The organism is Flavobacterium sp. M31R6, assembly GCF_013284035.1.
GTDB lineage: Bacteria > Bacteroidota > Bacteroidia > Flavobacteriales > Flavobacteriaceae > Flavobacterium.
In genome coordinates, this window is record NZ_CP054141.1 from 1,960,830 (window position 1) to 2,191,515 (window position 230,686).

General features: G+C 34.1%; 226 protein-coding genes, 1 tRNA gene and 1 pseudogene (2 of these 228 only partly in view). 88 read left to right on the forward strand and 140 right to left on the reverse strand.

From position 1 onward, the window contains the following. A protein-coding gene (locus HQN62_RS08025; protein ID WP_173503960.1) for a YihY/virulence factor BrkB family protein crosses the window boundary here: on the reverse strand, nucleotides 1-800 show its 5' portion. The gene continues 118 nt to the left of window position 1, outside the view; the window shows 800 of its 918 coding nt (coding positions 1-800); the start codon lies at nucleotides 798-800; the stop codon falls past the left edge of the window. 198 nt (nucleotides 801-998) lie between these two features. After that, a complete protein-coding gene (ychF, locus tag HQN62_RS08030; protein WP_111409214.1) occupies nucleotides 999-2,093 on the reverse strand; it encodes a redox-regulated ATPase YchF in 1,095 nt (364 codons plus the stop codon). A 537-nt stretch (nucleotides 2,094-2,630) separates the two neighbouring features. Here ychF and HQN62_RS08035 point away from each other — a divergent pair. Both HQN62_RS08035 and HQN62_RS08040 read left to right on the forward strand, forming a co-directional pair. After that, nucleotides 2,631-5,348, forward strand: a complete 2,718-nt coding sequence (locus HQN62_RS08035; RefSeq protein ID WP_173503961.1) for a TonB-dependent receptor — start codon at nucleotides 2,631-2,633, stop codon at nucleotides 5,346-5,348. Nucleotides 5,349-5,441: 93 nt separating this feature from the next. After that, the gene (locus tag HQN62_RS08040; protein ID WP_173503962.1) at nucleotides 5,442-6,188 is read left to right on the forward strand and encodes a class I SAM-dependent DNA methyltransferase; all 747 of its coding nucleotides are present in this window, start codon (nucleotides 5,442-5,444) and stop codon (nucleotides 6,186-6,188) included. Here the strand turns inward: HQN62_RS08040 and HQN62_RS08045 are convergent. Both HQN62_RS08045 and HQN62_RS08050 read right to left on the reverse strand, forming a co-directional pair. After that, nucleotides 6,172-7,335, reverse strand: a complete 1,164-nt coding sequence (locus HQN62_RS08045) for a hypothetical protein (RefSeq protein ID WP_173503963.1) — start codon at nucleotides 7,333-7,335, stop codon at nucleotides 6,172-6,174. The genes HQN62_RS08040 and HQN62_RS08045 overlap by 17 nt on opposite strands. Nucleotides 7,336-7,490: 155 nt before the next feature. After that, on the reverse strand, nucleotides 7,491-7,841 hold the full coding sequence (locus tag HQN62_RS08050; RefSeq protein ID WP_173503964.1) for a 4Fe-4S dicluster domain-containing protein: 351 nt from the start codon (nucleotides 7,839-7,841) through the stop codon (nucleotides 7,491-7,493). A gap of 146 nt (nucleotides 7,842-7,987) precedes the next feature. On the opposite strand from HQN62_RS08050, the gene HQN62_RS08055 reads away from it, so the two are divergent. The 10 genes from HQN62_RS08055 (at nucleotide 7,988) to HQN62_RS08100 (ending at nucleotide 21,490) form a co-directional block, all read left to right on the forward strand. Then, nucleotides 7,988-9,046 (forward strand): acyl-CoA reductase, encoded by a 1,059-nt coding sequence (locus HQN62_RS08055; RefSeq protein ID WP_173503965.1) that lies wholly within the window; start codon nucleotides 7,988-7,990, stop codon nucleotides 9,044-9,046. Between the two features lie 200 nt (nucleotides 9,047-9,246). Further along, nucleotides 9,247-10,317 carry a 3-phosphoserine/phosphohydroxythreonine transaminase gene (gene serC, locus HQN62_RS08060; RefSeq protein ID WP_173503966.1) on the forward strand — a complete coding sequence of 357 codons (1,071 nt, stop codon included), beginning with the start codon at nucleotides 9,247-9,249 and terminating at the stop codon, nucleotides 10,315-10,317. 115 nt (nucleotides 10,318-10,432) lie between these two features. Beyond that, on the forward strand, nucleotides 10,433-11,398 hold the full coding sequence (locus HQN62_RS08065; protein WP_173503967.1) for a D-2-hydroxyacid dehydrogenase: 966 nt from the start codon (nucleotides 10,433-10,435) through the stop codon (nucleotides 11,396-11,398). Nucleotides 11,399-11,503: 105 nt separating this feature from the next. Further along, entirely contained in the window at nucleotides 11,504-12,061 is a 558-nt protein-coding gene (locus tag HQN62_RS08070; RefSeq protein ID WP_116795663.1) for a DUF937 domain-containing protein, read from the forward strand. A 268-nt stretch (nucleotides 12,062-12,329) separates the two neighbouring features. Then, nucleotides 12,330-12,761, forward strand: coding sequence for a DUF6146 family protein (locus tag HQN62_RS08075; protein ID WP_116795662.1), 432 nt, complete (start codon nucleotides 12,330-12,332; stop codon nucleotides 12,759-12,761). A 375-nt stretch (nucleotides 12,762-13,136) separates the two neighbouring features. Next, nucleotides 13,137-15,230 (forward strand): ATP-binding protein, encoded by a 2,094-nt coding sequence (locus tag HQN62_RS08080; RefSeq protein WP_116795661.1) that lies wholly within the window; start codon nucleotides 13,137-13,139, stop codon nucleotides 15,228-15,230. 107 nt (nucleotides 15,231-15,337) lie between these two features. Next, nucleotides 15,338-15,640 (forward strand): DUF6787 family protein, encoded by a 303-nt coding sequence (locus tag HQN62_RS08085; protein ID WP_116795660.1) that lies wholly within the window; start codon nucleotides 15,338-15,340, stop codon nucleotides 15,638-15,640. A 176-nt stretch (nucleotides 15,641-15,816) separates the two neighbouring features. Next, nucleotides 15,817-17,682 carry a DNA topoisomerase IV subunit B gene (locus HQN62_RS08090; RefSeq protein WP_116795659.1) on the forward strand — a complete coding sequence of 622 codons (1,866 nt, stop codon included), beginning with the start codon at nucleotides 15,817-15,819 and terminating at the stop codon, nucleotides 17,680-17,682. A gap of 13 nt (nucleotides 17,683-17,695) precedes the next feature. After that, nucleotides 17,696-18,766 (forward strand): PDDEXK nuclease domain-containing protein, encoded by a 1,071-nt coding sequence (locus HQN62_RS08095; protein ID WP_116795658.1) that lies wholly within the window; start codon nucleotides 17,696-17,698, stop codon nucleotides 18,764-18,766. Beyond that, entirely contained in the window at nucleotides 18,767-21,490 is a 2,724-nt protein-coding gene (locus HQN62_RS08100; RefSeq protein WP_173503968.1) for a DNA gyrase/topoisomerase IV subunit A, read from the forward strand. It begins immediately after the preceding gene. Nucleotides 21,491-21,518: 28 nt separating this feature from the next. Here HQN62_RS08100 and HQN62_RS08105 read toward each other — a convergent pair whose 3' ends face one another. The 12 genes from HQN62_RS08105 to HQN62_RS08160 form a co-directional block, all read right to left on the reverse strand. Further along, nucleotides 21,519-22,187, reverse strand: coding sequence for a 3'-5' exonuclease (locus HQN62_RS08105; RefSeq protein WP_173503969.1), 669 nt, complete (start codon nucleotides 22,185-22,187; stop codon nucleotides 21,519-21,521). After that, nucleotides 22,187-24,106: a DUF294 nucleotidyltransferase-like domain-containing protein gene (locus HQN62_RS08110; RefSeq protein WP_116795655.1), complete on the reverse strand. Its 1,920-nt coding sequence runs from the start codon at nucleotides 24,104-24,106 to the stop codon at nucleotides 22,187-22,189. Before HQN62_RS08110 ends, HQN62_RS08105 begins: the two co-directional genes overlap by 1 nt. Before the next feature lie 42 nt (nucleotides 24,107-24,148). Beyond that, nucleotides 24,149-24,379 carry a nitrate/nitrite transporter NrtS gene (gene nrtS, locus HQN62_RS08115; protein ID WP_173503970.1) on the reverse strand — a complete coding sequence of 77 codons (231 nt, stop codon included), beginning with the start codon at nucleotides 24,377-24,379 and terminating at the stop codon, nucleotides 24,149-24,151. A 1-nt stretch (nucleotide 24,380) separates the two neighbouring features. Then, complete coding sequence (locus HQN62_RS08120; RefSeq protein ID WP_173503971.1) at nucleotides 24,381-25,151, reverse strand: TerC family protein; 771 nt, start codon at nucleotides 25,149-25,151, stop codon at nucleotides 24,381-24,383. Nucleotides 25,152-25,204: 53 nt separating this feature from the next. Further along, the gene (locus HQN62_RS08125) at nucleotides 25,205-25,579 is read right to left on the reverse strand and encodes a DNA topoisomerase IV (RefSeq protein ID WP_173503972.1); all 375 of its coding nucleotides are present in this window, start codon (nucleotides 25,577-25,579) and stop codon (nucleotides 25,205-25,207) included. 185 nt (nucleotides 25,580-25,764) lie between these two features. Next, nucleotides 25,765-26,340 carry a DUF1572 family protein gene (locus tag HQN62_RS08130; RefSeq protein ID WP_173503973.1) on the reverse strand — a complete coding sequence of 192 codons (576 nt, stop codon included), beginning with the start codon at nucleotides 26,338-26,340 and terminating at the stop codon, nucleotides 25,765-25,767. A 2-nt stretch (nucleotides 26,341-26,342) separates the two neighbouring features. Next, nucleotides 26,343-26,915 (reverse strand): pentapeptide repeat-containing protein, encoded by a 573-nt coding sequence (locus HQN62_RS08135; protein WP_173503974.1) that lies wholly within the window; start codon nucleotides 26,913-26,915, stop codon nucleotides 26,343-26,345. Beyond that, entirely contained in the window at nucleotides 26,915-27,133 is a 219-nt protein-coding gene (locus tag HQN62_RS08140; RefSeq protein ID WP_173503975.1) for a DUF6095 family protein, read from the reverse strand. The genes HQN62_RS08135 and HQN62_RS08140 overlap by 1 nt, the downstream gene beginning before the upstream one ends. A 64-nt stretch (nucleotides 27,134-27,197) precedes the next feature. Beyond that, nucleotides 27,198-28,013, reverse strand: a complete 816-nt coding sequence (gene murQ, locus HQN62_RS08145) for an N-acetylmuramic acid 6-phosphate etherase (protein WP_173503976.1) — start codon at nucleotides 28,011-28,013, stop codon at nucleotides 27,198-27,200. Between the two features lie 218 nt (nucleotides 28,014-28,231). Then, nucleotides 28,232-28,573: a hypothetical protein gene (locus HQN62_RS08150; protein ID WP_254454501.1), complete on the reverse strand. Its 342-nt coding sequence runs from the start codon at nucleotides 28,571-28,573 to the stop codon at nucleotides 28,232-28,234. A gap of 422 nt (nucleotides 28,574-28,995) precedes the next feature. Beyond that, complete coding sequence (locus HQN62_RS08155; protein WP_173503977.1) at nucleotides 28,996-29,664, reverse strand: ZIP family metal transporter; 669 nt, start codon at nucleotides 29,662-29,664, stop codon at nucleotides 28,996-28,998. Between the two features lie 129 nt (nucleotides 29,665-29,793). Further along, complete coding sequence (locus tag HQN62_RS08160) at nucleotides 29,794-30,558, reverse strand: class I SAM-dependent methyltransferase (protein ID WP_173503978.1); 765 nt, start codon at nucleotides 30,556-30,558, stop codon at nucleotides 29,794-29,796. 94 nt (nucleotides 30,559-30,652) lie between these two features. On the opposite strand from HQN62_RS08160, the gene HQN62_RS08165 reads away from it, so the two are divergent. After that, the gene (locus tag HQN62_RS08165; protein ID WP_116795644.1) at nucleotides 30,653-31,828 is read left to right on the forward strand and encodes a THUMP domain-containing class I SAM-dependent RNA methyltransferase; all 1,176 of its coding nucleotides are present in this window, start codon (nucleotides 30,653-30,655) and stop codon (nucleotides 31,826-31,828) included. Between the two features lie 135 nt (nucleotides 31,829-31,963). Here the strand turns inward: HQN62_RS08165 and HQN62_RS08170 are convergent, their stop codons facing one another. Further along, nucleotides 31,964-33,436 (reverse strand): esterase/lipase family protein, encoded by a 1,473-nt coding sequence (locus HQN62_RS08170; RefSeq protein ID WP_116795643.1) that lies wholly within the window; start codon nucleotides 33,434-33,436, stop codon nucleotides 31,964-31,966. 344 nt (nucleotides 33,437-33,780) lie between these two features. Next, on the reverse strand, nucleotides 33,781-34,683 hold the full coding sequence (locus tag HQN62_RS08175) for a hypothetical protein (protein ID WP_173503979.1): 903 nt from the start codon (nucleotides 34,681-34,683) through the stop codon (nucleotides 33,781-33,783). 322 nt (nucleotides 34,684-35,005) lie between these two features. Between HQN62_RS08175 and HQN62_RS08180 the strand changes: the two genes are divergently transcribed. Further along, nucleotides 35,006-35,242, forward strand: a complete 237-nt coding sequence (locus tag HQN62_RS08180; protein ID WP_111409186.1) for a hypothetical protein — start codon at nucleotides 35,006-35,008, stop codon at nucleotides 35,240-35,242. 83 nt (nucleotides 35,243-35,325) lie between these two features. Here HQN62_RS08180 and HQN62_RS08185 read toward each other — a convergent pair whose 3' ends face one another. The 7 genes from HQN62_RS08185 to HQN62_RS08215 form a co-directional block, all read right to left on the reverse strand. Next, the gene (locus HQN62_RS08185; protein ID WP_173503980.1) at nucleotides 35,326-36,159 is read right to left on the reverse strand and encodes a DUF6048 family protein; all 834 of its coding nucleotides are present in this window, start codon (nucleotides 36,157-36,159) and stop codon (nucleotides 35,326-35,328) included. Continuing rightward, nucleotides 36,131-36,646 (reverse strand): DUF6452 family protein, encoded by a 516-nt coding sequence (locus tag HQN62_RS08190; RefSeq protein WP_254454502.1) that lies wholly within the window; start codon nucleotides 36,644-36,646, stop codon nucleotides 36,131-36,133. The genes HQN62_RS08185 and HQN62_RS08190 overlap by 29 nt, the downstream gene beginning before the upstream one ends. A 62-nt stretch (nucleotides 36,647-36,708) precedes the next feature. Next, nucleotides 36,709-38,121 (reverse strand): 23S rRNA (uracil(1939)-C(5))-methyltransferase RlmD, encoded by a 1,413-nt coding sequence (gene rlmD / locus HQN62_RS08195; protein WP_173503982.1) that lies wholly within the window; start codon nucleotides 38,119-38,121, stop codon nucleotides 36,709-36,711. Between the two features lie 89 nt (nucleotides 38,122-38,210). Further along, nucleotides 38,211-38,675, reverse strand: coding sequence for a hypothetical protein (locus HQN62_RS08200; protein ID WP_173503983.1), 465 nt, complete (start codon nucleotides 38,673-38,675; stop codon nucleotides 38,211-38,213). Between the two features lie 308 nt (nucleotides 38,676-38,983). Next, on the reverse strand, nucleotides 38,984-39,397 hold the full coding sequence (locus HQN62_RS08205) for a hypothetical protein (protein ID WP_116795637.1): 414 nt from the start codon (nucleotides 39,395-39,397) through the stop codon (nucleotides 38,984-38,986). 160 nt (nucleotides 39,398-39,557) lie between these two features. Further along, entirely contained in the window at nucleotides 39,558-39,962 is a 405-nt protein-coding gene (locus HQN62_RS08210) for a hypothetical protein (RefSeq protein ID WP_173503984.1), read from the reverse strand. A 97-nt stretch (nucleotides 39,963-40,059) separates the two neighbouring features. Beyond that, entirely contained in the window at nucleotides 40,060-41,115 is a 1,056-nt protein-coding gene (locus tag HQN62_RS08215) for an AI-2E family transporter (RefSeq protein ID WP_116795635.1), read from the reverse strand. A 210-nt stretch (nucleotides 41,116-41,325) separates the two neighbouring features. Here HQN62_RS08215 and HQN62_RS08220 point away from each other — a divergent pair, with 210 nt between their 5' ends. Then, entirely contained in the window at nucleotides 41,326-41,736 is a 411-nt protein-coding gene (locus HQN62_RS08220; protein WP_116795634.1) for an OsmC family peroxiredoxin, read from the forward strand. A gap of 85 nt (nucleotides 41,737-41,821) precedes the next feature. On the opposite strand, the gene HQN62_RS08225 is transcribed toward HQN62_RS08220, so the two are convergent. From HQN62_RS08225 to HQN62_RS08255, 7 genes are all read right to left on the reverse strand, one after another. Then, a complete protein-coding gene (locus HQN62_RS08225; protein WP_173503985.1) occupies nucleotides 41,822-42,253 on the reverse strand; it encodes a hypothetical protein in 432 nt (143 codons plus the stop codon). 38 nt (nucleotides 42,254-42,291) lie between these two features. Then, a complete protein-coding gene (locus HQN62_RS08230) occupies nucleotides 42,292-42,765 on the reverse strand; it encodes a hypothetical protein (protein WP_254454503.1) in 474 nt (157 codons plus the stop codon). A gap of 97 nt (nucleotides 42,766-42,862) precedes the next feature. Beyond that, nucleotides 42,863-43,849 (reverse strand): aldo/keto reductase, encoded by a 987-nt coding sequence (locus HQN62_RS08235; RefSeq protein ID WP_173503987.1) that lies wholly within the window; start codon nucleotides 43,847-43,849, stop codon nucleotides 42,863-42,865. Nucleotides 43,850-43,992: 143 nt separating this feature from the next. Next, nucleotides 43,993-44,880, reverse strand: a complete 888-nt coding sequence (cysM, locus tag HQN62_RS08240; RefSeq protein ID WP_173503988.1) for a cysteine synthase CysM — start codon at nucleotides 44,878-44,880, stop codon at nucleotides 43,993-43,995. A 1-nt stretch (nucleotide 44,881) separates the two neighbouring features. Continuing rightward, on the reverse strand, nucleotides 44,882-45,673 hold the full coding sequence (epsC, locus tag HQN62_RS08245; RefSeq protein WP_173503989.1) for a serine O-acetyltransferase EpsC: 792 nt from the start codon (nucleotides 45,671-45,673) through the stop codon (nucleotides 44,882-44,884). A 160-nt stretch (nucleotides 45,674-45,833) separates the two neighbouring features. Then, nucleotides 45,834-46,466, reverse strand: a complete 633-nt coding sequence (locus HQN62_RS08250) for an SGNH/GDSL hydrolase family protein (protein ID WP_217362511.1) — start codon at nucleotides 46,464-46,466, stop codon at nucleotides 45,834-45,836. 57 nt (nucleotides 46,467-46,523) lie between these two features. Next, a complete protein-coding gene (locus HQN62_RS08255; protein ID WP_173503990.1) occupies nucleotides 46,524-46,982 on the reverse strand; it encodes a hypothetical protein in 459 nt (152 codons plus the stop codon). Between the two features lie 170 nt (nucleotides 46,983-47,152). On the opposite strand from HQN62_RS08255, the gene HQN62_RS08260 reads away from it, so the two are divergent. Then, nucleotides 47,153-48,421 (forward strand): NRAMP family divalent metal transporter, encoded by a 1,269-nt coding sequence (locus HQN62_RS08260; protein WP_173503991.1) that lies wholly within the window; start codon nucleotides 47,153-47,155, stop codon nucleotides 48,419-48,421. Nucleotides 48,422-48,529: 108 nt separating this feature from the next. On the opposite strand, the gene HQN62_RS08265 is transcribed toward HQN62_RS08260, so the two are convergent. Further along, on the reverse strand, nucleotides 48,530-49,690 hold the full coding sequence (locus HQN62_RS08265) for a histidine decarboxylase (protein WP_173503992.1): 1,161 nt from the start codon (nucleotides 49,688-49,690) through the stop codon (nucleotides 48,530-48,532). A 153-nt stretch (nucleotides 49,691-49,843) separates the two neighbouring features. Between HQN62_RS08265 and HQN62_RS08270 the strand changes: the two genes are divergently transcribed. Beyond that, nucleotides 49,844-50,296, forward strand: a complete 453-nt coding sequence (locus HQN62_RS08270; protein ID WP_173503993.1) for an Lrp/AsnC family transcriptional regulator — start codon at nucleotides 49,844-49,846, stop codon at nucleotides 50,294-50,296. Between the two features lie 284 nt (nucleotides 50,297-50,580). Here the strand turns inward: HQN62_RS08270 and HQN62_RS08275 are convergent, their stop codons facing one another. From HQN62_RS08275 to truA, 6 genes are all read right to left on the reverse strand, one after another. Further along, nucleotides 50,581-50,967 (reverse strand): cupin domain-containing protein, encoded by a 387-nt coding sequence (locus HQN62_RS08275; protein ID WP_173503994.1) that lies wholly within the window; start codon nucleotides 50,965-50,967, stop codon nucleotides 50,581-50,583. A gap of 622 nt (nucleotides 50,968-51,589) precedes the next feature. Beyond that, on the reverse strand, nucleotides 51,590-52,504 hold the full coding sequence (gene cysK / locus HQN62_RS08280; RefSeq protein WP_173503995.1) for a cysteine synthase A: 915 nt from the start codon (nucleotides 52,502-52,504) through the stop codon (nucleotides 51,590-51,592). Between the two features lie 155 nt (nucleotides 52,505-52,659). Continuing rightward, nucleotides 52,660-54,048 carry a dihydrolipoyl dehydrogenase gene (gene lpdA, locus HQN62_RS08285; protein ID WP_173503996.1) on the reverse strand — a complete coding sequence of 463 codons (1,389 nt, stop codon included), beginning with the start codon at nucleotides 54,046-54,048 and terminating at the stop codon, nucleotides 52,660-52,662. 352 nt (nucleotides 54,049-54,400) lie between these two features. Beyond that, on the reverse strand, nucleotides 54,401-54,985 hold the full coding sequence (locus HQN62_RS08290) for an NUMOD4 domain-containing protein (protein ID WP_173503997.1): 585 nt from the start codon (nucleotides 54,983-54,985) through the stop codon (nucleotides 54,401-54,403). Nucleotides 54,986-55,119: 134 nt separating this feature from the next. Further along, entirely contained in the window at nucleotides 55,120-56,874 is a 1,755-nt protein-coding gene (locus HQN62_RS08295) for an ABC transporter ATP-binding protein (RefSeq protein WP_173503998.1), read from the reverse strand. An 89-nt stretch (nucleotides 56,875-56,963) separates the two neighbouring features. Next, the gene (gene truA / locus HQN62_RS08300; RefSeq protein WP_173503999.1) at nucleotides 56,964-57,704 is read right to left on the reverse strand and encodes a tRNA pseudouridine(38-40) synthase TruA; all 741 of its coding nucleotides are present in this window, start codon (nucleotides 57,702-57,704) and stop codon (nucleotides 56,964-56,966) included. 289 nt (nucleotides 57,705-57,993) lie between these two features. Between truA and HQN62_RS08305 the strand changes: the two genes are divergently transcribed. Beyond that, on the forward strand, nucleotides 57,994-58,491 hold the full coding sequence (locus HQN62_RS08305) for a metallophosphoesterase family protein (RefSeq protein ID WP_173504000.1): 498 nt from the start codon (nucleotides 57,994-57,996) through the stop codon (nucleotides 58,489-58,491). A gap of 5 nt (nucleotides 58,492-58,496) precedes the next feature. Here HQN62_RS08305 and HQN62_RS08310 read toward each other — a convergent pair whose 3' ends face one another. From HQN62_RS08310 to HQN62_RS08320, 3 genes are all read right to left on the reverse strand, one after another. Then, nucleotides 58,497-60,191 (reverse strand): tetratricopeptide repeat-containing sensor histidine kinase, encoded by a 1,695-nt coding sequence (locus HQN62_RS08310; protein WP_173504001.1) that lies wholly within the window; start codon nucleotides 60,189-60,191, stop codon nucleotides 58,497-58,499. A gap of 47 nt (nucleotides 60,192-60,238) precedes the next feature. Further along, the gene (locus HQN62_RS08315) at nucleotides 60,239-60,901 is read right to left on the reverse strand and encodes a response regulator transcription factor (protein WP_116795616.1); all 663 of its coding nucleotides are present in this window, start codon (nucleotides 60,899-60,901) and stop codon (nucleotides 60,239-60,241) included. 157 nt (nucleotides 60,902-61,058) lie between these two features. Next, nucleotides 61,059-61,472 (reverse strand): DUF4293 domain-containing protein, encoded by a 414-nt coding sequence (locus HQN62_RS08320; protein ID WP_116795615.1) that lies wholly within the window; start codon nucleotides 61,470-61,472, stop codon nucleotides 61,059-61,061. A 181-nt stretch (nucleotides 61,473-61,653) separates the two neighbouring features. Between HQN62_RS08320 and rho the strand changes: the two genes are divergently transcribed. Further along, complete coding sequence (gene rho / locus HQN62_RS08325) at nucleotides 61,654-63,525, forward strand: transcription termination factor Rho (RefSeq protein ID WP_173504002.1); 1,872 nt, start codon at nucleotides 61,654-61,656, stop codon at nucleotides 63,523-63,525. 153 nt (nucleotides 63,526-63,678) lie between these two features. Here rho and HQN62_RS08330 read toward each other — a convergent pair whose 3' ends face one another. The 3 genes from HQN62_RS08330 to HQN62_RS08340 form a co-directional block, all read right to left on the reverse strand. Then, the gene (locus HQN62_RS08330; protein ID WP_173504003.1) at nucleotides 63,679-64,893 is read right to left on the reverse strand and encodes an RsmB/NOP family class I SAM-dependent RNA methyltransferase; all 1,215 of its coding nucleotides are present in this window, start codon (nucleotides 64,891-64,893) and stop codon (nucleotides 63,679-63,681) included. 108 nt (nucleotides 64,894-65,001) lie between these two features. Beyond that, nucleotides 65,002-66,972 (reverse strand): KUP/HAK/KT family potassium transporter, encoded by a 1,971-nt coding sequence (locus tag HQN62_RS08335; protein WP_116795612.1) that lies wholly within the window; start codon nucleotides 66,970-66,972, stop codon nucleotides 65,002-65,004. A 126-nt stretch (nucleotides 66,973-67,098) separates the two neighbouring features. Further along, complete coding sequence (locus tag HQN62_RS08340; protein WP_116795611.1) at nucleotides 67,099-68,406, reverse strand: hypothetical protein; 1,308 nt, start codon at nucleotides 68,404-68,406, stop codon at nucleotides 67,099-67,101. Nucleotides 68,407-68,520: 114 nt separating this feature from the next. Here HQN62_RS08340 and HQN62_RS08345 point away from each other — a divergent pair, with 114 nt between their 5' ends. Then, complete coding sequence (locus HQN62_RS08345) at nucleotides 68,521-69,579, forward strand: WD40/YVTN/BNR-like repeat-containing protein (protein WP_173504004.1); 1,059 nt, start codon at nucleotides 68,521-68,523, stop codon at nucleotides 69,577-69,579. 59 nt (nucleotides 69,580-69,638) lie between these two features. On the opposite strand, the gene HQN62_RS08350 is transcribed toward HQN62_RS08345, so the two are convergent. The 4 genes from HQN62_RS08350 to HQN62_RS08365 all read right to left on the reverse strand — a co-directional run bounded on the left by HQN62_RS08350 (nucleotide 69,639) and on the right by HQN62_RS08365 (nucleotide 72,320). After that, a complete protein-coding gene (locus HQN62_RS08350) occupies nucleotides 69,639-70,124 on the reverse strand; it encodes a sensor of ECF-type sigma factor (protein WP_254454504.1) in 486 nt (161 codons plus the stop codon). Nucleotides 70,125-70,142: 18 nt separating this feature from the next. After that, nucleotides 70,143-70,571: a hypothetical protein gene (locus HQN62_RS08355; protein WP_173504005.1), complete on the reverse strand. Its 429-nt coding sequence runs from the start codon at nucleotides 70,569-70,571 to the stop codon at nucleotides 70,143-70,145. A gap of 26 nt (nucleotides 70,572-70,597) precedes the next feature. Then, nucleotides 70,598-71,149: an RNA polymerase sigma factor gene (locus HQN62_RS08360; RefSeq protein ID WP_116795608.1), complete on the reverse strand. Its 552-nt coding sequence runs from the start codon at nucleotides 71,147-71,149 to the stop codon at nucleotides 70,598-70,600. Between the two features lie 64 nt (nucleotides 71,150-71,213). Further along, the gene (locus HQN62_RS08365) at nucleotides 71,214-72,320 is read right to left on the reverse strand and encodes an SRPBCC family protein (protein WP_116795607.1); all 1,107 of its coding nucleotides are present in this window, start codon (nucleotides 72,318-72,320) and stop codon (nucleotides 71,214-71,216) included. A 287-nt stretch (nucleotides 72,321-72,607) separates the two neighbouring features. Between HQN62_RS08365 and HQN62_RS08370 the strand changes: the two genes are divergently transcribed. Beyond that, complete coding sequence (locus HQN62_RS08370; protein WP_173504006.1) at nucleotides 72,608-74,644, forward strand: dipeptidyl-peptidase 3 family protein; 2,037 nt, start codon at nucleotides 72,608-72,610, stop codon at nucleotides 74,642-74,644. A 128-nt stretch (nucleotides 74,645-74,772) separates the two neighbouring features. Here the strand turns inward: HQN62_RS08370 and HQN62_RS18915 are convergent, their stop codons facing one another. Further along, complete coding sequence (locus HQN62_RS18915) at nucleotides 74,773-74,961, reverse strand: hypothetical protein (RefSeq protein ID WP_116795605.1); 189 nt, start codon at nucleotides 74,959-74,961, stop codon at nucleotides 74,773-74,775. A gap of 81 nt (nucleotides 74,962-75,042) precedes the next feature. On the opposite strand from HQN62_RS18915, the gene HQN62_RS08375 reads away from it, so the two are divergent. After that, the gene (locus tag HQN62_RS08375; RefSeq protein ID WP_116795604.1) at nucleotides 75,043-75,423 is read left to right on the forward strand and encodes a pyrophosphohydrolase domain-containing protein; all 381 of its coding nucleotides are present in this window, start codon (nucleotides 75,043-75,045) and stop codon (nucleotides 75,421-75,423) included. A gap of 98 nt (nucleotides 75,424-75,521) precedes the next feature. Here the strand turns inward: HQN62_RS08375 and HQN62_RS08380 are convergent, their stop codons facing one another. Further along, nucleotides 75,522-76,589, reverse strand: a complete 1,068-nt coding sequence (locus HQN62_RS08380; RefSeq protein WP_173504007.1) for a branched-chain amino acid aminotransferase — start codon at nucleotides 76,587-76,589, stop codon at nucleotides 75,522-75,524. 308 nt (nucleotides 76,590-76,897) lie between these two features. Between HQN62_RS08380 and mnmC2 the strand changes: the two genes are divergently transcribed. The 3 genes from mnmC2 to HQN62_RS08395 all read left to right on the forward strand — a co-directional run bounded on the left by mnmC2 (nucleotide 76,898) and on the right by HQN62_RS08395 (nucleotide 78,314). After that, nucleotides 76,898-77,557 carry a tRNA (5-methylaminomethyl-2-thiouridine)(34)-methyltransferase MnmC2 gene (gene mnmC2, locus HQN62_RS08385; protein ID WP_116795602.1) on the forward strand — a complete coding sequence of 220 codons (660 nt, stop codon included), beginning with the start codon at nucleotides 76,898-76,900 and terminating at the stop codon, nucleotides 77,555-77,557. Nucleotides 77,558-77,709: 152 nt separating this feature from the next. Beyond that, entirely contained in the window at nucleotides 77,710-77,907 is a 198-nt protein-coding gene (locus HQN62_RS08390; protein ID WP_111409149.1) for a hypothetical protein, read from the forward strand. Between the two features lie 215 nt (nucleotides 77,908-78,122). Further along, entirely contained in the window at nucleotides 78,123-78,314 is a 192-nt protein-coding gene (locus HQN62_RS08395; protein ID WP_116795601.1) for a hypothetical protein, read from the forward strand. Nucleotides 78,315-78,362: 48 nt separating this feature from the next. Here the strand turns inward: HQN62_RS08395 and HQN62_RS08400 are convergent, their stop codons facing one another. Beyond that, entirely contained in the window at nucleotides 78,363-79,304 is a 942-nt protein-coding gene (locus tag HQN62_RS08400) for a hydrogen peroxide-inducible genes activator (RefSeq protein ID WP_173504008.1), read from the reverse strand. A gap of 186 nt (nucleotides 79,305-79,490) precedes the next feature. Here HQN62_RS08400 and HQN62_RS08405 point away from each other — a divergent pair, with 186 nt between their 5' ends. The 4 genes from HQN62_RS08405 (at nucleotide 79,491) to can (ending at nucleotide 83,124) form a co-directional block, all read left to right on the forward strand. After that, nucleotides 79,491-79,970 (forward strand): Dps family protein, encoded by a 480-nt coding sequence (locus tag HQN62_RS08405; protein WP_173504009.1) that lies wholly within the window; start codon nucleotides 79,491-79,493, stop codon nucleotides 79,968-79,970. A 127-nt stretch (nucleotides 79,971-80,097) separates the two neighbouring features. Beyond that, on the forward strand, nucleotides 80,098-80,394 hold the full coding sequence (locus tag HQN62_RS08410; RefSeq protein WP_116795598.1) for a hypothetical protein: 297 nt from the start codon (nucleotides 80,098-80,100) through the stop codon (nucleotides 80,392-80,394). 343 nt (nucleotides 80,395-80,737) lie between these two features. Next, nucleotides 80,738-82,393: a SulP family inorganic anion transporter gene (locus tag HQN62_RS08415; RefSeq protein WP_173504010.1), complete on the forward strand. Its 1,656-nt coding sequence runs from the start codon at nucleotides 80,738-80,740 to the stop codon at nucleotides 82,391-82,393. An 89-nt stretch (nucleotides 82,394-82,482) separates the two neighbouring features. Next, nucleotides 82,483-83,124 (forward strand): carbonate dehydratase, encoded by a 642-nt coding sequence (gene can / locus HQN62_RS08420; RefSeq protein WP_116795596.1) that lies wholly within the window; start codon nucleotides 82,483-82,485, stop codon nucleotides 83,122-83,124. Between the two features lie 69 nt (nucleotides 83,125-83,193). On the opposite strand, the gene HQN62_RS08425 is transcribed toward can, so the two are convergent. The 4 genes from HQN62_RS08425 to HQN62_RS08440 all read right to left on the reverse strand — a co-directional run bounded on the left by HQN62_RS08425 (nucleotide 83,194) and on the right by HQN62_RS08440 (nucleotide 86,322). Further along, nucleotides 83,194-84,396, reverse strand: coding sequence for an LETM1-related biofilm-associated protein (locus HQN62_RS08425; RefSeq protein WP_173504011.1), 1,203 nt, complete (start codon nucleotides 84,394-84,396; stop codon nucleotides 83,194-83,196). A 221-nt stretch (nucleotides 84,397-84,617) separates the two neighbouring features. Beyond that, nucleotides 84,618-85,187 carry a YdeI/OmpD-associated family protein gene (locus tag HQN62_RS08430; protein ID WP_116798342.1) on the reverse strand — a complete coding sequence of 190 codons (570 nt, stop codon included), beginning with the start codon at nucleotides 85,185-85,187 and terminating at the stop codon, nucleotides 84,618-84,620. 8 nt (nucleotides 85,188-85,195) lie between these two features. Beyond that, nucleotides 85,196-85,723, reverse strand: a complete 528-nt coding sequence (locus HQN62_RS08435; RefSeq protein ID WP_116795594.1) for a superoxide dismutase family protein — start codon at nucleotides 85,721-85,723, stop codon at nucleotides 85,196-85,198. Nucleotides 85,724-85,797: 74 nt separating this feature from the next. Then, complete coding sequence (locus HQN62_RS08440) at nucleotides 85,798-86,322, reverse strand: hypothetical protein (protein ID WP_173504012.1); 525 nt, start codon at nucleotides 86,320-86,322, stop codon at nucleotides 85,798-85,800. Between the two features lie 200 nt (nucleotides 86,323-86,522). Between HQN62_RS08440 and HQN62_RS08445 the strand changes: the two genes are divergently transcribed. From HQN62_RS08445 to HQN62_RS08500, 12 genes are all read left to right on the forward strand, one after another. Further along, nucleotides 86,523-86,876, forward strand: a complete 354-nt coding sequence (locus HQN62_RS08445) for an META domain-containing protein (RefSeq protein ID WP_254454505.1) — start codon at nucleotides 86,523-86,525, stop codon at nucleotides 86,874-86,876. Nucleotides 86,877-86,917: 41 nt separating this feature from the next. After that, nucleotides 86,918-87,427 carry a DUF4251 domain-containing protein gene (locus HQN62_RS08450; RefSeq protein WP_116795592.1) on the forward strand — a complete coding sequence of 170 codons (510 nt, stop codon included), beginning with the start codon at nucleotides 86,918-86,920 and terminating at the stop codon, nucleotides 87,425-87,427. 204 nt (nucleotides 87,428-87,631) lie between these two features. Continuing rightward, nucleotides 87,632-88,876, forward strand: a complete 1,245-nt coding sequence (locus HQN62_RS08455) for a BamA/TamA family outer membrane protein (protein WP_116795591.1) — start codon at nucleotides 87,632-87,634, stop codon at nucleotides 88,874-88,876. Nucleotides 88,877-88,992: 116 nt separating this feature from the next. Continuing rightward, on the forward strand, nucleotides 88,993-89,475 hold the full coding sequence (locus HQN62_RS08460; RefSeq protein WP_116795590.1) for a hypothetical protein: 483 nt from the start codon (nucleotides 88,993-88,995) through the stop codon (nucleotides 89,473-89,475). A gap of 236 nt (nucleotides 89,476-89,711) precedes the next feature. After that, nucleotides 89,712-90,470, forward strand: coding sequence for a hypothetical protein (locus HQN62_RS08465; protein ID WP_173504014.1), 759 nt, complete (start codon nucleotides 89,712-89,714; stop codon nucleotides 90,468-90,470). 140 nt (nucleotides 90,471-90,610) lie between these two features. Then, complete coding sequence (locus HQN62_RS08470) at nucleotides 90,611-91,546, forward strand: transporter (RefSeq protein WP_217362512.1); 936 nt, start codon at nucleotides 90,611-90,613, stop codon at nucleotides 91,544-91,546. A 237-nt stretch (nucleotides 91,547-91,783) separates the two neighbouring features. Next, nucleotides 91,784-93,121, forward strand: a complete 1,338-nt coding sequence (locus HQN62_RS08475) for a TolC family protein (protein WP_116795588.1) — start codon at nucleotides 91,784-91,786, stop codon at nucleotides 93,119-93,121. A 9-nt stretch (nucleotides 93,122-93,130) separates the two neighbouring features. Beyond that, entirely contained in the window at nucleotides 93,131-94,195 is a 1,065-nt protein-coding gene (locus tag HQN62_RS08480; protein WP_173504015.1) for an HlyD family secretion protein, read from the forward strand. 5 nt (nucleotides 94,196-94,200) lie between these two features. Then, a complete protein-coding gene (locus tag HQN62_RS08485; protein ID WP_173504016.1) occupies nucleotides 94,201-95,769 on the forward strand; it encodes an efflux MFS transporter permease in 1,569 nt (522 codons plus the stop codon). Nucleotides 95,770-95,835: 66 nt separating this feature from the next. After that, a complete protein-coding gene (locus tag HQN62_RS08490; RefSeq protein ID WP_173504017.1) occupies nucleotides 95,836-96,540 on the forward strand; it encodes a potassium channel family protein in 705 nt (234 codons plus the stop codon). Nucleotides 96,541-96,580: 40 nt separating this feature from the next. After that, entirely contained in the window at nucleotides 96,581-97,654 is a 1,074-nt protein-coding gene (locus HQN62_RS08495; protein ID WP_173504018.1) for an AI-2E family transporter, read from the forward strand. A gap of 406 nt (nucleotides 97,655-98,060) precedes the next feature. After that, nucleotides 98,061-98,687 (forward strand): CatB-related O-acetyltransferase, encoded by a 627-nt coding sequence (locus HQN62_RS08500; protein ID WP_173504019.1) that lies wholly within the window; start codon nucleotides 98,061-98,063, stop codon nucleotides 98,685-98,687. A gap of 117 nt (nucleotides 98,688-98,804) precedes the next feature. Here HQN62_RS08500 and HQN62_RS08505 read toward each other — a convergent pair whose 3' ends face one another. From HQN62_RS08505 to HQN62_RS08550, 10 genes are all read right to left on the reverse strand, one after another. Then, the gene (locus HQN62_RS08505) at nucleotides 98,805-100,595 is read right to left on the reverse strand and encodes an acyl-CoA dehydrogenase family protein (protein WP_173504020.1); all 1,791 of its coding nucleotides are present in this window, start codon (nucleotides 100,593-100,595) and stop codon (nucleotides 98,805-98,807) included. 168 nt (nucleotides 100,596-100,763) lie between these two features. Beyond that, complete coding sequence (locus tag HQN62_RS08510; protein WP_173504021.1) at nucleotides 100,764-101,945, reverse strand: acetyl-CoA C-acyltransferase; 1,182 nt, start codon at nucleotides 101,943-101,945, stop codon at nucleotides 100,764-100,766. 98 nt (nucleotides 101,946-102,043) lie between these two features. Next, the gene (locus HQN62_RS08515; RefSeq protein WP_173505540.1) at nucleotides 102,044-104,434 is read right to left on the reverse strand and encodes a 3-hydroxyacyl-CoA dehydrogenase/enoyl-CoA hydratase family protein; all 2,391 of its coding nucleotides are present in this window, start codon (nucleotides 104,432-104,434) and stop codon (nucleotides 102,044-102,046) included. Then, the gene (locus tag HQN62_RS08520) at nucleotides 104,418-104,885 is read right to left on the reverse strand and encodes a MarR family winged helix-turn-helix transcriptional regulator (protein WP_116795580.1); all 468 of its coding nucleotides are present in this window, start codon (nucleotides 104,883-104,885) and stop codon (nucleotides 104,418-104,420) included. The genes HQN62_RS08515 and HQN62_RS08520 overlap by 17 nt, the downstream gene beginning before the upstream one ends. A 215-nt stretch (nucleotides 104,886-105,100) precedes the next feature. Then, nucleotides 105,101-106,150: a proline iminopeptidase-family hydrolase gene (locus HQN62_RS08525; RefSeq protein WP_173504022.1), complete on the reverse strand. Its 1,050-nt coding sequence runs from the start codon at nucleotides 106,148-106,150 to the stop codon at nucleotides 105,101-105,103. A gap of 254 nt (nucleotides 106,151-106,404) precedes the next feature. Continuing rightward, nucleotides 106,405-108,186 carry an AMP-dependent synthetase/ligase gene (locus HQN62_RS08530; RefSeq protein ID WP_173504023.1) on the reverse strand — a complete coding sequence of 594 codons (1,782 nt, stop codon included), beginning with the start codon at nucleotides 108,184-108,186 and terminating at the stop codon, nucleotides 106,405-106,407. A gap of 238 nt (nucleotides 108,187-108,424) precedes the next feature. After that, nucleotides 108,425-108,868, reverse strand: a complete 444-nt coding sequence (locus HQN62_RS08535) for a hypothetical protein (protein ID WP_173504024.1) — start codon at nucleotides 108,866-108,868, stop codon at nucleotides 108,425-108,427. Between the two features lie 110 nt (nucleotides 108,869-108,978). Continuing rightward, nucleotides 108,979-109,860 (reverse strand): hypothetical protein, encoded by an 882-nt coding sequence (locus HQN62_RS08540; RefSeq protein WP_173504025.1) that lies wholly within the window; start codon nucleotides 109,858-109,860, stop codon nucleotides 108,979-108,981. A 115-nt stretch (nucleotides 109,861-109,975) separates the two neighbouring features. Beyond that, on the reverse strand, nucleotides 109,976-113,635 hold the full coding sequence (gene purL, locus HQN62_RS08545) for a phosphoribosylformylglycinamidine synthase (protein ID WP_173504026.1): 3,660 nt from the start codon (nucleotides 113,633-113,635) through the stop codon (nucleotides 109,976-109,978). A gap of 497 nt (nucleotides 113,636-114,132) precedes the next feature. Further along, the gene (locus HQN62_RS08550) at nucleotides 114,133-115,650 is read right to left on the reverse strand and encodes a hypothetical protein (protein ID WP_173504027.1); all 1,518 of its coding nucleotides are present in this window, start codon (nucleotides 115,648-115,650) and stop codon (nucleotides 114,133-114,135) included. A 144-nt stretch (nucleotides 115,651-115,794) separates the two neighbouring features. Here HQN62_RS08550 and HQN62_RS08555 point away from each other — a divergent pair, with 144 nt between their 5' ends. From HQN62_RS08555 to HQN62_RS08575, 5 genes are all read left to right on the forward strand, one after another. Beyond that, nucleotides 115,795-116,223, forward strand: coding sequence for a PaaI family thioesterase (locus tag HQN62_RS08555; RefSeq protein ID WP_173504028.1), 429 nt, complete (start codon nucleotides 115,795-115,797; stop codon nucleotides 116,221-116,223). A 2-nt stretch (nucleotides 116,224-116,225) separates the two neighbouring features. Further along, complete coding sequence (locus HQN62_RS08560) at nucleotides 116,226-117,308, forward strand: isochorismate synthase (RefSeq protein ID WP_173504029.1); 1,083 nt, start codon at nucleotides 116,226-116,228, stop codon at nucleotides 117,306-117,308. A 79-nt stretch (nucleotides 117,309-117,387) separates the two neighbouring features. Next, nucleotides 117,388-118,104, forward strand: a complete 717-nt coding sequence (gene bshB1, locus HQN62_RS08565; protein WP_116795571.1) for a bacillithiol biosynthesis deacetylase BshB1 — start codon at nucleotides 117,388-117,390, stop codon at nucleotides 118,102-118,104. Between the two features lie 77 nt (nucleotides 118,105-118,181). Continuing rightward, nucleotides 118,182-118,255 (forward strand) — tRNA-His (locus HQN62_RS08570). 139 nt (nucleotides 118,256-118,394) lie between these two features. After that, a complete protein-coding gene (locus tag HQN62_RS08575) occupies nucleotides 118,395-118,724 on the forward strand; it encodes a YegP family protein (protein WP_116795570.1) in 330 nt (109 codons plus the stop codon). A 72-nt stretch (nucleotides 118,725-118,796) separates the two neighbouring features. Here HQN62_RS08575 and HQN62_RS08580 read toward each other — a convergent pair whose 3' ends face one another. From HQN62_RS08580 to HQN62_RS08610, 7 genes are all read right to left on the reverse strand, one after another. Next, nucleotides 118,797-119,906, reverse strand: a complete 1,110-nt coding sequence (locus tag HQN62_RS08580; protein ID WP_173504030.1) for a PAS domain-containing sensor histidine kinase — start codon at nucleotides 119,904-119,906, stop codon at nucleotides 118,797-118,799. A gap of 256 nt (nucleotides 119,907-120,162) precedes the next feature. Then, a complete protein-coding gene (locus tag HQN62_RS08585) occupies nucleotides 120,163-121,179 on the reverse strand; it encodes a M28 family peptidase (RefSeq protein ID WP_173504031.1) in 1,017 nt (338 codons plus the stop codon). 24 nt (nucleotides 121,180-121,203) lie between these two features. Further along, nucleotides 121,204-121,977 carry a dienelactone hydrolase family protein gene (locus HQN62_RS08590; RefSeq protein ID WP_116795567.1) on the reverse strand — a complete coding sequence of 258 codons (774 nt, stop codon included), beginning with the start codon at nucleotides 121,975-121,977 and terminating at the stop codon, nucleotides 121,204-121,206. Between the two features lie 106 nt (nucleotides 121,978-122,083). Beyond that, complete coding sequence (locus tag HQN62_RS08595; protein WP_217362513.1) at nucleotides 122,084-124,282, reverse strand: penicillin acylase family protein; 2,199 nt, start codon at nucleotides 124,280-124,282, stop codon at nucleotides 122,084-122,086. Nucleotide 124,283: 1 nt separating this feature from the next. Then, entirely contained in the window at nucleotides 124,284-125,150 is an 867-nt protein-coding gene (locus tag HQN62_RS08600) for a cyanophycinase (protein ID WP_116795565.1), read from the reverse strand. Nucleotides 125,151-125,177: 27 nt separating this feature from the next. Further along, a complete protein-coding gene (locus HQN62_RS08605; protein WP_173504032.1) occupies nucleotides 125,178-126,263 on the reverse strand; it encodes a cyanophycinase in 1,086 nt (361 codons plus the stop codon). Nucleotides 126,264-126,276: 13 nt separating this feature from the next. Then, entirely contained in the window at nucleotides 126,277-126,729 is a 453-nt protein-coding gene (locus tag HQN62_RS08610) for an Lrp/AsnC family transcriptional regulator (protein WP_116795563.1), read from the reverse strand. Between the two features lie 237 nt (nucleotides 126,730-126,966). On the opposite strand from HQN62_RS08610, the gene rocD reads away from it, so the two are divergent. The 5 genes from rocD to HQN62_RS08635 all read left to right on the forward strand — a co-directional run bounded on the left by rocD (nucleotide 126,967) and on the right by HQN62_RS08635 (nucleotide 132,068). Then, the gene (rocD, locus tag HQN62_RS08615; protein ID WP_173504033.1) at nucleotides 126,967-128,217 is read left to right on the forward strand and encodes an ornithine--oxo-acid transaminase; all 1,251 of its coding nucleotides are present in this window, start codon (nucleotides 126,967-126,969) and stop codon (nucleotides 128,215-128,217) included. A gap of 102 nt (nucleotides 128,218-128,319) precedes the next feature. Further along, entirely contained in the window at nucleotides 128,320-129,282 is a 963-nt protein-coding gene (locus HQN62_RS08620) for an arginase (protein ID WP_173504034.1), read from the forward strand. A gap of 187 nt (nucleotides 129,283-129,469) precedes the next feature. Continuing rightward, the gene (gene cobA / locus HQN62_RS08625; RefSeq protein ID WP_173504035.1) at nucleotides 129,470-130,282 is read left to right on the forward strand and encodes a uroporphyrinogen-III C-methyltransferase; all 813 of its coding nucleotides are present in this window, start codon (nucleotides 129,470-129,472) and stop codon (nucleotides 130,280-130,282) included. Next, entirely contained in the window at nucleotides 130,279-130,515 is a 237-nt protein-coding gene (locus HQN62_RS08630) for a MoaD/ThiS family protein (RefSeq protein ID WP_173504036.1), read from the forward strand. The genes cobA and HQN62_RS08630 overlap by 4 nt, the downstream gene beginning before the upstream one ends. Nucleotides 130,516-130,763: 248 nt before the next feature. Next, nucleotides 130,764-132,068, forward strand: coding sequence for a M20/M25/M40 family metallo-hydrolase (locus tag HQN62_RS08635; RefSeq protein ID WP_173504037.1), 1,305 nt, complete (start codon nucleotides 130,764-130,766; stop codon nucleotides 132,066-132,068). 245 nt (nucleotides 132,069-132,313) lie between these two features. Here HQN62_RS08635 and HQN62_RS08640 read toward each other — a convergent pair whose 3' ends face one another. From HQN62_RS08640 to HQN62_RS08700, 13 genes are all read right to left on the reverse strand, one after another. After that, the gene (locus HQN62_RS08640) at nucleotides 132,314-133,249 is read right to left on the reverse strand and encodes a polysaccharide deacetylase family protein (protein ID WP_217362515.1); all 936 of its coding nucleotides are present in this window, start codon (nucleotides 133,247-133,249) and stop codon (nucleotides 132,314-132,316) included. A gap of 5 nt (nucleotides 133,250-133,254) precedes the next feature. Further along, nucleotides 133,255-134,298, reverse strand: a complete 1,044-nt coding sequence (locus HQN62_RS08645) for an MBL fold metallo-hydrolase (protein WP_173504038.1) — start codon at nucleotides 134,296-134,298, stop codon at nucleotides 133,255-133,257. A gap of 35 nt (nucleotides 134,299-134,333) precedes the next feature. Beyond that, complete coding sequence (locus tag HQN62_RS08650; RefSeq protein WP_173504039.1) at nucleotides 134,334-135,086, reverse strand: SDR family NAD(P)-dependent oxidoreductase; 753 nt, start codon at nucleotides 135,084-135,086, stop codon at nucleotides 134,334-134,336. A gap of 269 nt (nucleotides 135,087-135,355) precedes the next feature. Next, nucleotides 135,356-135,769 carry a type II toxin-antitoxin system VapC family toxin gene (locus HQN62_RS08655; protein WP_173504040.1) on the reverse strand — a complete coding sequence of 138 codons (414 nt, stop codon included), beginning with the start codon at nucleotides 135,767-135,769 and terminating at the stop codon, nucleotides 135,356-135,358. Then, on the reverse strand, nucleotides 135,766-136,014 hold the full coding sequence (locus tag HQN62_RS08660) for a DUF6364 family protein (protein ID WP_116795554.1): 249 nt from the start codon (nucleotides 136,012-136,014) through the stop codon (nucleotides 135,766-135,768). The genes HQN62_RS08655 and HQN62_RS08660 overlap by 4 nt, the downstream gene beginning before the upstream one ends. A gap of 235 nt (nucleotides 136,015-136,249) precedes the next feature. Further along, nucleotides 136,250-136,714 (reverse strand): hypothetical protein, encoded by a 465-nt coding sequence (locus tag HQN62_RS08665; RefSeq protein WP_173504041.1) that lies wholly within the window; start codon nucleotides 136,712-136,714, stop codon nucleotides 136,250-136,252. 216 nt (nucleotides 136,715-136,930) lie between these two features. Continuing rightward, on the reverse strand, nucleotides 136,931-137,509 hold the full coding sequence (locus HQN62_RS08670; RefSeq protein WP_173504042.1) for a hypothetical protein: 579 nt from the start codon (nucleotides 137,507-137,509) through the stop codon (nucleotides 136,931-136,933). 211 nt (nucleotides 137,510-137,720) lie between these two features. Then, nucleotides 137,721-138,458 (reverse strand): hypothetical protein, encoded by a 738-nt coding sequence (locus HQN62_RS08675; protein ID WP_173504043.1) that lies wholly within the window; start codon nucleotides 138,456-138,458, stop codon nucleotides 137,721-137,723. A 404-nt stretch (nucleotides 138,459-138,862) separates the two neighbouring features. Continuing rightward, nucleotides 138,863-139,162: a helix-turn-helix domain-containing protein gene (locus HQN62_RS08680; protein WP_173504044.1), complete on the reverse strand. Its 300-nt coding sequence runs from the start codon at nucleotides 139,160-139,162 to the stop codon at nucleotides 138,863-138,865. Next, complete coding sequence (locus HQN62_RS08685) at nucleotides 139,152-139,499, reverse strand: type II toxin-antitoxin system RelE/ParE family toxin (RefSeq protein WP_173504045.1); 348 nt, start codon at nucleotides 139,497-139,499, stop codon at nucleotides 139,152-139,154. Before HQN62_RS08685 ends, HQN62_RS08680 begins: the two co-directional genes overlap by 11 nt. Nucleotides 139,500-140,248: 749 nt before the next feature. Beyond that, nucleotides 140,249-140,560, reverse strand: coding sequence for a helix-turn-helix domain-containing protein (locus HQN62_RS08690; protein ID WP_173504046.1), 312 nt, complete (start codon nucleotides 140,558-140,560; stop codon nucleotides 140,249-140,251). Between the two features lie 4 nt (nucleotides 140,561-140,564). Next, nucleotides 140,565-140,903, reverse strand: coding sequence for a type II toxin-antitoxin system RelE/ParE family toxin (locus tag HQN62_RS08695; RefSeq protein WP_173504047.1), 339 nt, complete (start codon nucleotides 140,901-140,903; stop codon nucleotides 140,565-140,567). Between the two features lie 238 nt (nucleotides 140,904-141,141). Beyond that, nucleotides 141,142-142,557, reverse strand: a complete 1,416-nt coding sequence (locus HQN62_RS08700; RefSeq protein WP_371811651.1) for a Sau3AI family type II restriction endonuclease — start codon at nucleotides 142,555-142,557, stop codon at nucleotides 141,142-141,144. A gap of 46 nt (nucleotides 142,558-142,603) precedes the next feature. Here HQN62_RS08700 and HQN62_RS08705 point away from each other — a divergent pair, with 46 nt between their 5' ends. Then, entirely contained in the window at nucleotides 142,604-142,891 is a 288-nt protein-coding gene (locus tag HQN62_RS08705) for a helix-turn-helix domain-containing protein (protein ID WP_254454506.1), read from the forward strand. After that, entirely contained in the window at nucleotides 142,891-143,361 is a 471-nt protein-coding gene (locus HQN62_RS08710; RefSeq protein WP_173504048.1) for a hypothetical protein, read from the forward strand. The genes HQN62_RS08705 and HQN62_RS08710 overlap by 1 nt, the downstream gene beginning before the upstream one ends. On the opposite strand, the gene HQN62_RS08715 is transcribed toward HQN62_RS08710, so the two are convergent. The 12 genes from HQN62_RS08715 to HQN62_RS08770 all read right to left on the reverse strand — a co-directional run bounded on the left by HQN62_RS08715 (nucleotide 143,351) and on the right by HQN62_RS08770 (nucleotide 152,602). Beyond that, nucleotides 143,351-143,587: a hypothetical protein gene (locus HQN62_RS08715; RefSeq protein WP_173504049.1), complete on the reverse strand. Its 237-nt coding sequence runs from the start codon at nucleotides 143,585-143,587 to the stop codon at nucleotides 143,351-143,353. The genes HQN62_RS08710 and HQN62_RS08715 overlap by 11 nt on opposite strands. 54 nt (nucleotides 143,588-143,641) lie before the next feature. Then, a complete protein-coding gene (locus HQN62_RS08720; protein ID WP_254454507.1) occupies nucleotides 143,642-144,880 on the reverse strand; it encodes a DNA cytosine methyltransferase in 1,239 nt (412 codons plus the stop codon). Then, nucleotides 144,870-145,178, reverse strand: coding sequence for a helix-turn-helix domain-containing protein (locus tag HQN62_RS08725; protein WP_034098013.1), 309 nt, complete (start codon nucleotides 145,176-145,178; stop codon nucleotides 144,870-144,872). The genes HQN62_RS08720 and HQN62_RS08725 overlap by 11 nt, the downstream gene beginning before the upstream one ends. Before the next feature lie 320 nt (nucleotides 145,179-145,498). Further along, on the reverse strand, nucleotides 145,499-145,876 hold the full coding sequence (locus tag HQN62_RS08730; RefSeq protein WP_173504050.1) for a hypothetical protein: 378 nt from the start codon (nucleotides 145,874-145,876) through the stop codon (nucleotides 145,499-145,501). Nucleotides 145,877-146,163: 287 nt separating this feature from the next. Beyond that, complete coding sequence (locus tag HQN62_RS08735) at nucleotides 146,164-146,991, reverse strand: S1 family peptidase (protein WP_173504051.1); 828 nt, start codon at nucleotides 146,989-146,991, stop codon at nucleotides 146,164-146,166. A 191-nt stretch (nucleotides 146,992-147,182) separates the two neighbouring features. Beyond that, nucleotides 147,183-147,887, reverse strand: coding sequence for a DUF7003 family protein (locus HQN62_RS08740; protein ID WP_173504052.1), 705 nt, complete (start codon nucleotides 147,885-147,887; stop codon nucleotides 147,183-147,185). 182 nt (nucleotides 147,888-148,069) lie between these two features. Further along, the gene (locus HQN62_RS08745) at nucleotides 148,070-148,537 is read right to left on the reverse strand and encodes a hypothetical protein (protein WP_173504053.1); all 468 of its coding nucleotides are present in this window, start codon (nucleotides 148,535-148,537) and stop codon (nucleotides 148,070-148,072) included. A gap of 582 nt (nucleotides 148,538-149,119) precedes the next feature. Beyond that, the gene (locus HQN62_RS08750; RefSeq protein WP_173504054.1) at nucleotides 149,120-149,698 is read right to left on the reverse strand and encodes a hypothetical protein; all 579 of its coding nucleotides are present in this window, start codon (nucleotides 149,696-149,698) and stop codon (nucleotides 149,120-149,122) included. Between the two features lie 195 nt (nucleotides 149,699-149,893). Next, a complete protein-coding gene (locus HQN62_RS08755) occupies nucleotides 149,894-150,847 on the reverse strand; it encodes a Fic family protein (protein ID WP_173504055.1) in 954 nt (317 codons plus the stop codon). 202 nt (nucleotides 150,848-151,049) lie between these two features. After that, a complete protein-coding gene (locus HQN62_RS08760) occupies nucleotides 151,050-151,772 on the reverse strand; it encodes an HNH endonuclease (RefSeq protein WP_173504056.1) in 723 nt (240 codons plus the stop codon). A 193-nt stretch (nucleotides 151,773-151,965) separates the two neighbouring features. Further along, nucleotides 151,966-152,244, reverse strand: a complete 279-nt coding sequence (locus HQN62_RS08765) for a hypothetical protein (protein ID WP_173504057.1) — start codon at nucleotides 152,242-152,244, stop codon at nucleotides 151,966-151,968. 7 nt (nucleotides 152,245-152,251) lie between these two features. Then, nucleotides 152,252-152,602: a hypothetical protein gene (locus HQN62_RS08770; protein ID WP_173504058.1), complete on the reverse strand. Its 351-nt coding sequence runs from the start codon at nucleotides 152,600-152,602 to the stop codon at nucleotides 152,252-152,254. Between the two features lie 240 nt (nucleotides 152,603-152,842). On the opposite strand from HQN62_RS08770, the gene dcm reads away from it, so the two are divergent. Then, a complete protein-coding gene (gene dcm / locus HQN62_RS08775) occupies nucleotides 152,843-154,081 on the forward strand; it encodes a DNA (cytosine-5-)-methyltransferase (protein ID WP_173504059.1) in 1,239 nt (412 codons plus the stop codon). Here the strand turns inward: dcm and HQN62_RS08780 are convergent. Beyond that, the gene (locus HQN62_RS08780) at nucleotides 154,057-154,821 is read right to left on the reverse strand and encodes an Eco47II family restriction endonuclease (protein ID WP_173504060.1); all 765 of its coding nucleotides are present in this window, start codon (nucleotides 154,819-154,821) and stop codon (nucleotides 154,057-154,059) included. The genes dcm and HQN62_RS08780 overlap by 25 nt on opposite strands. Before the next feature lie 205 nt (nucleotides 154,822-155,026). Between HQN62_RS08780 and HQN62_RS08785 the strand changes: the two genes are divergently transcribed. Beyond that, nucleotides 155,027-155,374 carry a hypothetical protein gene (locus HQN62_RS08785; protein ID WP_173504061.1) on the forward strand — a complete coding sequence of 116 codons (348 nt, stop codon included), beginning with the start codon at nucleotides 155,027-155,029 and terminating at the stop codon, nucleotides 155,372-155,374. 171 nt (nucleotides 155,375-155,545) lie between these two features. On the opposite strand, the gene HQN62_RS08790 is transcribed toward HQN62_RS08785, so the two are convergent. From HQN62_RS08790 to HQN62_RS08860, 15 genes are all read right to left on the reverse strand, one after another. Beyond that, nucleotides 155,546-155,803, reverse strand: coding sequence for a Txe/YoeB family addiction module toxin (locus HQN62_RS08790; RefSeq protein WP_173504062.1), 258 nt, complete (start codon nucleotides 155,801-155,803; stop codon nucleotides 155,546-155,548). Nucleotide 155,804: 1 nt separating this feature from the next. Beyond that, on the reverse strand, nucleotides 155,805-156,059 hold the full coding sequence (locus HQN62_RS08795) for a type II toxin-antitoxin system Phd/YefM family antitoxin (protein WP_011964534.1): 255 nt from the start codon (nucleotides 156,057-156,059) through the stop codon (nucleotides 155,805-155,807). A gap of 709 nt (nucleotides 156,060-156,768) precedes the next feature. Further along, nucleotides 156,769-157,683 carry a hypothetical protein gene (locus HQN62_RS08800; protein WP_173504063.1) on the reverse strand — a complete coding sequence of 305 codons (915 nt, stop codon included), beginning with the start codon at nucleotides 157,681-157,683 and terminating at the stop codon, nucleotides 156,769-156,771. A 755-nt stretch (nucleotides 157,684-158,438) separates the two neighbouring features. After that, on the reverse strand, nucleotides 158,439-159,191 hold the full coding sequence (locus HQN62_RS08805; protein WP_173504064.1) for a hypothetical protein: 753 nt from the start codon (nucleotides 159,189-159,191) through the stop codon (nucleotides 158,439-158,441). Nucleotides 159,192-159,359: 168 nt separating this feature from the next. Continuing rightward, nucleotides 159,360-161,108, reverse strand: coding sequence for an ATP-binding protein (locus HQN62_RS08810; protein WP_173504065.1), 1,749 nt, complete (start codon nucleotides 161,106-161,108; stop codon nucleotides 159,360-159,362). Nucleotides 161,109-161,983: 875 nt separating this feature from the next. Further along, on the reverse strand, nucleotides 161,984-162,349 hold the full coding sequence (locus HQN62_RS08815) for a hypothetical protein (protein WP_173504066.1): 366 nt from the start codon (nucleotides 162,347-162,349) through the stop codon (nucleotides 161,984-161,986). Nucleotides 162,350-162,539: 190 nt separating this feature from the next. After that, complete coding sequence (locus HQN62_RS08820; RefSeq protein WP_173504067.1) at nucleotides 162,540-163,109, reverse strand: hypothetical protein; 570 nt, start codon at nucleotides 163,107-163,109, stop codon at nucleotides 162,540-162,542. Between the two features lie 662 nt (nucleotides 163,110-163,771). Further along, the gene (locus tag HQN62_RS08825) at nucleotides 163,772-164,083 is read right to left on the reverse strand and encodes a helix-turn-helix domain-containing protein (RefSeq protein WP_173504046.1); all 312 of its coding nucleotides are present in this window, start codon (nucleotides 164,081-164,083) and stop codon (nucleotides 163,772-163,774) included. 4 nt (nucleotides 164,084-164,087) lie between these two features. Continuing rightward, nucleotides 164,088-164,426 carry a type II toxin-antitoxin system RelE/ParE family toxin gene (locus HQN62_RS08830; protein ID WP_078226419.1) on the reverse strand — a complete coding sequence of 113 codons (339 nt, stop codon included), beginning with the start codon at nucleotides 164,424-164,426 and terminating at the stop codon, nucleotides 164,088-164,090. A 215-nt stretch (nucleotides 164,427-164,641) separates the two neighbouring features. After that, a complete protein-coding gene (locus HQN62_RS08835) occupies nucleotides 164,642-165,442 on the reverse strand; it encodes a hypothetical protein (RefSeq protein ID WP_173504068.1) in 801 nt (266 codons plus the stop codon). After that, the gene (locus HQN62_RS08840) at nucleotides 165,369-165,878 is read right to left on the reverse strand and encodes a hypothetical protein (RefSeq protein ID WP_059015356.1); all 510 of its coding nucleotides are present in this window, start codon (nucleotides 165,876-165,878) and stop codon (nucleotides 165,369-165,371) included. Before HQN62_RS08840 ends, HQN62_RS08835 begins: the two co-directional genes overlap by 74 nt. A 172-nt stretch (nucleotides 165,879-166,050) precedes the next feature. Then, nucleotides 166,051-166,860, reverse strand: a complete 810-nt coding sequence (locus tag HQN62_RS08845; protein WP_291138562.1) for a helix-turn-helix domain-containing protein — start codon at nucleotides 166,858-166,860, stop codon at nucleotides 166,051-166,053. Next, on the reverse strand, nucleotides 166,861-167,352 hold the full coding sequence (locus HQN62_RS08850) for a hypothetical protein (protein WP_173504070.1): 492 nt from the start codon (nucleotides 167,350-167,352) through the stop codon (nucleotides 166,861-166,863). An 84-nt stretch (nucleotides 167,353-167,436) separates the two neighbouring features. Then, nucleotides 167,437-168,183 (reverse strand): SDR family NAD(P)-dependent oxidoreductase, encoded by a 747-nt coding sequence (locus HQN62_RS08855; protein WP_173504071.1) that lies wholly within the window; start codon nucleotides 168,181-168,183, stop codon nucleotides 167,437-167,439. Between the two features lie 262 nt (nucleotides 168,184-168,445). Beyond that, nucleotides 168,446-169,003 (reverse strand): LURP-one-related family protein, encoded by a 558-nt coding sequence (locus HQN62_RS08860; protein WP_173504072.1) that lies wholly within the window; start codon nucleotides 169,001-169,003, stop codon nucleotides 168,446-168,448. 659 nt (nucleotides 169,004-169,662) lie between these two features. Here HQN62_RS08860 and HQN62_RS19105 point away from each other — a divergent pair. Further along, nucleotides 169,663-169,728, forward strand: a pseudogene (locus HQN62_RS19105) (NUMOD4 domain-containing protein); the annotation flags it as partial. Between the two features lie 18 nt (nucleotides 169,729-169,746). After that, nucleotides 169,747-170,127 carry a helix-turn-helix domain-containing protein gene (locus HQN62_RS08865; RefSeq protein WP_254454508.1) on the forward strand — a complete coding sequence of 127 codons (381 nt, stop codon included), beginning with the start codon at nucleotides 169,747-169,749 and terminating at the stop codon, nucleotides 170,125-170,127. Nucleotides 170,128-170,287: 160 nt separating this feature from the next. On the opposite strand, the gene HQN62_RS08870 is transcribed toward HQN62_RS08865, so the two are convergent. From HQN62_RS08870 to HQN62_RS08950, 17 genes are all read right to left on the reverse strand, one after another. Next, nucleotides 170,288-171,949: a hypothetical protein gene (locus HQN62_RS08870; protein WP_173504074.1), complete on the reverse strand. Its 1,662-nt coding sequence runs from the start codon at nucleotides 171,947-171,949 to the stop codon at nucleotides 170,288-170,290. Between the two features lie 41 nt (nucleotides 171,950-171,990). Next, the gene (locus tag HQN62_RS08875; protein WP_173504075.1) at nucleotides 171,991-172,935 is read right to left on the reverse strand and encodes a SphA family protein; all 945 of its coding nucleotides are present in this window, start codon (nucleotides 172,933-172,935) and stop codon (nucleotides 171,991-171,993) included. Nucleotides 172,936-172,942: 7 nt separating this feature from the next. Continuing rightward, entirely contained in the window at nucleotides 172,943-173,740 is a 798-nt protein-coding gene (locus tag HQN62_RS08880; RefSeq protein WP_173504076.1) for a hypothetical protein, read from the reverse strand. Further along, the gene (locus HQN62_RS08885) at nucleotides 173,730-174,173 is read right to left on the reverse strand and encodes a phosphate-starvation-inducible PsiE family protein (RefSeq protein ID WP_173504077.1); all 444 of its coding nucleotides are present in this window, start codon (nucleotides 174,171-174,173) and stop codon (nucleotides 173,730-173,732) included. The genes HQN62_RS08880 and HQN62_RS08885 overlap by 11 nt, the downstream gene beginning before the upstream one ends. A gap of 194 nt (nucleotides 174,174-174,367) precedes the next feature. After that, complete coding sequence (locus HQN62_RS08890; RefSeq protein ID WP_038503344.1) at nucleotides 174,368-175,603, reverse strand: TCR/Tet family MFS transporter; 1,236 nt, start codon at nucleotides 175,601-175,603, stop codon at nucleotides 174,368-174,370. A 584-nt stretch (nucleotides 175,604-176,187) separates the two neighbouring features. Beyond that, the gene (locus tag HQN62_RS08895) at nucleotides 176,188-176,778 is read right to left on the reverse strand and encodes an EcsC family protein (RefSeq protein WP_217362517.1); all 591 of its coding nucleotides are present in this window, start codon (nucleotides 176,776-176,778) and stop codon (nucleotides 176,188-176,190) included. 200 nt (nucleotides 176,779-176,978) lie between these two features. Further along, the gene (xerA, locus tag HQN62_RS08900; RefSeq protein ID WP_173504079.1) at nucleotides 176,979-178,022 is read right to left on the reverse strand and encodes a site-specific tyrosine recombinase/integron integrase; all 1,044 of its coding nucleotides are present in this window, start codon (nucleotides 178,020-178,022) and stop codon (nucleotides 176,979-176,981) included. A 568-nt stretch (nucleotides 178,023-178,590) separates the two neighbouring features. Then, nucleotides 178,591-180,018 carry a rubredoxin gene (locus HQN62_RS08905; protein ID WP_173504080.1) on the reverse strand — a complete coding sequence of 476 codons (1,428 nt, stop codon included), beginning with the start codon at nucleotides 180,016-180,018 and terminating at the stop codon, nucleotides 178,591-178,593. 98 nt (nucleotides 180,019-180,116) lie between these two features. Next, nucleotides 180,117-183,632, reverse strand: a complete 3,516-nt coding sequence (locus HQN62_RS08910) for a nitrate reductase (protein ID WP_173504081.1) — start codon at nucleotides 183,630-183,632, stop codon at nucleotides 180,117-180,119. Nucleotides 183,633-184,349: 717 nt separating this feature from the next. Beyond that, nucleotides 184,350-185,738, reverse strand: coding sequence for a CmpA/NrtA family ABC transporter substrate-binding protein (locus tag HQN62_RS08915; protein ID WP_173504082.1), 1,389 nt, complete (start codon nucleotides 185,736-185,738; stop codon nucleotides 184,350-184,352). A 460-nt stretch (nucleotides 185,739-186,198) separates the two neighbouring features. Next, nucleotides 186,199-187,677 carry an MFS transporter gene (locus tag HQN62_RS08920; RefSeq protein WP_173504083.1) on the reverse strand — a complete coding sequence of 493 codons (1,479 nt, stop codon included), beginning with the start codon at nucleotides 187,675-187,677 and terminating at the stop codon, nucleotides 186,199-186,201. 255 nt (nucleotides 187,678-187,932) lie between these two features. Further along, nucleotides 187,933-188,592, reverse strand: coding sequence for a response regulator (locus HQN62_RS08925; RefSeq protein ID WP_173504084.1), 660 nt, complete (start codon nucleotides 188,590-188,592; stop codon nucleotides 187,933-187,935). Nucleotides 188,593-188,916: 324 nt separating this feature from the next. Next, complete coding sequence (locus HQN62_RS08930; protein ID WP_254454509.1) at nucleotides 188,917-190,668, reverse strand: sensor histidine kinase; 1,752 nt, start codon at nucleotides 190,666-190,668, stop codon at nucleotides 188,917-188,919. Nucleotides 190,669-190,845: 177 nt separating this feature from the next. Beyond that, nucleotides 190,846-191,433, reverse strand: a complete 588-nt coding sequence (locus tag HQN62_RS08935) for a DUF4202 domain-containing protein (RefSeq protein ID WP_173504086.1) — start codon at nucleotides 191,431-191,433, stop codon at nucleotides 190,846-190,848. Nucleotides 191,434-191,464: 31 nt separating this feature from the next. Continuing rightward, nucleotides 191,465-191,842, reverse strand: coding sequence for a nitrite reductase small subunit NirD (gene nirD, locus HQN62_RS08940; protein ID WP_116795519.1), 378 nt, complete (start codon nucleotides 191,840-191,842; stop codon nucleotides 191,465-191,467). A gap of 173 nt (nucleotides 191,843-192,015) precedes the next feature. Further along, a complete protein-coding gene (nirB, locus tag HQN62_RS08945) occupies nucleotides 192,016-194,523 on the reverse strand; it encodes a nitrite reductase large subunit NirB (protein ID WP_173504087.1) in 2,508 nt (835 codons plus the stop codon). Between the two features lie 398 nt (nucleotides 194,524-194,921). Beyond that, nucleotides 194,922-195,818, reverse strand: a complete 897-nt coding sequence (locus HQN62_RS08950; RefSeq protein WP_173504088.1) for a helix-turn-helix domain-containing protein — start codon at nucleotides 195,816-195,818, stop codon at nucleotides 194,922-194,924. Nucleotides 195,819-195,992: 174 nt separating this feature from the next. On the opposite strand from HQN62_RS08950, the gene HQN62_RS08955 reads away from it, so the two are divergent. Genes HQN62_RS08955 through HQN62_RS08990 form a run of 8 tightly spaced genes read left to right on the forward strand, consistent with a single transcriptional unit; the run spans nucleotide 195,993 to nucleotide 203,578 of the window. Beyond that, nucleotides 195,993-196,844: an aldo/keto reductase gene (locus HQN62_RS08955; protein ID WP_173504089.1), complete on the forward strand. Its 852-nt coding sequence runs from the start codon at nucleotides 195,993-195,995 to the stop codon at nucleotides 196,842-196,844. Between the two features lie 34 nt (nucleotides 196,845-196,878). Then, entirely contained in the window at nucleotides 196,879-198,030 is a 1,152-nt protein-coding gene (locus HQN62_RS08960) for an aldo/keto reductase (protein WP_173504090.1), read from the forward strand. 39 nt (nucleotides 198,031-198,069) lie between these two features. After that, nucleotides 198,070-198,540 carry a nuclear transport factor 2 family protein gene (locus tag HQN62_RS08965; protein ID WP_173504091.1) on the forward strand — a complete coding sequence of 157 codons (471 nt, stop codon included), beginning with the start codon at nucleotides 198,070-198,072 and terminating at the stop codon, nucleotides 198,538-198,540. A 23-nt stretch (nucleotides 198,541-198,563) separates the two neighbouring features. Then, the gene (locus tag HQN62_RS08970) at nucleotides 198,564-200,177 is read left to right on the forward strand and encodes a carboxylesterase/lipase family protein (protein WP_173504092.1); all 1,614 of its coding nucleotides are present in this window, start codon (nucleotides 198,564-198,566) and stop codon (nucleotides 200,175-200,177) included. A gap of 26 nt (nucleotides 200,178-200,203) precedes the next feature. Then, on the forward strand, nucleotides 200,204-201,289 hold the full coding sequence (locus HQN62_RS08975; protein WP_173504093.1) for an alpha/beta hydrolase: 1,086 nt from the start codon (nucleotides 200,204-200,206) through the stop codon (nucleotides 201,287-201,289). 10 nt (nucleotides 201,290-201,299) lie between these two features. After that, on the forward strand, nucleotides 201,300-202,034 hold the full coding sequence (locus tag HQN62_RS08980; RefSeq protein WP_173504094.1) for a carboxymuconolactone decarboxylase family protein: 735 nt from the start codon (nucleotides 201,300-201,302) through the stop codon (nucleotides 202,032-202,034). 25 nt (nucleotides 202,035-202,059) lie between these two features. Beyond that, entirely contained in the window at nucleotides 202,060-203,118 is a 1,059-nt protein-coding gene (locus tag HQN62_RS08985; protein ID WP_173504095.1) for an alpha/beta hydrolase, read from the forward strand. Nucleotides 203,119-203,122: 4 nt separating this feature from the next. After that, complete coding sequence (locus HQN62_RS08990) at nucleotides 203,123-203,578, forward strand: cupin domain-containing protein (RefSeq protein WP_173504096.1); 456 nt, start codon at nucleotides 203,123-203,125, stop codon at nucleotides 203,576-203,578. Nucleotides 203,579-203,850: 272 nt separating this feature from the next. Here HQN62_RS08990 and HQN62_RS08995 read toward each other — a convergent pair whose 3' ends face one another. Further along, the gene (locus HQN62_RS08995) at nucleotides 203,851-204,216 is read right to left on the reverse strand and encodes a VOC family protein (RefSeq protein WP_173504097.1); all 366 of its coding nucleotides are present in this window, start codon (nucleotides 204,214-204,216) and stop codon (nucleotides 203,851-203,853) included. 93 nt (nucleotides 204,217-204,309) lie between these two features. Next, complete coding sequence (locus HQN62_RS09000) at nucleotides 204,310-204,678, reverse strand: iron chaperone (protein ID WP_116795516.1); 369 nt, start codon at nucleotides 204,676-204,678, stop codon at nucleotides 204,310-204,312. A 237-nt stretch (nucleotides 204,679-204,915) separates the two neighbouring features. Between HQN62_RS09000 and katG the strand changes: the two genes are divergently transcribed. Next, nucleotides 204,916-207,156 carry a catalase/peroxidase HPI gene (gene katG / locus HQN62_RS09005; RefSeq protein ID WP_173504098.1) on the forward strand — a complete coding sequence of 747 codons (2,241 nt, stop codon included), beginning with the start codon at nucleotides 204,916-204,918 and terminating at the stop codon, nucleotides 207,154-207,156. A 70-nt stretch (nucleotides 207,157-207,226) separates the two neighbouring features. Here the strand turns inward: katG and HQN62_RS09010 are convergent, their stop codons facing one another. The 3 genes from HQN62_RS09010 to HQN62_RS09020 all read right to left on the reverse strand — a co-directional run bounded on the left by HQN62_RS09010 (nucleotide 207,227) and on the right by HQN62_RS09020 (nucleotide 208,801). Beyond that, on the reverse strand, nucleotides 207,227-207,616 hold the full coding sequence (locus HQN62_RS09010) for a DUF1398 domain-containing protein (protein ID WP_116795514.1): 390 nt from the start codon (nucleotides 207,614-207,616) through the stop codon (nucleotides 207,227-207,229). Nucleotides 207,617-207,637: 21 nt separating this feature from the next. After that, nucleotides 207,638-208,072, reverse strand: coding sequence for an acyl-CoA thioesterase (locus tag HQN62_RS09015; RefSeq protein ID WP_173504099.1), 435 nt, complete (start codon nucleotides 208,070-208,072; stop codon nucleotides 207,638-207,640). Nucleotides 208,073-208,378: 306 nt separating this feature from the next. Next, on the reverse strand, nucleotides 208,379-208,801 hold the full coding sequence (locus HQN62_RS09020) for a VOC family protein (RefSeq protein ID WP_173504100.1): 423 nt from the start codon (nucleotides 208,799-208,801) through the stop codon (nucleotides 208,379-208,381). A gap of 190 nt (nucleotides 208,802-208,991) precedes the next feature. Between HQN62_RS09020 and HQN62_RS09025 the strand changes: the two genes are divergently transcribed. Further along, nucleotides 208,992-209,543 (forward strand): DUF4494 domain-containing protein, encoded by a 552-nt coding sequence (locus tag HQN62_RS09025; protein WP_116795511.1) that lies wholly within the window; start codon nucleotides 208,992-208,994, stop codon nucleotides 209,541-209,543. A 124-nt stretch (nucleotides 209,544-209,667) separates the two neighbouring features. Here HQN62_RS09025 and HQN62_RS09030 read toward each other — a convergent pair whose 3' ends face one another. Further along, nucleotides 209,668-209,964, reverse strand: coding sequence for a hypothetical protein (locus HQN62_RS09030; RefSeq protein ID WP_173504101.1), 297 nt, complete (start codon nucleotides 209,962-209,964; stop codon nucleotides 209,668-209,670). Between the two features lie 272 nt (nucleotides 209,965-210,236). Between HQN62_RS09030 and HQN62_RS09035 the strand changes: the two genes are divergently transcribed. Next, nucleotides 210,237-210,467 (forward strand): HTH-like domain-containing protein, encoded by a 231-nt coding sequence (locus HQN62_RS09035; protein ID WP_207786917.1) that lies wholly within the window; start codon nucleotides 210,237-210,239, stop codon nucleotides 210,465-210,467. Between the two features lie 114 nt (nucleotides 210,468-210,581). Here HQN62_RS09035 and HQN62_RS09040 read toward each other — a convergent pair whose 3' ends face one another. The 3 genes from HQN62_RS09040 to HQN62_RS09050 all read right to left on the reverse strand — a co-directional run bounded on the left by HQN62_RS09040 (nucleotide 210,582) and on the right by HQN62_RS09050 (nucleotide 213,545). After that, nucleotides 210,582-211,001 (reverse strand): hypothetical protein, encoded by a 420-nt coding sequence (locus HQN62_RS09040; RefSeq protein ID WP_173504102.1) that lies wholly within the window; start codon nucleotides 210,999-211,001, stop codon nucleotides 210,582-210,584. Nucleotides 211,002-211,125: 124 nt separating this feature from the next. Beyond that, nucleotides 211,126-212,376, reverse strand: coding sequence for an NAD(P)/FAD-dependent oxidoreductase (locus tag HQN62_RS09045; protein WP_116795508.1), 1,251 nt, complete (start codon nucleotides 212,374-212,376; stop codon nucleotides 211,126-211,128). A gap of 101 nt (nucleotides 212,377-212,477) precedes the next feature. Beyond that, complete coding sequence (locus HQN62_RS09050; RefSeq protein ID WP_173504103.1) at nucleotides 212,478-213,545, reverse strand: methyltransferase; 1,068 nt, start codon at nucleotides 213,543-213,545, stop codon at nucleotides 212,478-212,480. A gap of 203 nt (nucleotides 213,546-213,748) precedes the next feature. Here HQN62_RS09050 and flxA point away from each other — a divergent pair, with 203 nt between their 5' ends. The 20 genes from flxA to HQN62_RS09150 form a co-directional block, all read left to right on the forward strand. Continuing rightward, nucleotides 213,749-215,269 carry a flexirubin biosynthesis tyrosine ammonia-lyase FlxA gene (gene flxA / locus HQN62_RS09055; protein ID WP_173504104.1) on the forward strand — a complete coding sequence of 507 codons (1,521 nt, stop codon included), beginning with the start codon at nucleotides 213,749-213,751 and terminating at the stop codon, nucleotides 215,267-215,269. Nucleotides 215,270-215,340: 71 nt separating this feature from the next. Then, nucleotides 215,341-216,072, forward strand: coding sequence for a flexirubin biosynthesis SDR family reductase FlxB (gene flxB, locus HQN62_RS09060; RefSeq protein WP_173504105.1), 732 nt, complete (start codon nucleotides 215,341-215,343; stop codon nucleotides 216,070-216,072). Nucleotides 216,073-216,088: 16 nt separating this feature from the next. Further along, on the forward strand, nucleotides 216,089-217,324 hold the full coding sequence (locus tag HQN62_RS09065) for a beta-ketoacyl-[acyl-carrier-protein] synthase family protein (protein WP_173504106.1): 1,236 nt from the start codon (nucleotides 216,089-216,091) through the stop codon (nucleotides 217,322-217,324). Then, nucleotides 217,317-217,568 carry an acyl carrier protein gene (locus HQN62_RS09070; RefSeq protein ID WP_173504107.1) on the forward strand — a complete coding sequence of 84 codons (252 nt, stop codon included), beginning with the start codon at nucleotides 217,317-217,319 and terminating at the stop codon, nucleotides 217,566-217,568. The genes HQN62_RS09065 and HQN62_RS09070 overlap by 8 nt, the downstream gene beginning before the upstream one ends. A 54-nt stretch (nucleotides 217,569-217,622) precedes the next feature. After that, complete coding sequence (locus tag HQN62_RS09075; RefSeq protein WP_173504108.1) at nucleotides 217,623-218,504, forward strand: lysophospholipid acyltransferase family protein; 882 nt, start codon at nucleotides 217,623-217,625, stop codon at nucleotides 218,502-218,504. 194 nt (nucleotides 218,505-218,698) lie between these two features. Continuing rightward, nucleotides 218,699-219,604 (forward strand): NADPH-dependent FMN reductase family protein, encoded by a 906-nt coding sequence (locus HQN62_RS09080; RefSeq protein ID WP_173504109.1) that lies wholly within the window; start codon nucleotides 218,699-218,701, stop codon nucleotides 219,602-219,604. Between the two features lie 6 nt (nucleotides 219,605-219,610). Then, on the forward strand, nucleotides 219,611-220,744 hold the full coding sequence (darB, locus tag HQN62_RS09085) for a dialkylresorcinol biosynthesis protein DarB (RefSeq protein ID WP_173504110.1): 1,134 nt from the start codon (nucleotides 219,611-219,613) through the stop codon (nucleotides 220,742-220,744). Then, on the forward strand, nucleotides 220,744-221,184 hold the full coding sequence (locus HQN62_RS09090; RefSeq protein ID WP_116795500.1) for a hotdog family protein: 441 nt from the start codon (nucleotides 220,744-220,746) through the stop codon (nucleotides 221,182-221,184). The genes darB and HQN62_RS09090 overlap by 1 nt, the downstream gene beginning before the upstream one ends. Nucleotides 221,185-221,195: 11 nt before the next feature. Continuing rightward, nucleotides 221,196-221,666 (forward strand): hotdog family protein, encoded by a 471-nt coding sequence (locus HQN62_RS09095; protein WP_254454510.1) that lies wholly within the window; start codon nucleotides 221,196-221,198, stop codon nucleotides 221,664-221,666. A 7-nt stretch (nucleotides 221,667-221,673) separates the two neighbouring features. Continuing rightward, nucleotides 221,674-222,078 (forward strand): flexirubin biosynthesis protein DarG, encoded by a 405-nt coding sequence (gene DarG / locus HQN62_RS09100; protein WP_116795498.1) that lies wholly within the window; start codon nucleotides 221,674-221,676, stop codon nucleotides 222,076-222,078. Continuing rightward, on the forward strand, nucleotides 222,078-223,076 hold the full coding sequence (gene darH, locus HQN62_RS09105; RefSeq protein WP_173504111.1) for a BtrH-related acyltransferase DarH: 999 nt from the start codon (nucleotides 222,078-222,080) through the stop codon (nucleotides 223,074-223,076). The genes DarG and darH overlap by 1 nt, the downstream gene beginning before the upstream one ends. A gap of 14 nt (nucleotides 223,077-223,090) precedes the next feature. Next, nucleotides 223,091-223,843, forward strand: a complete 753-nt coding sequence (locus HQN62_RS09110; protein WP_116795496.1) for an ABC transporter ATP-binding protein — start codon at nucleotides 223,091-223,093, stop codon at nucleotides 223,841-223,843. Next, a complete protein-coding gene (locus HQN62_RS09115) occupies nucleotides 223,833-225,116 on the forward strand; it encodes an ABC transporter permease (RefSeq protein WP_173504112.1) in 1,284 nt (427 codons plus the stop codon). The genes HQN62_RS09110 and HQN62_RS09115 overlap by 11 nt, the downstream gene beginning before the upstream one ends. Beyond that, complete coding sequence (locus tag HQN62_RS09120) at nucleotides 225,091-225,543, forward strand: acyl-CoA thioesterase (RefSeq protein WP_173504113.1); 453 nt, start codon at nucleotides 225,091-225,093, stop codon at nucleotides 225,541-225,543. The genes HQN62_RS09115 and HQN62_RS09120 overlap by 26 nt, the downstream gene beginning before the upstream one ends. Next, nucleotides 225,540-226,670 carry a beta-ketoacyl-[acyl-carrier-protein] synthase family protein gene (locus HQN62_RS09125; RefSeq protein WP_173504114.1) on the forward strand — a complete coding sequence of 377 codons (1,131 nt, stop codon included), beginning with the start codon at nucleotides 225,540-225,542 and terminating at the stop codon, nucleotides 226,668-226,670. The genes HQN62_RS09120 and HQN62_RS09125 overlap by 4 nt, the downstream gene beginning before the upstream one ends. After that, nucleotides 226,670-227,287: a 3-oxoacyl-ACP synthase gene (locus HQN62_RS09130; protein ID WP_173504115.1), complete on the forward strand. Its 618-nt coding sequence runs from the start codon at nucleotides 226,670-226,672 to the stop codon at nucleotides 227,285-227,287. Before HQN62_RS09125 ends, HQN62_RS09130 begins: the two co-directional genes overlap by 1 nt. Before the next feature lie 2 nt (nucleotides 227,288-227,289). Continuing rightward, nucleotides 227,290-227,547, forward strand: coding sequence for a phosphopantetheine-binding protein (locus HQN62_RS09135; protein ID WP_116795493.1), 258 nt, complete (start codon nucleotides 227,290-227,292; stop codon nucleotides 227,545-227,547). 125 nt (nucleotides 227,548-227,672) lie between these two features. Next, a complete protein-coding gene (locus tag HQN62_RS09140; RefSeq protein ID WP_173504116.1) occupies nucleotides 227,673-228,875 on the forward strand; it encodes a beta-ketoacyl-[acyl-carrier-protein] synthase family protein in 1,203 nt (400 codons plus the stop codon). Nucleotides 228,876-228,884: 9 nt separating this feature from the next. Beyond that, nucleotides 228,885-229,949, forward strand: coding sequence for a beta-ketoacyl synthase chain length factor (locus HQN62_RS09145; RefSeq protein ID WP_173504117.1), 1,065 nt, complete (start codon nucleotides 228,885-228,887; stop codon nucleotides 229,947-229,949). Next, on the forward strand, nucleotides 229,946-230,686 hold the 5' portion of the coding sequence (locus tag HQN62_RS09150; RefSeq protein ID WP_254454511.1) for a polysaccharide deacetylase family protein. Its footprint extends 33 nt past the window's final position; 741 of the gene's 774 nt are visible here — the first part of the coding sequence; the start codon lies at nucleotides 229,946-229,948; its stop codon lies beyond the right edge, outside the window. The genes HQN62_RS09145 and HQN62_RS09150 overlap by 4 nt, the downstream gene beginning before the upstream one ends.

Here is a 230,686-nt window from a genome sequence, read left to right on the forward strand (position 1 = left end):
ATTATAGACGAATAATAAACCCATATCAAAATAATTATTACTGAGCTTGCAGCTCCATAGATAGAAGCAATCGTAGAATTTCCCAAATAAAAACCAATAGCAAATTTCCCAATCATAAATAATACAGCCGTGCAAGAAGCACCGAGACAAGCATCTCTCCACTTTATAATTCCGTCTGGCAATGTCCTAAAGATAATTGCAAAAAGCAAAGTGATTATACTAAAGACAATTACTGAATTAACAACATAAAATAAGTAAATCGTACTTTCGGGAAAATATAGTTTCAACCTTGTATTCACTATGTCCAATATGGTATTTACGGATAAACTAACGATCATCAAAAATCCTAATGATACAATCATCGAAAAAGACATTATCCGGTTTTGAATGAACTTTTTGAACCCTTTATTGGGCTTAGCACGCAAACCCCAAATATAATTAATAGAGCTTTGAATCTCCGCAAAGACTCCCGAAGCTCCAATCAATAACATTCCTATTCCAAATATAGTTACAAAAACATTACTTCCAGAAAGCTCAACGTTCTTTATAGCACCTTGAATCTGAATCGCTGCTTCGTTACCAACCAAAGTATTAATTTGTCCATAAAGCTGGCCAGTTACTGCTTCATCTCCAAAGAAAAAACCACAAATTGTAATTATTATAATTAATAAGGGCGGAAGAGCAAAAATGGTATAATAGGCCAAAGCAGCACTAAGTTTTATCGCGTTATCATCTATAAATTCCAAAGTTGCATTTTTGAGTAAAAACCAAGACTTAGATAATAGGTCTTTAAATAGCATAATCTGTTTATTAAAATTGCAACTAAATTAGACCATTCCCTCCTTAAAGTTTTATATGATTCGCTTTAGTTTTTACATAATAATAGACATTTCTTTAGTAACAAATTACATATTCTAAATTGGTCATAAAAAAAACCTGCAAAATGACTCTTGCAGGTTTCTATTTATTTTCTTTATTCCTTACTCTTTTCTTAAAGACTATACGTTGAATCTGAAGTGCATTACGTCTCCATCTTTTACTATATATTCTTTTCCTTCCACTTTAAATTTTCCGGCTTCTTTACATTTCGCTTCTGATCCGTATTGAACGAAATCTTCATAGGCAATCACTTCGGCACGGATGAATCCTTTTTCAAAATCGGTGTGGATAACTCCTGCGGCTTGCGGCGCTGTAGCTCCAATGTTAATAGTCCAAGCACGAACTTCTTTGACACCTGCAGTGAAATACGTTTGTTGCTTTAATAATTTGTAAGCTGCGCGAATCAAAACCGATGCTCCTGGCTCACTCAATCCCATATCTTCCAAGAAAACTTGGCGTTCTTCGTAGCTTTCTAATTCGGTGATATCTGCTTCGGCTCCTACAGAAAGCACAATTACTTCAGCATCTTCATCTTTTACCAATTCGCGAACTTGATCTACATATTTGTTTCCCGAAACCGCTGAATTCTCATCCACATTACAAACGTATAACACTGGTTTTGCAGTAATCAATTGAAAACTTTCCATTAATACTTCCTCGTCGTTACTTTGTGGAGTTACTGTTCTTGCCGATTTTGCCTGCAAAAGTGTTTCTCTGATTCTGTCCAAAAGTGCTTTTTCAGTTTGTGCTTCTTTATTTCCGGTTTTAGCAGCACGATTGACCTTCTCTAAACGTTTTTCAACAGTCTCTAGGTCTTTTAATTGCAACTCAATGTCAATAGTTTCTTTGTCACGGATAGGATTTACATTCCCGTCAACGTGAACAATATTATCATTGTCAAAACAACGCAAAACGTGAATAATAGCATTACATTCTCTAATGTTTCCTAAAAATTGATTTCCTAAACCTTCTCCTTTACTGGCTCCTTTTACCAATCCAGCAATATCCACGATATCTACTGTTGCCATTTGAACACGCTCCGGTTTTACCAGTAATTCTAATTTTTCGATTCTTGGGTCTGGTACATTCACTACTCCAATATTAGGCTCGATTGTACAAAATGGAAAGTTGGCACTTTGCGCTTTTGCATTCGATAAACAATTGAATAATGTTGATTTTCCAACATTTGGTAACCCTACAATTCCTGCTTTCATATTATGTTTGTTTACAAATAACAGTTGTCTACTACTTGTCTTTAGTAATTCCTTTTTTAAAGTTTGCAAATATAAGGTATAAAGACATTACTCCACAAATATTCGACCTTCCTTTTCATTCTTTAGCTTATATAAAGCCTTGAAGTACTCAAATTTTTATCTAGTCTTAACTGAAAGAATCAATTTGACACCACTAAATATTTTTATGTATGATAAACTGGATTTTCCTTTTGTTTCACACATTACTTTGATTTTTCAAATCATTATTGATGCTTGGAATGCCAAGTTAAAATAAATATTGTTTAATTATATAAAAAACACTCTCTTAAATAATAATATCAAAAAAAGGAAAAATATAAAATAAACTCCTAAAATCATCAATTACTTTTTTTCTAATAGTTATCAGTTGTTGGAATTACCGTATTGATAATTATTTTCTAATTTTTAGATAAAATATAACATTTTGTATTTTTTATGTTAATATTTTGTTATATTAGCCTTAGTAATTAACCAATAACCAACCAAACTTAATTGATTATGAGAAAAATCGCGCTATTATTCTTTTTGTTAAATGTCACGTTTATGATGGCTCAAAGAGAAGTTTCAGGAATCGTAAAAGACAAAACGGGCACTCCGCTTCCAGGAGTTAATGTTCAGGAAAAAGGGACGAAAAATGGAATATCAACTGATATGAATGGTAGTTACAAACTAAATGTTAATGAAGGAGCTACATTAGTTTTTAGCTATATAGGATTTACAACAGTTACAAAACCAGCTACAACAGCCATTATCAATGTTGATTTAGAGGAAGAAAGTGGAGGACAAAAACTAGAGGAAGTTGTAGTTACAGGGACTCGTACTGCTCCCCGAAGTAATACTACAAGCGCATTGCCAATTGATGTATTGTCCTCGAAAGATTTGACTGCTACGGGACAAGCGACTTTTGATAAAGCATTGCAATACAGAATTCCGTCATTTAATACTGTAAACACACCTGTAAATGATGCTACTTCATTACTGGATCCGTATGAAATAAGAAATATGGGACCTAGTAGAACATTAATCTTAATCAATGGGAAACGTAAAAATTTAAGTTCATTATTATATGTTCAAACCTCACCAGGACGAGGAGAAACAGGAGCTGATATATCAGCAATTCCAACAGATGCTATCGAAAGAGTTGAGATTTTAAGAGATGGTGCTTCTGCTCAATATGGGTCTGATGCGATTGCAGGTGTAATGAACATTATCCTAAAAAAGAATCATTCTGATGGCTCACTTACTATTAGATCGGGTATTACAGGAGAGGGAGATGGTGAAATGTTAGGAGTTACTTTGAACAATGGAACTACTGTTGGAGGTAATGGTTTTCTAAATTATACTATAGATTTTTCAAAAGTAAATCAAGCTAATAGACCAGGAACTGTTGATGCAGAAGGTGATGCAGGTGATTTTGGTGCTCCTTTAGCAGAAGTGCAGTCATTCCTTGCAAGACGTCCAGATGCGGGTAATATTAATGGATCTCCTGAAACTGCTGCAGCAAAATTCTTAATTAATGGTGGAAATGATTTAAATGATATCACCCAAGTATATTATAATGCTGCTTATGTTTATAAAAAAGTAAATTCATTTGCTAACTATAGAACTCCATATTGGAGAACATTAGATCCAGCGAATCCGTACTTAAATGATTTCTTTGGAAATGGAGATGATGCAAATCCTTCATACGATGGTTATGTGCCAACATTTGAAGGTGACTTAAATGACTATAATGCTACATTAGGTTTTAAAACAACTAAAAATGGTTGGAATACTGATATGAGTATAACTACTGGCGGAAATAGTCAAACTTACTCTGTGAATAATTCTGTAAACAGATCAAATATAAAACAATCAAGTATTGATCCTGATACAGGGCTGCCAGCTGTTGATCCAATCACAGGACAGGTTATTTATACTAATAAATACCAAGAAAATTCCCCAATCTCTTTTAAGCCAGGGGGAACTTCTTTTAACCATATCGTAGGTAATATAGATATTTCAAAAACGCTTTCAGATCATATTAGTATTGGTTTTGGATCGGAGTTCAGAACTGAAACTTTTGGAGTTCAAGCAGGTGATGAAGCTTCATGGGAAGGAATAGGTGCTGATTCATTTGCAGGTAACCGTCCTGAAAATTCTGGAAAATGGAACCGCTACAACTTTGGAGCTTATGGAGATTTAGCATGGGATGTGACCAAAGATTTTTTAATTAATGGTACCGTTCGTTACGAAGATTATAGCGATTTTGGAGATGCAACTGTTTGGAAATTAAGTTCAAGATATAAATTCCTTGATGATAAAGTTACTTTAAGAGGTTCTGTATCTACTGGATTCAGAGCACCAACTTTACACCAGATTTATACTCAAAAATCACAATATTCTTTTGTTCCTGGCCAAGGAATCCAAGTAAGTGGTATTATCAATAATATTTCTCCACAAGCGCGTCAATTGAATATTCCTCAATTGGATGCTGAAAAATCAACAAATATTACTGTTGGTATTGGATCAAAACCATTTAAAAACTTCAATTTTACTCTTGATTATTACAATATCAAAGTGGAGGACAGAATCGTATTAGGGGATAAGCAAAACACTCAATTTGGATCAGTTGCTTGGTTTTCTAACTCTTTCGACACTAGAACTTCAGGATTGGATGTTGTTATGAACTATAATAATATTGGAATAGGATCTGGAAAATTAGGATTTAATTTATCGGGTAATATTACTTTCCAAAATGAAAGAATCTCACCAGTAAGAGCTGGGGACAGCTTTAGCCAAACACTGGAATCATTAATGTTTACTTCAAGACCAGAAACCAAATGGATCTTGGGAGCCAATTATGAAATTGGTAAATTTGGGTTCTCTCTTAATAACACTTACTTTGGTAAAACAACTTTCAACCAAGATGGTTTAAATGCTGATCTGAAAACAGAGTTTATTCCTAAAATCGTTACTGATTTAGGAATTACTTTCTCTGCAACTGAAAAGTTAACTTTAGCTTTTAATGTAAATAATATTTTCAATGTATTACCTGAATGGAAATTTGTAGCTGAAAATGCTGCAGGAAGCGCTATTTTAGCAGATCCAGCGCAAGTAAAAACACAATATAACCTAATTACTTTCAATGGTCGTTACTCTCAAGTTACTTATGATGGATCTCATTTCAGTCAATTAGGGACAATGCTGAATTTATCATTAAACTATAAATTCTAATTTTGATCCACAATTTACAAAAGAGCTATCTTCGGGTAGCTCTTTTTTTATTTCGTTGAATTCCTTAAATTTATACAAAACAATACTACTATCATGGCAAATAATTTATATACTGGTAAAATGGCTGCTATTTTTGATGCCATGTACCAAACCTTTATCGATTATGACGAAGAATATGAGTTTTATAATACCTTAATCCAAGAAAAAAAATGCGATTCTGTACTTGAAATTGGAAGCGGTACAGGAAATTTAGCCAAACGATTTGAGGGAAATAATCAGAATTATTTAGGCCTTGATTATAGCCAAAGTATGATTGATATTGCGCAGGAAAGAAATAAAAACAGCACTTTTATACATGGGGATATGCGTAATTTTGTGCTTGAAAATCCAGTGGATGCCATTATCATAACCGGACGATCCACAAGTTACTTGACCAACAATGAAGATGTAATAGATACTTTTGAGTCGGTCTATAAAAATTTGAATCCAAATGGTATTTTTATTTTTGATTTTATCGATGCCAATCGTTTCATTCCTTTTATAAAAGAAAACCAAACTATACTCCATGAAGCTACTTACGAAGGAATAAAATACATACGGGAGAGTCATTGGGAAACCACTCCAATGGAAAACTTCATGTTGGATTGGAGTGCACAATATTACAAGATTGTCGATAATGAAAAAGAAATTCTGTTGGATGATTTCTCTACCGTTAGGGTTTTTACATTAAACGAAATGCAACTATTCTTGTATCTCAATAATTTCGAAATCATCAAAGCAATTGACCGAAAAACATATGCTTATGATACTTACGTGATTATGGCTAAAAAGATTTTATAATTTTATTAATTATCTCCAATTCTTTGGCAGTAGGAGTTAACCCAGAAACATTCCAGTAATCTGTTAATATAGAATTCTTTATGTTGAAAAGAGTTTTGTCTTTAAAAACATCACTTTCTTTATAAGTGTAATTTTGAATATTAAAATTTGTTGTTATTAAGTTGTTGAGCACTTCTATGTTTTTGGTTTCATTACCAGTATTGATCTCGTAATTAATCTCTTCTTTTGAACTAATTAAATAATAATTTTCTCCATCAACTCTATAATTGGTTTTAAATACAGACCTAATTATATTTTTGGATCCTTTTGAAGAGTCCTCTTTAAGTCCTGCTAATGTAATAGGAGATACTTCAGTATTTATCTCAATTATTAATTTTCTATTAACGTCATAAACAATTTTAAAATCATCTAATAATTCAGTTGTACCTTCCAGTGGACTTGCCGTTATTTCGTTATACTCTTGATTTAAAGGATATACCTTTACAGTAAAGTTATATTTTTTTCTTATTTTTTCATCCAATAATGGTCTTAAAACCGTAAAAACATAATACTTTTCCATCGATACATTTAAATTGTATCCTAAGAGATCCGTACTGATTTCATCATCGACTAAGCCAAAAGAGCGATTTTGTTCCACCAATAAAACCGATTTTACTTTTTTCTGGTCTTTATATAATTGAAAATTTATGAGACCGTCATTGAAATAAGCATAATTACCGTTTAATTTAAAAAATTCTCTTGAATAAGCTTTCAATCTAGCGGGTACGTTCAGTCTTTTAATTGAATTATTGACTAATTCTTTGATTATTTCTTGAGGGTGCTGTTTTGTTACGACTATGTCATCAAGTGTATTTAGTTTACTATTTAAATAGATAACATTTTCAGGTAGATTTAAAGAAGCCCATTTTATGATTAGTGGTAAATAGGACGAGTGTGTTACTTTTATATTTGAACCTCCTTTTAATTCAAAAATGACTTTTCCTTCACTGTTTGACATTAAAACTTGTTTTGTTTTTAAAACAACAACGATAGCACCTTCTATTGGAAGATTAGAATCTTTTTCCATTAGTATTAATGTTCTTTCATTGGTTTGTGAAAAAACAGAAAAACATAAAAAGAATTGAAGTAAAACAAGACATTTTTTCATATTTTTTAAATGCAAATAAAAAATTAGTAAAAAAATATTCTGTTTAAAAATAGGAAAAAAATCAATTAAATATCATTTTTTTTAAAGAGAAAACGATATTGTATAAAAAAACCTGTGTAAAGACACAGGTTCTATGAAATTTCAAAAGATAAGCTTTATTCGTTGTGTAAGAAAGCTTGTCTGTTTAATAAAGTTTCTTCAGATTCAACATGATTGTCATCGGGTATACAACAGTCTACTGGACATACGGCGGCACATTGTGGCTCGTCGTGAAATCCTTTACATTCTGTACATTTTCCCGGAACAATATAATATATTTCATCAGAGATTGGCGTTTGTGCCTCATCTGAATCTACTTCGGTTCCATCTGGCAAAATCACTTTACCTTTCAGTTTTGTCCCATCTTTATATCTCCAATCATCTGCTCCCTCATATATCGCTGTATTTGGGCATTCTGGTTCACAAGCCCCACAATTTATGCATTCATCGGTTATTATAATTGCCATTTTATGTTTAGTTTTAAGGTTGAAAGTTCAAAAGTTTTATGTTCCGTAACACGAAATACGAATACTGAACACAACTTTTGCCTAAAGCTTATAAAAAGCTTATTTTTGTGCAAAATTACAATCAAAACTTTTCATAAACAAACATTATGACATTAGATACAAAAAAAAGCGCATTTGTTAAATTAGGTAAATTCCTAGGACAATTTAAAGAAGGCAATTGCACGAAAGACGAAACTGTATTTGGTAATGATTTATTTTTTGAAAAATTCATCGATTTAATTCAACTTTCCCAATCGCATAACGGCTGGTATACCCCAGAGCAAGTATATTTTTCTTTGCAATCTTGGGCAGAAGCATTAACCGAAGCTAATTTGGATAAATGGCTTTCTAACTACGACTTGAGTAAGGTAGAGCCCAAAAAAGTAGCTTTGGTTTTGGCAGGTAATATTCCCTTGGTTGGATTTCATGATTTCTTATCGGTTTTGATTACTGGGCATGATGTTTTGGTAAAGACTTCTTCGAATGACCAACATCTTTTGCCATTCTTGGCTAATTATCTTATCGCTTCTGAATCTGGATTTAAAAACAAAATCACGTTTGTAGAAGGGAAATTAGAAGGTTTTGATGCCGTTATTGCTACAGGCAGTAATAATACGGCCCGTTATTTTGAATATTATTTCAAAGACAAACCTTCCATCATAAGAAAAAACAGAAACTCAGTTGCAGTTTTAAATGGCAAAGAAACCAAAGAGGAATTAACGGCTCTTGGCGAAGATATTTTTAGATATTTTGGTTTAGGATGTCGAAATGTTTCCAAACTTTTTGTTCCAAAAGGTTATTCCTTTGATTCTTTTTTTGAAGCCATTTTTGAATATCAAGATGTGATTCATTACGAGAAATATGCAAATAATTATGACTACAACAAAGCGGTTTTCCTGATGAGTAATTTCAAATTACTGGATAATGGATTCTTGACTATAAAAGAAGATTCAAGTTACGGTTCGCCAATTACAAGCGTCTTTTATGAGTACTATGAAAATCTGGATGATTTGCAAAAACGTTTGGAGGAAGAAAGTGATCAAATTCAGTGTATTGTGAGTAAAGATATTGTAAAAAACAGCATTGAATTTGGAACCACGCAAAAACCAGATTTATGGGATTATGCAGACAACGTCGATACGATATCGTTTTTGTCAATAATATAAATCTATGTTTTTGTATTATTGCGAATAATTTAACTGTTTTTCAGCCCATATTCCCGAAATTTGCATTCTAGAAATTTAGACACAAAATACAGCTCGAAATGCTCATGATTGCCAATCACAGAGAGGTTTTAATATTGATTATTTCTTTACATTAATTAATTGGAACAAATAATAAACAAACAGTAACGACAAACTATACCATGAAAAAACACAACTACAGCGCAGGACCTTGTATTTTACCACAAGAAGTTTTTGAAAAATCAGCACAGGCAATATTGAATTTTAATGATTCTGGTTTGTCACTTTTGGAAATTTCGCATCGTAGTAAGGATTTTGTTGCCGTAATGGAAGAAGCAAGAGCTTTAGTTTTGGAGCTTTTGGATTTAAAAGGGAAAGGATATCAGGCTATATTCCTTGGAGGAGGAGCAAGTCTGGAATTCCTTATGGTTCCTTATAATTTAATGAAAGAAAGTGGAAAAGCGGCTTATTTGGATACAGGGACTTGGGCTTCGGCTGCTATAAAAGAAGCTAATTTTTTTGGAGAAACGATCGTTGTGGCATCTTCAAAAGAACAAAATTACAATCATATCCCAAAGGGATACACTATACCTGCCGATGCAGATTATTTTCACTGCACGAGCAACAACACTATTTTTGGGACACAAATGAAAGAGTTTCCATCAACAAATTTGCCTATTGTTTGTGATATGAGTTCTGATATTTTTTCAAGAAAATTGGATTTTTCTAAATTCGATATCATTTACGCAGGTGCACAAAAAAATATGGGACCAGCAGGAACTACTTTGGTTGTTATCAAAGAAGAAGTTCTTGGAAAAACAGGACGTGCAATACCGAGTATGCTTGATTATGCCAAACATATCAAAGCAGACAGTATGTACAATACGCCACCAGTTTTTCCAGTCTATGCATCTTTGTTGACTTTACAATGGTTGAAAAAGCTAGGAGGAATTGAGGCTATCGAAAAAATAAATGATGCCAAAGCAGATTTACTTTATGCTGAGATAGACAGAAATCCATTGTTTAGAGGAACGGCAGCTGTTGAAGATCGTTCTAATATGAACGCGACTTTTTTATTGAACGATGAATCACATGCTGCTAAATTTGATGAGATGTGGAAAGCAGCCGGAATTTCTGGATTGCCAGGACACCGTTCAGTTGGAGGTTACAGAGCATCAATGTACAATGCACTTCCTTTGGAAAGTGTACAGGTTCTTGTTGATGTGATGAAAGCTTTAGAAAGCAAAGTTTAATCGATTAATCGTTATTTGTTTAATCGGAATAATCAATGTAACGAATCGATTTTAAAGTAATAATTTATGTTAACCATCATCTAGACGATTAAACGGTTGACCAAATAAACTCAAAATGAAAATATTAGCAAACGACGGAATTTCAAAAAGCGGTATTGTCGCTTTAGAAAAGGCTGGATTTGAAGTTATCACTACAAAAGTAGCTCAGGAACAAGTGGCTAATTTTGTGAACAAAAATAATATAAGTGTCATATTGGTTCGTAGTGCCACAAAGGTTCGCAAGGATATAATTGACGCTTGTCCGGGTCTTAAAATTATTGGGCGTGGTGGTGTAGGAATGGATAATATTGACGTTGAGTATGCCAAAAGCAAGGGGATTCATGTCATAAATACCCCAGCTTCGTCATCAGAGTCCGTTGCTGAATTGGTTTTTGCCCATTTGTTTACCGGTGTACGATTTTTACATGACTCGAATAGAAATATGCCTTTGGAAGGAGATACCAATTTTGATGGGCTGAAAAAAGCTTATGCAAATGGTCTTGAGTTAAGAGGAAAAACACTTGGAATTATAGGAATGGGACGTATCGGTCAAGCTACCGCAAAAATGGCTATCGGACTTGGAATGAAAGTGATTTATAGTGATACACATATTCCAAAAAAAGATATAAAAGTACCTTTTTTTGATGGGCAGTCTATTTCTATATCACTGGTTTCACAAACTCAGGAATCTTTATTTCAGGAATCTGATTTCATTTCATTGCATGTACCTGCCCAGGATACACATGTTATTGGTGAAAAAGAATTAGAAATGATGAAAGACGGTGTTGGAATTGTAAACTGTGCAAGAGGTGGTGCTATTGATGAGGTGGCACTTGTAAAAGCATTGGATAGTGGTAAAGTGTTATTCGCGGGATTGGATGTTTATGAGAGTGAACCAAGTCCCGAAATTACTATTTTAATGAATCCGAAAATTTCTTTAACTCCTCATATTGGTGCTGCAACTGAAGAAGCCCAAGACAGAATTGGTACTGAACTTGCACATCAAATTATTAGTTTGTTAAGTAAATCATTAGTTAGCTAAAACAATCGTTTGATATTGAATTGTATAGTGGTAATTTGTTAACTTCAATTAATAAATTACCGCTTTTTTTGATTAAATTTGATATCTAATTTTAATCAAAAACCTATGTTTGAGCAATTAACACAATTAGTGCAACAATTTGGACAGGAAGCAGTTGTGAATAACAATGCGATTCCAAATGAACATAATGAAGCGGTAATGAGTGAAGCAGGAAATTCCATATTTTCTAGTTTGCAAAAAATGGCTTCCGAAGGAGGAATCGAGAAACTTGCTGGACTACTCCAAGGGAATAATGCTCAAGATCCTTCGAACCCAGCTGTTCAACAAATTACGCAACAACTTACAGGAAGTTTGGGAGAGAAATTTGGTTTAAATAGCAATGATGCTGCTGGAGTGGCCAGTAGTATGATTCCTCAAATACTAGGAGGATTAGTTAATAAAGCCAATGACCCGAATGACAGTTTTCAAATAACGGATTTAATTGGGGCTATTTCTGGAGGTGGCGCTCAAACATCTGGAATAATGGATGCCATTTCAAAATATGGAACTCAATTTGGTTTGGACCAAAATGCCGATGGAAAACTGGATATGAATGATGCTATTGCAGTGACCAAAAGTAGTGGTGGTATTGGTGGCTTTTTAGGAAAACTTTTTGGGAAATAAATGAAATCTTGATTAATATTAAAAAAGACATTTACAAAGTCGTAAATGTCTTTTTTTGTATCAGAATATTTCGATTCAAAAAGTAAAAAATGGTGTTGATTTTTTTTGAAAAAGATATACTTTAAAGTTTGTTTTAATTGTAAAGAACAGTAAATCAGTGTAAAAATCCTTAACTTTGTGTAGCTCTACAGTTCATATTTCATTACAAATTAATTATAACTTATTCTTAGAATTGTTCTTTTTATGACATCCGCAAACAGCTATTATTATGAAAAATTTAATTTACATATTGATTGTTCTTTTGACAATTATAGGATGTAGTGCTTCTAAATCTAATGTTGCAAGTACAGAAAAAACAAAAACTGCAGGTAATGACACTATAAAAATTGAAAATAAGGAACTCGAATACGAAGTGATTATCATTGAACCAGGTTTTGATTTTTGGTTAGAATCAACGGCCTATCCAAGAGGATATTATTCACAATCCTATTTAGAAAACAAAAATAATTATTATGTAATGGAATGGAATAACCGTGTCCACCAACCACAAATCTATTCTCCTAATTTATATGAAATGACTATCGATTACAATCCAACTATTAATTATGGTTATGAAGTAAACTATCTTATCTACAATTATATGATTTATTTCCAAAACAAATACAATCAACGATTGTATGGGCGAGTACCAGCAAGATAGGAAATACAATCTGCTAAAAAGTATTTGCAATTAAAATTAATTTAAATCTTTAAAAGAGACATTTGCAAGTTTGTAAATGTCTCTTTTGTGTAAATTACTTATTAACAAGTATTTATTTTTGGTATATTTATACTTGATTTTTCTTCTGTTAAATTCAGAAAAAAATATTTGACATCAGATGTCTTTAAATACCATCCCAAATCCTATTAAAACTTCTTTTTAAAATTTTTAGAGCAACATAATAATCTTATGTATTGCTTCTTAAATTGCGGCATGATAATTGATTAAAGAGATTGAAAAATGCTTTTTTATTTATTTAAAGCTATTTGTCCAGATGTTTTTTTTTTGAAAAAAAAACATATATTCTTTCTTCCTATGAAAAAAATAGAAGTTAAAAAAACGAAACCAAAAATAATCTTGCTTGTTGTAGGCATGAATGTTTTTTCAATACTATTGGTTTTAACCATACTATTGTATATAACTAATATCAAGAAAAGTATTTTAGATAATTACAATAACCAATTTCAAGATGAAATTACTAGAATTACGCAACTTGGTTTCAACCAAATTGTTGCTTCAATGGAGAGAAATGATTTGGTGGATTATCTTAAAACTAAAGATTCGAGTTTGTATAACGAAATGTATGCTGATCCAAGTTTCTTTAAATCTGATTATATAGGGGTTTATGGTTTGGACAATAAAATTATTAATCATACTAATTCAACTAAAATAAAAGAAGTTGATTTTGTTCCAAAAGAAGCTTTACTAGCTTTGAATAAATTAGGTAAATCCCGCTTTTATTTAAAAACATCCGATGGGATAATTCAAGTATTTGGCATTACCATTGCAAAATCAAATGGAACTATAAATCAGAAACCTGTAGGTTATTTTATAGTAGCCAGAAAAATTGATTCGTCTTTTAAACAAAGTGTAGAAAAAATAACCAATTCAACGATAACAGTATTCAATAATCAAAAAAGCAAAGTCACAAAGAATTACATTCTTCAATATAAAGTGGATTTGAAAGATTACAAAAATCAATTTGTTGCACGTGTTTATTTCGAAAGACCTTTTGAAAAATTTATTGCTACCATTTTAAAAAGTCTTTATTTTATTTTATTTGTTTCTTTATTATTGTTATTGTTTAGCTTTATTTATACCGAAAAATGGATTTCTGTCCCTTTAAACGCTATCACCAAAGCATTAGAAACTGGGAATAAGGAATCCATCGAAATTTTAAAAAACACGGAAGGGGATTTTAAAAACATCGGAACTCTTTTTGAAGAAAATGCCAAGCAAAAAAGTAAATTGGTAAAAGCAAAATTAAAAGCCGAAGAAAGTGATAAACTAAAATCTTCCTTTTTGTCCAATTTGTCACATGAGATAAGAACTCCCATGAATGCCATAGTCGGTTTTACGGAATTACTGATGAATACCGATTTAGAAGAGGAAGAGAAACAGGAATATTTATCGGTTATTGACAAAAGCGGAAAAAATTTGATTGCTATTATTGATGATCTTATTGAAATGTCAAAAATAGAATCCGATCAAACAAAGCCTAATTATGCCGCTGTCAATATGGAATCTTGCATCAAAGATTTGTATGACAGTATTAAAATCACAAATAAAAGAGCTAAAAAAATTGATTTCAAACTAATTGAAAGCAAAAAACCGGCACCATTTCCAGTAAAAACGGATGAGGTTAAACTGAAACAAATTATTACAAATTTGGTTACTAATGCGTTAAAGTTTACAGAGCAGGGTTCTGTTGAATTAGGTTATGAGATTGACGAACCAAATAATAAAATTGTATTCAAGATAAAAGACACTGGTTTTGGGATTGATGAAAATAATCAACAATACATCTTTGATCGCTTTAGAAGAGTGGGAGGAGACCATACAGTTAAAATTGGCGGACTTGGTTTGGGACTTGCGATTTCAAAAGCCTATGCCGAAATGCTGGGAGGAACCATTACATTAGAATCGAAACTGGGAAAAGGTTCCGAATTTTATTTTACCATTCCTTTGGAATATGTGAAATCACAAAGAATATCGGTTCAGCCTGTTAATGAACTTACTATTTTTAAAGGTGAAGAGAAAGGAACTATATTAATTGCAGAGGATGATAATATTAATTTCTTGCTGTTTCAGAAAATAATGAAAGGAAAAAATTTCAGGATAATTCGTGCCGAAAATGGCCAAGAAGCCGTTGATATTTGCTTTAATAACCCAAACATAGATTTGGTGTTAATGGATATCAAAATGCCTATTATGGATGGATTCGAAGCTCTTGAAAAAATTATGCCAATAAGACCCAATCTTCCCATAATTGCACAAACCGCATTTGCATCCAATGAAGATAAGGATCGAATTTTTAGGGCTGGATTTACGGATTACATAACAAAACCCATTAACAGAGAACGATTGTTTGAAACAATAGAAGTAATTCTAAAAAAGAAAGTTTCTTAACAATTGATCGTGATATTTAATAGTTAAAATATAGAAACAAAAAAGGAAATAAGAATAAATTCAACAATTAAAACCTGTTATATTTGCAAAAAAGGAATTAACTAAAAATGAAAGGATTGAAACAACGTTGGGGACTTACATCCAATTGGCAATTAGCCGTCATATTTGTTGTTTTCGCCATTACAGGATCAGCTTCAGCTTATTTATCCAAACCCTTTTGTGTGTGGTTGGGAATCGGGAAGGAAGAATTAGGCCACTGGTACACCCCGATTCGTCTACTACTAATTTTTCCTATTTATCAAGTTTTATTGGTAGCAATAGGTTTTCTTTTTGGTCAATTTAAATTCTTTTGGGCTTTTGAAAAAAAAATGCTCAAGGGCATGGGTTTTGGGTTTATGTTTAAAGAGTAGATTTTTTTATAATAATCTGAATCTAAAATTTAAAACCATCTGTCAATATCATTCTTGATAACTTTGCGTTATTCCTCTTTTTAATTTTATCGAATTACACTACATTAGCAGACTCGAGGTTTTTGCGAAAAGTAAAAGACCGAACAGAATACAGTTAAATTCGATAAAATTCCAAAATGTCAGATCAAAATCAATATACCGAAGATAATATCCGTTCTCTCGATTGGAAAGAACATATCCGTATGCGTCCCGGGATGTACATTGGGAAACTAGGTGACGGGTCTTCACCAGATGATGGTATTTATATTTTATTAAAAGAGGTTCTCGACAACTGTATCGATGAATTTGTAATGGGTGCTGGTAAAACCATTGAAGTAACCATTAAAGATAAAACGGTTAGCGTTCGTGATTATGGCCGTGGAATTCCATTGGGGAAGGTAATTGATGTTGTTTCCAAAATGAATACCGGAGGTAAATACGATTCCTTGGCCTTCAAAAAATCCGTTGGTTTGAATGGAGTCGGGACAAAAGCCGTAAATGCATTGTCCAATTATTTTCGCGTGGAGTCTGTTCGTGAGGACAAACAAAAAGCTGCCGAGTTTTCAGGCGGTAATTTGGTTCTTGAAGAAGATGTTGTTGAAACTACCAAGAGAAAAGGTACTAAAGTAACTTTTACACCTGATGAAACCATCTTCAAAAATTATAAATTCAGATTTGAGTATGTAATCAAAATGCTTAAAAACTATTGTTATTTGAACAATGGGCTGACGATAATTTTTAATGGAGAAAAATATTATTCTGAAAATGGATTAAAAGATTTATTAGAAGAAACCATTCACGCTGATGATTTAGAGTATCCTATCATTCATCTCAAAGGGGATGATATTGAGATGGCTCTGACGCATAGTAAAACCCAATATAGTGAAGAATATCACTCTTTTGTAAATGGACAAAACACGACACAGGGAGGAACGCATCTCGCAGCTTATCGTGAAGCAATTGTAAAAACAATTCGAGAATTTTATAATAAAAGTTTTGAAGCTTCGGATGTACGTAAATCGGTGGTGAGTGCCATTAGCATCAAAGTGATGGAACCTGTTTTTGAGTCACAGACCAAAACCAAATTAGGTTCTACAGATATAGGTTCCGAACCGGGAATGCCTTCCGTTCGTACGTTCGTAAATGATTTTGTGAAAACAAAACTGGATAATTATTTACATAAGAATCCAGCAACTGCAGATGCCTTATTGCGAAAAATTCTTCAGGCCGAACGCGAGCGTAAAGAATTATCAGGAATTCGAAAATTAGCCACAGATCGAGCCAAAAAGGCTAATCTTCACAATAAAAAATTAAGGGATTGTCGGGCCCACCTTCCAGATACAAAAAACCCTAAGAGCTTAGAAAGTACTTTGTTTATTACCGAGGGAGATTCGGCTTCCGGGTCGATTACCAAATCTCGTGATGTGAATACTCAGGCGGTGTTTAGTTTGCGTGGTAAGCCTTTGAATTCGTACGGAATGAGTAAAAAGATTGTGTATGAAAACGAAGAATTCAATTTATTGCAGGCCGCTTTGGATATCGAAGATGGATTGGAAAAATTGCGTTACAACAACATTGTGATTGCAACCGATGCCGATGTCGATGGAATGCACATTCGCTTACTTTTGATTACTTTCTTTCTGCAGTTTTTCCCGGAATTAATAAAAGAGGGGCATTTGTATATTTTGCAAACACCACTTTTTAGAGTTCGAAACAAAAAAGAAACCATTTATTGCTATTCGGAAGAAGAACGGAAAGACGCTATAGAAAAATTAAAACCAAAACCGGAAATCACTCGATTTAAGGGATTGGGAGAGATTTCACCAGATGAGTTCAAGAATTTCATTGGAGAAACCATTCGTTTGGATCCGATTATGATGGATAAAAATACTTCTATCGAACAATTATTGTCGTTTTATATGGGTAAAAACACTCCTGATAGACAGGATTTTATCATCAAGAATCTGAAGGTTGAGATCGATGTTTTGGAAGAAGTGAAATAAAATAGATTTGCTAGTGTCAGACAATCTTCAAAATAAAGCTTTATTCTTTCAAGTAACCGAACTATTGCAAAATGCTCGGCAACAGGTTTTGCGTACTGTAAATTCAACAATGGTTTGCGCCTATTTTGAAATAGGAAGAATGATTGTAGAAGAAGAGCAAAACGGAAAAGACAGAGCCGAATATGGAAAGCAACTATTAAAAGGACTTTCTGAACAATTGACTAATGAGTTTGGGAAAGGGTTTTCATTGAGGAATTTGGAGCAATTCAGAAAATTTTATTTATCTTATTCAAAATCCGAGACAGTGTTGGGGATTTTCAGTATTCAAAAAACGCAGACACTGTCTGCGGAATTGAATTCAATAAATTCTCAAGTACTACTTTCATTTTTCAAGCTGACATGGTCTCATTACACTTTTTTAATTCGAATTGACGACGAGAAAGAGAGACGTTTTTACGAAATAGAATCTGAAAAATACAATTGGAGTGTTCGAGAATTAAAACGGCAATATGATTCGGCACTTTATACACGATTGGCTTTAAGCCGAGATAAAGAAGGGATTTTGAAACTTTCTGAAAAGGGTCAGATTATAGAGAAACCAAAAGATCTTATCAAAGATCCATATATTTTGGAATTTCTAGGATTGCCAGAATTACATCAGTATTCTGAATCGGAGCTGGAAGAAGAGATTATCAACAAACTTGAGCATTTTTTATTGGAATTGGGTCAAGGTTTTACTTTTGTAGCCAGACAAAACAGAATTACTTTTGATGATAAACATTTCCGAATCGATTTGGTTTTTTATAATCGAGTTTTAAAATGTTTTGTTTTAATTGATTTAAAAATAGGCGAATTAAAACACCAAGATTTGGGACAAATGCAAATGTATGTCAATTATTATGACAGAGAAATGCGTTTGGAAGATGAAAATAAAACGATAGGAATTGTGCTTTGCCAAAACAAAAGTGATTTGGTTGTAGAATACACTTTACCTGAAAATAACGAGCAAATATTTGCCAGTAAATACAAAACAATTCTGCCAAGCAGAGAAGATTTAATACAATTAATTTCGGAATCAAAATAAATGAAAGACGAAGAAGACGATAACATAATTCCAGATAGCGAAGAAAATAATTCGGAAAATCATTCTATTGATGACAATCAAGATGATAATGATTCGGATGATATTATTGAAGTAGAAGCCAAACATTTTGAGGGGCAGCATTTTTACGAAAACACAGAGGATGAAAATGATACCATCACCAAAGTTACAGGAATGTACAAAGATTGGTTTTTGGATTATGCTTCCTATGTAATTTTAGAGCGTGCCGTTCCAGCGATTGAGGATGGTTTCAAACCGGTACAACGAAGAATCATGCACTCTTTGAAAGAGTTGGATGATGGTCGTTACAATAAAGTTGCCAATGTCGTAGGTCACACGATGCAATATCACCCGCATGGTGATCAGAGTATTGGTGATGCGATGGTGCAAATTGGGCAGAAAGAATTATTGATTGATTGCCAAGGAAACTGGGGGAATATTCTAACTGGTGATGGAGCTGCGGCTTCTCGTTATATTGAAGCGCGTTTATCAAAATTCGCTTTGGAAGTTTTGTATTCTCCAAAAATTACCGATTGGGGCGTTTCCTATGATGGACGTCGCGCCGAACCAAATAACTTACCGGTAAAATTCCCATTGTTATTGGCTTCTGGAGCAGAGGGAATTGCTGTAGGTCTTTCGACCAAAGTATTGCCCCATAACTTCAATGAGCTGATAGATGCTTCGATTAAAATTTTAAAAGGAAAACCATTTACGTTATATCCCGATTTCTTGACGCAAGGTATCGCCGATGTGTCCAATTATAATGACGGAATGCGTGGTGGACGTGTTCGGGTTCGTGCCAAAATTGGTCAACTCGACAAAAACACCTTGGTAATTACCCAAATTCCATTTTCGACCAATACGACTACTTTGATTGACAGTATTTTGAAAGCCAATGATAAAGGTAAAATCAAAATCAAGAAAATTGAGGATAATACAGCGGCTGAGGTAGAGATTTTAATTCATCTTTTTCCTGGAGTTTCTCCAGATAAAACAATCGACGCTTTGTTTGCATTTACTGCTTGCGAAACTTCGGTAGCGCCATTGGGCTGTGTGATTGAGGACAACAAACCGTTGTTTATTGGGGTTTCGGATATGTTGAAAATTTCGACCAATCGAACCGTTGATCTCTTGAGAAGAGAGTTGGAAATTCAATTGAGCGAGCTCGAAGAGCAATGGCATTTCTTGTCTTTGGAACGTATTTTTATCGAAAATAAAATTTACCGTGATATTGAGGATAAAACAACTCGCGAAGATGTTATACAAGCGGTTGATGATGGTTTAAAACCTTTTATTCAACATCTGAAACGTGCGGTTACTGAAGAAGATATTTTGAGATTATTGGATATCCGAATCATGCGTATCTCAAAATTCGACAGCAACAAAGCGCAAGATAAAATTGAGGCTCTTGAAGGAAATATAGAGCAGGTAAAATACGATTTGGAACACATCATCGATTTTGCGATTGCTTATTTTACAAGATTAAAAGAGAAATACGGAAAAGGCAGAGAGCGCCAAACCGAATTGCGTATTTTTGATGATATTGAAGCGACAAAAGTGGTTTTAAGAAATACTAAATTGTACGTAAATAGAGAGGAAGGTTTCGTTGGAACCAGTTTGAAAAAAGACGAATATGTAACTGATTGTTCGGATATTGATGATGTAATTGTGTTTTTGCGAAATGGGAAAATGATGATAACCAAAGTCGATGCCAAAACATTCGTTGGTAAAGATATCATCCACGTTGCTATTTTTGACAAAAGTGACAAACGTACCATTTACAATATGATTTACCGTGACGGAAAATCAGGACCATCGTATATCAAACGATTCAATGTTTCGGGAGTTACCCGTGATAAACCGTATGATTTGACCAATGAAACTGCTGGTTCGCAAACTTTGTATTTCTCTTGTAATCCGAATGGAGAAGCTGAGGTGATTACAATTTTATTGCGTCAGGTAGGAAGTATCAAGAAACTGAAATTCGATATCGACTTTGCTTCTTTGGCAATCAAAGGGCGTGCTTCCAAAGGGAATTTGGTAACCAAATATCCTATCAAAAAAATTGAATTGAAGGAGAAAGGAATTTCAACTCTATTGCCAAGGAAAATTTGGTTTGATGATACCGTTCAGCGATTAAACGTTGATGCCAGAGGAGAACTGTTAGGCGAATTTAGACCAAGTGACAAAATTCTAGTTATTTCACAGGCAGGAAAAATTAAAGTTATTACTCCTGAACTGAGTACTCATTTTGATGAAGATATGATTGTCCTGGAAAAATGGGTTCCCAAAAAACCAATTTCGGCAATTTATTATGATGGTGAAAAAGAGCGTTATTACATCAAACGTTTCTTGGTGGAAACCGAAAATAAAGAGGAATCTTTCATCACGGAGCATGCCAATTCTAGATTGGAAATCGTAGCAACAGATTATCGTCCTGTAGCCGAATTAGTTTTCACGAAGGTAAAAGGAGTTCAAAAAGAGAATATGACTGTGGATATCGAGTCTTTTATTGCCGTAAAAGGATTTAAAGCACTCGGTAATCAATTGACAACAGATAAATTAAAACAAGTAAACTTATTGGAGCCTTTACCGTATGAAGCTCCAGAAGAAATTATTCCGGAGGAAATTGAAGTTCAAGGAGAAATTAATTCCGATGAAACTGATGTTCAATTGGATGATGACGGACAGGTTGTCTTGTTCTAGAAAAAAAAAGCTCCTTTTGGAGCTTTTTTTATTTAAACAAATCTTTTAAAGTGAATTCTGTTTTTCCTTTTAGATCCTTTAATTTTTTTACGATTTTTAAAAAAGCAATTGCAGTGATATAAGCATCACCCATAGCGGTGTGGCGGTCTTTTTTGGAGATGTCAAATTTATCGGCAAGATCATCTAAGGCATAGTTTTCTTTGCGTTCCAGTAAATTAGACATAATGAGTGTTTTTTTATAAAGATACGCAGTGTCCAATGTTTTATTCGTTAATTGTGGAAGACCATTTCGTTCCAATGCCATATTGATCATTGTAATATCAAAGATTGTATGGTGTGCAATGATAATGTCATCTCCCAAAAAATCCAAAAACTTTTGCAACGCTTCTAATTCGGAAGGTTTGTCCATAACCCAATCTTTTAAAATTCCATGAATTTGTGCACTGCTTTTATCGTAATGATCTTGGTGGATGTAAATTTCAAAACTATCTGGAATTGCAATTACATTGTTCTGTAGGACAACAGCACCTATGCAAAGTATTCGGTCATTATCATAATCAAAGCCTGTAGTTTCGGTATCTAAAACTACAAAACGAGTACTTTCAACGGTATTTGAAAGTGTTTCGTCAATCGATTTTTCGGGAATCTTCAAAAAATCAAATATGCTTGCTTTGCTTCTTTTTAAAAAGTCCCTCATTACAATATATTTGATGGATTAAAGCGTATGGAAATAACTTCTTGTATCTCTTTAATAGTTTTAAAAGTACTTTTAAGCTTTATTTTTTCAAGTTTTGTAAGATCTCCGAGGGCAATATATTGACCAGAATCATTATGCAAAAGACCTTGTTTGGTTCTGAATTTTAAAAGAGCTCTATAGGAATAAGAGCAGGCCAAGTACAATTCTCTATTCTGAGGTTCCAATTCTGCTAATTTCTCAAAACGTTCGGGAGTATTGCTAATTGATTTTACGGCATGTGAGAGTATCAAAACTCTTGCTGCATCACTCAAAGGCATCAAAGCTCTTCTTTTTATATCAAAAGAATCTTTGTTTGCTCCGTCTTGTTCCAATAAAAATTCTCTAAAAAATCCTGTTGGAGAAGGGCTTTGCAAAGCGCCACTAACTAAGTGAAGGTAAAATACAGGGTTAGCCTTTATATCCTCTAAAATATAATCGGATAAGTTGTTTACGATTTCGCTGTCGCCATACGAGAGGCTGTAGTCAAAAAATATAAACGACAATAATACTTCGTCTTTTCCGGTATTTGTGATCCAATGGTGAACCAGTTTTTTCCATTCGCCCAGACTTAAACACCACTTTGGATTGGAGGCCATCATCTCGGCAGGGCAATAATCATATCCAATTTCAAATAATCCTTTGTTGACATGAGTTGCTAATTCTAGGAAATATTTTTTAGTTTTCTCTTTTAATTCTTCTGGTACATCTTCATAGACTAGGGCATTGTCCTGATCGGTCTGCAATAATTGCTCACTTCGTCCTTGGCTTCCCATTGCCAGCCATGCAAATTTTACAGGAGGTGGAGTACTCATTTTTTTTAATGAAATGGCTATAACTTGTTGAATGCAAACATCATTTAATTCGGTAATGATTTTTGATGTCAGTGTTATTGGGATGTTCTGATCCAAATAGCCTTGTAATAAATGCATGATATTGGCGCGTATCGGTTTGATATCTTTGTATTTTTTTGCTCTTTTTACGGCTTTTATTAAAACTGCAGGATTGTTTCCCAAAGAAACCATAACATCGTGCTTCGAAAGGATTCCAACCGCTTTTGTGTTTGGTGTACCATCTTTTGTAAGGCATATATGGCTGATATTGCTTTTCATCATCGCCATTTGTGCCTGGGTTGCTGTCAGTTTTTTGGGATAGGTAACAACAGGGCTTGTCATGATTAAGGAAGCCGATGTAGTGATAGGATATTCTCCAGTTACAATTTTGTTCCTTAAATCCTTGTCGGTGATAATACCAATAGGCAGTTTATCTTCTACCACAAGTACAGCTCCAACATTTTTTTTAGTCATAATTTCGGCTATGGCTTTTGCTGTGGTTATAGCGGAACAAGTAACTATTTTTTTGGAATATTTTACGGGTTGAATATCAAGTAGTTTAGTTTCTGTTTCCAATAGATCTCCCGCCAAAGTTTCGCCATACAACTTTCCTCTATGGCTTTTAGAGTAAGGATTGTTGGTATTAGAGGCAAAACTTTGTATTAAGAAATTACCAACAGCTTCATTTTCTAGTGCGTATGGTCTAAAAATTGAGATGGGAATAGCATAAAGGATAGTTTCCTCATAAGCTCTGGCTTCCATTTTGTAATTCTCATTGGCTATAAGAGGTCTCAGCCCAAAAATATCTCCTTCGTCACACATATCTAAAATATCATTTTTTAGACCTTTTCTAAGTGCGACAGCTCCTTTGTGAACCACATAAAATGAGCTATGCGTTTCTTCATTTTCTGCAAAAATTACACTATCTTTTTCTTTGTATATAATGGATATTTGCTCCGAAAGTATTTCAATGTCTTTTTGATTTAAAAAAGTAAAAGGAGGGAAGTTTTTTAGGAAATCGGCAACTCTATGTGAAATGGTATTTTTCATTGGTATTGTTTGAAACTAAAATTATATATAAAAAAAAAACAGCTACTTTGAGGTAACTGTGTTTTTAATGGTTGTTTTTTCGAATGATTTCGATGCTAATGTGGAAGAATATAAGGAAACACAAAACGGAGTAATGTAAGTCAATACTATTCTTAAAGTATTTCTAAATGTAAAATCACCTTCCCAGATTACGTCGTAACTGTTAATAGTGTTCAAAATAGTCCCCACTACAACAGCAATAATCAAAGCGTTTTTTATGTTTTTAGAAAGCATATTATTTCTTTTTGGTCATTCTCATATTTAGTATTTCTACAAATAAAGAGAACGAAATGGCAAAGTATAAATACCCTTTTGGTACTGGAGTCACATGACTGCCAAATATAAGAGCATTGGCCAAGTGTGCACTTTCGGTCAACAGCATGAATCCTATCAAAATCAAAAAGGACAATCCTAAAATTTGTATCGATGGATGTTTGTTTACAAAATTTCCAACAGGAACTGCAAACTGCATCATAATCAAAACAGATATCACTACAGCCGTAATCATAATAATCAAAGCACCTTCAACACCGTTTGTCATTCCCACAGCGGTTAAAATACTGTCAAATGAGAAAACCAAGTCGATCATTATAATTTGAAGAATAACACTCTGAAAAGATTTTGCTGCAGCTCGTCCCAATTCTTTTTCTTTATGACCTTTTTCATCAACTTTCTCACGAATTTCATTTGTACTTTTATAAATCAAGAACAATCCTCCCAACAATAAAATGATACTTTGTCCTGTAACCCCAGCATGTAGCCAACTCCAATCAATCGTAAACCAAGGCTTTTTCATTTTGGTTAAAAAATTAATTCCAAATAAAAGAGCTATTCGCATGAACATGGCTAGAAACATTCCTATTTTGGTTGCTTTTTTGCGGTCTTCCGGAGCTAATTTTCCAGTTGCAATAGAGATGAAAATGATGTTGTCTATACCTAATACAATTTCAAGAAAAGTTAGTGTTAATAAGGCAATCCAAGCATCTGGGTTTAAAAATACTTCCATTTTTTATTATGGGTTTAAATTATGGGTTTTTTGCAATCTGCAATCTGAATTCTCTAATTTGAAATCTTAATAACCGTTCCTCTTTGTTTAGAATCGACACCAACCATTCCAAATTCAAAGGTATAGGAATTTTTTGTAGTTGTCAAAATTTTCATGTCAATCGCTTTCTCTTCGGCCTTGTTTTTCGGGTGTTTTTTCTGCAAAACATATTCGCAATCATTCACCCAGCGAATTGTGGAAGTATCCGTTTTTCCCTCAAAAGTCTCAATTTCAATGCTGTCATTACGCTCAAAAACCGTAGTTTTTTTAACGCCGTCAATCTCGTATTCAAATTTAAATTTCCCGGTTTTAAAGTCGGCACAGTTACGTTCAACATTGTAGCAGGATAGTAGCAGCAGTAAAGGAGAGAGTAGTATTATTTTTTTCATTTCTTCGTATTTATCTTTTTTATTTGGGCCTAATCCAGCTATCCGTTACAACTCCTCGGTCTATTCCCTTTTTTTCCAATGCCCTAAAAGGAGCTTCCTCTGGTCGCTCTTTTGGGGCAAGAAAAAATAAGATATAGCCCTGCGGGGTTTTCACTTCCATCTGGGGCAATAAATAGGTATATTTATTATTTTAAACGTCTGAATTCTTCTTCCGTAAAATTTTTAATTGTTTTCTCTTGTGCAAATTTATCTGCGTTATAACTATTCGATTTATTTTTTGGAATCGATAAACTATCCCATTCGCTATTTTTAAGTTGTTTGGCATAAAAGACAATTTGTCCAACATGATATGGATAATGTGCCAGTTGTCTGTTGATGGCTTCAATGACTGTATGGCCCTCGTTCCTGATATAAATAATCTCCGAAAGTTGTTCTGGCTTCAAACTGTCCAATGCTCCTAAAAAACAATCCCAACCTTTATTCCAAAGAGTCAATACTTGATCCTTTGTGTGCAAATCATTTTCAAATTCACCGTCTCTATTTCTAGTTTCTTTTTCACCATCGGTGGTCAGGAAATCCGTCCAACGCGAAAGCATATTCCCCGAAAGGTGTTTTACAATCACGGCAATACTGTTGGTGTCTTCGTTTACAGTAACAAAAAGCTGCTCCGGTTCTAATTGATCTATCGCTTTTTCTCCCAATATTTTATAGTAGAGAAATTGCTTTTTTACGCTTTCAAGATAGGAGATGGTTGCATTCATAATTACTCAATTTTTATATCGTATTTATCCAAAAGCCCCGCGATTCCCTGACTGGAAAATTTTGCTTTTTTCATCGGGTTGAATTCGGGGTCAATTTTATAGTTATAGGCTGTGGTAAAATCGGCACCGGCCAAAACAGTGTCGTTAAAAATAGCATTGTCCAAATTACAGTTTCCAAAAACCGATTGGGTCAAATTCGTTCCAATAAAAGTTACTTCTTTCATCGAACACGAATTGAATTTGGTTTTGGGCATTTTTTTATTTGCAAAAGAACTATAGTCCAAAATGCAATCTTGAAATTGCACATTGAATAAAAAATCCTGACACGATTGAAATTGAATCCCCATTAGTTTGCAGTTCTTGAAGTTAACACTCTTCAGGCTAGAACCTCCCAATTGGGTCATCGATAAATTGCATTCTATGAATTCACAATCCATAAAACTATTGTTCGAAAAATCGCTATTTGAGAAATCGCAGTTCTTAAAAACGCAATCCTCAAATTCACGATTGTTAATCTTCTTACCAATATAGGTTACTTTTTCAAATGTTTTTTGAATGTGTATCAGGTCTTCCATTAGTCGTTAAATATGCCTTTCATTATTATTTTTAAACCTACAAACATCAAGTACATTGATGTGAGACAGGCAATGATTCCAATAGCCAAAACCAAATAATGCCAATTGGTATGTTGGTTCATAAATGCATTATAAATAACGGTTGGGCCAATGAACATGAGCGGTAAAGCACCAGTCAAATATTTTATCCCTTTTGCCAATAATTCTTTGTTAGCCATTTTTGCTGGTTTAATCTGTTATATGTTTAATCGTAATTTGTGCAACCTATTATCTGAAATCTGCTTATTGAGCATTATAATAATCAACTGCTTTTCTAACGCTTCCGTGAGTTTTTAGCAATTCAGAGCCTTCTTCGTAAGTTACAGGAATTTCTCCCATAATCATTTTTACACCACGATCTACAAGTTTGACATTGCTCAATTGCATATCAACCATTTTGTTTCCTTTTACTTTTCCAAGCTGGATCATTGTAGCGGTCGTAATCATATTTAGAACCAATTTTTGGGCAGTACCTGCTTTCATTCTGGAACTTCCCGTTACAAACTCGGGGCCCACAATGACTTCGATTGGGAATTTTGCCTTGTGGGAAAGAGGACTTCCAGCATTGCAAGAAATACTTCCAGTACTTATATTTTTAGCATTACAGGCCTGTAAACCTCCAATAACATAAGGAGTTGTTCCAGAGGCAGCAATACCAACAACCACATCATTTGCGTTTACGTTAAAAGCTTGTAAGTCAATCCAAGCTTGAGTAGCGTTGTCTTCGGCATTTTCAACGGCTTTGCGGATGGCAGTATCTCCACCTGCAATAATTCCAACAACCAAATCAAAAGGGACTCCAAAAGTTGGAGGACATTCTGAGGCATCCAAGATTCCCAAACGTCCGGAAGTTCCGGCTCCAATATAGAATAATCGGCCACCCAATTTCATTTTGGCAACAATTTCGGTTACCAATGTCTCTATTTGCGGCAAGGCTTTTTCTACAGCAAGAGGTACAGTTTTGTCTTCGTTATTGATGTTGGTAAGTAATTCTTGAACCGACATTTTCTCTAAATGTTCATATTTTGAAGATTGTTCGGTGGTCTTAGTGAAGTTCATTGTTTTGCTTTAAAATTGACAACTTTTATACTTGGTAAAGTTAGGGAATTTTAAAACTTACTATTCTCTGAAAAATGAAAAATAGTAATAAAAATGTTTATTTTGCTTAAGATAACATTTTAGTAAACCAGTAATACTTTATCTGGAATGTTGTATTTTGGTTGGTAATAATTGAAAAAAAATGGTTCAACTTTAATTAAAAAGTTAAACCCTTATTTTTAAACGCTTTTTAGAAAAGTGTCTTCTTCTCCTTCTTTTGTTTCTTCCTCCTCATTTGATTCAATAAGGGTATTATGTAAGCGTTCTGCCATTTTTTCGATACTATCCGTAATTGAATCGCATACCAATTCCATTCTACGGTGTTTTTCTTCTTTGACGGCCCTTAAAACATTTTCAACAAAAACTTTGTCATATTTCTCTGCAACAGAATCACGTGTGTTGGTCATTCGTATCACAGATTCATTACTGAATATGGTAACTCTAAAATGTTGCTCTTCGTTACTTAAGTAATATTTACCACCTAATTCATCACAATTGATGTCGGTTGAGCTAATTTTCAATAACTCCGTTATTATACCAAAAATATGATTTTCAATTTTGGTATATGCTTTAGGTTTTTTTCTAAAAAAATTAAACATGCAAACAAATGTATATTAAGGTCTTTAGACAATTTTCTCTCATCGCTTTTTCTGTGAATTTAGTAATAATTTGGTATCAATCTCATAAAGACAGAAACTTCTCAAGAATATATTTTTTGACAAATTAATGGTAATATTTTTAATAATGCAAATTATTTGAATTATATGCAAGTTAGTTTAGGTGATTGACGCTAAATACTTGATTATTTATAAAATATCTCCATCAGAATTAGATTGGATTAAATCAAAATTTAACCAATAAAAGGATTAATTTAAATGATTCTTATAAATAAAGAGAATTGGAAAACAATTAAAAATGGTTTTTTTTCGAAGATTGTATTCGTCTATATTAAATACGCCAGCAGAATACCAATTACAATCATTGATACTTTGGCGATATTGAATTTGTGTCCTTCGCTACTTTCAAAAATGATAGTCGATGAAATATGAAATAAGATTCCAATGACTACTGCTGTAATTTCGGAATAATATTCGTTCAATTGTGGTATAAAGTCAGAAACAATGGTACCCAGAGGTGTCATGATTGCAAAAGTGACCATAAATAGAAAGATGGCCTTTCTATTTAGACTGGAACTGACGAAAAAAGAGGTTAAAATAATTGCAATAGGCAAATGGTGAATTGCTATTCCAATTGCTAAATCATTATGGTGACTTACAGGAAATCCTTCTAAAAAGGCATGAATACAGAGACTGACGAATAGTAACCAAGGTATTTGATACATTTTGGCATGACCATGTACGTGACCATGCTCAGCTCCTTTAGAGAAAAATTCCAATACGATTTGGAACAAAATACCCAACATTATAAAAAGTCCAATGTTATGGTTTCCACTTTCATACACTTCAGGAAGTAGGTGCATTACGGTAAGCGAAAGCAAGAACGAACCACTAAAAGCTAATAATAGTTTTAGGTTGGTTTTGCTTTTCGGTTTTAGAAATAAAGCTATGAAATAACCAATAAGTACTGATAGTAGGGGTAATAGGTAATTCATGTTTTTTGTTTAACCGTTTATTCGTTTAATTATTTATTATTGTTTAACCGCTTTAATATAAGGATATACAATCTGAATTAAAAAGTTTAGCACCGTAGTATTTAACGATTCGGCGATAAACAAAATTAACTATTTAAAAATCATAATTAATCTTTCGCTTTCAGTTTTGTGGAATTTTTTTAGCTTATAATCCCCAAAAATATCCAATAAAAAGATACCGGCTTCTTCCATCATCTCTTCAAAATCTTTTAATGTAAGAGCTTTTACTTTTTCAGTAAAATGATACTTGTGACCTTGGTCTTCAAAATCAATTTCTTTGAAAATATGCCCATCTTTCAGGTAGCGTTTGATTTGGAAATCAATTCCATCAACATGTTTTACTTCTTCTGGAACCAAATTATTAAGCACATTGGTAACATTCATAAAATCAATCACTGCAAAACCATATTCAGATAAGCTTTCTTTTATAGCTTTTAGAGTAGTAAGGTTGTCCTCATCGTTTTCGAAATAACCAAAACTGGTGAACAGATTGAAAATAGCATCAAATTTATCTTCAAATACTTCCCGCATATCATGAACTTGAAAATGCAAGGTTTCATTACTGTTTTTTTGAGCTTCCAATATACTGTTTTCAGATAAATCGGCACCAATAACATTGAACCCTAATTGGTTTAAATAAATGGCATGACGGCCTTTACCGCAAGCTAAGTCAAGCACTTTGGCTTTCTCGGGAAGATTCAGGTAATGAGTCAGATTGTCCATAAACAATTGGGCTTCTCTGTAGTTTCTTTCTTTGTAAAGTATATGATAATATGGACTGTCGAACCAAGAGGCAAACCAATTTTCAGGATTGGAATTGGTAATTTGTGTTTTGTTATTTGTAGAATCGGACATTTATTCTTTTTCAATTAATTTAAGTCCCGCAAATTTAGTGTATTTTTGCCGAATATTAATGATAACAATTCCCCCATTTGGGGGTTAGGGGGCTATGGAGAATTTTAAGATGATTGCCAAAACCTTTTTTGGTTTTGAGGAAATATTAGCAAAAGAGCTAACAATGTTGGGCGCACAGGATGTGGAGCAAGGAGTGAGAATGGTGAGCTTTAAGGGCGATAAAGGTTTTATGTACAAAGCGAATTTGTCTTTGCGTACGGCTTTGAAGATTTTGAAACCAATTTATTTTTTTAAAGCGAGAGACGAGCAATCGTTATATAAAGGAATAAGAGGGACGAATTGGTCTAAATACATCAACGCTAATCAGACTTTTGTGATTGACGCAACGGTACATTCGGAGTATTTTAATCACTCTGAGTTTGTATCTCAAAAATGTAAAGATGCGATTGTAGACCAGTTTCGTGAAAGAACGGGACAGCGTCCGAGTATTGATAAAGCTTTTCCTGATTTAAGGATAAATATACATATTGATAAAGATCAGGTTTCGGTAGCTTTGGATACTTCCGGAAATTCATTGCACCAACGTGGGTACAGAACGGCTACCAACATTGCCCCTATAAACGAGGTTTTGGCAGCGGGTATTTTGTTGCTTTCGGGTTGGGACGGACAAACTGATTTCTTGGATCCGATGTGCGGTTCTGGAACATTTTTGGCAGAAGCAGCGATGATTGCTTGTAATATTCCCGCGAATATCAACCGTAAGGAATTTGCTTTTGAAAAATGGAATGATTGGGATAATGATTTGTTTGACAGCATTCAAGAAAGTTTGTTAAAACGCGTACGTGAGTTTCATTATACTATAAAAGGATATGATAAAGCACCATCTGCGGTTCAAAAAGCCAAAGACAATGTGAAGAATGCCAATCTAGATGAATATATAAAGATAGAGGAAAAGAATTTCTTTGATACTGAGAAAACGTCTGAAGGGAAATTACATATCGTCTTCAATCCGCCTTATGATGAACGTTTGGATATTCATATGGAAGAATTTTATAAAAATATTGGTGATACTTTGAAAAAGAATTATCCAGGAACAAATGCTTGGTTCATTACAGCAAACCTGGAAGCTTTGAAATATGTAGGATTAAAACCTTCTCGTAAAATCAAACTTTTTAATGCGAGTCTTGAAGCACGTTTGGTGAAATATGAAATGTATGAAGGAAGTAAGAGAACGAAGTTTCAGACTGTTCCTGACGGTGGCGCTGAATAATTAGTTCTAAATATCTAAAAATTTAATCCCGATAATTACTATTTAAATCTAGTAATTATCGGGATTTTTGATTTCGTATTTGTTTTGTTTACTGATTGAAATGATTTTTTGACATTATTTGTTATAAAAAGGGAGCTACTCTATTATTCCTTTTTCTTCCCATTTAGTTTTACTAAAATCGAAATCTTTGGGGAATTGAGTGATGTTATTTATTTGAAAAACACCTTTGCTAACAACTCTTTGAAGAACAATATCTATTAGGGTCGTACTGTTGGGTTGAATTGTTTTTTGTAATAAGTCTTCGTTGGCTTTAATTTCACAGGTTACAAATCGAACGAACCCTTCTTGTGGTCGAGGAATAATTTTTAAACCAATTTGGGTAATTCCCTCTGTCTTTTGTCTAAATTCATTTTTGGGCGCACCAACAATCAAGTCGTAGTTAAAATAATAAGTAATTATTTCCTTGTTTATTGAATTTTGTTGGCGATCGGCCACAAATCCAGGTGGGAAATCGTTGGGATTATTGTTTTGGCCCGCAGTAAGCAGTAGGTCAAAATCTGTAATGGGGTAACCCTCAGAATCGGTAATTCTAAAAATTACTTGCGAAAATCGATCATGAATAAAATGAGTATGGAAAAATAAAAATTCAGGTGCTGTTTCTATTAATTCATTTTTTTGAACGGTATTAGTTTCTAATTTAAATTGCTCTTTTAACTCATTGTATTTTTCAATAGAGTCAACGTTTATACATTTAAAAATAGAAGTTATGATTTCTTTACTTTTTGGATCCCTAGACTTACGTACACTATTCATAATTCCTTTTTCTGATCCAGAATGTGATTTTCCGGTTATAATTCTTAAAGGCACCTCGGGAGATTCCTTATATTCAATGATATCAAGTGTTGAGGAGATTTTGACTTCATTATTTTTGTTTTTTATTGCGTTTTGTTTTAACTGTATGTATCTCGAATTCAAATTTGCTGCCGCAGTTCTTACAACTCCGTCAGAGCCTAGTTCGCCTGTATAGGAGTTTAAGTGGTCATACAGTTTTCTGTCAATAGTTTGTCCGGTCAATACAAAGGGGAAAATACCCTGTTCTCCAATTTGATGTCCATCAGATAGAATCCACTTTTTATTTAATTCCCAAGAAGATTTACTGCCTAATTCAAGCCAGTTCAAAACTCTCTGACCAGGTTCGACTCCATCAAAGAATGATTTAATTCGGCTCAGTTTTGCTTTACCAAGTTGGGCTAGTGCTGATCCAAAATTGGCAGGAGCAAGCATAATTAAATGACTTATTTTAGTTGGACTATTATCATAAAAATAACTCCACCAATGACGCACTACTGGTCCACCTGTAGAATGAGTTATGCATACAAAACTTTGAATTCCTCTAAGTTGTTCCTTAATTGCTGAATCGAGTCCCTTGGCAATATCATCCAGGCCAACCTCGTCGTGAAAGCTAATGTATCGACTTAAAAAAATATGTTGTATGTCAATTTCTACACCGTTAGCAGCTGCTTCCAGTTGTAACCTTTCAGGCAATTCACCATAAGTGTTTAGATTTGTGACACTCCAGCCATGTATAAATACTAAAGTTTTTTTCATTTTTTTTAGTTAAAAGATTTCTTTTTAGGATATATCCCAAATGTTTTATTTTGTTTAAATTAAGAGAAGTTAAAGGTCATCTAGAACTGTGGTTTTCAGATTAAAATTGAATTCGTTTTTTTGTTGAAGATGGTACCTTATAATGCTTGGTTTATGTATATTAATAAATTGACACTATTGGAAAAATTAGAAGACAGTTGGTTATAATACATTTAAATTTTGTCAAAATCTCTTTCATCCATAATAGAGTTAATTTGCATTTTTTATTTGACTTCCGTAAGATTATAGTTGTTTTTTTGCTTAATATATAAGGCCCTTCTGGGCTTACGAAGTTTTATCCATTGTTAAATTGTTACAAATTCTCCGCTATTAGCATCATATTTCATTGAGAACTTGCCTATATCTGTTAGTTTTTTTATTGTATTTCGTACTGTATTTATTCTGGTTTGATAATTAGTGTTGCCTATTGTACATAAGTTAGAAAAGGCTTTGTCGTAGTTTCCATTGGTGTTAATTGCCAGTGCAATACGGTCACTCGTGGCTCTTCCTTGGTGTCGAATATCACAAATCATTTGGCAGACATTTGCAGGAACATTGTTTAACCCATATCGTTTATTATAGGACTTCATATTTTCTTTATACAGATCAATTGCTGTTTCAACTTGAGTTTTTCGATGATTGGGATCATTTGTGGCCCAGTGAACAAATCGTGCAGCACAAATTAATTCTTGATTTTCTATATCATTTAGTGTTGGATTGAGATAATCCATCAGTGCTTGTGAACTCGAATCATTTTCTAAAGGAGAAAGTACCCCACTGGAAGATTTATAAAAAATCCTGTTATTGGATAAAACTAATTTTGGGAAATAATCGGTTGCATTAGGTAATTGCAATAGCTTTCTGAAAAATTTTATAAAATCTCCATTTGGGACATGTGCGGCATACTGCATAAAGCTAAAAGTAAATTGCGCTCTATCATATGTATTCAAACATTTGAATGAACCTGAACTTTCTGCCATGGCAGTTGGATAGATAAAATAGGCCCAAAAACCATATTCTGCACTATAATCTTCAGGTTTATAGGCCAGTCCTGCAGTAACTGAAGTATTGAATAGTCCAACATTCCCTTCATATCTGGTTTTATTCCCAATATTGAATTTTGTTTCAGTTGAATTAATGCTTTGTGCATTGAAAGCTGTTCTTCCACTTGATGTTACTGCGCTAGTAATAGAAAAATCAATCGCCATAGTATTATTTTTTTAAAATTATGATGAATTTTTTTTTAACTAATTTTAATCTACTGATGATTAAAATGGAATGCAATTATAAATCTGGGGAAAATTATTTGTATGTAATTGTAAGTTAGTTGCTTATGATTTTTATTTTAATAAAATATAAAATTAGTGCAAAAAAACAATAGGAAAAAGACTTAAGTCAATTATTGTTAAAGTTTTATTTATTGAACGGTTTTTTCGAGATAAAACTAAAGCTCAAAATAAATAGTGGTTATTACTTAGAATTATCTAGATTTTCATCTAATTTTGAAAAAATATATTTAAATACAATAAAATGACAAAATTACAAGTAAGAGCATTTCTATACAATCTAGGTTGCTTTGCCATATTGTTTATATCATTTCGTTATTTGGTAGAACAGTATACCAATCTTTCTGGATTTTGGATTCCAATGACGGCTTTTATCGCAGGAACGCTTTTGTCCCCAAAATTTCAAGCTGCCAAAACCAAAGACGGTGAAAAACTATTCATGTCTTGGTTATTTGTAAAAGGAATTAAAGAAATCGGATAATCGACTTAGACTAAAAAATAAAAGGAGTAAAACTGAATCGATAAACTCAGTTTTACTCCTTTTTTTTTAAATTAAATTTTGACTTATTTCTTCTTTGGTGCTGTTTTTACAGGTATAACTTTCTTTTTGTAAATTGGGATAAAATAGGAAACGGTATAGTTAAAACCTGCTCCAAAATTACCATCATAAGTTCTGTTGAATCCTGGGATATAAAGGTTCTCAAAGTTACCAGGCTCAGAATTTGTTACCAATACTTTCAATTGTAAACTAAAGCCAACATAAATATTGTTGAAGACTTTTACGTTTACTCCAGCAGCGACTTCAGCCCAACTAGCTGTTAATCCATCGTATTTTTTTCCGGAATCTATCAATCCCGATTGTCCAAAATAAGGATGTGGATTATAGATAAGATAGTTATTTAATTGTTCGTTAAATGTACTAAAACCATAACGTACACCTAGCGTAATAAGGTTTTCCATATCCAGCCAATTGGTGTATGCATTATAATCAAAACCTACTTTAAGATAAGAGCCTTTGGTTGTGGTGCTCAATAATGGATCTTCGACTGTGACTTCTTCACTACCAATTTCTCCGTACAAATAGTATTTTTTGGTCAATCGATAATCTGCGGTAAATCCAATTCCATTGTAATTAGAATCATAAATAGACCGTGCAATTTTGTTTATATCAGCACCAACAATCAAACCATAGCGATCTGTTTTGGGTTTTATGGTGTCTGTTGCTGCAGCTTCGAGTTTTTTTTCTGGATTCTTTTTTGTTGGTGTAACATTTTTAGTTTCCGTTATTTTTACATCTTGCTCCGTACTTGTTGTGGTAGTCGTTTTTTCTTGTGCCTGTACAAATAACAGTGACAACAAAAAGCAAATACTAAAAGAATATTTTAATAATTGTTTCATTTTCGGATGTTATTTTATTTTTTGCGACTATTACATAGTGAATCCACATTTCGTCGGCAGGTGTTGTATCTGATAGTACGAAAGGGTTTACTGAATCCAGATCATAAATGGTCTTAAAACCGCAAGCTCTAGATACATATTTACTTTCTCGGGTATATTTAAATTCTAGGTTGTCTGTATTCACCAAGAGAGGATTTTTATTGCCGGAATTTAGAATAAATTTATACTTTACAATATCGGCATCTGTATTCAATGGGAGCAGTATACTGTCCGCACTTGTTAAATACTTAGCTTCATCAATTCCAGACGGATTAAAAACCACTCCTTCGGTTTTTCCTTCACCGATAACTTTTAAGTTCGTCACGTTTTTTCTAACTGAAGGATTCGAAATATCGAAAAATTGGATAAGCATTCTTGGGGTGGTGGGTGTACTTGGATCACAAATATCATCTGGTTCGCAACTGGAAGAGGCGAAACCAAGAATCATTAAAAATGCAATTATTTTTTTCATATTTATTTTCTTCCCCTTTAGGGGTTAAGGGGTGAGGCTTATCGTTTTTCCAAAAGTACAACATTTTCAACATGATGCGTTTGCGGGAACATATCCACTGGTCGCACTCGTGTTACTTTGTATTTTTCGTCCATTAAAGCCAAATCTCTAGCTTGTGTAGCCGAGTTGCAACTTACATAAACAACTTTTTCAGGAGCAATTTTCATAATTTGTTCAATTACGTCTTTGTGCATACCATCTCTTGGTGGGTCAGTAATAATTACGTCAGGATGTCCGTGCTGTGCTATGAAAGCATCATTGAAAACAACTTTCATATCTCCCACAAAGAACTCACAATTAGTGATTTCATTGCGTACAGCATTGGCTTTTGCATCTTTAATGGCGTCTGGAACACTTTCTACTCCAATAACTTTTTTAGCTTTTTTGGATACGAATTGCGCAATAGTTCCAGTTCCAGTATATAAATCATAAACAATTTCATTACCGGTAAGACCAGCAAAATCACGAGTTATTTTGTATAATTCGTATGCCTGATCCGAGTTGGTTTGGTAAAAAGATTTAGCATTAATACTAAATTTTAATCCTTCCATTTCTTCAAGGATATAATCTCTTCCTTTATATAATTTTATGTCGGTATCATATAAAGTGTCGTTTGCTTTATTGTTAACGACATATTGTAAAGAAGTGATTTGAGGGAATTTCTCGTAAAGATGATCAAGGATTAATTCTCTGTTGGCTTTGTCATTTTCAAAAAACTGAATCAAAACCATGATTTCTCCAGTTGAAGCCGTTCTCAGCATCAAAGTTCTTAGTAAACCTTCATGGGCTCTTGGATTAAAGAAAGTTAAACCATGCTCATTGGCAAAGGCGCGAACTTCATTACGAATTGCATTCGAAGGATCTTCCTGTAAATGACATTTGTTGATGTCCAAGATTTTGTCCCACATTTTTGGAATATGGAAACCAAGGGCATTTCGGTTTCCCAAATCTTCTTCGCTTCCTATTTCATCTTCGGTCAACCAACGGCTGTTCGAAAACGAAAATTCCATTTTATTTCTATAAAAAAACTGTTTTTCAGAACCCAAAATTGGCTCAAATTCAGGAAGTTCAATTTTGCCAATGCGTTGCAAATGATTTTTTACCTCATTTTGTTTAAAGATCAACTGTTGACTGTATTTCATATTTTGCCATTTGCATCCGCCACAAACACCAAAATGTTCGCAAATTGGATCCACACGATGTTCCGATAGTTCATGAAAATGAACCGCTTTCCCTTCATAGTAAGCCTTGCGCTTCTTGAAAGTTTGCACATCAACAACATCCCCGGGAACAACATTTGGGATAAAAACTACTTTTCCATCGGGAGCTTTTGCCACCGAAACGCCTTTTGCACCAGCATCAAGGACTTTTATTTGATGAAAGACAACTTTGTCTGTATTTTTCTTAGCCATAGCGCAAAAATAAGGCTTTGGATTTATTTTTGGATTTTAATTCTGATTTTTTTTAATAAATGGTATAATTATCCAATGCCCGCAACCATTTACTCAAATTCATCCTTCCAGTCTTTGGTCGAAATTGCCGAAGCTTTATTTTCCGAGTTCATCGTTACCCTCATTTCCTTATTTGCTTTAGCATATTCAAAAAGAGCCTTAAATCGAAACACATTTGTATTGTCGGTTTTGTTTGGAACCATTTCCACGAATTCAAGATCTTTGAAAAGACCATATTTTAGGCTGTATTTCACGCAAATTTTTTTGATGTTCTCGGGTGTGGATTTGGCAATAACCTTATCTGTGGCTTCACTTTGTGTAAAAGGCTTGAATTTAATGTCATTACAGGTCATCAAAACTCTTTTCCCTAACTCGTAAGCTTTGTTTTTTTGCGCTTCATCGGCAGTGTTCATTTCTGTCGGTTCAACACTTTTTCCTATTTGTTTCCCATTTACGGTTTTAGTTTTACATCCTATCAACAAGAAAACACAGCCTATTATAATTACGTTCTTCATACTATTATAAGTTTCTATAAGAACGTAAGTTAGCGAATTAAAGTATAGTTTTCTCTTTATTAGAGCCTAATCCCGCTTTTCGCTTTAAATTCTCGTCTTAGAAGTAATATCACTAAGCCTGGAAATGAGCTTCCGTTGGTCGCTCTTTCTGGGCAAGTGTTATAATACTTCCAGAACGTTCTGGTATTACAGTTGGTTTGGGACTAAATTAAGCCCATTATTTGGATTTGCAAGATCATCCCAAATACAAAACCAACTTTCCATTAAGCAAATTACCCAAATCTGCTGTAGTTGTTGCTGGTAGTTTTTTATTTGGTTTGTATTATTTTTACTCCATCATAATAGTCGCCATTTTGCATACTTATTACTAGAATTCTTTCAGAATTAGTATTGTTTTGGTTTAATGTAATAATAATTTTTTTTCCGTCTTCTTTGCGTTCAACTTGGAAATCAGAATTTGTAATGACAAAATTTTTAGAAAGTTTGTCAACATTTATCAAATCAATATTATTATTGTTAAAAGAAATGCCACTTAACCACCAAGATGTAGATTCGGTTGTAATAGTAATAGAATTCTTATTGGGATTTAGAGTTGCTGTCTTTTGAGATAATTTAATATTGTCATCCCATTTTCCTATAGGATCCTCATTTTCACTAGTGCTGCAAGAAATCATAAAAATTCCAATCAAAGTAAGAAATCCATAAATGATAATTTTTTTCATAATATTTTGTTTTTTATTGTTTTTAAGGAATTCGGCTTTAAAATTTCCTAAAAATCAAGTATTTACGCTGTAATCGGAGGCAGGGGATGTATGGAGAGATTTGGGATTTAAAAATATTAAGAGGCTTAATATCGAGAATTAATTAGTTTCTAGCTAATCCTTAATTATCCAAATCAGAGTATACCAATGTTGGTTTTCCATTAACGCAATCTACTCCAGTTGGAGGCAGTATTATTTCACACGTAGACATGATTCCCCATTTTTTATTAAAGGTTGCTTGTGCATTGGTATAGTTTTCTACTTTTTTTAGAAACTCAGGAACATTAATTTTTAAGGAATACGGAATATATCCTGTTGAACCTCCACATGCTTTTGAACCAATAGCCGCAAAAGACCATTCTGCTGGGTTAGTACATGGAGTGGTATTAGCCATGGAGGCGGAAATGATTTCATCATACATTTTCGTTATATTCTGATTTTCTGTTTCTTTTGTGGAAGAATCATCATTATTGCAACTGAATAATAATATACTAAACGCGATAAATAAAAACTTTATATTTTTCATAATTGTTTGTTTGATAAATAGATGGCTATTTAAATGAAAGGTTGCGTCAATTTTGAAAATAATAATTTAAATATTGCCATTGAAATTGCTATTGAAATTATTTTCCATCACTCAATAACAGTGATAGAGATTTAAGACTTTCTGTTCGGTCTGCTATTAGTTTTAAAATGCTAATAAATGGAATGAATAAAATCATCCCCGCAGTTCCCCATAGAATGCCTCCTGCAATGACCATGATCAGAATTACGAGTGTATTAATTTTCAAGCGGCTCCCTACAGCATATGGAAATATAATATAAGCTTCCAGTACTTGCACCAGCGAAAAGACTAAGATAACTCCAATAGGGTACCAAATGGAATTAAAAGTGATCCAAGCTACTGTAATTGGTAACAGCGACGAAACCATAATGCCTACATAAGGTATAAAGGTAAGTACAGAAGCGGTAAACCCAAAAAGGAATGGATAGGGAATGCCGATAATAAGAAGTCCAATGCTATTCAAAAGCCCGACTATTACATAAACTACGAGCATCCCTTTTATAAATTTGTAGTATTCATGAATAGTTTCAAAGATAATTTCGCGAATCATTTCTTTTTTGTCCAGAGGAAAAATATGGTATAATGCCTCAACTAACAATTGACGATAAAATAATATCAGTGCCGAAAAAATGGGAACTATTAAAAGATAAAATAGTGATTCCGAGAAAGAATAGACAGCGTTTTTAAGGAAAGTGAATATTTGTGAACCTGAATTGTTTAGCGTGTTTTTTATGTAGATCATTTGTTTTTCTTCGTTTACTCCAAATTGATTGGTTAAAAACACACTCAGTTGGTTAATGGTCTCTTCTAATTTTGTTTCCAAAGTTTGCCATTCATTTGAAAATTCTAAAATTTGTGAGAAAAGGAGAAATAGTATGATAGTAAATAAAAGCGCTACTGCAATTAAGGAAAGTCCAATCGCTACATTAAAGTTTACTCCTTTTTGTTCCATCCATTTGCAAACAGGATAAAGTATAAAACTGATAAGTAAAGCAAAGCTCAACGGAATGAATAAAGATTTTCCAAAATACAAAATTACCAATGTAATGAACAGATACTGAAAAACTTCCAAAGCATTAGTTTTTTTAGAAAAATCGGGTGGAATGGGTATCATATTAGACTGAATTTGACTGTTGCTGTTTCTTCTTCTATTAAATTTTATTGATTATAAAGTATGTAAATAACTGATTTACAAGTTACAAAATATTTTAGAGACAGAATTATTTGTTGCTATTCATTATTAAATTTTCGTTAAAAAAGATGTTTTGAAAAATGTATTTTTCATTTAAAACCTAAATTTGAGTAAACTAAAAAGACTATTATCATGAAAAGAAATGCAACCGCAGTTTGGAATGGCTCCCTGATGGAAGGCGCCGGTAAATTAACGACACAAAGTACAACTTTAGAAAACACCCAATATTCATTTAAATCTCGATTTGCCGAAGGCGTAGGCACTAATCCGGAAGAACTGGTTGCGGCGGCACATGCAGGTTGCTTTACGATGCAACTAACGGCTTTTATTGGCGAAACCACTGCAGTAATTGATAGTATAGAAACAAAATGCGCTATTAATTTAGTCGACGGAACTATTATCGGTTCACACTTAATCGTGAATGCTAAAATAAGTGGTATTTCAAACGAAACGTTTCAAGAATTAGTTACTAAAGCGGAAAAGAATTGCCCGATTTCAAAACTATTCAATACCGAAATTACTTCAGCAGCGACTTTGGTTTAGTCATTTAACAAAATATCAAAAGGTTCGGTTTACTGTTTAACCGAACCTTTTGTTGTTTTATATAATTCCTTGATTTTAAAAAGTCTTACCCTTTCTTTTTAATCCATTCGTAATTGACGATGGATAAAAAGTAGAAAAAACTATCTGCTGTTATTTTTCCTAAAATAATTCCGATGAAATAATTGCTTGTTAATATTGGCATCCAATACATACAAAACGGGCGGATAAAAAAGAAATCCAAAGCAGCAGGATAACCAAATTCGAGAAATAAATTCCGAATTAAGTACATGATTCCCTTTAGAGTTGTTTTTTCATTGTGAAGTTTATGTGTTTTGTATGACCTATAAATCATAACTCCATAAAAAGCAAAATATTCGGCAAACGTAATCAAATACGCTGTTGTCAATCCGCTAAAAATCCTGCTGAATTGTGATGCAATCAAAGCGGCGCTAGTGGCTGCCAATTCGGAGTATTTATAACGATCAAACCATTCTTTAAAATTTGCTTTATTGAACATTTTGTGTTTTTTTGAAAATTAGAATTAAGCTACTAGCTTTAAACCTTTCTTGTAAAAAGTTTGTTTTTGGCTAATGCCAATAAAGTAATGATAAGAATGATAAAGTAAATGGTGGTGAATACACTCTTTACAACAGTAAAGAAACTTGTGGTTTGAACTTGTAATGTGCTAATATTGGGATAATCTTTCAGCATATTTATAATTCCAATGTTTTCTCCATAATCGAATAAACCAGATAATAGAGGGAGTAAACACAAATAGAATAATGAACTTTCAAGTTTTCCTAATTTGTTTAAAAAATAAGCGAGTATCAAACAGGAACTAATTCCAAAAAGGAAAGGATAAATCAAATCTAATGGGAGCTGATGGTACAAGTACGAATCTCTACCAGTAGTTCCCAAAGTGTTAAAAAGTGTGCTGACATATTGAACATCATAACCGGTTGGCATCATATCCAAGATTTTCATGTCTCCAGAAAATTTCATTATCTCAGGAATCGTTATTATAAGCATAATACCATACACGGTATTACAAAGTATAAATAACAATAATACAGTTTTACCTTTTATATTTCTTTTGATGTATTCTCTCACGGTTCCGTCTGATAAATTACCAAAGCTGGTGCACTTGCGGTTTTATATATTGCTCGTAAATGGCGTTCATAGCTGTGATTTTTTCGGGAGTCAGTTTTGGTAAATCATAGAGAGACAGATTGGACAAAACATGGCTTTGTTTTGATGCTCCCGGAATAATACAGCTAATTTCGTTAAAATTAAGAATCCATTGCAGGGCAATAGGAGCTAAGTTAGTAGCTTCTGGAAAGAGTGCTTTTAAGGCTTCAACGGCTTTTAATCCCAACTCATAATTAATTCCGGAGAACGTTTCTCCTTTGTCGAAAGCCGCTCCTTCACGATTGAAATTTCTATGGTCCTGTTCACCAAAAGTGGTTTTGGAATCAAATAATCCAGTCAATAAACCACTGGCCAGTGGCACTCTTGCAATAATTCCGATGTCCTTTTTTTGTGCTTCTTTGAAAAACAATTCAGAAGGACGTTGACGAAAAAGATTAAATATAATCTGAACTGTCGTTACATTAGAGTATTCAATAGCTTTTAAGGCTTCTTCGACTTTTTCTACACTGACGCCCAAATTTAAAATCTTCCCTTGTTCTTTTAAGCGGTCGAACATTTCAAAAATTTCCGGACGGTAAAATACTTGGTTTGGTGGGCAGTGTAACTGAATAAGATCTAGTGTTTCCAATCCCATTCTTTTCAAACTGTCTTCAACGTATTTTTGCAATACTTTGGGTTTATAGCCTTCATTTATATGCGGATTGATGTGTCTGCCACATTTTGTCGCTATATAAATGCGTTCTGAACGGGAACGAACCACTCTTCCCACGGCTGTTTCGCTCAATCCATTTTCGTAAACATCGGCAGTGTCAATAAAATTCACACCCTTATCAATGGCGGTATTGATTAATTCGTCTGCGGTTTTATCATTAAAGGGAGAACCCCATTTTCCGCCTACTTGCCAAGTGCCAAGTGCTATTTCTGAAATATTGAAATTGGTTTTTCCTAGTTTACGATAGTTCATTTTTTTATTTTTAAGTTTCTAAGAAGCTAAGTTTCTGAGATTTTTTCTAATTTTTTTAGGATGTTTATTTCTAAATTATTGAGATTTAAAAGTTTTAAAGAAAAACTTAGATGCTTAGTGTCTCAGGAACTTAGAAACTTTTCTTAGTCAAATAAATCAGAAGATAAATAACGGTCTCCACGGTCGCAGACGATGGCGACAACCACACCCGATTCGAGTTGATTGGCAATTTTTACGGCTACAGCCACCGATCCACCGCTACTCATACCAGCAAAAACTCCTTCTTCCTTGGCAAGTCTTTTGGTCATTTCACGCGCTTCTTCTTCACTGACATCAACCGTAACATCAACTTTTGAGGCATCAAAAATCTTAGGTAAGTATTCTTTTGGCCATTTTCTAATACCCGGAATTTGTGAACCTTCGCTAGGCTGTGCTCCAATAATTTGAATATTTGGGTTTTTCTCTTTCAAGTAAGTTGAGGTTCCAATAATCGTTCCTGTAGTCCCCATTGCCGAGACAAAATGGGTAACGGTTCCGTCTGTATCATTCCATATTTCGGGTCCCGTAGTTTTATAATGGGCCTTCCAGTTGTCATTATTGGCAAACTGATTTAGCATTACATAGCCGCCTTCGGCTACTTTTTTATCCGCGTAATCCCTAGAGCCAATTATCCCTAAACTTGCTGGTGTCTGAATAACCGTTGCGCCATAAGCCTGCATCGTTTGTGTACGCTCGATGGTGGAATCTTCGGGTAGTACCAATTCAATATCTATGTTGAATAATTGGGCTATCATGGCCAAGGCAATTCCGGTGTTTCCACTGGTTGCTTCAATTAATTTGTCTCCTTTTTTGATATCTCCTCTTTCAATAGCTGATGCAATCATATTGTAGGCCGCGCGGTCTTTTACACTTCCTCCAGGATTGTCACCTTCAAGTTTCAATAAAAGTTTTACGTTTTTGTTTGCAACTAATCGGGTTGTTTCCACCAGTGGCGTATTCCCGATTAATTCTACTAATTTATAGGTTTTCATTTTATTTTTTCTCTTTTACTTTAACTTCGGTTGTGGTGGTGTTTAATACGATTGAATCAGCAGGGATTGATTTTGTTACCCATGAATTTCCACCTACAATACTATTTTTTCCAATAATTGTCGTTCCTCCCAAAATGGTTGCATTGGCATATAGGCAAACGTTTTTCTCAACGGTAGGATGTCTTTTTGAATTTTTCATGTCTTTACTCACGCTCAACGCTCCCAAAGTCACCCCTTGATATATTTTTACATTTTTTTCAATAACGGTGGTTTCGCCAATTACGATTCCAGTGGCATGGTCAATAAAGAAAGGAGATGCGATTGTAGCTCCTGCATGAATATCGGTTCCCGTAATTCGGTGTGCATATTCGCTCATTAATCTTGAAAAAAGCATCAAATCCAACAAATACAGTTCATGACTTAATCTGTAAATGGCAATGGCATAAAATCCAGGATAGGCAAGGTAAATCTCTTCAATACTATTGGATGCCGGGTCATTTTCTAGAATATAAGATGCGTCTTTGTTCAGGTTTTCTAGTACGGAGGGCAATTTGTGCAAAAAATTCCCCCAGGCACTTTCGCACGAGTCTTGTGCTTTTTTGCAGGCCAAAGAAGCTATTTCTTTAAATTGTTTTTCTAGTTCGTCGATACTTTCATCGAGTGGCGCATTAGAATCAAATAAAGTGTAAAACAGTTTTTCGGTAAAGGCTTCCGTTTTGGTCTTTATGCTGTAATTTATAGAAAAATGACTTTTTGAAGCGCTAATATTTTGAACAATCAGATCTTTGGTCATGATTATGAAATTGAATGTTATTTTTGAAAGGATAAAAGTAAGGCGTTTTTCAGAAAAAATAACAATGATTAACTAAAGAATTAGGTTAATAACCATTGAGACAATTGGGTTTGAAAGGATATAACAGAATCGCTATTTTTTTGAAATTATATCACATTAATTACAAATAACTAATGATTGTTTCAATGATTGATTCCATCACGAGGTATCCTTCTTTATTAGGGTGAACTCCATCTTCTGAATAAATGGATTTTAGACCTTTTCGCTCATCCACCATGGCCGAATAATAATCTACATACGGGATATTATTTGTTTCGGCATATTTCAGAATCATTTCATTCAATGCTTCTATTTTATTGGCTGGTTCCATTCCTCGTTTCCAAGGAAAATCATTAGCGGGGAGGATGGAACATAAAATGACTTTGATGTTATTTACTTTGGACAATTCGCACATGGATATGAGGTTTCCTAGAATTGTTTCTAGTGTTGTTGGGCCAGTATTTCCTGCAATATCATTGCCTCCAGCCAGAATAATAACAATTTTGGGTTTCAGTTCAATAACATCCGGTCTAAAACGCAAGAGCATTTGCGAAGTGGTTTGGCCATTAATACCACGATTGATGTATGATTTGCCAACAAAAAAATCTTGATGAATAGTTTTCCAGCCTTCGGTTATGGAATCTCCAAAAAATACAATTCTTTTTTCTCCAGACAATGGAGCTAAAATCTGTTCATTCTCGGTTTTGTATTTGTTTAAATACCCCCAGTCGAGGATTTTTTCTTTTCTTTCCATAAATAGTGGGTTGCAATTGAAATGACCTTATGATTTGTTCTAAAATTATTATAATGATTAGTTTCTTATGCGTTTGTATTTTTCGGTTATTATTCGGTCAACTCCCAGTTTCTCTACTTTCTCTACTCCTTGTTGGATTAGGGTATCATTTTTTATGGAAACTTTAAATTCAAATTTGTTATTCTCCCATGCTCTGTTGGAGAAATATTCCAGATATTCAGTGTAGGTATCATTTACCAAAGTATATCTACCGGCACCAGCAGAAAATTTTGGATTGGGTTCTTTACCCATAGTCAAATCGTGAACGAAAAATGCAAAATGATCTGGATTGATAATTTTGATCATTTTTACTTTTGGATCAAAAGTAGAAAAAGTGGAATCTTTTTGAGTTGATGTTGCCGAAATGAGTTCCCAAGTTCCAATAATTGGCAAATCATTATGTTTGGTTTTATTTTGGCTAATACCGTTGGAGTAACTGATTATCGCAATAAATAGTAGAGATAGTTTGATTTTCATTTTTAGGTTTTAATGATTGAAAATTATTAAACTAAAGTACAATTTATTTTGCATTTGGATTTATTTAGAATTGAAACAATGGTTTAAAACATGTAAATTAGCAAGAAATAGTTGAAAATAAAGTTGTCAAAATGGATTAGTGCTTTTTTAAATAATTATAAAATTCTTGAATGAACAATAAAAATGTATTGAGAAAAAGAATCGCTCACTATTGGAGATTAATAGGGCCTGGACTTGTTACAGGCGCCAGTGACGATGATCCTTCTGGAATTGCAACTTACTCACAAGCGGGTGCTGCCTATGGACTTACAACTTTATGGACATCCATTGTTGCCTTCCCTTTGATGGCGGCAATACAACAAATGTGTGCGAGAATTGGTTTGGTAACCAGTCAGGGGTTAACCGGGACTTTGAAAAAAAATTACCCAAGGCCTATTTTGTATTTAATGCTTTTGTTTAGTTTTCCCGCTATAGTTATGAATATAGGCGCTGATATAGCAGGTATGGGAGCTGTAGGTAATTTACTTTTTCCTTCTATTGATGCCTCTTTTTTTAGTGTTTTTTTTACTATTTTACTTTTAGGGCTTATTATCTATTTGCCATATCAAAAAATAGCTTCAGTGCTTAAATATTTATGTATTGTAATGTTGGTTTATTTTATAGTTCCCTTTTTGTATAAACAGGATTTTGGGACTATTATAAAAGCCACATTTGTTCCAACAATTCAGTGGAATAGAGATTTTATTGCAATCCTTGTTGGTATTTTGGGAACAACAATTTCACCCTATCTTTTTTTCTGGCAAGCTTCAGTTGAGGTTGAGGAAATGAAGCATAAGAAAAAACATTTAATGGTTAACAAAAGAATCATTCATGAAATGAGGCAGGATGTCGATTTTGGAATGACTTTCTCAGGATTGGTGATGTATTTTATTATTCTTACAACAGGAACGGTTTTGTTTAAGGGAGGTGTTCATCAAATTGATACGGTGGAACAAGCAGCGCAAGCTTTGAGACCTTTGGCGGGAAATATGGCTTATTTGCTTTTTGCAATAGGAGTTATAGGAACTGGACTAATTGCTATTCCGGTATTGAGTGGTTCACTGTCTTATATTTTTAGCGAAACTTTTGGATGGGAGGAAGGATTGGATAAAAAATTCCATGAAGCAAAAGGATTTTACGTCATTATCGCAATGTCATTATTGCTTGGTTTGTCTCTGAATTATATTGGAATTTCACCTGTCAAAGCGCTGATCTATACCGCAATATTGTATGGATTGACAGCTCCTGTTTTGATTGCCATCATTTTGCATGTTTCCAATAACAAAAAAATTATGGGTGAATTTGTAAATGGATGGTTAACCAATGTTTTAGGATTTATAGCTTTGATTATAATGTCTTTGGCAGCGGTATTGTTACTTTATTTTCAATTTGAAAGTTGAAACAATACTTAAAATCCAACCACAAATTCACTCGAGGCTGGATTTTTCAGAATTAATAATCAATGTATAAAGACAAATTTCTCAAACTTTTGCAAACGAAATGTAAATCTAGAAATTGAATTCTGCGATTTCTTCGGGGTTTTCAATGCAATTTTCTACGTCATTGATGAATAGGTCAATTTGTTCTTTGGTTACATTGGGCATGCAAATAATATGGGAGATGTCGCCCTCAGTGGCCAATTGCCATTTTGATTTAACTTCTTCGGCTGTTTTTGGGAAAACTACTGTTATGGAATTTGGATTTCTCCAAGCAGCGATTCCTATGTTTTTTAATCTCTGTTCACAGTATTCGGCTACTTCGAGGCTGTGTAAATAACGATTTTTTAGACCTTCCACTCCGAGTTTTTTTATGGCATACCATAAAAACAACGGACAATGACCGTTTCTAGACCCTGTAATAGTAGTGTCTAAAGAACCAATATAGGATATTCCTTTGGAGATTCGATCTCTGTTGGAACGCTTTGTGATAATAACTCCAGTTGGAATAGGGGAACCTATAAATTTATGTCCACTGATTGAAATACTGTCAGCACCATCTTTAAAATCAAAAGGGAATCTAGGTTCCATAAAAGCTCCATAACTTCCCGATAAGGCCGCGTCACAATGGATGTAACTGTCTTGTATAGCTAATCCTTTTAGAATATCCCTGATTTTTGAAACGTCGTCTTTGGCTTCTTTCATAGTTGTGCCAAAAGTGGTAAGCACAATTGCTGGCTTATGACGATTCATTTTTAGGGTATTTTCAAAATCGACATAATCAATTTCGCCATTTTCCTGTGAGCGAATAACGATGCTCGGAATATTGAGTAAGTGGATGTTTTTGCGCACACTGTAATGGGTCGATTCTGAGTAATAGACCATCGCTTTTGGGTATAATTCACGGGCAAGATACAATCCATATAAATTGCTTTCGGAACCGCCATTGGTTACATAACCCCAATAATCTTTTGGATTGGCGCGGAATAATTTGGCGAAAAAGCCAACCACTTCTCTTTCGAGTTCGTGGGTTTGTACTTTGTAGGTGCAGTCCTCAAAAGGGTCACCCAAATTATTGATGGGATATTTGAAAAAATGATTGATTTCTGAATAATCAAAATCTTTGGATACAGGATAGCCCAAGAAATTATCTCTGGCATTTTCTATGTATTGTTCTAACTCAAATAAGCGTTGATTGTCTTGTTCGGATAATGATTCTGAAATAGGTAGCATACTATTTAATTTTACTGTAAATGTACTTTTAAAGATTTAATATGCTGCATATGTGATAGTATTCGAAATATAATTCTAATTTTGAGTAATAATTCAGTTTTTAAGTATTGTATTTAATGTTGACTTTTTCTAAAACCATATAATTATTCTGAGATGGATTCGATAGACAAAAAAATATTGATGCTTTTGCAGCAGGATGCGAAACAAAACACAAAAGAAATCGCCGAAAAAGTAGGGTTGTCTGTTTCTCCCACTTTTGAGAGAATAAAAAAATTAGAGCAAAAAAAATACATCAAAAATTATGTGGCTTTGCTCGATGCAGCTAAAATAGGGAAATCAATCAGTGTGTATTGTCAAGTGACTTTGGCGGTGCATTCCCGGGAATTGATTGATGATTTTAAACAGCATATTCTTGTATTGCCTGAAGTTACCGGCTGTTTCCACGTATCTGGAAATTATGATTTTTTATTGAAAGTGGCTGTCAATGATATGAATGAATATCAAAAGTTTGTCATCGATAAATTGTCGGTTATCAAAGGGATTTCGAATGTGCAGAGTTCTTTTGTAATGGAAGAAATTAAAAATGACTTTGCTTATAATTTATGAAATTGAATATTTTATGGTTACGTCTGATGCTTTTGTGTGAAGGATAGGAACGGCATCTCCCGATTTAGAAAAACAAGGCTTTTTTGCCGTAGTTTTTGTTAATCGGGAATACAGTGGATAGCCTGACCTTGTTGCTTAACAAAATTATTTTATTGGCAGATAATGTTTTGCAACAAGGGCACACCATTAAAAAAAATCTGACTCTTGAAAAGGAATCAGATTTTTGGGATATTTAAATTGCTGCTCAAGAGGCAAGATGAATTGTTTTGTTTAAAAAATTGCTGTCACATTTTTTTTGCAGGCTTTATTTCCGTCACTATTAATTTTAAAGTGGTGGTTCCAATATTTTTTGCCATATGCGTTACGGCTGGGAGATACATTGCAGTTCCCATTTTGACATCTATAGTCGTCGCTGGTTTGCCTTTGTCGGTGATCTGAATTTTGCCACTAGTCAAGGCATAGACTGAATGGTTGGGGTGACTGTGCCAAGCGGTTGATACACCCGGAGCGAATACAACTTCCAAAACTCTGACTTTGTCATTTTCAAGCAGCACTTTTTTATACACATTTGGCGCTACTTTTATTGGGTCTTGCGCATACAAACTGGTGCTTTGAATTAGGAATAGTCCGAAAAAGAGGGTATTCATTAAAAATATTTTAATTGTTTTCATCTCATTTAAATTTAAGTCAAACTTTTTTGAATTTAATTGACCTACTCATTTATGTTTTTTGAGTAGTCGGATGGTATTTATTTTGAATATTTTGTTAGTCGAATTGACAAGGACAGTCTAGTTAGGTTAGGGTGTGTTCCAGCAGTTCGTGTTTGTCACCAGCCTTTTAAATAGTTTGTTCTATTTAAAAAAGCTTTTTTGCCGAGCAATTCATTTGATTGTTTTTTGAGAAGCAATTTCCTTTTTTTTTGAGGCCTACTAAATTACAAAAAATATAGAGTTGGATTTTAGAAACAGTCTTGTTTTTTGGGGTAATATTTATTTAATTATCTGTTATTAAGACTTTTATGATTTAACCGTGATTTCGCAGTAGAAAAAATGCCACTAAGATGCGCAATCCCGATAACTATCGGGACGCAAAGATCCGCAAAGGAAAACGAATTCTTTAAATGGAGCTTAAAAATCTTAGCGAAACTTTGCGAATTCTTCGCGTGCCTCTGCGTAATAAAGTCTAATGCTGAATCTGGGTTTAATGATGTTTTTTATGGATTTGGAATGATAAAGTCAAAAAAAAAACCGACCTGCTTTTGCAAATCGGTTAGATATTTAGAAGTTTGTTTTTTTATTCAAATAGTCCTTCGATACTTAAATAACGTTCCCCGGTGTCGTAGCAAAAGGTTAGTACTTTGGATCCTGATGGTATTTCTTTTAGTTTTTTAGCCACGGCAGCCAAAGAAGCACCAGAAGAAATCCCCAGAAGAATACCTTCTTCTTTGGCTGCCCTTTGGGCATATTCAAAAGCTTCGTCTTTACTTACCTGAATTGATCCATCCAGAATATCAGTATGCAAATTGGTTGGTATAAATCCGGCTCCAATTCCTTGAATAGGGTGGGGTGAATGCGTTCCCCCACTTATAACTGGAGATAATTCTGGTTCTACAGCGAAAACTTTTAGGTTTGGAAAATGCTGTTTTAGTACTTCGGCACAGCCTGTGATGTGTCCGCCTGTTCCAACTCCTGTGATCAGATAATCCAGTCCATTAGGAAAAGCTTTTATGATTTCCTGTGCAGTCGTAGTTTTATGGACTTCAATATTTGCCGGGTTGTCAAACTGAAGAGGTATCCATGAATTTGGAATTCCATTTGCTATTTCTTCAGCTTTCGCAAGAGCACCTTTCATACCAAATTCTCGGGGAGTAAGCACAAATTCGGCTCCGTAAATGCTCATTAATCGGCGTCTTTCTACAGACATCGAGTCGGGCATTACCAAGATTAGTTTATATCCTTTTACTGCGGCTACCATAGCCAGGCCAATACCAGTGTTTCCAGATGTGGCTTCGATTATGGTACTTCCTTTTTGCAGTAATCCTTTTTGCTCTGCATCTTCTATCATAGATAAAGCAATTCTGTCTTTGATGCTGGCACCTGGATTTGTTTTTTCAAGTTTCACCCAAACATTTGTATCTGGGCCAAATAATTTATTGATTTTTACGTGTGGCGTATTACCAATGGTTTCTAGTATGTTATTGTATATCATAGTCTTTTCATATTTGATAGTAAATATACTTAACCTATAGAGATTAGCAAAATAGAATCAAGATTATTGTTTGTTGAAAATCTGATTTTTTGATTAAAACAAAAACCCGATTTGAAATATTCAAATCGGGTTTTAAATTTATAAAAAATGTTTTATTACAAGTGGATTACTTCTCCGTATGCATCAGCAACAGCCTCCATAACCGCTTCACTCATTGTTGGGTGAGGGTGAATAGATTTTAGGATTTCATGTCCTGTAGTTTCTAGTTTACGTGCTACAACTGCTTCAGCAATCATATCGGTAACTCCAGCTCCAATCATGTGACATCCTAACCATTCGCCGTATTTAGCGTCAAAAATTACTTTTACAAAACCGTCTGGAGTTCCAGCAGCTTTAGCTTTTCCTGAAGCAGAGAATGGGAATTTACCAATTTTTAATTCGTATCCTTTTTCTTTAGCTTGCTTTTCAGTTAATCCTACAGAAGCAATTTCTGGAGTTGCATATGTACAGCCAGGAACGTTTCCATAATCGATAGGATCAACGTGCATTCCTGCAATTTTCTCCACACAGTTAATTCCTTCGGCAGAAGCTACGTGAGCCAATGCTTGTCCTGGAGTTACGTCTCCAATAGCGTAATATCCTGGGATATTAGTTTGGTTGTAAGCGTTTACCAAGATTTTATCTCTGTCAACAGCGATTCCAACTTCTTCCAATCCAATGTTTTCGATGTTAGTTTTGATTCCAACAGCTGACAATAAAATGTCCGCTTCAAGAACTTCTTCCCCTTTTGCAGTTTTTACAAATGCTTTTACTCCTGCACCAGTAGTGTCAATGCGCTCAACTGAAGAGTTGGTCATAATTTTGATTCCGGCTTTTTTCAAAGAACGCTCAAATTGTTTTGAGATATCTTCATCTTCTACAGGAACTACATTTGGCATAAATTCTACGATGGTTACATCAGTTCCCATTGAGTTGTAAAAATGTGCAAATTCCACTCCAATTGCTCCAGAACCTACAACAATCATAGATTTTGGCTGTGTTGGCAATGTCATTGCTTGACGGTATCCAATTACTTTTACTCCATCTTGAGGTAGGTTTGGTAATTCACGTGAACGAGCTCCAGTAGCGATGATAATGTGGTCTGCACTGTATTCAGTAACTTTTCCGTCTTTATCGGTAACGTCTAGTTTTTTTCCAGGTTTTAGCTTTCCAAAACCATCAATTACATCAATTTTATTTTTTTTCATCAAGAATTGAACTCCTTTGCTCATTCCTTCAGCAACACTACGACTGCGTTGAACCACAGCAGGGAAGTCTTTGTCAAATTCTTTTACAGTTAGTCCGTAATCTGAAGCGTGTTTTAAATAATCAAAAACTTGAGCCGATTTTAGTAATGCTTTAGTTGGAATACATCCCCAGTTTAAACATATACCACCTAGGTTTTCTTTTTCAACAACCGCTACTTTAAATCCTAATTGAGAGGCTCTAATTGCTGTAACATATCCTCCAGGTCCACTTCCTAAAACTATAATATCGTATTTCATTTCAAAGTTTTTTTATTTGTTTTTTAATGGTGAAATGAATTTGTGAAAACTCATTTCTTTTAATGGTATCGTAATAAATTGAGATTGCGAATTTAAGGATTTATTTGATTATGGGAAAATTTAGCAAGAACAAAGTTTTACTCTATTTTGTGATAGATCTGACTTTGATTTTTAATTTTAGAAGCTGTAGTAGAATTCGTTTTCAGGAAGTGTGAAATATGCTATTGGTTACAAATCAAATTAATTGGATACTTGGAAAATTATGCGTAACGCGAAGTAATTTTTTATAGAAAAAAATCTATAGGTTCCTCGGGGCGATAATAGGGATTGTTAATTGTTTAAAAACTAATAATTAAATCTTTAAATGTCCCCAATTTTCACCAGATGCAATACGTCTGATTTGCATTTCGCTTACACCAAATTGTTTGGCAATCATTTTTAAGCGTGTTTTTTTTTCAGGACGGGATAAAATCTTTTTGATTAACATGACTTTGGTAGTCGTTAATTTTCTTCCGTCAGCTTTTAAGTTGTGTTCGATTAGATATTTTCTGGCCTGAATTATTTTTGGATTCTTATTCCTGTGTTCAATCATTTCAGCTCTGGTAGCCCAGCGTAAATTATTGACATCATCGTTATTTCGACTATAATCTAAGTGTAATACATACGTTTGTTCCTCAGACTGTTTCGGAATAAAATATTGCGCTACTAGTTTATATAGAAATAAACATTTGCTAATACTTTTACCGTTTTTTTTGATTCGGAATGAAAAAGTTGGATAACCATCACTTAAAGATCCTTTTAAAAGACGACAATCTTCTATGTTTTCTGAAAAACTAATTAATCGGCCTTTGTTTGAAATGGCATATCGAAGTTTCAAAGGGTAATCAACTTCTATTTCTTTAAATTGTTCGTTTGGATAAATTCTAATTTGTGGCATTTGAATTTGAATTTAGATATTCAAAGATATTTAAATAAATGCATTTAATATGTTAAATGAGGGTTTGTCAGGTGTTTTTTTAGGATTTTGATAACGTAATTACAAGTATTGTGATAATTTTCTTTAATTTAAAACTAATTTGTAACTGAAAACTGCGAATCATACAAGTTTTTATAATATCCTTTTTCTTGGTTTATTAACTCTTGGTGAGTGCCTTGTTCAACAATTAAACCTTTGTCCATAACCACAATTTTATCGGCATTGACAATGGTTGCCAATCGATGTGCAATTACAATCGATGTTCTTCCCTTGGTAATAGTTTCGGTAGCGCGTTGAATTAATTCTTCTGAATAGGTATCAATAGAAGAAGTCGCTTCGTCCAAAATAAGAATACTCGGATTACTTACATAAGCACGTAAAAAAGCAATAAGTTGTCTTTGACCAGAGGACAGCATTACACCACGTTCTTTTACATCAAAATCATAATTGTCTGGCAAGCTCATAATGAAATCATGAACACCAATTTTTTTTGCTGCTGCCAAAACCTGATCACGAGTAATTTCAGGATTGTTTAATGTAATATTATTGTAAATGGTATCGGCAAAAAGAAATACATCTTGCAAAACTACTGCAATCTGCTTGCGCAAAGAGCCCAAACTATAGTTCTCAATATTATGACCATCTATAAAAATGGAACCGCTATTGATTTCGTAGAAACGATTCAGTAAGTTGATAATTGTCGATTTTCCCGCTCCAGTAGAACCCACAATAGCAATAGTCTGACTTGCTTTTACTTCAAGATTGATTCCTTTTATCACTTCTTCGTTTGGAATATAACCAAATCGCACTTCTTCAAAACGAATGTCTCCGTCAAATAAAGGTGCTTCGATGGTTCCAGTATCCTGTATTTGGTCTTGTGTGTCCAATATGTCAAAAACACGGTTGGCAGCAATCATTCCTAATTGCATCTCGTTGAACTTATCCGCAATTTGACGCAACGGGTTAAACAACATTCCGATGAACATTGTATACGAAAATAAATCCCCAAAAGTAGTCGAAGTATCTCCTTCTAAAATATGAAATCCGCCGTATAAAACGATAAAACCAAGTGTTAATGACGAAATAATATCGGCAATTGGAAAGAAAATCGAGTTGTATAAAATGGTTTTTATCCAGGCTCTATTGTGTTTGTCGTTGATTACCCTGAATTTTTCGGCTTCAATGTCTTCGCGGTGAAAAAGCTGAACAATTTTCATCCCAGTAACTCTTTCTTGGACAAAAGAGTTCATGTTGGCGATTTGGGTACGCACTTCCTCAAAGGCAACTTGCATCTTTTTTTGGAAAATACGGGTAATAAAAACCAAGATTGGCATCGCGACAATCACAATCCACGTCAGTTTCCAGTTCATGTAAAACATAAAAATAAGAACCACGAGCATTTTCATCAAGTCACTTATAATCATAAATAATCCTTGGCTGAAAATACGGGCAATCGCTTCAATATCCGATACAGAACGAGTTACGAGTTGACCTACTGGGACCAAATCAAAATATTTCATTCTAAAACTCAAAATGTGTTTGAACAGTTTTACCCTAATATCCTTCACAATATCCTGTCCAAGCCAGTTGGCCCAATACACAAAGAAAAATTGGGAGAAAACTTCCAGTAAAAGAATAATTCCCATCAAAGTAATATACATCAATAAACCATTTTGGTCTTTAGGTTGTATATAACTATCAACTGTTTGTTTTAGTAAATAGGGGCGAAGTGCAGCAAAAACAGATAGTGAAATGGCAAAAATAATCACACCATTAAAACGCCATTGATAGGGTTTTGTATATTTTAATATTCTCTTGAATAATCGGGTATCAAATGCTTTTGCTTTCATTTTATTTTTTTGGAGCTAATCCTGCTATTCGTTGCAATCTTTTCTATTTTTAAAGGAAAAATAGAAAAGGATTTCCACTACTATCAGGGCTATTTCGTAATATAATCGTATTCAATTTTGGTTAAATATAACCCATGTGCCGGAACCGAAAATCCAGCTTTGTCTCTGTTTTTACTTTCAATAATAGTTTCAAAATCATCCAAAGTGATTTTGTGAAGTCCAATATTAATCAAAGTTCCCACAATCGAACGAACCATATTTCTTAAAAACCGATTGGCCGAAATGGTAAAAATTAATTTTCCATCCTCTTGTTTCCAATAGGCTTCAAATATACTACAATCAAAGGTGTTTACGTCGGTGTTCACCTTTGAAAAAGATTGGAAATCAGTATGATTTAACAATGATTTTGCAGCTTCGTTCATTAAGTCCAAATCCAGTTTTTGGTGGAAGTGCCAGCTTTGTTCTTGAAGAAAAGCATCTTTAAAAGTATTTATATGGTATTCGTAAGTTCTTTTTGTGGCGTCAAAACGAGTGTGAGCTTCATCAGCAACGGGAAAAACGTCATATATAACAATGTCTTTTGGCAAAAAAGAATTGAGTTTGTGTATTATATTCGGAATATCGAATGGGGTTTCCAAATCAAAATGGGCATACATTTCTTTGGCGTGAACTCCAGTATCTGTTCTTCCGGCTCCCATAAGATTAATCTCTGTATTGAGAATAATCGAAAAAGCCTTGTTCATTGTTTCCTGTACAGAGGCAGCATTGGGTTGGTATTGCCAACCGTGATAGTGAGTTCCGTTGTAAGCTAGTTTTATAAAATACCTCAAGGTGCAGATTTTAGATTGCAGTCCCGATAGCTATCGGGATAGATTGCAGATTTTAGATTTTAGATTTTGAAGTCCGACAACCTATAACTGAGAACTGCTATTTTTTTTTGTTGCAAATTTACAAAGAATGTATCTTGTTTGGTTGTTTTTTATTTAAAACTAGAATGTCTATTTTTGCTTAAATCTCATAGCCCTGATAGAAGTGGAAATCCCACGCTTTTGGGCGTGGATTGAAACGGATAGCAGACACGAGCATAGCGAATTGACGAAGTAAATAGTTCCCAGAAATATGAAAAAAATTCTCCTTCTTTCGGATACTCACAGTCACATTGATGATACGATTTTAAAATATGTCGCACAAGCTGATGAGGTTTGGCATGCAGGTGATATTGGGGATTTGGTCGTTACGGACACCATAAAGAAGTTGAAGCCTTTACGTTGTGTTTATGGCAATATTGATGATGCCCAAGCACGTTTGGAATTTCCTTTACACAACCGTTTTTTTTGTGAAGGAGTAGATGTTTGGATTACACATATTGGCGGTTATCCAGGAAAATACAATCCGACTTTAAAAGCTGAAATAGCGTCAAATCCGCCAAAGTTGTTTATTTGCGGACATTCACATATTCTAAAAGTGATTTTTGACAAAAAAAATAATCTGCTACACATGAATCCGGGTGCTGCCGGTAAAAGTGGTTTTCATCAGGTGAGGACAATGCTTCGTTTTATAATAGATGGAGAGGCAATTAAAGATTTGGAGATTATCGAAATAGATAAAAAAGCATAGTGTTCTTAATATACTATTGGAATTTTTAAGCTAACCACTGTGCCTTTGTTTAATGTGGAATTAATAATAAATTCTCCTTTCATATTGTTTATTCTTGCTCGAATTTGGTTGATTCCAAAACCTTCGGTGACTTCAAGTTTACTGTCCATAAAACCATTTCCATTGTCGGACACTACTACAAAAAGTTTATTTTCCATTTCTTTGATCGTAACATCTGCGGTAGTTGCTCCACTGTGTTTTATGATATTGTTCAGTAATTCAGCAATTATAAAATAGAGTTTCATTTCAAAATCTTCGTTGTATCTTTTTTTAATTGAGATGCTTGAATTAAAATTAATCTTAATTCTTGAATTGGATGTTTTTTCACATAAATCTTCCAGTGCATATAATAATCCAAATCGAACCAATAGAGTAGGCATCAGTTCATGGGAAAGGTTTCGGATTTGATTGTGCGCCTCTTCGAGGATTTCTTTTGTTTTGTTTATTTCTTCGGGTTGGGCTTTATTGATTGAAGTAAAAACATTAAGATGTAAACCAGCCGAGGAAAGAAGGGAGCTGATGTTGTCGTGCAGAAAAGAGGCAATTTTTTTTCGTTCCAATTCTTGTCCGTCAATAGAAGCATTGATGATATTTTCCTGTATTTTACTTCGGATATCTTTGAGTCTGTTTTTTTGTTTCAAACGAATGTTTTGAACGAAAAAATAGAAGAAAATAATCACACACAATAAAAGAAAAAGTACGATAATGGCAATTTTTTTATTTTTGGATTGTTCTTGAATGAGTTTGTTCTGCTTTATTTTATAAGTTGTTTCAATCTTGTCGATCTCTCTCTTATAATGGTCAATTTCGAGATTAACACCTATGACATTGGCTTTGGTTAGTTTTTCTTCTATGTTTAGCTCATTGGTAATTTTGTAATACAACATGAGATTCTCATAGGCTTTTTTTGGCTGATTGATTTTATTTAAAAATTTTGAATATTCTAAATAGGAGTAGGACAGGTCGGATTTCTCATTTCCAATAGTGCCAAGTTTAATGGCTTTTTCGAAATAAAAAGTGGCTTTTTCAATGTTGTTGATAAAACTATAGTACATACCGTTCAACATATTCAAAGCTACAATAGTAGAGTCATTTCCATCAATAGATTGGTATTTATTGATATATCGCAAATAAGTGAGTCCTTCAGCAAACTTTTCAATGTCAAAATAAGCCCAAGTAATATTTAGTTTTGTGAGGAATATTTGTTTTCTGTCAAGAACTGTCTGACTAAGCTGTAGCGATTTTTTGTAATAAAAAATTCCTTTGTCATATTGTTTTTTGTCAAAACAATAGATGTTGCCTAAGTTATTGTAGAACTGATTTTTTAGAGTGTTGTCGTTTGTTTTGTTGACATAGTAAAGCCCAATGTTGTAATAGTATAGCGCTTTTAAGGGTTCTGTTAGTTCATCAAAATTGGAAGCTATGATTAAGTAACAATTAGCAATTAATGAGTTATCTTTGTTTTTAATGGCTTGCTCTAATGCTACCCTTGATTTTAATAATGAGTTTTCGTAATCGCCATTAATTCTGTTTGTCCTAGCATCTTTTATGAGTTTAGTAGTTTCTTTTTGTGATAGAGTTTTGTTTTGGGCGAGTGAGGTTTGACTAAAATAGATTAGAAATAAAAAAATGATTACTATTCGAAACCTAATTTGATGCATACCATTTATTGTAGAAGCGATAAATAAATTTTCGAAATTTTCCGAACTTAAGATATAATTAAATGATTATTCATGGCATACTTAACAATGCCAATTGTGTTCTTTGCTTTTAATTTTTTCATAATGTTTTTTCGATGCGTTTCAACTGTATTAATACTGATGAAAAGCTGCTCGCTTATTTCTTTACCACTATATTCCAGAGCAATCAAAATGATGATTTCTATTTCACGTTCGGTCAGTAATGGATTTATATTGGGTTTGTAAGTGTTTAGTTTTGGATTGTTTTTGGTGGCATTTGAGAATATTTTTTCTCGAATGGACTCGCAAAAATATTCTTCACCATCTGCAACAGCTTGAACTGCCTCAATAATATTGTCTCCGGCACATTGTTTGGTCAAATAGCCACTTACTCCCAAGTCCATGATTTCTTTGATTAATTTTAAATCATCATAACTGGAAAGGATTATTACTTTGCAAGGAAAACCTTTTTGAGCAAATTCTTTAACGACTTCAATTCCGTCTTTTTCGGGCATACTAATGTCTAAAACAAGAACATCAGCTTTATTCTTGGTTACGTCATCGTAAATAGTTGTTCCGTTGAGCGATGACCCAACAACTTCGAAATGTGGTATTGTTTGTAGTAAAGTTTGTATACCGTGTAAAATTATCTGGTGATCATCGGCAAGATGAATTCGTATATTCTTTGTCATATTATCTATTACAGTACTCAAATTTATAAAAAAAAAGATTCCTAATCTGTACTATTTTTTTATTTATCAAATAAAAAAAAATTATCCTTTTAATAAAAAAACCCGAACTGTTACATTCGGGATTTCTTCGCACATTAATAAATTAAATTTTATAGGTTTATCTCAATCTGTCCACAGATTTTACAAGATCTTCATCCTTCTTGATGGCTTTGTTAGCTAAAACTAAGAAAACAATGGCCAAGATAGGTAGAAACATCCCAATACCTTTCTCAGAAACAACGGGTGTTTCTCCAGATAAATTTAGTGAATGATAAACAAACAATCCTAATAAAATCAAATTTAATACTATAGTCAATCTGTTGGCAACAAATTGAGTTTGTCTTTTTTTAAATGATATTATGCTGTAAATGGTTATTGCAGTACTTAAGCCAAACAATATTACATAAAATTGGTTTTGCATAAAAAAATATTCTTTACCATCGCTTAAAGTCCATAGCGGAAAAATAAATGGTAAGACACCTACCACCAAAAAGGTAAGGATTAAATATACGGTTTGAATTCTTTGTATCATGTCTTAGTATTGTTGTACAAAAATATATTTTCTTTTTAATAAATACTATTGTATGATAAATTTTATTTGTATTATTGCATAACATTACCGTAAGCACTTCATACTGCGGTTCATTAAAATAAGATACTACCTAAAAAATCTTTTGCATTATTTCCAAATTAATTAAACAAATAGAACATTCATGTTTGATATTTCTGTATTAAAAGAAATGAAGCTTGCTGAGCTTCAAGAAATAGCTAAAACGGCTAAAACCATAAAATTCAACGGTGTAAAAAAAGATACTTTAATTAGTCTTATTTTAGATCATCAAGCTGCTACTGTCGTTAAACCCACGGTAGAGAAAGCGACAGAAGAAGAGAAGCCAAAGCGAGCTAGAATAGCACCTGTAAAAAAAGTGGCGATTCAAAAAAGCGAAGCTCCAGTTTTGTTGGAAACTAAAGTAGAAGAGGAGGTAATCCAAGAAATAGTGGCTGTTCCTGAAAAAAAAGAGAAGGTTATTTCTTCCAATAGTGATATTTCTAAAGAAGAAGGAGTTGCTTCAAAAAAGGAAGTTAAAGTTGTTAAGTTTAGCAAATCTGCTTATGAAAAAAAGATGGCTTTGCTAAGAGAAAAAGAGGCTTTGAAAGAAGTTGCAGTTTCCGAAGAAACTCCATCAGATTCGGATTCAGATGTAATTGTAGAGAAAACAGAAAGTTCTGTTCCTGAAAAAAAAATAAATCCACTCGAGCGTAAGCGAACTGACGAAGTAAATCAATTAAATAAAAAAGGACAAAACCCAAATATTAAGGTTAATCCAAATCCTATTGGAAATCCCAACCAAAATGGAAATTCCAACCAAAACACAAACTCAAACCAAAACACAAACTCAAACCAAAATCCCAATCAGAACCCAAATTTTAAAAACAAAAAAAGCAATTTCAAAGATGCTGATTTTGAATTTGACGGGATTATAGAAAGCGAAGGTGTTCTTGAAATGATGCCTGATGGTTACGGTTTTTTACGTTCCTCTGATTATAATTATTTAGCTTCACCAGATGATATTTATTTATCGACTTCTCAGGTGCGTTTGTTTGGTTTAAAAACCGGAGACACCGTAAAAGGTGTGGTGCGTCCACCAAAAGAAGGAGAGAAATTTTTCCCGTTAGTACGAGTTTTAAAAATTAATGGGCATGACCCGCAAGTAGTTCGTGATAGAGTTTCTTTCGAACATTTAACTCCAGTTTTTCCTTCTGATAAATTTAAATTAGCCGAAAAACAAAGTACAATTTCAACACGAATTATTGATTTGTTTTCTCCAATAGGAAAAGGACAGCGTGGTATGATTGTGGCACAGCCAAAAACGGGTAAAACGATGTTATTAAAGGATATTGCGAATGCAATTGCAGCGAATCATCCCGAAGTATATTTGATTGTTTTATTGATAGATGAACGTCCAGAGGAGGTTACAGATATGCAACGAAGTGTACGTGGGGAAGTAATTGCATCTACATTCGATAGAGAACCACAAGAACACGTTAAGATTGCTAATATAGTTTTGGAAAAAGCCAAAAGGTTAGTAGAGTGTGGCCATGATGTAGTTATTTTATTAGATTCTATAACTCGTTTGGCAAGAGCTTATAATACAGTGCAACCAGCTTCGGGAAAGGTTTTAAGTGGAGGTGTTGATGCAAATGCTTTACAAAAACCAAAACGTTTCTTTGGTGCTGCCCGTAATGTTGAAAATGGTGGTTCTTTGAGTATTATTGCAACTGCTTTGACAGAAACTGGTTCCAAAATGGACGAAGTTATCTTTGAGGAATTCAAAGGGACTGGTAACATGGAATTGCAATTGGATAGAAAAATTGCCAACAAACGTATCTTCCCTGCTATTGATTTAACATCATCCAGTACAAGACGTGATGATTTATTGTTAGATCAAAAAACATTGCAAAGAATGTGGATTATGCGTAAATATTTATCAGATATGAACCCTGTTGAAGCGATGGATTTTATCAATGATCGTTTTAAGAAAACCAAAAATAACGATGAGTTTTTAATCTCTATGAATGATTAAAGAAATAGCAATAACAATAACAATTTCAAAATTCAATTTTTTTGATTTGATTTAATGACATAAAAAAAACTCCAATTTTCAATATGTAAATTGGAGTTTTTTTGTGTCTTGCAATTGCAATTGATTTTTGCAATTGTTATTGAAATTTAAATTTTACTCTTTTCTTTCCATTAAAGCCATATAAAAACCATCAAAACCAGATTCTGAGGCCAATATTTTTTGTTCTTTTATGAAATTGAATTGTTTACCAATATCAGTTGTCAAGAAACGGGCAATTTGTTCTTGATTTTCAGAAGGCAAAATGGAACAGGTTGCGTAAACTAATTTACCGCCTGGTTTTACGATTTTTGAATAGCTTTCCAATACTTCCGACTGTACTTTTCTAATGTTATCGATGAATTCGGGTTGTAATTTCCATTTTGCATCTGGATTTCTTTTAAGTACACCTAATCCACTGCAAGGGGCGTCAATCAAGACCCTATCGGCTCTTTCATGAAGTTTTTTGATAACTTTGGTAGAATCAATGATACGGTATTCGATGTTGAAAGCACCGTCTCTTTTGGCTCTAAGCTTTAATTGTTTTAATTTGCTTTCGTACAAATCCATTGCAATCAATTGCCCTTTGTTTTCCATCAAAGAAGCGATATGCAGTGTTTTTCCTCCTGCACCTGCACAAGTATCTACTACTCGCATTCCTGGTTTTACATCCAGAAAATGTGCTACTAATTGTGAATTGGCATCTTGAACTTCAAAGAATCCTTGCTTGAAGGCATCCGTCAAGAAAACATTTGCTCTTTCTTTTAGAACTAATGCATCTGGTTGGTCTTTTAGAAATTCTGTTTCGATGTTTAAATCCATCAAAATAGCTCTTAGGTTTTCTTTGGTAGTTTTAAGTGTGTTTACTCTTAAAATAACTTTGGCAGGTTGGTTTTGTGCAGCTATTTCTGTAGCCCAAACTTTTTCGCCTAATTCTTTTACACCTAATTCATCCATCCAATCCGGAATAGATTCCTTTAGGGCTCTTATTTTTGATAGTTCGTCAAAACGACCTTTTATTTTTCTTTCTGGAGTTCCTTCCAATTGTCTCCAATCTGGAATTGGATATCCTCTTAAAACTGCCCATACTGAGAACATTCTCCAAAGATTGTCTCTGTCATAAGGTTCTTTTACTTCGGCAATTTCTGCATATAATCTTTTCCAACGTACGACTTCGTAGATGGTTTCTGCTACAAATTTTCTATCGGAACTTCCCCAACGTTTGTCTTTTTTTAGGGATCTTGCTACTACTTTGTCGGCGTATTCTCCTTCGTTGAAAATAGCGTTAAGTGCATCAATAGTAGTATAAACTAAATTTCTGTGTAATCTCATTTTAAATAATTGAAGTGCAAAGGTACTATTTATTGGTTAAAACTAAGTTTTATATTTTAATCAAAAAAAAAACACTGTTATTGAAACAGTGTTTTTGAATGAATGTTTTTAGTTTTTGACAAAAACTCTTGTTAGTCCGATGTTTTCTGGTGGGTGAAGAACCATTGGGAATTTTTCAATTTTCACTGAACTACTGTCGAGTCCAAAGGCACTTTCTTCGGATAAACTTAGTTTTTTAATGAAGAAATAAGAATTCATAATTAGTTTTTCATGCCATAATAAATCACTGTCATTGGAGAGGAATTTCTCAGATAAAACGAATTTGAAATCTCCAATAATATTGTTTTTATTCAGTGATTCATATCTACTGGTAACATCCACCTCACCATTTTTTACCATGTCTTTGATAACTTCTCTAAACATTAGGTTTATTTTGGTAGGCTCTCTAAATCCTAGATTGAAATCTACTCGGTATAAATCGTCTTTAAGAATTTCTCTTACTTTATATTCAGTTTTATAAGGCTCAGATAAAATATTTACGTGAACAAACCAGTAAATGTCAGCTCTTTTTGGTCTTTTTTGCAAGATAGAAAACATTACTTTTTCTTCTATTTCATCACTACGGTTAGCATTGGTCATATAAACCAAATGGGTTGCGTATTTTGGAATAGATAAATCGGCACTTAATTCACTAAGTACTTTTTTGTAATCGTCAATTTTTACAACTTTAGTGTAACTTTTGTTAATTTGTTTGGCTCTGTACCAAATTGTCATTACACCGATAAGTACTAGAGCAATGAAAAGTGTCACATAACCACCTTCTGCAAATTTTGTAATATTTGCGGCAAGAAAGCTCAATTCAATACACATATAAATGGTAATTAAAGGAACGAAAAAGTACCATTTTACACGTTTCATTATCAAATAGAAATTCAACAATATGGTTGTCATTATCATACATAGAATAATGGCTAGACCGTAAGCATGTTCCATATTACTGGATTCTTCAAAATGCAATACAATACCAATACAACCAATAAGTAATAACCAGTTTATAGAAGGAATGTATAATTGACCTTTGAGCTCTGTTGGATATTTGATTTTAACTTTTGGCCAAAAACTTAATCGCATTGCCTCATTGATTAATGTAAAAGAACCAGAAATAAGGGCTTGAGACGCAATTACAGTGGCTACAGTCGCAATTACAATCCCAAATGGTTTAAACCATAACGGCATTATCAAGTAAAATGGATTGGCAAAATCACCTCCAAGTGCTTGTAATGTAGTTCCTTCGTGATGAATTAAATACGCTGCCTGTCCAAAGTAGTTTAAAACTAAAGCTAATTTTACAAAAATCCAGCTTATTCTAATATTCTTTCTTCCACAATGTCCCATGTCTGAGTATAGAGCCTCAGCTCCAGTGGTACACAGGAATACAAATCCTAATACGAAAAAACCTTCTGGATGAATACTTAATAAATGATAAGCGTAATAAGGATTAATAGCTTTAAAAACCTCTGGATGTAAAGAAATTTGGTTTATGCCCAGAACGGCCAACATACCAAACCATATCAACATCATAGGGGCAAAAAACTTTCCAACTAATTTAGTTCCAAATTGCTGAATAGTAAATAACATTACTAAAATACCAATTACTATAGGAACCGTATTAATTTGAGGGAAATAACTTCTCATTCCTTCAACAGCAGACGATACTGAGATGGGAGGGGTGATGATTCCGTCCGCCAGCAAGGCGCTTCCGCCAATAATTGCAGGGACAATCAACCATTTGATTTTTGTTTTTTTAACCAAGGCATATAAGGCAAAAATCCCACCTTCTCCATGATTATCGGCACTTAATGTAATAAGGACATATTTGATTGTAGTTTGCAGTGTAAGTGTCCAAAACACACAGGATACACCTCCTAAAACAACATCGGCATTTATTATGTATTCGCCAAGTATGGCTTTCATTACGTATAATGGAGAAGTTCCAATGTCTCCATAAATTATTCCTAAAGAAATTAATAACCCACCCAGAGTTAATTTACTATGGAGGTCTTTGTGCGTTGCGCTCATGTATTATTTTTATAAAAACTCGACAAATTTACTGTTTTTAACATAATAAAAGGACTTATTTTTTAAAATAATAAAAGAGGCTTAATATGTTACTATTAAGCCTCTTTTTCGCTTTTTTAAATTTATTTAGATTCTTCTGTTATTGCCTCTCGCTGCATAATCGTTACCTCTTTGAGATTCAGTTCTTTGGGTGTTATTTTCTCTTGGTGAACTAGTTCTGTTTTGAGAATTATCCCTTTGAGATTCAGTTCTTTGAGTGTTATTTTCTCTTGGAGAACTGGTTCTGTTTTGAGAATAATCCCTTTGAGGTTCTGCTCTTTGAGTGTTGTTTTCTCTTGGAGAACTGGTTCTGTTTTGAGAATAATCCCTTTGAGGTTCTGATCTTTGAGTGTTGTTTTCTCTAGGAGTAATGGTTCTGTTTTGAGAATAATCCCTTTGAGGTTCCGCTCTTTGAGTGTTGTTTTCTCTAGGGAAACTAGCTCTGTTCTCTGCGTATTCTCTTTGTGGTTCTGTTCTTTGAGTACTGACTCTGTTTTGTGTATAATCTCTTTGGGACTCTACTCTTGCAGTGTTAGTTCTGTTCTGTGCGTATTCTCTTTGAGTATTACCGTTGTAATTAATATTGTTTCTGGAATACCCTGGATTGTTTCTGGTGTTAGCTACTTCATTTTTTAATCCATTATTAGTGCTGTATCTTCTTTTGTCTAACTCATATCGGTTTGAAACCATATTGTTTCTTCGGGAAAATGCATATTGTGGATATTGTCTTTCATAACTATTACAGCTGTAATTGTTGTAAATTGCTGGTGCTCTGTTACATCTTCTGTAACTTACATAATTATAAGTGTTGTAATAGTTTACACAACCATACACATTTTGTCTGTATCTATATATCGGATAGGGATTCCATGCATAATAATATGTTGGATAATAGTTCCAAGTCCAAGTTGAATAGTAAGGTCTGTAATAGCTGGCCCAAAATGATGCGTAAATTTGTGGTGTGTAGCAATATTCAGGTTCGTAAATGTAATTTTGCCCATAAATATATGCGTTTCCAACTATTTGAATCGAAATTTTATTACTTCTATCTTTTTCGATTTCAATAGTAGCAACGTCTTGGTACAAATCACGACCAATAACTGACTGAATAATTACTACGTGCGTTCTGTTCTCAACAGATTCGATTACTCTTAAATAATCAACGCGATTGTCGTTGTTCAAATCTAAATTTGAGATTTGAAGTTTTGGGTCGTTTAATCTTCTTTCAAAATCGTTTAAGTTTTCAGATTCCCCAAAGATAGAAGACACCGCAGTCAAATCTAAATTATCACTAATTTCGGAATTAGTTGCGCTTATAGTGGTTCTGTTTTGTGCATTCATTTGAAAAGCAAAAAAGGCGGCGATAATGGCGGCAAATTGTAATTTAGTTTTCATGGCTTAATAGGTTAATTGTTTGTGTTAGATTATATACAACAATTGTGCCAGAAATTAGTTTTATCTTTAATATGTCTGGGATAAAATTATATATTTGAAAAAAATAAAGAAGATATGTTAAGAATAATTACTGTAACTGTGCTGTTTTTTAGTTGTTTGTGTTTTATGGAAGCTCAGAATATAAATAAAGGAGAGCAAACTAATTTTAATTCAATTCAAATCGATACACTTTTTCAAGATAAAATTAGTATCAGAGCAATTGTATTTGATCGCGATAAGATTTGGTATGCGGGAGACAAAAATCGATTTGGTTGTTATGATTTAAAATCCAATAAAAAAAATGAAAACACCATCGTAGAAGATACTTTGAAAATAGAATTTAGAAGCATTGCTAAAACTTCTAGCTATATATATGTACTAAGTGTAGCGAATCCCGGATTGTTGTATCAAATTACCAAAGATGGAAAAAAGACCAAATTGGTCTATCAGGAGAAAAATAAAAAGGTTTTTTACGATAGTATGCAGTTTTGGAATGATAAAGAAGGAATTGCAATTGGAGATCCTATAACAGATTGTCTTTCTATAATAAGGACGCATGATGGAGGAAATACCTGGAATAAATTACCAGATAATAAGCTTCCAAAAGTTTTTGAAGGCGAAGCTCATTTTGCGGCAAGCAATACCAATATAATTATAAAAGGAAATGATACGTGGATTGTTTCCGGGGGAAAGAAAGCAAGAGTTTTTTATTCACCAGATAAAGGAAATTCTTGGAGTGTTTACGAAACTCCTATAATTCAAGGAAAACAAATGACTGGGATTTTTACAGCTGATTTTTATGATTCTAAGAATGGATTTATATCGGGTGGTAATTACGAGTTGTTAAATCAAAATTCTGAGAATAAAGCAATAACTGATGATGGTGGGAAAACTTGGAAACTTATAGCTAATAATGAAGCTTTTGGATATGCCTCCTGTGTTCAATTTGTTCCTAACAGCAAAGGGAAAGGAATTGTTTCAGTTGGAGCTTCGGGATTGTATTATTCCTCAAATGGTGGTGTAAATTGGGTGCAGTTTAGTAAAGATCCAAGCTTATATACTATTCGATTTATCGATGAGAGTACAGCAATTGCAGCTGGTCGTAATAAAATGATTCGAATTCGTTTTAAATAGAAAATTCCCGTTTTATAATGAATTTTATAAAACGGGAATTGTTTTGAATTAATAGAAAACTATTTTTTTAAGCCTTTGTCTTTATATTGTTGCAGTAGTTTTCTGTTGAAATCTTCTTCCGCTTTTTTGAGCTTTATTATTTTTACCGAAGGGAGAATTTCTTTTAAGCTAATTGTGAGTTTTTTTCTTAGATTGAACAAGTCTTCTTCGCTGTCTTCAATTTGATTTAAAAGCGTAGCAGCATCTTTTTCGGATAATTTGTCAAGTTCATCATCTTGCATTCTTTTGAAATAGCCTTTCATTTTTTGATGTCTCAATTCAAATTGCTTGTCATCAAAGGTGTTGTAAATAGGCCAGAATTTTTCGGCTTCACTTGAAGTAAGATTTAATTCGCTAGTCAAAAAAGCCACTTTCATTGTTTTGATTTGCTCTCTTTTTTCTTTAAATCTTTCGCCTTGGGCGTAAAAATTAAAGGATAAGAATAAAAATAGTATGGGATACAGTTTTTTAAAGTCCATGGTTTTTATTTTTTTAAATACATTCATTTTTGCAGAATTTTGAGTTTAATTTTCAATTACTAGATTTTCGATATTGGGATTGGTAACTAAAACATCTTCAAGTGTTTCGGATTCTAATTCTTTTGTGTTTGAAATTATAGTACTGTTTGCAGGTTCAATTTCACTAATTAATTCGTCTTGATTCAGGTTGGTTTCTTCGGCTAAATAATTTTCTAAAGTAACCGTATCTACTTCTTTGTTTTTTGTATTTGTTTGATACGCTATAGGAATCATTAAAGCAAGTACAAAAACTGCGGCAATAGCCATAAGAACGGTTTTTCTTTTTCTGAAAATAGACACCACTTTGGTTTCCTTTGCAACTGGCTCTTCTGATAATTTTTGAAGCAAGTTTGCCGAAAAATTTTCAAAATAGTTGTCTGGAGTTTTAAATCCTGAATCTATTTTTGTTCCGTTTTCTAATTTAAATGTTTTCATAATTGTGTATTTGACTACGTCCTGACTTAAAGGTTTAATTGGAGAATTACAAAAGCTTCTATTTTTTTTACAGCATGATGATAAGATGCCTTTAATGCGCCTACCGATGTTCCTAGTATTTCCGAAATTTCTTCGTATTTTAAATCTTCAAAATATTTCATTTTAAAAACTAATTGTTGCTTTTCTGGTAATACCGCAATTGCTTTTTGTAATTTGATTTGAATTTCGTCCCCTTCAAAATAAACGTCTGCTTTCAAATTATCAATCGCCTTGTTTTGTAATTCAACCGATGAAATACCACTTTTTCTTGCTTTTTGATTTAAAAAAGTCAATGCTTCATTGGTCGCAATGCGATACATCCAAGAAAATAGTTTGCTTTCACCCTTAAAGTTTTTCAAATTTTGAAATACTTTTATGAAGGTGTTTTGTAAAACATCATCCGTATCATCATGACTCAAAACGATGTTCCGAATATGATTGTACAGCGGTTTTTGATATCCATGCAGGAGTTCTTGAAACGCTTGATTTTGCGTTTGTGGGTTCAATAGACGAACAATGAATTCCTTTTCTTCCTGCAATTTGTCCTGTTTTAAACTTAGATGCGAACGAATGAAAAAGGTTTAATCCGAATAGGAAAATAAATTAAAATTCGGATTGCACTTCATTTTTAATAGTAGTTGGAACTACTCTAGTACTGTCTTTCACAACTTTTCTATACGGTGGTGGTATAACTTTAGGTTTTATCGGGAAATACATATCCGTTAGCCATTTTGAAGGACTTAGACTTTCATTTTTGCCAATCGTAAATATTTCCAAATGCGAAAAAGTAGATCCTATAAGGATATGTTTGTTAGTGGTGTATTCAATTGTTTTTTCTAAGGCTTTGTTTTTGTATGTGTAATTACCAGTTAAACTAGTTTTTAATGCTTCAAAAGCAACCAGTTTTCCAGCTAAGATTTCGCTTCCTTCACTGGTGAAAATCTGTTCTTTTATCGGAATGCAAAAGGAGACTTTGGTTAAATTATTAATTGTATCGTATGTGTGATAGATAATAAAAGGTTTTCCGTTCAAGGGTAAATTATTTTGTTTGCAAAATGTAAGAATCTTTGGGAATACAACATTCGCATTTCGTGTAATGTCGGATATTTTGCTTGTGAAGGATTCTCTTAAATAAAAAGTCTCCAGTTTTTTTACTATCCCATTTATTTTTACACTAAAAGTAGTGTTTTCAAAATCAAGCGTTTTATCAAGATTTGCTAAACATTTATCATAAACTTTGGATAGTTTATTTTGAGTACCCCCGCCAAAAAAAGAATTTACTTTCAGCATAAAATCCATTTTGCCAACGGATTTCCATGTTACCTTAGTTCCTCCTACAGTGTCTTTAAAACTCCAAAAGACATCAGAGGAAGTGCCATTATATTCCATTTTTTGAACAATACTGTCATTTCCTTTTGTGTATAAAGTTTGAATATTACCAATATCATTAACACCTTCCCAAGTTAGAGTGCTTCCTTGGCCTGCAGTTGTAGGGGAATAGGATAATTTCATATCCTTATCTAATGCAATCCATGAACTGAATTTTTGCCAGTTTTTATAATCATTTACATAGCCAAAAACGGTTGCTTTTGGAGAATTAATTACTTTACTGCTCTTTACTGTAAAATTTCCTTTTTGTGTTGCAATATATATGGTAAGTGCCACAAGGCTTAATAGAAATAAAAGAAAAAGGTATTTGATAATTCTCATGATGGGGATTGATTGTTTTCTGTTGTAAAGTTAGAAATTTAATTAATTATACTATAATAACAAGAGATAAAATGTTAAAGTGTTTTGGGCCACTTGTATTTTCTTATGTTAGGACAAAGACTAAAATGGAACGAATTTTTAGGATGTAAATTGTACTGGTAAATTCTATGTTTTGAGTTGATAATTATGTAAATAAGGAATTATTCAAGGCTTTGTTTTTATTATTTATTTAAAGAATCAGTATATTTGTTATGTATTTATTTGTTTAACATCTAAAAGAAATATAAATGAAATTAGTTAAAATAGCAGGCCTTTTCATGGTTTTTGCGATTTCGATTGTAAGTAATGCACAAGGCGATAAAAATGCAACAGCAAAATCTACTCAAAAAGAATCTTCCGATTTCTTCGTAGAACAGTTTTCGGACATAAAAGTTTTACGTTATCAAATTCCAGGATGGGAAAACCTTACTCTGAAAGAGCAGGAATTGGTTTATTATCTAACACAGGCCGGAAATTCTGGTCGTGATATAATGTGGGATCAGCATTATAAATACAATTTGACGATCCGAAAAGCATTAGAGAATATTTATCAAAATTATAAAGGTGATAAAAATGGAACCGATTGGAAAAATTTTGAAATTTATTTGAAAAGAGTTTGGTTTTCAAACGGTATTCACCATCATTATTCAACTGAAAAAATCAAACCAGATTTTTCAATAGCCTATTTCAATACTTTGTTGAAAGCTACCAAAACAACTTTGTCACCTAAAATAGTTGCTATTTTATTTAATGATGTTGATTCGAAAAGAGTAAATCTTGATACTTCAAAAGGACTATTGGAAGGATCAGCAATCAATTTCTATGAAAAAGGTATCACTCAAAAAGAAGTAGAAGCTTTTTATGCTGCGAAAAAAAGTCCAGATCCAAAGAAACCGTATTCTTTTGGTTTGAATTCTAAATTGGTTCGAAATGCGAACGGTCAATTAGAAGAGAAAGTTTGGAAAAGTGGCGGTATGTATGGACCAGCGATCGATAAAATTATTTATTGGTTGGGGAAAGCACAAAAAGTTGCCGAAAATAAAAAGCAAGGCGATGCAATTGGACTTTTAATAAAATATTATAAAACAGGAGATCTTAAAACCTGGGATGATTATAATATTGCTTGGTTGCAGGCGACAGAAGGGAATATCGATTATATCAACAGTTTTATAGAAGTTTATAATGATCCATTGGGATATAGAGGTTCTTATGAAGGAATTGTTCAAATTAAGGATTTTGATATGTCCAAAAAAATGGAAGTAGTATCGAAAAACGCTCAATGGTTTGAAGATAATTCTCCATTGGCACCAGAACACAAAAAGAAAAATGTAGTTGGTGTTTCTTATAAAACAGTTGTAGTTGCTGGAGAGTCAGGAGATTCATCGCCAAGTACCCCAATTGGGGTGAATTTGCCAAATGCAGATTGGATTCGTGCAGATTATGGTTCTAAATCGGTTTCACTTGGAAATATTATTGATGCTTACTCCAAAGCAGCAGGAAAGGGAAAACTGCAAGAATTTGCAAATGATGAAGAGGAAATAAGATTGGCTGAAAAATATGCTGAATTGGGAAGTAAATTGCATACTTCTTTACATGAAGTAGTAGGACATGCATCGGGTCAAATCAATCCTGGTGTTGGAACTCCAAAAGAAACTTTGAAAAATTATTCTTCAACATTAGAGGAGGGAAGAGCTGATTTAGTTGGATTGTACTATTTATATAGTCCTAAAATTCAAGAAATTGGTTTGGTAGATAATTGGAAAGAATTAGGAATGGAGTGTTATGACAGTTATATCAGAAACGGTTTGATGACCCAATTAGTTCGTTTAGAATTGGGTGCAAATATAGAGGAAGCTCACATGAGAAACCGTCAATGGGTAAGTGCTTGGGTTTTTGAAAAAGGTAAAAAGGACAATGTTATCGAAATGATTACTCGTAACGGAAAAACCTATTTTAACATTACCGATTACGATAAATTACATGATTTATTTGGTCAATTATTGAAAGAAGTACAGCGAATTAAATCTGAAGGCGATTATGAAGCAGGGAAAGCGTTAGTAGAAAATTATGGTGTAAAAGTTGATCAAAAATTGCATGCTGAAGTATTGGAACGTAATAAACAATTTCCAGACGCTCCTTATAGTGGTTTTGTAAATCCAGTTTTGGTTCCTAAGTTGAATGCGAAAGGAGAGATAATATCGATAGCGATAGAACAACCAAAAACATTTGCGGAGCAAATGTTGAACTATTCTAAAATTTATGGTTTCTTGCCATTAGAAAATTAAAAAGTATAATGCTACAATACGAAAAACGCCCACAGTGATGTGGGCGTTTTTTAATTTAGCGAAAGCACTAAATTTCAGTTTGAGATCTTTGAATCTAATCGTCTTAGAAACTTAGCATCTTTTTGAAATTAATGCTTAAAATAAATTTTGATAACAAATAAGAGTCCTATAAATACTAAGAAGCCAATTAAGATTTTATAATTTCCTTTGTAAAAAACTTTGTGTAAGTTGGCATCTTTTCGGTAAGCAAATACCATTGCTATGACAAAAGCGATAAAAAAACAGAGTGCAAATAGTAGTTGACCTTGGCTGAACATGTTTGAATAATTTTTGGCAAATTTAGCTAATAGTTTAGAAATAGTTGTTAATTTTCCATTTCAAATAAATAATAATAAAGGATGGAAAAACAAATCAACGCTGTTAAGGAATTTCATACAGCATTTAGGATAGGTCACAGTGAAACGCCTATTGCTAGTTTAGGTGAAGCCAAAAATATACTTCGTTACAATTTGATGAAAGAAGAGAATGAAGAGTATCTTGAAGCAGTTCAGAATAATGACTTAGTAGAAATTGCCGATGCATTGGGGGATATGATGTACATTCTTTGTGGTACTATTATAGAACATGGGCTACAACACAAAATTGAAGCCGTTTTTGACGAAATTCAACGCTCAAATATGAGTAAATTAGGAGAAGACGGAAATCCTATTTATCGTGAAGACGGGAAAGTAATGAAAGGGCCTAATTATTTCAAACCTGATTTTTCTAAGCTTATTTAAGGACTATACATATTTTAAAAAAACAAAAAGCAATTTTCAATTTGAAAATCGCTTTTTTTATAACTTCAATCTGCAATCTTGATTCTGCAGTCTAAAATTTATACCTTAACTGTCCAACCAAACGTATCTTCAGTTAGTTTGTTTTGAAGGTTTGTTAGTTTTTCTTTCAATAAAGAAGCAAATGAATTTTCAATTTTTGGTAATTCATAATAAACGTCTTTGTAAGAGTAACCAGCAATCGGGTTAACAACTGCAGCAGTACCAGCACCGAAAATCTCTTTTAAAGTTCCATTTTTTGAAGCTTCCACAAGTTCAGAAACTAATACAGGACGAACCTCTACCGATATTCCTTCTTTTTTGGCCATGTCGATAAGACTTTTTCTGGTAATACCATCTAAAATACGTTCGCTTACTGGAGCAGTCAATAAAGTGTCGTTTATTCTAAAAAACACGTTCATTGTGCCCGCTTCTTCAAGTTTGGTGTGCGTAGCGTCATCAGTCCAGATTACTTGTTGGAATCCTTGTTTGTTAGCCAAAGTAGTTGGGTAGAATTGCGCAGCATAGTTACCGGCAGCTTTGGCAGCACCAATACCTCCATTGGCAGCTCTACTATAATGTTCTGCAATTAATACTTTTACTTCACCAGAATAATAAGCTTTTGCTGGTGACAATAAAATCATGAATTTATAATCTTCAGATGGATTGGCAACTACGCCAGTTCCTGTAGCAATCATAAAAGGTCTAATGTACATCGTACTTCCATTTCCTTTTTTTACCCAAGCTTGATCTAATTTTAATAATTGTTTCAACCCTTCCATAAAAACAAATTCAGGAACTTCTGGCATAGCCATTCTTACGGCTGATGTATTGAAACGTTTGTAGTTTTCATCAGGTCTAAAAAGCCATACATCATTATTATCATCTTTGTAAGCTTTCATACCTTCAAAAATGGCTTGTCCATAATGAAATACTTTCGCAGATGGATCAAGTAAGAAAGGTGCATACGGTTTAATAACTGGTTGTTGCCATTCTCCATTGATGTAATCACACTCAAATAAATGATCTGTGAATACTGCTCCAAAGCTTAAATTATCAAAATCAACTTCATTTATTTTTGAAGTAGCTGCTTTTATTATTTCTATTTTGTTGGCTTGAGTGGTACTCATAATTGTTGCTTAATATGTTTAAAAAAAAAGTTATTTAGTTAATAAAATGGCTGTAGTAAAAAAGTTTTCTATTACCATTGATATTGATTGCAAAATTAAATAAAAATCGGATAAATACTTGTCAAAATATCATTAATTATGGTGTTTAACTGTGATTTATTTATTGTATAATTTTATTTGAAAATTGAAGTAAAATTATGTGGATTATATAAAAAATATGGTTTTTAGATAGCGATAAGAAATTCTTTTATTTAATTTTGAGCACATTATAGTGTTCGGAAATACTATATCACCTCAAAAAATACATTTTGGAAAGAGAAATTATACGTACTCAGGATGGTTCTACAACAATTCATATCAAAGAATGGAATGAATGTTATCATTCTAAACATGGTGCAATACAGGAAGCTAAGCATGTTTTTATAAAAAATGGATTGGCATTGTTTCCAAATCAAAGTATCTCCATTCTTGAAATTGGTTTTGGTACAGGCTTAAATACTTTTATAACCTTTTTGGAAGCTCAGGGTCTTGGTCAAACAATTAATTATGTTGGGGTAGAAGCCTATCCGATTTCTGAACATGAAATTCAATCCATGAATTATTTGGAGGAATTGGATGCTTTGGATTCAAAAGCTGTTTTTGATAAAATACATTCAACAAATTGGGAAGAAAAAAATGATTTGTCAGAAAATTTTTCTTTGACCAAAAGGGAACAATTTTTTCAGGATATTGACGATATAGAAAAATTTGATTTGATTTATTTTGATGCTTTTGGTTATCGTGTTCAACCGGAATTATGGAGTACCTCAATATTTGAAAAAATGTACAAAGCCCTCAAACCAGATTCAGTGTTAGTTACTTATGCGGCTAGGGGTGTTGTGAAGAGGAGTATGATTGAAGTAGGATTCACAGTTGAAAAATTAGCAGGACCTCCAGGAAAAAGAGAAATGTTTAGAGCAAGAAAGTAAGTTTTTCTTTTGCCTTTGATATATAAAGTTATTTTACGAAAACGTTATAATTTTTGAATTTCTATGTTAAAAAAAATAATTGTATATGAAAAAAATGTACATTTACATCACGTTAAAATCAAGATCTAACCCCAAAAAAATCTTAATTTATTATGTCTAAAGTAATGTTTGATTATACAAAATCTGTGCTAGAAAGAGTGAGTTTTGACCCTGTCCTTTTTTGTAAAGAATTAGAAAAAGCAATAAGAACACTTTTACCTTTCGAACTGGATCAATTAAGAGAGTGGTTGTTTAGCTTCACAATTGAAAAGCCAGAATTGAAACAGTGTTTAATAATTGTAAACCCATAAATAAAAGGAACCAAGAAATTGGTTCCTTTTATATTTTTACAAGTTTTGCAACTGGGCCTAAAATTGCACATTGTAGTTATTTAGCTTCGTATTACATATATAACGTGTAATTTGTCGATGGTATTTGTTTTTGATGGATTATTTTTTTTGTAAGATTAAAATATTTCAATACTTTTGTACCTGTTTACTAACGAAATATTTAAACCTTTTTTGTTATGTCTAGAATGATTTATGATTATACAAAAATGGTACTCGAGAGAGTAAGTTTTGATCCTGAGCTTTTTGAAAAAGAGTTGAAAAAAGCGTTAAGGAGTTTATTGCCTTATGAGATTGAACATTTAAGAAATTGGTTGTTGTTCTTTACGGATGAAAAGCCAGAATTGAAAAGATGCTTAATTCACATATAAGGTAATTAAGAATATAAAAGGAACCAAATTGGTTCCTTTTTTTATGAATTATTTTTTCGGAAGCGGACTAACGATTTGGACGTTTTGAAAGACAATTGCGCCTTTAACAACTCCTGCAATTGTGCTTCTTAAAGCGTCGATGATTTGAATCTTCAATTCACTTTTTGGATATATTAAGCTCACTTCACGAGCTGGTTTAGGTTCCTTGAAATGTCTGAGTTTTAATTTGTCCGATTCTTTTAGATCTAAGGTGTGTAAATAGGGAAGTAAAGTAGTTCCCAATCCTTCATCTGCCAGTTTTATTAATGTCTCAAAGCTTCCGCTTTCAATTTGAAAAGATTTTAACCCCGACTCATTTCTATTTTTGCATAAATTCAAAATTCCATCCCTAAAACAATGCCCGTCTTGAAGCAACAAGATGTCATTGATGTTAAGGTCGTCTACTTCAATTTCCTCTTTTTGAAAAATGGTGTTATTTTCTGGAATGTAAGCAACAAAAGGTTCAAAGTAGAGTACAATTTCTTTAATTTTTTCGTCTTCTAGTGGTGTTGCGGCAATTGCAGCATCGAGATTACCGTTTTTTAATTTTGTAATTATTTCGTCGGTATTCAATTCCTCAATGATCAATTTTACTTTTGGGTATTTCTTGATGAAATTGTTTAGAAACATTGGAAGTAAAGTGGGCATGATTGTCGGGATAATTCCGAGCCTAAACTCACCACCAATAAATCCTTTTTGTTGTTCCACTATATCTTGTATGCGATCGGCTTCGTTAACGATGTTTTTCGCTTGGTTAACAATTTTTTGGCCAATATCAGTTAGTTGAATCGGTTTTTTGGTACGGTCAAAGATTTGTATACTCAGTTCGTCTTCAATTTTTTGAATTTGCATACTCAACGTGGGTTGAGTCACAAAACATTTTTCGGCAGCCAAAGTGAAATTTTTGTGTTCGGCTACAGCCAAAACATATTTGAGTTGTGTGATTGTCATTAGATAGTATATTTTTATGCAAATATAAAAACAATCAATTTAATTTATAGTTATTTTTTAAGTTTAATAGATAATTTTGATAAAAAATAAAAAGGATGTAGAGTATTGCTGTAGCTTTAAGGTTACATCGTAATAAATAAATAGTTCCAAATACAAGTAGGAACATTAATAAATAAAACAGAAAGCATGAAACTAAATACAATTGGATTACCAGTAGAAGAGTCAGAGGTTATAATAGTTGAATTGAATGTACTTTTGTCGAATTATCAAATCTATTATCAAAGTTTACGTGGTTTACATTGGAATATTAGAGGAAGACGATTCTTTGATTTACATCTAAAATTTGAAGAGTTGTACAATGATTCCCAGCTAAAAATTGATTTAATTGCTGAAAGGGTTTTAACATTGGGCGGAAGACCATTGCATACTTTTGAAGATTACATTAAATTCAATCAATTACCGGTTGGAAAGAATATTTCGAATGACGTAGCTGGTATTGAATTAATAGTGAATTCACTCTCTCAATTGTTAAAAATAGAAAGAGATATTCTAATGAAAGCCTCAGAAATAAATGATGAAGGAACGAATTCTATGATGAGTGATTTTATTGTAGAGCAAGAAAAAACCATTTGGATGATGAACGCCTGGTTGGAAGAAAGTTTATAAACCAAAAAGATTTTATGGAGAGCCTAAGTAATATATTGTATTTCTTAGGCTTTTTTTCGTGTTAAAAATAAATTAATTTTAAAGAACTCATTTTTTAATTCAATTTCTATCCTCTACTTTTGCCGACATGAAAGTTTTTGCAAGTATCGTATTATTGTTTTTTGTTTTATTTCTGGCAGGGCCTACAATTGTGGCTTGCTTGGAAAAAGACAAAGATGGTACGAGCCTATGTGAAGATTGCAATACTCGTTCTTCGTCTATTGAAGAAATCAAACATGATATAAAATATTATACGTTCAATCCTTTTTTAGAAATGTCATTTTTGGATGTTGAAAAAGGCTCTCGTCTAATAATTTTTGAAAATTTATCAAAGCATGATTTAATTAGTGCTTCCATATTTATTCCTCCTCCAAATCTGGTTTAGTTTTTTTGCCAAATTTCATTATCGATTGATAGTTTTAGTAGTTAATAGAGCAAATTCTTAATTTGTTCATTAATTGTTGGTATAATTATCGAATTACTTTAATTTTAATTTAAAATACTGAAAATAAGAATGTTACTTAACTGCTTTCTTGTTTATTGGATAAATCTGTTTTTTTGTTTCCAAACTAATTAATTGAATATTTTACAAAAATTAATGTTGCTTTAATGATAATGGTATTCTTTTTTTCGGATATATCAGTGTTTGAACATTGATTATCTTCCTGCCACTGCAATATTGTATTGCAGTAAAAAATGAATTTAAACTTTTATAATTAATTTATATTATGTCAAAAAAAACTAATCTCTTTACTCATTTTAAATCTGATTTTGCTTCTGGTTTGGTTGTCTTTTTAGTGGCGCTGCCACTTTGTTTGGGAATCGCAATGGCTTCAGGAGCGCCTTTGTTCTCAGGAATTATTTCTGGAATTATTGGAGGGATTGTAGTCGGTTATCTGAGTCAGTCACAAATAAGTGTTTCTGGACCTGCTGCGGGACTAACCGCAATTGTATTAACGGCAATCACCGATTTGGGAGCTTTTGATATCTTTTTAACAGCTGTTTTTATTGCAGGATTAATTCAATTGGCATTGGGTTTCCTAAAAGCAGGAAGTATTTCCAATTACTTTCCAACCAATGTGATTGAAGGAATGTTAGCCGGTATCGGTGTTATTATTATAATGAAACAATTACCTCATGCTTTTGGATACGACGCCGATTTTGAGGGTGATGAATCTTTCTTGCAGGTAAGTGACAATAATACTTTTTCAGCTCTGTTTGATGTAATTAATCATCTGCAATTAGGAGCAATATTGATTACCTTAATTTCAATAACGATTTTAATTATGTGGGATAAGGTTCCTGCTTTGAAGAAATTAAAGTTGGTTCCAGGTGCATTGGTTGCCGTAGTCATTGGAGTTTTATTGAATGAGTTTTTTATTGCTTCAGGAAGTTCTTTGGCTATAGGAAAAGACCATTTAGTTTCGTTACCAATTCCAACTAGCGTTGAGGAATTTAAAGCAATTATTGTGACGCCTAATTTTGCAGGAATAATGAATCCAAAAGTTTGGGTTGTAGGTTTGACTATCGCGATTGTGGCTTCTATTGAAACCTTATTGTGTATTGAAGCTGCTGATAGAATGGATGTTCACAAACGTTTTACAAATACCAATGTTGAATTAAGAGCGCAAGGAATAGGAAACATAGTGAGTTCGCTTTTGGGTGGATTGCCTATGACATCTGTCGTGGTTCGTTCTTCTGCAAACAATGCAGCAGGTGCCAAATCAAAATTATCAGCAATAATTCATGGAGTTTTATTATTGGTGTCTGTACTTACAATTCCTTTTCTTCTGAATAAGATTCCTTTGGCAACATTGGCTGCGGTATTGATTTTAGTTGGTTACAAATTAGCAAAACCAGCAACATTCAAGCATTTTTGGCACTATGGTAAATATCAGTTTTTACCTTTTATAGCTACTTTTTTAGGTGTTGTATTTACAGATTTATTGAAAGGAGTGGCTTTAGGAATTGCAATTAGCATTGTGTTTATTTTAAGAGGAAATCTTAAAAGAGCCTATAGTTTTAGAAAAGAGGAGTATCTCGATGGCGACGTTATTAACATTGACTTGGCTCAAGAAGTTTCTTTTTTGAATAAAGCGGCTATCAAATTAACATTGGCAAATATCCCTGAAAACAGTAAAGTTGTTATCAATGCCCATGATACTGTTTATATAGCTCACGATATTTTGGATTTAATCCATGAATTTAAATCAACAAGAGCTGTCGATGAAAACATAAAGGTGAAGCTAAAAGGATTCAAAAAAGAATATGCCTTAGAGAATAGCGCAGAAACTCAAAACCATGTAAGCATAGAGCACCATTACGATTTTGTAAAAAGAGAAATCGTAGAAAAGAAGGTTGTAAAAGAAGAGTTTCCAGAATAATTTGTGATTTTAAAAGTATTAAGACTTTTATACTTTTCTTTGTATTATATTTAATTTGAAAAAAAACAGACTAATAAAAAAAAACTAAAATGAGTGATTTCTATAAAAAAATACTAGACAATAATAAAAAATGGGTAGAAGATCAATTAGAATTGGACCCAGAATATTTTAAAGATTTGGCTTTGGGGCAAACACCACCATTATTATGGATTGGATGTTCGGATAGTCGTGTTCCTGCAAATGAAATTATAGGTGCCAAACCAGGAGAGGTGTTTGTTCATAGAAACATTGCCAACATGGTTATTCATTCGGATATGAATATGTTGAGTGTACTTGATTATGCCGTAAATGTGTTGAAAGTAAAACACGTTATTGTTTGTGGTCATTATGGTTGCGGTGGAGTAAAAGCGGCAATGGGTAACGACTCAATAGGTATCATTGATAACTGGATTCGTCACATAAAAGATGTATATCGTTTACATGATAGATATTTAAATTCTATAGTAAACGAGGACGAACGTTTTAATGCTTTTGTAGAAATCAATGTAAAAGAACAGGTATTTGACTTGGCTAAAACATCCATTATACAATCCGCTTGGAAGAATGGCACAGAAGTAACTATTCACGGATGGGTTTACGGTCTAAATTCAGGTTTTGTTACTGATTTGGGAGTTAATTTTAGTTCAGATAAGGATTTGGATGAAGTGTATCAGTTGAATTTCAAAGAATAATAATGTGTTCTATTATAAGTAGCTATGGTAAAAAAAAGAGGCTGTCTATTTAGACAGCCTCTTTTATGTTTAATCTTCATTATCCAAATTTTCATTGAATGAAGAAGGTAATAGTGTTGGGATAAATTTAATCAAAATGGGAAGCAATAAACTGCCCCCGGGAAGTAAGAATATGGTCAGTGATGGCACAGTTTTGCAAATATCCAATAATTGTTTTTTTACCTTTTTCTTTTCTTTTTCGTCCAAATCTCTATGTGTAGAATGTGCCAAAAGCAGCATCAACTCTTTACTTTCTAGTATCTCTTTTATTAATCTCGATTTATTGCGTGAAATCAAAGTAATAACACTTTTCGTGGTTTGATCGTAAAAATGTTTTACCGGATTTGAATAATTAAAATAGGGGATATCTTTTTTGTGCTTGGCAATGAATCCATCGGTGCTGAGAATACTTTTTGAAACAAAATCATCTTCAATTTGTAAGGTTTCAGCTAGTGTATGCAAAAAGTAGGCTTCGTTATTTTCAATGACTCCATCACTCCATAATGCCATTCCTGCAATATCAATCAGATATTTTTTTTCCAATTCGGCATTGAAATAGTCCAACTCTAAATTCTCTAATGTTATATTTCCTTTCTTGGAAAACTTACTGTATCGAATCGAGGCTTCAAATAATTTGATTAATAAATCATCATATTGAGATTTATTGGTTTTAATTTTTAATGCCAGAGTTACAATATTGACAACCGTTTCTTCAATTTTCTTAAGATATTTTTCAGGAATTTCACCATGAATTAAGTATTGACGAAATGCCAAAACATCAATGAATAGCAGTGCATTGGTAACTAAATGCGAAAAGTTTTTATTGATTATATTTTCGTTTGTCTGTACGCGTTGGTCAATTATGTTTTCCAACGTTAGGGCGGTATTGTTTTTGGGTAGTATTTTTTTAAATAAACTAAAGCCTTCCGGATGCATTTGTTTATAAAAAGCATTGGCTTGTTCAATAAATTCAGAAGAATCTTTTTCTTTATTCGTTAATGAATAAATACCATATAATGCATTTAGTAAGGCTATTTTAGAAATTTCTTCTTTGAACCAACCTTTGGTTTTTATTTCAAAAGGCGTATCAAATGAAATGATGTGACCGTAGATGAAACCAGTATTTCTTAATTTTTGATAAAAACTATCTTCCGTTTCAGATACATTGTGTTCTGATAACTTTAGTTTTGTAAAGAATTTATCTATCCAACCAGATGCTGAAGGGTTAATCATTGCTTAATTTTGATTTTGCAAAGCTATGTTTTTTTATGAATCAATGGGGACTTATTAGATTTATAAAATTAGCTCATGGTGAATTTTTGTGAAATTTTCACTTTTCACTTTTGGAAAATTAAGATTCAGTAATTCAAAGTATTCGTATACCTATATTATGGTCTAATCGTGTATAAATATTTTTTTTGGATTTACAGAAAAAAATGGGATGACTAATAAAATCAGTCTCTCGATTTTTTGTTTTGTTGGCAAAGGTCAATTATAGAGGCAATTCTACTGTTTCTGGTTTCGGCTCTTTTGGCATGATTGAGCCAGTACAGATAACTTTTTCTATAGGAAGGGCTAAAGTTTTTATAGTTCTCAAAAGCCATCTGATTTTGTTCGAATGCTTCCGCTAAATCCTTCGGAATTATCAAATCTTCAACAGCGTCTAATGAAGTCCAAGAACCGTTTTGTTTGGCAATCTCGATTTTGGCCAAGCCACTTTCGTGCATCAGATTATCGGCAATGAGTTTTTCGATATAGGTTTTGTTGAGTTTACTCCAAACGCTTTTATTTTTTCTGGGAGAAAAGATTTGCTTTCGGCTGTGTTCATCTACATTTCTCACGGTGGAATCAATCCAACCATAACAAATGGCTACTTGAACTGCTTCCTCCCAACGCATACTTTCAAAAGGACTATTTACTTTATAGAAAATTAAATACACACCAGTTGACAAATGATGATTGTTATGCAACCATTCTCGCCAATCTGATGCGTTTTTGAAATAAAGATGTTCCTTTTCTTTCAAGAGATTTTTTATTTTATTATTGCTGAACAAGCTACTCTTGCACCCGCATTTCCTGTTGGTTGGGTTACAAAATCATCGGCACCTTGATGAACAATAAGACCTTTACCAATAACGTCTTTTGTAGCATCGCCACAACCAATACACCATTCATCTGTTGTCAAAGTGATAGTTCCGTTTCCTTTTTCATCAGCGGTAAAATTACCGATATCACCTTTATGATATTCTCCTTCTCCCCATTTTCCATGTTTTTTGAAGGTAGGATTCCAGTGCCCTCCTGCAGAACTTCCGTCAGCTGCAGAACAATCTGATTTTTCATGAATATGAATGGCATGGATTCCAGGTTGCAATCCAGCAATTTTTGCAACAAAAGTTACTTTACCATTTTTCTCTGTAAAAGTGGCTGTCCCTGTTACTTTACTATTACTTTTTGGTTCAAAAGTAAGGTTTAGGGTTTTGGCATCACTAGATTTGCTATTGGTTTTACAGCCAATGATTACAGCAATAATTAGGGCAGCGGAAAAGATTATTTTTTTCATGATTTTAAAAAATTATAATTGGATTATAAAATTACGTATAAAAAAGCGTATTAAAATTAATTGTTTCTTAAAATCTATTTTGACTTTTCTCCGACAAAATGGTTGGTTGGTGATTTAAATAATATATTGAACGAGGTTAGGCTGCCATAAATACGGGTAATATATTGCTGTAATTCTATCTTTTCTATTTCTTCAATTTTGCTGCTGTTTATCTTTTGTTCCATAACGCGCAAGCGATCACGTACCATTATGATTTTATGGAAAAAAGTGTCAATTGGAATTTCTTTGGGAGCCAATCCTATCTGACCCGGTTCCAAAATCATTTTTCCCCCTTTCCATTTGTCTCCAATAGGTACAATTTCGGAAACATCCGACCATTTTTTCAAAAGGTCCCGTAAACTCTGTTCCACTTCCGAAAAGCTTACAGTATCCACTTCGTCAACAGTAGCTTCGATGACTTTGAATTCGTCGTTCAAAGGGATAGTTTCTAAGCCATTTTCTATAAACGTTACCCAATACTCTTTTGAAGAAACATTAGTTATTACTCCTTTTCCATATTCTGGGTGTTCAATTCGCGAACCTATTCCTAGTAGTGTCATGGTGTTTTTTCTTTTTCACGAAAATAATCATACCTTTTTTAAAAAGCAAATTTGAATTGGAAACCTCTTTTTCTTATTAATTTTTCTTATTTTTACGCAATATGATTTTTAAATTATTGACCATGAGGAAAGTAGCGCTATTGATAGTATTTGTTTGCTTGTGTTGTGTTTCATGCACTACATCAAAACCAACTGCAAAAATGACATCACTTGAAGGAACTTGGGAATTGAAATACATAACAGGACCTAAAATTGCTTTTGACGGTTTGTTCCCCAACAAAAAACCAACAATTGCATTTGATTTGAAAGGTAATAAAATTACAGGAAACAATAGTTGTAATCAGTATTTTGGAGCTTTGCTTATGGATGGTGCCAAAATTAATTTTAAAGATGCCAAAATTGGTATGACAATGATGGCCTGTGAAGGTAATGGGGATTCAGTATATATGGATACCCTGAATAAAATAGAATCGTACACGATTACTGATGATGGGAAAACCTTGAATTTTTTGTTAGGTAATATTGTAATGATGCGATTTACCCATCAAGAATAAATTTTTTGTAATCATTTGTTTATCATAAAAATTAAGAACTCATGAAAACTGTGGTATTATCTTTTTTCCTTTCTTTTTCAATGCTAATAGGTTTTGCACAAGAAAAAACGAAACAGCAAATAAAAGAGGAAAAAAAATTGGCAAAACAAAAAGAAGTGGAAGCTCTTATAGATTCCAAAGAATATGAATTTACGGGTGTAATGGCCTATCCGCATGGTGGTAGAAGCATTGATTTGACTACAAACCCAAATTTTTTGAGATTCAAAAAGGATTCGATTCATAGTGAAATGCCTTATTTTGGGAGAGCATATAGTGGTGTGGCTTATGGAGGTGGTAACGGTGGTTTATATTTTAAAGGTCCTATAAAAGATTATTCGGTAACAAAAGGCAAGAAGAATTATATAATAAAAGCCGAAGTTAGGGATAATTCAGATAATTATTCGGTTACTTTAACTGTCTATTTTGAAGGTGGAGCTTCTTTAACTATTGGGTCAAATAATCGTGATTCAATTAATTATAGAGGAAGTATCGAAAAAATAAAAGTGAAATAATTCGTTTGGATTTACTGTTGCTTAATTGTGATTTTGGATTTAATGTAATTGCATTATTATACTTATGTTTTTTGTTTCCAATAAAACTAATTAGTAGGATTAGTTGAAACCCACATTTAAAAAAAATCTTCCGATAAGATGAAAAAGTGGGTTCCGGACAACCAAAGTTGAAATATTTTTTCGGAAAAAAAGTAAATATCTGTTATGATAAAATTCTTAATTCCTTTTTTTATTGTTTTATTTGGAAATCAAAGTTTAGTTAATGCTCAAACTAATCCGGATATTGACAATTCTTGCCCACCCAAAACGGTTTTTGAATTGTTTAAAAAGAAAGACTCAATTCTGATTGTAAAACCTATTAAGAATAGTTTTTTGCTGGTTATTCCTATAATCGGGATACAGCCGGCAACAGGGTTTAGTTACGGGGCGACGGGACAATATACTTTCAAAGGTAAAGGAATTTCAGACAAATATTCTTCTGCCAATCTTGGGGTGACTTTTACTACCCAAAAACAGTTATTGGTTAATGTCAAAAATAATATTCTATTAAAAAGCAATAGTATTTATCTTAGGGGCGATTATCGACTGTACATTTTTACACAACCCAACTATGGTCTGGGAACTAATATTATTCCAACAAACAGAGAAGATCCTGATTTTGATATAGAATCGATCAAAGAGCCGATGGATTATAACTATTTTAAGTTTCATCAAACCGCTTCATGGGAAATAAAAAAGGATTTTTATATAGGTGGAGGAATTGAAATTGATTGGTATTCGTCAATAATTGATAAGAACCTTGATGTTGCAAACGGAAAATTCACTAACCATTATAATTATAGTGTTCTTAATGGATTTAATGAAAATGAATATTTTGTAAATGGGCTAAGTTTTAATTTTATCTACGATTCCAGGGATAACCAAATTAATACGCGAAAAGGCTGGTTTGCTAATGTCGATTACAGGCTTAATGGACATTTGTTTAATGACCAAAAGGCAAGTAATGTACTCTATACTGAGTTTAGGTACTTTATTCCAATGGATCCCAAAAGAGAACAATTTGTACTAGGTTTTTGGGCTTATGGACAGTTTGTAACCAAGGGAGTTGTTCCCTATTTAAATTTGCCCGCCATAGGTTGGGATCAACGAAGTCGGAGCGGGGAGGGTTATACACAAGGCCTTTTTCGTGGAAATAATTTAGCTTATTTTCAGGTCGAATTAAGGTTTCCCATAACCTGCAATCAGCTTCTTAGTGGGACTGTATTTACAAATTTTACATCTGCAAGTAATAAGTATGACCACATTGGACTTTTTGAATATGTTCAGCCTGCTTATGGGGTTGGTTTAAGACTTCTGATAGATAAAGCTACTCGTACCAATCTTGTTTTTGATTATGCGGTTGGAAATCATTCTAAAGGTTTTTATTTAAATGCAGGAGAAACGTTTTGAATTATTTGTTGTTGATAAATAGTGGTTTATGATGAATTTGTTTTTTAGATTTTGTAATATTTTAATGAGAAATTCTTATATTTGAGAGAAATTAACTAAATTTAAAACACATACACATGAAAAAATTATTTTTATTATTTGCAGTAGCGTTTTCAGCTACAACATTTGCCCAATCAACTTTGAAAGATGATATTGATGTTGTACAATCTGTTTATGGTAAGTCCAAATCAGAATTGGTAAGACAATATATGGCATTGTCTGGAACTCAAGCTACAGATTTTGCAAAAATCTATGATGCTTATGAACTAGAAAGAAAAAAACTAGGAGAAGAAAAAGTCTACTTAATTAATCAATATGCTACAGATTATGCAGCTTTAACAGATGACAAAGCCGATGCAATAGCTAAAGGTGTTTTGAAAAATAATATTGCATATGATAAGTTATATAGTTCTTATTATGAGAAAGCCAAAAAAGCTATAGGAGCAATAAATGCCACAAAATTTATTCAACTCGAAATTTATTTGCAAACCGAGATTAGAAGTAGTCTGCAAAATGCAATACCTTTTGTAGGTGAATTGGAAATGACAAAAGTGAAATAAGGATTTGTTTGCTCAAAAAAAAGAGGCTGTCTAAAAAGTATAGACAGCCTCTTTTTTTTGTAACTTTAAGTACATTTTTAGGGACTAGTGATGAAAAAAGCAATAGTATCTCAGATTGTGACTAATTATAAGTTCTTTTGTCATAAAAAGTGTTAATTTTTGTTTCTTTATTTTAGAAAAAAACGTTAAATTTGTTAATGTACTTTCCTAGTTTTATGTAATTTAAAAAATAAATCATGAAAAATTTAACTACTCCATTTAGAATTGTATTCATTTTTGCATTTGCGTTATTTATATCTTCAAATGATGTTTTCTCCCAATCTGATTTTAGAGATTTTAAGAATTCAGTTAAGTTTAACGTCTCGAATACGTTACTTTATGATAATTCCTATCAGTTTTCGTATGAGCGGATTATTAAAGAAAATCAAAGTTTGAATGTTTTTGTGGGATATCAGGAGTTTCCATTAATAACAATTGATCTTGATGGGGTTGATTTTGATAAAAAGAACAATAGAACTGGTTTTTCAGTTGGTGCAGATTACAGATTTTATTTGGGAAGTATCAATAAATACAAAGCGCCCAGAGGGGTGTATTTGGCTCCATTTGTTAGCTTTTTTCAATTTTCAACGGATAGAGATTTAATTTATACCAATCCAGATACTGGAGTTGTTAGTAATTCTAATATTTCTACAAAGTTAAATTTGACCAATGTAGGAGGTGAATTAGGGTATCAGTTCGTATTGTGGGATAGATTTGTTATCGACTGTGTTTTATTTGGACCTTCTTTGACTCGATATAAATATAATGCAAAACTAGATAGCAGTATTCCAGGGCTTGATGAGAATGAGGTTTATCAAAAGATAATCCAAGCGATAAAAGATAAATTCCCTGGAGTTGAAGGAATCACAGGAGATGAAGGGATTGAGAAAAAAGGGGTGCAATCTGTAACCGCTGTTGGGTTTAGATATAATATCAGTATTGGTTATCGATTTTAAATATACATGAAAGGATTACTTGTAACCTCAAAATTTTTTTGAGGTTTTTTTAGTTTCAATTTTTAGAAAGGTATATTGATTTTTTTGAATGGCATCTAAAATAGTTTCAAATGCAATTTTAGAAAGATTTTTAATTTCTTATGAAAATTCAGGATATGGTTGTGCAAAGCTTAATTTGTGTTAGAAAGACTAAATTTTTATTAATTGCCCTTTTCTTTATTTACAATTGTTGTGTGGCACAGGATCTTGAGCCAAGAGTTTATGCAAATTTGCCTAAAGGTGGTAATATTATAGTGGGTACTTATGGGTTCATGAAAGGAGACGTGGTCTCAGAACCAACTTTGCCTATCGCGGATTTTGTCATTTCAAGCAATAATTTTGGAGTTGGGTATATGCATACGTTTGGTTTGGCTAATAAATTAGCTAGAATTCAAGTCGCTGTTCCGTACGTGACTATGGATGGTAAAGCTACAGTAAGTGGAGAAAAAGTCACGGGAAATCGAACAGGTTTTGGAGATATGCGTATACGATTTGGAATCAATTTATTAGGTTCTCCCGCATTGGAAAGAAAAGAGTTTGCCAAATACCAACAAAAAACAATATTTGGGACAAGTTTAGTTGTCTCAGTTCCTACAGGTGTTTATTATGCCGATAAAAGAATTAATATAGGTTCCAACCGTTGGGGATTCAAGCCGGAGGTGGGTATTTCCAAACGATTTGAACATGTTTACGCCGAATTCTACTCTGGGGTTTGGTTTTATACCCAAAATAATGAATTTCTTAGTGATAAAGATTTGGAGCAAAAACCAGTGCTTTCTTTACAGGGTCATGCCAGTTATTTTTTCAAAAACCACATGTGGGTTGGGATTAATCTTAACTGGTTTAGCGGCGGAAAAACGGTTATTGATGACTTGCCTGCTGGAAGTGTAATCAATAGTTCAAGAATCGGCGCAACATGGTCTGTACCATTATCAAGAAGTCAATCTGTTAAATTGCAATTTAATACAGGAACGTTTAAGAGTATTGGACTAAATTATGATTCCATTAGCCTTGGTTATCAATATGTTTTTTTCTAACATTTGGAGAACTTCTGGTGGCTACATTACTTCTTGAAAGGATTTGATTATGAATTTACTTTGTAAAGGTGTTATTTTAGACGCTGGTTATTATTAGTGTAATTACTGTTATAAAATTGTTAAAATGTTTATATTTGTTTAAGGATATTATTGATTTCGAGTGAGAAATAAAGTTTTGTTTAAGATTAGTGTAGCATTTTTTTACAAGTTGTAATTTTTTAAATTGAAAATTAGCTAATGGATTACCTTTTTTTAAAAAGTCTTAAAAGTGAATTTGTTATTCTGATAATAGCATGTTTTTTTTCTGAAATTGGATTTTCCCAAAATGATGAAAGTGTCAGAATCATAAGATTGGATGAAGCCATAGAATTGGGTATTCGCAATAATAATCAGCTTAAAATAGCCAATTCCGACGTTACTATTGCCAATGAAAATTTGAACCAGTCCCAAATAGCCAAAGCACCGGTTCTTGGCTTAAATATGGGATATAATTATATTGGAAATCCTAAAGTCTTTGAGGGTTTTTATGAAAAAAACACGACAGTCGATTATTTTAATCACCAAGGATCAGCTAATGTTTTTGCATCCATGCCTTTATATTATGGAGGGGCAATCAACAATCAAATAGACAAACAACAACTAATGGTCAGTATGCAGGAATCGGTTGCCAAGATGACCGAAACTGAAATTAAACAAGCAATAACAACCCAATTCTTCACTCTCGAAAAGTTATATAAGGAAATTGAAATTACTAAACAAAACATTGTCAATACGGATATACGAATCAGGCAATTGGAATCCAGAGTTTCCAATGGACAAAATCTTAAAAGTGATTTGTTAAGAACCGAATTGCAAAAGTCGAATTTTGAGGTGGCGGTTTTTCGCAGTTCCAATTCAATCGAGTTAATCAGCAATTATTTGGATATATTGACAGGGCTTCCTACCAATACCAGACTAAAACCGGTATTGGATGGTATTTTAATTCCTGCGAAAGAGGTCAGTTTGCAGGAAAGTTTGTCTGAAGCCTATGAAAATCGTTATGAAATCAAAAGATCACAAATCAATGTTAAAATAGCCGAGTCATCCTTGGATATAACCAAGAGCGGTTTTAAACCTTATATCAATGCCAACTTGCTTTTCAATACACAATATCCCGCGCAATGGCCTAATTATTCAGATAATATTCTCAATTATTGGGCGGCGGGAGTGTCTCTCAGTTGGGAAATTTCCAGTTTTTATAATATAAAACACCGTGCCAATGCGGATAAGCTGCAAATAGATAAAAGCAATATTGCACTTGCGGCTACCAAAGATCAAATCAATCAAGATGTAAAGGCAGCCTATATTCGATTTACGGAAAGTGCGAGAAACATAACAACTTTTAAGAAAGATGTTGATTTGGCACTGAGCAATTACAAAATCGTAAAAAGCCGTTATGACAATGATTTTGCCGTAATCAGCGATATCGTTGATGCCGAATTGCAGTTGAACGAAGCTAAAATTTCACTAAATAATGCCAATATAGATGCAATTATTCAATATTATTCCCTGCAGTATGCAATGGGTAAACTTTAATTTTTTTTTATGAGCGAAGATAAAACCATCAACGAAGCTGTCGTAAAAAGCGAAAAAAAGAGAAATACAATATTGACTATTCTTTCTTTTATTTTCATTATAGGAGGAGGCATTTGGATATTAAGCTTGATTTTCGATTTTCATCGGTATGAGACAACCAATAATGCCCAAGTTGAATCCTATATTAACAGTGTTACGGCCAGGGCAACGGGGCATGTTGCTTCAATCCATTTTGACGCCAATCAATTTGTTCATAAAGGCGATACTTTGGTTGTTCTGGACGATGAAGAATACAGGATAAAAGTAAAACAGGCCGAAGCTGATTTGGCTGTTGCCGAAGGGAATCTCCATTCATTGGAACAATCCATAGTTACGGCCACTGCAAATCAGGCTGCATCCAAAGATAATCTTGAGGGTGATAAAGCGAGTCTTGACAAGGCCGAAAAGGATTATCAACGTTTTAAAAATATGATTGCCGATTCAGCAGTTACCAGAAATCAATACGATCAAGTAGTTTCAAAACTACAATCGACTAAAGCGTATCTCGATGCTGGCCAAAAACAGTTACTGGCGAGCGTATCAACCACTAAACAAAGTTATACCAATCTTGAAGCGGCCAAAGCCACTGTAGCCCGCAAAAAAGCCGATTTGGAAAACGCTTTGTTACAGTTGTCTTACACGCGAATTATTGCCATGGCTGACGGTTATGTAGGTGAGAGAACCATATCGATAGGTGAGTTGATTAATGCCAATCAGGTTGTGGCAACACTAGTTTTGAACCAAAAGGTTTGGGTCACTGCCAATTTTAAGGAAACCCAAATTGGAAAAATTAAACCAGGGCAAGAAGTGACCATTACTGTTGATGCGCTTGACGACAAAGAATTTAAAGGAAAAGTGGTGGGTTTTTCGCCGGCTACTGGAGCTAAATTCTCAATGGTGGAACCGGACAATTCGACTGGGAATTTTGTGAAAATCACGCAACGTATTCCTGTAAAAATTGATTTTGAAGCTTCCGCAAAAGAATTGGAATCCGTAAAACCAGGGATGAGTGTGACTGTGGAAATAAAAAAGTAAAAAGAATGGGTTCAATAAAAAAAGGAAGTGTGTTTACCCTTGTAGGACTTTATCTCCTTACGATTCCTTTTTTTAATGCATTGAATGTGACCTCTTATGACAATTCGCAGATATTGGGTCATTTTGGTGCTTCTACCACGGTTTTTACCTATTCGACCTATATTCCTTTTTTTGTGATGTTGGGTTTTTTGCCCTTGGGAATGAAAATAGGAAAGCAGATTCCGATGCGAACGATGATTTTATCCGTTAGTTTTTCGTCCATAATCTGCAACACGGCTTCGTTGTATGCAACCACAATTGAATGGTTTACCGTTTGGCGGGCTTTGTTGGCAATTTTGTCTATCATAGGAATTTTTGCAACCATAATTCCTATAATTTTAAAATACAATCCAACTTTTAACATGCCCATTTTGTATGGTATCGTTCAGTTTATTCTTCACGGCAGTAAGCAGTTGTACCAATATTTTGGAACAGAAATGACAAGTATTCATAACTGGACTTTTGGGATTTACTTTTTGAATATCAATTTTTTGGTGGCAATACTTTTGGCTTGGATTTTTTATAGAAAAGATGTGGCGCCCATGAAAGGAGTTTTTCAATTTGATTGGAGAGGCTGGCTCATCATGCTCTTGTTTCTTATAATTATTCTTTTTCTTTGTGCCGAAGGGCAAACTCGCAATTGGCTAACCGATCCAAAAGTAGCTATGGCAACTGCTTTTTTACTCGTTATCGTAGGTGTTTATCTCCTCCATGTTCGATTTACCGACAATCCTATAATCAATACCGATGTGTATAAGTACCGAAACGTAGTTCTGGGGTCTTTGCTCTTTTTTTATACTGGGATGATGAATGGTACAGGAAGTATTGTGACTGGATTTATGACCAATATTTTAGGTTTTGACAGTATTTATGTGGCAAGAACACATTTAGCCATTTTGATAGGGCTTTTTATAGCCATCCCACTATCGACTTACCTTTTGTTCAAGCGAATTTATTTGGCAACAATTTGGGTTACGGGTTTTGCCTGTTATGGAATGTATCACACTCTTCTTTATTTTAGATTTTATCCCGAAATTGATGCAGCCGATTTTTTTGGACCTTTTATATTCAAAGGATTGGCCATTGGCTTTTTGTACCCAGCAGCATCACTTTATATTTCTGAAAATGTGCCTAAAACTTTGGGGGATTCCAGAATGATGAGCGGTGTGATTTCACGTGCTGTTTTTGCCTCATTATTGGGCGGGGCTATTTTGGGAACTTTTATTTCCAATATGAACGTACAACATAAAACAGGTCTTAGCCAACAATTAACGGAATTAAACCCAATGGCCAAAGCACAATTAAATAAGAATAAAAAATACTATATGCTTCAAGGATTATCGGCATGGGAAGCACAAAAAAAAGCCGAAAAAAGTCTTTCAAACCAAACGTCACAGCCAGCGATGTTGTTGGCTTACAAAGATATTTATCTGGTAATGGCAGTACTGTGTTTCTTCCCAATTCTAATTCTTCTGTTATTTCGATTAGGACGACGGCCAATCGGAAGGGTTGATGTGGAGCCGATACCTTTTTAAGTCAAAAGTCAAAGGTCAAAAGTGAAGATGTAATTCATAACTTATAAATCATAATTTTAAAATAGGATGACAAAAAATAAAAAATATCGTTTCTTAAATCATTTTTGGGATAAGGAAAGTGGACTCAGCGGAATGTTGGTCTTACTTTTTATTATGCATTTTTTCCTGATTCCAATATTTGGAAGCTATTCTTCCTTCATGGTTATTATCAACGTGTTTTGGATGCTGTTTCTTATAGCTGGGATTATTTCTTTATCCAAATCCAAAAAACAAACGATCTTGTACACAATTATTCCATTCCTTTTTATTCTATTCGGCTGGATTTCGGTTTTCCAACCGAGTTCATTTGTTTTATTGGCCGATATTGTTTTTACCATTGCTACTTTTCTGCTGTTGATTTTTTTGGTTTTGAAAAAAGTTTTTGAGCCGGGGCCAATAACCGAATATCGAGTGATAGGTTCCATAGTGGTGTATATGATTTTAGCCAATTTTTGGTCTGTAATTTATTTGTTTATATACGAACACATTCCCGGTGCTTTCCAAATCACGTTACCGCCTTTTGAAAGCAACACTTTGCAGGCAAATTTCTTGTATTTCAGTTATATAACAATCACAACAACAGGTTTTGGTGAGATTGTGCCTTTGCATCCCTTTGCTAGGGCAATGGTGCAAATCGAAGCTATTATAGGGGTTTTGTATCCCGTGATCCTTATTGGCCGTCTGGTTTCGGATGCCAATGAAAACAATGCCAAAAAGAAACAAAAGCAATAGACATATTCACAATTTTTAACTAATCTTTAAATCAATTCTTATGGAAAATTCAAACCCATACAAAAGCAAACAGATTTTTGAAGTCATCTTACAGCTAGGACTAGTTTTCCTAATTTTGGGATTTTGTATCAAACTTTTATTGCCTTTTATGATGCCAATTCTTTGGGCAATCATATTGGCTATTGTATTCTACCCTGCTTTCAATTTTTTGCAAAAAAAATTAAAGGGTCGCAAAAGCCTTGCTTCATTTATAATTACAGCAGCCTTATTGATAATCATTATTGCACCAACTGTATTGTTTGTAAATTCGGTTACAGCAAGTATAACTGAATTAAAAACAGGGGTAGAGAATGGTACTTTGAAAGTGGCAACACCAGGTCAAAACATCAAAGACTGGCCTCTAGTAGGAGACAAAGCCTATGATTTTCTTTATTCATTATCCACAGATCTAAAAGCTGGAGTACTCGAGTACAAAGAACAAATTGTAGAATTATCTAAAAAATTGCTGGGCAGCGTACTCAGTTCTACAGTTGCTTTATTACAGGTAATTCTTTCCGTAATTATTGCAGGAGTATTGATGGTTTCAACTAGTGCTCAAAATTTAGCAACCAATTTCATCAAGAGAATTTCGGGTGATTCAGGTGACGAATTTTTAGATATTTCAGTGTCAACAGTATATCAGGTGGTGAAAGGAATATTGGGTGTAGCCATTATCCAAACCCTGATCCAAGCCGTGGGACTCTTTGGTGCTGGTATTCCTTTTGCGGGGGTGTTAACAGTTATTTGTTTGATGCTTTCCATTATCCAAGTCGGTCCCATCATTATCAACCTTGGGGTAATTGCCTATCTATTTTCATTGGATAATACCACCGCAGCAGCTTTATGGTCAGTGTTTTTTGTCCTAAGCGGACTATCAGATAACGTCCTAAAACCATTGCTATTAGGAAAAGGGGCGCTAGTGCCTATGTTGGTTATTTTTCTTGGTGTAATCGGCGGATTCATGATGTCTGGATTCGTAGGTTTATTTGTGGGGCCAATCATATTTTCTATAGGCTATAAATTATTTGCCGCCTGGATGGATAACAAACCCGAAAGTGCTTCAGCTGAAATCTAAAGTATAAGTATAATTTACTTCATCAGTGCGCAAAAAGCTCATGTGGACATGTTGCCATAAAGCCACGGGGGGCAACTCATCTATAGCGGTGAGTTGGCCCCCGTGGCTTTATGCTGTCGGTCTGTCCGCGCTACTTCGGTAGCTAGCTTCAAATGAAATTGACTGAACCCTTATGAAATAAATATACAGTGAAGTAATCCCTCACGCGGTTCTAATAACCTAAGGAGAAGCGAAAAAGTTTGTTTTTTAAAAGTCATTTTTACTGAAGTTATCACTAAGATGTTTTATGGCTTTTAATAAGTATTTAATACATTTGGAAATAATTAAAATAATTGTTTTTGAAAGTTTTGATAAGGTTAGAGCATGTAATGGACAATAATTTAAATTCAATAAACTAAATTTAAAAATGACAGCCCCAAATAAGAATACAAAATTCCCACTTCAAAATTATGACCGCCTTTGTTTTCTAAAAAACGTTATCAAAAATCCTAATATCATTGTTGGTGATTACACTTATTATGATGATTTTGAAAACGTGGAAAACTTTGAGAAAAATGTAAAGTACCATTTTGACTTTGTTGGAGACAAATTGATTATCGGTAAATTTTGTATGATAGCCTCCGATGTGAAATTCATTATGAATGGAGCCAATCATTTGACAAACGCTATAACTACGTATCCGTTTGCAATTTTTGGAAATGGTTGGGAAAATGCTATGGAAGGAAAACAATATCCACAAAAAGGTGACATTCATATTGGTAATGATGTTTGGATAGGTTATAATGCAACCATTATGGCAGGTGTAACCATCGGCGACGGTGCTATTATTGCCACAAATGCAACGGTAATCAAAGACGTAGAACCTTATATAATTGTCGGAGGAAATCCAGCAGCTGAAATCAAAAAACGATTCTCAAATGATGTTATCGAAAGGCTTTTAAAATTAAAATGGTGGGATTGGAGCATTGAAAAAATCACAAGAAATATTCGAAACCTTACGGATATAGATATTGATAAATTAGAGCGTGATTAGTAATAATTTCAGTTAGGATTATTTAATAAACCAAATCATCATCACATAAAAAAGCCGCTTTGTCATTCAGGGACAATAGCGGCTTTTTACAAATAAAAACTAAAAAAGATTATTTAATTAGAAGCAGTATGCGTTTTCTGCAACTAATTTAGTTGTGATTGTTTCTCTTAAACCAACCACATTTGGCATATTCGTATATTTAGTGTAACGACGTAATCCCATTAACATCATACGTTGCTCATCTCCTTCGGCAAAAGAAATAATGCTTTCTTTTCCTTTTTGAGTGATGATATCAACTGCTTGGTACAAGTATAATTGTGCCATTGCGATTTGTTCTTTGATTTTGTCAGCACCGTTTGTTTTGGCTAATTTTTCGGTTCTTAAGATCGTACTTTCAGCCATATAGATTTCGATTAAGATATCTGAGGCAGCCATCAATAATTGTTGGTGAGCGTCTAAGTCTGGACCGTATTTTTGAACCGCTCCACCTGCAACCATAAGGAATGCTTTTTTCAATTTACCGATCATTTCTTTTTCTTCAGCAAACAATTCAGAATAATCTGGAGTTTCAAAAGATGGAATTCCCATTAATTCTTCTTGTACTTTAGAAGCAGGTCCTAGCAAATCAACGTGGCCTTTCATTGCTTTTTTGATTAACATACCAACAGAAAGCATTCTGTTGATTTCGTTTGTTCCCTCGTAGATACGAGCAATACGAGCATCTCTCCAAGCACTTTCCATAGGAGTGTCTTCTGAGAACCCCATTCCTCCAAAGATTTGAATTCCTTCATCAGCACAATTTTGAACGTCTTCAGAAACTGCAACTTTCAAGATAGAACACTCGATAGCATATTCTTCAACACCTTTCAATTCTGATTCTTGGTGAGATGCACCAGCAGCTTCACGTTCTGTAATACGATCTTCAATATCTTTTGCTGCACGGTAAGAAGCACTTTCTCCAGCGTAGCAAGAAGTTGCCATCTCGGCCAATTTAGAACGGATAGCTCCAAACTGAGAAATTGCAGTGTTAAATTGGATTCTTTCATTAGAATAGTTAACCGCTCCTGTGATTACTCTACGTTGAGCGTCCAAACAAGCAGCTGCCAATTTGATACGTCCTACATTCAAGGCGTTCATTGCGATTTTGAAACCATTTCCTCTTTCAGACAACATATTTTCAACAGGAACTTTAGTTTCATTGAAGAAAACCTGACGAGTAGAAGAAGCACGAATACCTAATTTATGCTCTTCTTCATTCATCGAGATTCCATTGTCTGGAGTGTTTTCTACAATAAATCCAGTGATGTTTTTGTCGTCACCAATTCTTGCGAATACGATAAAAACAGAACAGAATCCTGCATTCGAAATCCACATTTTTTGTCCAGTGATTGAATATGTTTTTCCGTCTTCTGATAATACAGCTTTAGTTTTTCCAGAATTAGCATCAGATCCAGCACCTGGCTCAGTCAAGCAATACGCTCCAAACCATTCTCCAGAAGCTAATTTTGGTACGTATTTTTGTTTTTGTTCTTCTGTTCCGTAAAGAGTGATTGGCATTGTTCCAATTCCGGTGTGAGCTCCAAAAGCAGTCGAGAATGAACCCGTTGCCCCCGAAATATAGTCACATACCAAAACGGTATTTACAAATCCCATTCCCATTCCGCCATAAGCTTCCGGTACAGCTACGCTCAAGAAACCAAGATCTCCTGCTTTTTTCATACACTCTTGTGTATAAGCGTAATCTTTTTTCTCAAAACGATCTTTATGTGCCCACAATTCTTTATCAACGAACTCTTTTACAGAGTCACGCATCATTAATTGCTCTTCATTGAAATCTTCTGGTGTGAAAATATCTTCACATTTTGTTTCTTTTACGATGAATTGACCACCTCTTGTTTTGTCGCTCATATCAGCCCCCTAACCCCCGAAGGGGGAATTCCTACTAGGGGTAAGTAGGGTTTTAAATTCTTTAACCTAAATAAAGTTAAAGATGTGATTATACTTTTTTTAAAGAACTTGTAAATTTATTTTTTGTTGGTAATTTTAGTGATTTCCCCTTCGGGGGTTAGGGGGCTTTTACATCAACTCATAAATCCCCGCAGAACCTTGTCCAGTTCCCACACACATAGAAACAATTCCGTATTTGCTTCCTCTGCGTTTCATCTCGTCAAACAATTGAACAGATAATTTGGCTCCAGTACAACCTAAAGGATGACCTAAAGCAATCGCTCCACCATTCACATTGATAATATCTGGATTCAAGTTCAATTCGCGAGTAACTGCCAATGCTTGTGAAGCAAAAGCTTCGTTCAATTCAATTAAATCGATATCATTAAGAGTCAATCCTGCTTGTTTCAAGGCTTTTGGAATTGCTTTTACAGGACCAATTCCCATAATTCTTGGCTCAACACCTGCAGAGGCGAAGTTTACCAAACGTGCAATTGGTTCAAGGTTTAATTCTTTTACCATTTCTTCACTCATAACGAGTACAAAGGCAGCACCATCACTCATTTGTGAAGAGTTACCGGCTGTTACACTTCCATCAGCAGCAAAAACAGCTCTAAGACCTGCCAATGCTTCCAAAGAAGTTCCAGCTCTAGGGCCTTCGTCTTTGTTTACAACGTATGATTTAGTTTCTTTTTTACCCTTTTCATTGATAAAAGTTTGCTCTACTGTAATAGGCACAATTTGTTTGTCAAATTTACCTTCTGCTTGCGCTTTCAATGCTTTGTTGTGTGATTGAAAAGCAAATTCATCTTGGTCTGCACGAGAGATGTTGAATTGTTTCGCCACCGCTTCCGATGTCAATCCCATTCCCCAGTAATAGTCCTCGTGTCCCGCTTTTGCGACAGCATAATCCGGAGTAGGTTTATAACCTCCCATTGGAATAAAACTCATGCTTTCGGCTCCACCGGCAATGATACAATGTGCCATACCTGATTGGATTTTGGCAGTTGCCATTCCGATTGTTTCCAATCCTGAAGCGCAATATCTGTTTACAGTTACACCCGGAACATCATCTACTTTTAATCCCATCAAAGAGATTAAACGACCTACGTTCAAACCTTGTTCTGCTTCCGGCATGGCGTTTCCTACCATAACGTCGTCAATACGTGTTTTGTCAAAATCAGGCAACTCATTCATCATGTATTGAATGGTTTCTGCAGCCAACTCATCAGGTCTTTTAAATCTAAAAACTCCTTTTGGGGCTTTACCTACCGCAGTACGATAAGCTTTTACTATATATGCTGTTTTCATTTTTTTTTCTTTTTAAGATGGTAGACGGATAGATAATAGATGATAGACTTTTCGCATTACGGACTCTGTCTATCATCTATCCGTCTTTTATCTATTATCTAATTTCTTAGTGGTTTTCCCTTGGTTAACATGAACTGAATTCTTTCTAGCGTTTTTCTCTCAGTACAAAGTGATAAAAATGCTTCGCGTTCAATGTCTAATAAATACTGTTCAGACACCAATGTAGCTTCAGATAAATCACCACCAGCCATTACATAAGCCAGTTTGTTTGCAATTTTAAGATCGTGCTCTGAGATGTATTTACCGGCAACCATTTGGTTAGTTCCTACCAAGAACATTCCCAATGCTTGTTTACCCAAAACTTTTACATCAGTTCTGCGGATAGGTTGTGTATAACCTGCTTCTGCCATTAACAACGCATGTTTTTTGGCTTCTGCAATTTGACGGTCTTTGTTTACCACCACAATATCTTTACCGTGTTGTAAAAGTCCTGTGTCAAAAGCTTCGTAAGCCGAAGTTGATACTTTTGCCATAGCGATGGTCATAAAATATTCTTGTAAAACATTTAATTCCACATCGTTTTTACGGAATAAATCGGATGCACGTAAGGCCAATTCTTTCGAACCTCCACCGCCAGGAATTACCCCAACACCAAATTCAACTAATCCCATATAGGTTTCTGCAGCAGCAACCACTTTGTCAGCATGTAAACTCATTTCGCAACCACCACCAAAAGTCATTCCGTGAGGAGCAACTACGACAGGAATTCCAGAATAACGCACACGCATCATCGTGTCTTGGAACATTTTGATGGCCATATTCAACTCATCATATTCTTGCTCCACAGCCATCATAAATATCATTCCTATATTGGCACCAACAGAGAAATTTGCTGCTTGGTTTCCAATAACTAAACCTTGGTATTCTTTTTCGGATAAATCTATCGCTTTATTGATCGCAGCTAAAACATCGCCACCAATGGTATTCATTTTTGATTGGAATTCTAAATTCAAGATTCCGTCTCCCAAATCTTGGATGATAGCACCACTATTGCTCCAAACTTTTTTGCTTTCGCGAATGTTGTTTAGGATGATAAATGCATCTTGTCCTGGAACTTTAGTTTGTGATTTCGTTGGAATATTGTAGAAATAAGTAGCTCCTTCTTTTACAGTATAAAAACTAGTGCTTCCAGAAGCAAGCATTTCGGTAACCCAAGCAGCAGGTTCAAGACCTTCGGCTTTCATGATTTCGATTCCATTTTGAACACCAATGGCGTCCCAAATTTCGAATGGACCATTTTCCCATCCAAAACCAGCTTTCATGGCATCATCTATTTTGTATAACTCATCAGAGATTTCAGGAATACGGTTGGAAACGTAAGCAAACATTCCAGAGAAACTTTTTCTGTAGAATTCACCCGCTTTGTCTTTTCCTTTAACCAAAACTTTAAATCTGTTGATTGGTTTGTCGATTGTTTTTGTTAATTCCAAAGTAGCAAAAGAAGCTCTTTTGGCAGGACGGTATTCAAGAGTATCCAAGTCCAAAGAAAGAATGTCTTTGTCTACTTTTTTGTAGAAACCTTGGCCTGTTTTACTTCCGTACCATTTGTTTTCCATCATTTTGTTGACAAATTCAGGAAGTTTGAACAATTCGTGTTGTTCGTCTGTTGGGCAGTTTTCATAGATTCCGTTGGCAACATGCACCAAAGTATCCAATCCAACAACATCCACAGTTCTAAAAGTAGCCGATTTTGGACGACCAATAACCGGGCCAGTCAATTTATCTACCTCTTCAATAGTCAATCCCAATTCTTTTACCAAATGGAACAAACTTTGGATTCCGTAAATACCAATACGGTTTCCGATAAATGCTGGAGTATCTTTGGCAACAACTGAAGTTTTACCCAAGAATTTCTCTCCGTATATGGTTAAGAAATCCAAAACCTCAGAAGAAGTTTGTGGACCAGGAATAATTTCGAATAATTTTAAGTAACGCGCTGGGTTAAAAAAGTGAGTTCCGCAGAAATGTTTTTGAAAATCTTCGCTACGTCCTTCGCTCATGAAATGAATTGGAATACCAGAAGTGTTGGATGTAACCAAAGTTCCAGGTTTTCTGAATTTTTCAATTTGCTCAAAAACCAATTTCTTGATATCCAAACGCTCCACAACCACTTCGATGATCCAATCTACATTGGCAATCTTGGCCATATCGTCCGTAGTGTTTCCAGTCGTGATTCGGCTTGCGAATTTTTGGCTGTAAATAGGAGAGGGCTTCGATTTTAATGAGTTGGCCAAATGCTCGTTTACCACACGGTTGCGAACAATTTTACTTTCAAGCGTAAGCCCTTTTTTGGTTTCGGCATCAGTCAATTCTCTTGGCACAATGTCCAAAAGTAAGACTTCGACTCCAATGTTGGCAAAATGACAAGCAATTCCCGAACCCATAATTCCGGATCCAATTACTGCTACTTTTTTAATGGTGCGTTTCATCATTACTGTTTTCTTGTTGATTAAATATGTTTTTATTCTGAATTAGTTCGTTGATAATTTCTGCAACTTCTATGAAGTTATTTATCTTTTCTTCCGAGATGTGTTTTCTCACGGATTCATTAAATTTCAAAACAGTATTCTTAGAAAGCTCTCTTTTTTCTTTTCCAAAATCGGTTAGGTAAATCAAAACTCCTCTGCCGTCTTCTGGATTTTTCTTTCTAATTATTAGCCCTTTTTCCTCCATTGATTTTAAGGTTCTGGTCAAGCTTGTAGCCTCCATTCCCATTCTTGGCCCTAATGCTGTTGAAGGTGTTCCTTCTTCTCTGTCAATGCTTAATAATGCAAATCCAGTTGCCATCGTAGCATCATATTTATGAGCTTCTTCGTTATACATTCTGGATACGGCTTGCCAAGTTGCTCTTAAGATATAATCTATTGTTTTGTTTTTCATATTCTACTATATCGATTTCAAATGTAATAAAAAAAATACTATGCATGCATAATAAAATTTGTTTTTTTTTAATTTTTTATAAATATAAATAAAAAACTCCTTTAAAATAAGGAGTTTGGGAAATATTATGCATGCGCAGTATTTTCTTGTTTTAACAAAAATGATTGTTTTTTGAGTTAGAAAATTTATTTGTAATTCATTTAAAAAAAAATGAATTATCCCTTCTTAAAATCCCCACTATCCACATCCCTCAAAAATTGAATCACCCCTTTAAAATAATTTTTTTGATCATCGTATTGCGAAAGGTGGCTACCGTTCGGGCAAAACAAAAATCGTCCGTTTTGCACTTCGTGTGACATCCATTCCATGTGTTTGGGATCCATCGTGTCGTGTTTGGCCCCAATCACCAGAGTTGGAACGGTAATCGTTTTAAGTCGGGCAGTGACATCCCAATCTTTTAAAGTGGCATCTCCTGTAATTCCAAATTCACTCGGACCTTGCATATAGACATACACATTCGGGTTCATGTGCTTGAAAGCTCTGTTTATGGATTCCGGCCATTGGTCAACAGGCATTCTCAGAATGTGTTCGGTATAATAATATTTAAAAAGCAGTTCGGTGTATTTTGGATTGGTGTAATCCTTGTTTTTTTCAAATGTTTTTATTTGCTCAAAAACAGCTTTCGGGAGTTTTGGCCCAAGAACTTCTTCAGCATATTTGTTGTAAGCAGGTGCGCTGGCCATCATGTTGGAAATAATCAGCCCTTTTAGATTCTTTTGGTATTTCAAAGCATATTCCATGGCTAGGATTCCTCCCCAGGATTGCCCTAAAACATAAAAATTTGTATTATCACAACCGAGTGCTTTTCGAACCTGTTCCACTTCTTCCACAAATCGTTCATTTGTCCACAGACTATTGTCGTTCGGCTGATCGCTGTAATAGGAACCCAATTGGTCATAGTAGATGTATTCAATGCTTTCATTCGGGAAATAGCCGTCAAATGACTCATACAGTTCATGGGTGAGGCCTGGACCTCCGTGAAGTAATAATACTTTGATAGTTGGATTGTTTCCCACGGTTTTTGTCCAAACTTTGAAAGTTCCTTTTGGAGTGGTGATAGGAATCATTTTGATACCGCCCGTAAATTGGTCATCCCTTTTGGAGAAGTCCAGATAATTGGCTTTTACGCTGTCTTCGGTTTTTTCTTTACAGCCCACAATAAAAAGTAGGCTGATGAAAAGCATGGTGTAGATTTTGATTTTCATGCGTTGATATTTTTTGTTTTTAATAGATTATGGCAGTTATCACGTAATGTTTTTTTCTCGGAAAGACGCAAAGGCGCAAAGTTTATAAACCTTCTCTTTGCGTCTTAGCGCCTTTGTGAGAGTTTGATTCAAATACATTCATTGCATGAAACCGTAACTGTTATTTTTAATTAATTGTGAAGATAAGAAGTTTTTAAATACAAAAAGTCCCGATAGTAACTATCAGGACTTTGAGGTTTTTTAAATATAAAAGTCTACAGCGGATGACCGTATATTTTTTCATATTGTTTTTTGTAAATTTCCAATATGATTTTTCTTTTTAATTTTAGAGTAGGAGTAAGGTGTCCGCCGTCAATTGACCAAACATCTGGCGTTAATTCGAAACGTTTTACTTGTTCCCAATTTCCGAATTTTGGATTGATATGGTCAATTTCTTCCTGAATACGTGCAATTACTTTTGGATTGGAAATTATTTCTTGGTTTGTTTTCCCAACTTCAATACCGTGTAGTTTTTCCCATTCTTTGATGAACTCAAAGCTAGGTTGAATGAACGCAGCAGGCATTTTTTCTCCATCGCCGATAACCATAATCTGCTCGATAAAACGAGATTGTTTCATGGTGTTTTCGATAATTTGAGGTGCAATGTATTTTCCTCCAGAAGTTTTAAACATTTCTTTCTTGCGGTCTGTAATGGTCAAAAATCCGTTTTGATCAACATTACCAATATCTCCCGTATGGAAATATCCGTCGATGATAGCTTCTGCTGTTTTTATAGGATCTTTGTAATAACCTATCATAACATTTGGACCTTTGCAAAGAATTTCACCGTCTTCGGCAATTTTTACTTCAACGTTGTCAATGGCTTTTCCAACAGTCCCAACTTTGAAACCTCTGTTTCTCATGTCATTTACAGTAATTACAGGAGAAGTTTCGGTCAATCCATAACCTTCCATAACTGGAATTTCGGCAGCGGCAAATACGCGTGATAATCTTTTCTGTAAAGCGGCACTTCCGGAAACCATTAAATCTAAGTTACCTCCCAAACCTTCTTTCCATTTGCTGAAAATTAGTTTGCGGGCAATTTTTAATTGGAATTCATACCAAAAACCATTGGCTCCATAAGGCTCGTAACGCAGTCCTAAATCGATAGCCCAAAAGAAAAGCATTTTTTTAATTCCTTTCAATTCGGTTCCTTTTGCAAGAATACTATCGTATACTTTTTCCAAAAGTCTAGGTACGGCAGTAATTACAGTTGGTCTTACTTCTTTTAGATTACTGCTGATCTTGTCTATGGATTCTCCGAAATATACTGAAACACCATAATATTGATATAGATACAAAATCATTCTTTCGAAAATATGGCAGATAGGAAGGAAACTCAATGCCACACTTTTTCCTGCTTCAAATGGAATTCTGGAAGCACTGTTAAGCACATTTGAAACAATATTTCTGTGTGACAGCATAACTCCTTTTGGTCGTCCTGTTGTCCCAGATGTATAAATGATAGTCGCTAAATCGTCTGGTTTTACATTGTTTTTTCTATCTTCAACAACATCCTGATTACTTTTGTCTTCACCTAAATTTAATAACTCAGTCCAGTTTCTGCATCCCCCAATTTCATTGAATGAAAAAACCTCTTTTAGGGAAGGTACATTCGCCTTTATATTATTTACTTTATTGTATACTTCAATATCCGAAACAAATACATACATGGCTTCAGAATGATTTAGAATATATTCATAATCTTCTTGAGCAATAGTTGGATAAATCGGTACGTTTTGGGCGCCGGTTTGTAAAATACCAATGTCCATGATATGCCATTCCGTTCTATTGTTGCTTGAAATGATAGCTATTTTGGCGTCTTTTTGTATGCCCATCCTTAGCAATGCCCTAGAAATTGCATTGGCTTTATCAAGATATTCTTGGGTTGAGGTTTTTACCCAAACATCACCTTGCTTGGTAACCAAAGCATCTAATTTGTTGTAATTTTCAAGCTGATAGTAAGGGAAATCAAAAAGACGGGTAATCGTTCTCATTGTATGATTGTTAAATTTTTTCGCAAATTAAATAAAAATTAATAATAATTTTTATTTTCTAATGATTAATTACGATTAATATAATTACATTATTGGTAATCAACGAAATCGATTTCTTAAAATTGTTTAAATTAGATGAATTGAGTTTAGAAAAACGCTTTTTTAATTGGTTTTGGAGTAAAATAATTTGCGAAACAGGAGATATACAAGTATTTACGGTTTTTGATACAGAATATTGTTATTCGATATATTCTTTTACTCTCTCTCCAGAAATGAACATCTTCATTTTGTCATGATGAATTGAAAATTGTTGTAAAATCCATTCGTTTTCATCCTCTGATTTTGATTTGGTCGTATCACTTTTTTTATACCAAAAAGAGTAAGAAGCACTATTGAATCCTTCTTTAAAAATAGGAACTCCAGATTCCGAACATTCGATTCCCCAAAGGATATTTTCTTTTACAAGATTTTCATTTTGCATAATTCCTGTGCCGTCAGCATTGAGGATTGTTATAGGCTCAACTTGATTTACAAAAGTATAAAGACCGGTAACAGGATAGCCAATGACTGTAGCGATATAGTGGTCTTTGTCCTTGTTTCTGATTTTGGCAACTTTAATTTGGGCATAGGAATGTGTTGCACTTAATACAAGTGCAGCAAGCAGCAAAGTAATTTTTTTCATGGGTGTAGGTTGATTTTAAAAAAGTCTAAAAAGCAAGGGGCGTTGCTTTTTAGGTAAGGTTAAATGTTTATTCTTTTGGCTAAGATACAAACGGAATTTTAGATAAAAAACTACAAGTAGGTATAATTATATAAAATTAAAAATCCTTCAAGAAACTCCTTGGTACCTTTATTGTTATAAAGATAGGTCACCATTTTTTTCTCGATTACGTTTCCTTTTTCGTCAAGTTTGTAGGTCAAAATGATTTCTTTGTTTGGGTATTTTGTATTGTTATCAGAATTAATTGTTGCAATCTTGATTAGCCTATTATTATGGTCGTATTTATAAATATTTTTATGGGATAAAATGCCTGATTTAATAGTATGCACTTCTTTTACCAGTGCATTAGAATCGTAGATGTATTTTGTGGATAAATCTGTAGGTTGGTAATCAATCTGGAAGATTTGGTTATCATCATTGAAATGATAAAAGTACTCATTTCTGGTAGTTGCCTTTTTTGGCGAACTTTTGATAACTTCTTCTCCTTTGTACAAAATGTTTTTCTTTTGTACATATTTGTAATCAGCCATAGAAAAATCTGGAGTTTGAGTTTCATTGTCCAAATTGGTTTCGGTTGTATCTTTATTTTTGCCAACATTGACAGTCTCAATATCTATATGCGAAATATAACCTTTGTTGGTGTAGCTGAAAAAGTGCTTTTTTGAGAGCACATACTTATAATTTTGCTCAAATTCTTTGGTTGAACCTTCGGGGTAAAATTTATAAAAATTATTGATCAATTCAGAATCACCTGTTACGTTCCCTTTTGAGTTTATCGAAAATTGCTGCTCATGCATTTGTGTTACATTCCCTTTTAATCCTAAAGTTTTTGCATTAGATCCATACAATTCTAACATAGGATTAATTTTTAAAGATTCATCTGAAATTTGTGCAAATACTGGAGTTATTAAAAGTAGTAGACCTATAATAAAAAGGTTTTTGATGGTATTCATTGGTGGTTTTTTAGGTTAATTCAGATTTTAGGGCAAAAATCTTCATGAAAAACCCGTCTCTGAAAAAAGTTAGAGACGGGCTTTATTTGGAAATAAAATTTTAATTATTAAAATCTTACTTGTTTGTATTGTCGATCCATTTTTTTGCATTCACAAAGGCTTCGTGCCAAGGAGTAACCTCGTCATTTCTGTCTTTTGGATAATGTGCCCAGTTCCATTGGAAAGTAGAACGCTCAATGTGCGGCATCATTACCAAGTGACGGCCTGTTGTGTCACACATCATTGCAGTGTTGAAATCAGATCCATTTGGATTCGCAGGATATCCTTCGTAACCATATTTCCCAACGATATTGTATTGGTCTTCTGCGTATGGCAAATTGAATTTTCCTTCACCATGTGAAATCCAAACTCCAAGAGTGCTTCCTGCTAAAGTCGATAACATCACCGATTTGTTTTCCTGAATAGTTACCGAAGTAAAAATACTTTCGTGTTTGTGGCTGTCGTTATGAAGCATTTTTCCGTGAACTTCATGCTCTGGATTCACCAGTTCTAATTCCATAAACAATTGACAACCGTTACAGATTCCAACAGATAAAGTGTCTTCTCTTTTGAAGAAGTTTTTCAATGCTGTATTTGCTTTTTCGTTGTATTTGAATGCTCCGGCCCAACCTTTGGCAGAACCCAAAACATCTGAATTAGAGAATCCTCCAACAGCTCCGATGAATTGAATGTCTTCCAGGTTTTCACGTCCCGAAATCAAATCGGTCATGTGAACGTCTTTTACGTCAAAACCTGCCAAATACATTGCATTCGCCATTTCACGCTCAGAGTTACTTCCTTTTTCACGGATGATTGCTGCTTTCGGTCTTGGTTTTGAACCGTCAATAACAGGTTTTTTTCCTGTAAAATGAGTTGGGAAAGTATAGTTTAATACTTGGTTTTTATAATTGTCGAAACGAGCTTGTGCTGTTCCGTTTTTAGATTGTTTTTGGTCTAACAAGAAAGAGGTTTTGAACCAAATGTCTCTGTATTTCGCAATATCCAATTTACAAGGGCCAAAGTCTAAAGTAGCTTCGGTTGTTGCGCTTCCTAATTTGAAGAAAGAAACATTGTTGGCATTCAATTTAGCTTCAACTACTTCGTCTGAATTGGCTTGGAAAACTACTGCTATGTTTTCTGCAAAAAGATATTTGATAATGTCTTTTTCTTCGAAAACTGAGAAATCAATTTTGGCTCCCAAATCCACATCAGCAAAACACATTTCCAATAAAGTAGTAATCAAACCACCGCTTCCGATATCGTGTCCAGCCAAGATTTGATTGTCTAAAATCAATTCCTGTAATGTATTAAATGCATTTTTGAAAAACGCAGCGTCTTTAAGTGTTGGTGCTTCGTTTCCGATTGCATTCAGTGTTTGTGCCAAAGAAGAACCTCCTAGTTTGAAGTCGTCTTGGGACAAATTAATATAATAAATAGAACCACCGTCTTTTTGTAAAACAGGCTCCACTACTTTTCTAATATCTGTACAGTTTCCACCAGCCGAAATAATTACCGTTCCCGGTGCGATTACTTCGTCGTTTGGATATTTTTGTTTCATCGAAAGTGAATCTTTTCCAGTTGGAATGTTGATTCCTAATTCGATTGCAAAATCTGAACAGGCTTCAACGGCGGCGTACAAACGAGCATCTTCACCTTCGTTTTTACAAGCCCACATCCAGTTTGCAGACAATGAAATTCCTTTCAACCCGTCTTTAATGGGAGCCCAAACGATGTTTGATAACGATTCGGCAATTGCAGTTCTTGTTCCCGCAACAGGGTCAATCAAAGAGGCGATAGGAGAGTGTCCGATTGAGGTCGCAACTCCTTCTTTTCCTTGATAATCCAAAGCCATAACACCACAATTGTTCAATGGCAATTGCAATGGTCCTGCGCATTGTTGTTTGGCTACTTTTCCGCCAACACAACGATCGACTTTGTTTGTCAGCCAGTCTTTACAGGCAACAGCTTCCAATTGCAGTACTTGCTCCAAGTATGTTGCTATATTTTTTACGTTATATTCTAAACCGCCATAGTTGTAATCGATGGTTTTGTCTGTCATTATCGTTTTTGGAGAACTTCCGAAGAAATCTTCCAAAGCATAATCCATCGGTTTTAAACCAGTGGTTTTTGATTCGAAAGTAAAACGATGATCGGCAGTTACATCACCCACTTGGTACATTGGAGAGCGTTCTCTGTCAGCAATTCGTTGTAAAATGTCGATATCTTTTTTACCAATAACCAATCCCATTCTTTCTTGGGATTCGTTACCGATAATTTCTTTTGCAGAAAGTGTCGGGTCTCCAACAGGCAATTTGTCCAAATCAATTAATCCTCCTGTTTCTTCTACCAATTCAGAAAGACAGTTTAAGTGTCCGCCCGCACCGTGATCGTGAATAGAAACGATTGGGTTATTGTCACTTTCTACCAAACCACGAATGGCGTTGGCAGCACGTTTTTGCATTTCTGGGTTGGAACGTTGTATGGCATTTAATTCAATTCCTGAGCCAAAAGCACCTGTATCTGCTGATGAAACGGCAGCACCACCCATTCCAATTCTATAATTTTCACCACCAAGGATAACGATTTTGTCTCCTTCTTTTGGTTTATGTTTAATGGCTTGATCTAATTTTCCGTAACCAATTCCACCTGCTTGCATGATTACTTTATCGTAACCAATTTTGCGATTGTTTTCTTCGTGTTCGAAAGTTAAAACTGAACCAGTAATAAGTGGCTGTCCAAATTTATTTCCAAAATCTGAAGCTCCGTTTGAAGCTTTGATCAAGATGTCCATTGGAGTTTGGTACAACCATTTTCTTTCGGCAACGGCGTCTTCCCAAGGTCTGTTTGCTGATAAACGAGAGTAAGAAGTCATGTAAACAGCCGTTCCTGCCATTGGCAACGAACCTTGTCCTCCAGCCAAACGATCACGAATTTCTCCTCCTGATCCTGTTGCAGCTCCGTTGAAAGGCTCTACAGTTGTTGGGAAATTGTGAGTTTCTGCTTTTAAAGAGATAACCGAATCAAATTCTTTTATTTCGTAAAAATCAGGTTTGTCGGCAGTTTTTGGAGCAAATTGCTGTACTCTTGGTCCTTTTACAAAAGCAACGTTGTCTTTGTAAGCCGAAACAATATCGTTAGGATTTTCCTGAGATGTTTTTTTGATTAATTTAAAAAGAGAAGTTTCTTTTTCCACACCGTCAATAACAAAAGTTCCATTGAAAATTTTGTGACGACAGTGCTCTGAATTGGCTTGAGAGAAAGCGAAAATCTCTGAATCCGTTAATTTTCTACCTAATTTAGTTGACAAATTATCCAAATATTCTACTTCTTCCTGACTCAAAGACAAGCCTTCTGTTTTGTTATAAGCAGCAATATCATCAATATTCAAAATAGCTTCAGGCTGAATGTGAATCGTGAAAATATCTTGATTCAACTCGGTGTATTTTTGGGAAAGCATTGGATCAAAATCATTGAAATCGGCCGTTGCTTTCTGGAATTCTTCAATACGAATGATTCCTGAAATTCCCATATTTTGGGTGATTTCTACCGCATTGGTACTCCAAGGGGTAATCATTGTGGCACGTGGTCCAATAAAAAAATCCGACAAAACGGATTTTTCTATTTTATTTGCATCTGCAAAAAGCCAGTTAAGTTTTGAAATGTCTTGAGCCGAAATTTCGTTTTGCGTTTGTACTGCAAAAACAGTTTTGCTTTGGTTTTCAAAGAAATGGATCATTGTTGTGTAGTTTGTTGTATTTAACGGTGCAAATTTAGGTTAAATATATAGTAAGAGCAAATGTGAAAAGCAAAGTCTTTGAAAAATTAGATTTATAAAGAAATAGACACGAATTTCACAAATTAGCACGAATTTTGAGTAGAATTTTTCAAAATAGAGCTCTCGCAAAGATGCTAAGCCGCAAAGAAAACGGTTTTAATTTTGCGTCTTTGGGCCTTCGCGAGAAAGAACAATGCCAGGCCTTTCTGTTTTGAAAAACAATAAACCTAGATTCCGCGTTAGAAAAAATGCCGCGAAGTTGCGCAAAGGACTAGCAAAGATGCGCAAAGGAAAATGAAATTCTTTGAATAGAGCTTAAAAAACTTTGCGAACCTTTGTGCCTCTGCGTAATAAATTCTAATGCTGAATCTGGGGGTAAATGAACTCAGGATGAGAAGTTTGTGTGTTTTTTTTAGACAAAGAAATTTGTGTTAATCTGTGCAATCTGTGTTGTAATCTTACTTGCTTTTCGGAAACGGTTTACTTTGATAAGCCCCCAAATCTGGTGGAAGTGTTCTGGTAATTCCTAGTATGTCAAGTGGTATTAAATAAGTTGAATTTCCTTTTGCGAAAGCGGAAGAAGTATCGTCGATATTGAAATTGTTGATATTTGGGTTAAAGAATTTTGGATCTTTGTTTAGAATAATAGCGTTGTAATGCACGGGATCGGTGTCAAATTGATAATCTGGATCTTTGGTGTTGTTTGATTTGATTAAACAATTATTGAATTGGTATACGAAAGCAGCCCCCGATTTTTTGTCCAAAAGCATTTCGTTCGAATACGAACCGTAAATGATACAATTGTTGAATGTTGCTCCAGTAAGGTCCCTGGTTTCTGGAGTGGCACCATCTATATAATTGCTAATATAAACTGCCGCTTGTTCAGGACTAGACCAGTCGTTGTTGAAAGTTGAGTGCGTGAACTTGTAATTTCCACCATAAGTACAGGCTAAGCTGGCTTGTCCTGTGTAATTAATAACAATATTTTCTCCTTCGATTAAAGCATTTTTGGCTTGAATTCCATAATGGGTGCAATTATAAATCTGTGTGTTTTTTATAGGCATGGTTGTTCCGTCATTGCCTTCGATAAATAGTCCAACAGTAGCATTTTTGAGTGTTAGATTTTGAATTGTGTTATTGGTGCTTCCGTTTTGCAACCAAATAGTGCCCCATTGTCCCGGAATATAACCAAAATCCGGTTGCTGGCGATCACCGCCGAAAATCACTTCATTTTCTAGTTTATCAGTTGTGGATGTACTTCCGTTAATGTGCATTGAAGCATTTTTGGGTACGATTAGACCCGAATCAGAATGGAAATAAACTCTTGCTCCTGCTTCAAAAGTTACGGTTTCAGCTTCGGGAACGGCGGCATATCCGTAAATTACATAGGCTTTTTTGTTGGTGAAAATAAGTTCGTTACCGTGAATTGGATCATTTTTGTCCAAATAGAAACCACTTATTTTTTCATTTCCAATTGGGAGTGTTTCTGTGGTCCCGTCTGCATTACGTTTTGGGTATAATAGAATGGCGTCTTGCACCAAAGTTACTAATTCCACTTTCTGAAGATTTGCGCCACTGTCAAATTCAATTTGGTCGGTATATAGAAATTCGGTTGGGGTAGTGTTGTCACTTTCTACGGTTGTTTCTATAAAGATATACAAGCTGTCTTTGGCTAATAGTGTAACATTTTCGAACATCTTTCCTTGATTACCCTGAGCACCATCAACGGACATTCTGTATCTTGAGTTTGCTCCATTGGCAAATTTAATGATCGGTATATTGATGTCATTTTTGGAATGGTTATACACTTTTAGGGCGTATGTACTCGAACTCAAATTGGTGAAAACCGTATCCAAATAAACCGTGTCTTTTGAAAAAGTTAAATCACCAGTACTGGCCACGGTTTCAAAATCACTACGACAAGAGCAAAATGAAAGTATAATTCCAGTTAAAAACAGTAAGGTGATTCGACGCATTTCGTTGTATTTTTTGTAAAAATAACAATAAATTAGATTTTTGGGTTTGTTCGAGGGATTAGATTTTTAGTTTCTTTAGCATTTCATTTATTTCTTTTTTGAATTATCAATTTAGCGTATTTTTACAATCTTTAAAATCAAGATATGCTAATAGATAAAGATAAAATGCTCGAATATTGTAATCAGTTTTCCAAAAACACTTTGATGGAAACGCTAAATATTGAGTTTATAGATGCTGGCGAAGGATTTCTTGTTGCCAAAATGCCTGTGAATCCATCAGTGCATCAGCCAATGGGTTTATTGCATGGAGGTGCTTCGGTGGCTTTGGCAGAAAGCGTTGGGAGTGCCGCTTCGCATTTTTTTATTAATGATAAAAACCAAGAAGTACGTGGTATCGAAATTTCAGCGAATCATTTAAAAAGTATTCGTGAAGGCTTTGTTTTTGGTACTGCCCGTATTATCCATAAAGGAAGAAGCTTGCATCTCTGGGAAATTAAAATTACGGATGAAGCTGGGAATTTAGTTTCGCTTTGCAAATTGACGAATATGGTTTTGACGAAAGAGAAACAATAATTATGAATGATTTTTTTGAAAAAGTGAAACAGCAACTACAGCAAAACTTGCCTTTTGTTTTGTATTGCAAGCCCAATTCGGATGCTATAATTGGAATGTTTCAGCAAAATGATAATTTGTATGATGTAGTTGATTTTACTGAAAAAGGTTTTGTTTTTTCTTCTTTCGACGGACATAAAAATTATATTATTCCAAAAGAGTATTCTGAAATCAAGCATTTTGCATTTGATAAAAAAGAAGTTTCTGAAAATAAAAAAGAATTTGTTTCTCCTGATGAAATTATCAAGACAAATTTTGAAAGATTAGTTGCTAAAGGAATTGAGGCGATACAAGAAAATCAATTTCAAAAAGTAGTTTTGTCTCGAAAGGAAACTATTGATTTACTTGATTTTGATTTAGTTACAACTTTCGAAAACTTAGTTCAATTATATCCGGCTACTTTTGTGTATTGTTTTTTTCATCCAAAAATTGGAATTTGGATGGGTGCAACACCCGAGCAATTGTTAAAAGTGGAAGAAGATATTTTTAAAACAATGGCTTTAGCTGGAACACAAAAAAATACTGGTTATGAGGAAGTTGTGTGGGCGAATAAGGAAAAACAGGAGCAGCAATTCGTTACCGATTATATTGTCTCGGAGTTGAATAAAGTCTCAAATTCAATTTTGGTTTCGGAACCTTATAGTGTAAAAGCGGGAAGTATTTGGCATATAAAAACAGATATCTCGGGTCAATTGAATTCGGTACAGAATTTGAACGAAGTTATTGGTTTATTGCATCCGACTCCTGCAGTTTGTGGTTTGCCAAAACTGGAATCCAAACAGTTTATTTTGGACAATGAAAATTACGACAGGACTTTTTACACCGGTTATTTGGGAGAATTGAACAGCAGCTCCACATCGGATAAAACTAGTTCTGATTTGTTTGTCAATTTGCGTTGTATGGAAATTGAAATGGGTTTTGATCTCAAAACGGCAAAAGCCAATTTATTCATGGGTTGCGGAATTACAAAAGACAGCATCCCCGAAAGAGAGTGGGAGGAAAGCGTAAATAAGTCAATGACGATGAAGAGGGTTTTTGATTTTTGATTTTAGAATGAAGATCAACGATTTAAGATTTTTAATTGCTATTGAAATTACCATTGAAAATAATTAAAATAAAACATAGATGAAATTAGATATACTGGCTTTTGGAGCACATCCCGATGATGTAGAATTGGGATGTTCCGGAACAATTTTAAAAGAGGTTTCTTTGGGTAAAAAGGTAGGGGTTATTGATTTAACCCGTGGTGAACTAGGTACGCGAGGTTCAGCTGAAATTCGCGATCAGGAAGCAAATGCCGCTGCGAAGATATTAGGGGTTTCCGTTCGTGAGAATTTGAATATGAGGGATGGTTTTTTTGTCAATGACGAAAAGCATCAATTGGAAATCATAAAAATGATTCGGAAGTATCAACCTGAGATTGTATTATGCAATGCGATTGACGATAGACATATTGATCACGGAAAAGGAAGTAAATTAGTTTCGGATGCTTGTTTTTTATCTGGTTTGATGAAAATTGAAACGGTTCTTGATGGTGAAATCCAAAAACCTTGGAGACCCAAAGTGGTTTACCATTATATACAATGGAAAAACATAGAACCAGATTTTGTAGTGGATATTACTGGGTTTACTGATAAGAAAATCGAATCTATTTTGGCGTACCGTTCGCAATTTTATGATCCTAATTCTAATGAACCTGAGTCGCCAATATCGAGTAAAAACTTCTTGGAAAGCCTGAATTACCGTTCTAGGGATTTAGGAAGGCTAACTGGCGTTGAACATGCCGAAGGTTTTACTGTTGAAAGGTATTTGGCAGTCAATAGTTTAGGAGATTTGAAGTAAATTTGCTGAATTTTTTTTAATTTTTTGTTTGTAGAAGTAAACATTTGTTCTATATTTGCAACCGCTAAGCACAAATGGTGGTTGTAGCTCAGCTGGTTAGAGCATCGGTTTGTGGTGCCGAGGGTCGCCGGTTCGAACCCGGTCATCCACCCAAAAGGCAAAAGCCTCGAAGTAATTCGGGGCTTTTTTTGTGGAGTTAAGTTTCGTGTAATAATAAATATTAATTTCTTGAATTAAAATAAATTAGATTTTATTAAATTGCTTATAATTAACCAATTCAATAAAAATTTATGGGAACATTTTTAGTTAGCAAAAGAAAGAATGATGAATTTCAGTTTGTTTTAAAAGCAGGAAATGGACAAGTTATTCTTGCAAGTGAAGGATATGCATCCAAAGCAGCTTGCGAAAACGGAATCGAGTCTGTGAGAAAGAATTCTCAAGTGGATGAAAGATTTGATAAGTTGGAAGCCAAAAATGGAAAGCTTTATTTCAATCTTAAAGCGAGTAACGGTCAAATTATAGGTAGCAGTGAAATGTATGAATCGGCTGCAGCACGTGACAACGGAATTGACTCCGTAAAGAAAAATGCACCCGATGCTGATGTAAAAGAAGATTTGTAATCAATTATAATGATTCCACAAAAAAGCTTCGAAGAAATTCGAAGCTTTTTTGTGGAATAAATTTTCGTGTTATTATTTTGTTTGGGGTGAATCTTTTTTAAACGATATAGTAAATTTTGCTCCCTCATTAACTTTACTCTCCACTTCAATTTTACCACCCAAACTGGTAATGTGGTTGTTTATTAAATACAGACCGATTCCTTTGCTGTCAATATGGTTGTGGAATTTTTGGTGCAAGCCAAAAACTTTGTCTTTTACAAGTTCCATATCGAAACCAAGACCGTTATCAGAAAAAATCAATTGATCGATTCCATTTGTCCTTTTTGAATGTATAGAAATACTAGGTGAACTGCCAGGTTTGGCATATTTTATGGAGTTGGTTATTAAATTCAGGAATATGCTTTCTAAATATGATTTATTGAAATTTACTTTTTCAAGTTCTGTAAAATCAACATTAATCGTGACTTTTGAATTTTGAATCAAAGAACTTATGGTTTGTATTACTGTGTTTAGCGATTCACTCAAGTCTAATTCTTCAACTTGGGTAATTACATTATCTTCATGAATTAAAATATCTACGTAATCATTTAAAGCCTGTTTTAAGCTTTCGCTGGTTGACTTCAAAAGTTCAATAAATTGCAGAGTTTCGGAATCTTCAATTTTTGAAACATCTAAAAGACTAAAAATAGAAAGCAGATTGTTTACAGGTGATCTTAAATCATGGGAACTGGTATAGCTTAATTTTTTGAGGTCTTTATTGATTTTTGTAATTTTTGAGAGAAGTAAATTTCGTTCCTCTTCTAGTTTTTTGTTGTGCGTGATATTTTTGGCAACTGCATAAACTAATTTTTCATCAGTTATTGGCATGGATGTCCACGAGAGCCATACAATGTTCCCGCTTTTTGTTACATATCGATTTTCGAAATTCAACAACGGTTTATTGTTAAGTAGTTCTTTACGGACTTTTGAGGTGTAATCTTGATCTTCGGTATAAACAAACTCGTTTATGGGTTTTGAAAATAGTTCTTCTTTAGTGTAGCCTAATAATTCAGTAACCGCGGGGTTTATTTTTTTGAAAAAACCATCAAATCCTGCTATGCATAATAAATCAGCTGATAGTTCGAAGAAATGTTCGAATATATGGTTGTTTGAATCCAAAATTGAATTTGTTTTTTTTGCCATTATCTATTACTACAAATGTTAGTGTTTTTGTTTTTTGGACTCAAAAACGGGAAGATTTTCAACGAAGTTTCGCAGTTATTATTAGTTTTTTAGCTGCGAATGTATTCGCGGTGGGCTAAATTACATAACGTACGATAGAACTCCAAATTAATTGGATTTGTTTTGGCTAAGTGTAATCTGGGAAAAAAGTAGTTTATAAGGAAAAAGGAGCTTCAAATTTCTTCGAAGCTCCTTTTTTTTGGGTAGATCTATTTATTTATTGAATAGCTTTGTCAACTACAATTCTTTCAGATCTGTTTGCCAAATCCCAAGCAATTACAAAAGCCAGTTGTGCTCTTTTTGCTAAAGCATCATATTCAATTTTGTTAGGCTCATCTGATTTTTGGTGATAATCGGCATGAACTCCGTTGAAAAGAAATACGGCTGGAATTCCGTTTTTAGCAAAGTTATAGTGGTCTGAGCGCTCATAGAAATGATTTGGATCTTTTGGGTCGTTGAATTTGAAATCCAAGTCTAAATGTGTGTATTTGTCGTTTTGTGCAACTGTTATGTTGTGCAAATCGCTTGATAATCTATCGGCACCAATTACATATACATAATTGTTGGTATTTGCATGTTCTATGTCGCGACGGCCTATCATGTCAATATTGATATCGGCTATAGTATTAGCTATAGGAAACAATGGATTTTCGGAGTAGAAACGTGATCCGTGCAAACCGTGTTCTTCACCAGTTACGTGAAGAAACAGTATGGAACGTTTAGGGCCGTGTCCTTCCTTTTTTGCTTTTTGAAAAGCTTCGGCAATTTGAAGAACGGCAACTGTACCGGAACCATCATCATCGGCACCATTGTATACTTCTCCGTTTTTTACACCAACGTGGTCATAATGCGCTGAAATTACCAAAACCTCGTCTGGTTTTTCAGAACCTTCAATGTAAGCCCAGATGTTCTCTGAATCTGGCAAGTTTTCATTGCGTTTGGCATTCAAGTATGCAGCCGGTACTGGCTGGTAATAGTTCGTAGCTCCTTTTGGATAGGATATTTTGCTTTTTTTGTATTGGCTGATAAGATAATTTCCGGCTTTTTTTTGTCCTTTGGATCCTGTATCGCGACCTTCCATTTCATCAGAAGCGACAATATAAAGTCTGGTTTTTAGCTTATCGGCTGTTATGGTGTTCATGAACTTGGTCGGGTCATCGTTGTTGACCGCTTTTTTTTGAGCAAAACTGGAAATAGTTGTGATAAACAACAAGAGGGCTAAGACTTTTTTCATTTAGAGATTGGGATAATTAAGTTATTATTTTTTTAATACTTCGTTTATGAATAGTTTGAAATGCTCGAAAGAACGTTTAGCTGCTTTTTCATTATAGGCAGCACCTTTTGAATTGTCATTTCCAGATTCTGGATTGGTAAAGGAATGGACAGCATTGGCATAATAAATCATTTGCCAATCGGCTTTTGAATCTTTCATTTCTTTTTGGAAAGCTAAGATTTCTTCGGTTGATTCATAAGGGTCGTCGGCTCCATGACATACCAAAACTTTTGCGGTAATAGGCTCTGTGGATCTTAAATCATCCTTGCCTAAACCTCCATGAAAAGAGACGACTCCTTTTACATTCAGATGACCACGGGCTGCTTCAAGTGCTCCAGTTCCTCCAAAACAATATCCAATAACGACAATGTTTTCTGGATTTGCTCCAGCTGCAATTAATTGTTGTAAAGCTAAAGAAATGCGTTTTTGATAAGCTTCAAAGTTTTTTTTGTAGAAACCTGCATTATTTCCGGCTTCATTATTGTCTTTTGGGTAATTCCCTTCGCCGTAAATATCGGCTATAAAGGCATAATACCCCATTTTCGAAAGTTTGTCGGCGGTGTCTTTGGAGAGTTTGTCAATTCCCTTCCATGCCGGCAAGATTAAGATACCCGGTTTTTGGGTACTGCTCTTTATAGGTGCAATCTTAAAACCATTCAGAATTTGGCTACCATCTTTGTATTGTACTGGTTTTAATTGTGCAAAAGATTGACCACCAAACAATACCATTCCTAAAATTATAAATTTTAAATTTTTCATGGCTTTATTTTTTTACAAATATCTGAATAATAATGTTATAAAAAAACCTTGAAAGTTACTTCTTTCAAGGTTTTGTTTGGATTATAAAAGTGAAGTGTTTTATGAATTATTCTCCAGGATGGTAGGTGCGTTCGGCATTTTTTTCAATGTCTTCCCTGTAAAATAAAACATCCTTGAACAGGCCTTTTTGATACATTACGGCTTGATCCATAAAGTGTTTTGATTTTAGATCACCGCTATTTCCTCCTGCCAAAAGTGATTTGGCTTTTATTTTTGGGCCAAATTCAACGGCGCAAACAAAACTATTTCCATTATAACCGTATCGCTTTTTGGTTCCGTTTTGATAGCTACTTTTATATGCTGGTAAACTTCCCCAAAGTGCTGGTCCATTTCCTATTGGTAAACTTTCGAGCGTGTCATTAAAAGCTAAATCAATGTCTCCGGAAGAACGCTGAAATCTGTTAAGGTCTCCCCAAGGGATTTGCCAAGTTCCAAATTTTGTTTTTAATTCACTTACCACAGTTTGTAACTGCGGAATAAGTTGATCGGCGGTTGCGGTTTTTGCAAATTCAATAGTGTTTTCTACTTGATCCATTTCGCCTTCGTCTATATACACTTTTTGTATAATTGGGTTTAGTTTGTATCCCCATTCATTGGCCAATGTTGTGGCTACAGAACTTTCGTTGGCATAATAGTCCCATTTTTTTAATAGCGTAATTGGTTCTATTAACTCTTTGTACATTGGATTTTCGGGTTGTATGTTTTTTTCAAAACTAGAAACCAAGGCCGGAATTAATACTTCAAAAATAGAAAGTTTTGTATCGTAGCCATCGGCAATTACTTTGTCTAATGTATAACTGTTTCCTTTACTTAAAAGACGAACAGCATTTATTGCTCTAAAATTCTCTCCGTCGGGAGCCATGTATGGCAAATAATCGGCTTCTTTTGGACTGTTGATTCCGGCAACACTGTAGGGAGTTGAATTGCAGTTTTGTAACCATCCGTTATTAGGATTGAAAAGATGTACGGTTTCGGAAGGATCGTGCAAACCTTTCCATTGTGTTGCCGAAGTAGATCCGTCAACAACTTTACCCCAGTCTAGGTCTTTATTTCGAATAGGAATAAAATTACCGTGCCAGTAGGCAATATTTCCTTTATTGTCTGCATATACGGTATTATTTGAAGTGTTGGCTTTCAATTCCATTGCTTTTTTATAGTCATCAAAGTTTTTGGATTTTGTTCGCAACCAACTTTGCTCCAAACTTTTCATCGAACGGTTGTTGGATTTTAGACTAATCCATTTTCCGTCTCTTTTTGCCATTATTGGGCCGTTATTGGTAAAATAAGTGGTAAAAGTTTTAGGAACTAATTTGCCTTTTTCTAAATAACTGATGGTAATTTTCTTTTCTATAACCGGATATAATTTTGAATCATATTCGTAAAACAGTTTATTGTTTTTGGTTACGATTTTTTCAGCGTACATATCGGCAACATCGACATTCGAAGAGGTGTGCATCCAGCCGCAATTTTCATTAAAACCTTGGTAGATAAAAAATTGCCCCCAAGTTACCGCTCCATAGGCATTCAACCCTTCTTCACTGTTAATTTGTATTTCGGGTCTAAAGTAAAAGGTTGTGTGCGGATTGATGTATAAAATAGCATTTCCACTTGCTGTTTTTGAGGGAGCGATTGCAAAACCATTCGAACCCGTTTGCATATCCTTTACTTTTTCGACATAAGTCAATTTATCAGCACCTCCATAAAAAGATTTTAGTTCAGCATTGGATAAGTCGGCTGTACTAATTGCTCCAATGCTTCCGTCCGTCCAAAGTAAAGGATACCAAGGTTCGAAATGATTGAGCATCAAAGGTTTTACTTCAGGATGTTTGTGCAAATAGTAGTTTATACCATCAGCGTAACTATTCAATATTTTTTTTAGCCAAGGAGCTGCATTCTTGTAGTCGGTTTTAGCTTCATCGACATCAATTAATAATCTAGTTTCTAAGTCATTATATAAAACGGAATGGCCTTTTACTTCCGCAAGGCGGCCAAGTTTGTCTATGTAATTCATTTCTACTCTCTTGAAATCATCTTCACATTGTGCATAAAGCATGCCAAAAACAGCATCAGCATCAGTTTTTCCGTAGATGTGTGCAATCCCCCAATTGTCTCGAATGATAGTAACCTGTTGGGCAATTTTGTTCAATCTGTTTATTTCTTTGGAGTCCAATTTTTGGGCATAACCAATTAAAGAAAAGCAAAAAAACAGCATTCCGGCTCTGACAATATTTTTGTAATTAAGCATATTATTTGATTTTGAATTTTTGACCTTCGTAGTAAATACCCATTTCTAATTTTTTGATTCCTATGGCATTGTTTCTAGGCGCCTTTGTGATTTCGTTTGGATTTTGAACGACAATGACTTCGCTTTCTCCAGCAATTTCAATTTCTTTATTGCGTACAATTATTGCGGTACTTTCGTCTATACCTATGCCGATGTGAGTAGGGAATTCAACCAATCCGGAAAGGAGTCGGTTGTAACGACTTCTTTTGAGAAAATGCTGATCTATAATTACATTTTTGATCAAGCCTAAACCTTCGGCAGTTTCTAGATTGTCATATCGTATATTATTAAAGGTTTCTGTGTATTTTGTTTCCAGTTTTTGGTTTCCGGTAATCATATGTTCACACATGACCGCTGCTCCTGCACTCGTTCCTGCAATGGTGCTTCCGTTTTGATAAGCTTTATGTATGGCATTGAAAACAGGAGTTTTGCTTACTATTCCCATAAATCGGGTTTGATCGCCACCACTTATAAAAATAAGTTTAGCTTTTTGTAATGAATCAACTAAAACAGGATTTGTTGCCGTCTGTTTGTTGAAATTTAACATTACAATACGATTAGGTGTTAATTTCTGAACTTGTTCTTTGAAATAAATATAAGCACTATCAGGCTCTTCACTTGACATCGGTAAGACAACAATATAATCTTTTTTCTGTAAACCGGAAATTGATAAAAGCTGAGTCATTAGTTTGTCTGAGCGGTTTCCTCCACCAATAATAAAAAGTTTTCCTTTTGGAGTTTGTGCTTGATTGAAGTTGCAAAGCAAAAATATTAGGAATAATGGGAATAATTTTAAAATAGTTCTGCTGGTTATTTGATTGGTGTTCATAGTTTTTTGTTTTAGAAGGATTTATAGTTATTCAATAGTAAGTACTCCATTTGTACAATACATATTTTTATAAGTTCCACCTGAAACAGTTGACCAATTAGTAAGATCAAAACTGCCATTGCCTGAAGTATTATTTCCTGAAATGGTATATACTTGAACGGCTTTTTTGTTTATAACCCAATTTAAAGGAGTTGCAGAGGAGCAGTTTTCAGGAGCGCCTTCTTTTGCATTTAAAAAGTAAGCGGTTCCGTTTCCAAATACGATTGCTTTACCATTTTCATCTATGCAAACAGCTGTTTCTTCTTCAACGCCAATTCCTTTTGGAGTTGTAATTGAAAAATCTTTTAGTAAACGAGCCAGAAAAGTAAAGTGTCTGCCTTTTCGGTCTGGATTGTTGTAATGTGTATCGGTAATGGTGTTTTTCAAATACGGATTGTTTACAAAATCCCTTTGTATTGTCATGTTTGCGTTATATGGATTTGCAAGTGCTTCAGCAGAGGTTACAGAACCCTTTTCTGCGGTATATACAGCATCGCCCATAATGGCACAACCGGCGCTCGTTCCACCAATGGGAATTTTTTTTGTCGTTATCAAATAATTCAATGCGTCTTCTACTAAAGTGTTTTTCCAATAACTGATGTAATTGAATTGGTCACCACCAGCTATAAAAACCATTTCGGCTTGTTTAATTCTTTCTGCAACTTTTGGGTTGTTGGCTAATTCTGCACTATTTATTAATAAGGTTTCAACCGAGTTGACTTGACTTTTACCATCTGCTTTTACCAAGTCATATAGATATTGATTATATCCAGTGCTACCTGTTGCTCTTAATACTATGACATCGCCTCCTTTACTTTTGTTGATCATCCATTTCATAGCGGCATCAACATCAGTTGATCCACCCATTAAAACCGTTCCAAAACTTGATGATACATTTACATTACTGGTGTCTCCTACTATACCTATAGATGATGGTAATTTGAATGTAGGTTTTGGAGTAGGAATTGATTCGCTTTGATTACTGTCACAGGAAAGCAGCAAGAAGGCTAAACTTAAACAAGATGAAATAAATGCAATTTTTTTTGTGGTTTTAATGAATGGATTTGAAGACATTTTTTATAGTGGTTTATAAAGTTACGTTTCGCTTAAAAGCACAACCTAGCTCGATGATAGAATCGGTTTTGGCAATGCCTGGTATATTGTCTATTTTTTCATAAAGTAATTTTCTCATATGCTCATGATCTTTGGCTATCAATTTAATGTATAGTGTAAAAGATCCGGTAATGAAATAACATTCGGTTACTTCGGGTATGTTTTTTAAAGCTTCAATGACTTTATTAGAGTCTTGGTCTTTGTTTAAAGTAATTCCTGTAAAAGAACCCCAATCATAACCAATTTTTTTTTCGTTCAATACTGGTTTTATACCTGTAATGATTTCTTGTTCTATTAATCTATTGATGCGTTGATGCACCATTGTATTCGATATTTTAAGATTGTTTGCAATTGCCGAAAAGGCCATTCTACCATCTTTCTCTAACTCTTTAATAATGCTGATGTCAAATTCATCTAATATGTCCATTTCTAGTTTTTTAAGTTAAAATCACTTTTTTTTTCAATTATAAAAGTAATTATTTTTTAAGTATATGCTATACCAAACTATAAAATGAATTCTAACATTAGTAAAATGACTTTATATTTAAAAAATAAAACTATTTTTAATCTAAAAAATCAATATTTAAGTCAAAATTAATATTTTATTTGGTAAATAAAAAATTTTTGCTACTTTTGTGTAGAGTTTTTAATAAAAAAAAGAATTATGATACATGCAACACAAGAACTTTCTTCAAAATCGGAAGTTTTAATTGAAAAAGAAAATAAATATGGTGCTCATAATTACCATCCACTACCGGTTGTTTTGGAGAGAGGTGAAGGTGTTTATGTGTGGGATGTTGATGGGAAAAAATATTTTGATTTCTTATCTGCTTATTCAGCGGTGAACCAAGGACACTGTCATCCAAAAATTGTTGGGGCAATGATCGAACAAGCGCAGCGATTGACTTTGACTTCACGTGCATTTCATAATGACCAATTAGGGGTTTATGAGGAATATGTAACCAATTATTTTGGGTTTGATAAAGTGTTGCCTATGAATACCGGTGCTGAAGCTGTAGAAACGGCTTTGAAATTATGTAGAAAATGGGCTTATGAAGTAAAAGGAATTGCTGAAAATCAAGCGCAAATTATTGTATGCGAAAATAATTTCCACGGAAGAACAACAACTATTATTTCTTTTTCAAATGATGAAGGAGCAAGAAAAAGCTTTGGTCCTTTCACGGAAGGATTTATAAAAATACCATACGATGACACTGAAGCTTTGGAGAATGTTTTGAAATCTTCTAAGAATATTGCAGGTTTTTTGGTAGAACCAATTCAGGGGGAAGCTGGAGTTTATGTTCCTAGCGAAGGTTATTTGGCGAAAGCCAAGGCACTTTGCGAAGCACATAATGTATTGTTTATAGCTGATGAAGTTCAAACCGGTATTGCCAGAACAGGTAAATTATTGGCAGTTCACCATGAAAATGTACAACCTGATATCTTGATTTTGGGGAAAGCCATTTCGGGAGGAGTTTATCCAGTATCTGCAGTTTTGGCCAATAATGGAATCATGAATGTTATCAAACCAGGTCAACACGGTTCTACTTTTGGGGGAAACCCAATTGCAGCTGCTGTTGCAATTGCAGCTCTTGAGGTAGTGCGTGAAGAAAATTTATCTGAAAATGCAGAAAAATTAGGAATCCTTTTGAGAAAAGGTCTTAATGAAATTGCTGAACGTAATCCATTAATCGCTTTGGTTAGAGGGAAAGGTTTGTTGAATGCCATTGTAATCAATAGTGGAGAAGATTCAGATTTGGCTTGGGATATCTGTCTTCGTTTTAGAGATTACGGATTATTGGCTAAACCTACTCATGGAAATAAAATTCGTTTCGCACCACCATTGGTTATTACGGAAGCTCAAATTCAAGAATGTCTTGTCATTATTGAAAAGGCTTTAAATGATTTTAGATAAGTTACTAAAGAAAGCTACTAAGTTGCTAAGCTTCTGAGATTCTAAGTTTTTTTCTTAGATTCTCAGAAACTTAGATTCTCAGAAACTAAAATAAATTTTTTGATGCAAAAAGTAATAAAGATTATCAAAAACCGATCGGATATTGGGGCAGGAACCCGTGGATCTGATATGGGGATTGATGCAATAGAGATTGCGGCGATAAACAAAAACAGTGATTATTTTAATGAATATGAATTTGAAGATGTAAAAACGCATAACGAATCCATCTATGATAAATACCGTAGTTCTGTTGCCAAAAGGATTGAACATGTTGTTGAACAATGCACTAGGGTTAATAAAACAGTAAAAAAGAGCTTGACCAATAATTGTTTCCCTATAGTTTTATCTGGAGATCATTCTTCGGCTTTGGGAACCATTAGTGGTATAAAAGCTGCTTATCCAGAGCAAACAGTTGGTGTTATATGGATTGATGCACATGCCGATTTGCATTCGCCATACACAACACCATCTGGGAATATTCATGGAATGCCATTGGCTGCCGTGCTTGGTGACGATAATTTAGACTGTCAAGTCAATGACGTAGCCAAAGATACCCAAGAACATTGGGACGAAATGAAAAATATTGGTATTGATGGTCCAAAAGTATTGGCTGAAAATTTAATTTATTTTGGTGTTCGCGATACTGAGGAAGCAGAAGATAAGCAAATCGAAAAACTGCATATTCGAAACTATAAAGTAGATGAGGTTCGTTATAGAGGATTAGAGATCTGTGTTGGTGAAGCTTTGGCTAAATTGGCTCACTGCGACGTATTGTATATTTCATTTGATGTAGATTCGATGGATTGTGATTTGATTTCGTTTGGGACAGGAACTCCTGTTTCAAGAGGATTTGATCAATATGAGATTATTGACATTATCAACAAAATTATTGAATCTAAGAAAGTAGTTTGTATTGAAGTAGTTGAGGTAAATCCGCTTTTGGATACTAAAGGTAACAAAATGGCCGAAACCGCTTTTCAGGTTTTGGAAGCGATAACAGCTACTCTTGTTTTGCCTATTGAATAATTAGTTTAAGAGTAAGAATTTGCCCAAAATCTCAAGTTTTGGGCTTTTTTTTGTCTAATAGTTAAAAGTGGTTCTTTTTTAGAAAATAATAAGCAAATTTATTTTTGTCAATATTTTAAATACTTATATTTGTATAAGTATTAATACTTAGTTATTTCGAAAATAGTACCATTTATACCTTGAGATCATGATACAAATAAATAAGCCAAAGTTAACAATAGTAGGAGCTGGACCAGGTGATGTTGAATTGATTACCCTTAAAGCGATAAAAGCATTAGAAGAAGCTGATGTTGTTTTGTATGATGCCTTGGTCAATGAAGAGTTATTGCAGTATGCCAAACATGCTGAAATTATATTCGTGGGAAAACGTTTTGGTTGTCATGCGTACAGCCAAGATCAAATTAACGATCTGATTGTGTCAATGGCCAAAAAGTATGGTCATGTGGTTCGCTTAAAAGGGGGAGACCCTTTTGTTTTTGGAAGAGGAAGCGAAGAAATAGATTTTGCTTTGCAATTTGGTATTGAAACTGCCATTGTTCCTGGAATATCATCTGCATTGGGTGTACCGGCTTCCAACGGAATTAGTTTGACACAAAGAAAGGTAGCTGAAAGTTTTTGGGTAATTACCGGAACAACTTCTGATCATAAATTGTCTAAAGATGTTGCCTTGGCTTCACAATCTTCTGCTACTGTTGTTATATTGATGGGAATGAATAAACTGAATGAAATTGTTGCTTTGTACCAAAACAATAGAACAGACGATTTGCCAGTTGCGATTATTCAAAACGGAACCCAAAAATCTCAAAAGAAAGTTATAGGGACAATCAGTACTATTGAAGGCTTAGTTAAAAAGAACGAAATTGCTTCACCGGCGATTATTGTAATAGGAGAAGTGGTTAAAAATGCTTCGGCGTTGACTTCGTATGTGAAAGCAGAAATGCTTTCGGATGCATTTTTGGAAGAAGAATTTATTTTACAAAATTTAAATGTTTTCGAATGATTGTAATAAAGTATTTTGGTGCTTTGGTAGAACGTACCAGATGCCGTGGTGAAAAAATAGATTTTTCGGATTTGCCGTTAAGTAAATTATTAATCGAATTGGAAATGAAATACCAACTTGGACAATTTCCTTTTAGTGTGGCAGTAAATCAAAAAATAATAGATAAAGTCAACAATCAAATTCTGAAAAATAATGATATTGTGGCTTTATTGCCTCCTTTTGTTGGAACATAATTGTTTTTTATAAATGATGGCAAAAAGGTAGGGTGCTAACCCTTAGCCCCGATAGAAGTGAAAATCCTCTCTCGTTTTTAGAACGAGAGAGATTGAAACGAATAGCGGGAACAATGCCTCCAAAAATGCCAAATCTTTCTGCTTCAAAATCAGAATTGAATTCAGGTGAAAACACCTAAATCATTACTCTTTTTTACAAATAAAAAACTACTTTTGGTTTTACTAACCTGTATTTGTAAAAATAAAATATGAGAAAAATTATTGTAAGCGGATTTGTTTTGAGTCTGTGTATTAGTGCGCATGGACAATCGATTGATAAAATTATTACTTCCAGCGAAGTGACGCGAATTGAGAAAGTACTTGCTGCGGATGATATGCAGGGGAGAAGAACTTTTACTCCCGGTATTGATAAAGCATCGGCTTTTATTGAATCTGAATTTAAAAAAGCAGGATTGCAAACCTTTATGGGAGCAGCCAATTTTAGACAAGAGTTTGCTATGACGGAGTCTAAAGCAATTGCATCCAAAATAATCATTGATGGAAAAGAAATCGATAATTCAAAGGCCGTTACATTTTCATACCAACCCCAAGTTTCTTTAACGGAGAAAAGCGATATAACCGTTGTGAGAATTAACAAAGGAGATAATCTAGGTCAAAAATTTAATGAGTATTACAACGGAACCAAAAGTTATTTGGTACTGGTTGATGCTTCTTTTGACAAGGTGTTGCCAAATATTCAGCATATTGATAGAATTAAGGCTAATCCAGAAAATAATACGGTTTTGTTCGTTTTTGGAGTTCCAGAGGCGACTACTTTTTCAATCGAACTAAGCAATACTATCTCCAAAAAAATGCTGAATAATGTGGTTGGAGTATTGCCGGGGAAAAGCAAACCAGATGAATATGTTATCTTTTCGGGGCATTATGATCACCTTGGTATAGGTTCCCCAGAAGAAGGAGCTCCTCATACAGTAACCGATTCTATTTATAACGGTGCGAATGATGATGCTGCAGGAAGTACCGCAGTTATTATGCTTGCCAATTATTTCAAAAAACAGAATAACAACGAACGAACCATCATTTTTACAACATTTGTAGCTGAAGAATTGGGAGGTTTTGGATCTAAATATTTCTCGAAACAACTTAATGCCGATAAGGTGATTGCTATGTTTAATTTAGAGATGATTGGAACTGAGTCTAAATGGGGAAAGAATTCTGCTTATATTACTGGGTTTGAAAAATCGAATATGGGAGAAATTTTGCAAAAGAATTTGGCAGGTACAGCTTTTAAATTTTATCCAGATCCGTATCCGCAGGAGCAATTGTTTTATCGCTCAGACAATGCAACTTTGGCCAAATTGGGAGTTCCTGCACATACCATTTCGACTTCAAAAATGGATAGCGAGCCGAATTATCACACTGCCGATGATGAAATTGAAACATTGGACATCGCTAATATGACCGAAATAATTAAGGCTATTGCCCTAAGTTCATCATCAATTATTAGTGGAAAAGATACTCCAACAAGAGTTGACAGTTCTCAGTTGAAATAATTATATATCAGTTATAAAATTAGAAAAGCCCCGAATTTATTAGATTCGGGGCTTTACCTTTTAACCGAAATTCCTAAATAGGAATTAATTTCACGAAGATACTCAAAGGAGACACAAAGATTCGCAAAGGAAAAAGGATCCTTGAGATTAAGCATAAATAACTTTGCGAAACTTTGTGAATTCTTCGCGTTTCTCTGCGAAATAATATCTAATGCTTATTCTGTGTTTAAAATATAATCTTTATATTATTCGTTTGATAAAACGATTGTCTTTCCTGGTAAAACGGAATAGGTTTTTCCATCTTTCTTAAAAAAGACTGACAATGAACTTGGATTCATTACAATGCTTTTGTTTACAGAAATTTTCAAATTGTTGAAAGCATTGATGTAATCGACAATGTCAATTTGTTTTGCGTAATAAATGCTTGGATTGTTGGAAATCATTTTGAAGAATTTCTCAGTTTCGTTCCATTTATTTTCATCATTTCCAATTTCATAACTGTGTCCCCAAACATCCATTAATGCTAAATTTTTGGATTGAAGAAATTCATTTATGGTTTGATAAAAATGTTCCAATTCTCTTTTGTCATTTTCAGGATTATTGGGTTCCGTGTATGCTTTTCCAAATTGGTGCATAGTCGGTCGCCATTGAAGGAAATCTTCTGGGATATTAAAATCATAAGAGTCGTAAACCGTTCTTGCATATTCAATTCCCAATCCTTTGATTGTCTCAATTAAAAAGTTATTATAGTTCCCAAAGGGATATGCCATTCCTCTAACGGGATAATTGACTAATCGTTCTAATTCTTTTCTGTCCTCGGCAATTTCATAAACGATATCAATTTTGGATAAGGCAGTTAAATTTGGATGATTAGCCGAATGAACCGAAACTTCGTGACCAGTAAAAAGCTCTTTTATCTCAGCTTTGTTGAGGTAATTAGTAAGTCCCAGTTTATTTGAATTGAGATGAAATGTCCCTATTAATCCATATTTGTTCATTAGTTTGACCAATCTTCTGTCTTCAGAGCGTCCATCATCGTAGCTCAAAATTAGTGCTTTGGATTTTCCTTCCGGAAAAAGCATTTCTATTGGAATACCGATTTTGGTAATTTCAGGATTGACTTGAGCGTGTGCTGAGTTAAAGAAGACAATTAGAATAATGGATAATAAGGATATTTTCATTTGTATTACTTATTTAGATTTACCCACCAAGTAGGCCTTTGAGAATGGTTAGTATCGAATAATTCGCCTATTTTGGGTAAACAATAGTTGCGGTTTTTGCTAGTTGCTTCTTGAGTAAAACGTTCTACCGGTTCTGTCCAAGTGTGTTGAGCCAAGGCAAAACCTGCCCAATGCACCGGCATCATATTTTTTACATTAGCGTCTATTGAGGCTTGTATACTTTCCTCAGGATACATATGAATTCGGTGCCAATTTTCATTGTATTGGCCACATTCCATAAAAGCAAAATCAAATGGACCTAAGCGTGTGCCTATTTCTTTGAAATGTTCACCATAACCGCTATCACCGCTGAACCAAATGTTTTCATTAGCAGTTTTTAATGCCCAGCCACCCCAAAGTGATTTGGCTCTGTCGGCTAATCCTCTGCCCGAAAAATGTCGGGTAGGAGTGAAGGTGATTTGGATTCCTCCGAATGGATTTTCGTCCCACCAATCGAATTCGGTGATTGTATCTTCGTGAATTCCCCAAGAAACCAAATGTCTTTTGACTCCCAATGCTACATAAAATTGTTTGGTTTTGCTTTTGAGCTTTTGAATACTGTCATAATCCAAATGATCATAATGGTCGTGGGAGAGTAATACTAAATCTATTTTTGGAAATTCATCTATGAGGTCTAATGTATTTTGACTAAATCTTTGAACTGCAAAAGGGGCAATAGGTGCAGCATTTGACCCCAACATAGGGTCGATTAGAATTGTTTTATTGTCCAATCGCATCAGTATTGCCGAATGACCGTACCAAATGCTTTGCATAGATTGATGAGGTTGAATAAAAAGTTCTTTATCGAATGGAATAATAGATAAGGGTTTCTGAGGTTCTCTAGCTTCTTTTTTACAAAATTGTTTGTATAACAACTTTGGTAAGGTCTGAATGCTGATATTCATTTTGGTTACTTCTAAATTCTCGAAGATTTTTCCATTCCAATACTTTGATTTTGAATATTTTTCAATGTCCGATTTTTTCGCTTTTGCACCAAATTGCTTTCTCATTTTATCTAAATTGACTCATTATTATTCGATCGATTTTATTTTTTATAAATCATTGTAGGTGCAGATTGGGCTTTAGAGTATATTGTTACATCGGCAATGGTTACTCTATCTGGAGCGTTGACGGCATAAGAAATAAAATCGGCTATATCTTCCGCTAATAATGGGTCGTAGCCTTCATAAACTTTTTGTGCTTTTTCTTTATCTCCTTTAAATCGAACTTCCGAAAATTCTGTCGCAACTGCGCCCGGCGCGATATTGGTTATTTTGATTCCGTGTTCGGTTAAGTCAAGCCTCATCCCTTCGCTTATAGCTTCCACTGCTTTTTTTGAAGCACAATAAACGGCACCGTTTGCATAGGTTTGTTTTCCAGCAATCGAACTTAAATTTATGATATGCCCTTTTTTTCTTTCCAACATTTGCGGAATTATGGCTCTTGAAACATATAATAATCCTTTCACGTTTCCGTCTATCATCGCATCCCAATCGTCAATCTCCCCATTCTGAATTGAGGAAAGTCCGTGGGCATTACCAGCACTATTTACCAGTACGTCAATATTTTTCCATTCGGCAGGCAAGGAATTAATTTGAAGTTCTACTTCTTTTCTGTCGCGAACATCAAATATCAAGCTGTGAATTTTCACATTCGTGGATAGTACATTTTTTAATTCTTTCAGTTTCTCTGAACGTCGTCCGCACACTATTAAGCTATATCCATCTTGGGCTAATTTAATCGCAGTGGCTTTTCCTATTCCTGAAGTTGCACCTGTTATTAAAGCAATTTTCGTCATTTTTTCTGTTTTATATTTTCTGTAAAAAGTGTGGACTTCTAGTAAAGCCCTTTTTTACATTTTGTTTTTGAATCCTAGTTCTTTAAAAGAACATCAAATATACGATTCCTTCATGTTTCAGCTATACACCCTAGCGTTCTGGCACTACAGCGGTTTTGGGACTCAATTAAGCCCTATTTTCGGATTTGCCAAATCTTCCAAATACAAGACCATTTTAAAATTAAGCCAAATCCCCAAATTGCTTGTAGCGTGTGTTGGCAGTAGTCGCTTTATATAATGCTACTTAAATACTCCTCGGCTGTCATAATTGGAATTGTAGAGTGCTTAAAGTCTTTTCCGTTTCTGGTTATAATCATTGAGGAGTTAGATTGTAAAGCAGAAAAATATTGAACAGCATCTTCAAAATCTTTAAAACTCGAATTCAGCGCTTTATCTATTGTTTCTTCATTGATCTCACAAACTTCACAGATTATTTTAAACTTTCGAAGTTTATTCAAAACAGATTCAGATGTTTCATATTTATTTAAAACGTAATCTATTGTCGTGAATGAAAGAGGTGAGACAATTAGAGTAAGCTTTTTTTGATCAGCCAAAGTAGCAACTTTAGCAATAGAATCAAAAAAAGGAACTCTTTCCCCCAACAAATCTAATATAACGTTAGTGTCTAAAAAAATTCTGCTCATTTGTATTTTTGTTCTAAATAATCAGCACGATCTTTTTTATAATCATAATCAGCTGGAATTTTAATTCCTGAAGAAAGACTTTTTACAAACGGCGAAATTTGTATGTCATTATTTGTTTTATCTGAAGTCAAAGAATTAAGGTAGTTTTCTATAATTCGAGATAAGCTTAATTTTTTTTCAGAAGCATAATGTTTAGCTTTTTCAATTATCTCTTGGTCAAGCTTCAATGTGAGTTTAGTATCCATAGCGTAAAATATTTATACGTACAAATATATGAATTTAGGACGGAATAAATATAGGTTTACGTTTTTTTTTTGCGATTACTGCCAACGTTCCCTTGCTACAAGAGGTTTGGGGTTAAATTAAGCCTTATTTTCGGATTTGCCAAATCATCCCAAATACAAAACCAATCTTTCCATTAAGCCAGATGCCCAAATTGCTTGTAGCGTGTGTTGGCGGTAGTACATTCTATTGACATAATTACTTTTCAAAAATTGGTTCAAATTTAGATTTTAAATTCTGGAATATTATATTCAAAGTAACAAGACCGAGTATAGTCATCATTAAATCAAGCCAGTCAAATGTTCCTAAACCCTTAATAAGTTCTAATAATTCATATGCCAAAAGTAGTCCAAAGGTATAGAGACTATAAATCAATAGTTTACGTTTTGACTCAATATAATTAAGGCTCTTATTTCTCAGACAAAATATAGGTAAAGCAAATGCGCACCCAAAACTAGGTATTATACCAAACCAAAATAATACAGTAGAATTTCCCTTAAAAAAAGGCCTTAATTCCATAGGTAAAACATATAAAGTCCACCCAAAAATGAATAATAAAATTAGAGGTAGACTTTTTTTATTCCTAATGCCTAATGCAGAAATTACAAGAATTAAAAAAAGGATTAAAACTATTTTACCAGTAAATTGTCCAAATTGATACATTTATAATTTTATTTGTAAATTTTTTATACGTTTCAAAAGTTTGTATTACCGCCAACGCCTTGGCACTACAGCGGGTTTGGGACTAAATTAAGACCATTCTTCGGATTTGCCACTCGAGCGATAGCGAACAGGCGAAGCAAATCATCCCAAATACAAAACAACTTTCCATTAAGCCAATTGCCCAAATCCGTTGTAGTAGCTGTTGTGTGTAGCCTATTATATTCCAAATATTTCATCATTAACAGATAAAATTTTATTTATATCTGGTCTTTTAGAAGAATAAAGAATTTCAATCGTATCTCCCTCTTTTAAAGATTTATTTTTAATTATATCAGAATGATTGATGTTTGATTTATCCAAAAATTTATAACCTCTTATTTCTCCCATATTTGTTTTTGAATACATTTCATAAGTGACAATTCCTTTCGTTTTAATACCATTTTGATTTAATTCATTTTCTTTATATTTTAATGGTAAATAGTAACAGGCAAACAAACCAATTACTACAGTTAAGAGTGAAAAGTTCGTAGTTAATTGGAAAGCTTTTGTCCCTCTTACACCAGACAATTCTATTTGTTCCTTTCTTAAAAATTGTGGCGGAATTTCGGTATTTCTTTTATCAGGAAACATTTGGCTAAAAATATAATAAAAAGAAAAAATTGAGCTTCCATAAGCAAAACTTACAAGAAAGAAATATGCCATTGGTCCCATTTTCAAATTTGGAAAATAAGCCATAAAAGCCGTAATAAATAAAATTGCAATGGGTGGTAAAAGTGCTCTTTGGTATGGTTTCATTTTTAGTGGTTTTTTGGTAGGTTACACACAACGTCTTGGCACTACAGTGGGTTTGGGACTAAATTAAGCCCTATTTTCGGATTTGCCAAATCATCCCAAATACAAAAAGAACTTTACATTAAGCCAATTGCCCAAATCCGTTGTAGTAGCTGTTGGCATAGTTTATTTATACATGAGTTGTTTCAACCAATTTTAAGCAAATTATAAGTTTTTATCGAAGTTTTAGGTGCATATTTTCAAAATCCATTTTTACAAATATGTTACCAGTACTTGTTTCTATAATCCCATCCCTTGCATAATATTCAAAAACAATTTCTTTATTAATAAACCTCTTAATCTTCATTTCATCGTTATATTGACAGATGTTTTTTATAATTATTTTATTTTTTTCTTTGTCATATAGCCAAATTCCAGTTTCATATGCCATCAAATTTTCATTCAAAGAATCATAATTTGATTTATAATTTAAATATTCATCTAAATATATTTTTTTATCTCCTAATTCTGTTCTATAAACCCCAGAATAATGCTCAATCCATGTTTTCCTTTCTACATCATCAATTTGTCCATACATTAGACAATTATTATTTCTTTCTATATCAGAATAAATCTTAATCGTTTTTTTATTTTTTATTTGTTTAATAATCTCGTTAAGGTTAAAATATTGGCTTTCACAATATTTGTTTTCCTCCACGTCATCTGTATAAAACAACCTACTTATTTCTTTTTTATTAATTATTTTTATAGGTATTTCAAAAGTGTAGTTATAGTGTTTATCTATTATTATGAATTTTTTTTTGTCGAATTTCCTACTTTTTGTAGAATAATAAATTTTTTGATTTTTTTCATAATATGTTGAGTCAGCTTTTCCACTAATTATTAGGGATTGAGCATTGACAAACATGTTTTGTGAAACCGCAAGAATTATGATAATTAGAGTTCTCTTCATTTATGAATTCAAATTAATATTTTTATTGATACTTTTTAAATTAAAATTTTGCATACCTTTTTTCTTCCTTATTATTTTCTTGATTTTTAGCACTTTTCCACCGTTAGCTTTCGATTTCAAGACGGTAATTTAATATTAATTCTAACTAAAGTCTTTTAATGTTATGAAAATCAATCATTTGTATTTTTAATATTTGCCTAAATTTTCACTTTCTTCAGTTAGCTGAAGGAGTCAATTTGGGCGCGAATATGAGGGTAATTACTGGTAACGTTCTCGCGCTACAAGCAGTTTGGGATTAAGGAAGCGTAATCTTTCGGATTTGCCAAATCTTCCAAAGACAAACCAATTTTTCCATTAAGCCAAATCCCCAAATTGCTTGTAGCGTGTGTTATGGGCTGTGGCTTTTAAAGTTTTATTGAGAGTTCCAAATGTCCACCCAATCCAAGTTCAACAATTTTTTGCAATGTTGATAAACGCACTTCTTTTACGTTGTTTTCAATTCTTGAAATATAAGACTTAGTAGTACCGCATTTAATTGCGAGTTGCTCTTGTGTCATTCCTTTTTCAAGTCGCGCTTCGTGTATTAAAACACCAAGTTTAAACTGTTCATATCCAGCATCTAATTGGTCACGTTCCGCTGTTCCTACTTTGCCATAGTGTTTGTCCTTAAACTCTGATAGCGTTTTTATGTTGTTATTTTTCATTTTTATATTCCTCCATTATTTTAAGTGCTTTTTCGATTTCTTTTTTCGGCGTCTTTTGCGTTTTCTTTTGAAAACCATTTGCTAAAACCACAATTTTTCCTTTGTCAAAAAAGCAAAATATTCTAAAAATATCGCTCGATTGTTGAATTCTAATTTCGTAAAGTCCGTCCGTGCTTTCAATATGTTTAAGATATGTTTCGGGTACTTTGTCAACTTCTTCTATCAAGTCAAAAGTCCAAATTATTTTGGCTCTTACTTTTTCCCTTTGCTTCACAAAGAATTCTTCAAAGTAATCTTTGTAAAATGTTATTGTTCTAGTTTTTCTTTTTTCTTCCACGCCTTAAAATTACAAATGTTGCACAAAAGTACAACATTTATTTTGCTTTTTTATCTTTTTTGTTAAAGGTTGTTTTTTAGTGCGGTGCGGTAAACTCTCCTGTAACGTTCCCGCGCTACAAGCAGTTTGGGATTAAATCAGCGTTATCTTTCGGATTTGCCAAATCTTCCAAATACAAACAAATCTTTCCATTAATCCAAATGCCCCAAATTGCTTGTAGCGTGTGTTATGGGGCGATTGTTTTGTCGAAATTACAATTAAACCGCAAAATTTTCACGTTTCAGTTGGCGAAATCCAATTTTTAAGTTTAGGTTTTCGGTTTGCAATTTTCGGCGTATTATTTTCAATTATTCACTTTTTAATTTATGCGCAAAACTTTTCAAGTTTCTGTTTTTCACGTTAGAGTAGGAGAGTTCAAATTTTTACGTTTCTATTTTCCAAGTTTCTGCTTACAGATTCCGACTTTCAAGCTTTTGCTTTTCAAATTCTAATTTTCCGACTTCGGTTGGCGATTCCAACTTTCACGCTTCCGCTTTGTAAATTTCCTGCGAGTTACAAACTTCATTTCCAAATCGGAATTACCTGCGTAATTTCGGCACAATTGCCCCATAACGTTCTGGCACTACAGCGGGTTTGGGACTAAATTAAGCCCTATTTTCGGATTTGCCAAATCATCCAAATACAAAACCATCTTTCCATTATGCCCAATGCCCAAATCCGTTGTAGTGGCTGTTAGGCGATCGGCAATTTTAGTGGATTGCTACATTCTGATTTAGTAATTCTACATTAAAATTAATTTTGGCATTTAAGGCTTTAAAAACTTTAATAATTGTGTCAAATCTTGCGTCAGTTAAGCTATTCTCAATTTTTGAAATTTGAGCTTTTTTTACTCCAACTAATTCTCCTAATTGTTCTTGTGTCAAATTTCGTTCTTTGCGAATTTGTTTAATTGTTTGGCCAATCAAGTCAATTTTCAATTCGTTTTCAAAATTTTCTCTATTTGTTGTTCCTTTTTCTCCAACGAATTTATCTGTTACTTCATCTAAACTATATGTTTTCATAATCTTATTTCTTTTCGTTAAAATATTTTACTCTTAATGATTCTGCTCTCTCAATTTCTACTTTCGGTGTTTTATCCGTTTTCTTTATAATTCCGTGAGTAGAAATCACAACTGTATCTTTTTTGTCTGATTTGTCCCAAAAAGCAAAAAGTCTTAAATATTGCTTCTTGTATAAAGTTCTAAATTCCCAAATCTCACCATCGAGTTTTTTGAATAATTCATTATCGTTTACGCTTCTCGATTTCCAAATATTATAAAGTATTTTTTCTCTAGATTTTGGGTCTAGATTTTCCAAAAACTCTAAAACTGGTTCAAGAAATTCAACTTTAAATTTATAATCCATTTTTCACTAATCTTAATTTTCTGTAAAGATATAAGTTTCCTTTTTAAGAAACAAATGTTATTGATTTCTTTCGGTTGCTCGTTGCTGTCGCCTAACGTTCCCGCGCTACAAGAAGTTTGGGATTAAGGAAGCCAAATCTTCGGATAAACACAAATTTATCTGATACAAGACCAACTTTAAATTAAGCCAAATGCCCAAATTGCTTGTAGCGTGTGTTGGCAGTAGTACCTATCGGTTTCTATTTCAGATAAATTTCATTTTTTACATAAGTATTGTTCAGCCAAAAACAATGCTTTGTGTATTCATTTTGCTTTGTTAATTTGTCTTTTTTCGGCAGTTCAAAAGTGTCGGAAGAATCTTTTGCGTGAGGACGAACGTGAGAAATGGAACTAAATTTCTTGCTGGGAAAATTCGTGAAACGAATTTCCTTGCCTTTTTTATTAGTTTTTATTTCTTTTACGATTTCGCCTTTTGCAACAATTTGTTTTGTTTTTGTCCAAACTTTTTCAACTTCAATTAAGTCCAAATATGGCATATTCCAAAATTTCACTTTTCGTAAAATTAGTTTTTCGTTCTCGAATTGAAAGAAAACAAATAGAAACTTATGTTCTAAAACATCCTTGAAATCAGAATCTTCCCAATCTTCATTTACAATTTCTTCGTATTTGAAATTTGGAAATGAAATATCTTCTTTTGGTAAATCATTTTCTTTTAAACGAACTGTTTTTACAATAATTTCCGCTTTTTCAAATTCTTCGATTTCTTTGTCAAGTTCAATTCCGAGAATCGCTTTTGTCAAACTTGCGTAAAAATTTTTTGCTTTTGTATTGATTTTAATTTTCAGAATTTTTATAATTTCTTCTTCAGTTTTTCCATAAAACGGTTTAAATTTAGAAATTACAATTTCTTCAATAGTTTGTTTTTTAGCAACTTGAACGTTTGGAATTAACTTTCCATAAATTTCTTTGCTTTCATTTGCAATCGAGGCAATTATATGATTTACATAACCTTGCTTAAAAGAATAGGCTCTTTGTTTTGCTGGTATTTCTGAAAAAGGTTGTTTTCTAACCGACAAAGCATTTGCACCTTTGGTGCAAGCTCCAAGATAAAAAGTGTCGCCTTCTGAAAGTTCGTGTGCTTTTCCTTCGGCTATTTTCTTTGTGATTAATTCCCAATCTTTCTTGATAATTTCTAAATCTGTGGATGGAAAACTCCATTCATCAACCAATTTTATCAAATAGTCCAAAATATCAAAACCCGCTTGGTGTAAATAGAATATCAAAAGAATGCTTGCATTCTTTTTGACAAAATCACTATTTTCAAAATTCTGATTAACAACATTAACGTAGTTAATGATGTTTAAAACTAATCGCTCTTTTGAGCGAAATTCGTCATTTTTTAGTTGTTTTAATGGCGAAGATTTTAGTTCCATTCCAATTTGAGCAAAATCTGCTTCTGACACAGAATTGGGTTCGTAACCAAAATAAAATTTCTCTAAAACTTGTCCGAAATTCCCTTTTCCTGAATACGAATGTTCTAAAATTTTTGGGCGTTCCCCAAGGGGCGGGCTTTTCGTTCCAATCTTTTTTGGCAGAAAAAGCCAAAAAAGGATTTCCTCTGCAATCCCTAACGCAATATCGATTAACCGAGAAATTTATCTTTTTAATGATACATATTGTCTGTTGATCAAAGCATACAATATGTATAGTTTTGCTTTTATGATAAATGAATTTCTTTTAAAAGAATTTGGAGATAGAATTAAGCAATTACGACTTCAAAAAAGCATAAGCCAAGAAAAATTATCCTTTTTGACAGGTTTCCACAGAACTTATATTGGAATGATAGAAAGAGGCGAGAGGAATATTTCACTTTCAAATATGGCTGTGTTTGCTAAAGTTTTTGAAATAAATATTTCTGAACTATTAGATTTAAAATCTATAAATCCAAATCATAATTATAAGAATTATGAAATAAAATCTGAAAAGTAATGTCAAGAAAACACTCATTTGTATTGACATTATCGAATAATGTTACAGAAAAAGAAGGAATAAATTATCTAATTGAAAACACAACTGGATTTTTTAAAATCGATTTGTCCACGAAAAAAGAATTACTAAATTTATTGAATATTGAACACCGATTTCTTCAGGCGTTTGATGTAATATATGTTCCCGAAATGGTTGGTAAAATTGTTAATTCTGAATTTGTTCAAACTTATTTAGAAGATATAATTTTAGTAGAATTAAAAACCACAAAAAAATATTTACCCGAAAATCCAAAAGGTTTCTTTTTTGGTGCTACAGAAAATGAATTCAATTTTGGTAAAATTCTTGGTTCGAGATTTCGATTTTGTTTTGTAAGTATAAATGAAAAAGGTTCATCATTTGCTTTTTTAACTTTAGATGAATTAGAAGAAAGAATTAAAAATAGAAGAATTCAGTATCAAATTAATTTATAAATTCTTCAATATTAAATTTACCACTACTAAATTCTTTAATTAATTCTGTTTCAGTATAGCAATATTGTTTAATAAATTCAATTTTTTGATTGATATCAAAGTAATAAAATTTATCATTCTTAAAGTAAATCAACCAAGTTGAAGTTATTATTCCATTTTTTTTTTGGATTTGTAAACCTTCTGAATTACCTTTTTTTAGATTGTCAATTATTACTTGAATGTTCATATTTATTGCGGTTTTGCGTTAGGGATTGAAGAGGAAATCCTTTTGTTTTTTTCTTTAAAAAACAAAAGATTGGAACGGAAAGCCCGACCCTTGGGGAACGCCCAAATTATATTTATTACTTTCAAATTTTGTATGATTATCGGGAAACATATTTAACCGTTCCAATTCAACTGGCGATAATCTACGGTAACCTTTTTCAACTTTTATAACGTGTTTAAATCTTGATGCGGATTTTCCGCCTTCGCCCGTTATTATTGTTCTTGATGGTTTGTCTAACGAATCGGGGAAAATCATTCCGCCTTCGCTGTAATTGTATTCAAAACCTTGTGCGTTTTTACGCATTTCTTTTTTTGCACCTTTCAGATAAAACCATTTGTCTAATTCTTCTTCTTTTATGTAAAATTCCTCGGTTACTTCCCCGTTTTGAATGATGTCTTTTAGGATTGTAAATTTGTCTTCGTAACTTGGTTTTGTTTTGATTGTAGTCACAATTCCGTCAATCATAATTCCTGTATTTTCAAACATTCCTTTTTTGCCGTTTTTGTTGAAATTTTCTGAAATTTCAACAATATCGCCTTTCAATTTGAATTCGTTTGGAAACAAAATATTGTCAGATTGAACAGGAAAAGCATTTGCTAAAGTTCCGTCTTTTAGAATCCAATCACTTGAAGTTGTTTCTTTTATTTCGTTATAAATCGTAGAATCTTTTAAATAAGCCAAAATAAAAATTCTTTTTCTTCGCTGTGGCATTCCATATTCTGATGCGTTTACAACTCGCCATTCAACGGCATAACCCAAGTCGTTTAGACTTTTTAGAATTATTGCAAAATCTCGTCCACGCTGTCCCGACGGCGAAATCAAAAGTCTATCTACATTTTCTAAAAACAAATATTTTGTTTTGTTTTCTTTTTCGCTCAAAATTTTGTGAATGCTCCACCATAAAACGCCTTTTTTTCCAATTAATCCTTTGGAATTTTTTAGCGTTGTCGCAACTGAATAATCTTGGCAAGGAAAACCGCCAACTAATAAATCGTGATCAGGAATTTCAGTAACTTCTACGGTTGAAATGTCTTGGTTGCAATGACTTTTTTTGTCCCAACGAGTTTCATAAACCATTGATGCGTGTTGCACTTTGGTTGACGGTTCCCACTGATTACTCCAAACTACTTCGTAAGGACTTTCAAAATTTTCTTTATAATTTGATGATGCAGATTTGTTATTCCATCCTTCCAAACCAAGTCTAAAACCTCCAACACCTGCAAACAATTCGACTACTTTTATTTTATTTTCCATTGTGAATAGTTTTTAGGTATAATGCTTTTTCTTCGGCTACTTTTAGGACTTCTCCAATATTTTCTTCATAAAGAATTGTATTTGCGATTTGATCGCTTAACCAACTTGTAATTAATTTATTTTTGTCTAAATCGTAAAATTCAGCAAATTTTTCAACTTGTTCTTTTGTTGGTTTTCTTTCTCCACGCTCAAATTTGCTTATAATCGCTTGATCAATTTCGAGTGCAGAAGCAACTTGTCTTAATAAAAGACCTTTGCTTTCTCTTTCAGTTTTTATAATATCTCCAAATGTTTCCATAAGACAAAATTTGTTTTGACAAAAATAGTCAAATTAATTTCAGAAACAATTTTTCAAGGATTTATTTTTCAGATTTCTCGTTTTCTGCCGATTTTTGGGGGTATTACTGCCAACGTCTTGGTACTACAGCGGGTTTGGGACTAAATTAAGCCCATTCTTCGGATTTGCCAAATCTTCCAAATACAAAGCCAACTTCAAATTAAGCCTAAAACCCAAATTGCTTGTAGCGTGTGTTATGCGGGGGTTGTTTTGTCGGAATTATGATTAAACGGTTAAATTTTCACGCTTCTGTTTGCAAACTCCAATAGTTTTAATTGTTTTCAATTAATTTCATCGTCTTCATATTCGTCTTCGTCATTTTCATTATTTTCAATTTTATCATCTTCATCTTCAGTTTTATCAATTTCATCATCTTCATATGACTTTTTAATACGGTCTTGAATAAGCATTGTTATAAATAAGATTACCGAAAAAAGTAACGACAACATTACAAGTCCAACTAATGGCATTCCACAAGCATTTTTATTCTTTTCAAGATAATATACAATTAGTTTAAAAGCAAAAATTGTCAAAAGAATTTGACCTAAAAAACTAATTAAGCAAACCGCTCCAAAGCTTAATTTAATATCTCCTCCAATAGCTTTTCTGCCAAAAATAATTTGAAATAATAGTGGTAAAATAATTAAAATTATGTGCATTTTTTGAGATTCTATTTGTTATTAGTTTCCACTTTTCAAGTTTCCGCTGGTAAGTTCTAATTGTCACGTTTCTGCATTTTAAACTTCTTGCGGAAACAAATACTTATTTTCTAATTGTTTTTATCTGCGTAATTTCGGCACAACTCCCGCATAACGTTCTCGCGCTACAAGCAGTTTGGGGCTAAATCAACGTTATCTTTCGGATTTGCCAAATCTTCCAAATACAAACCAATTTTTCCATTAAGCCAAATCCCCAAATTGCTTGTAGCGTGTGTTAGCGGTAGGTATTATTTTAGGATTCCATTGATATGATTTATAGATACACAACCACTAATTCCAATTGAATTATTAGTAACTGCGTCTGCAAATAATTTATTTACTTTCATTTGGCTAATTCCACCAAAAGCGATGTCAACTCCAAGATTTGCACTTAAATTTGAAAGTTCTTGAGAAGTATTTGCGTAGGGATTTAAAATAAAAGTTGCAATTCCAATAACTTCATCTTCCGTACTTCCAATTTTTAATATTGGACCGCCAGAGTTTCCTTTATTCATTGTTAAATCAAGCCAAGAAACCTCTCTATTCATTTCTGTATTATCTTGCAATTTAATTTTATCAGTCCATTTTGTTGACAATATACCGGTTGACACAAACTGTTGTTCTATACCTAATGGATAACCAACAGAATATACTTGTTCTCCTTCGTTTACATTTTCAAATTTCCCAAGCTTTAAAAATTCGTAGGAAATGCCAGTTTTTATTGAAGGTTCAAGAAAACAATAATCATAAATTAATGCGTCTTTGTATCCTTCTTGAAAAAGGTAAGTATAAATTCCTAATTCTATTTTTTCTCCAGAAACAAATTCGGCTGTAATCTTCTTTAGTTTAATTTGTTTAGTAGTTTCATCTACAGAAATTGCGGGTTGAATTACGTGCCAACAAGTAATTATTTGACCTGTCTTCGAAACAATAAAACCAGTACCAGAAGGTTTGTCATCTATTAAAATTCGAACAACAGATTTTTTAGCGTGGATTAGTCTTTGTTTGTCTATGGATTGTGCGTTCATTTTAGTGAAAACTGTAAAAATTAAAAATAGAAATAATATTTTTTTCATATAATTTTGAAATTGTTTTGTTCATTTTTGCTGTCGGCGAGGGATACTTACCGCTAACGTCTTGGCACTACAGCGGGTTTGGGACAAATTAAGCCCTATTTTCGGATTTGCCAAATCATCCCAAATACAAAACCATTTTCCATTAAGCCCAATGCCCAAATCCGTTGTAGTGGCTGTTACCAGCTGGGCTTTTATAGTGTTCCTCCTTCAGGCCAATTTGACCAGTGTGTATTATTAACTTCACTTGTATTATATAAATTTTTATCTCCATTTAGAATTACGTCAGCCAATTGTCTAAATGTTTCTGTTTCGCTAGGTATTTCCCCTATTACAAGGTCTGGGTGATGCCAATTATCAAGTATCATAAAAGTTGGTAAATCAATGGGAATCTTTTTTGAAATTTCTTCTCTTGTCAACCAAAATAAATGTGAGTGTTCAGGAATAAGTCCACGCATAAATTCCCTTGGTGTTATTTTGTTTACATACTCAAAGTCAATTTTCTTAGATTTATAATGTTCTAAATCAAAAATTATTGGTATTTCAATTTCCTTGACTTTAAATGTCTTTGCTAGCGGGTTTAAATAAGATGGATAATTGTTTTCATCACAAAGGAAAGCTTCTATTTCGGAATCATTTGCAAAATAGTTAAAGTTGTCATTGTCGTTCCAACCTGTCAAGCAATTTCCAAAAACAGCTGCAACGGTTGTTATTCCTTCTAAACCATCTAAGTGATTGTTATAAGCTAAAATTTCTAATAAAATAGCCCACCTCTTTTCGTCTCTAAAGATAGTAAGTTTCTGGTCGCCATGATAATAATAGCCATTATCAAGCATTGGAAAAACATAACTTTCCGCTTCGGAATCTAACTGTCTTAGAATTTCTTCTTTGTCTATCATTATATTGTTGAATTCTCTTTCGTCTTTTAGCCTTGCTGGTAACGTTCCCGCGCTACAAGCAGTTTGGGACTAAATTAAGCCCTATTTTCGGATTTGCCAAATCTTCCAAATACAAAACCAACTTCAAATTAAGCCTAATACCCAAATTGCTTGTAGCGTGTGTTGGCGGGTAGTGCATTTATTTATTCTACTTTTTCGTAAACAATTCCATTACACTCGTCTCCATCTCCGATTGTAATTGTTATCGAAATTTTTCCGTCTTTTTTACATAAAGGTTCAACGCAAATTCCTTCCAATTCAAAATCGCAGAACTTTTCTTTATCGTTAAAACCTAAAAACCATTTTCCCTTTACGTTCTTTTTAGTTTCATTACCTTTCTGACCATTTTCGGGTATTTTGTCAGCTAAATTTTCGGGATTGTTTTCGAACAGTAATTTATATTCTTTGTTTTCGGATAACTCAATTCTTAAAGGCCAAGTTTGATATTCTTCGTTTAGATATGATTTGGATTTTTCACTTAACTCATATTGTCCAATTATTTCCCTTTCTAACGGTTCATAATTCAGTTGTTCATAACCATTCTGCCAAGAACAAAATAATGGATGACAACTTGTGAATAATAGTAGTAGAATTATTGATTTTTTTTTCATTTGTTTCTGCATTACCGCCAACGTTCCCGCGCTACAAGCAGTTTGGAACTAAATTAAGCCCATTCTTCTGATTTGCCAAATCTTCCAAATACAAAACCAACTTCAAATTAAGCCAATTGCCCAAATCCGTTGTAGTGGCTGTTAGTGTGTGTAGTGACACGCAATGTTAAGCACGAACGAATTGACATTCCAATTATCGATTTCAATTGCGCAAAACTTTTTCGCCTTTTGATTTCCGTTCCAAATAGTTTCTGTTTTTAAACTTCAAACTTCAGTTAAACCTCAAAAAAAATCGACAAAAAAATTCCGCTTTCGGTTGTCCACAAAGCGGTTCACGTTTGCTTGTCCGCAACAATTAAGCGCCAATTTTCAGTTCTGATTTCGGCCAGCTCGGTTTCTGTTTCATTAGAATCCTTTTCGTGCCAATCGCCCAATTAACATCTGCTGAGAACGCTCCAAGGAGCTATACACACTAACGTTTGCGGCTATGTAAAGTGCCTTTTCCTCGCCGCTCACTCTATAAAAGCTAAAATAGACAAATTTTTCCATTAAGACAAATCCCCAAATTGCTTGTAGCGTGTGTTAGGCATAGTTTTTTTGTACGTTTCGTTTCTCAAGCTCTATTTCTAAATTTTTCAATTCTTCAATAAACTCTTTTCTGTTTTTCTTATACATTTTCGGTAAATCAAAATCGTTGTAATATTTAATTAAATTTTCAAGTTCAATTTTGGTTAAGTCACTTGGATTTTTGAAACGAATAGAGTTGTCAAATTCAGCTTCGTATTTTTCATTTAGTATTTCTGTTGCTTTTTCTTTTGCAGGAACGTTATTTAATTGAACTAATTTAAACTTATTTTTCTGCAATTCAGTTTCTCCAATTATTTTCAAATATTCATCAATAACACTTTCGTCTATTTCTATTATACCTTTTCCGAATTTATGTCTGTCTGTTCCGTTTTTTTTAACTCCAGAAATCCAGTATCCATTTCCAGTTTCAATATCATAATAGTTGCCTGCGCTACCTCTTCCGCCTTTTTGGTAAACATTTCCATTAAAATATATTGTTAGACCAGTTTTTGAAAAGAAACATTTTCCAATCTGTGCTAATCCATCGTGATTTGCTCCAGTTTCAATTTCAACGTATACGATTTCAGATTTCATTTTTTACTTTAAAGATTATTGTTTGCAGGATTTTAGTTTCATGCGGTAAAATTATGCCTAACGTTCTGGCACTACAGCGGGTTTGGGACTAAATTAAGCCTATTCTTCGGATTAGCCAAATCATCCCAAGTACAAAACCATCTTTCCATTAAGCCCAATGCCCAAATCCGTTGTAGTGGCTGTTAGCAACAGTAATTATTTCACAATGTATTTCGTTTTGTTCAGATTTCCAACACTTTCAAACATGTTTAATTCGATTCCCTTTTTCAAATCTCTACTCGCAGTTGCAGAAGAAAGGTCTTTGAAAATATTCATATAATCTTTTCTAGTAAATTCTTTTATGCCAAGTTTTAGAAAGTATTCTAATCTGTCTAAGTCTTTTAAAATTCTATTATTGTAATTAAGTAAACTGCCTAAAGATTTATCAATTACATCAAGCATGTATTCTATGAAATATGTTGATTTTCCTGATTTATCACTTAACGACAAAGATTTATAATAATCATCTTGGGTTTGGCTAATTAATGTTTCAAATGGCAAAAACTCAAAAATTGGATATTCAGACATTAAAATTAAAGTTTGCCATAATCTTCCCATTCTTCCATTACCATCTAAAAAAGGATGTATGAATTCCATTTCATAATGAAAAACACAACTTTTTATCAATGTCAATTCATCAGAGTCTTTAAGATATTCAAATAAATCTTTCATTAGATGGGGAACATTTTCGTGAGGAGGGGCAATGTGTTCTACTTTTGTTCCTTTAACTATTCCCACACCTTGTTTTCTGTATTTTCCTGCACTCTCAATTAGACCATTCATTAACTCAAGATGTGCTTTTAAAAAGTTTTTATCAGATGAAAACTTATATTCTTCAAGTTTGTCATAAACCATAATTGCATTTAATACTTCTAAGACATCTTTTTTTGGACCAATTACTCTTTTGTTTTCAATCAATGCAGTAATTTGTTCCTCGGTTAATGTATTCCCTTCAATCTGTAAAGATGAGTGTATAGTTTTGATTCTATTTTGTTTACGAAGTTGTGGCGATTGCTTATTTAGATAATTAGCATTTACCTCTCCAATTTTTTCGGAAATAGAACTTATCGATTTTAAAATTTTAAGCGTTATGTCGTATGGCGGTTTCATTGATACTATCATTTGATAGTATCAAAAGTAGTGTTTTTTCTGTAGTCGTCCAAAATTATTGTTGCTAACGTTCTCGCGCTACAAGCAGTTTGGGACTAAATCAGCGTTATCTTTCGGATTTGCCAAATCTTCCAAATACAAACCAATTTTTCTATTAAGCCAAATGCCCAAATTGCTTGTAGCGTGTGTTGGCAGTAGTACTTTATTGCATTATTTCTTTCAGTTCTGAGATTGTAAACGCAGGCTTTTTTTTATGAAGCATTGCGTGACAATTTGGACACACGGGAATTAAATCCGTTTTTGGATTTACAGAATATTCCTTTCCAATAGTCGCTATATCAATTATATGATGAACGTGAATAAAACTTCTTCCTAAATCTCCAAATTTTTCTTGAAAATTAAAATCACAAATTTGACAGTTCAATCCAAAATGCTCGATACATTCTTGTCTTGCTAATGGATTTCTTTCATAACTATTTACAATTATTTGTTTTGTTTTTCCTTCCGAATATTTTACATCATTATCTACTTCATCTGGAAATACTGTTTCTGAAAAATTGTCTTTTACTAAATTATAATATCGATTGTAAATTTCTCTTCCTTTTTTTACAGAAGCACCTGAAGTTTGTTCATAGTATTCTATATGTTGGTAAAGAGCGAGTAAAGCTTTTCTAAGCCCAATGTTACCATTTTCATTATAAATTTGTTTGAGATAATAATCTGTTGCGTAGGCATTTATAGTTCGCGTGTAAAGTTTACTATCTCTTAATTTCGAATAAGCATAAATATAATCAAATGCAGAACTTTCCTTAAGTCCTGTAGTTGCAATTATTCGAGCTCCTTCAGAAACTGAAATTTCATTTAAGTATACTTTTTTTGCTATTTCGTAAGCTTTATGAATTCGCTCTTCTGCTGTATATTCCATTAAATTAGTAGATTAAGTTCGGTTTTTTTAGTATTACTGCCAACGTTCTCGCGCTACAGCGGGTTTGGGACTAAATTAAGCCCTATTTTCGGATTTGCCAAATCATACCAAATACAAAACCATCTTTCCATTAAGCCCAATGCCCAAATCCGTTGTAGCGTGTGTTATGGGCTGTTTATCTACGTTCTGTTTTTTACTTTTTGTTTTTTATTTCGCTTTCTGCTTCAATTTCCGGTGTCGCACTTATTCTTGATAAAAAATTAACTGTTCCAGTTGTTTTATATTTCTTGTTTGCTAAAACAATCCCAATTATAAATCCAATTAAAGAAATTATTATTCCCAAAATTAATCCTGTCATATTTTCAAAATTGGAATAAAATATGAAACCCAATCCAGTTCCAATTATAGTTGGAGAAATTACAATTTGTAGCCAACCAATTATTTCAGTTATAGATTCTAATCCTTTCTTCATTTCATTTTTATTTAAGCAAGCTTTGAAAAATTATCATTAAAATCGTAATTCCTGCTACAATTCCGCCAACTAATAAGTACAATTTCATTGCTTTTTTTCCATCTCGATAATCCGAAGTTGGAATTGTTTCTGTATGAGCAATAATTCCGTTTTCCGTAAAAATTTTATCAAGTTTTATTCTGTCTGCATCTAATATAAAATATCTAATTCCGTTTTCAAACATTGGTTGATTTTCTATGTCACTATAATATTCAATATTTTGATTTTCTAATTCACTTTCAAATATAATCTTGTCTTTCGGCAAAACATATATTTTAAGATGCTCTTTGAATAATATTTCAGGATTATTTTTCGTCACTTTTCGGTTTTTTGCATTACCGCTAACGTTCTCGCGCTACAAGCAGTTTGGGACTAAATTAAGACCTATTCTTCGGATTTGCCAAATCATTCCAAATACAAAACCATCTTTCCATTAAGCCTAAAACCCAAATTGCTTGTAGCGTGTGTTAACTGTCGTTCTTTTTTCTTTTTATTAGTTTGGATATTCCAATTTTTCTTTTAAATTTGTAACCATTGTGTAAGGTTAAACAATTTGGTTATGAATGAATATTTGACGCTTTCGGAGACTTCCGAGTATATTGGTAAAAGTAAAGAAACTTTACGACGTTGGGACAAGGAAGGAAAACTTTCTGCTGTCCGTGAGCCTATGAGTAATTATAGAGTTTATAAAAAGTCTGATGTTGATACTTTATTTGCAGGTTTTTTAGAAAATGATATTCAGGAAACAATTACAAATTATGTTGAAGCCGAAAACGATTACACTGTTTTAGAATTATTTGCTGGTGCGGGCGGTTTGGCCATTGGAATGGAAAAAGCAGGATTAAAATGTGTTGCTTTGAATGAAATTGACAAATGGGCTTGTCAAACTTTACGACACAACAGACCAAATTGGAATGTTTTGGAAGGAGATATTAGGTCATTGAATTTTTCGGAATACCATAATAAAGTCGATGTTGTAACTGGTGGATTTCCTTGTCAAGCATTTAGTTATGCAGGAAAAAAATTAGGTTTAGCTGATGCGAGAGGTACTTTGTTTTACGAATTTGCAAGAGCCGTAAAAGAAGTAAATCCTCCAATTTGTATTGGCGAAAATGTGCGTGGTTTGTTAAGTCACGAAAACGGAAAAACTTTGCAAGGAATGATTTCTATTTTAGATGAAATCGGGTATAATGTTGTTCCTGTTCAAGTTTTAAAAGCAATAAATTTTAACGTTCCTCAAAAAAGAGAACGTTTGATTTTAGTTGGAATTAGAAAAGATATTGATTTGAAATATGAATACCCAAAGCCATACAAGAAAATCTATAACTTAAAAGACGCCCTTAAAAAAGGGGAATTATTCGATTGTAACGTACCCAAATCAGAAGGTTCGAAATATCCTCAAAGTAAAATAGATGTTTTGAATTTAGTGCCACAAAAAGGATATTGGCGAGATTTACCTCTTGAAATTCAAAAAGAATTTATGGGAGGAAGTTTTCATCTTGGTGGAGGTAAAACTGGAATTGCAAGAAGAATAGGTTGGGACGAACCTTGTTTAACTTTAACTTGCAGTCCTGCACAAAAACAAACAGAAAGATGTCATCCCGAAGAAACTCGACCGTTTACGGTTCGAGAATATGCGAGAATTCAAACTTTTCCTGATGCTTGGAAATTTGAGGGTTCAGTTGCTCAACAATACAAACAAATCGGAAATGCGGTTCCTGTTAATTTAGGAAAGGAAGTTGGTTATTCTATTGTGAAGTTTTTGAACAACTATTACAACTTGTCAAAACCTAAATAATAACTATAATTTTCAAAAGTAATTTGGTCTAAAATTGTTCTTTTTGTAATTTCAGTTTCTAATTTTATTTCGTCCAATGCAGAATTTTCTTTAATTGTATCGCTTTTTTCAATCGAATCCAAATAGTCGTTTATTGCCGTAGGCAATACTTTGTATAATTGAAAAAGTGCATTTTCTTTTCCCGAAAGTAAAGCATAAAATTGGTCGCCCGATATTTTGTAAACTCTACTATGACTATATTCCTTGCCGTTTATTTCTCCTTTCCACAAATCGTTGAAACTGCCTTTTGCAAGAATTTGAACCCAATAACATTTGGCTTGTTTGTAATTGTCGGCGTAAGTTTTTAGTTTTTGAAATAAACTTTCTGCCGAACTGCTGTTCATTGTATTATGTTTATTTTTGATGTCTGCAAACAAAGTATCGTCATTCGCTTTTACATCAAAACCGCTTAAATTTCCAACTTGGAATCCGTTAATTCCTCCCAAAATTTGCTCGTGAAAAGTTCCAATAGAATTGTTTGTAGATTTGTCAATTTGGCGTAATATTTCGGCTTGAATTAAACTTTCTTGATTAATATCGTTGAATTGAGCGTCAAAAGTCAATTTAATTGTATCAACTTTATTGCTGTAGAAGTTCTTTTTCGTGATATTGTTCTTCGCTTTTAAATACGATTTATGAAGGTTTGCAATACAATTCAGTAAATGTTCATCCGAAATAAAATCAACATATTTATTTTTCATCTAATTCTTATCGTTATAATTCAATGGCTAAAATAATACTTTTTATTGAAGTTTGTTAGTCGATTTCAATTTCTGCTGTGGTGCGGTAGAATGACAGTTAACGTTCCCGCGCTACAAGCAGTTTGGGACTAAATTAAGCCCATTCTTCGGATTTGCCAAATCTTCCTGACACAAAACCAACTTCAAATTAAGCCAAATACCCAAATTGCTTGTAGCGTGTGTTATGGTGTGTAGCTTGACGATGCTGAGCACGAAAGATTTGACATTCCAATTATCGATTCCAATTATCGATTCCAATTACCCAAAGTTTTCCACTTTTCGATTTCCGTTCCAAATAGTTTTCGTTTTTGAACTTCAAACTTCAGTTAAACCTCAAAGAAAATCGACAAAAAAAAATCCGCTTTCGGTTTTCCATAAAGCGGTTCACGTTTCTTTGTCCGCAACAATTAAGTTTCAGATTTCAGTTCGAATTTCAGTTCGAATTTCAGTTCAGATTTCGGTCGGCTCGGTTTCTGTTTCGTTATGTATTATTCGAACTAAAGCTTCTGATTAAAATCAACTGTTGATCGTCAACAGCTATACACCATAACGTCTTGGCACTACAGCGGGTTTGGGACTAAATTAAGCCCTATTTTCGGATTTGCCAAATCTTCCAAATACAAAACCATTTTTCCATTAAGCCCAATGCCCAAATCCGTTGTAGTGGCTGTTAGCGGTAGTAATATTAGTCGTAATGATGTCTACATTTCACAATTTGAATTTCATCATCGATAAACCTGTAAATTAATCTATGTTCATCATCAATTCTTCTTGACCAAAATCCTGCATACTTGTGTTTCAATGGTTCTGGCTTTCCTATTCCTTCAAAAGGATTTCTTGAAATATCTTTGAGTAGATCATTTATTTTTTTAACTTTCTTCTTGTCAATTTTTTGCCAATACAAATAATCTTCCCAAGATTCATCAACAAATACATATTTCATTTTATTCCTCGATTAAGTCTTTAGAAAATGACTTACCACTTTTAAATTTATCAATAGCAGAATCTAACCTACTTTCGTTAGTTCTGTTTGATAATTCATAATTTGTCGCAATCAGTGAATTATACTCTTCAAGTGAAATAACAACAATCCCTGAATCTTTTCCACGATTTATAATTAGAGTTTCAAAGTTTATTGCTACTCTATCAAAGTAAGATTTAATATCTTTTCTGAAATCTGAAATATTAGCTACTACCATAATTATTATATTTTGTACAAATGTATGTACAATATTTGGATTTTACGCAATTTTCGTCAAATTATTACCGCTAACGTCTTGGTGCTACACGTGGTTTGGGGCTAAATTAAGCCCAATTTTCGGATTAACCCAATTCTCACAAATACAAACTAATTTCCCCATAAAGCCAAATGCCCAAATCACTTGTAGCAGCTGTTAGGCTAGGTTGTGACACAGACGCTGAGCACGAATGAATTTCGATTTCAATTATCGATTCCAATTACGAAAGCCTTTCCGTCTTCCAATTATCGATTCCGATTGCGAATGTATTTCCGTCTTCCAATTTTCCGCTTCGGATAGTTTTTGCATTACAAATCAACGTTGAAAACCTTCAAATAAACCTCAAAAAAAATCGACAAAAAAATTCCGCCCTCGGTTGTCCGAAAAGCGGTTCACGTTTGTTTGTCCGCAACAATTAAAAATCAGATTTCGGTTCAAATTTCGGTCAGCTCGGTTTTTGCATCATTAAATTCTTTTCTGGCTAAATGCCCGATTAAAATTATCTGTTCCTCGTCAACGGAGCAATCTGGCCTAACGTCTTGGCACTACAGCGGGTTTGGGACTAAATTAAGCCCTATTTTCGGATTTGCCAAATCATCCAAATACAAAACCATCTTTCCATTAAGCCCAATGCCCAAATCCGTTGTAGTGGCTGTTGGCAGTAGTACTTTTAATACGTAACTCGTCGATTTGGAAAATTACTATTATCTTTTATCGTTATAGTTTTATTTACAATGTTCCTTTTAAAATCAATCCAAGTTTTATTCCATAAGTTGTCAGAAGAATATTCTTTTACTTTATAATCGTATGTTTTAATTATAATGCTTTTTCCTGGTTGTTTATAATATTTGTTTATTTCGATTGATTGAATATTATTTAATTTATGAATATCTTTTTTCCAAAACTTTATGCTGTTTTTAATAATTAAATATTCTTTAGTCAATATAAAATAATTCATTTGCGCCGAAAATATTTGAACTATTACAATCAAGCTGAATAATATTTTAAAAAAGTCATCTTTAAAGTCATCATTTTTAATAATTCCAATTAATAAACATACAATGAAAACGTAAAAAGTAATTCCTGTAAAAGAAATTATATGGCTATCGTTGAATTTTATATTTTTAAAATCGCTGTCATTTTTGGTGTCCGTTTCTTTTGATTTATCTGAAACAATATTTCCACCTTTTAGGACTGCAAGAAACTTTCTGAATTCAGAAAAATTAGAATATTTGAATGAGTATAAGTCTAACTTTTCTTCATTTTTCATTGTAATACAGGATCTGTCGGTCAATGCACCATAATATTCTGTAATTTCTGAAATAGTAATTTTTTCGAATTCGTTAATTGGATAAATTTTAGTTTTAAAAAGTGAAATTATTGAGATGCTAGTTTTATCAATTTTTATTGTTGAAAAATAATTTAAGATTATTAAGAACAAAAAGATACTTAATAAGGTAAAAGTTAATCCAATTATTAATCTAGTATCTTTATATTCGTAATCTAAATTTCCATTGATATTAAATAAAAGTATTATCCCAAAGCTTCCTGTTAAGAATACACCAAAAAATAACGCTATAAGCAATCGTCTATTATTTCTTTTGATATACAAACTTTCCATAATTCAATTAATTCTCTTGATTTCGCTTAGTATTACTGCCAACGTTCTCGCGCTACAAGCGGTTTGGGATTAAATAAAGCCTAATTTTCGGATTTGCCAAATCTTTCAAATACAAGACCATTTTTAAATTAAGCCAATTGCCCAAATCGCTTGTAGCGTGTGTTATGGGGCGGTTGTTTTGTCGAAATTACAATTATCACACAAAATTTTCACGCTTCTGTTGGCAAAATCCAATTTTACGTTTCTGCTTTTCTGCTCGTAATTTTCGGTTTATTATTTTCAATTATTCACTTTTAATTTTTGCGCTAAATTTTTCAAGTTTCTGCTGGCAGATTCCGACTTTCACGTTTCTGCTTTTCAGATTCCAATTTTCAAGTTTCTGTTGGCAAGTTCCAATTTTCACGCTTCAGTTTTTCGTCTTTTTATTGTCAGATTCCAACTTTCCGACTTCTGCTGGTGATTCCAATTTTCACGCTTCTGCTTTGTAAATTTTCTGCGAGTTACAAACTTCATTTTCAAATCAGAATTACCTGCGTAATTTCGGCACAACTGCCCCATAACGTTCTGGCACTACAGCGGGTTTGGGATTAAATTAAGCCCTATTTTCGGATTTGCCAAATATTCCAAATACAAAACCATTTTTCCATTAAGCCAAATGCCCAAATCCGTTGTAGTGGCTGTTATGCGTCGTTTTTTTATTTAGTATAATTAATCGTATTTTAAATTTTAGGTTTTTTAAATTTGATTTTTTCTTTATTCCAAATTGTATAATTCGCGGATGCATCCATAATTTCAAATTCAACTTCATAACTATTTTCATCTTCCAAATTAAAAGCACCAGAGCACATTCCGTGTCCTATACTAATTTTTCCATCATAAGGATTAATATAATATGTGGATGTTTTATTAGACTTGATATTCCTAATAGTTGCTTTTACCAAATATTCAGATTTGTCTAAAATTGGACAATTGAAAACTACAAATGATGATATCCCACAACCTAAAAAATTGCTTTCATTTTTTATTATGATTGGTTTTGAAGTAAAAGTTGGTTTTTCATTATCTATATCGTTTGTCACTATGAATTTAAACGGTTCATATTTGTACGTTTCAGAATTAAACTTTTCTAAGTTTTCATTTCCAGGTAAACTGTCAATTACAAGTGTATATTCTAACCCGATTTTGAGGTTTCTTTCTGGTTTTAAAATAGATTGTGATACATTGTATTGACCTTTATGAAATTCCGTAACAATTAAATTGACTTTTTCATTTCCACTCTTTAGGTAAACTAGATATTCCTTGTTAAGAAGTTCAATTATATCTTGGCTTGAATAATAACCACTAATTACAAATATTGAATTTTGTTTAATTTTTTTATTTGATGGGAATACTGAAAATCCATTGTCTGCACATTTAGCACTAGAATTGATAACAAACAATAAACTTAAAATTAGATATATTTTTTCTTTCATTATGAAGTTGATTTTTAGAGGCAAAATGACGCATAACGTTCTCGCGCTACAAGCAGTTTGGGATTAAATTAAGCCCATTATTCGGATTTGCCAAATCTTCCAAATACAAAACCGATTTCAAATTAAGCCTAATACCCAAATTGCTTGTAGCGTGTGTTATGCGCTGTGTCATGTGATTATGTCCGTTATCATCTTTTTAATTGTAATATTTTCCAACTTTATTGCGACTGGGCGAATTATTTCCATACCATTTCTCCAATGCAATTTTTCGTTATAAATAATTCCAAGTAGATAATAAGTTTCAGGAACAACTACACCAAGTGTTTCGCAATATTCCAACTTCTTTTTTGTTCCGTGTTCAGAAAGAAATGCGATTTGGTGTGCTGGGTCAGCAATTTTGTCATAAAGTAAACTTTCTATTTTAACCCTTACAGCAAAACAAATTGCCAAAGGATCAAAATCGGTTTGATTATTCAAATATTTTGCAACTTCAGAATTTATCATATCATGAAACTTCTCAGACTTACCCCAAGTTTGAGGTAAACCTAATGCACCAAATTCTGTTGATATATCTGCTGTTGTTGGATAAAAATGAAAATGGTGTTTGTCCGCTATAGCTTGAATAGTTGGGTCTTCGCGTTTTCTGATCAGAGCTAAAATATTAGGATTTGAAACATACGGAACATCCTTTAAATAAACGACCTTAAGTTTATGTCTATTGAAGCAAAAATGATTGAAAAATAATGGATCAAGGTGCGTCATCAATATAGGAAAGAAATTTTTTCCTTTAGCTTTCAATTCGTCAATAAATGAAGTAATGAAGTATTGAAAAGCAATGAGATTCGCGTCATCTAAATAGTCAAAAATCTCGTCTATTATAAGTATACAGTTTTGTTTATTTAAATGTTTTCGAGCTAATAATAAAAGCGTAATAAAAGATAAGACATCTCTTTGTCCGTTTGAAATTTCATGCGCTTTGGGCCATTCCACGATCAATTTATTTCCGTCTTCTTTTGGCTTTATCCTAATCCTTGTACTATTTACAGTATTTATGATTTTCTCAAATTCGTCTTTCTCAGATAAATAGTGAGTGTACTTAATAGCTTTTTTGAATTCAACTCCTAGTGCCTTTTTTAAGTTAATAATTTGAAAAGATGCTAAGAAAGAGTCAACCTCACTTATGATTGTATTATCGAACGCTTGAATTAAACTCGCCAATTTTTTTAGTTCTGCTATCGCTACTAATTGTGGTAGCTTGTTCAGTAATATCCAGTTTTTAATTTGTTGAGCTGTGCCTGTTTGAGCTTTGATCTCAATTAACGCATTGTTGATAATTGCCAAATTACCTACTAATTCAAATCTTGAAAAATCGATCGTTGATTCGAGTTTATCTAAAAAATTGGATGAATTAAGAAGTTGTGAGATATTTGGTAAAATTTTACCCGAAGTTTCACTGAATACTTTTTTTGCGACGGTGAAATTATAGCCAAATTCTTTATTTTGTGGAACAGTATTAACTAAAACTGTTTTCTCGATTTCTAAAGAAGATTTTGCAATTCTTGTTCCATTGATATTTAAAATTTTTGCTTTAGCTGTAAGTTGACTATTAATCACGAAAATATCAAACTCATCAGAAATAGTATTTTGTGTATTGTCAGCCAACAATGTTTTAATGGTTCCAGCATCATCTATTTCTATTTGAATTTCAGGCAAATTTGCTGAATTATTCATATGGTGATGTTTATCATCCAACTCTAGCTTATTTGGCTTCAACGAATCGAAACCGATACTAAATGAACTTTTTCCGTAACCGTTTGGCGCTACAAAAATATTTGGTTTGTTAGGTAATAAGTCAACGATATAAGATTGATGTTGAATTCCCTTAACGTTCTTAATTTCTATTTTCTTTATTTTCATAATTGTTTATACGGGGCGGTTTCGAAGACATAGCGCATAACGTTCTCGCGCTACAAGCAGTTTGGGATTAAGGAAGCGTAATCTTTCGGATTTGCCAAATCTTCCAAATACAAACTAATTTTTCCAATTAAGCCAAATCCCCAAATTGCTTGTAGCGTGTGTTACTGGTGGCTTGTTTTGTCGAAATTACAATTGAACCGTAAACTTTCACGCTTCTGTTGGCAAAATCCAACTTTCAAGTTTCTGTTTTTAGCTCGTAATTTTCGGTTTATTATTTTCAATTATTCACTTTTCTATTTATAAATTCTGAGCAAAAAAAGCAGATTCTGCTTTTCAAGTTTCTGTTGGAAAATTCCAATTTTCACGCTTTTAATTTTCGGTTCGCAACTTTGGGTGCAATGTTTTTCACATTTCTGTTTTTCAAGTTTCTGCTGGCAAGTTCCAACTTTCACGCTTCTGCTTTGTAAATTTTCTGCGTAAACAAATGCTTATTTTCTAATTGTTTTTATCTGCGTAATTTCGGCACAAGTCACCAGTAACGTCTTGGCACTACAGCGGGTTTGGGACTAAATTAAGCCCTATTTTCGGATTTGCCAAATCTTCCAAGTACAAGATCATTTTTCCATTAAGCCAAATGCCCAAATCCGTTGTAGTGGCTGTTATAGGCAGGCTTTTTTACCATTAACAATATACAAATCAAATTATGGAAGGCATTTTAATTATCACTTTAGAATCAGGTTCAAAATGGAGTTTTTTTTGGAAAAATTGCAATTTCAACTTTTTGTTTCATCCACGTCATTGGAATTTCCGTTTCAGAGTTAATAAATATAAAGATAGAAAATACGAATACTCAACGCTCGTAATTCATTTTCTATTTATTCATTTATTCTGTCCACTAAACCGTGTACGTAAACCTTTAGATTCTCGTTTTCTCCATCGTCTGCACGACTCCAATGTTCTTCTTCAGAAGAATAAAGATATACGGCGTCGTTTTGAACGATAAACTTTTTATGTGTTTGATTTATTGAATAAACAAACTCAAGCATAAGTTTATAATATTTCTGTTCGTCTGGTAAATATCCCCAAACGAAGTCATATTGATAAATATCAGCTCCAAAAATATACGCATCTAATTCAATTTTAAGAAAATCATTACCTATACCATATCTGACTTCAAATACTAGTGTTTGCTTATTCTTAACCGCTTCTCTAATTATAGAGTCAAAGTCTTGGTTTTTCATAGTTTATGTATTTTCTAATAGTTGTTTATTTACGTTTTTTTCGGAAGCTTGCCTATAACGTCCCCGCGCTATAAGCAGTTTGGGACTAAATTAAGCTCTATTTTCGGATTTGCCAAATCTTCCAAATACAAACCAATTTTTCCATTAAGCCTAATACCCAAATTGCTTGTAGCGTGTGTTACCAGCAGGATTAATGTTTACCAATAAGGGGCTTTAATTTGAAGGCTAATATTTTTTCGACTGTGTTTAAATATTCATTTGGTAATTCTTCAAATTGGACAACTTTTAAATTGATTTTACAATCAATATTTCTAGCCCAATGAGCAAATTGCAAACCTTGAGTAGAGCCTACATTATAATAACCTAAATGGACTTTTATTCTTCCCGAAAGATGCGACATATTATATTTCTTAGTTAGTCCGCCACGACGAATCCCGACATAAAGTACGTTACTATCTTTATTACGATTTTTGACAGGAACAGTTCTAGCATTTAAACTTAAGTTTTCTCTTTGACCATCCAAAAGTTTTTGGAGATTATTGCAAGAATCATTGTTTTCAGTCTCGAACCAATAAATGCAATTATTAATTTTCTTGTCTAAATTACTTAAGATTTCTCCAAAAACATTATCATTTCTAATGCTAATTTTATAATCTGCAATTTCAGGTAAGTCACTAAGATTAAAAGAAAATGTTTCTGCTTCATTTATAATTTCACAGGCTAATTCTTCAAATTTTTGCTTAAGTAAAATGGTTTTCATAGTTGTAGTTCGTTGTTTTTTAGCATCTTGCTGGTAACGTCCCCGCGCTACAAGCAGTTTGGGACTAAATTAAGCCCATTATTCGGATTTGCCAAATTCTTCCAAATACAAAACCATATTTAAATTAAGCCAAATCCCCAAATTGCTTGTAGCGTGTGTTAGGGTGTGTAGCTTGACGATACTGAGCACGAACGATTAGACTTTCCAATTATCGATTCCAATTACCCAAAGTTTTCCGATTTCCGATTTCCGTTCCAAATAGTTTCCGTTTTTGAACTACAAACTTCAGTTAAACATCAAAGAAAATCGACAAAAAAATTCCGCTTTCGGTTTTCCATAAAGCAGTTCACGTTTCTTTGTCCACAACAATTAAGTTTCAGATTTCGGTTCGAATTTCGGTTCAGATTCGAGTTCAAATTTGAGTTCAGATTTCGGACAGCTCGGTTTCTGCTTCGTTATGTATTTTCCGAACTAAAGTTTCTGATTAAAATCGACTGTTGATCGTCAAAAGCTATACACCCTAACGTTCTGGCACTACAGCGGGTTTGGGACTAAATTAAGCCCTATTTTCGGATTTGCCAAATCATCCCAAATACAAAACCAACTTTCCATTAAACCAATTGCCCAAATCCGTTGTAGTGGCTGTTAGGCGATCGGCAATTTTAGTGGATTGCTACATTCTGATTTAGTAATTCTACATTAAAATTAATTTTGGCATTTAAGGCCTTAAAAACTTTAATAATTGTGTCAAATCTTGCGTCAGTTAAGCTATTCTCAATTTTTGAAATTTGAGCTTTTTTTACTCCAACTAATTCTCCTAATTGTTCTTGTGTCAAATTTCGTTCTTTACGAATTTGTTTAATTGTTTGGCCAATCAAGTCAATTTTCAATTCGTTTTCAAAATTTTCTCTATTTGTTGTTCCTTTTTCTCCAACGAATTTATCTGTTACTTCATCTAAACTATATGTTTTCATAATCTTATTTCTTTTCGTTAAAATATTTTACTCTTAATGATTCTGCTCTTTCAATTTCAACTTTCGGGGTTTTGTCAGTTTTCTTTATAATTCCGTGAGTAGAAATCACAACTGTATCTTTTTTGTCTGATTTGTCCCAAAAAGCAAAAAGTCTTAAATATTGCTTGTTGTATAAAGTTCTAAATTCCCAAATCTCACCATCGAGTTTTTTGAATAATTCATTATCGTTTACGCTTCTCGATTTCCAAATATTATAAAGTATTTTTTCTCTAGATTTTGGGTCTAGATTTTCCAAAAACTCTAAAACTGGTTCAAGAAATTCAACTTTAAATTTATAATCCATTTTTCACTAATCTTAATTTTCTGTAAAGATATAAGTTTCCTTTTTAAGAAACAAATGTTATTGATTTCTTTCGGTTGCTCGTTGCTGTCGCCTAACGTTCTCGCGCTACAAGCAGTTTGGGGTTAAATTAAGCCTTATCTTCGGATTTGCAAAATCTTCCAAATACAAACCAATTTTTCCATTAAGCCAAATCCCCAAATTGCTTGTAGCGTGTGTTAGGCGATGGTTTTTTCGTCAGTTGTTTTTAAGTTTTTAAATCTACTTTTAGAAAATGTTTGTGTTCCGGAATAGAATAAGTCATAAATAATATTAACTCTGTATCTGTTTTCCAAAGATTTCTTAATTCGTAAAGTTTGTTTATTTGGTTTACCTGAAATCATTAAACTTGGTGATAAATGTGTTAATTGTGATTTCTTGGTTTTATTATTAATTATATCTTTTTGTAATTCATTTACAACTCCAATAAAATTAAACAATAATTCAGGAAATGGAGTAAAGTTTTTGACTTCACAGAAAGTTATAAAGTCAGAATTTTTTACATAGGAAAATTTCCGTTTAGTTTCATAATAATCATCAACGACAACTACAGTTCCTTTGTTTATTATGCTAATATCAGGAGTTGTAAATAATTCTTTATCGTGTGATGATTGAACAGCTAAATTATGTTGAATTTCAAATTCTTCCAATTTATCTTTAACTTTCTTTTGTGCAACAAAATTCGAAAAATTTGACTGAATTCCCATTGTCGTACATTTATAACGATATTGATTATTTTGTAAATTTTCAACAATTAAAGTATAACCATTTAACTCGTAAAATTTTACCAAGTGATTAAAACAACTAATTTCAAAATAATCACTTATTCTTTTAGAATGGCTTACAATTGTTAGTTTGAATTTATTTGAAAACAAGATTAATTCCTCTTCAAATTCTTTTATATCTTTAAAAAGGGAGGTCATCTTCTCCTTCTTGGGTTTTAAAGTTGTCTTCGGTTTTTCCTCCTTTTCTGTTGACATTTAAATACGATTTTAAATTAATTATGTTTTTTAAAAATTCGCGGGTCTCGTTATATTCCATAATATCGGGTGTAATGGAAAATTTTTTTAGAAGTTCATTGTAATTTATGATTACCGCTAAAATTTTATTCTTTTCATCAAGTGTAAAATCATAACTTCCCATTTTTATAGTATCTGCTTCACTATGTCTAATTACAGTTCCATAAAATTTTACTGCGCCATCAAGATTTGTAATTACTCGTCTATGAAAAATAGAAAGGGAAAGTAATAATTCTAATTGTTTTAAATTTTTTTCGAGCGTTTTATACGTTTTATAGTTTTCAATCAGATATTTTGCTTCTTTATATCTACTTTGATATTCACTATATATTTGATTCGATAATTCATATGGCAAACTATAAGTTAAGATATTTATAAAAGGTGTTTCTTTAGCCATATTTCAATAAATATTTGTCTTTTTGCGGTTTCTTGCCAAACTATCGCCTAACGTTCCCACGCTTGGCGTCAGTTGCGAACTTCGAAACTGATTATTTTCTGTTAAAGATAAAATTTCTTGCGAAATGTAAACGTGAATTTACCAGAAAATTCGCAATTGCGCCAAACGTGTGTTAGCTGTGGTTTTTTTCTATTTCCGATGGGTTTATTTTAAATTCTGCTTTAAATGTTCGAGAAAAATGAGCGAAACTTACAAAGCCAACGTCATAGTAAACTTCTACTGGTTTTTTGTTTTGTTTAGTAATTAAAAAATGTGCCAAGTCAAGTCGTTTTTTAATTAGCCACTTACTTGGTGTTTCTTTAAATATTTCTTGAAAATCTCTTTTGAATGTTGAAATACTTCTTCCTGTTAGTTTTGCAAATTGTTCTAAAGGAATATTGTGCGTAAAATTTCTATTCATATAGGCTTCTAAATCAATTTTAAAATCGTCTTGAAAATTGAAAAGAAGATTTTGCATTTGTGTTTTTTTAATCAAAAGCTCTATGATTTCGTTGGTTTTTATTGTCGCCAAATTTTCGGTTAACGCATCTGGATTTTCAAAATAAGGAACAATAGAATCAAAAAAACCTTTTAAAAATGGGTCGTGAGGAAATATAAAATTTGGTTTGCCTGTATATTGTCCTTTTGGTAAAATATTATGTTCTTTAGAAAAATTATAAAGTGTTTCTTTAGGCAAAAAAATACTAATTCCCATAAATGGTTTATTGTCTTGTGGTAGTTTTTGCGTTTTTACCAATTGATTTTTTGATATAAAGCCAATGTCGCCTGTATTGTATTCTGTAGTTTCTGTTCCGTTATTTATTATCATTTTTCCTGTTAAGATAAATGACAAAGCAAAGTCTTGAACAAACGGCTCAAAATCTTTTTTTGGTTCGCCTGAGCAAGAGAAAAGTATATTTATTTGTGTTCTATCTTGTAACATTTAGGATTTGAAATGTGTTAATTTTTCATAATAAATTATCGCTCTTTCTTTTGAAAAGTAGTCAATTATAGCAAAAGCAGAACCAAATAAAATCAACGCAATTGCGATTGCTTGCCAATGAATATTTTTTACAAAATATAACAATCCAAGAGCAACAGCAAAACAAACCAAACTAATTCCAATTGACATTGGATAGAGGTATTGAAAATCTTCGACACGTTTAATTTCTGTTTGGATGAATCGTTCTTGATTTTCATTGAATTTTAGTTCGACTTGTGCCACTTTTTTGCGGTTAGAATAAATGCTACCTATACCAATTGCTGTAAAAAAGATTCCGATAACCAATAAAGGAAAAAGCAACACTTTAGCAGAGGGTAAATTTCCGTATAAATAAAATAGGAATGCAATTGCAATTAGAAATAGACCAAAACCTAATATAAATTTACCTTCAAAAATTTCTCCGTTGTACCAATCAAAAGTATTTTTTATCATAATTTTATTTTTAAATTAATAAACAAAGATTTATCAGTAAACTGATAAATCTTTGTAAAAATATTCTATTTATTTTTAATATGATTATTTTGCATTATAACCGCCATCTATGTTTAAAATAGTTCCTGTCATAAATGTATTTTCGTCAGATGCTAAAAAGTAAATTGCTTTTGCAATATCTTCAACTTCACCTAATCTATTCATTGGATGAATTGCTTCAATGCTTGAAACATCATAGGTTCCTGAAGCAATAGCGTTTTTTAAAATATCTGTTTTAATTGCTCCTGGTGCAACTGCATTAACACGAATTCCTTGTTGTGCATAATCAATAGATGCACCTTTTGTTAAACCTACAACTGCGTGTTTTGATGCGTTGTATTGTGCGGTTGCATACAAACCATTTAATCCTGCTATGGAAGCTAAATTTACTATTGTTCCACCACCTGTTTTCAGCATTTCTATGATTGCATATTTCATTCCATAATAAACTCCCATCACATTTGTTTCAAGCATTTGTTTTAAATCGTTAGATTCTGTTTCTGCTAATACTGCATTTCCTAATGAAATTCCCGAGTTGTTTACGATAGAATCTAATTTACCAAACTTTTTAACAGTCGTTTCAATAACTGATTTTACTTGTTCTTCGTTTGTTACGTCTAAGGGTAGAAATGTAATGTCAGCACCATTTTGTTTAAAGTCTGCAATTACAGATGCTTCTTTGTTAGCGTTTCTACTAGTTATTACTACATTGTAACCATTTTTTGCAAAATGTAAAGCTGTTGCTTTTCCAATACCTGTTGTTCCGCCTGTGATAATTACTGTTTTTTTCATTTTGTTTTATTTTTAATGATTTATACAGCAAAAGTAAGTCGGTGTTAAATAATAAATTTGTCTGTGAGGTTCAATATCTTTGTCTGTCGAGTTTGTGCGGTCGTTCGGTAAAATCACAGCTAACGTTCCCGCGCTACAAGTAGTTTGGGACTAAATTAAGCCCTATTTTCGGATTAGCCAAATCTTCCAAATACAAACCAATTTTTCCATTATGCCAAATCCCCAAATTGCTTGTAGCGTGTGTTGGCGGTTGCCATTTTATTTATGTTTTATATTTCCAATTATTGTCAAATTTTCTAGCTTCTGGCCCAATATTTCCTAAATCAAAAGTCACAGCATTTTCATTGTTGCTACTTTCGGATTTATTATCGTTAATTAGACAAAAGGCAATTATGAGTTCATAATCACAATCATTATCAGCTATAATTCTATAGTTATCTCCATCAAACCAAGTCACGCAATTTTTATCCCAATATGCAATTTGTTTATTGTTTTTAAAAATCGAGTATTTTCGTCCTTTGTGTCCAAAGATTTCATATAAATCACTTCCAACTTGACATTTATGATGTACTTTCCAAACACTAACTGTTCGATATTCAAATTTCATATTCCCATTTCTGTAAATATCGTATTTAGTTTCAAACCAACTCCAACGTTTTTTTAGTGTTATTTTTGACCTGCCAATATTTTCTTCAAATATATTTACTTCAGAGAGAAATCTGAAAAGTTGTGTATGAGCGGAATAAGTTTGTTTTTCGTTAATAAATATCCTGTATTTATCACCAATTGAAATTTTCTTCTGATTTATATCAATTATCATAAATTCTATTTAATGTCTTGATTTTCGGATGGTAACCGCCAACGTCTTGGCACTACAGCGGGTTTGGGACTAAATTAAGCCCTATTTTCGGATTAGCCAAATCATCCCAAATACAAAACCATTTTTCCATTAAGCCAAATGCCCAAATCCGTTGTAGTGGCTGTTAGCGAATGTTGTGATACGTTTGCTGAGCACGAACGAATTGACATTCCAATTATCGATTCCAATTGCGAAAGTTTTTCCGCCTTCCAATTTCCGCTTCAATTAGTTTCTGCTTTTTTAAATTCAAAGATTAGAAACCGACAATTAAACCTCAAAAAAAAAATCGACAAAAAAATTCCGCTTTCAGTTTTCCACAAAGCGGTTCACGTTTGTTTGTCCGCAACAATTAAACATCAATTTTCGGCTCCGATTTCGGTCAGATCGGTTTCTGTTTCATTATGTTTTTCCGCACTAAAACGCTCGATTAAAATCAGTTGCGTCTCGTTAACGGAGCAATATTCGCTAACGTTCTGCTAGTAGGCGATGGTCGGGGTAAATATTCCTAATCTTTCGGACTAGCCTAAATAATAACCGACACAAAACAATTATTCAATTAAACCTAATGCCCGACTATTGCTTACTAGATGTTAGCGGTTCGGCTTTTTACTCACAACGATATGGAAATATGGAAAAAGATAGATAGGTTTGAAAATTACGAAATAAGTAATCTCGGAAATGTTCGTAAAAAATCAGGTAGGATAATGAAAAAGAGAATTGACAAAGGTAGAGAGGTTGTCAATCTTGTAAAAAACAATAAGCCTTATTCTTGCAGGATATGTGTTTTGGTTGCCGTTGCTTTTTTACGCAATCATAAAAATTACACAAGAGTTAGAAACATAAACGGAGTTAAATCCGAAAATCAATCTACAAATTTAGAATGGAATGATTTTGAAGGTGTTTTTTATGACGGTAAAAATGGCGGTTCAATTGGATCAAAAAATGGACGTGCCAAAATTACAGAAGCACAAGTTTTAGACATTCGTTCAAGCGATTTAAAACAAAGAGAAATTTCTGAAAAATACGGAATTTCTCAAAGTGCCGTTTCATCGATAAAAAACTTTCAATTATGGACACATCTTTAGCGGTTACAACCAAGCTGACCGCTAACGGTTTGCGTGTATGAGAAGTAGCAGATTAAAAAGCATTTCACTTTCAGTTTGGCACTTACTTTTATTAAAAGCACTGACCTTTAATTTAGCACTGAACCTGCTATTTCTTATACACGCTGTTAGCGGTTCGGCTTTACTTTATTAATGGAATTCTGTATGGTCCAATAACAGAATTAAATAATAAATCGCCATTTTCTAACAACTGAAGTATGGCATAAGCACCATTTCCTCTATTGGTATGACCAAATTCAATTCTGGTTCTATTTTTCCCTGTATTCCAATCTAATCCAGTAATTTCCCAGCCTCTTTCTTCTGTATAACCATTTACTAATACCATATTTGAAGCACTTGTAACCAATGGAACCATGCTTGTTGATACTACATCGTTTCTAGTCCATACAGATGCAAACTCATTTTTTTCGGGATCCCATTCTACTCTTTCCATACCTTTTGGTCCAGGATGTACTGGCCCAACCGTTAGTACATCAATGATTCTATCAGGATGACCTTCATCTATTAGATTATTTACTAAAAATGCCCCCCAACCATTTACTACTATAGTTTGTTCAGATTGAATCCAAGGTTTATCTTCTGGTAATCCTGCTTTAATAGGAATAAATCCTGCAATTCTTCTAGATTTTGCACCTTCTTTTTGTTTGTGTGAAGCAGGAATTCCATCCCTCCAAAAAGCAACTAAATTCATTCTATTTTGACCATCAGTAATTAAAACAAGTTTATCTTCGTCATCACCAAAACCCATTAAAGTTGGGGTTGAACCAGCACCTGTGCCCGCTTTTATGGCTGGAGGCCAATCTCCACCATTATAAGGACTAATCCATGCACCATCTGATTCTTTATCTGAAATTTCAGAACCTGTCCATACGAGTTTACGCATCATACCATCACCTTTAGGTGTTTTGCTTCCTGTGGCAACATAAATCCCGTTTTTTTCATCAACAGCCATAGAATTTGTACATAATTCTGTGTCTTGGAAAGCATAAAATTTACCAGGACCTTTTAATTCTTTATCTATTACTGCTATTCCATTTACGGCTCCAATTACTATATGACCATCATAAGTCATGTTCATACCCACCATATTAATTCGTTTTACACCCGGAGCAACTTCGGCAGCAGGAATAAGGGTAGAAACATCAAAACTGTATTTAACTTCAAGCCCTTTTTTTGGATCAGCCTTGTCGATTAAACCTACAGCAGAAACAACAGTACCTGCATTGGCATAAACATAATCTTCTGAACTAACCATGGCATAAACTCCTGCTGGTAAAACCAATCCAGGATTTGGTCCTAAAATTCCTTTGAGATGTTTGGTTGCAAAATCTAAAGAAGTATATTTTACATCTGAAATTGATTTCAACTGCTCTACGGTTAAACGTTTTGCACCGGGTAAGTCTATGTCTGTAACCATACTCCAACCATCGCCCGTTTTGTCAATTAAAGCAATACGATCTGTGGAAACAGACCACATGAAATTTTTATTTACCGACGCGTAGGTAACATTATTCACGGGCCCTCCCCAAATAGGTGTCAGCTGGTTTAAATCTGCTTTAAAATCTCCATCATTGATTTGATAAGGAACACAATTAGTTTGTCCCGAGTTCACATGCGTTACCCCATAAATTCCTTGAGAAAGGAAAGGGTTGGCAGTTGGATAAGAATTTTGCGTATTTGCTTGCGCTACTACTTTGGACTCATCTGATTTTTTTCCTTCCTTACAAGAGAAAAACATAAGAAATCCAAAACTCATTACTGAAATTAATTTAAGATGTTTCATGATTGTTTATTGTTTATAGTTAAAATTAGAATAATAAATAATTAATTAATACCCACTTGAAAAGATGCTCCTCCAAATCTGTTTTTAGCACCAAAATTGTTCGTAAATCTTGATAAAACGCCAATTTTTCCAGGTATAAACCAGTAAGACCCATAAATGCCTAATCCATATATTTGATCCTTATCCAAAAAAGCTTTTTCTCCTTCATCACTTCCAGTCTGCCAAGTTCCAAAACCAAAAAAACCTAGTTCATGCCCCATAGTAAAAATAAAACTTGCACCAAAATCAGAAGTAAGATGCGGTGCTTCTTTAAAATCGGAGTCTTTTTGTTTATCGTTAATTTCATAAGTAAGTCCTGCGGATAAACTTATCTTATCTTTTGGTTTATATCTCCCCATAACCCTTAGATTGTGCGATAGGTAACCTAAGCCAACATTGTCTGTACTATTTGCTTCATATTTTCCAATAGGTAGCCATAAGCCATAAGAAAATGTTGTAGAAAATTTATTTTTCTCCCATGTGAGCCATATAGGTTGTAAATAAAAATCGCCTAACCCAAAAGAATTTAGATTGATTTCTTGACTTCCAACTAAGGACTGTTCAGAATAAAAATCTAAGGCAATATTGGCATTAGGGTTATTTAACATTGGCAATGCCAATACACCCCAGCGGGCATTAAGAATTTTATTTTTACCAAAATAGCTAATCATTGGAATAATAGAGTGTGTTTTTACTTTTTGATCTAATTCAACAGAAAAGGGTGGATTTTGACTGATTTCAATAAAATCCGTCTTTTCTCCTGAATTGTTGTAATAATTCATATTTGAATAGGAGTAATACAAAGAAAAAACCCATCCAGAGGCTGTTGGTATAAAATAATCGTTTGTGTTAAAACTACCACCATTATAATGTCCTTGAGCATTTACATTTTTTGATATTATTAGCATCAAAAGGGCTATTGTTATTTTTAAAAATCTTGTTTTCATAATTTGCTTAGAAATTTTTATTAAACCCTATTTGATAAAGAACGCCTCTATTATTTACTGTTGATTTTTTTGTGGGAATTTCCATAAGACCAATTAAATTGAACCCTGCACCTAATGATTTTCCAATGATAGGCGATAGAATTAAATCAAAGTTATCGTTTTCAAAATCGAATATTGTGCGAGGTTCAAAAACATAAAACATACCTGTTTTTGTAAATTTTGCAATAAAAATTCGGTTGGTTAATACTGATAAATCTTGATACAAATTATCTTTAGCAATAGCAAAAGTATATTGTGGTTGCACTGCTAAAAACAAACTAGGGTTTATAGTATAAGCGTAAGTAATTGCTGGGGTAGCTGTAAACATTTGACTACCAAATCCTTGTTTTCCAATGGGCAAACTAAATTCTACAGATCCTGCCAGTGAGTTTTTACCTTTTACATAGAAGGCGTTTAAAATTGAAAATTTTACATCAGAAAAGGCAGTTTCAAAGCCAGTTCCTGCAATGCCGTTGTGAAAGCTAATTATCTCTGGTTTAATAGAAAAACTCCAACGATTAACACCTAAGACAACGCTAAATTTATTACTGATTGAAGAAGCGTTGTTTGCTTTGTCAAAGTATAAAGTAGAATAACCAACTCTAGAATTTACTCTTGTTGGATCTACGCCCGATTCTGTTCTTAATTTCTCAATAGCTAAAGAATCTGTTTGTGCAAATGTATATAAGTAGGGAAACAAGAAAATTAAAAAAATAAAATTCTTTAAAAATGCAATAAAAGATGGTTTGTTTGATTTAGTTCTCATTTTGGTTTGTTTTTATGTTTTTGTTCAAAATCAAATAAAATAAACCTAGAACTAAAATTAAGGAGGATACTCCAATTAAGATTCCTGCATTCGCATGTTCAAAATCAATAATTAATACATGTCTAATGACTGCAATAATTGCAATTTCGAGAATTACTTTAACATAGTTAATCTTGTTTTTCTTTTGATACTCTCTTAATAATTCAATTACTTCAATGATAATTGCAATTAATAATGTAGCAGCTATAAAACCTTGTACTGAAGTGATAAATAAGTTATTTCTATCAATGGTTGGGTTAAGAAAGTTAATTATTTCATTTTTAACAAAGATTGTTCTCAAAGTAATTAATACAATTTCTAACATTGAATAAATCATAATCACGGTTAGAAGTATTATTAATGTGTTTACAGTTATTTTAATGATTTTGTCCATATGGTTGTTTTTATGTTTAATATTTCTTTAAGCTGACCGCTAACGGGTTGCGGCTAAAAGAAGTGGCGGCTTTGGAACACTAAACTGTCTAAACGCACAATGTTTATTAGTTGCACAACTGTTTATATTCGCACTTCGCCCGCCATTTTTTTTAGGTGCTGTTAGCGGTTCGTTGTTTTCTGTCTATATGGTCATTACTTGTCCACCGATTTTATCAGTCTATTTGATTTTTTAAAACTTTTAAGAAACAAAATTAAACTAATTAATGTCAATATTGAAGCAATTAAAAAAGGAATTCCTGGAAAATAAATCTCGGATTGTTTTCCCGTAAAGTAAGAAAAACTGCTTGTCATTAACGGTGGTGCAATCAGAGTTGTCAAGCCCATTAAACTGCCTAAAGCACCTTGAAGTTCACCTTGTTCGTTGTCGGGCATTGCAGAAGACATAATACTTTGAACGGCTGTGCCTTGAATTCCACCAACTATGAAAAGTAATAAAGCGGTAAAGAGCAACCATTGCCACGGTGTAAAAGCAAACAGAAAAAAGCCCGTCATCATAAGTACAAATCCTAATACTGCCATTCGTTTGTCGCCCAATTTTTTTGCCAAAATACTGACTAACCATAACTGAACGATAATTGATAGAATGCCTATAAATGCTAATGAGTAGCCAACAAGAGAGGTGCTCCACTTAAATTTTTCAATGGTGAAAAATGCCCAAACACTTTCCATACTGTGATTAGCGATGGAAACAAAAATCATTGATAGCACTAAAGTTTTTATCAATGGGAATTTCTGTAAGTGTTTGAGGGAACCAAATGGATTAGCTCTTTTCCAGTCAAATTTCCTGCGGTTATTTGCTTTTAACGATTCCGGGAAAAAGTAATAGCCGAAAATAAAATTGATAAAACTTAAAATAGCAGCAACAATAAAGGGTGTATGAGTTCCGAATTGTACCAATGTTCCGCCAATTATGGGTCCAATTATAAACCCCAAACCAAAGCCTGCGTTTATAAGTCCGAAATTTTTAGTTCTATTATCGTCTGTGCTAATGTCGGCAACACAAGCAGATGCAACGGAATAGCTTGCTCCTGTTATACCTGCAATTGTCCGCCCAACAAAAAGCCACAAAATACTTGGTGCAAAAGCAAGAAAAATGCAGTCGATGCTAAACCCAAACAATGAGCTTAAAAGTACTGGTCGCCTGCCATATTGGTCGCTTAAATTCCCTAAAACTGGTGCAAAAACAAATTGCATAATTGCATAAGCAAATGAGAGCCAGCCTCCGTATTTGGCGGCTGTGCTGATGTCTGAATGAAGTAGATTAATTAGTAGTTGTGGTAGAACTGGAAAAATTAGTCCAAAACCTGCGGTGTCAATTACGACAACTATTAATACAAATATGAGTGTTGATTTATGATTTGATTTCATTTTTATGAAGCGATAAATTATAGCATTACTCTGAAAAGTATAATGCAGTTTGTTAATAATAAATTCAATTAAGAAGAGTCTCAACCATGTACGTCTTCAAACTAAAGTGGACTTTTCCTAAGAGAGTATTTAGTTAATAATTCAAAGATAAATGTTTTTTTCTTGGGTGTTTTCATAATAATTCAAATTTAAGGATTTTGAAAACACTCTCTTAGTTTTGAACTAAATCAGTCCACTTTTTGCTGACGATTTACATCAACCAGATTTGGTTAAGAAAAAAAGCGTAGAACGCTATGAAAATATTATTGCCTCATAATGGCACAAATATAAACAAAGTTTAAGACGTCAATGTCGAGTTGCGAAAAATAATTAACAAGACCAACGAAGTGTTAGTTTTTTTGTCGGGCGTTTAATGCTTGTACATTTACAATGACCGCTAACGTTTGGCCGCTTGGCGATGTGGCGGATTAAGGAAGCCTAAACTTTCGGTTAAAGACTGAACTTTCAGACACAAAACCAACTTTAAATTAAGCCTAAACCCGCCATATTGCCAAACGGCGGTTGTGCGATGCCTATTTCGGTGTTTAGTTTCCACTATAATATTTAACTGCAAAATTACCTACAGTTTTAGTGCCTACATAATCAAAAGCAAAACCTATTGGAGCACCTATTAATGGTACCATTTTAGAAAAACTTGTTAGGGATTTCTGTCCAGATTTTGTTATAATTTTCTGTGGTATAATTTTCCATATTTTTTTCATCATTTCTTTTGAAATGTTTTTTTGTATGGCTCTTTTTGTTACTTCTTTTCCAACTTGAATACCAACTTTTTTTAACGCTTCTTGAGCTGAACTACCTGCCAAAATTAAATATACATCCGTTCTCAAGTCGGTTGTGTCTTTTGTGTGTCCAAATACGTGAGCAATTGTAAATGCCATTGTGATTTGGATTTTCCAAGTTGCTATAATATCTATAGGAACAGTAACAGGCAAAGTTATTAAGCCCCCAACTCCAGTTGCAGCTCCAACTAAACCGTTTTTAAATGATTTTCTATTAACAATTTTTTTAGCTAAATCAATATCACTAATTTTAGGATTCTGTTCACGTAACTTATAGACATATCCTGAAATTTCGCTTGAACTCGAAACAATAAATGTATCAATATATTCATCCATCCATTTAATTACTGCGTTCTTTTTTTCGTCTTGGTTATTTTCCATATTAGTTTTTAAAGTTTGTTTTCAGTAGTAAGTTTTTTTTAGGTATCGCACAACTAGTATATATGTGTGACTCCGTCACACATATCCACCCAAAATCGGGTGTGTAAGTGTGATAAATAACACACTTTTTCAAAACCAAATATACAAATTAGTACTTATAAATCGTCAAAGGGACTTTTTATTTGTTGAATACTTTTCGTACTGACATGAGTGTAAATTTCGGTTGTTTTACTGCTGTTATGTCCCAATAACTCTTGAATATAACGCAAATCGGTGCCACTTTCCAGTAAGTGTGTCGCAAAACTGTGTCGCAGCCAATGTAGTGTGACAGGTTTGGTTATTCCTACTTTGTGTAACGCTTGTTTCAAAACACTTTGTAAGCTGTATTCAGAATAAGACTCACCAGGGATTTTGCCTTCAAACAAATAGGTAAGGGGTTTGTTCGCAATATAATAATCCCGTAACATCGCCAATATTTTATCCGATAATGGTGCTATTCGGTCTTTCTTGCCCTTACCTTGTCTGATGACTACTACTCCTCTTTTAGATTCAATATCGGCAGGCTTTAAATGCAAAAGTTCGCTTCGGCGCAATCCGCAGGCATAAATTAAACTCAGCATCGTTTTGTGTTTGAGGTTACTGTGGGCATTCAAAATCAGTTTTACTTCCTCTTTGCTCAAGACATTGGGGAGTATTTTTTCACGTTTCGGACGGTGAATTTTCTCGATTTCGATCTTAGTTTCTCGTATGGTGGAGAAAAATAATTTGACGGCGTTGACGATTTGGTTTTGATACGAAGCTGACAAATTATTGTTCAAAATGTATTCGTTATTGTACAGAATAACATCGTCATTGTTAATTTCGGCTACCGCTTTGTCGTTGTAAAAGGTCAGAAAGGTTTTTAAAGCTTCTGTATAGGTAGTTATGGTACTGTTGCTGTAACGTCTGGACAACAGCCAGTGTTTGAATTTTTCTATTTGTGCGATTCCCTCAATCGAAGGAAGTTTAATTGGTGCCTCGACAATTTGAAATAACATTCGGTTTTCGAAGGTGTCCGGCAAATGCCAAACGCCCAATGTTTGACTCCATCTTGATCCCTCTTGTTGCTTAATGCGATCGATCCAATCGTGGTTTTTTTCGAAATAAATGGCGATACGGCTTTCGCCACCGCGTTTGATGAGTTTGGCTGTCCAGTTCATAAGGCGTATAATTTATGTAAAAGGCGTATAGTTGAATGATAAAGATAAGGAAAATATTGCAGAATTAGTAAAATGTGAATGGTTAATTGTAAAATGTGAATGGTGAGAATAGAATTAGAGAATTAAATTTAACTGAATTTAGGACAACGTTTTTAACACAATATTGTCATCCTGACAGAGGAAGGATCTCCGCAAGTATAATGAATATTGCGTAGTTCCCTCGTTCCTTGGTTTGACAAGATTGTGAGGAGTGGATTTTGAGAATTGGATTGTGGAGTTACTTGCTGAGATCCCTCGTTTCTCGGGATGACAATATTACGGAAGTGGATAATGGAATGGTTTGTTGTATAATTCATTGATTTTGAAATTTCCATTGAATTTTGCCATTGAAGTTGAAATTTCCATTGAAAATGAATTCAGTTCTTGTAATAACGGGAAGCCCGCGAGAAGGATGGAAGCAAGTTACCGAAGTAACGCGGACAGCCTGACAGCATCCCGATAAAAGGGCGTATACTCGCAAAGTGAATTGCCCTTTTTTCGGGATGGTGGCTCGCCCCAATAATTTTGATTAAACCGAAGCTTCTATTAAAGGAATGAAACTGCTTTTTGGTGCTTCACATAACGAACAGCAGTAATCTTCGGGAAGATCCTGGAAAAGTGTGCCTTTTTCTATGCCCTGAATGACATCGCCGTAATCCGAATTATAGACGGTTAAGCATTCTGGACATTGGTGAATGTCCTGTGCTTTTTTCTCTTTTTTGGAAGTGGTGTTCTGGAATTCGAGAACGCTATTGCCTAGTTCTTCGAAGTATTTTTTACTCAATTCTATTAAGATATTGGGCAATTCGAGTTTGTCGACGTCTTGCGCGTGTACGATGTATTCCTTGGTGTTGGGGTCAAAATTTTTGGCATACAAAATGTTGAAAGTATCTCGGATTTTGATGGATTCGAGATCTTTTGGAGATTCGTTTTTTTCGACAACCACAGAGGTGAAATAATGACCGTCTCTATTGTAGTCGGATAGCCCGAAAGTAAGTCCATAGGTACTGATGTCAAATTGGTCGAGTGTGCGCACCAGAAAAGTTTTGAGATTCAAGGCCCATTCCGTAGCTACGGGTAAGTGCCAGTTTAGCTCAAGTAAGGAGTGGCGAACGTTGATACCTTTTTTTCCCAAGAATTTTTCCCAATCGAGTTTGCGGTCTTTGGGGATTCCTTTTACGATGAAGGATTTCCAAGGGGTGATGCATATTTTTCCGATTTTGCAGTCGAAGCATAAATCGCACATTTCTTTTAGGAATTCCAAGTCGTAAAGGTTGTTGCGCCAGTAAAGTCCCAACCAGTATTGATCGATGCCAAGCCTATTCATGCCTTCGTAATAAGGGAAGGGGTAAAACGGAATGTTCAGCGGTTGGTCGATGGTTCTATTATTGGTGTCCAAATCGCTGATAAGTTGGAAAATCATATCAACAGTATCGGGTTCTTCCTGTAGTATCTTTTCAATTTCGTAATATATTTTCCCAATGTCCCAGCTGTAAATCAATACCGGGAAAAGTTCCATTTTGTCCCATTTTGGCAAGCGAACATACAGGAACCAATAGTCTTCGTGGTGCGAAGCTATAAAGTTGATGTGTCCCGTGAATAGGGGAACGAGCTGTTGCTTCGGGTCGGTTATGTTGACTTTGAGTTTGGGCTGTTCCTTGAATTGTTCCAATATGTAAAGGAATTTGTTTCCGGTAAGCCAAGGCGTATTCCTGAAAATATCGGTCGATACGTAGGAGGAAACGATGTTATTGCCACTTTTTTCGTTGGGCAAAACAAAATGATGTTTCCCAATTTTTTCGGGAGTGTTATTTTTGAATCCTTTTGGGAATATAATGTCTTGTCTGGAACCAAAAGAGATGGCTTCAAGACCTTGCTCCAATGCCATATTTACAATTTCTCGTAATTCCCCCGGAGATATAACCCCGCCTTTTACTATGAGTCTTGTTAATTCCATTTTCTTTTAATTATTGAATTATAGTTATCTATACTCTATTTTCTGTAATCTATTTTCTGTAATCTATTTTCTGTAATCTGAATTCTGCCTTCTGCAATCTACTTCACCTTCGCTAATATCTCTTTCACTTCTGTTTTGCAGCTACCACAACCGAGTCCTGCTCCGGTGGTCTTGCAAAGTTCGGTAAAGTTGGTAACGCCACTTTTGATACATTCTTCAATATTTCCGCTTCCTACTTGGCTACAAGAGCAAACGAGTTTTCCTAGCACTGGTTTGGCTTCGGAGCCACTTCCTCTTAATAAGGTGTTTCGTTTGTCGGCCAATTCGATTTTGCTTTCAATCATCGTTTTGAATTCGGCAAATTCATTTTTGTCTCCCATTAGGATGGCTCCAATGAGTAAATCGTTCTTGACGATACATTTTTTATAATAGCGTTTTCCTAAGTCGGCAAAAACAATTTCTTCGTAGGAATCGTCGTTTTCCGGAACTTCGATTTCGCCAATAGAACACAAATTGATGTCTTCCAATTTTAGAATATTCATCAAGACCGATCCTTTGTAAAAACTGCTGATATCACCGGCTATAAAGTTGGCCAAAACATCGGCTTGTTCTTCGGCAGCAGAGGTGATTCCGAATAATTGATTGTTGAATTCGGCAATTTCACCTATCGCGAATACGTCTGGATGCGAAGTTTGCAAGTACTGGTTGACTTTTACACCACGTCCACAAGCCAGTCCTGTTTCCTTGGCTAATTCTATGTTTGGAATCGTTCCAATGGTGTAAACAATGGCATTGGCGGTAATGATTCGGCCACTTTTTAGAGCGATTTCCAATTCGTTTGCATTATCGGTTTCAAATACGGTGCTTACTTCATTATCAAAATAAATTTGAATATCACGTTGCTGCACTTCTTCGGCCAATAATTTACTAGAAATTCTGTCCAATTGACGTTCCATCAATCGGGAAGCTCTTTGTATAATCGTTATTTTAACTTTTTTGTGTTTAAGGGCAGCAGCCAGTTCCAGTCCCAGTAATCCACCACCCACAATCACTACGTGTTGTTCTTCGGCGGGTAAATTGGTGCCATCCAGATAATCTTTTAGTTTGTCGGCATCAGTCTTTTTTCTGATGGTAAAACGTCCCGGAAGATGCAATTGGGCATTTTCGGGTATGAAAGGGCGGCTTCCGGTTGCCATTATCAACATATCGAATTGATGAACAGTGCCTTTGCAGTCGGTTATGGTTTTATCGGTAGTACTTACGTTTTCGATTGCCACACCCGATTTCATCGTGATATTCAATTGGCTCATACCATCGCTTTTTATTTTCAATAGGCTTTCCCAAGTAAATTCTCCAGTCACATATTCTGGTAACAGAACGCGGTTGTAGAATGGGTTTTCCTCATTGGAGAAAACAATAATTTCATCGGTAGTATTGATTTCCCTGTAGTTTTGAATGAAGCGGAAAGCGGCAGCTCCAGCGCCTACAACGGCAATTTTTTGAAACGGTTTCACGTATTTTGTTAACGCTACTGGGGTGTATTTAAAATCAGGTTCTTTGGATATTGGATCTACAATCGTGTTGGTCAGATTGTTGGTCCTGTTCAAGTCGTTGTCCAATTGTTTTCCCCAGTGCATCGGCAAAAATAGAACACCTTCTTTGATAGTGTCGGTCACTTTGGCTTTCACCCGAACTTCACCATTTTTGCTGCTTACCACAACAATGTCACCGCTTTTTATTTCAGACTTGTAGGCATCTATAGGATTGATTTCGAGAACTGGGCTAGGAGTGTGCGTCATTAATCGGGACACTTTACCGGTTTTTGTCATCGTGTGCCATTGATCGCGAATACGTCCCGTAGTCAATATAAATGGATATTTTTCTGAAGGCTGTGGCGATGTGTTTTCAATACTTGTTGGAATATTGAAAATCGCTTTTTGCGAAGGCGTAAAGAATTTTTTATCGGCGAATAAACGGGGAGTTCCAGGGTGTCCGTAATCCGGAACTGGCCATTGGAAAGTGCCTTCGTTTTTTAGTCGGGAATAATTTAAATAGGAAATATCAATATTGGTGCCTTTGGTCATTAGGCAGTATTCTTTGTAAACGGCTTCGGTATTGTTGAAATTAAAGCCAGAGAATTTCATTTTTTTGGCAAAATTCAGCAAGATTTCCACATCCGATAAAGCTTCACCTGGGGCGTTAATTCCTTTTGGTAAATAAGAAATGCGTCTCTCCGAGTTGGTCATTGTTCCCTCTTTTTCCAACCATCCGGCGGCAGGCAATAATAAATCGGCAAACTTGGCGGTATCGGCATTATGGGAGATGTCTTGAACGACAACAAATTTTGCGTTTTGCAATGCTTTTTCAACTCTTCTGGCATCTGGTAAACTCACCATTGGGTTGGTGCAAATAATCCAAATGGCTTTCATTTTACCCGATTCCAAGGCATCAAACATTTCGGTTGCGGTCAATCCCGGTTTCTCTGAAATGGATTCCACTCCCCAAAAATCGGCTACTTCCTTACGGTGTGCGGGATTGTTTAGTTCTTTGTGAACAGCCAGTAAATTGGCCATTCCACCCACTTCACGACCACCCATTGCATTGGGTTGTCCTGTCAATGAGAAAGGTCCAGAACCTGGTTTTCCAACCTGTCCGGTTATCAATGAAAGATTAAGTAAGGCTGTATTTTTGTCAACTCCAATGGCACTTTGGTTCAATCCCATAGCCCACATGGATATAAATCCTTTGGCTTTGCCAATAATATCGGCAGCCAAGTGAATGTCGCTTACGGAAACGCCACATAATTTGGATGCTTTTTCAAAGGAACTGTTGCATACCATTTCTTTGTACTGTTGGTAGTTTTCGGTATGGTTTTTTACAAAATCCGAATCCACATATCCTTTTTCGATTAATCGTTTCCCGATAGCATGGTATAAAACAATATCCGTCCCTGGAAGTATTTGCAAGTGTAAATCGGCTGCGATGGCTGAGTCTGTTCTTCTCGGATCGACAACAATGATTTTTGTTTTTGGGTTTTTCTCTTTATGTTGTTCGATTCGTCTGAATAAAATCGGGTGGCAAAAAGCCGGATTAGCGCCTGTTATCAAGAAAGTGTCGGCAAGTTCTATATCGGCATAAGCGATAGGAACCGAGTCCTCGCCAAAAGTTTTTTTGTAACCCGCCACGGCCGAGCTCATGCAAAGTCTGGAGTTGGTGTCTATATTATTGGTTTTTAGAAAACCTTTTACTAGTTTGTTAACCAAGTAATATTCTTCGGTTAAACATTGTCCTGAAATATAAAATCCAACGCTGTCCGGTCCGTGTTTTTTTATAATTGAAGAAAAAACTGCAGCTGCACGATCCAAAGCGGCATCCCAGCTTACTCTTTCTTTTGGGTGCGATTTACTCCATCTCATTTCGGGGTAGAGAATCCTGTCCGAAGTATCATTGACTACATAATGTAAGTTCATCCCTTTGGAACAAAGCATTCCTCTATTTACGGGATGGTCTTTGTCGCCGGTAACCGTCACTCCATTTTTAGAATCATTTTTTACAATAATTCCGCATCCTACTCCACAATAGGAACACGTAGTTTTGATTTCTGTATTTTGCATTATGTATGTCTTCGTTTATAAAGTAGCTATGTAAGAATCAATATAGATGATATTACACAAACAAAAATAAGTAAAAAATAAGTATTAATACGTATAAGTCTAATTTTATTTTGATCTCAGCGCAAATAAAATTAGAATGGTAAAAATCAGTTCCCTTTTTTGAATTATTAAAAGTATTGGGTGTTATAGCAGATTAATAATTGTGTTTTTGCAAGATTGGTGAGAAGAAAACAGAAAAACAGTAGGCAGTAGGCGGGGAGCAGAAGGCAGAAAACAGAAGGAAGAAAGCATCGGATAGAAAATTACAATCTAAAACCTGCAATCTAAAACCTGCAATTTGAATTTGGGCGTGCCCCTTCGTGAAAAACTTCGGGTCGGGCTTTCCGTTCCCGCTTTTTTATGTCTGGCGAAGAAAAATCGCCAGACATAAAAAGAGCTCCACTGCAATCCCTCACGCGGTCTAATAACACATTCAGGAGATTTATAAGAGTATTTTATTATTTAACTAAAAAAAACTTGATGTATTTTCTAGATACATCAAGTTTTTAAGGAATATTTTTTTGGGATATTGACTTGCTTCGTATTTGGGGGCACGAAAGGGTTGAACGACAAATTAAATTTTAAAAAAATCTGCGCAAATCTGCCAAATCTGCGAGCAATTTTTTATCTAAATGTGGTAGATTAGATAGGTTGATTTTTCATAAAACGGGAGTTTATTTAATTTTTTAAACCAATTTTAAATCCATTGATATACTCGACAGGTTTTTTTCCATCGTAGGACATGTTGTCAATAAAATCGGTTGTTGCCGGCTTGAAGCCATCAGTGTAAGGGATGTCGGTTTCTGAAATAAATCCTTCTTCTAACAATAGATTTGCAGCACGAATCCAAATATCTGGTTTGTAAACTTCTTTAATTTTGCTCAAATACCAGTCGTTAGGTTTTGATTCAGTTATTTGTCCCCAACGTTTCATTTGAGTCATAAACCAAATTCCATCAGAATAATAGGGGTAAGTAGCATTGTATTTGAAGAAAACATTAAAATCAGGTATGGAGCGTACATCTCCTTTTTCAAATTCAAAAGTTCCAAGCATCGAATTATCGATTATGTGTTTGTCCCCGTCCACATAAGCCGATTTTGACAAGATACGGGTGGCTTCTTTTCTATTTTCGGGATTATCCAGCCATTTGCCTGCTTTTATTAATGCCTTTGTAATAGCTATGGAGGTATTTGGATATTTTGAAACAAACTCCTTGGTCATTACAAATACTTTTTCAGGATGATTTTTCCATATCTCCCTACTGGTCACTATGGGAACACCAATGGTTTCTTCAACAGCCTGCTGATTCCATGGTTCTCCAACGCAATAGCCGTCAATAGTTCCCGATTTTAAAGTTTGAGGCATTTGTGGCGGAGCCGTAACATTCAGCAAAACATCGGCGTCAGTATTTCCTTTGCTTCCTTGTATGTTGTTATTGTTGTAAAAACCTGGATTTATACCGCCAGCAGCCAGCCAGTATCGCAATTGATAATTATGCGTTGAATAAGCCGCAACAATACCAAAAGTAAAAGGCTTGTTCATTTTTTTGTAAAAATTCAAGGCCGGTTTCAAAGCATACGATGGAATAGGATGTACAGGTCTTCCATATTCCTCGGGAATGCTGTCTTTCATTTTGGACCAAATGGCATTGGAAACTGTTATCGCATTTCCGTTCAAATCCATGGAATAGGTGGTGACCAATTGAGCTTGTCTGCCACATCCCACGGCTGCCGCTATCGGTTGGCCAGCTAACATTTGTGCTCCGTCTAGTTGATTGTCAATCACTTTGTCTAATATATCTCTCCAGTTGGCTTGAGCTTCTAAGGTTACAGCAAGTCCTTCATCGTCAAAATAACCTAAAAACTTAGCAATGGCAAGCGGTGCCATATCTGTTAGTTTTATGAATCCAATAGTTACGTTTGGTTTTTCCAATTGCAGTTTTTTTGTTTTCGGCGGTCCTATACTTCTTTTTTTTAAAATGGGATTACTAGGTATTTCACTTTTAAAGCTGGTAAAAGTGAATGCTATTAATAGTATCACTGTTAATTGTAAGGTTAGTTTTTTCATATGGTAGTTATTTATGGTTTTTTATTTGTCATATGTAATTCGCATTTCTTCAATTGTGTTGGTGACCAATCTTCGGTTATGCTCATTTCATGGTTATTGGTTTGGCTGTTAATACTTTAGTAAATATACGTAATAGTACTTATTTTGTAAAATTTAAATTACGTATTAGGCTATTTTTGAGGAAATTAATATTATGAGCTATTCTTTATATATAAATCTTAAAAAAGGGTTTTTAAAAAGTAGAATTATCATTTTTAGTGCTATTTTTTAGTAGGTTAAAGTTTGATAATTTTATAAAATAGTACTGATTAGTAGGTTGTTATAGTTTTTTAACGGAAATATTACTTTTTAGTTTACAGAAAAAAAAACACTAGACCTTTTCTTTATTTATAAAAAAAGCTGCTCCCAAAATGGCAATTTTTTGGGAGCAGCTATACACAAGTAATTAAAAAGGGAATTATTATTTTCTATCCATTTCTTTCGATAAGATAGGTTGTTTTTCGTTCATGATTTTGGTTACAGTCATGTGCATCCATAACAAGCAAGCTGCAGATAATAGTAATATAAAAATCCAAGAGCTTGACCAAATTCCGGTAGCTGTCAATAAATAGCCAAAGATGATTGGACCAAAGAAGCCTCCAAGTCCGCCGATCATTCCAACCATACCGCCTACAACTCCTACTTCGGTAGGGAAATATTCCGGGATGTGTTTGTAAACTGCTGCTTTACCAATTCCCCATGAAATCCCGATTAGGATGACCAATACCAGATATACCCACATATTGGCGCTAAAATGAATGGCTGTAACTCCTTTGGCAATCAATTCTTTTTTCTTTACTTCTTGATTTTGCGTCACTACAACTTGTTGCCAAGAATTACGTGTTGGGAATATGGTGTTTTCTAATGGTTTATTTATTTTCAAATTGATAGGAAATTCTTTTTCACCCACTTTTACAAGAGTGTTCGAAACTGCTGTGATGATTCCTTTTTTGGTGGCCATAACTCCAGGGCCAGAGGTGGTGATGTCCATTTTTGGAATCATTAATAAGGCACTTAGAATTACAGATGAACTCAATACCCAATACATAACTTTTCTGGCTCCGAATTTATCCGATAGATATCCTCCAAAGGCACGAATCACCCCAGACGGTAAGCTAAACATGGTGGCAAACATTCCGCCCATTACCAAACTAGTTTGATATACATTCATAAAGTTGGGCAGTAACCATTGAGAGTATGCCACAAAACAACCAAATACCAAGAAATAATAGGCTCCAAATCTCCAAACTCTAGTGTTTTTTAAAGATTGTAACATTTGAGGTACCGTTTTGGCTTGGTTTTCATTTTTCTTGTTTTTGGTAAAAAGCAAAAAGATAATACCAATTACGACCAATGCAATTCCATATATAACAGGAAGTAGTTTCCATCCATTTTGAGGGTCTGATATAGAAAATTCATTTAATAGGGAAGGAGCCATAAATGTTGTTATGGCAGCACCTGCATTACCCATTCCAAAAATCCCCAAGGCTCTTCCTTGCCATTCTTTTGGATACCAAATAGAAGTGAAACCAATACCAACTGCAAAACTGGTTCCAACCATGCCAAAGAAAAAACTTAGTAATGCAAACATGAAAAAGCTATCTGCAAAAGGCAATAGAAACAAAGGAATAGAACAAAGCAGTAGTAATAAAGAAAATACGTATTTACCACCAAATTTATCAGTTAGCATACCTATTGGTAAACGCATTACAGATCCCGTTAAAATTGGAATTCCTAAAAGCCATCCTACTTGGACAACATCCCATTTGAAGATTCCATTATCTACCAAAAAAGTGACAAGAACTCCATTGAGAGTCCAACAGGCGAAGCACACCGTAAAGGCCAATGTGTTTAAAAATAAAATACGGTGCGATTGTGAGAGGGAGTTTGTTGTTGACATAATACTTATATTTTTTACAAAACTAAGTAGTATGTTCTAGAAAAAAACTGCGTTTTCGCAGTTTTTAAAAAATAATTAAGTATTTGTACGTATATTTTTTAAAAGATGCTAAGAGTCTGAGATACTAAGATTCTAAGTTTTTTAAAATAGAAAAGCCAAATCAATAAATACTGATTTTGACGTTTTAAACTTTTAAATCTTTTTTAAACCTTTAAACTTAAAAAAAAATCTTAGAATCTCAGATTCTTAGCATCTCTAAAGAAGCGAATACTCCGCTGCCTTATTGGAAAGTTCCATCAGGTTTTTTACTTTAAGTTTTTTCATCAAATTGAATCGATGTACTTCGGCAGTTCTTTTACTGATGTCTAAGGCTTCTGCGATTTCTTTATTTCCTTTACCGGTCAATAAAAGTTTTAGAATTTCTTTCTCTCTTTTGGTAATCAATTGGTCTTCTCCCAAAGATTGTTTTGGTTCGGCAGTAAGTACAGGATTGGTTAATTGTCCAATTAATATAGATGAAATGTCACCACTGAAATATTTTCCGCCATTGGCAACTGTATGTAGTGCTTTTAAAAATTCTTCTTTACTGGATCCTTTAAGTAAGTATCCGTCGGCACCCGCTTTAATTGATTTCAATACGTATTCTTCAGATTCATGCATGGAAAGCATCACGATTTTTACCAAATTGTTTTTGCTTCTTAGTTGCTCTACGACTTCAATACCGGTCATATTTGGCATCCGAATATCAAGAATAAGTAAATCGGGTTGGACACTGTCTATTAAGGCTAAGGCTTCCAGACCGTCTGTAGCTTCGCCTACAACAGTGATGTTTGCTTCGTTTTCTAATAAAGATTTTATGCCATCTCTCACAAATACGTGGTCGTCTGCAAGAATTACTCGAATTGTATTATTCATAATATACTTATTGCTCAATCCTACTTTTTACGTAGATTCATCTAATTTAAGATGCTAAGATACGTAATTTTCAATTTCAATGACAATTTCAAGAGTAAAAATCAATAGCAATGTCAAAATTCAATTTCAATAGCAAAACTTAAATTTCAAAAATTGATTGAATGTTTTTATTGATTCTGATTGAAAGAGTGTTGCTCTAAAGTTTAGCTGGATAGGATGACATATTACGGTAGTAACTTTGTAGAATTGGATTGCAAATAGTTGTATTTAAATTCCTTTTTATTATTTTTCATTGCCATTGAAATTGCCATTGCCATTGAATTTTTAAATGGGAACATTAAATGTAATCCTAGTTCCTTCATTAGGAATAGAATTAAAGAAAACGCGACCGTTAATATATTGTATTCTTTCTTTCATAAAGAGCATGCCCATTCCTGATTCGCTGTTTCTCTTTTTTTCGACGGCATTAATATCAAATCCTTTTCCGTTATCGTCAACAGTGATACTCAATAACGTGGCACTATGCGAAAGCTGTACTATAATATGAGTAGAGTCGGCATATTTGATCGCATTATTGATGGCTTCCTGGGTCAATCGATAAATATTGATTTCGATTAATGAATCCAATCGGCTATTGAAATCGGTTTTGTTGTAAAAAAGAATGTTCTTGCCTGTAAGTTTTGAAAGTTCCAATGTGAGTTTTGCAAGAGCCGAGTTGATTCCGTGGTCGCTTAATTCCGGAGGCATCAAATTGAAAGTGGCTGTGCGAACTCCTTTGATGATGTCGAGGGTCAGTTTTTTTAAGTAGTCAATTTTTACTGTAGATTTTTCCTTGTCGTCAAGATTGATGCTTTCAAGGCTAAATTTTAATCCAGTTAGCATTTGTCCAATTCCGTCATGAATTTCCCTTGCGATTCGGTTTTGTTCGTTTTCTTGGTTTTCGACAATCTTGCTCGAAATCACTTTTTGTTGGCTTAGCTTGTCGGCAACATTGGCTGCATTCAAACGTTCCACTTCTTGAACAGCTTTTTTGCGTTCGGTAATGTCAAAGCAAATAATCAATAGTTCCGATTCGTCTTTTTTTATCGTAACCGGTACCATCGATAGGTCCAACCATAGCGATTGCTCGCTACGAGTGGTGATATTTAATTCTCCTTGCCAACCTCTGCGGTGGTTTTCGAGAACAATACGGTCGATGATAATTTGTTCCTTCTCAACAGGAGTCAATACTTGTCCGAATTTTTTATCCGAAAGAAAAGGGTTGTACTGTATTAGTTTGGAGAACTTTTCTCCAATGTGAATGATAGTTCCGTCGGTTGCAATTCGGCAGTAGAGTAGGGTGTTTTCCATTGCATAATTGAGCGACTTCAATTCTTTTACGGAGTTTTCTTTGGCTTCGCTGATGATTTCAGTGTCCTGTGCTAGTTTTAATGCCTTTCTTTCCGAGGATAAGAGGTTGGAAATTAATGCTTCCACTTTCTTGTTGGTGGGTTTGAAAATAAAAATGAATTCCAGCAATAAAACGAATAGGGTAAAGGCGAGAATGACATATTCTGTTTTGCTTTGGCGAGTTACCTTTTCAAGCGCCTCTCTGTCATATTCACCCACAATTTGGTTCATTTTCGAAAGAAAAACTGCTCCATTGTCGAGTATGGTCTGCACCAATTTTTGATTTTCCTGCTTGTTTTTATTTTGTTTTTTGTTTTCCAAAAAAGTGCCGGCAGCCTTAAGAATTGTGTCGAAATTAGGTTTTAAGTTTTCAAAAAGGGTGGTGATGATTGGGTTTTTCTCCTTTGGAAATCCTAGTTTTTCATCTCCGTTTACAAGGGAATAATGATTGGATTTCCATTGTGATACGATATCCGAAATTTTGTTGATTTGTTCGTTTTGCTGTAACGAATCGGTAATGAAATTGAGAACTAAAATTTCTTTGGTCAATTTTTGACTTAGCATTCTTTGCTTTCCAGAGGTGTTTATTATTCTGGAATCGCTAAGTTGGCTGTTTAAGTTGTATTGAATTAGGAGTTGGCTCAAAAGTACTGTTACGGCTATAGTAACTAAGGCGAATAGATACATTCGCCTTAGTTTTATAAATGAAATTTTATCAAAAGATACTTTGGATTTTTTTTTCATATAGAAGACCGTACAATTTTTAATTGGCCACAGATTGAAATGATTAAAAGGATTTTTTAAAATTAATCTGTGGAAATCTTTTTAATCTGTGGCTTTGATTTTTTTAAAACGAAAATCAAATTACAATCCCAAAGAGTCTTTTATTAACTGAAGATTTTCTGGTGTATAATTGATTTTCAATGCTTCCTGATGTCCCTTGTCTGACATTTTATTCCAAGTTTTTAGAATAATGTTTTTAAGTTTTTCGGTGTCGTGTTTGTGTACAAATGGATCCAAATAAAATTCTAAAAACACTAGGCAAATAACGTCTTCTAATAATTGGGTTTCTTCGTCTTTTTTAAGTAATTTTTTCTCGATCAAAAAGGAAACACGGTCAATGAAGTCATCTTCATATCCTGCTTTCTTTAAGATTTCGGAAGTTATTTTGGCGTGGAATTTTTTTAGATCCTCTCGCCATTTCAAATATCCCACACGATCCATGGGATAGGATTCTCTTGCTATTTTCCAACGGCAAATGTGTTGTGCTTTGGCTGCTATTTGAACGGCTTCCGAAGCATCGGGCTGAAAAGACATCAGCCTTTCATACATTCTATCGGAGTATAATAACTCTTTTGGGTAGGTTACGTCTTGGTATATTTCATTATTTGGATCTGCTTCGTTTTCGGCATCAATCCACGCACTGGCGTTTAAAAAGGGGATAGTTTTCATTTGGAATAGTATATAATCAAAGATACATACATTATTCTAAAAACCCAACGAATACTTCATTCCCTTCAATTTTTACAGGGTAGGTAGCTATTTTAAAATCATCGCCGTTTAAATTAGATCCATCTACTAGCGAAAAAGTTTTTTTGTGCATCGGACAGGCGATTTTTGGAATTCCATCTGTAGAACCTGTCATTCCTCTTGATAAAACCATTTCCATTTTGTGAGGACAGGCATTTTGGCAAGCGTACCATTCGTTTCTTCTTTCGAAGTTGAAAATTGCAATTTGCTTGTTTTTGTATTTGATGCAACCGCCTCTGTTACTTGGGAAATCTTTGATGCTTCCAGCTTTGAACCAAATTTTTACTGCACTTAGGTTTACGGTTTCGTATTGGCTTAATAGTTCTTCCATTATATTTTTATTTAAGTTTTAAATAGTTGCTATTACGCTAAGATTCACAGAGTAGGCGCAAAGAAACACAGAGAGATTAATTTGTAGTTGCCTTGTGTTGTATTTTTCTTAAAAAAATCTTAGCGAATCTCTATGTTTCCTTCGCGAATCTTCGTGAAATAATTATTGTTGTTTTACCAAGGTCTAGGCATTTTTTGTTCTCTTAACGGAACAAACGCAATGTTGTCGTCTTTCTCATCTGTGTTCACAAAGTGACTGAAACGCTTCAGTAATCTAGGTTTTTCTAATACTTGTTTCCATTCACATTCGAATGTTCCAACCAATTTTTCCATTTCGGCTTCCAATGTTTCGCAGATTCCTATGCGGTCATGGATGATTACTTCTTTTAGATAATCCAATCCTCCATCAAGTTTTTCCAACCAAGTAGAAGTTCTTACCAATGGTCCTGCTGTACGGATATAATACATAAGGAAACGATCCATATATTTGAAAACAGTTTCTTTGTTTATTTGTTCAGCTAAAAGTACTGCGTGCTTCGGATTGGCTCCGCCATTACCGCAGATGTAAAGATTCCAGCCACCTTCAACAGCAATTACTCCAAAATCTTTTCCTCTTGCTTCGGCACATTCTCTAATACAGGCAGAAACTCCTCCTTTTAATTTATGCGGAGAACGAATTCCTCTGTAACGGTTTTCTAATTCAATGGCAAAAGTAGTACTGTCATCCATTCCATAACGGCACCAAGTATTACCAACACAACTTTTTACAGCTCTTAAAGATTTTCCGTAAGCATGTCCGCTTTCAAAACCATTATCTATTAATACTTTCCAGATTTTTGGTAGGTCATTTAATTGAGCACCAAATAAATCGACACGTTGTGCACCAGTTATTTTGGTATATAAATCAAATTGTTTGGCTACTTCTCCAATGACAATTAATTTTTCAGGAGTGATTTCGCCACCTGCAATTCTTGGGACAACAGAATAAGTTCCGTTTCTTTGAATATTAGCCAAGTACCTGTCATTTGTATCTTGAGTAGTTATGTGTTTGTTGGCAGTGTCATTATAAATACTGGAGAAAATAGAAGCTACAACGGGTTTACAAATTTCACAGCCGTCTCCGTTTCCGTGGTGGTCGATGACTTCGTAATAATTAGTGTATTTATTGATTTTTACAAGATCAAATAATTCTTGTCTGGTATAATTAAAGTGCTCGCAAATACTTTCTTTTACTTCTTTTCCAATAGATTTTTGAGCCGCTTTTACTAAGTCAGCTACCATTGGTTTACAGCCTCCACATCCTGAAGTCGCTTTGGTAAGTTTAACGACATCTCCAAATGTATTTGCAGTTCCGTCAAGAATCGAACAACAAATAGCACCTTTGGTAACGTTCTCACAAGAACAGATTACGGCAGTGTCTGGCAAATCGGATGCACTTCCAAGTGTTGATACTTTACCACCGCGGGAACCTAGAATTAAATCTTCCGGATTTGGAGGTAAGGCCATTGCGTTGGCGTAAATTTGAAACAAACCGTTATAATCGGATGAATCTCCTACAAGAATTCCTCCCAATAATGTTTTTCCGTCTTTGGTGACATTGATTCTTTTGTAAATACCACTGAATTTGTTCTCATAAACAATTGCAGTAACATCTTCATTTTCAATAAAAGGATCACCAAAACTCGCAACTTCAACTCCAATTAATTTCAATTGAGTAGACATATCGATGGTGTCTCTCATCGTTTTATCCCCTTTGAGGATTTGTTCGGCAGCCACATCGGCCATTTCGTAGCCTGGTGCCACAAGACCATAAATCATTTGATTGTATAAGGCAACCTCACCAATGGCAAAGATATTAGGATCTGATGTTTGCATTTTATTATTTACCACGATTCCGCCTCTAACGCCTACTTCAAGTCCAGAGACTCTTCCTAGTTCGTCGCGAGGTTTTATCCCAGCCGATATAACCAACATATTTACGTTTAACAATTCATCATCTGCAAACATCATCCCTTTTATGCTTTCTTCACCGGCGATGTATTGTGTTGCTTTATTAAGATGTATCCCTATATTTAATTCTTCTATTTTGGATTGGAGCATATCACTCGCGCCTTTGTCCAATTGTCTTGGCATTAATCGAGGTGCAAATTCAACTACATGAGGATTTAATCCTAAGTCGCGTACTGCTTTTGCAGCTTCTAATCCTAATAATCCACCACCAAGAACAGCAGCTTCGGTTGCTCCGTTGGCTTTAATTTTTTTGGCGTAAGCCATAATTGCGTCAAGATCTTCGATGGTTCTGTAAACAAAAACCCCTTCTTTTTCAACCCCATCTATTGGAGGTACAAAAGCAGCTGATCCTGTAGCCAAAACTAAGTAATCATACTCGTATGTTTTTTCTAAGTGCGTATGTATTGTTTTTTGTTCTCTATTGATATCTGTAATTAACTCCGAAGTGTTTAATATGATATTGTTGTCTTCATACCATGATGTCGTTGATAAAGACAAATCATCAGCGGTCTTACCAGCAAAGTACTCACTTAGGTGAACTCTGTCATAAGCGCGTCTTGGTTCTTCTCCAAATACTGTAATTTGATAATTTTCTTGCCCAGATTTCGAAATGAATTTCTCGCAAAATTTATAACCTACCATGCCGTTTCCGACTACTATCACATTAATCATAATCTGTTAATTAAGTATTATTACGCAAACATACGTATAAATACTTAATTTAAATACTTATTTTTTTATTTTTTTTCTAAAATAGAATGATTTTTAATAAACAGTAATTCGATTCTGAATAAATACGTAGTTGGATTTACTTCGTCAGTTCGCTATCGCTTGTGTGGGCGTGCCCCCGCTATACAGCATTTTAATTTCTAAGTATATTTCTGCTCCGGCGGGGTCAGGCTGTACGCTGTATTCCCGATTAACAAAAACTACGGCAAAAAAGCCTTGTTTTTCTAAATCGGGAGATGCCGCTTCCATCCTTCACGCGATTTACTGCTGAAGAGGAGGTTTTGTGGGTTGAAGAATTAGGAATATTAAAATTGGATGTAAGTTACATTAACTATATTCCTCTAATTTAAGATTCTATATTCATTAGGGGTATTGCCTACATGCTGTTTAAAGAAGCGAGTGAAATGCTGCGGATATTTAAATCCCAATTCATATGCCACTTCATTGATGGTTTTGTTAGTGTCAAATATTTTGTCTTTGGCGACATCAATAATTTTGTTTTGGATGTATTCCTGAGCTGATTTTCCGGTTTCTTTTTTAATGAGATCGCCAAAATAATTAGGAGATAAATTGAGTTCACTGGCGTAATAGGCAACGGAAGGCAACCCTAAAATATTAGGTTTATCCGAAGAAAAGTAACTGTTTAATAATTCTTCAAATTTCTCCACAGTTCCTTTGTTCTCAGTATCTCTGGTGATGAATTGACGATCGTAAAATCTTTCACAATAGTTTAAAAATAATTCAATATTTGAAGCAATAAGTTTTTTGCTGTGTTTGTCAATAGATTGTTTTAACTCATTCTCAATTTTAGAAAAACAATCCATTACAAGTTGTTTTTCTTGTTCGGACAAATGCAAGGCTTCGCTGGTATTATAGCTGAAAAAATTATAGTCATGAATACTTTTTGCAAGTGAAGTACCCCGAATTAAATCAGGATGAAATACCAATCCATGCCCCTTAGGCTGATAATAATCAATTTTGTTTTCTACGTCAATTATCTGACCCGGCGATATGAAAACCAAGGTTCCTTCCTGATAATCGTAATAATTTCGACCGTATTTTAAATCGCCGCAGTTCACTTGTTTTAAAAACACACAGTAAAGCTCGAAGTTCATTTTAGAACCTGTTCTTTCTTTTGCTTTTGAAAAATCAATTATGCTAACCAACGGATTCAATGTTGCATGATTATTAAAAGCATTGTACTCACTAATGGTCCCAAAATTAAATACTTGTTCCATGTCTTTTTTATTGTTTGTTATACAAATTTAAGTAATTGAGTGTAGTTTTAATAGCAGTTTGAGTTCAATCAGTAATCTTGGTAGCAGATTCAGTAATTCATATACCATTAGCCTCACATTTAGTTCTGAAATTTGCTGTAACGGAATAATTTAAAACTTTAAAGTGATTGTGATATGTTCAATGTAAAATTAAATAACGGTGTTGAAATGCCAATTTTAGGTTTTGGTGTTTTTCAAATTCCAGATGCAGTCGAATGTGAGCAAGCTGTAATAAATGCTATTGAAAGCGGGTATCGTTTAATAGATACAGCTGCATCATACCAAAATGAAACTGCTGTTGGAAATGCAATAAAAAGCTCTGGAATTGCCCGTGAAGAATTGTTTATCACGACCAAGCTGTGGGTTCAGGATGCAGGATATGAACAGACAAAAGCTGCTTTTCAAAGATCTTTGGATAAGTTGCAACTCGATTATTTGGATTTATATCTTATTCATCAACCTTATGGTGATGTATTTGGTTCATGGCGCGCCATGCAGAAATTGTATGCCGAAGGTAAAGTAAGAGCCATTGGTGTAGCCAATTTTCATCCAGATAGAGTGATGGATTTGATAATAAACAGTGGTTTTGCACCAGCCATCAATCAAATAGAAACACACCCATTTGATCAGCAGATTGCAACGCAAAGCTTTTTAGAAGATAACAATGTACAAATTCAGTCATGGGGACCTTTTGCGGAAGGGAAAAATAATATTTTCCACAATGATCTTTTGACCAAAATTGGTAATAAACATGATAAAAGCGTTGCGCAGGTAATACTTCGTTGGCTGATTCAAAGAAATATTGTAGCTATTCCTAAATCCGTTCGTAAAGGAAGAATGCTTGAGAATTTTACCATTTTCGATTTTGAATTATCAGCAGATGATATGAAAATAATTGAGACTCTGGACACAAAAGAAAGTTTGTTTTTTGACCACAGAGACCCAAATATGGTAAAATGGTTGAGCGAAAGAAAGTTGGATTTATAATTATCAAAACTTTTATATAATTAAAAATATAATTATGAATCGTAGAAATCTTTTAAAAACTGCAGGACTTGCAATAGCTGGAAGTGCATTAGTACCCTTATCTTCTTTTGCTCAATCTTCAAATTCGGAAACTAAATTTTTCGATAATGATAACTCAGTGAACTCAATTCCTAGTAAGCGTAAACTTGGTGCTACTCTTGAAGTTTCAAGCATAGGACTCGGCGTTCAGAACATGACCCGCACGTACCAAACTATAATTCCTTCTCGTCCAGAAATGATCAACATCATTCGAACAGCCTTTGATAAAGGAATTACACTATTTGATGCTGCAGAGGCTTACGGTCCTTTTGAAGTGGAACGAATTCTTGGCGAAGGGATAGCTCCCTTCCGCGACAATATTGTCATCGAAACAAAGTTTGGCTGGAATATTGACCAAGAAACAGGTAAGCGATTACCGGGATTAAACAGTCGTCCTGAACACATTAAAATTGTAGTAGATGGAATGCTTAAAAGACTTCGTACCGACAGAATTGATTTATTGTACCAACACCGTGTAGATCCACAAGTTCCTATTGAAGATGTAGTTGGAGCTATTCAGGATTTGATAAAAGAAGGTAAGGTATTGCATTATGGATTGTCCGAGCCTGGATCTCAAACAGTAAGACGAGCACATAAAATTCATCCCATTGCGGCTATTCAAAATGAATATTCTTTGCTGTGGCGTGGTCCGGAAAAGGAAATCATACCACTTTGTGAGGAACTCGGTATTGGTTTCGTCCCATGGAGTCCGCTTGGAGTGGGTTTTTTAACTGGTGCCATTGATGCCGATACACACTTCGCTCAAGGCGATATTAGAGGAAATGAGACTCGTTTCTCAGCAGAGAATCTACCGAATAACTTAAAAATAGTAGATTTATTAAAAAAATGGAGTACACAAAAACTGGCTACCCCTGCCCAAATTTCATTAGCTTGGTTATTGGCACAAAAGCCTTGGGTTGTTCCGATACCGGGTACTACACAAATGGCTCACATGTTGGAAAATATTGGAGCATCAGCTATAAAATTCACCACAGATGAATTAAAGGAATTCAATAAACAATTGAATGTAATTCCAATTTTGGGTGAACGATTACCAGCCTTTGTTCAAGCTTTTTCTGATGTAGAAGCACCATTAAAGAAAAAATAAAAGAATTTAAAAATTCAATTTAACTTTAAATTATACCAAATGAAAATATTAATTATGGGTCTTATTGCAGTAGCCAGTTTCCAATTTTCTTTTGCACAAGAAAATACAACGAGTACAGTTATTAAGAATTACACGGTAGTTGAACAAGAAGTTATTCAGCTTTCTAAAGATAAATGGCAATGGATGGCCGATAAAAATATCGACAAACTTACGCCTTTGTTTGACGATAAATCGGTCTTTGTCCACATGGGAGGAAGTTGGGGGAAAATCCAAGAAATTAATGTGATTAAAAGTGGAATGATTCATTACAAGAAAGCAGATATTCAAGAAGTATCAGTAAATATTATCGGTAATACTGCGATACTTTTAAACAGAATTACACTATTGGCAGTAGTGGGAGGAAATGAAGTTACCAATCCGTTTATTGTAACGGAAGTGTATATAAAAGAAAAGAAAAGTTGGAAACTTGGCTCATTGTCGTTTACTAAGCTAATGACACCTGAGCATTAATATTCATTTAAATTATTATCAAGATGAAGAAAATAGTAACAGGTTTAGCAATTATCATTAGTTGTAGTTTATATGGACAGCAAAAGGTTGTTAATACTGCCCCGGAAGTCTCACCAATAGTCAAAACAGCCTCCGGATCAGTACGTGGAGTAACTGATGGGGATGTTTCGGTCTTTAAGGGGATTCCCTTTGCTGCTCCGCCAGTCGGTGAATATCGCTGGCGCCCACCGCAACCCATAAAAGCTTGGGTTGGAGTTCGCGATGCAAGCAAATTTGGATCAAATTGTGCACAAGCGGGATGGGGTGCTGCACCTGGGGCAATTTCAGAAGGGTCATCAGAAGATGGCCTGTACCTCAATTTGTGGTTGCCTGCCGGTACTAAACCGAGAGCAAAACTACCGGTTATGATATGGATCCATGGAGGTGGATTCGTATTTGGCAGCGGTTCCCAACCTGACTTTTCTGGAGTTCAATTTGCCAAACAGGGTGTAATCCTTATGACCTTTAACTATCGTCTCGGGCGTCTTGGTTTTTTTGCGTTCCCTGCGTTAAGCAAAGAACATCCAGAAGAGCCTAAAGGGAATTATGCTTATATGGACCAGATTGCCGCACTCAAATGGGTAAAGGAAAACATTGCCGCTTTTGGTGGTAATCCGAAAAATGTAACTATTTTCGGCGAGTCTGCGGGCGGCGTTTCGGTACATTCACTTCTGACCATACCCGCTGCAAAAGGGCTTTTCCAAAAGGCAATCTGTGAGTCGGGAGGTGGCCGTGATGGTGTTCTTACCGGAAGACCAATACATGCAGATAATGCCGACCGGCATTATCCTGTTTCAGCAGAAACAATAGGAATAAACTTTGCACGCAAACATGGAATCGAAGGAACAGATGCAGATGCACTGACGAAACTCCGCTCTCTTAGTGTTGCCGATATTGTAGATGGAGGTCAGGAAACCGATGGCCCCAAAGGTTTGCCTATCTATTCTGGCTCAATTCTCGACGGTAAACTGGTTGTTGAAACTGCAGAGAGCGCCTACAAAGCAGGGAGGCAAGCTAATGTTCCTCTTCTCATCGGCTCGAATAGTGCGGAAGTTTCGGCAGGTTTTGTTAACGCAAAATCTAAGGAAGAACTACTGTCTTATTTTGGAAACCTGAGTAAAGAAGTTGAAACTGCATATGATCCTGATGGGACAAATGATTTCGCTAAGATATTGACACTTGTTAATACTGATAAAGTGTGGGCAGAACCTGCTCGATTTACGGCAAGAATTTTTACAGTAAAAAAGGTGCCTGCTTATTTGTATCTTTTCTCTTATGTGTCTGAATCAATGAAAGAAAGGATGACGTTTGGCGCATCTCATGGTTCGGAAATCCCTTATGTATTCGATAATCTTACTGAGCGTAATGGATTTACCGTTACGCCAAAAGATAAAGAAGTTGCCAAAATGATGAATAGTTATTGGATAAACTTCGCCAAAACAGGTAATCCAAATGGTAAGGAATTACCAAAATGGCCTATTTACGATTCAAATAAAAATGAGGTATTCGAATTCAAACCTGATGGAACGGCAGGCATTGTTGGTGACGAAAGGAAAATACGGCTTGATGTAATTGAGAAGTCAGTTGAGAATAAATAGTAATAAAATTGAGAAAATAAGATAATATGAAAAACAAAATCACTAGAAGATGGAGTATTTTCTGTTTGTTATTGATAATAAGCAGTCCCTCACTTATTGCACAAAAGAAAGCAAAGCAAAAGCCAATAATTATAGAAGAGCAGGGTAGTTTTGCTGTGGGAGGTACAATTATAAAAAACTCTGGTACATTCGATCCCTATAAACCCACTCCTGAAGGACAAACTTTTCATGGGGATCATGCCTATGTTTTTTATCAAATTCCAGTAAATGCACACAAGTTACCATTAGTGATGTGGCATGGCATAGGTCAGTTTTCTAAAACATGGGAAACCACGCCTGATGGACGAGAAGGGTATCAAAATATTTTTCTCCGCAGAAATTTCCCTGTTTATGTGATTGACCAACCAAGAAGAGGTAACGCAGGAAGAAGTACTGTTGCTGCTACCATCAATCCAACACCTGATGAACAGCAATGGTTTGATGTCTTCCGTATAGGTGTATGGCCCAATTATTTTGAAGGTGTTCAATTTGCTAGAGATTCAATTACTCTCAATCAGTACTTTCGCTCTATGACGCCAAGTATTGGTGCTATCGACAGTAATCTTAATTCGGATGCCGTTTCTGCATTATTCAACAAAATAGGTCCTGGAATTTTAGTTACGCATTCCCATTCTGGTGGTATGGGATGGCTCACTGCTGTAAAAAATAAAAATGTCAAAGCAATAGTAGCTTACGAACCAGGTAGTGGATTCTTGTTTCCTGAAGGTCAAGTGCCATCACCTTTAACAAGTTCGGCGGGTTCCTTAGAAGCAAGCTCGGTTCCAATGGAAGACTTTATGCAACTTACCAAAATACCTATTGTTATTTATTACGGCGATAATATTCCTGAAAGCCCTTCAAACAATCCTGGGGCAGATGGATGGAGAGTACGTCTGCAGATGGCACGCTTATGGCGAGATGCAGTAAACAAAAACGGAGGTGATGTAACTGTAATCCACCTGCCCGAAATAGGAATTAAAGGCAATACACATTTTCCTTTTTCAGATTTAAATAATATTGAGGTTGCTGACCTAATGAGTAAATGGCTAAAGGAAAAGGGTTTGGATAAGTAATAAAATAATTATGAAGCAATTTAGAAATTTTGGTTTTAAAGTTATGGTATTAAGTTTTGCTTTATTTTCTAATTGTACAGAAGCACAAGATTTAGAATCAACAGATAAAAAATTAAGTGAGAAGCAAAAAAGCATTTTAACCATTGCATCACTTACAGCTAAAGGTGATTTAGTCAACTTAAAAACAGAGCTAAATACAGGGCTTGAAGCAGGGCTTACAGTAAATGAAATAAAAGAAGTATTGGTTCATCTGTACGCTTATTGTGGATTTCCACGCAGTATTCGTGGCTTGCAAACTTTTATGGAAGTACTTAACGAGCGAAAAACTAAAGGTATTATTGATAAACAAGGTAATGAAGCAACTTTAATCAAAGAAGATCATAATAAATACGATAGAGGGAAAAAGATTTTGGAGGAACTTACCAAAACTCCACAACCGAACACACTTGTAGGATATTCAGCTTTTGCACCGACAATAGATACTTTTCTTAAAGAACATTTGTTTGCCGATATTTTTGAACGAGATGTTTTAACCTTCGCTCAAAGGGAGTTGGTTACGATTTCTGTTATCAGTGCAATTGGTGATGCTGAGCCAATGCTGAAAGCTCATTTGTCAATTGCTGTAAATGTTGGTTTAACGCCTGAACAGCTGAAAGAATTTATTGTTGTAATCAAACCAATCATAGGTAAAAAGAAAACAAAAGCAGCAAAAGAAGTATTGAACGAAGTGTTGAAAAGCAAATAGCTCAATAATTTAAAAAATAAAAGAAATGAAAAAAGTATCATTAATAATCGCATTAGCAATTGCAATAACAGCTATAAATATGTCAAATGCTCAAAATACATATAAACAAAATCCTTTTACTTTGGTATATGAAGGAGCCATTATCAAAAATGAAATAGGGAAAGTAAACATCCATCCTGTTACCTATAAAATTAAAGAAATTGCAATTGTTGCCAATGTTTACACACCGGCAAATTTTGACTTTTCAAAAAAATATTCTACAATAGTTATTGCTCATCCTAATGGTGGTGTAAAAGAACAGGTAGCAGGTTTATATGCACAACGATTAGCAGAACAGGGTTATATAACCATCACAGCAGATGCGGCATACCAAGGAGGTAGTGGCGGAGAGCCCCGTAATGTGGATAAACCGGCAAACCGAATTGAAGATATACACGCAATGGCGGACTATATTTCTCAATATAAAGGTGTTGACACAGAAAGACTTGGATTACTCGGAATTTGCGGCGGCGGCGGTTATTCTTTAAAGGCTGCACAGTCAGATAAACGATTTAAGGCAATTGCTACATTAAGTATGTTCAATTCAGGTGTAGTAAGGCGTAACGGTTTTATGAACTCACAATTTTCAACGATCCAGGAACGATTAAAGCAAGCTTCAGATGCGCGTGCCCAAGAAGCGGCAGGTGGTGAAATTATGTATGTGGGTAATACTCAACTCACGGATAAACAAATAGCCGCACTACCGTTTGATTTATATCGTGAAGGATTTGACTATTACGGCAAAACACATGCTCATCCAAATTCTACATTTAAATACACAAAGAGTAGTCTGATGGATTTAATGACATTTGATGCCAGTACCAATATGGACTTGATAAATCAGCCTTTGTTAATGATAGCAGGCAGCAAAGCTGATTCCTTTTATATGACAGATGATGCATTTAATAAAGCAACCAATGCAAAAACTAAAGAATTATTTCTGATTGATGGAGCTACACATATACAAACCTATTGGAAACCCGAATATGTATCGCAAGCAGTTAATAAACTGGTGAATTTTTATCAAATTAATCTTAAAATTTAAAAAGATGAAGTTTAAAAATTTAGTTATACTATTTATGATTGGAGTGTTTACTTTTTCTTGCAAAGCACAAAATAAATCGATCATTTTTCCAAAAGGAGAAAAAATCACAAACAATAATTTTACAGGAAATGCTTATTTACAAATGCTTGTAGCTCCTGATAGTCTCAATCCGATATCTGTTGGGAATGTAACTTTTGATCCTGGAGCAAGAACTAAATGGCATGTTCATCCGGCCGGTCAAATATTGTTAGTGACCGACGGTGTAGGATATTATCAGGAAAAAGGTAAAGCAAAAGAAATCCTTCGGAAAGGGGATGTGAAAAAATGTCCCCCAAATATTCCACATTGGCATGGTGCAAGCGCCAATTCAGCCTTTGTTCAAGTAGCAATAACAGGAAGAGAAAAAGGGGAAACGATTTGGTTGGAATCTGTAAGTGATGAGCAGTACAATCATTTATAATTTCCAAAATACGTTACTTTAGAAATGTCGAGCTGTTTTGTATATTTTAAAGACATTGTGTTTTAGGCTTGGTCTTAAATGAAAACACAATTGTTCTTATTAAAATCACTGCCCTAGCCCTGATAGAAGTGAAAATCCTTGTGAGCTGGGGTTCGGCTCGCAAGATTACTTCACGGTACTTTTATTTTTATGGGAGTTCAGTGAACTTCGTTTGTAGCGGATAGCAGGACACGAGCGAAGTGAACTGACGAAGTAAATAGCTCCTAATTATTCTATTTATAAAATTCCCCAATGTGCCATAGAATTCCGGATGGGTCGTGAATAAAGCATTCTTTGCCCCAATCCATTTCGCGAATCGGGACTAATTTTACATTTTCATATTTAGCGGGCAAGTTCAATTCCAAAAGTTCAGTCCAAAATAGGTTAACATCTTCGACTTCCAAAAAAAGCATGGTGTTGTCTATCCAATCTTTGACATAGGCATCTTGCAAATAAAAACCAATTCCTTTGGTTTCAAAGTAAGAGAAATTGGGTGCCAAGATAATTTCGTTAAAACCCAAGTCTAGATAAAAACGTCGTGATATCCCAAAGTCTTTGGAGCCGATAAAGGGACGAATTGATTTGGCTTTGTGTTCCATATTTTTTTTCTAGATACTAAGTTTCTGAGATGCTAAGATACTAAGTAAAAAGAACTTTTTAAATTGTCAGCTTAAATCTTATAAACTTAGCACTTATTGTTTAGTAAATTTTTGTTCGTTTTCTTTTACTCTAAATATAACGATTTGTTCTATTAGCCAATATGGAATTGGGTGGCTGACAGGAAACTGAACCGAGCCTTTTCCCTGTTTGTAATTGGAAAGTTCATTAGAAAACTCAGTGTGTCCAGTTGGTGTGGCATAAAAACCGATATGGTTTTTATATCCAGCGAAATATACCAAGGGTTTTCCGTATGTCTTGTAGGCGGGCATTCCGTAGGATATGCATTCCAAGGCTTCGGGCGCTTTTTTAATGATGGTCATGCGAACGTTTTGCAAAAGGGTTTGTATGTCTTTTGGGAATGTTGCAATGTATTCGTCAACGGTTTTAAAATCAGTTTTCATTGGTTTCCTTTCAATTTGTGTGGTACGAATATTTATTTTTTTTTAAACTCAGTGAGTTAGAAATAGGATGTTTTCTGCTTAACGAAAATACAAATAAAAAAGATATTTCAGTCAAGTAAAGAACTATTCTAAACTACGTTTTTGCACTGTAACTATAATTTTTATCTATTGAAAAAATAATTTAGATAAAAATAATTTTGGTAAATTCGTGAGTAAGTTTTTAAAAATCATCACATTATGGAAAATTACGAAAATCTGAACACATCGAATGCTGAGCATGGAAACGAGGGAGGCAAATGCCCTTTTTCTGGCGCTACCTCAAAACAAATTGCTGGCTCTGGCACGAGAAACAATGACTGGTGGCCCAATCAGTTGAAACTAAATGTCCTTCGTCAACACTCATCGCTATCCAATCCGATGGGAGAGACGTTCAACTATGCCGAGGCTTTCAAAAGCCTTGATTTGGCTGCTGTAAAAAAAGATCTTTTCGATTTAATGACCGATTCTCAGGACTGGTGGCCGGCTGACTACGGTCATTATGGACCGTTCTTTATTCGGATGGCCTGGCATAGTGCGGGTACCTACCGTATTGCTGACGGTCGCGGAGGTGGTGGGGCCGGTACCCAACGATTTGCTCCACTCAACAGTTGGCCGGACAACGTGAATCTTGATAAAGCACGTTTGCTGTTATGGCCAATCAAACAGAAATATGGTAAGAAAATTTCATGGGCAGACTTGATGATTCTGACCGGAAATTGTGCACTCGAGTCCATGGGACTCAAGACTTTTGGCTTTGGAGGAGGTCGTGCCGATGTTTGGGAACCAAATGAAGATATCTATTGGGGTTCCGAGGGAAAATGGCTGGATGATCAACGATACACGGGTGACCGAGAATTAGAAAATCCTTTGGCTGCTGTTCAGATGGGTTTGATTTACGTGAATCCCGAAGGGCCGAACGGTAATCCGGATCCTCTTGCATCTGCCCGTGATATTCGGGAAACCTTTGCACGTATGGCTATGAATGACGAAGAAACTGTTGCGCTTATTGCGGGTGGACACACTTTTGGTAAAACCCATGGTGCTGCCGATCCAAACGAGTATGTTGGTGTAGAACCGGCTGCTGCTGGAATAGAGGAGCAAGGTCTTGGTTGGAAAAATACCTTCGGAACTGGAAATGGTGAATATACTATTAGTAGTGGTCTTGAAGGGGCTTGGACAACAACGCCCAATAAGTGGAGTAACAATTACTTCGAAAATATGTTTGGATTCGAATGGGAATTATCGAAAAGTCCAGCTGGTGCACATCAATGGAAACCAAAAAACGGAGCTGGTGCCGGTACAGTTCCCGATGCCCATAATCCATCAAAAAGTCACGCTCCAACCATGCTGACAGCTGATCTTGCTTTGAAGGTAGATCCTATTTATGAGCCAATTGCTAGACACTTTCATAAAAATCCTGATGAGTTTGCTGATGCCTTTGCTCGTGCCTGGTTTAAACTGACGCATCGTGACATGGGACCAATTGTACGTTATTTAGGACCAGAAGTGCCTAAAGAAGAACTGATTTGGCAGGATCCCATTCCAGCGGTTACTCATCAATTAATTGATTACAATGATATTAATGATTTAAAGTCTAAAATAGTGGCTTCTGGCTTGTCTGTTTCTCAATTGGTAGCTACAGCTTGGGCTTCGGCATCAACATTCCGTGGATCCGACAAGCGTGGTGGTGCAAACGGGGCACGTATTCGCCTTGCTCCGCAAAAGGATTGGGAAGTGAATAATCCGGCTCAGTTATCAACTGTATTATCTGTCCTTGAGGGTATTCAAGCTTCATTTAATAACGCTCAGTCTGGCGGAAAGCAAGTATCACTGGCTGACTTAATCGTTCTGGCTGGAGGTGTTGGAATTGAAAAAGCAGCTCAACAAGCTGGTCAAAATCTGACTGTTCCCTTTACACCCGGAAGAGCTGATACTTCACAGGAAAAAACGGATGTGGAATCTTTTGCTGTTCTAGAACCTGAAGCAGATGGTTTCAGGAATTATATTAAAACGCAATATACTATTTCTGCAGAAGAAATGCTTATTGACAAAGCACAATTGTTGACGCTAACTGTACCTGAACTGACTGTTCTTGTTGGTGGTTTGCGTGTTCTTAATGTGAACTTTGACCATTCTAGACATGGAGTGTTCACGAGTCGTCCCGAGACATTGACTAATGACTTTTTTGTAAATCTGCTAGATTATGGCACAGCTTGGAAAGCTTCTTCAGAATCGCAAGAGGTATTTGAAGGTCGTGATCGCAAAACAGGTTCATTAAAGTGGACAGGAACTCGTGTGGATCTTATCTTTGGATCCAATTCAGAGCTTCGTGCTATCGCTGAGGTTTATGGATGCAGCGATTCTAAAGAGTTGTTTGTGAAGGATTTTATAGCCGCATGGAATAAAGTAATGAATTTGGATCGCTTCGATTTGAACTAAATAATTGTATTGTATATTACTAAAAAAGTGGTCTGGAAACAGGCCACTTTTTTAATTGTATCATAAAAACCTAAACCGAAATTTTTTCAATTAAGATCTCAGAACCTGATTGATCATAATATGTACAGGTCATTTCAATAATATCAACTCTCCACCGTGCAATACCACATTGGCCGGCATGACGGCAAAACGTCAAATAATCGGTTTGACCGTTTTGGTGCATAACTAAAAATTCGATGAATCGCTCTTTATTGGCTGATGCGGCAATTTTTATTTCATCATATTTTTCATTAGAAGCAACAGAGTAATTATTTACTCCATAATAGTGAACGTCGCCATCATTTACAAAGGTATCGTATCCTTTTACGCCTAAAATGATTAAATCTTGTATGTAATTTGGAAAATCAGCACCACTTTTTACTTTAGAATGGGCTTCTTTTATTTGTTCTATTGTAAACATATTTGATAGGTTTTTGATTAATTATAGTGCAATAAAATCAGCTGTTTTTGGGAAAACACTTAAGGCATCAACAACAACTTGTGGAGTTGGAGTGGCTAATTTACGTAATTTAGTATCCATCCAAGCACCATCAACAGTAATAACGGCACACAATATATCTTCTTTGTAGAACTCATGGACAATTGACCAGCGTGAAGCATCAGCTTTCATTTTTGCCATTTTGGTTTGCATGATAATCTCGTCCGAGAGATTGATTTCTCTTCTAAAGACACATTCTTCTCTAAATAATATAGGGCCAATATGTTCCTTTTGCATCACTCTTAATGTTAATCCTAATTGTGCTAGTATTTCAACACGATGTTGTGCCCCAAAATCATAATAGGCACTATGACGTAAGTGAAAATTTGGATCTAAATCAGACCAGCGAAAGGACAGTTGTTTGCTAAATGTAGCCATAGGATTTATAATTTATTTGTATGTTTTTGTAAGCAAAGATAGCTAGGATTTTCATATGGGCAAAGCGAACAGTTCGAACATACAACAATTTAAAACAGGAGTTCGATTATTAATTTGGAGCAGAAACATTTGGCTTTTTTGGAAACATCGTCCCGTTTTCCGTTGCAATATTATGTGCCGAACCCCGGCACATAATGATTTTTACTTCAACTGGGGCTAAAAGGAGGTATTTTGTTTTTTTTGCCATCATCCGAAAAAGGAAAACTGTAATAATCGAACTTTCGTTTAAATTAATTTTGAATTTCCCTATGCGTCAAGCAATCCTTGTACGTTAAATTTTGTCATTTGCATAAATGCCTGCATAACCTTTGGCGCTTTTTCAGGATCAGCCATTAGCTCGCTCAATATTCTTGGGACAATTTGCCAAGTAACGCCGAATTTGTCATCGAGCCAACCGCATTTATTATAAATTCCGCCTTCGCCTAATTTGTCCCAATAATGGTCAATTTCTTCCTGTGTTTCGCATTCTATAACATAAGAATTGGCAGGCGATAATTTATACATGGGACCGCCATCCAAGGTCATAAATTTAGTTCCATTCAATTCAAAGTTTACAACAAATGAATTCTCGAAAGTGATTTTGGAATTTTTAAAAATGGAGCAATAATATTCAGCTGCTGCTTTGGCCTGTCCGTTAAACCACAAGCAAGGATAAATTTGATTTGCCATTTTATACCGTTTATAAATTTTAAGTAAAAGCCTTTTTTCTATTTTTCAATTGCATAGCGCTAAAGTACTAACGAAGTTATAGAAAATAAAGACGTAATCTAAGAGGTATCCAAAATTGTGAATATCTATTTTCTAAATTGTGAATTTTATTTTCTTTAAAATATATCTTTGGCATCCTTAAAAAAAATATATGAGCACAATTTGGTACGAATGCAAAGTAAAATATAGAAAAACGGATGAAACTGGCGGACAAAAGGTTGTAACAGAACCTTATTTGGTTGATGCTTTGTCCTATACCGAAGCAGAAAGCAGAATTAATGAAGAGATGTCTGCATATGTTAGTGAAGAATTTAAAATCACGAATATAAAGGTGGCAAATTATGCCGAAATACATCCTTTCGAAAATGCTGACCGTTGGTTTAAATCAAGAGTTTCTCTAATGGCTTACGACGAAGAAAGTGGCAAAGAAAGAAAGTCAAATATGTATTTGTTGGTGCAAGCCAATGATGTAAAAGAAGCTTTTGATAACACCACTCATGTAATGAGTACCACGATGGGGGAATACACTATTCCGGCTATTTCGGAATCTCCTATTATGGACGTTTTTCCTTATTTCAGTGGTGAAGAAGGAGAAACAGAACAATTGGAAAGGTTCAATGCGCTGAAAGCTTCGAAACCTGCAACAGTTGAGGTAGAGGATACAACGGAATTTGATCCAGCTTATTTGGAGGAAAGTATTTAATTCGAGCGGTAATAGTCCTAGATTTATTTGGGAGTACATTTAAATTTTTCGCACCAAAATTCGGAAAGTTTACCGGATTGCGGTGCGAAGTTTTTTATAGGTTAATGAGAGATGCCTATATAAATCAGGAAATCTGTTTGAGAATTTCTCTCTCGGAATGGCGAACCAAGACTTTGAATTTTTCATACCATCCTTTCCAGTCTGCGGCACCCATGTCTTTTGCAAGTTCTTTTTCAAAATCTGCAAGTGCGGCATAAGACGATTCAAAAATCAGTCGGTAGCTTTCTCCGGTAAAGTCGGTTAAAACCCGGTTTCCGGGTGTCTGAGGGAACAATCCGCCATGTGTGGCTTCATCAATCAAAACTTTGGCATCTTTATAACGGCCAAATTGCAGATAAAAAATTTCGCGAACTATATACATGAGTACAAAATTTAATTGTTAAACAAATTGATTTTACTCGTATAAAGTTAAGGAATAATGCAATTGAATAGGTTCTAATGTGTTGGTAAACATCGGTTTAGTGCTTAAATAGAAATCAAAGAGCAGTTTGCTTTATCCAAAAGCTATACTTTGTAGGGTTGAATTTTAAGCGTACAGATCTTTTGTTAATATAATGTTGTAATGTATTTATTTATAGATGTTTGGCATAGATATTGAAAAGAAGTATCAGTAACTAGTAAAACATATAAATTATGAGTATAGAAGAATTAGGAGCGGTATTGAGTGATATGTTTAATAATTCTCCAAAAGAAGATGCAGCGTTAATGATACGTTTATTTGGAATAAGATATGCTGCTGAAATTAAAAAGGATAATTACTCTAATGAGGAAATTATGAAAGCATCCGGAATTTCGGATGTATATCTTAATGAATTGTCAAAAGGGTTGAAACTGTCAGAATATGTTAGCTCGAAACAATTATAGACGAAATACTGTTTTGGTTTTAAATTTTAACAAAATAAATAAGCTGCAATTCCTAAATTTTATGGAATTGCAGCTTAACTTTTTTAGAAAATAAATCTTCTCTGATTAATGCGGTTAGTACAACATTTGTACAAGTGGTGTCAAGGTCGAAGCAGATTTTGGCAATAATGCTGTAAGTGCCGTAAATTGTGTTGGACTAACTATTTTTTTCATTTTGGCTGTAAATGATTCTCTGTTGGCAGTCATTTTGGATGTATATCCCGCTTTGTCGGTTGCCATGGTTGGCAAAAGATTTTTCTTTTTGTTCAAGGTTTCGTTAACCAATGAATTTACCGCAGGTTTTTGAGCATCGGTTAATTTTAATTTTGGGGACAATACTTCCATAACTTGATTGGATATGCTCGCAACATCAAAAGAGCTGGCTGACGCAGTTTTTGCTGTACTGGCTGCTTTTGTAATATCTCCCATGCTTTGTGCATTGGCAAATGAAATGGTTCCTAATAGAACGGCTGTGATCAATAGTTTCTTTTTCATATCTAGATAATTATTGGTTTGTTTTTTGAATTATAAAGATATAAAATAAATGTAAGTTTTTAGTGGGTTTGTTTTGTTTAACTATTTAATAATCAGTGAAAATGAAAAAATCCTAGTTTTTAAACTAGGATTTTTTTTGTGGACTTTCCATTTGGAGTATGTGAGCCATGTTTTTGATGAGATTGTCGTGTTTTTTTACAAACGGATTTTCTTCATCCCAAACATAGCCTGCGAGTACGGCACATATTTTTCTTTTTACATCTGGGTTTTCTGGTTGATGAAAAAATAAAGTCTGTAGGTTTCCTGTGTACCACTCTTTTACGTAAGTGGTAAAAACAGCAATTCCTCTTTTCATGTAACCCGTAAATTCGGTTTCCCAATCTACTGTTATTCCTTGTGATTCTTTGAGGTATAATTTGGCGGCAAGCATACCTGATTCGGTAGCAAATGCAACACCAGACGAGAAAACGGGATCCAAAAACTCGGAACTGTTTCCGGTAAGTGCAAAACCATCTCCGTACATTTTTTTGACTGATCGGGAATAATTTTCTAATTTGATTGGTTCAAATATAAAATCAACTCCACCAAATCGTTTAATATAAAAATCAGAAAGCTGAATGGCATTTTTCAGCGCTTCGGCATTGTCTTTATTGGCAGAAAGTGAATTGATAAAATCCGTTGGGCCCACAACGCCAAGACTTGTATTGCCATTCGAAAAAGGAATAACCCATAGCCACACTTCGGTTTCAAGTATGTCAAATGAAATCAGAGTGCCTTCCTCTCCTTCGGGACGGTTGATATCTACAACATGCGTAAAAATTGAGGAATGCGGGTCTAATTTAGAAGGCGTGTCCAAATCCAAAAGTCTTGGTAACACTCTTCCATAGCCGCTGGAATCGATAATGAATTTAGCGTGAATTTCTTTTAGATTCCCTCCCTTTTCTTTTACCACAGTAATCGAATTTTTCCCTTGAAAAGAAACCGAAATCACTTCTGATTCAAATTCTAAATCAATGCCTTTTCGTATCACTTCTTGAGCCATAGTGTTGTCAAAATCGGCTCTTGGTACTTGCCATGTCCAATCCCAACCTTCGGAAAATTTATTGCTGAAATCAAAAACACAGATATCTTCTCCTCTTATAAATCGAGCCCCTAATTTTTTTTCAAAATTCATGGCATCCAAACATTCGAATAATTCAGCTTCCGCAAAATGATCCATAACTCTTGGAATAAGACTTTCACCTACAACAATTCTAGGAAATTTTGTTTTTTCTACAACCTTAATTTTGACTCCTTTTTTATGAAGATAAGAGGCAGATACACATCCGGATGGTCCTGCTCCAATGATTAAAACATCTACGAATTCTTGTAACATTTATTTATTGCAATTAAAGTTTTTGTAAAGAGTGCATAATGGTCTATTAGGATTGAAATACGCTGTAATAGCACAAAACACAAAATTAAAGATTTATCGCCTTATAATACTCTTTTTTTGCATTTAATCAATGTATGGCTCATTCCAATTATTTCATGTATTTCAGCCACTACAAATCCGGCTTTTTCGATTACTTTCAAAATGTCCTCTGAATGGAACATTTGACTGTTTCCATTGGCAACCGCAGTAAAGTATAAAGAAGTGGCGTGTAGGCTGTATGTTGATGCTTGAAATTTTTGCAAATCCCAAAACGTTTCCAAAATATAGAAACTGGCATCGTCTGTCATTGCTTCATAAGCTCTTTTGAAAAGGCTATAAACTTCTTCCAAAGAAAAGCAATCGATAAACTGACTCATCCAGATAATGTCTGCTCCTTTTGGGAAAGGAATTGAATCGTCCAATAAATTAGCTCCTATTGTAGAAATTCGATCTTCAAAACCAGCGGCCTCTATATTTTTCTGTGCTACTTTAATCTGTCCCGGCAAATCTAAAATGGTGATTTTTACTGTTGGATCATATTTGGCACATTGCAAAGAAAATTTTCCGGTATTGCCCCCAACATCCAAAAATGATTTAGGATTATTGTCAAATAAAATGGGCATAATTTCTGGAAAAGTATAGTCCGAATAGAAGTGGTCAAAGTCAAACCAGCTTTTTTTGATCTTTTCAGGTAATTCAGATAAACCAATATATACGGTATCCCAATTCCCTAATTCTTTCAGACCTTCCGGTTTTCCATTTTTTATAGATTCTTCCAAATGGTTTATCGCCAGGTAATTTACATCTTGGGTAAAATCCATATTTATATTGGTCATTTTATCCCTTAATATGAAATAACCAGTTTTTGTGAGTATGAATTCATTGTCTTTCAAATAAACCATTTCCAAGCTTAAACCTGCTTCGAGTAAAACTTTTACACCATAGACTGACAAATTCAACTCGGTCGCTATGGTTTCTATACTCGCTTTGTCATTATTAAATAAGTATTCTAAAATACCCAAATTCCGAAGTGATTTTGCTGCTTGAAACATAATTGGGGCAAAAGCAATTTTTTGTGCGTCTAAATTCGCTTGAACAACATTTTTTTTGTCAGAACCAAAATCTTTCATTCTTTTTTGATATTTAAGATGGCGTTGTAAGTGCTTGTTAATATATTAGTTATGCTTGTTTTTCTAATTTGTAAAACAAAAAAAATATAGGTTTACTAATTTTAGCGATATTGTGCTACATTTGTTTATCCAAATTAACCACATTAAATTCTAAATAAAAATTAATTTTTAATATATTTAGTTGAAAAAATAATACAAATTGAATGAATACTATAAAGGAATTTTTAAGTCTAGAAGAGTTTGAATCTGTAATCTTTAATAATGACAAAATAAATATTAGCCAAGTTGTTTTAGATCGAGTTAATGAAAGTTTTGATTTTCTAAAAGAATTCTCAGTTAATAAAATTATTTACGGTGTAAATACCGGATTTGGGCCAATGGCTCAATATCGTATTAAAGACGAAGATCGTATACAATTGCAATATAATTTAATACGAAGTCATGCTTCTGGTACAGGAAAACCATTGAATGCAACCTGTGTTAAAGCGGCAATTTTGGCTAGGCTAAATACACTTTCTTTAGGTAATTCTGGAGTTCATTCTTCAGTGATTCATTTGATGAAAGAATTAATCAATAGAGATATTACTCCTTTAATTTTTGAACATGGTGGAGTAGGAGCCAGTGGTGATTTAGTGCAATTGGCACATTTGGCTTTGGTTCTTATTGGTGAAGGAGAGGTGTTTTATAAAGGAGAAAGACGACCTACACAAGCCGTTTTTGCCATAGAAAAACTGGAACCTATTCAAGTCGAAATTAGAGAAGGATTGGCATTGATGAACGGAACGTCGGTGATGACCGGAATTGGAGTTGTCAATGTGCATCATGCCAATAAATTATTAGATTGGTCAATTAAATTTTCTTGTGCCATTAATGAGCTTGTACAAGCTTACGACGACCATTTTTCGGAAGAATTAAATAATACAAAACGTCATAAAGGACAAAGAGAAGTAGCTTCGAGAATGCGAAGAAATCTTGAAGATAGTACTTTAATCAGAAAAAGGGAAGATCATTTATATTCAGGAGAAAATACCGAAGATGTTTTCAAAGAAAAAGTGCAGGAATATTATTCTTTGCGTTGCGTTCCTCAAATTTTGGGGCCAATACTTGAAACTATAAGCAATGTTTCTTCTATTTTGGAAGAAGAATTTAATTCGGCAAATGATAATCCAATTATTGACGTGAAAAACCAGCATGTGTATCATGGTGGTAATTTTCATGGTGATTATATTTCGTTGGAAATGGATAAATTGAAAATCGTAATTACTAAATTAACGATGCTTGCCGAACGTCAGTTGAATTATTTATTGAATTCAAAAATAAACGAAATCCTTCCTCCATTTGTGAATTTGGGGACATTAGGATTTAATTTTGGAATGCAGGGAGTACAGTTTACGGCGACTTCTACAACTGCCGAAAATCAGATGTTATCGAATCCTATGTATGTTCACAGTATTCCAAATAATAATGACAATCAGGATATTGTAAGTATGGGGACTAATGCTGCCGTAATTACATCTAAAGTTATTGAAAATGCATTTGAAGTATTGGCTATCGAATTAATCACCATTGTTCAGGCAATTGATTATTTGGAACAAAAAGACCAAATTTCATCTGTAACCAGAAAAATATACGATGATATTCGTGTCATTATTCCAAGATTCGAAAAAGATCAGGTAATGTATCCTTTTGTACAAAAAGTGAAAGATTATTTGATTAATAACTAAAAAGAGTTTGAAAGTTTAAGGGTTTAAAAGTTTAAATCTAAAATCAGCTATCTGCAATCTAAAATAAAAATATGAAATGTGCATTGGTAACAGGAGGTTCTAGAGGAATTGGTAACGCTATTTGTGAAAAACTGTCACAAGACAGCGATTATCATATTTTGATTAATTATTATTCGAATAAAGAAGAAGCCGAAAATACATTACAAAAAGTAATGGCAAACGGGGCTACGGGAGAGATTCTAAAATTTGATGTTGCCAATTTTGATGAAGTAAAATCGGTATTGACACAATGGCAAGAGGCAAATCCGGAAGCAATTGTAGAAGCAATCATAAATAATGCAGGGATTACCAGAGACGGTCTGTTCATGTGGATGAGTCCGGAAGATTGGTCCAGTGTTATCAATACCAGTCTGAATGGTTTTTTTAATGTGACTAACTTTTTTATGCAAAAAATGTTGCGAAATAAATACGGCCGAATTGTGAATATCGTTTCACTTTCGGGAGTAAAAGGAACAGCAGGGCAGACAAATTATTCTGCGGCAAAAGGTGCGTTGGTAGGAGCAACTAAGGCTCTGGCACAGGAAGTTGCCAAAAGAAATATTACTGTCAATGCAGTGGCTCCAGGTTTTATAAGAACAAATATGACCAGCCATCTTGATGAAAAAGAATTAATTAAAATGATTCCGGTGAATCGTTTTGGCGAAGCCGAAGAAGTCGCTGATCTGGTTAGCTTTTTGGTTTCCAAGAAATCAAGCTACATTACTGGAGAGGTTATCAATATAAATGGTGGGATTTATTCATAAATAATATTGTAAGGAAATGAATAAAAGAGTTGTCATCACGGGAATGGGAATTTATTCCTGTATCGGAACATCGTTAGACGAGGTAAAAGATTCATTATATCAAGGAAAATCTGGTATTTCATTTGATCCAGAACGAAAAGAATTTGGTTTTCAATCCGCCCTGACAGGGATGGTTCCTAGGCCAGATTTGAAGAATTTGCTTACCAGAAGGCAAAGAATAAGTCTTGGTGAAGAAACCGAATATGCATACATGGCAACGGTTGAAGCCTTAAGAAATGCCAATATTGACGATGCTTTCTTTGATGAAAATGAAGTTGGGATTATGTATGGCAATGATAGTGCTTCGAAATCTGTTATTGAAGCAACTGACATTATTAGAGATAAAAAAGATTCTGCGTTAATTGGTTCGGGAGCTATTTTTAAATCAATGAATTCAACGGTAACGATGAATTTATCGACTATTTTTAAAATGAGAGGGATTAATTTAACTGTAAGCGCTGCCTGTGCAAGCGGATCTCATTCTATTGGATTGGCCTATTTTTTAATAAAAAGCGGTTTTCAGGATGTAATCATTTGTGGTGGTGCACAAGAAATTAACAAATATGCCATGTGCAGTTTTGACGGTTTGGGTGTTTTTTCCCCTAGGGAAGACGAACCAACCAAAGCCTCAAGACCTTTTGATATTAATCGCGATGGTTTAATTCCTAGTGGCGGTGGAGCTACTTTAGTTTTAGAATCGTATGAATCTGCTATCAAAAGAGGTGCTCCTATTCTGGCAGAAGTTGTGGGCTACGGATTCTCGTCGAATGGCGGTCATATTTCCACTCCAAATGTCGAAGGACCATCTATAGCCATGCAAAGAGCGCTCGATGAAGCAGGAATAAACGCAAGTGAAGTAGATTACATAAATGCCCATGCAACATCTACACCAGTAGGCGATGATAATGAAGCAAAAGCGATCTTTAAAGTCTTTGGTGAAAGTAATCCTTATGTGAGTTCGACAAAGTCAATGACGGGTCACGAATGCTGGATGGCTGGAGCCAGTGAAGTCATTTATTCGATTCTAATGATGCAAAACGATTTCATCGCGCCAAACATTAATTTGGAAACGCCAGATGATGATGCTGCAAAATTAAATTTGGTTAAAACCACTTTAAATAAAAAATTTGACATATTTTTGTCGAATTCCTTCGGTTTTGGAGGGACGAATTCAGCATTAGTAGTTAAAAAGTATAAAAAAAGTAATGAATAAAGAAGCAATCATAGAGAAGATTAATTATTTTTTAATTGATGAGTTTGAGGTAGATGGAGATGATATTCAGTCAGATGCAAATTTGAAAATCACTTTGGGATTGGATAGTTTAGACTATGTAGATTTAGTTGTTTCTATTGAATCAAACTTTGGTGTAAAATTAGTTGAAGCAGATTTTGTAGGAATAGATACATTCCAAGATTTTTATGATCTTATCGAAAATAAATTAAAAGCAAAAGCATAATTTATATTTTTTAGATGTCACAAGCATTCTAAAATCTAAAATCTACAATTTAAAATGAGTCAATGGGATGGAAAATCTAAAGGGACTGTTCTAGGATACAAAATTTTTGTTTTTTTTATTAAAAAAGTAGGGATTAAAGCAGCTTATCTTGTCCTTTATTTTGTAGCAACTTATTATTTTATTTTCCTAAAAAAAAGCAATACCTCAATCTTTTATTATTTTAGAGAAAGATTGGGGTATTCCTATTTTAAATCCAAAAGGATGGTTTTTAAAAGTTATTATACTTTTGGACAGACTATTATTGATAAAATTGCCATTGGTGCCGGATTGAAAAATAAGTTTACCTATGAACATGATGGAGGCGAAATTATTATAAAACTTTTGAAAGAAAAAAGGGGAGGAGTACTCATTAGCGCACATATTGGAAATTTTGAAATTGCCGAGCATTTTTTCAGTGAGGTTGATGTTAATTTTCAAATAAACCTTGTCACTACCGATTTAGAGCATTCTGCAATAAAAAAATATCTAGAAAGTATTACCCAAAAACCAACAATAAACTTCATATTGATTGGTGATGATTTGTCACATATATTTGAGATTAATTCGGCTCTAGCCAGAAATGAACTGGTTTGTTTCACCGGAGACCGGTATTTTGAGGGCGTAAAATCATTAAGTGAAACATTATTGGGAGAAGAAGCTCTTTTTCCGGCTGGACCATTTCTAATATCCTCTCGTTTAAAAGTCCCGGTTGTTTTTGTTTATGTAATGAAAGAGCCCAATTTACATTACCACCTTTATACCAGAGAAGCTACTGTAAAGCATCGTGATGAAAAGGGGTTGTTGAAAGAATATGCCCAAAGTGTGGAAACGATGGTTAAAAAATACCCTTTGCAATGGTTTAACTATTTTGATTTCTGGAATCAGATCGATAAATAATAACAATTATTTAAATTACTGTTTTTTTGTGAATTTGATATTAGGTATTTGTAATAGCTTAATATTTAATGGATTAATTTGTGTTGTGAGTCATTTACTAAAGCAATACACTTTTTTGTTTGGAAAGAAATAAATTGTAATTAGGATTAATTATAAATTTTAAGTTATTTTCGTTTTTATAAAAATTAACCTAAATGAAAAACGTTCTTGTAATCTACTATTCTCAATCGGGACAACTAGAGTCTATTGCTAGAAATATTGCAAAACCACTTTTGAATTCAGATAGTATAAATGTTTTGTTTCATGAAATTCAGCTAGAGAAGCCGTTTCCGTTTCCTTGGAACAATGATGCATTTTTTGGCGCTTTTCCAGAATCATTTTTGCAGATTCCAGCCGCGTTGAAGCCGGTTTCAGAAGAAATAATGAATACCAAATTTGATTTGATTCTTTTGAACTACCAAGTTTGGTATTTAACACCTTCAATTCCCACAAATTCTTTTTTGAAGAGCCCGGAAGCTAAAATACTATTAAATAATACTCCCGTTATAACCATAACCGGTTCCAGAAATATGTGGGTAATGGCACAAGAAAAAGTAAAGACTTTATTGAAACAAAATAATGCATTGTTAAAAGGAAATATCGCTTTAGTTGATAGAGTAGGAAATTTAATAAGTGTTATCACTATTGTAGAATGGATGTTTTCGGGAGTGAAAAAAAAATATCTTGGAATCTTTCCTTTACCGGGTGTTTCAGACAAGGATATTAATGAATCCACAAAATTTGGGGAAGTAATTCTTTCCAGTTTGAAAGATAATGATTTAGATAATTTGCAATCTAAATTAATTGATATTGATGCGGTTAGGATTAGTTCATACTTGGTTACTGTTGATAGAACCGCCAATAAGATTTTTGCAAAATGGTCAAATTTGATTATTAATAAAGGAGAATCCAGAAAGTTTTGGATAAAGGTTTTTAAAGTTTATTTGTTATTGGCTATTTGGTTAATCTCACCAATAGTTTATATCTTGCACGTTCTTACTTATCCGTTAAAAGTTAAAAAAATAAGGAAAGAATTAGAATATTATAAAGGAGTAAAATAGATTATTATGTTTGATGTATATATTACAAAAGCGGCCAAATGTTTGCCAAATGAAGCTGTTTCTAATGACGAAATGGAAGATTATTTGGGTTTAATAAATGAAACCGCATCCAAAGCCAGAAGACTGATTTTAAGAAATAATAAGATTGTTAGTAGGTATTACGCTTTGGACAAAAACGGGAAAAGCACTCATAATAATGCCGAATTAACAAATAACGCGATTCAAGGATTATTTGATGAAAATTTCACAGCTCAAGATATGGAATTATTGTCTTGTGGTACAACTACCCCAGATGTTCTGGTACCTTCTCACGCGTCAATGGTACATGGATTATTGAAGAATAAATCGTTAGAATTAAATTCTTCATCAGGAGTATGCTGTGCAGGCATGAATGCCTTGAAATTTGGATATCTTTCTATAAAATCAGGTAATACTAAAAATGCGGTTTGCGCCGGTTCCGAAAAACTATCCACTTGGATGTTGGCTGAAAAATTTGAGAATGAAGTTGTGAACTTAAAGAACCTTGAGGAGCAGCCGATTCTGGCCTTCAAAAAAGACTTCTTGCGTTGGATGTTGTCTGATGGTGCTGGAGCTTTTTTATTAGAAAATAAACCTAACGGCCCAATCTCTTTAAAAATTGAATGGATGGAGGCTTTCTCATACGCATACGAACTGGAAACTTGTATGTATGCTGGAGGAGATAAAATGGAAAACGGTGAAATAAAACCTTGGAACGATTACAATCCAGACCAATGGTTGAATGAATCTTTGTTTGCTTTCAAACAGGATGTTAAATTATTGGACGAATTTATTTTGGTTAAAGGTTCTCTGAGCATGGAAGATGCTTTGTCTAAAAATAATGTTTCGGCAGATGAAATTGATTTCTTCCTGCCACACGTTTCTTCTCATTATTTTGTGGATGGATTGAGTAAGTCATTGGCAGAAAGAGGTATGGTGATACCAATGGAAAAATGGTTTATGAATTTGGCTTATGTAGGGAATGTAGGTGCTGCTTCAATTTATTTGGCTTTAGAAGAATTAATGAATTCTGGTAAATTAAAAAAAGGAAATAAAATTCTTTTATCAGTTCCTGAGAGTGGTCGTTTTTCTTATGCCTATGCTTATTTAACGGTCTGTTAATGATAGGGTTTGGAAATAATCCATTAGGAGATAAAGATTTTGTCGAAACTTTAATCCCTCAAAAATTCCCATTTGTAATGGTGGATAAATTGTATTCTTACTCAGAAACCGAATTGGTTTCAGGATTTACAATACAAAGCGATGCTATTTTTCTGGAAAAGGATAATTTTCTAGAGTCAGGGATAATAGAACATATGGCACAATCTGTGGCTTTGCATACCGGCTATCAATTTTATTTAAGAAACGAAAAAGCTCCTACAGGGTATATTGGTTCCGTAAAAGATATTGTAATAAATAAATTGCCCAAACTTCATGACGAAATAAGAACAACAGTTTCGATATTACAGGAATTTGGAGGAATTACTTTGGTTGATGTTGTGACCAAATTGAACGATGTTGAAATAGCTAAAGGTCAAATGAAGACCGTTTTGGCTAAATAACTTAGAGCACCGTGAGTAAAAAAGAAACCTCAAATCCAGTTGATATAAAAAAGTATCTGCCACATCGAGCTCCGATGCTGATGGTGGATCTGATTCTGGAAATGGATGACGAACAAGTGGAAACCTTTTTTGAAATTAAAACAGATAATATATTTCTGGAGAATGGTTTTTTTACAGAATCTGGTTTAGTGGAGAATATGGCTCAAACCTGTTCATCTGTAGTCGCCAAAGATTATTTTATCGATGAAAATTATAATGATAAAGAGGGCGTGAATGTCGTTGGTTTCATTAGCGGTATCAAAACATTGAAAATTCATGCTTTGCCACAAGTTGGTAATGTTATTTATACAAAAGCTTTGTTAGTCTCCAAATTTATTACAGAATCCTATAGTTTGTGTACCATGAAATGTCAAACTTTTAGAGCCGATGAATTGCTCTTGGAAGGTGAGATTACATTATTTATTCAAGAAAATAAATCATAGTAATAGTATGAAAAAAGAAGAAGTTCCTCAAGACAAAGGCAATCTTTCCAATAAGAACATGAAGGAGTTGGTTTATGCCACAGATGAAAAAGGCAATTATACAACTGCTTTGAGCACTGGTTGGGAGCCAAAAACTATTGCGTTATCTAATTCTATTGAAGAAATTAGTGAGCGAATTGCTATTGCAAAAGCGCAAGTGGAGAATAATGAGGTGAGTCCCATTTGTTATTATATGGAGTTTTGCAGAATGGATATAGGAGTGCTTTCCAGTTATGTAGGAATGTGGCAATGGCGAGTTAAAAGACACTTCAAACCCAGAGTTTTTGCAAGATTAAGCGATTCCATTTTGAAAAAATATGCGGAATCATTCAATATTACTATCGAAGAATTGAAAAATTTTAAAACAAATTAATGGAAACAAATTTTGCACATCATCAATCGGCCCATTGTGAAAATGGAGTTGCTTCCAATTTGTTAAAACATAACGGATTGAACATTAGTGAGCCTATGGTCTTCGGGATTGGTTCAGGACTTTTCTTCGTTTACTTACCTTTTTTGAAAGTGAATTATGCGCCTGCGATTAGTTATAGGCCCATGCCAGGTTCTATTTTTAATAAGTTGGCCAAACGTTTAGGGTTAAAAATAAAAAGACAAAAATTTTCCAGTGAAGCTAATGCCATTAAAGCATTGGACGAAAACTTAAAAAATAATATTCCCTCCGGATTACAGGTGGGAGTGTACAACTTAACGTATTTTCCTGATGAATATCGTTTTCACTTCAATGCCCACAATTTGGTGGTTTATGGAAAAACGGAAACAGATTATTTAATCAGCGATCCTGTTATGGAAAACGTAACGACACTGACTCATGCCGAATTGAATAAAGTTCGTTTTGCCAAAGGAGCTTTTGCTCCAAGAGGTCAAATGTATTACCCGATTCAGGTTCCTGCCAATGTAGATTTGAAAGGAGCAATTATCAAAGGAATAAAAAATACCTGTCGTGATATGTTGGCACCAATGCCAATAATTGGTGTACGAGGTATTCGATATGTAGCCAAGCTAATTAAAAAATGGCCAATAAAAGAGGGAACGAAGAAAGCCAATCATTATTTGGCTCAAATTGTTAGAATGCAGGAAGAAATAGGAACTGGTGGCGGTGGTTTTCGATTTATATATGCTGCATTTTTGCAAGAAGCTGCGGTTATATTGGGAAATGACGGGCTGAAAACCTTATCATTGGAAATGACCGCTATTGGTGATTTATGGAGAGATTTTGCTGTAGAAGCTTCTCGTGTGTATAAAAACAGAAGCACGAAAGTAGATGTTTACAATACGCTTTCAGACGAGCTTTTGGTTATTGCCGATAGAGAAGAAGTGTTTTTTAAGAAGTTGAAAAAAGCAATTAGCTAAAAAATATTACTATTTTGAAAACCATTATCCAAATATCAAATCTATCTAAAATTTACAAAGATGCAGAAGTGTATTCTTTGGATGATTTTTCTTTGGATATAAAAGAAGGACAAATCTTTGGTTTATTGGGCCCAAACGGTGCTGGGAAAACCACTTTGATTTCGATACTTTGCGGATTGATAAAACCTACTTCGGGTTCTTTTACAATTGATAATTTGGTTTATGCTAAAAACGCAAATGAAATCAAAAAAATAATTGGTGTCGTACCCCAGGAATACGCTTTGTATCCAACCTTAACAGCTAGAGAAAATTTGCTGTATTTTGGAAGTATGTACGGTTTAAAAGGGAATGATCTTAAAGAAAAAGTTATAGATAGTCTTGATTTTTTGGGACTATTGAAATTTGCAGATAAGCGTATAGAGACTTTTTCGGGAGGTATGAAACGACGCGTGAATTTGATTGCCGGAATTCTGCATAATCCAAAAATTCTTTTCCTTGATGAACCAACCGTAGGTGTTGATGTGCATTCAAAAAATGTTATTATCGAGTACTTAACGGAACTTAATAAAACAGGAACTACCATTATTTATACTTCTCATCATTTATCGGAGGCGCAGGATTTTTGTACCAATATTGCAATTGTAGATGGAGGAATAATTCATGCCGAAGGTACACCAAAGGATTTAATTTCCTCTACTGCAAATGCCAGAAATCTGGAAGATGTTTTTATTTCATTAACCGGAAAAGAATTGAGAGATGTTATATAAACTTTGGATGTCTGTTTATAAGGAATTCTTGTTGCTGAAACGAGATATGGGAGGCGTAGTGACGCTATTTTTGATGCCGTTGGTATTAATTATAACGGTGACACTCATACAGGACAGCACTTATAAAAAAGGCAATGATGTCAAAATACCAATCCTTTTGGTGGATTATGACAAAGGAAATGTCTCAAAAACGATTTTTGATAATTTACAAAAGAGCAATGTTTTTAGTGTTGTTACTACTATAGACAATACACCAATTACGGAGGCTGTCGCCAAAGAGGCCGTTTTTAAAGGGAAATATCAGTTGGCTATTATTATTCCGTCTCATTTAAGTACCGATTTGCAAGCCAAGATTGATCAGAATGTTCAAAAGATTGTCAATAGTCTGGGCTTTGCTGATTCTTTGGCAACAAAATCAAATGCTAAATTGGTTGATCAAAAAGAAGTTAAACTCTATTTTGACCCTGCTGTGCAATTGAGTTTTAAAAGCGGCGTAATGAATGGGATTGACAAAATGATTTCTCAAATAGAAACCAAATCAATCTATACCACTTTTCAAGAGCAATTAGGGGAGGATGATGCTAAATTTGAGCAAAAAAGTTTTATTACGTTCAAAGAAATTGTTCCTAAAATAAACAACAAAGATATTACTCCAAACTCGGTACAGCATAATGTTCCGGCTTGGACACTTTTTGCTATATTTTTCATTGTAATTCCTTTGTCAATCAACATGGTGAAGGAAAAAACACAAGGTACTTTTATAAGGTTGCGGACCAATCCTGTTTCCAATAAAATTGTTTTGGCGGGTAAAACGGTGATGTATTTAATCATCTGTTTGATTCAATTTTATATGATGGTTGCCGTTGCCATATTTCTATTTCCGCATTTGGGATTACCTGCGCTTAATGTAGAAGGAAATCTTATTTTAATGAGTGTTGTAGCTTTGTTTTCAGGTTTAGCGGCGATAGGTTTTGGTGTTTTATTGGGAACAATTGCCAAAACGCAAGAGCAATCGGCTCCTTTTGGTGCTACTGCAGTTATTATTTTGGCGGCAATTGGTGGAGTTTGGGTTCCTGTATTTGCAATGCCTAAAATAATGCAAATCATTGCGCAATCCTCGCCTATGAACTGGGGACTGGAAGCCTTTTATGATGTACTTTTGCGCAACGCAACATTTTGGGACTTGGTTCCAGAATTATTTTTATTATTTTTATTTTTCGTAGTTACCACAACGTTAGCATTGCTGTATGATAAGAAGAAAAGAGCTGTATAAAGAGGCAACCGATTTGACCGTTTCAGAAGAGATTCGAGTGCGATTCAACGAAACTGACCCACTAGGAATAGTATGGCACGGTTACTATATTACTTATTTTGAAGATGGAAGAGAAGCTTTCGGGCGTCATCATGGGATTTCCTATTTGGATATTGCTGATAGCGGTTATACTACTCCAATTGTAAAATCGACTTGTGAACATAAATTATCACTGCGTTATGGTGACGTGATTCGTATAGAAACCACTATTGTTGATTCGCCAGCAGCAAAAATGATTTTTAGATACAAGATATTTGATGCCAAAAATGAAATTGCCTGTACTGGAGAAACTATTCAGGTTTTTTTGGATAATCAAGGCGAATTAATGTTGACGAATCCTCCATTTTTTGAAGAATGGAAAAGGAAAGTGGGTTTGATAAAAGAATGATAAAAGAAGTATATATAACCGAAACAAATTGCATTACACCCATTGGGTTTGATGTGGCTTCCAATACAAAAAACATTGCGGATGCTGTTTCAGGTATTCAATTGCATGAGAAGCCTAAGTTGTTTAATGTTCCATTTTATGCTTCCATAATTAATGATGCCGATTTGGATTTGGCTTTCGCCAAAGTGACTTTGGACAAGAATTTTTCCAGATTGGAGAAAATGATGATTTTGGCTTTGGAACCAATCATCAAAAAATCAAAAGTTGTTTTGAATGAACGAACTGCATTTATACTTTCTACCACAAAGGGGAATGTTACTGCATTAGAAAATCAAAATATAGAACCTGCGTATTTGGATCAATTGGCGAAAATTATTGCTGATTTCTTTGGTTTCAAGGTGGAACCGATTGTGGTTTCCAATGCCTGTGTTTCGGGAATATTGGCGGTTTCTGTGGCCAAAAGATTGATTCAGGCTGAGATGTATGACAACATATTTGTGGTGGCTGGCGATGAAGTTTCGAAGTTTGTTTTGTCAGGATTCAATTCGTTTCAGGCGATGAGTGACTTGCCATGCAAACCCTATTCAATAAATAGAGCTGGAGTAACCTTAGGAGAAGCTGCTGCTGCAGTTTTGATTTCTTCAAATAAAGATAATGCCAAAATAAAGATTTTAGGAGATGGTTCTATCAATGATGCAAATCATATTTCTGGACCATCAAGAACAGGAGAAGGGCTTTATAGAAGCATTCAAAGTGCTTTGGCGGAAGCCAAAATAAACAGCGATCAAATAGATTATATTTCGGCACACGGTACAGCAACTCCTTTTAATGACGAAATGGAAGCCATAGCATTGAATAGATTAGGACTTGAGAATGTTCCGCTGAATAGCCTTAAAGGATTTTATGGGCATACTCTGGGAGCTTCAGGATTGTTGGAAACCGTTATCGGAATTCAATCGGTACTAGAAAATAAATTGTTTGTTTCATTGGGTTTTGATACCATTGGAGTGAGTCAGCCAATTAATGTCATAGAAAAAAATGAAGATAAAAATATTCGTTATTTTCTAAAAACAGCATCAGGATTTGGTGGCTGTAATACGGCAGTTTTATTCGAAAAAGTAAACTAATGGCGGCAAACAAAACCTATATACAATCCTTTTGCACGATTCAGAATAATCAAATTTCACTGAATGGGGAAGTTGTTTTTAGCACTGAACCGACTGTATTTAGCGATTTTTCAAAGAAAACGTATCAGTATTTGGAAATGAATTATCCTAAGTTTTTTAAAATGGATAATTTAAGTAAATTGGCTTTTTTGGGGGCAGAATTACTTCTGAAAACTGAAGGTGATTCCTCAACAGAAAATAATACGGCATTGGTATTTGCCAATAAATCATCAAGTTTAGATACAGATGTGAAATATCAAAATTCAATTTCTGATCTGGAAAATTATTATCCAAGTCCAGCCGTTTTTGTTTATACCTTGCCTAATATATGTTTGGGAGAAATTAGTATTAAGCATCAATTGAAAAGCGAAAATTCTTTCTTTATATTTGTGGATTACAACCCTGAATTTATGGAGAAATACAGCAACATACTTTTGGAAACCAAAAAAGCGGATAAAGTATTGTGTGGCTGGGTTGAATATTATAATGAAGATTACAAAGCTTTTCTGTATTTAGTAGATAAGGAAGGTGAAATAGAACACAATCAAGAAATATTAAAAAAACTATACAATCAATAATTATGGAAGCATTAAAGCAAGAATTAAAAAGTAAAATCATTGAAGTTTTAAACTTAGAAGATATAGCAATCGCAGATATAAACGATGATGACGCCTTATTTGGTGACGGATTGGGACTTGATTCTATTGATGCATTGGAACTTATTGTGATGCTGGATAAAGATTATGGAATTAAATTAGTGGATCCAAAAGAAGGAAAAACTATTTTTAAGTCGATAGAAACTATGGCTGCTTACATAGACGTAAACAGAGTTAAATAATTTTAGATTTTAGATTAACGATTTTAGATTTCTGAATTATTAGATTCGGATTTTAGAGTATATCAGTTTTTTTTGGTTTTGAACAAATCAAAAATCGTTAATCAACATTCAACATTCAAAAATCAATGAATATAGGAGTCGCCATAACAGGAATGGGTATCATTTCTTCAATCGGTAATTCGGTTGAGGAGAACTACAATGCATTGCTGAAAAGTCAAGTTGGAATTACTACTATCGAAAATATAGCAACAGTACATGTTGATGTAATAAAGGTTGGCGAAATAAAGAAAACCAATCAGGAGTTAATTGAAGAATTGCAATTAGGGAAAGATAATAATTTTTCCAGAACGGCTATGTTGGGAACAATTGCAGCTAAACAAGCCTTGAAAAATGCAGGTATAACTTCAATTAATGAATACAGAACTGGATTAATTTCGGCGACGAGTGTTGGCGGAATGGATATGACTGAACGCTATTACCACGAATATTTTGATAATCCCGAAGTTGTAAAATACATTAGCAGTCATAATGCCGGTGATAATTCCGAAAAAATTGCCAGTGAATTAGGACTGAAAGGCATGGTAACTACGATTAGCACGGCCTGTTCGTCTGCGGCAAATGCTATTATGTTGGGAGCTCGATTAATAAAATTAGGTAAATTAGACAGAGTTATTGTGGGAGGAACCGATGCTTTGTCCAAATTTACTATTAATGGTTTCAAAACGCTAATGATTTTATCGGATGGGTATAATAAACCATTTGATAATGACCGAAACGGATTGAATCTTGGTGAAGCTGCTGCTTATTTGGTTTTGGAATCAGAGGAATTGGTTAAAAAAGAAAATAAAAAAGTATTGGCAAGAGTTTCCGGATATGGAAATGCCAACGATGCTTTTCATCAAACCGCTTCTTCAGAAAACGGAGATGGTGCTTTTTTGGCAATGGAAAAAGCTTTTAAAATAGCTCAATTGCAACCAGAACAAATCGATTATATCAATGTTCACGGTACAGCGACTCCCAATAATGATTTGTCCGAAGGTAGAGCGATAGCCCGATTGTTTGGAGAAAGTAAAGTACCGGATTTTAGTTCAACCAAACCGTTTACTGGGCATACTTTGGCGGCTGCGGCTGCTATTGAAGCAGTTTACAGTGTATTGGCTATTCAGAATAATGTGGTTTTCCCAAATCTGAATTTTAAAACACCAATGGAAGAATTTAATCTTCTGCCACAAACGACTCTAAAACACAAAAACATAGAACACGTACTTTCTAATTCTTTTGGATTTGGAGGAAATTGTTCAACTCTTATATTTTCTAAAAGCGAATAAGAACAACGTATGAAAAAGACATATATCAATGGATTAGGTTGTATTTCGGTTCAAAAAACGTTCGACACTGTTTTTTTGGAAGAAGCAGAATTAAACGAAAATGATACTATTTTACCATTAAAAACACCTGTTTACAAAGATTTTATACCTCCAGTTGCCATCAGAAGAATGGCAAAAGGAGTCAAAAATGGTATTGTGGCTTCTGCTCTTGCTCTTAGAGAAGCAAAGTTGGAAACCGTTGACGCAATAATTACAGGAACGGGAATGGGATGCATTGAAGACTCTGAGAAGTTTTTGAAAGCCATATTGGATAATGACGAACAATTTTTGACTCCCACTTCTTTTATTCAATCGACGCACAATACGGTTGGAGGTCAAATTGCTTTGGGATTGCAATGCAAAGCCTATAATCTGACGTATGTAAATGGTTCTGTTTCTTTTGAATCTGCTCTTTTTGACGCCAAAATGATGATTGAAGAAGAAGAAGCTTCAAGCATATTGGTTGGAGGAATTGATGAAACTGCCGATTATACCATGTCATTGTTTAAATTGGCAGGATTTATAAAGAAAGAAAATCAAGGACCATATTCGATTTTAGGGTCTACTACAAAAGGAGTCGTTTTTGGTGAAGGAGCCACTTTTTTTGCTTTAGAAAACGAAATAAGAGAGAATACAATTGCCGAAATTTTGGATGTAGAAATCCTTAATAAATTGAATGTGTCGGAAGTTGAAAATAAAATCCTTGCTTTTCTTGCTGCCAATAGTTTAGAAATTACCGATATTGATGCAGTTTTGCTGGGTTATAATGGAGATGTGGATTCTGACTTATATTATAAAAATCTGTCTAATACAACTTTTGTAAACACACCACAAGTATATTACAAGCATTTGAGTGGGGAGTACGATACGGCTTCGGCATTTGGGTTATGGGTTGGATCCAAAATTATCCAAACTCAAAATATTCCTGATATTATAAAGCTAAATGCGTTGGATAAACAATCCTATAAAACAATTCTTTTGTACAATCAACGCAACGGAATTGATCATAGTTTCACTTTAATCTCGAGCTGTTGAAACATAAAATAGTAAATGCTTTTTTTGTTTTGGTTTTAATGCTGCTCGTTATGGTAAGTTTTTTTGCAGTGGTAGAAATCAAGTATTTTGCGCTTGTCGCTTGTCTTTGGTTATTGATTGTGTTTTGGGGTTCTACGTTTATTGCTTCCAATTATCATGTCAAAACCTACTGCAGCAATCCATTCGAAACCGAAAAAAAAATTGCTCTTACCTTTGATGATGGTCCGAATGAAATGACGTTGTTGGTTTTGGATGTTTTGAGAAAATACAACGCTAAGGCCACTTTTTTTTGCGTTGGAAAAAATATAGAAGTACATCCTAATATTTTAAAGAAGATAATAGATGAAGGACATATCGTAGGAAATCATTCCTATAGTCATTCGCCTTTTTTTGATTTTTACAGAAAAAATCAAGTGATTACCGAAATTAGACAAACCGATGCTTTGATTGAATCTGTTTTAGGAAAAAAGCCAACGCTTTTCAGACCGCCTTATGGTGTTACGAATCCTTCCATTCGTAGAGCACTATCAGTTACGAAGCACAAGACGGTCGGTTGGAATATTAGATCTTTGGATGGAGTTGTCAAAAATGAAGAATTTCTTTTGAATCGAATTATAAAAAGAATTAAACCTGGAGGAATCGTACTTTTGCACGATACATCGATTCAAACGGTAAATGTGTTAGAACAATTGCTATCGTTTTTAAAAACCAATAATTATACCGTTGTTCCTTTAGAA

What these genes read in the sequence shown, in the direction of transcription:
- ychF (WP_111409214.1), bottom strand. Translation starts at nt 2,093, where the DNA reads ATGAAAGCAGGAATTGTAGGGTTACCAAATGTTGGAAAATCAACATTA.
- HQN62_RS08035 (WP_173503961.1), top strand. Translation starts at nt 2,631, where the DNA reads ATGAGAAAAATCGCGCTATTATTCTTTTTGTTAAATGTCACGTTTATG.
- HQN62_RS08040 (WP_173503962.1), top strand. Translation starts at nt 5,442, where the DNA reads ATGGCAAATAATTTATATACTGGTAAAATGGCTGCTATTTTTGATGCC.
- HQN62_RS08045 (WP_173503963.1), bottom strand. Translation starts at nt 7,335, where the DNA reads ATGAAAAAATGTCTTGTTTTACTTCAATTCTTTTTATGTTTTTCTGTT.
- HQN62_RS08050 (WP_173503964.1), bottom strand. Translation starts at nt 7,841, where the DNA reads ATGGCAATTATAATAACCGATGAATGCATAAATTGTGGGGCTTGTGAA.
- HQN62_RS08055 (WP_173503965.1), top strand. Translation starts at nt 7,988, where the DNA reads ATGACATTAGATACAAAAAAAAGCGCATTTGTTAAATTAGGTAAATTC.
- serC (WP_173503966.1), top strand. Translation starts at nt 9,247, where the DNA reads ATGAAAAAACACAACTACAGCGCAGGACCTTGTATTTTACCACAAGAA.
- HQN62_RS08065 (WP_173503967.1), top strand. Translation starts at nt 10,433, where the DNA reads ATGAAAATATTAGCAAACGACGGAATTTCAAAAAGCGGTATTGTCGCT.
- HQN62_RS08070 (WP_116795663.1), top strand. Translation starts at nt 11,504, where the DNA reads ATGTTTGAGCAATTAACACAATTAGTGCAACAATTTGGACAGGAAGCA.
- HQN62_RS08075 (WP_116795662.1), top strand. Translation starts at nt 12,330, where the DNA reads ATGAAAAATTTAATTTACATATTGATTGTTCTTTTGACAATTATAGGA.
- HQN62_RS08080 (WP_116795661.1), top strand. Translation starts at nt 13,137, where the DNA reads ATGAAAAAAATAGAAGTTAAAAAAACGAAACCAAAAATAATCTTGCTT.
- HQN62_RS08085 (WP_116795660.1), top strand. Translation starts at nt 15,338, where the DNA reads ATGAAAGGATTGAAACAACGTTGGGGACTTACATCCAATTGGCAATTA.
- HQN62_RS08090 (WP_116795659.1), top strand. Translation starts at nt 15,817, where the DNA reads ATGTCAGATCAAAATCAATATACCGAAGATAATATCCGTTCTCTCGAT.
- HQN62_RS08100 (WP_173503968.1), top strand. Translation starts at nt 18,767, where the DNA reads ATGAAAGACGAAGAAGACGATAACATAATTCCAGATAGCGAAGAAAAT.
- HQN62_RS08105 (WP_173503969.1), bottom strand. Translation starts at nt 22,187, where the DNA reads ATGAGGGACTTTTTAAAAAGAAGCAAAGCAAGCATATTTGATTTTTTG.
- HQN62_RS08110 (WP_116795655.1), bottom strand. Translation starts at nt 24,106, where the DNA reads ATGAAAAATACCATTTCACATAGAGTTGCCGATTTCCTAAAAAACTTC.
- nrtS (WP_173503970.1), bottom strand. Translation starts at nt 24,379, where the DNA reads ATGCTTTCTAAAAACATAAAAAACGCTTTGATTATTGCTGTTGTAGTG.
- HQN62_RS08120 (WP_173503971.1), bottom strand. Translation starts at nt 25,151, where the DNA reads ATGGAAGTATTTTTAAACCCAGATGCTTGGATTGCCTTATTAACACTA.
- HQN62_RS08125 (WP_173503972.1), bottom strand. Translation starts at nt 25,579, where the DNA reads ATGAAAAAAATAATACTACTCTCTCCTTTACTGCTGCTACTATCCTGC.
- HQN62_RS08130 (WP_173503973.1), bottom strand. Translation starts at nt 26,340, where the DNA reads ATGAATGCAACCATCTCCTATCTTGAAAGCGTAAAAAAGCAATTTCTC.
- HQN62_RS08135 (WP_173503974.1), bottom strand. Translation starts at nt 26,915, where the DNA reads ATGGAAGACCTGATACACATTCAAAAAACATTTGAAAAAGTAACCTAT.
- HQN62_RS08140 (WP_173503975.1), bottom strand. Translation starts at nt 27,133, where the DNA reads ATGGCTAACAAAGAATTATTGGCAAAAGGGATAAAATATTTGACTGGT.
- murQ (WP_173503976.1), bottom strand. Translation starts at nt 28,013, where the DNA reads ATGAACTTCACTAAGACCACCGAACAATCTTCAAAATATGAACATTTA.
- HQN62_RS08155 (WP_173503977.1), bottom strand. Translation starts at nt 29,664, where the DNA reads ATGAATTACCTATTACCCCTACTATCAGTACTTATTGGTTATTTCATA.
- HQN62_RS08160 (WP_173503978.1), bottom strand. Translation starts at nt 30,558, where the DNA reads ATGTCCGATTCTACAAATAACAAAACACAAATTACCAATTCCAATCCT.
- HQN62_RS08165 (WP_116795644.1), top strand. Translation starts at nt 30,653, where the DNA reads ATGGAGAATTTTAAGATGATTGCCAAAACCTTTTTTGGTTTTGAGGAA.
- HQN62_RS08170 (WP_116795643.1), bottom strand. Translation starts at nt 33,436, where the DNA reads ATGAAAAAAACTTTAGTATTTATACATGGCTGGAGTGTCACAAATCTA.
- HQN62_RS08175 (WP_173503979.1), bottom strand. Translation starts at nt 34,683, where the DNA reads ATGGCGATTGATTTTTCTATTACTAGCGCAGTAACATCAAGTGGAAGA.
- HQN62_RS08180 (WP_111409186.1), top strand. Translation starts at nt 35,006, where the DNA reads ATGACAAAATTACAAGTAAGAGCATTTCTATACAATCTAGGTTGCTTT.
- HQN62_RS08185 (WP_173503980.1), bottom strand. Translation starts at nt 36,159, where the DNA reads ATGAAACAATTATTAAAATATTCTTTTAGTATTTGCTTTTTGTTGTCA.
- HQN62_RS08190 (WP_254454502.1), bottom strand. Translation starts at nt 36,646, where the DNA reads ATGATTCTTGGTTTCGCCTCTTCCAGTTGCGAACCAGATGATATTTGT.
- rlmD (WP_173503982.1), bottom strand. Translation starts at nt 38,121, where the DNA reads ATGGCTAAGAAAAATACAGACAAAGTTGTCTTTCATCAAATAAAAGTC.
- HQN62_RS08200 (WP_173503983.1), bottom strand. Translation starts at nt 38,675, where the DNA reads ATGAAGAACGTAATTATAATAGGCTGTGTTTTCTTGTTGATAGGATGT.
- HQN62_RS08205 (WP_116795637.1), bottom strand. Translation starts at nt 39,397, where the DNA reads ATGAAAAAAATTATCATTTATGGATTTCTTACTTTGATTGGAATTTTT.
- HQN62_RS08210 (WP_173503984.1), bottom strand. Translation starts at nt 39,962, where the DNA reads ATGAAAAATATAAAGTTTTTATTTATCGCGTTTAGTATATTATTATTC.
- HQN62_RS08215 (WP_116795635.1), bottom strand. Translation starts at nt 41,115, where the DNA reads ATGATACCCATTCCACCCGATTTTTCTAAAAAAACTAATGCTTTGGAA.
- HQN62_RS08220 (WP_116795634.1), top strand. Translation starts at nt 41,326, where the DNA reads ATGAAAAGAAATGCAACCGCAGTTTGGAATGGCTCCCTGATGGAAGGC.
- HQN62_RS08225 (WP_173503985.1), bottom strand. Translation starts at nt 42,253, where the DNA reads ATGTTCAATAAAGCAAATTTTAAAGAATGGTTTGATCGTTATAAATAC.
- HQN62_RS08230 (WP_254454503.1), bottom strand. Translation starts at nt 42,765, where the DNA reads ATGCTTATAATAACGATTCCTGAGATAATGAAATTTTCTGGAGACATG.
- HQN62_RS08235 (WP_173503987.1), bottom strand. Translation starts at nt 43,849, where the DNA reads ATGAACTATCGTAAACTAGGAAAAACCAATTTCAATATTTCAGAAATA.
- cysM (WP_173503988.1), bottom strand. Translation starts at nt 44,880, where the DNA reads ATGAAAACCTATAAATTAGTAGAATTAATCGGGAATACGCCACTGGTG.
- epsC (WP_173503989.1), bottom strand. Translation starts at nt 45,673, where the DNA reads ATGACCAAAGATCTGATTGTTCAAAATATTAGCGCTTCAAAAAGTCAT.
- HQN62_RS08250 (WP_217362511.1), bottom strand. Translation starts at nt 46,466, where the DNA reads ATGGAAAGAAAAGAAAAAATCCTCGACTGGGGGTATTTAAACAAATAC.
- HQN62_RS08255 (WP_173503990.1), bottom strand. Translation starts at nt 46,982, where the DNA reads ATGAAAATCAAACTATCTCTACTATTTATTGCGATAATCAGTTACTCC.
- HQN62_RS08260 (WP_173503991.1), top strand. Translation starts at nt 47,153, where the DNA reads ATGAACAATAAAAATGTATTGAGAAAAAGAATCGCTCACTATTGGAGA.
- HQN62_RS08265 (WP_173503992.1), bottom strand. Translation starts at nt 49,690, where the DNA reads ATGCTACCTATTTCAGAATCATTATCCGAACAAGACAATCAACGCTTA.
- HQN62_RS08270 (WP_173503993.1), top strand. Translation starts at nt 49,844, where the DNA reads ATGGATTCGATAGACAAAAAAATATTGATGCTTTTGCAGCAGGATGCG.
- HQN62_RS08275 (WP_173503994.1), bottom strand. Translation starts at nt 50,967, where the DNA reads ATGAAAACAATTAAAATATTTTTAATGAATACCCTCTTTTTCGGACTA.
- cysK (WP_173503995.1), bottom strand. Translation starts at nt 52,504, where the DNA reads ATGATATACAATAACATACTAGAAACCATTGGTAATACGCCACACGTA.
- lpdA (WP_173503996.1), bottom strand. Translation starts at nt 54,048, where the DNA reads ATGAAATACGATATTATAGTTTTAGGAAGTGGACCTGGAGGATATGTT.
- HQN62_RS08290 (WP_173503997.1), bottom strand. Translation starts at nt 54,985, where the DNA reads ATGCCACAAATTAGAATTTATCCAAACGAACAATTTAAAGAAATAGAA.
- HQN62_RS08295 (WP_173503998.1), bottom strand. Translation starts at nt 56,874, where the DNA reads ATGAAAGCAAAAGCATTTGATACCCGATTATTCAAGAGAATATTAAAA.
- HQN62_RS08305 (WP_173504000.1), top strand. Translation starts at nt 57,994, where the DNA reads ATGAAAAAAATTCTCCTTCTTTCGGATACTCACAGTCACATTGATGAT.
- HQN62_RS08310 (WP_173504001.1), bottom strand. Translation starts at nt 60,191, where the DNA reads ATGCATCAAATTAGGTTTCGAATAGTAATCATTTTTTTATTTCTAATC.
- HQN62_RS08315 (WP_116795616.1), bottom strand. Translation starts at nt 60,901, where the DNA reads ATGACAAAGAATATACGAATTCATCTTGCCGATGATCACCAGATAATT.
- HQN62_RS08320 (WP_116795615.1), bottom strand. Translation starts at nt 61,472, where the DNA reads ATGATACAAAGAATTCAAACCGTATATTTAATCCTTACCTTTTTGGTG.
- rho (WP_173504002.1), top strand. Translation starts at nt 61,654, where the DNA reads ATGTTTGATATTTCTGTATTAAAAGAAATGAAGCTTGCTGAGCTTCAA.
- HQN62_RS08330 (WP_173504003.1), bottom strand. Translation starts at nt 64,893, where the DNA reads ATGAGATTACACAGAAATTTAGTTTATACTACTATTGATGCACTTAAC.
- HQN62_RS08335 (WP_116795612.1), bottom strand. Translation starts at nt 66,972, where the DNA reads ATGAGCGCAACGCACAAAGACCTCCATAGTAAATTAACTCTGGGTGGG.
- HQN62_RS08340 (WP_116795611.1), bottom strand. Translation starts at nt 68,406, where the DNA reads ATGAAAACTAAATTACAATTTGCCGCCATTATCGCCGCCTTTTTTGCT.
- HQN62_RS08345 (WP_173504004.1), top strand. Translation starts at nt 68,521, where the DNA reads ATGTTAAGAATAATTACTGTAACTGTGCTGTTTTTTAGTTGTTTGTGT.
- HQN62_RS08350 (WP_254454504.1), bottom strand. Translation starts at nt 70,124, where the DNA reads ATGAATGTATTTAAAAAAATAAAAACCATGGACTTTAAAAAACTGTAT.
- HQN62_RS08355 (WP_173504005.1), bottom strand. Translation starts at nt 70,571, where the DNA reads ATGAAAACATTTAAATTAGAAAACGGAACAAAAATAGATTCAGGATTT.
- HQN62_RS08365 (WP_116795607.1), bottom strand. Translation starts at nt 72,320, where the DNA reads ATGAGAATTATCAAATACCTTTTTCTTTTATTTCTATTAAGCCTTGTG.
- HQN62_RS08370 (WP_173504006.1), top strand. Translation starts at nt 72,608, where the DNA reads ATGAAATTAGTTAAAATAGCAGGCCTTTTCATGGTTTTTGCGATTTCG.
- HQN62_RS18915 (WP_116795605.1), bottom strand. Translation starts at nt 74,961, where the DNA reads ATGTTCAGCCAAGGTCAACTACTATTTGCACTCTGTTTTTTTATCGCT.
- HQN62_RS08375 (WP_116795604.1), top strand. Translation starts at nt 75,043, where the DNA reads ATGGAAAAACAAATCAACGCTGTTAAGGAATTTCATACAGCATTTAGG.
- HQN62_RS08380 (WP_173504007.1), bottom strand. Translation starts at nt 76,589, where the DNA reads ATGAGTACCACTCAAGCCAACAAAATAGAAATAATAAAAGCAGCTACT.
- HQN62_RS08390 (WP_111409149.1), top strand. Translation starts at nt 77,710, where the DNA reads ATGTCTAAAGTAATGTTTGATTATACAAAATCTGTGCTAGAAAGAGTG.
- HQN62_RS08395 (WP_116795601.1), top strand. Translation starts at nt 78,123, where the DNA reads ATGTCTAGAATGATTTATGATTATACAAAAATGGTACTCGAGAGAGTA.
- HQN62_RS08400 (WP_173504008.1), bottom strand. Translation starts at nt 79,304, where the DNA reads ATGACAATCACACAACTCAAATATGTTTTGGCTGTAGCCGAACACAAA.
- HQN62_RS08405 (WP_173504009.1), top strand. Translation starts at nt 79,491, where the DNA reads ATGAAACTAAATACAATTGGATTACCAGTAGAAGAGTCAGAGGTTATA.
- HQN62_RS08410 (WP_116795598.1), top strand. Translation starts at nt 80,098, where the DNA reads ATGAAAGTTTTTGCAAGTATCGTATTATTGTTTTTTGTTTTATTTCTG.
- HQN62_RS08415 (WP_173504010.1), top strand. Translation starts at nt 80,738, where the DNA reads ATGTCAAAAAAAACTAATCTCTTTACTCATTTTAAATCTGATTTTGCT.
- can (WP_116795596.1), top strand. Translation starts at nt 82,483, where the DNA reads ATGAGTGATTTCTATAAAAAAATACTAGACAATAATAAAAAATGGGTA.
- HQN62_RS08425 (WP_173504011.1), bottom strand. Translation starts at nt 84,396, where the DNA reads ATGATTAACCCTTCAGCATCTGGTTGGATAGATAAATTCTTTACAAAA.
- HQN62_RS08435 (WP_116795594.1), bottom strand. Translation starts at nt 85,723, where the DNA reads ATGAAAAAAATAATCTTTTCCGCTGCCCTAATTATTGCTGTAATCATT.
- HQN62_RS08440 (WP_173504012.1), bottom strand. Translation starts at nt 86,322, where the DNA reads ATGACACTACTAGGAATAGGTTCGCGAATTGAACACCCAGAATATGGA.
- HQN62_RS08445 (WP_254454505.1), top strand. Translation starts at nt 86,523, where the DNA reads ATGACATCACTTGAAGGAACTTGGGAATTGAAATACATAACAGGACCT.
- HQN62_RS08450 (WP_116795592.1), top strand. Translation starts at nt 86,918, where the DNA reads ATGAAAACTGTGGTATTATCTTTTTTCCTTTCTTTTTCAATGCTAATA.
- HQN62_RS08455 (WP_116795591.1), top strand. Translation starts at nt 87,632, where the DNA reads ATGATAAAATTCTTAATTCCTTTTTTTATTGTTTTATTTGGAAATCAA.
- HQN62_RS08460 (WP_116795590.1), top strand. Translation starts at nt 88,993, where the DNA reads ATGAAAAAATTATTTTTATTATTTGCAGTAGCGTTTTCAGCTACAACA.
- HQN62_RS08465 (WP_173504014.1), top strand. Translation starts at nt 89,712, where the DNA reads ATGAAAAATTTAACTACTCCATTTAGAATTGTATTCATTTTTGCATTT.
- HQN62_RS08470 (WP_217362512.1), top strand. Translation starts at nt 90,611, where the DNA reads ATGAAAATTCAGGATATGGTTGTGCAAAGCTTAATTTGTGTTAGAAAG.
- HQN62_RS08475 (WP_116795588.1), top strand. Translation starts at nt 91,784, where the DNA reads ATGGATTACCTTTTTTTAAAAAGTCTTAAAAGTGAATTTGTTATTCTG.
- HQN62_RS08480 (WP_173504015.1), top strand. Translation starts at nt 93,131, where the DNA reads ATGAGCGAAGATAAAACCATCAACGAAGCTGTCGTAAAAAGCGAAAAA.
- HQN62_RS08485 (WP_173504016.1), top strand. Translation starts at nt 94,201, where the DNA reads ATGGGTTCAATAAAAAAAGGAAGTGTGTTTACCCTTGTAGGACTTTAT.
- HQN62_RS08490 (WP_173504017.1), top strand. Translation starts at nt 95,836, where the DNA reads ATGACAAAAAATAAAAAATATCGTTTCTTAAATCATTTTTGGGATAAG.
- HQN62_RS08495 (WP_173504018.1), top strand. Translation starts at nt 96,581, where the DNA reads ATGGAAAATTCAAACCCATACAAAAGCAAACAGATTTTTGAAGTCATC.
- HQN62_RS08500 (WP_173504019.1), top strand. Translation starts at nt 98,061, where the DNA reads ATGACAGCCCCAAATAAGAATACAAAATTCCCACTTCAAAATTATGAC.
- HQN62_RS08505 (WP_173504020.1), bottom strand. Translation starts at nt 100,595, where the DNA reads ATGAGCGACAAAACAAGAGGTGGTCAATTCATCGTAAAAGAAACAAAA.
- HQN62_RS08510 (WP_173504021.1), bottom strand. Translation starts at nt 101,945, where the DNA reads ATGAAAACAGCATATATAGTAAAAGCTTATCGTACTGCGGTAGGTAAA.
- HQN62_RS08515 (WP_173505540.1), bottom strand. Translation starts at nt 104,434, where the DNA reads ATGAAACGCACCATTAAAAAAGTAGCAGTAATTGGATCCGGAATTATG.
- HQN62_RS08520 (WP_116795580.1), bottom strand. Translation starts at nt 104,885, where the DNA reads ATGAAAAACAAAACAATAGATTATATCTTAAGAGCAACTTGGCAAGCC.
- HQN62_RS08525 (WP_173504022.1), bottom strand. Translation starts at nt 106,150, where the DNA reads ATGAAAATCAAAATCTACACCATGCTTTTCATCAGCCTACTTTTTATT.
- HQN62_RS08530 (WP_173504023.1), bottom strand. Translation starts at nt 108,186, where the DNA reads ATGAGAACGATTACCCGTCTTTTTGATTTCCCTTACTATCAGCTTGAA.
- HQN62_RS08535 (WP_173504024.1), bottom strand. Translation starts at nt 108,868, where the DNA reads ATGAAAAAAATTACTTTGCTGCTTGCTGCACTTGTATTAAGTGCAACA.
- HQN62_RS08540 (WP_173504025.1), bottom strand. Translation starts at nt 109,860, where the DNA reads ATGAATACCATCAAAAACCTTTTTATTATAGGTCTACTACTTTTAATA.
- purL (WP_173504026.1), bottom strand. Translation starts at nt 113,635, where the DNA reads ATGATCCATTTCTTTGAAAACCAAAGCAAAACTGTTTTTGCAGTACAA.
- HQN62_RS08550 (WP_173504027.1), bottom strand. Translation starts at nt 115,650, where the DNA reads ATGCGTCGAATCACCTTACTGTTTTTAACTGGAATTATACTTTCATTT.
- HQN62_RS08555 (WP_173504028.1), top strand. Translation starts at nt 115,795, where the DNA reads ATGCTAATAGATAAAGATAAAATGCTCGAATATTGTAATCAGTTTTCC.
- HQN62_RS08560 (WP_173504029.1), top strand. Translation starts at nt 116,226, where the DNA reads ATGAATGATTTTTTTGAAAAAGTGAAACAGCAACTACAGCAAAACTTG.
- bshB1 (WP_116795571.1), top strand. Translation starts at nt 117,388, where the DNA reads ATGAAATTAGATATACTGGCTTTTGGAGCACATCCCGATGATGTAGAA.
- HQN62_RS08575 (WP_116795570.1), top strand. Translation starts at nt 118,395, where the DNA reads ATGGGAACATTTTTAGTTAGCAAAAGAAAGAATGATGAATTTCAGTTT.
- HQN62_RS08580 (WP_173504030.1), bottom strand. Translation starts at nt 119,906, where the DNA reads ATGGCAAAAAAAACAAATTCAATTTTGGATTCAAACAACCATATATTC.
- HQN62_RS08585 (WP_173504031.1), bottom strand. Translation starts at nt 121,179, where the DNA reads ATGAAAAAAGTCTTAGCCCTCTTGTTGTTTATCACAACTATTTCCAGT.
- HQN62_RS08590 (WP_116795567.1), bottom strand. Translation starts at nt 121,977, where the DNA reads ATGAAAAATTTAAAATTTATAATTTTAGGAATGGTATTGTTTGGTGGT.
- HQN62_RS08595 (WP_217362513.1), bottom strand. Translation starts at nt 124,282, where the DNA reads ATGCTTAATTACAAAAATATTGTCAGAGCCGGAATGCTGTTTTTTTGC.
- HQN62_RS08600 (WP_116795565.1), bottom strand. Translation starts at nt 125,150, where the DNA reads ATGAACACCAATCAAATAACCAGCAGAACTATTTTAAAATTATTCCCA.
- HQN62_RS08605 (WP_173504032.1), bottom strand. Translation starts at nt 126,263, where the DNA reads ATGTCTTCAAATCCATTCATTAAAACCACAAAAAAAATTGCATTTATT.
- HQN62_RS08610 (WP_116795563.1), bottom strand. Translation starts at nt 126,729, where the DNA reads ATGGACATATTAGATGAATTTGACATCAGCATTATTAAAGAGTTAGAG.
- rocD (WP_173504033.1), top strand. Translation starts at nt 126,967, where the DNA reads ATGATACATGCAACACAAGAACTTTCTTCAAAATCGGAAGTTTTAATT.
- HQN62_RS08620 (WP_173504034.1), top strand. Translation starts at nt 128,320, where the DNA reads ATGCAAAAAGTAATAAAGATTATCAAAAACCGATCGGATATTGGGGCA.
- cobA (WP_173504035.1), top strand. Translation starts at nt 129,470, where the DNA reads ATGATACAAATAAATAAGCCAAAGTTAACAATAGTAGGAGCTGGACCA.
- HQN62_RS08630 (WP_173504036.1), top strand. Translation starts at nt 130,279, where the DNA reads ATGATTGTAATAAAGTATTTTGGTGCTTTGGTAGAACGTACCAGATGC.
- HQN62_RS08635 (WP_173504037.1), top strand. Translation starts at nt 130,764, where the DNA reads ATGAGAAAAATTATTGTAAGCGGATTTGTTTTGAGTCTGTGTATTAGT.
- HQN62_RS08640 (WP_217362515.1), bottom strand. Translation starts at nt 133,249, where the DNA reads ATGAAAATATCCTTATTATCCATTATTCTAATTGTCTTCTTTAACTCA.
- HQN62_RS08645 (WP_173504038.1), bottom strand. Translation starts at nt 134,298, where the DNA reads ATGAGAAAGCAATTTGGTGCAAAAGCGAAAAAATCGGACATTGAAAAA.
- HQN62_RS08650 (WP_173504039.1), bottom strand. Translation starts at nt 135,086, where the DNA reads ATGACGAAAATTGCTTTAATAACAGGTGCAACTTCAGGAATAGGAAAA.
- HQN62_RS08655 (WP_173504040.1), bottom strand. Translation starts at nt 135,769, where the DNA reads ATGAGCAGAATTTTTTTAGACACTAACGTTATATTAGATTTGTTGGGG.
- HQN62_RS08660 (WP_116795554.1), bottom strand. Translation starts at nt 136,014, where the DNA reads ATGGATACTAAACTCACATTGAAGCTTGACCAAGAGATAATTGAAAAA.
- HQN62_RS08665 (WP_173504041.1), bottom strand. Translation starts at nt 136,714, where the DNA reads ATGTATCAATTTGGACAATTTACTGGTAAAATAGTTTTAATCCTTTTT.
- HQN62_RS08670 (WP_173504042.1), bottom strand. Translation starts at nt 137,509, where the DNA reads ATGAAACCATACCAAAGAGCACTTTTACCACCCATTGCAATTTTATTT.
- HQN62_RS08675 (WP_173504043.1), bottom strand. Translation starts at nt 138,458, where the DNA reads ATGAAGAGAACTCTAATTATCATAATTCTTGCGGTTTCACAAAACATG.
- HQN62_RS08680 (WP_173504044.1), bottom strand. Translation starts at nt 139,162, where the DNA reads ATGAAAAATAACAACATAAAAACGCTATCAGAGTTTAAGGACAAACAC.
- HQN62_RS08690 (WP_173504046.1), bottom strand. Translation starts at nt 140,560, where the DNA reads ATGAAAACATATAGTTTAGATGAAGTAACAGATAAATTCGTTGGAGAA.
- HQN62_RS08695 (WP_173504047.1), bottom strand. Translation starts at nt 140,903, where the DNA reads ATGGATTATAAATTTAAAGTTGAATTTCTTGAACCAGTTTTAGAGTTT.
- HQN62_RS08705 (WP_254454506.1), top strand. Translation starts at nt 142,604, where the DNA reads ATGTATAGTTTTGCTTTTATGATAAATGAATTTCTTTTAAAAGAATTT.
- HQN62_RS08710 (WP_173504048.1), top strand. Translation starts at nt 142,891, where the DNA reads ATGTCAAGAAAACACTCATTTGTATTGACATTATCGAATAATGTTACA.
- HQN62_RS08715 (WP_173504049.1), bottom strand. Translation starts at nt 143,587, where the DNA reads ATGAACATTCAAGTAATAATTGACAATCTAAAAAAAGGTAATTCAGAA.
- HQN62_RS08720 (WP_254454507.1), bottom strand. Translation starts at nt 144,880, where the DNA reads ATGGAAAATAAAATAAAAGTAGTCGAATTGTTTGCAGGTGTTGGAGGT.
- HQN62_RS08725 (WP_034098013.1), bottom strand. Translation starts at nt 145,178, where the DNA reads ATGGAAACATTTGGAGATATTATAAAAACTGAAAGAGAAAGCAAAGGT.
- HQN62_RS08730 (WP_173504050.1), bottom strand. Translation starts at nt 145,876, where the DNA reads ATGCACATAATTTTAATTATTTTACCACTATTATTTCAAATTATTTTT.
- HQN62_RS08735 (WP_173504051.1), bottom strand. Translation starts at nt 146,991, where the DNA reads ATGAAAAAAATATTATTTCTATTTTTAATTTTTACAGTTTTCACTAAA.
- HQN62_RS08740 (WP_173504052.1), bottom strand. Translation starts at nt 147,887, where the DNA reads ATGATAGACAAAGAAGAAATTCTAAGACAGTTAGATTCCGAAGCGGAA.
- HQN62_RS08745 (WP_173504053.1), bottom strand. Translation starts at nt 148,537, where the DNA reads ATGAAAAAAAAATCAATAATTCTACTACTATTATTCACAAGTTGTCAT.
- HQN62_RS08750 (WP_173504054.1), bottom strand. Translation starts at nt 149,698, where the DNA reads ATGAAATCTGAAATCGTATACGTTGAAATTGAAACTGGAGCAAATCAC.
- HQN62_RS08755 (WP_173504055.1), bottom strand. Translation starts at nt 150,847, where the DNA reads ATGAAACCGCCATACGACATAACGCTTAAAATTTTAAAATCGATAAGT.
- HQN62_RS08760 (WP_173504056.1), bottom strand. Translation starts at nt 151,772, where the DNA reads ATGGAATATACAGCAGAAGAGCGAATTCATAAAGCTTACGAAATAGCA.
- HQN62_RS08765 (WP_173504057.1), bottom strand. Translation starts at nt 152,244, where the DNA reads ATGAAGAAAGGATTAGAATCTATAACTGAAATAATTGGTTGGCTACAA.
- dcm (WP_173504059.1), top strand. Translation starts at nt 152,843, where the DNA reads ATGAATGAATATTTGACGCTTTCGGAGACTTCCGAGTATATTGGTAAA.
- HQN62_RS08780 (WP_173504060.1), bottom strand. Translation starts at nt 154,821, where the DNA reads ATGAAAAATAAATATGTTGATTTTATTTCGGATGAACATTTACTGAAT.
- HQN62_RS08790 (WP_173504062.1), bottom strand. Translation starts at nt 155,803, where the DNA reads ATGAAATATGTATTTGTTGATGAATCTTGGGAAGATTATTTGTATTGG.
- HQN62_RS08795 (WP_011964534.1), bottom strand. Translation starts at nt 156,059, where the DNA reads ATGGTAGTAGCTAATATTTCAGATTTCAGAAAAGATATTAAATCTTAC.
- HQN62_RS08805 (WP_173504064.1), bottom strand. Translation starts at nt 159,191, where the DNA reads ATGAAAGAAAAAATATATCTAATTTTAAGTTTATTGTTTGTTATCAAT.
- HQN62_RS08810 (WP_173504065.1), bottom strand. Translation starts at nt 161,108, where the DNA reads ATGAAAATAAAGAAAATAGAAATTAAGAACGTTAAGGGAATTCAACAT.
- HQN62_RS08815 (WP_173504066.1), bottom strand. Translation starts at nt 162,349, where the DNA reads ATGAAAAACCAAGACTTTGACTCTATAATTAGAGAAGCGGTTAAGAAT.
- HQN62_RS08820 (WP_173504067.1), bottom strand. Translation starts at nt 163,109, where the DNA reads ATGAAAACCATTTTACTTAAGCAAAAATTTGAAGAATTAGCCTGTGAA.
- HQN62_RS08825 (WP_173504046.1), bottom strand. Translation starts at nt 164,083, where the DNA reads ATGAAAACATATAGTTTAGATGAAGTAACAGATAAATTCGTTGGAGAA.
- HQN62_RS08830 (WP_078226419.1), bottom strand. Translation starts at nt 164,426, where the DNA reads ATGGATTATAAATTTAAAGTTGAATTTCTTGAACCAGTTTTAGAGTTT.
- HQN62_RS08835 (WP_173504068.1), bottom strand. Translation starts at nt 165,442, where the DNA reads ATGTCAACAGAAAAGGAGGAAAAACCGAAGACAACTTTAAAACCCAAG.
- HQN62_RS08840 (WP_059015356.1), bottom strand. Translation starts at nt 165,878, where the DNA reads ATGGCTAAAGAAACACCTTTTATAAATATCTTAACTTATAGTTTGCCA.
- HQN62_RS08845 (WP_291138562.1), bottom strand. Translation starts at nt 166,860, where the DNA reads ATGTTACAAGATAGAACACAAATAAATATACTTTTCTCTTGCTCAGGC.
- HQN62_RS08850 (WP_173504070.1), bottom strand. Translation starts at nt 167,352, where the DNA reads ATGATAAAAAATACTTTTGATTGGTACAACGGAGAAATTTTTGAAGGT.
- HQN62_RS08855 (WP_173504071.1), bottom strand. Translation starts at nt 168,183, where the DNA reads ATGAAAAAAACAGTAATTATCACAGGCGGAACAACAGGTATTGGAAAA.
- HQN62_RS08860 (WP_173504072.1), bottom strand. Translation starts at nt 169,003, where the DNA reads ATGATAATTGATATAAATCAGAAGAAAATTTCAATTGGTGATAAATAC.
- HQN62_RS08865 (WP_254454508.1), top strand. Translation starts at nt 169,747, where the DNA reads ATGAAAAAGAGAATTGACAAAGGTAGAGAGGTTGTCAATCTTGTAAAA.
- HQN62_RS08870 (WP_173504074.1), bottom strand. Translation starts at nt 171,949, where the DNA reads ATGAAACATCTTAAATTAATTTCAGTAATGAGTTTTGGATTTCTTATG.
- HQN62_RS08875 (WP_173504075.1), bottom strand. Translation starts at nt 172,935, where the DNA reads ATGAAAACAAGATTTTTAAAAATAACAATAGCCCTTTTGATGCTAATA.
- HQN62_RS08880 (WP_173504076.1), bottom strand. Translation starts at nt 173,740, where the DNA reads ATGAGAACTAAATCAAACAAACCATCTTTTATTGCATTTTTAAAGAAT.
- HQN62_RS08885 (WP_173504077.1), bottom strand. Translation starts at nt 174,173, where the DNA reads ATGGACAAAATCATTAAAATAACTGTAAACACATTAATAATACTTCTA.
- HQN62_RS08890 (WP_038503344.1), bottom strand. Translation starts at nt 175,603, where the DNA reads ATGAAATCAAATCATAAATCAACACTCATATTTGTATTAATAGTTGTC.
- HQN62_RS08895 (WP_217362517.1), bottom strand. Translation starts at nt 176,778, where the DNA reads ATGGATGAATATATTGATACATTTATTGTTTCGAGTTCAAGCGAAATT.
- xerA (WP_173504079.1), bottom strand. Translation starts at nt 178,022, where the DNA reads ATGAACTGGACAGCCAAACTCATCAAACGCGGTGGCGAAAGCCGTATC.
- HQN62_RS08905 (WP_173504080.1), bottom strand. Translation starts at nt 180,018, where the DNA reads ATGGAATTAACAAGACTCATAGTAAAAGGCGGGGTTATATCTCCGGGG.
- HQN62_RS08910 (WP_173504081.1), bottom strand. Translation starts at nt 183,632, where the DNA reads ATGCAAAATACAGAAATCAAAACTACGTGTTCCTATTGTGGAGTAGGA.
- HQN62_RS08915 (WP_173504082.1), bottom strand. Translation starts at nt 185,738, where the DNA reads ATGAAAAAACTAACCTTACAATTAACAGTGATACTATTAATAGCATTC.
- HQN62_RS08920 (WP_173504083.1), bottom strand. Translation starts at nt 187,677, where the DNA reads ATGTCAACAACAAACTCCCTCTCACAATCGCACCGTATTTTATTTTTA.
- HQN62_RS08925 (WP_173504084.1), bottom strand. Translation starts at nt 188,592, where the DNA reads ATGAATAATACAATTCGAGTAATTCTTGCAGACGACCACGTATTTGTG.
- HQN62_RS08930 (WP_254454509.1), bottom strand. Translation starts at nt 190,668, where the DNA reads ATGTATCTATTCGCCTTAGTTACTATAGCCGTAACAGTACTTTTGAGC.
- HQN62_RS08935 (WP_173504086.1), bottom strand. Translation starts at nt 191,433, where the DNA reads ATGAAAACTATCCCCTTTTTAAACGCCAGTGCGTGGATTGATGCCGAA.
- nirD (WP_116795519.1), bottom strand. Translation starts at nt 191,842, where the DNA reads ATGGAAGAACTATTAAGCCAATACGAAACCGTAAACCTAAGTGCAGTA.
- nirB (WP_173504087.1), bottom strand. Translation starts at nt 194,523, where the DNA reads ATGATTAATGTGATAGTAGTCGGAAACGGCATGGTAGGTTATAAATTT.
- HQN62_RS08950 (WP_173504088.1), bottom strand. Translation starts at nt 195,818, where the DNA reads ATGGAACAAGTATTTAATTTTGGGACCATTAGTGAGTACAATGCTTTT.
- HQN62_RS08955 (WP_173504089.1), top strand. Translation starts at nt 195,993, where the DNA reads ATGTTCAATGTAAAATTAAATAACGGTGTTGAAATGCCAATTTTAGGT.
- HQN62_RS08960 (WP_173504090.1), top strand. Translation starts at nt 196,879, where the DNA reads ATGAATCGTAGAAATCTTTTAAAAACTGCAGGACTTGCAATAGCTGGA.
- HQN62_RS08965 (WP_173504091.1), top strand. Translation starts at nt 198,070, where the DNA reads ATGAAAATATTAATTATGGGTCTTATTGCAGTAGCCAGTTTCCAATTT.
- HQN62_RS08970 (WP_173504092.1), top strand. Translation starts at nt 198,564, where the DNA reads ATGAAGAAAATAGTAACAGGTTTAGCAATTATCATTAGTTGTAGTTTA.
- HQN62_RS08975 (WP_173504093.1), top strand. Translation starts at nt 200,204, where the DNA reads ATGAAAAACAAAATCACTAGAAGATGGAGTATTTTCTGTTTGTTATTG.
- HQN62_RS08980 (WP_173504094.1), top strand. Translation starts at nt 201,300, where the DNA reads ATGAAGCAATTTAGAAATTTTGGTTTTAAAGTTATGGTATTAAGTTTT.
- HQN62_RS08985 (WP_173504095.1), top strand. Translation starts at nt 202,060, where the DNA reads ATGAAAAAAGTATCATTAATAATCGCATTAGCAATTGCAATAACAGCT.
- HQN62_RS08990 (WP_173504096.1), top strand. Translation starts at nt 203,123, where the DNA reads ATGAAGTTTAAAAATTTAGTTATACTATTTATGATTGGAGTGTTTACT.
- HQN62_RS08995 (WP_173504097.1), bottom strand. Translation starts at nt 204,216, where the DNA reads ATGGAACACAAAGCCAAATCAATTCGTCCCTTTATCGGCTCCAAAGAC.
- HQN62_RS09000 (WP_116795516.1), bottom strand. Translation starts at nt 204,678, where the DNA reads ATGAAAACTGATTTTAAAACCGTTGACGAATACATTGCAACATTCCCA.
- katG (WP_173504098.1), top strand. Translation starts at nt 204,916, where the DNA reads ATGGAAAATTACGAAAATCTGAACACATCGAATGCTGAGCATGGAAAC.
- HQN62_RS09010 (WP_116795514.1), bottom strand. Translation starts at nt 207,616, where the DNA reads ATGTTTACAATAGAACAAATAAAAGAAGCCCATTCTAAAGTAAAAAGT.
- HQN62_RS09015 (WP_173504099.1), bottom strand. Translation starts at nt 208,072, where the DNA reads ATGGCTACATTTAGCAAACAACTGTCCTTTCGCTGGTCTGATTTAGAT.
- HQN62_RS09020 (WP_173504100.1), bottom strand. Translation starts at nt 208,801, where the DNA reads ATGGCAAATCAAATTTATCCTTGCTTGTGGTTTAACGGACAGGCCAAA.
- HQN62_RS09025 (WP_116795511.1), top strand. Translation starts at nt 208,992, where the DNA reads ATGAGCACAATTTGGTACGAATGCAAAGTAAAATATAGAAAAACGGAT.
- HQN62_RS09030 (WP_173504101.1), bottom strand. Translation starts at nt 209,964, where the DNA reads ATGTATATAGTTCGCGAAATTTTTTATCTGCAATTTGGCCGTTATAAA.
- HQN62_RS09035 (WP_207786917.1), top strand. Translation starts at nt 210,237, where the DNA reads ATGAGTATAGAAGAATTAGGAGCGGTATTGAGTGATATGTTTAATAAT.
- HQN62_RS09040 (WP_173504102.1), bottom strand. Translation starts at nt 211,001, where the DNA reads ATGAAAAAGAAACTATTGATCACAGCCGTTCTATTAGGAACCATTTCA.
- HQN62_RS09045 (WP_116795508.1), bottom strand. Translation starts at nt 212,376, where the DNA reads ATGTTACAAGAATTCGTAGATGTTTTAATCATTGGAGCAGGACCATCC.
- HQN62_RS09050 (WP_173504103.1), bottom strand. Translation starts at nt 213,545, where the DNA reads ATGAAAGATTTTGGTTCTGACAAAAAAAATGTTGTTCAAGCGAATTTA.
- flxA (WP_173504104.1), top strand. Translation starts at nt 213,749, where the DNA reads ATGAATACTATAAAGGAATTTTTAAGTCTAGAAGAGTTTGAATCTGTA.
- flxB (WP_173504105.1), top strand. Translation starts at nt 215,341, where the DNA reads ATGAAATGTGCATTGGTAACAGGAGGTTCTAGAGGAATTGGTAACGCT.
- HQN62_RS09065 (WP_173504106.1), top strand. Translation starts at nt 216,089, where the DNA reads ATGAATAAAAGAGTTGTCATCACGGGAATGGGAATTTATTCCTGTATC.
- HQN62_RS09070 (WP_173504107.1), top strand. Translation starts at nt 217,317, where the DNA reads ATGAATAAAGAAGCAATCATAGAGAAGATTAATTATTTTTTAATTGAT.
- HQN62_RS09075 (WP_173504108.1), top strand. Translation starts at nt 217,623, where the DNA reads ATGAGTCAATGGGATGGAAAATCTAAAGGGACTGTTCTAGGATACAAA.
- HQN62_RS09080 (WP_173504109.1), top strand. Translation starts at nt 218,699, where the DNA reads ATGAAAAACGTTCTTGTAATCTACTATTCTCAATCGGGACAACTAGAG.
- darB (WP_173504110.1), top strand. Translation starts at nt 219,611, where the DNA reads ATGTTTGATGTATATATTACAAAAGCGGCCAAATGTTTGCCAAATGAA.
- HQN62_RS09090 (WP_116795500.1), top strand. Translation starts at nt 220,744, where the DNA reads ATGATAGGGTTTGGAAATAATCCATTAGGAGATAAAGATTTTGTCGAA.
- DarG (WP_116795498.1), top strand. Translation starts at nt 221,674, where the DNA reads ATGAAAAAAGAAGAAGTTCCTCAAGACAAAGGCAATCTTTCCAATAAG.
- darH (WP_173504111.1), top strand. Translation starts at nt 222,078, where the DNA reads ATGGAAACAAATTTTGCACATCATCAATCGGCCCATTGTGAAAATGGA.
- HQN62_RS09115 (WP_173504112.1), top strand. Translation starts at nt 223,833, where the DNA reads ATGTTATATAAACTTTGGATGTCTGTTTATAAGGAATTCTTGTTGCTG.
- HQN62_RS09120 (WP_173504113.1), top strand. Translation starts at nt 225,091, where the DNA reads ATGATAAGAAGAAAAGAGCTGTATAAAGAGGCAACCGATTTGACCGTT.
- HQN62_RS09125 (WP_173504114.1), top strand. Translation starts at nt 225,540, where the DNA reads ATGATAAAAGAAGTATATATAACCGAAACAAATTGCATTACACCCATT.
- HQN62_RS09130 (WP_173504115.1), top strand. Translation starts at nt 226,670, where the DNA reads ATGGCGGCAAACAAAACCTATATACAATCCTTTTGCACGATTCAGAAT.
- HQN62_RS09135 (WP_116795493.1), top strand. Translation starts at nt 227,290, where the DNA reads ATGGAAGCATTAAAGCAAGAATTAAAAAGTAAAATCATTGAAGTTTTA.
- HQN62_RS09140 (WP_173504116.1), top strand. Translation starts at nt 227,673, where the DNA reads ATGAATATAGGAGTCGCCATAACAGGAATGGGTATCATTTCTTCAATC.
- HQN62_RS09145 (WP_173504117.1), top strand. Translation starts at nt 228,885, where the DNA reads ATGAAAAAGACATATATCAATGGATTAGGTTGTATTTCGGTTCAAAAA.